This is a genomic window from Bacteroides sp. D2 (genome assembly GCF_025147085.1).
In the GTDB taxonomy this organism is placed as follows: domain Bacteria; phylum Bacteroidota; class Bacteroidia; order Bacteroidales; family Bacteroidaceae; genus Bacteroides.
On sequence record NZ_CP102261.1, the window covers coordinates 4,210,022 to 4,440,707 of the forward strand.

The following is a 230,686-nucleotide window of genomic DNA, read 5'->3' on the forward strand; positions in this document are numbered from 1 at the left end:
GGGGAAATGCTCCAGTTGCATCCATGTTTTGAAATATTCTTTATTGAAATGATGTAACGTGCCGAATAACAGGAACGGTTGCGCCACTGGCCATTCTTTCCAAAACATAATGTCGGGTTGTCTCTTCCAGCTACTTTTGTCTTTTACGTATGGATAAAGCCAGGCGATACCCTTATCGATGTTTTTGCCGTCCGGTGTGGTGTAATTCCATATATCTTCTTCTCCGGTAGTGAGCAGTTGGCAGATAGTGGCCATTGCGTCGAGGTTGAAAAGAGAATAACTGTAGGGCTTGGTGCGTTCCAGTTCTAAAGGGAAACTGCCGTCTGCAGCCATTTGATTGGGTAAAAGTACTGTTTTATAACGTTCCGTGCAAAAACGAACCATTTCCCGATTGTCCGTGAACAAGGCAAAGGCAGCGGCTTGCATGACCCAGCAGGTGCCATGATTGTTTTTCGCTTCCATTTCTTTGATTCCGTAACGGTGTGTGGACATCCAGGTCAGATAATCGGAGAACCATTGTTTGATAGTCCGCACTTCTTCCTTGTCAATCATCCCTTTCGCTTCCATAAGGCGGAGCGACTGCACTACTTCGATCAGGTGAATCGTATCGATGATTCCTATCCCTCGTCCTGTTGCTACTCCCTTGATGGCCTGTGCATACAGCAGATTGGGATTCATCTGTGTGTCCGGGTTGACAAACCATGCCCGGATATGTTGCATGGCTGCATCGGAATATACTTGTTTACCCGTAAGTATCCAGGCGGAAGTAAGGTCGCCTACCAGTTGGTTCATGCGAATCATGGCCTGCCGATGTGCTGTGAAATTCTCTGGATTGGTTTCTCCGTCCCGGCGGATATAAGGACCGTCGGGAGCTTCCGGATTCGGCCACCAGTAATCACCCTCCGAATAGAAGTCATGAATACCTCCGGCACTTCTTGTCGCACGGGTAGCGGTCACTGTGACCGGTTCCTCATGAAGTGCGGCATCTGCCCGTTGTATCGTTTCTTTTTCTAAAAGGTGACGAATCTGTTCGGCTGTGTCTTCTCCGGCAACTGCCGTAGCAGTGCCAAAGAATATAATGAAACCTATTGAAATTATTGTCTTTCTCATGGTGCTTTTCTCCTTTCTTATTCAGCTTTCACTTCTATTCGGCTTTCACTTCGATGAAAGCAGTTTGAATGCCCGGTGATTTTACAGCTACCTGGCATGTGCCGTTCAAGTCAATGCGAATTGCAGCTCTGCCATTATAAGCCTGTACTTTCCGGGAGCCGGTGGATGTTCCTAAGTTCTGAATCAGTTTTCCGTCTCCCGCAGCTTCAAATGAGATTACATTTGCCGCGTCCAGGCAGGGGATCCCTTTGTTGTCTGTCAGTTGGGCTTCCACCCATACGATAGAACCTTTATCGGGGTATGTCTTCAACTTCAGCTGTTTCGGATTGCTCCATTCTTCTGTCTGGTAGTTGAAACTTATTTCATCCGTAATGGCTGCTTTCATGTTACCTTTACCGGGTCCTTTCACAGCGACCGCTTTTATGTTATTTTCTCCTGCTTTCAGTATGCAGTTCCAGTGAAGTCCCGCTGCCGGAAAGTCCTGGCTGTTGCGTTGCTTGACTCCCTGACTGACGCCGTTCACGAACAGCTCTACTGCTGCACAGTTGGAATATACCAGAATTTCTTTTTCTTCGTTCGCTTTGCCCCATCGGGTCCGCCAGTTATGACCGTAAATATGAATCATTGGCTGTTTAGTCCAGTAAGACTGGAAGACGTAGTAGGCTTCTTTTTTAGTAAGATCCCGTTCTACCACTCCTTTTTGATTGACGTATGGCACCGGATTATCGGGGCGGAGAGGGGTGGAGAAATCTTTGAATACCCAAAAGGCGGTTCCTGTCAGCCAAGGCATTGTTTCTTGCTCTTTCAGGTGCCAGTCGAATAGTTTTACGATGTACGTTTCCGACCAGTCTCCATCTCTGGAAGCACGGGGATCTCCGCCTTGGAGGGCGAAGTCGCCTGCCCGTTCGTCGGCACTGTTTCCACCCGTAATTGCTTGTAGCGGGTTGAAAGGATATTCGGAATGACGTCCGGCATGTGAGTCACCTCCCCATTCTACGTGCAGGAAATGTTTCACCCGTTTCATCTCTTTCTCCGAAATACTCTTGTAGTCTGTAAATTGTCCGCGATACCAGCCTGCCCAAATGGAGGGAGAATAGACATCTACAATATCATTGCAGAAATCACATCTGCGGATGGAAGTCATACGTGACGGATCGAGTTGGTGTGACAAGTCATTCAATTCTTTCATGAAAGCGCGGATGGCCGATTGTTCGAATGTTGAGAAATCATTGGGCCAGTCATTTTCATTTCCCAATCCCCAAAGGATGACGGAGGGATGATTGTGATGCTGGGTAATCATGTTGGTCAGCATCCGGCGAGCTTGTGCCTGATATTTCTCTCCTCCCAGTCCACCTCTGCACCAGGGGATTTCTTCCCATACCAAAATGCCTAACTGATCGCATAAACGGAGGATGATGTCCGATTGTTGGTAATGTCCCAAACGGATAAAGTTGACTCCCATCTCTTTAATCAGTTTCATTTCCGCTTCCATTTGTTCTTCTGTCATAGCGGCGCCTACTCCGGCATGGTCTTCATGCCGATGGGTTCCTCTTAACAGTAGACGTTCTCCGTTCAACCGGAAAGGTCCGTTTTCAATGAATTCAAAGTGGCGGAATCCGATGGATTCTGTAATAGTCTGTTTGCTTTGAGGAGTAGTCAATGTCAGTTCGCAGGTATAGAGTTGAGGCTGGTCGGGACTCCACAGAATCGGATTCTTAATCGTTGTCTCGAACAGGGGATTTGTCCCCAATGGAAGAACTGTCGTTGTCTGTTCCCATACCTTTTCTCCATTAGGTGCCTTTAATAAAAGGTGAATGCTTGCCTGGCGAATATCATTCGGATTATGAAATGTTCCTTGTATCTTTAGAGAAGCGCTTTTCATATCTTTCTCTACAGGGTTTTCTATCTGTATATTGCTGAAAGACACTTCGGGCTGGTAAATCAGATTCACGTAGCGATAAAGGCCGCCGTATAAGTTGAAATCTGACAGGTCGGACGGAATCATCTCCGTATCTCTGGTATTATCGCAACGAACGGACAATGGAATTCTGCCATTGAAGCGTTTAGCGCAATCCGGGTTGGCAAGGGCTTGTTGAACGGCTTCGGTGATATCGACACTCCAACCGTCGTAGCCTCCTGTGTGACTGGCTACTTTATACGTATAGACATACACTTCCGTTTTTGGTCCTGCTCCCTCAAACTCCAGTATGATGCGTCCATTGAGATATGGATTCTTGATAGAAAGCTGCGTGCGATACCATCCTGCGCCCTGATAATAATTGATATCCGGGTCTACCGCATCTTCTGCATTGAAACAGTGGGGTAGGGTAACCTGTTGCCAGATAGGCACTGCTTCGGAAGAACCGGGAGCGGCGGGACGTACTGCTTCCCAAATGCTTCCAAGGTCACCTTTCAGGTATTCCCATGAGTCTGTCAGCCGGATTCTTTGTTGAGTCGGAATCATGGCATTCAACGGGAGTATCAGCAGAATGAACAGGATGAATATGGAAGATAATCTTTTCATAATTAGTAATGTACTAATAAGGATAAATAGTAAAGTGATGTTATCGTGAGAGTTGCCGGAAGATTTAGAAAAGACTTTCTTCCTTTTCCAATTTAGCTTTGCGGAGCAAGGCTTCCAGGAAATAATAGTCGGCGTATGAAAGCGGGACATCTATTTCGCTGTCGTGTGGTTTGGAACCTGTGCTGTGCAGCAGCAAGAATCCTTTATCTCCGTTTAGTTGCGCACGATAGCTATGCGTCAGGTTTTGGAGAATCTTATCAGCTTCCTGCTTGTATTGTTCTTTCTTTTCGGGAACGTATGTGCTTAGCTCATAAAGAGCGGATGCCATACAGGATGCGGCGGATGCGTCACGGGGTTCGTTCGGTATTCCGGGTGCGTTGAAGTCCCAATAAGGAATCAGGTCTGCCGGCAGGGTCGGATTGTTGAAGATGTATTTCTCTACTTTCTCCGCCTGTTGCAGGAATTCGGGTCTGCCGGTTTCACGATAGCACATGGTGTATCCGTATAAGGCCCATGCTTGTCCGCGTGCCCATGCTGATTCGTCGGAATATCCCTGATGCGTCATTTTGCTGCGTACCGTTCCGTTGATGGTATCGTATTCTACTACATGATAGCAACTGTTGTCTTCACGAAAGTGGTTCTTCATGGTAGTGAGTGCATGGTTGACTGCTATATTATAATAGGTGGAGTCGTTCGTTTCGCGGAATGCCCAGAACAGAAGTTCGAGATTTAGCATATTATCGATGATAACGGGGAATTGCCATTTGTCTGCATGGTGGTCCCAGGAACGGATACAGCCGATTACCGGTTTGTAACGGGTAATCAGGGTGCGTGCGGATTGCAACAGAATATCTTTATAAGTGGAATCTCCGGTCAGACGATAACCGTTTCCATAGCTGCAATACATCTTGAAGCCCATGTCGTGTGTCTTGCCGTTATTCTTCTCGCGTTCCAGAATTTCTGTATGTTTCTGCGCCTGCTCTTTCCAATATGGATTGTGCGTGTACTCATATAGATACCAAAGCTCACCGGGGAAGAATCCACTGGTCCAGTCTTTAGAAACAACCAGCTCCAGTGAACCGTCCGGTTTGATACTGCGGGGATTGGTTAATTCCCCCCAGCCTTTGCTTTCTCTCTTTTCTCTACTCTCTTGTGATTCATTGGCACGTGCCTCGTCTATTTGAGTCAGTGCGTATTTTAATTGCTGTTCGGCAAATGCGAAGTTAGAAGCAACGATATCTTGCTCTTTAGAGTGATTACAACTGGTAAGTGTGATAATTCCAAGTCCGAAGACTAACAAGTAGTTTTTAATCTTTGTTTCCATATGATTATATTAAGTAGAACAACATTGCAAATGTATGGAAACAGAGTAGAATCGGTTTGTCTAATGATGCCAGATGTTTGCATTTTCATCCCAAACAAATAAAAAAATCCGCGCTGTAAGCCTTGTTGGGACATTTTTTATTGTTTGGGACGATTTTGTAAATCGGCTATTCCCGGATGGTATCAATATCTGTATGGCCTGAATATGACTTTTGATATTCCGACGGAGAAACACCGTAAGCTGATTTGAAACATTTCGTGAAATAGGCGAGAGTACTGAATCCCGTAGCCGTTGCAATTTCGGTGATGTTCATTTCTGTTTGCTTCAGCATTTGTGTAGCTATCTCCAAACGTTTATGACGGATAAGGTCATTCAACGGCAGGTCGGTGATAGCTTTTAGTTTCCGGTAAAGATTGCTCCGGCTGAATCCCATCTCTTCACAGATTTTGTCTACTTTCAAATCGGGGTCGGTGAGATACTTTTCAATGATTTTAAATAGTTTCTGCATGAATTTCTCATCGGCAGAGGTCGTTTCCACTTCAATTCCCATGGATTGCAGGGAGAAGTTTTTGCTATATACGGATTTTAGCTTTTCCCGCTGCGCCAGAAGATTGTAGATACGTACCAGCAGAACATCAATATTAAATGGTTTGACTACATAATCGTCTGCTCCCGACAAGAATCCTTCTTTGACGTGCATCACCATCGTGCGGGCAGTGAGCAGAATAACGGGAATGTGTCCCGTCTGCAAATTGTTCTTGATAAGTGAGCAAAGTTCCAGTCCGTCGATACCGGGCATCATAATGTCCGTCACTACCAGGTCGGGAAATTCTTTCAGGACAATTTCAAAAGCATCCGAACCGTTGTCGGCTTCCAATACGTTGTAATATTGTTCCAGGTGTCCTTTTACATAACTTCGTATCTCTTCATTGTCTTCTACCAATAGAACCGTTTTGCCGGGTAGGGATGGGGTGGTTCCGGAAATGGTATTTTCGGAATCAATGGCTCCGGACATACCTTTTTCTACTTGTTCATTGTTTTTTTCCGAGAGAACGGCAGTATTCGCCACCTCTTCTTCTGTCATGGTGTGGTTCGGTAATAGGATAGTGAATACGCTTCCTTTGGGGGTATTGGCTGTGACTCCAATTTCTCCGTGATGCAGATGAACAACAGATTGAGTCAGGCTTAATCCGATACCTGTGCCATTCATATTCTCGCTACCTGTCGTGTGACCGACCTGGTAGAAGGGAGTGAAGATTTGGGTACGTTCATCTTCTGGAATTCCTTTTCCCGTATCTGCTACCTGAATTACTAAATAACTTCCCTGATGGGAGGTGATAAGCGGAGAATGTTCCGATAGCCAGTCGCTATGCTCCTGGCGGAGAGTGTCTATATCTGTAATCAGCAATAAACGCAGCGTGATTGTATCTCCCGGTACTGTGAATTTAAAAGCATTCGACAATAAATTGAAAACGGCTTTTTCGAGTAAGCCCTGATCGAAGCAGGCTGTCACCTCGCCTTGAGGAGCCTGATATTCAAAATGAATCTGTTTGCTTTCGGCAATCTGCCTGAATGTGTAGAATATTTCGAGCAGGAAAGCATTCAGGTCGCTTTGAGACAGTTGGAGAGTGAGATTACCACTCTGGTTCTTCTGTAAATCCATCAATTGATTGACGAGAAGTAATAATCGGCGGGCATTTTTCAGAATCATGTCCAGTTGTGTTCTGATAAACTGGGGAACTTCTGCCCGTTTCATCAACTCTTCCAGCGGGCTGATGATAAGTGTCAGCGGAGTACGTAGCTCATGCGAGAAGTTGGTGAACAGGTGCAGCTTTGTCTGATGGAATTCTTCCATGCGTTGTTTCTCCATTTGCTTCATGCGCAGGTCCAGTTCCAGTTTATGTTTGCTGTACATATAATAGCCGATAGTAAACATGATTCCCAATGCGGATAGGACATAAAGGATATAGGCCAGCGGTGTTCCCCACCACGGAGAGCGAATGATGATTTCCATTTTCTTTCCGGTTTCATTCCATACGCCGTCATTGTTGGATGCTATGACCTGAAATGTATATTTTCCCGGAGCGATGTTGGTATAGAATGCTTCTTTACGACTACCTACGTAATTCCAGTCTTCGTCGTGACCGGAGAGTTTATAGGCATATTGGTTCTGTTCGTGCAGAATATAGTTCAAAGCACTGTATGCAATGGAAAAATTATTCTGATTGTAGGCAAGAACCAATGTTTGCGTATCGTCCGGGGCACTATCCAGCAGATGAGTATCATCATTCGGTGTGATTACCTTATTGTTTACCGTCAGTTGGGTAAGTACTACCGGTGGCATGGTGTTATTCTTTAGAAGAGAGCCGGGAGTAAAAGAAAGGAAACCATTGCTTCCACTAAAGTAGACCTCACCGTGGGGCAGACTAATGACTCCCTGCGGTGTAAACTCCAACGTTTCGGAACCGACAAAACAGTCATAACTGCGTATCTGCCCGGTCTTGGTATTCAGCTCGGCTATCTCCTTATCGACACTAATCCATAAGTTATTGTTGTGCTCCACCATGGCATATACCTCATTATTGGGTAGTCCCTCTTTCTTGCCAATATGTTTGATAACGCCTGTTCCTTGTTTATACAGGTATATTCCTCCTCCGAAAGTGCTGAACCAGATTTCACCATTCGCTTTGCGCACCATGGAAGTGATGTAGTTGTTTTCGAGTTTCTGATTGGGATTTGTTTCTGACATATTGCAACGGAGCACCGTTCCCTTTTGCATATCATATTCGTAGAGCCCGAACGACCGGGTTCCTATCAGAAAAGTATGAGCGTTCAGTGCCAGGAAGCTCCGGAGGCTGGTGAAGTTGACAAACTCCTTTTTCTCTTTGCCATACGGGAACTGATTGGTGATTTTTCCGTCCGGAGACAGTTTCACCAGTCCTTTGTCGGCTGTCGTCCCTATCCATAGATTATTCTCTACATCTTTATAAAAAGTATAGATGGCAAAGTTTTTTTCCCGGCCGAATGAATATACTAATGTGAACTTTTTGGAGGGAATATGGAATTTATAGACTCCTCCGGTACTTGTGCCACACCAGATATAGTCTCCATCCAATAACAGGGATTTGATGATGTTCTTGTTGAACAATCCTTTGGATGTCTGTTCAATCAGGAAGTTGGTATATTCCTTGGTGATGGGATCGAACTGCATCAGTCCTCCTCCCTCTGTTGCAATCCACAATGAAGTGGAATCATACACCATCGTACCAAAGATATTATATAACTTCTGGTTGTTATTCTCTACCGGATGGTAAAAGATGAACCGGTTATTGAGCGGGTTATAGTAGTTCACACCACCGGAATAAGTACCCACCCAGAGCGTTTTCTCCCGGTCGATGTAGATACTGCGGACGGAAAAATGACTTAGACTGTTCTGGTTGGCATCGAACCGGTTGTATTTGGATATATCATCGTTTCTTAAATCCAGAATACTAAGTCCGTCGAACGTCCCGATAATCAATTTCTGGTCCTGCTCGGTGATGCAACGGATATAGTCATTTGTCAGTCCGCTGTTTTTTTGATTGTAGATGGATAAGTCTTTGGTCTTCGGGTTCCATTTATTCAGTCCCCTGGTTTCTGTTCCTATCCATACCTGATGCCGGGAGTCTTCGAAAATACAGCTGATTGCATCGTCCGACAGGGCAGGCTGGGTGCTTTTATTGAGTTGCTGAATCAACTCCATTTCAGGTGTACAGATAAATAATCCGTGACGGTGGGTACCAATGTAAAGTCGTTTTTCTGCATCAATATAAAGCTGCATGATTGCTTCATTCTCCGGGACATGGTCGGAATATTTCTTCTTGAATTCCCCGGAACGAGGTTGCCATATACATAACCCCGTTCGGGTACCAACCCACAGATTACCGGACTGGTCAAATTGAAGAACGGCAATGTTGTTTCCTGCCATGTTTGGATAATCGTCCGTCTGATATTTGGTAATCTGATTGGTTTTGAGATTGATATAGTTAAGCCCGTTATTAGTACCTACCCACAATCCCTCGTTTGCATCGTCCGACAACAGGCAAGTGATATGATTGTCCGACAGTGAATGAGGATCATCGTTATCATGCTTGTATACAGTAAATTTCTCCCCGTCGTATTTGTTTAATCCATTGCGGGTTGCAAACCATATATACCCTTTGGAGTCTTGTGCAATGGCAAGGACTGATAGTTGCGACAAGCCATTCTTGAGATTGATATTCGAGAAATTGAATATTCCGCTTTCTGCGGCATAAGCTCGTGGAAAGCAGATAGTCAGGAAAATCAAGAAAGCAATAAAAGAAAATGAACGTGTATGGAATAGAAGTTTTTGTGTAATAGAAATAAGGTTATTCTTTATCATAGTATTTCTTATAAATCTTTTGGTATTCCTCTTCCTTTTGGAATTTATCCAGCCATGTATTCAAACTATCGAGTAAGGCGGGGGATTGTTTGCTGACTGCCCATGAGTAGAACTGCGTGAAGCTGATAGCTGTATTAATATCTATTTGCGGCAACGAATCAGCTGCTGCCAGTGCGATGCTTTCGTCGCAAACGGCATAGTCGATGTCTCCGTGCGCTACCATTGATATCAATTGTTCGGAACCGTATTTATCAATCTCCTTGATGTAGATAGTATCTCCGATCTCATTACCTAGATTCTGAATACGCAAAATAGAGGGGGAGCCTTTTACGACATGAAGTGTTCGCTGGGCTAAATCCAGTTGGGTACGGATATAGAGTGAATCATTCTCTCCAATCTCTTTGCGTTGCACCAGCACTTGCTTGTTGAGGAAAATGGGAGAGGTGAGAAGCAGAGAGTCTTTTAACTTGCTGGTGGCTAATATGCCATAAGCAATCACATCATAACGTCCCTCGCTTAATCCTTCCAACCGCTCTTCGAAACTCATAATAGGTGTTATTTCGGCTTTGAGTCCTTTGTCCCGGGCGAATGCCTGTATCAGTTCGTAATGAAAGCCGGAAACGGTGTCACTGTCTACATAAAAACTGATGGAATTATATTCGGTAGCTACACGTATGATACCCTCTTTGGCAATGGCAGCATAATCACGCGGATGTCCCGCAGGTTTTTCCTGCTTACCGCATTGACGGAAAGAGAAGATAAATGCCAATACAATAATCACTGGCACTAAATATCTGAACAGTCTCAATTTGGGGCGTGATACCATAAGTCGTATAGTTTTTGTTAATCATAGAAATTCCATGAAAGACCGAATTTCAGCACACGTGGGTTGATGGGGTAGTGAGGAGACAGAAAGTAATTCGGACTGCTCATGCCCTGGTTCACGTGATACATCATTACATAGAAACGTGTACGCTTTAAATGTAAGTTTGCATATACATTCACAATCGGATAACCTCCTATCTGTACCTGATCGTCTGTCGGTTGCAGGTGGAAATTCTGAATGGCCGGCATATAGGCAGGTGCATTGTATTTGCTGAAATAACGCACGTCGGCTCCCAATTGCACACTAAGTACTTTCTTCGCCAGTTTGAACTGCATATAGAAGTTATGATATAGCGATAGATCAGGCAAAGGAAGTACAGTCTGGTCACTCGATTTCTGCCAAGTCACCTCATTGTCCAGATGGAAGATGCCCAACTTGAAGTCCTGATTAAGACTTGCAGATAATACCTGTATACTTCCACCATTCTGTTCCGGCGTTGCTTCCTGGTTGAAGTAAGTATAGTTCTTGATATTTTCAACTCCTGCTTTCAGGCGTGTCCTCCAACGTGCAATGCTCAATTCCCCCTCAATACGGGTACGGAATTCCTTGTCCATATCGTCGTCCCACATGAAATGCTTGGAATGATAATGGCGCATATAGAAAGGAGCAAGCTTATTGCTGACTTCACCACGAGCTATAAGACTGACGGTGTCTTTCCATAACGGGAAGTTCAGGTCAATATCTCCTTTTACATTGAATTGCCCAATGGCTTTTCCTGCCAATCCCACTTCTCCGATAGCGTGGTAATGAAGCACATTCCCTTCACGTTTGGATAATTCGCCTCCAACAAATATTTCATTTTCGTTGTATTTGTCGGGCAATGGATTTCCTTCCATATTCATCAGTGTATACTTGCTGATTTTATAGGAAGCAAATGCAGTCAATCCGGCTTTGGCATATTTATTAAAGCCCTCTAATAGAGCAATACCTATGGTGTTCTTGATTCCCACATAGGTCGTACTATCTCTGACCATCGCATTATCCGGGTCCAGATATGTATTCTTGTAATAGTCTTTGACGTTGTCATTAGAATTGAAGCTATGCCGTGCCCGTTCCACCTGGATGGTGTGTATAAAACTGGTTACGGGGACAAACTCCTGTTTAGCGGGAGTGGTGTCATTTTCAGCTTGTGATATGTCACGACTGAATCCCAGATTATATCGTTGGGTCAGGAAGACATAAAAGTCATGGTTACGGTTGGTCGTTGCGCTTAGTACGGTAGGAATATTGGTTGATTCATATTCTCTTTGACCTTGCGCCATTTCTTCCGGTGCAGTGATATAGCGGTCGTCCTCAATACCTCCGTTTTCGTTTGTTTTCAGGTAATTGTTGCTGTATATAGCCTGCATCTGATATTTGTCGCCGATATAGCTACCGAAAACAGCTGCGTTAAAATACGCCGTATTCTGATTATTGTAATATCCTCGTCCGTACAGGTAGTCTACATTAAATCCGAAAGCCAGTTTCTTGTTTACATTGACGGAGAAGTAAGATTTGAAACGCTCTTCCCCGTTCACTTTATTACCGGCTTTGTGATACGTCAGATTCGTATAAGGTACGTTACTGTTGGTAAAATTAAATTCCGTAGGACGAATGAAGAAACTGGAGAAAGGCTCCATGAAAATAGTCGGTTCCGGGTCACGGCGGTCAAAGAAGATGCGTGACATACGGGGAGAACCCATATTGGCCAGATAATTATAATGTCCGGTAAGTCCTTCGGTCAGGTTTGAATTTTGGAAATGATGAAAGGCAGTATCTGCCGGTACTATGGTCCGGTCGCCCAACTGATTCTTGATACGCCACATATACAACTTTGGAGGCAATCCCTGTACTTCGACATTTGCACTATCCAATCTGTCCGGAATCATGGCAGGGTCTACCTGATTTCCGTATTGGTCGTATCCGTTTTCGTCTACTCTCTGGCGACCATTATCGAACTGTGCGTGAACAGTCGTCAAACCTATAACGGAAAGTAATATATATAATAGTAAGATTCGTCTCATAATTGGAGGCAAAGATACTTACTTTAATTGAGAATTGAGAATTGAGAATTGAAAAATATGTTGCATCCTTTACTTGGCGAGCAATTATTTCTTAATTCTCAATTCTCAATTTTTAATTTATTAAACCTCACGGATTAACTCCATCCCTTTCTTGATAGCTTCCTCGTTCATAGGAATCAAGTGGTGGTGGCGTTCCGGCAGGGTTTTCTTCAATCCTTTGATTACATTTTCCAAAGTTACAACCGGACGAAGTTTCAATAAACCGCCAAGTACGATCATGTTGAATGCTTTGGCATTATTCATCTCGTTGGCTGCATCCATTGCGTCAATACGATATACTTTGATATCCTTGCGAGTAGGAGGGTGGATAATTCCGTAACCGTCATAAATCAGGATACCGCCGGGTTTCACTTTGCTTTCGAACTTCTCGAGTGAAGGCTGGTTCAGAATGATGGCAGCATCATATTTACTTAGAATCGGTGAAGATATCTTGTCGTCGCTTACAATAACTGTAACGTTGGCCGTTCCACCTCGTTGTTCAGGACCATAAGCCGGCATCCAGCTCACTTCTTTGCCTTCCATCAGACCGGAATATGCCAGAATCTTACCCATAGACAATACGCCTTGTCCACCGAAGCCTGCTATAATAATTTCTTCTTTCATTGTTCTGTTGACTTTTAGCGTTATTCTTTATCTTTTAAATCACCCAGCGGATAGAATGGGAACATGTGTTCTTCCATCCATTTGTTAGACTTCTCCGGAGTCATCTTCCAGCCTGAACTACAAGTGGAAACGATTTCCACCAGGTTGGAACCTTTACCACTCATGGAATTCTCGAAAGCCTTGCGGATAGCTTTCTTTGCCTTACGGATGGCCGGTACCGATTGTACGGACTGGCGGCTTACGTAAGCCGTTCCCTCCAGTTGGGCTGCGATTTCTGTGATTTTCAATGGATAGCCGTGAAGTTCAACGTCACGTCCGTAAGGACAAGTCGAACTCTTCATTCCTACCAGTGTAGTCGGGGCCATCTGACCGCCTGTCATACCATAAATGGCATTGTTGATAAAGATAATCGTGATGTTTTCGCCACGGTTCAAAGCGTGTATAGTTTCGGCTGTACCGATACAAGCCAAGTCACCATCGCCTTGGTAAGTGAATACGAGGCGATCCGGCCACAGGCGCTTTACAGCAGTTGCCACAGCAGGAGCACGTCCGTGTGCAGCTTCCTGCCAGTCAATATCCAAATAGTTATAGGCGAAAACTGCACATCCTACCGGAGAGATTCCCACCGTTTTATCTTCCATACCCATCTCCTCTATTACTTCGGCAATGAGCTTGTGTACCACACCGTGACTGCAGCCCGGACAGTAGTGCATGGCGTTATCGTTCATCAGAGTCGGTTTTTTGTAAACCAGATTCTCGGGTTTGATTATTTCTTCTTTAGTCATAACTTCTTCTCCTTATCTGTTGGTGAACCGTATAAAAAACTCCATCAGCTTGACAAAGATTGCCGCGCCGCATACGTAGATAAACATTTTGAAATCTTCTTTGGCTACAAAATAGATGATGATGGCTGCAACGGCCAATATCATAAAGAGGATATTCAGTACGTTTCTTATTTTATCGGGATTCATCGTTTCGTTATTTGATTATTTTTTCTTCCAGGGCAGTTACAATTTCATCCGGATCGGGCACAATACCACCGAGGCGTCCGAAATGTTCTACCTTTATTTTACCGTTAACAGCCAGGCGGACATCTTCAATCATCTGTCCGGCATTCAGTTCCGTAACAAGCATACCTTTTACTTTATCAGCATAAGAAGCAATTGCCTTTGTCGGGAACGGCCACAAGGTGATCGGACGCAGGATACCTACTTTGATACCCTTTTCACGGGCCAGTTCCATTGCTTTCTGACCGATACGGGCCATTGAACCAAAAGCGATGATTAGATATTCCGCATCTTCGCAGTTGATTTCTTCGAAGCGTACTTCGTTTTCTTCAATTACACGATATTTTTCCTGGAAACGGAGATTGTTGATCTCCATGGCTTCCGGTTTCAGTTCGAGAGAAGTGATAATATTCGGTTTACGACCTTTAGACTTTCCGGTAGTAGCCCATGGACATTGTTCGATAACTTCCGCTTCCGTACGGCGTGGTTTCTGTGCAGGGAGAACTACTTTTTCCATCATCTGTCCGATCACACCATCTGCAAGGATGATAGCCGGGTTACGGTATTTGAAAGCCAGTTCGAAGCCCAGCTTTACGAAATCCGCCATTTCCTGTACGGATGCCGGTGCGAGTGCTATCAGTCTGTAGTCACCATGACCACCCCCTTTTACAGTCTGGAAGTAGTCGGCCTGACTAGGTTGGATGGTTCCCAGTCCGGGACCTCCACGCATCACGTTCACAATCAGACAAGGAAGTTCGGCACCTGCAATGTAAGAGATACCTTCCTGTTTCAGGCTCACACCCGGACTTGAAGAGGAGGTCAGTACCATCTTTCCGCTACCTGCACCTCCATATACCATATTGATAGCTGCCACTTCACTTTCTGCCTGGAGTACTACCATGCCCGTTGTTTCCCACGGTTTCAGTTCGGCAAGCGTTTCCAACACTTCCGATTGGGGAGTAATAGGATAACCGAAGTATCCATCCGCACCGCAACGGATAGCTGCATGGGCGATGGCTTCGTTTCCTTTCATTAATACAACTTCTTCTGCCATATTCTTTTCTTTTATTCTACTTTTACTTTATACACTGAAATACATCCGTCCGGACAAACTGTTGCACACGAGCTGCATCCGTTACAGGTATCTTCTTTTACTTGCCAGGCATAGTTATAGCCTTTCATATTTACCTCTTTATTGAGGGCGATTACATCGAGCGGACATGCCACTACACACAGGTTGCATCCTTTGCAACGCTCCGTGTCGACTACGATTGCTCCTTTGATTTTTGCCATAATCTTTTTTTATTACGTTATCTTTGAGTTCGATTATTGATTAAACATATCTTTGTGGTAGAAATTGAGGATATCAATTGCCATTTTCCTGGCCTGAACGGCAGGGCTGTCCGGATTGAGCTCGATGGCATACTGGTAGTTGTCCAGTGCCCGCTTCCAATCTCCTTTTTTTCGGTAGGCATTTCCCCGTAAATAGTAAAGAGTATCTTTCTCTTTTTCGACAGAAGTGTCCTGGAGAAGCTGGTCCAATTGCTTAATCGCTGTGTCCACATCCCCCTGATTGATAAGCTCTTTTAGGTTGTCTATTTGCTCCATTTCTTTCGTCTTTCGGGATTCTGAAACGCAAAGATAGTTTTTATTTGTGTAAATGGGGCAAATGAGAACGGAAATTTGCAAGGTTTGGGCTTTATTGCATATTCTATGAATATATAGTCAGGATGAAAGAAAAAACGGTTCTCATCTTTTTTGTTTATAACGAGAATATATCTATTTTTGTCGCCACCAACATGATTGGTTCTGTTTTCTCTGATGATGATTATTAATACACTTTGGCCTTGTAGAATACTGAAATGAAAGATGAACATGTGAATGATATAAATAATTATCAGAAACTGTATATGCAATATGCGCCCATGTTGTTGCGTTTTGCCGGTAAGTTTATTTCTCCTTTTTTTGCAGAAGATATTGTGCAAGATGTATTTCTTAGAATATGGGATAAACAAGTGTTTCTGTTATCTGAATCAGAGGTTAAAAATATATTGTTTGTTGCTGTCCGGAATGCCTGTATCGATCATTTGCGTCGTATTAGTCTCGAACAGGAGTTTGCCGATAAGCGTGCTATTCAGCTCAAATTAGATGAGTTGAGCTTTTACGACGGTGCTGATGAGTTATTTATGAGGAAAGACTTGATGGCGCATGTGATGGCAAAAATAAATGAATTGCCCGAAAAGAGACGCGAAATCTTTCTGTTGTCTTATATGGAAGGACTTAAGGCAGCAGAGATTGCTGAAAGATTGAATTTATCCACACGAACAGTAGAGAATCAATTATATAGAACATTGCTTTTCTTGCGAAAGGAACTTCAGACGGCTTTTGTCTATTTATTTATGTTCGTATAGCCTGCATGAATCCCCGTTTTTCATCACGTAGAAAAATATAATAAAAAAATAAAGAAGTCGGTGAGTAGTTTTTGCCGATGACTCGTTACATATATAAAAACAGGTAAATATTATCTATTTATATATGGAAAACATGATTTCAGATTTGATAATAGGGTTTCTAAAAGGCTCGTTGAATGAGAAAGAGATCAATCAGTTTTATGATTGGGTGAATAAAGCACCTGAAAATAAAAAGATCTTTTTCGAAGTAAAGATGATCTATGATGCTTGCTTGTCTAAGGGAAGCGATATTGATATGGATAAGAGCTGGCAACGTTTATTGGAAAAGAAACAGAAACAGGCTCCAAAGAAAATATACACTCTTTTCCGGAGAATTCAGACTTATGCGGCAGTCGCTGTTATCGCCATCGCCCTTACTTCTACTATCTTCTTGATGTTAAATACTACTTCTCCTGCTCCGATAGCCGAATATGTGAGTGGTGATGGAATTGTTGCTGATAAGATAATACTGTCAGACGGTACACAGGTGAGCATGGGTAGTCAGACGAAATTCCGTTATGATCCTCATTATGGAAAAGATAAACGTGTAGTTTATTTGGAAGGAGAAGCATTCTTTGATGTAGCCAAGCAAAAAAGTAAACCTTTCATCGTGGTTGTGAATGGGCAAGAGATAGAAGCTTTAGGCACCAAATTCAATGTGGAAGCTTATCCGTCAGATTCTGTTGCTGTCACTACTTTATTGGAGGGCTCCATCCGTTTGACTAGTGAAAATATAAATACTCCGGTTGTTTTAAGACCCAATCAACAATATGTCTACAATAAAGATAAAGGAACTTATAAAGTAGATAAAGTAGAAGCTTCTCTTTATACATCATGGATTTCCGGTTATTATTATTTTCATGAAGAAAGTTTAGACGGAATACTGAACAGGCTGGGACATATTTACGGAGTCGATTTCCGGGTTCAGTCGGATAACTTGAAAGGACGTAAATTTACCGGAACTTTCTATCGGGGACAAAGTATTAAGGATATTCTGGATGTGATAAATGTCTCAATTCCAATTCAATATCAGATAAATAAGCAACATGTGATTATAAATTGAATAACTAATCTAATAAGAACGACAGAATGAATAGCAGTTAACCTTATATAATAAGAAAGAGAGAAGAAAATTTTGGCCGATTTTCTTCTCTCCGAGATGTTTGCATCTCAAAAAATTAAACTTCCTCTTGAATGGAATAGTGTTTAATCTTAAAACTTACAAATGTATGAATAAACAGTCTATGACTTACGGGTATCCCCCAAAAAGAAGCATAAAAAACATAAAAATAACTTTTACCGTTTTGTTATTATTTATTTTGCAGCTCACAACAAGCAATATTTATGCGCAGGATAAAAAAGTATCCATATCGGTAAAGAATGAAAATCTGGAGAATGTAATAAGAATGGTTGAGAAGCAGACGGATTATCTGTTCTTTTACAATTCTGATGAAATCAATAGGAAACAAAAAATAACAATCGATAAAAGAAACAGCACATTAAAAGATGTACTTGAAGTAATTACCGCTAAAGCTAATTTATCATATACCATTAAAGGTCGTCATATCATACTGACGCAAAAGGTTGAAAAGACTGCTGTGGGTGGAAGTTCTTCAACTAAGCCGTCGGAGAGAACAGTGACGGGTATAGTAAAAGATGAAACGGATTTCCCGGTTGTGGGGGCAAATATTGTGATACCCAAGACGAAGAAAGGAGTTATTACAGATATAAATGGTGCTTTTTCCTTGAATGTAACTCCCGGAGATGTAATTGAAATTTCCTATTTGGGGTATATGACACAGGAAATTAAGGTAACAGATCAGAAATCACTGAATATTGTGTTGCGGGAGAATGCAAAAGCCTTGAGTGAAGTGGTGGTTGTGGGATATGGAGCTGTGAAGAAATCTGATTTGACAGGTTCTGTAGCTTCCGTGTCCAATGCAAATCTGGTAAGGGGAGGCAATACAAACTCTGCCGGTGCTTTGCAGGGTGAACTTTCCGGAGTGACGATCGTACGCTCCAATAACAAACCGGGTGGAGGGTATGACATCAAAATCCGTGGTATTAATTCTATAACAGCTTCTTCCTCTCCGTTGATTGTCATTGACGGAGTGCCGGGTGGAAATCTGGACTTTGTGAATCCGGATGATATTGAAAAGATAGATGTGTTGAAAGATGCGTCTGCAACAGCTATTTATGGATCCAGTGGTGCCAATGGAGTTATCATTGTTACAACTAAGAGAGGCCAGGCCGGTAAACCCAAGATTTCGTATAATGGCTATGTGGGGTTTAGAACGTATACTAACCTGCCGGATATGATGTCCGGAGATGAATATGTACAGCTTGCCAGAGAAGCAACTCGTGGCGGGGCTCCCAATTATGTTTATAAAAGAGACGAGCAGATATTTACAGATCCCTCCGAACTTCAGGCGGTAAAAGATGGTAACTATTATGATTGGTTGGATGCTATTTCCGATCCTGCTTTTATAACCAACCATAGCCTGTCGGCAGTAGGAGGTACGGAAGCTGTAAAATATGGTTTCTCCGGTGGATACTATTATGAAGATGGTATGATTCAGCCGCAAGAATATACGCGTTATAATTTGCGTTCAGTGGTAGATATAACTATCAACAAACATGTGTCTTTTGGTGGAAGTATGTACGCTACTCACAGTATTCGTGAAAAAGGTAACTGGGACTTATTGCGGGATGTATTCCGTATGCGTCCTACACAACATCCGAACAGTTTGGTGACAGGTGAAGAAATCTGGAAGTATTCGAGTAATAATCTTTTCAATCCTCTGATTACTTCAAAGAATCAGCGTTCGCAAGTGAAAAGTTTAAATCTTCAAAGTAATATCTATCTGAAAATAACTCCTATTGAAAATTTAGAGTTGACTTCTTCCTTTTCTCCGTATTTTACGCAGACATCTATGGGCGATTATATCGGAGTATGGACTAAAGCGCAGCAAGGTACGGCCAAAGGAGCAATTGCTAATGCTACAAAGGATAATTCGTTGAGTTGGATCTGGGATAACATTATAAATTATACTTGGAAGAAGGCGATACATTCCATTACTGCTACCGGAGTTTTTTCTGCACAGAAATATCAGTATGACAGATTATATGGGGCGACAAAAGACCTGTCATATAATTCGTTGTGGTATAATTTGAATGGAGGAGAAATTACAGGATTAAGTTCTAATTTCAATCAGTGGACTATGATGTCTTACGTCGGTAGAGTCAACTACGGGCTTTTAGACAGATATTTGTTGACGGCTAGTTTGCGTTATGATGGTTCATCTAGGTTGGCTGACGGTCATAAATGGGCGCTCTTCCCTTCAGTAGCTGTTGCATGGAGAATTACAGAAGAAAACTTTGCCAAAGATTTGCAGTGGTTGTCTAATCTAAAGTTGCGTTTGAGTTATGGACAGGCTGGTAATGCCAATTCTGTTTCCCCTTACGCTTCTGAAGGGAACATTTCGGGTTCTGTTTATTATCCTTTCGGTACTTCTACTTCTGTAGGTAATCTTCCCGCTAATATAGCTAATCCCTTATTGACATGGGAGCGTACTTCCGAATATAATGTTGGATTTGACTTCGGCTTTTTAGGTCAGCGTATTTCCGGTAATATTGAATATTATAACCGGACAACGAATGATTTATTGATGGGGCGTAATATTCCGGTTCATTTAGGTTACTCATCGGTAGTTTCCAATGTGGGTTCAGTGAGAAACTGCGGATTTGAATTACAGCTAAATACGGTAAATGTTGCATCGAAGAACTTTACATGGAATACGACCATTAATTTAGCTTATAATAAAAATGAGATTGTAAGTCTTGCCGATGAAGAAGATTTGAGTAACTATTCTGTGAATCTGAAAGGAATGAGAGGCCGTTATTCGGATAAAAGATTTATCGGTAAGCCTGTAGATACTAACTGGAATCAGAATACGATTGGTGTGTGGCAGTTGGGAGAAGAAGAGGAAGCAGCGAAATATGGGTGTGTACCGGGTAATTTCAAGATTAAAGACTATAATAATGACGGAAAACTTACTGATGACGATTATATCATAGATGGTAAACGGACTCCGGATTGGACGGGAGGTATGACGAATATGTTTAAATACCGTGATTTTGATTTATCTTTCCACATGTATTTCCAGTTAGGCGCTACTCAATACGACCGTTTCTTTGAAAACTTTGCATTGGAATGGAACAGCCAGAACTTTAATAATTTGCGGACAAACTACTGGACACCGGAGAACCCTTCCAATACAATGGGACGACCTTCACAAATGGGTTCCAGAGGCAATATTGCTTATGAAAAGACCGATTTCCTGAAAGTATCCTATGTCACATTGGGATATTCGCTGAATAAGAAACTACTGTCAAAATGGGGGTTAAGCAATGCCCGTATCTATGTGACAGTACAGAATCCTCTCATCCTGACGAAATTCAGGGGACTTGATCCGGAACAGCCGGATATAACAAATATCGGAGATACGGATGGTATGACTAAGAATACGCTATTAGGTGTTAATGTTTCATTTTAAAAAACAGATTTATGAAAAACAAAAAATATTTGAAATATGTCCTTTTATCATTAACTATAAGTATAGGGATGAGTTCTTGTTCTGATTTTTTGGATGAAGTGAATTATTCCAGTCAATCAGCGGATAAATATTATCAGACTAAAAGTGGATATGAAAGTTTGATTGTAGGGTGTTATTCAAACTTGAAGAATATTTATAATAATACGAACTTTCAGATTTTCACTCAACAGGGGACAGATGTGTTTACACAGAATTATCCGACGGAAATTACTCCGATGAATCAGTACACCACTACTTATCAGTCGAGTAATGGTACGGTTTATTCCATGTGGAGCTCTTATTATAATGCTTTGAAGAATGTGAATGCTGCTATCGACCGTTCGGAGAATGTGATTCTACGGACAGATGATCCGGATGGCATGGAACCGAATACTCTCGCGCAACGAGTAGCGGAGGCTAAGGCATTGCGAGCATGGTACTTATTAGAGATTATTAGAAACTGGGGAAAGGCCCCGTTGGAAATACATGAAGCGAAAGAACCTTCTTATACCGTTGAGTATGCGGATGGTGCCGCTTTTTATAAGCAAATATTTGAAGATCTGGAGGCAGCAATCGCAGTGCTTCCTTACCGGCAGACGGGTTCCAACTATGGCCGTATGTCTAAAGCTGCAGCCAAACATATCCGGGCACTAGCTTATCTGACACGTGGATATGAAGATTATGCGGATTCAAAAGATTTTGAGAATGCTTTTAAAGATGCGGAGGACGTATATCTTAATTCAGGACACAAATTATTGGACGATTATGCTATGGTACATCGTCAGTCGAATGAAATGAATGACGAGATTGTTTTTGCGATTGGTTTTGCTGATGCGGCGAACTATAATACGAATATCTGGAATCAGTGGTTCATGATGCCATATTCTATTGGCGGCTGGTTAGGATTAGGGAAAGATAGCTATTATGGCAATGCCAGTGCGCATGTAAAAGCAATTCCTGCTAAATATGCTTATCTCATGTATGACTGGCAGAAAGACAGACGTCCATCAGTCACTTATATGAGTCCGCTGAATGGAGACAAGAATACTTCTGTGGATGGAAAAGACGCTGGCAAAAACTGGTTCCAGTGTACTACTCCTGTGGATGGAGTTTTTGCAAAAGGTGATAAGATCATCTACTTCCCGGTTCCTACCGATCCGGAATATAAGGTATGGTCTGCTTCAGATAAAGATAAGGTAAGATACAAGGTCTTTAATTTCCCGGCTGGCGACGCGAGCGATATGTCCGATGACGATTATTATAAGTATGCTTATCAGACGACAAATTCAACGTCTCGTACTTTCCTTCCTATTTGGAAATTCAAAGATGGAAATACAGAGTTTAAAGAGGATGAATCTGGTTCCGGCACACGTGATATTTATCTGTTCCGTCTGGCAGAAACCTGTCTGATAGCAGCAGAAGCGGCAGTTATGAATAATGATAATGACAATGCGATCAAATATATTAATTATGTTGCTTCACGTGCGGCCAAGAATGCTCCGGTTGCAGGTCTTACAGGCTATAGCGGGACTGTAACATTAGACGATATACTTGATGAGAGGGCGAAGGAATTATTAGGCGAAGGGTCACGTTGGAATGATTTGCAGCGTACTCGTAAATTGGCAGAACGTGTGTTGAAATATAACTGGGATGTATCTAATATTCATGGTGGTACAATCAAGACTACTCTGACAGAAGAGTCTTTTAAGAATAAATTTATTCTGCGCCCTATTCCTTTGCAATGGTTAAATTCTTTATCCAATGGAAGTGAATTGGGAAATAATCCCGGTTGGTAACCGAATGTTGAATTTTAAAACGAAACTTATATGAAACTAAGATATATTTTACCGATACTATTTTTATTGTTTGCTTTTGTTTCATGTCAGGAAGATAATACGCCTCCACCGGCTAATCCGAATCCGAATTATACGGAAACGGGCCCTTCTATGGACTTTGTTCATCCGGGAATCCTGCATACGACAAGTAGCTTGAACCGGATGAAAAACTTTGTGATGGGCAATGTTTCTCCGGCTATAGACTGCTATAGGAAACTTGAATCAAACCGTTTGGCTTCTTCCAGCTATGCAATACAAGGTCCTTTCACTGTCATTGCACGTGATGGAATTAATGCAAGTACTAAAACGCCTAGTGAAGAAGATCATAAGGCAGCCTATTTGAATGCGGTTATGTGGTGCCTGACAGGGAACGAAGCACATGCAAAGAAAACGATAGAGATATTGAATGCCTACGCCGGGACATTGCGTGAGATAGGTCCTGATGCCAATGACGACCCTTTATGCGCTTCTTTGCAAGGATTTCTTTTAGTAAATGCAGCCGAACTGATTCGATATACCTATGAACCTGTTTCTCAAACGGATATTGATGCTTGGGAGAAGATGTTCCGTAATGTATTTATTCCGGTTTTGAGAGAGTTTTTTGCCAAACCGGCTTATACGAATGGCAACTGGGGTACTGCTGCTATCAAAGCTTTTATGGGATTCGGTGTTTTCTTGGATGATGAAAGTTTATATAATGAAGCTGTTGATTTTTTCTATAATGGTAATGACAATGGTAGTTTGACAAACTATATCAGTGAAACCGGACAGTGTCAGGAGAGCGGACGTGACCAGAATCATACGATGTTAGGATTGGGACATTTGGCGGAAGCGTGTGAAATTGCTTATAATCAGAAAAACGAAACGCTCTATAGCGCCTCGGAAAATAGATTGTTGACGGGTTATGAATATACAGCTAAATATAATCTCGGATATAATGATGTTCCTTTTGTCACCTGGCAGGATGTTACCGGACGATATTCAAACTGGACGGTCATTTCTACGGCAGACAGAGGTAGCTTCCGTCCCGTGTTTGAGATAGCCTACAATCATTATGTGACTCGTAAAGGCTTGAAGATGCCGTATACCCAGCAGGTGATATCCAGAATTTCTCCGGAAGGGGAGGCACAATGGTGTGACCATCCGGGATATGGAACGCTACTGTTCCGTTCGGAAAGTGGAATGCCGCCAAGTGAAGGAGCTGTTGACGGTAAGGGTACAGATTGGAAGGTTGTGACTAATAATGCGACTGGCAAAGCCGAAGGCGATGACTACATTGTAACACCTTCTTTGCAAGGCAACGGAAAGTATAGAGGTGATGTGAAGCGAGGACAACTGGCATTGCATATCGGTAATTATCCAATTCTTGCAGTTGTGATAAAAGGACTGCCAGCTACCCGTGCGTTTACGTTCGACTCTTCCGAATATGGATATTATAAAAATAGTGTAGGCAACCAATGGGGACAGAATACAGCATCAAGTATTGAAAAAGACTATGGAACGGTCTACTATTGGAATTTTAGCGAAGGAAACTTCTTTAAAGATGATAAGAATGTATATCTGCCCACAGATAAATCATTCAATATAACTATTACCTTGAAGATTGCCGATCTTGTTTATCCGGATGGAGTATCACCTTATACTATCAAATGGATGAAAGCATTTAGAAATGTTGATGAACTGAACAGTTATCTGGAAGAGAATTAATTTCCTTCCGTTTTTAAGGTAGAAAGAAGACCATGTAATTATGGTCAGCCCTTTTTGACAGGGCTGATTATAATTGCATGGTCATATATACATCCATTTAAATAATAGGTAAATAGATATGAACCTGATAAAGAAAAGAATATTCTCTTTGTGGGCTAGTCTGTGTATTCTGTGTGCAGTTAATGCACAAGAGACAGAACTGACCTACTGTAATAAGCAGATACATAAAACATTAAAAGCGATAGGAACTTCCTCTAAAATTCCGAGATCCATGGATGCTCATAAGTTGCATTGGAATATGGTGGGTGTCGATGATTGGACGAGTGGCTTTTTTCCGGGAGTTTTATGGTATGATTACGAATATAGCCGGGAACCGGAGATAAAAGAAAAAGCCGTTTATTTCACCAGACTGTTAGAGCCTTTATCCCATAAAGTTACCAGTCATGATTTGGGATTTCAGATATTCTGTAGTTATGGCAATGCCTACCGTCTGACAAAGGATAAATATTATAAGGACGTTATTCTCAAAAGTGCGGAAGAACTGTCCAAACTGTATAATTCCAGGGTTGGGACTATTCTGTCATGGCCGTGGAAAGTTGCCGAAAATGGTTGGCCGCACAATACAATCATAGACAATATGATGAATCTGGAATTATTATTCTGGGCGTCAAAAAATGGAGGAGGTAAAAAGTATTATGATATGGCATTGTCACATGCTCGTGTAACTAAAGAAAATCACTTTCGTCAAGACGGCTCTTGCTATCATGTGGCCGTTTATGATACCATATCCGGCAGGCTTATAAAAGGAATCACTCACCAGGGATATAGTGACCGTTCTATGTGGGCACGTGGACAGGCATGGGCTATTTATGGCTATACGATGGTGTATCGTGAAACCCGTGATAAGGACTTCTTGCGATTTGCAGAAAAGGTGGCCGATCTTTATATCAGTCGTTTGCCGGCCGACCTGATTCCATTCTGGGATTTTGATGCACCAGATATTCCGGCAGCACCCAAAGACGCTTCGGCTGCTGCGGTAACAGCGTCCGCCTTATTGGAACTGTCAACATTGGAAGACGATCCGGAACGATCCGAACTATATTATGCATTAGCAAAAGAAATGCTTCATAGCTTATCTTCAGAGCACTATCAGAGTAGAAAGAAGAACTCTTCCTTTCTATTACATTCTACCGGGCATTATCCTGCCGGGGAAGAAATAGATGCTTCTATCATTTATGCCGATTATTACTATATAGAAGCACTTATGAGGCGGAAGAAAATAGAAGCAAAACAAGCTCTGTCGCAAGAGAATAAATTTATCCATCCGGGTATTCTACATACCCGGGAGAGCCTGGAGCGAATCAGGCATTATGTAGACCAGAAGATAAATCCGGCTTATCAGTCTTATTTATTGTTGCAGGCCGATCCTTGTGCTTCATCCGATTATCAGCTTCAGGGACCTTTTGAGGTTATAGCCCGCTTGGGAGTGAACAGCTATACAAAAAGACCGAGCGAAGATGACCATAAAGCAGCTTATTTGAATGCTCTGATGTGGACGATTACAGGAAAGGAAGCCCACGCCCGCAAATCAATCGAAATATTGAATGCGTATAGCGCTGTATTAAGACTGATTGGCCCCAATGATAATGATGATCCCCTGTGTGCTTCTTTACAAGGAAGTATGTTAGCCAATGCCGCCGAACTTATCAAACATACGTATGACAAGGTTGAAAAGAAAGATATTGCAAGCTGGGAGCACATGTTGCGTACGGTATTTATTCCGGTTCTGGATACCTTTTTCAAAGCCAAGCCTTATACAAACGGAAACTGGGGAGCCGCTGCAACGAAAGCATATATGGCTTTCGGCATTTTCCTGGATGATGAATCTTTGTATAATCAGGCTGTTGACTTCTACTATAATGGTCACGATAATGGTACAATTAAAAATTATATTAGCGAAAGCGGGCAGTGCCAGGAGAGTGGACGCGATCAGGACCACGTGATGTTCGGATTGGGTAATCTGTCTGAAGTTTGCGAAACAGGCTATAATCAAGGTGATGAAAAGATGTATGCCGCACTTGACAACCGTTTGCTGACCGGCTACGAATATACGGTAAAGTATAATCTGGGAGAATCGGTTCCTTTCAAAGTCTGGACAGATATATCAGGACGTTATTGCGATTGGCAAGTGATTTCGGAGAAAGAACGAGGAGCCTTTCGCCCGATATTTGAGATTGTATACAATCACTATGTCACCCGCAAGGGGTTGGATATGCCCTATACCCGGCGTGTAATGTCTAAAATCCCGATTGAGGGGGGCTCTAAATGGTGTGATGGTCCCGGATATGGAACATTACTTTTCAGAACACAAATGAATGAGAAATGAATAATAAACAAATGAAGATGACAATAAAGATACCCATCCTATTATTAAATATAGTTGGAGGACTACTGGTGTTGAGTTGTACTACACAACCCAAAGTAAATGCCGATTATTCGGTATATGTGAATCCGTTTATAGGCAATGCGGATAACGGACATACTTTTCCGGGAGCATGTGTTCCTTTCGGTATGATTCAGGCGAGCCCGGAAACAGGAAATGATGTCTGGAAGTATTGCAGCGGATATAATTTTGCGGATGATTCTATCATCGGCTTTGCCCAGACTCATTTAAGCGGAACGGGATGTCCTGATTTGGGTGATATCCTCTTACTACCTTTCAGTGGGAAGATCGAAAACAATGTCTATAAAGGTAAGTTTGATAAGAGGTCAGAAAATGCTTCTCCCGGATATTATGCTGTTCACCTGACAGATTTTGATGTGGATGTCGAACTGACTTCTACCCAACGGACAGCTTTTCATCGTTACGTTTATCATTCGGATGCACCATCCGGGTTACTGGTAGACTTGCAGAGCGGAGTCGTATGGGATCGGGAATGGCTTAAAAAACATGTGATGTATGCTGATATGGATCTGCCGGATAACCATACCATCACCGGACATCAGATGGTAGAGAACTGGGTGAAACGTTCCTATTATTATGTGATTTCTTTTGATAAACCCTATACGGTAAAGGATACCTTATCTTCTGTTGATCCGGAGAAAGGGAAACGTCTTCTGTTGGATTTCAATCTGGCGAAAGGGGATACCTTGCAAGTGAAAATAGCACTTTCAACGGTAGGAGTAGAGGGTGCCATTGCAGCTTTGGAAAAAGAAAATCCGGCATGGAATTTTGAGGGAATCCGTACGAAGGCACATAACCAATGGAATCAACTATTCTCTAGGGTGAAAGTTACGGGAAGTGATGCACAGAAAACCAACTTTTATACATCGCTCTACCATCTGTTTATCCAACCTAACAACATTGCTGATATAGACGGTCGTTATCGTGGAGCCAATGATAGTATATATACTTCGAAGACGGGTAGTTATTATTCTACTTTATCTTTGTGGGACACTTACAGGGCAGCTCACCCCTTATATACGATTCTATGTCCGGAAAAGGTGGATGGTATGATCCAGAGTATGCTTGACCATTATAAAATACAAGGATATCTGCCGATATGGGCTTTGTGGGGAAAGGAGAGTCATTGTATGATAGGGAATCATGCCATTCCTGTCATAGTGGATGCCTATCTGAAAGGTTTCCGCGGATTTGAACCGGAAGAGGCGTATGCTGCTATTCGTGGCACTTCAACCGTTAGTCATCAGCATTCCGACTGGGAGATTTATGACCAATACGGATATTATCCTTTCGATCTTATCCCAAAAGAATCTGTTTCCCGGACACTGGAATCGGGATATGATGATTATTGTGTGGCTCAAATGGCTAAAGCGCTGGGGAATGATGAAGATTATGCTTATTTCTCCAAACGCTCTTCCTATTATAAGAATCTGCTGGACCCTTCAACAACCATGATGAGAGGGAAAGATTCGAAGGGGGACTGGCGTACTCCTTTTAACACCTTGTTATTGTCACATGCTGCCACTTCCGGCGGAGATTATACGGAGGGGAATGCCTGGCAATATACTTGGCACGTGCAACATGACGTGGAAGGGTTAATCGAACTACTCGGAGGTAAAGAGAAGTTTGCCAATAAACTGGACTCTTTATTTTTCCTGGAATCATCTAAAGAGAATACAGGATTCACCCAAGATGTAACGGGGCTTATCGGACAGTATGCACACGGCAATGAGCCAAGCCATCATGTGGCTTATTTATATAACTATGTGGGACAACCGCATAAAACACAGCAACTCATTCGTGAGATTTTTGACCGTTTCGATCTGCCCAAACCGGATGGATTGTGCGGAAATGACGATTGCGGACAAATGTCTGCATGGTATATCTTCTCTGCAATGGGATTCTATCCGGTAAATCCGATTGGAGGGGAGTATATATTAGGAGCACCGCAGATAGAAGAAGTCACCATTTCATTACCGAATCATAAAACATTCACGGTACAGGCAAAGGGCTTATCGGATGAAAATAAGTATGTGCAGTCGGTAACGTTGAATGGCAAACCTGTTGAGAATTTCAGAATATATCATTCGGATATTATGAAAGGAGGAGAATTGGTATTTGTGATGACTGATCGATATTGAGTGTTTAGTGAAATGCTCCTTCACTCTTACAACATTTTCTGTATCTCTTTATTCATCAGCAATAGCGGGTGAAGCCCTATGCTTCACCCGCCCCTTCACCAGAACTTCCTTAATGTGACTGAACAATTTCTTTCTCTGGTATCTTCTGCGATTTCTTTCGTTGGTCGGCTAATATGACAATAATGACAGATAGTAATATAAGTAATAAACCGGCCAAAGATTGAAATGAAAAATGTTCCGCAAAGACTAATACTCCTACAACAACTGCAACCAGCGGTTCCATCGAGCCAAGGATGGCTGTTGTGGTGGAGCCTGCATACTTCACTGCTAAAATCAACGTCAAATCCGAGATGACTGTTGATAGAAATGCCAGTGCAAGGATATATAATCCGGCTTTTGTACCCGGAATGGCAGATATTCCCGTTGTACACAGACTATAGATAAAGAAGATGATGCAGCCGCCCAGGAGTACATAGAATGTAAGTACTTCAGCAGGCAGTTTACCTAAACCCGATTGATTCAGGGCAACAATATATATACCGTAGGTCAATATGGTAAGAGCTGCCAGTCCGACTCCCATTAATCGAATACTGCTTCCTCCCGACCAGCACATGAATGCAACGCCTATCAATGATAGTGAAGCTGCCAGGAACAAAGCCTTTGATTTTTGCTCCTTAAAAAATACTACCATCAGGAAGCTGACGCATATAGGGTAGAGGAAGTGAATCGTTGTAGCCACTCCACTGCTTATATAATGGTAGGAATAAATAAGGAACAACGCTGTTAGAGCATACAAAGCACCTAACCCAGTGATGGAAATCAGATGTTTCATATTGACTCTTAAAGGACTTTTATGTATGAGGCATACTGCTCCCATCATAAGAGTTGAAAACAGAAAACGATAAAAAAGAATGTTGGATTCATTCATCCCCATATCTCCCATTAGTGGGATAGTGAATAATGGAATGAGACCAAATGTGCCTGATGAAATCATGGCATAAATAATACCTTTTAAACTTTTCATATCATACGTATTTAAAATTTGAGCGCAAAGGTAGGCCAACCGGAAGAACGAAAAGTTACCAAAGGGTAATTAATAAATATCGGCTCTGATTCTGCTCAAAGACTGTGGAGTTATATCCAGCCATGCGGAAAGATCTCTCATAGACAATCTTTGTACAAGTTGAGGCATTTTCTCAAGTAAGTACTGATATTGCTCTTTCTTACTCATCCAGTGGATGGATGAAAAATAGGAAGAAGATACTGCAAGCCATTCCTGGAGAAGCATTCTTCCCCAATTGGATAGATTAATAGATGTTCCAAATAGGTCAGCCAAGTCTTTACGGGAGATTCTCCACAAAATGCAATCGTCTATCGTCTCTAAAGTGTATAAGGATTGTCCGCTATGAATCAAATCGGGCGAACTAAAAGGAACCTCATTCTCTAGTGCAAAGAATACGATAAATTCTCTGCCTTCTCTGAAAATTGTACTTTTTACGATCCCTTTCTCTACAAAATAGATATAATGATCTGCTTGACCCTCCTGCAGGATGGTCTCTTTCTTTTTCAGAGAAAGCCTTGTAAACTTTTCAAGTAATATATTTATGTCTTTCTCGAAAAGCCCGTACTTGTCATTTAGTATTTTTCTGATGTTTGTATTCATAATATAAAAAAAACAAAGATACATCGTACAATGTTGGCATGATCCGAGTCTTTTTCTTGTTTCATGCCTTGAAACTGTTAGTTTCCCTATTTGAAACTATTAGTTTCTCGGTGTGAAACTACTGGTTTCCCGGTGTGAAACTTTTAGTTTCTAGCGCCTGAAACTTTTAGTTCCACAGCATGAAACCAAAAGTTTCACACCGGGAAAAACTATTTAGAGCGTAGCTTTACCAATTATATTCGTCAGTGTAACTGTCAAAGGCAGGTTCTTCCATAATTCCTTTCCGGCGGAAGAGTTGACAGATGAAGGCTTGGTCATTGGGAGTGATGGGACGTTCTTCCCGGTAGAAACGGTAATAAAGGTTTTTGCCGAAATGACTTATCAGTTGGTTGCGGATACTGGTTCCATCTTTGAAGGGTACTTTATCCAATAGATGACTGATTCCCCAAGCTACGTGCATTTTTTCGGCAGTCTTGAAGTAAGGACAAGCAGTGCTGTCGGTCGGAATACTGACGGGATTTACGATGCTGATAAAAGAAGTATCGGCTGTGGTATGTAATGCTGCGACATGGCGCAGGCAATCGGGTGCTTTCGGACAGTGTTCGTTGAAACAACGGGCATAGTTGTAAGGTACCGGTTTGTTTTTTAATTTGTTATCGTTCATTTTTTTTATTATTGAATCGCTTGGTTGACAAAGGTAGGCTTTTTTATATTAGGAGGGGAGGTTTGAAATAGAAAAAATGCCCGGATGTGTAAATCAATGATACCGTCGATGATAGATTCATTGTGAAACAATGGTGAAGGGTGTGCCCTTCACCTGCAATCTCCGATGAATAAAGCGATGGCAGGAGAAAGGTGAAGGGAGGGGAAATAATTATTGATGTTAGCTTGTATTTACTGAAAGTTACTGTATTTTTGTGCAGATATTAAAATGTATAGACTATGCTGGACATTATTTTGATTGTGATTAGTGCCCTTTGTATGATAGCTGGGTTAGCAGGTTGTATCCTTCCGTTTCTTCCCGGTCCTCCCATTGCTTATTTGGGATTAGTCATTCTTCATTTCACGGATAAGGTGGAATATACTACGACACAATTGATCGTTTGGTTATTAATTGTAGCTGTATTGCAGGTGTTAGATTATTTTTCGCCAATGCTCGGGAGTAAGTATAGTGGCGGTAGTAAATGGGGAAACTGGGGATGTATCATCGGAACGCTAGTCGGACTTCTTTTCTTACCTTGGGGCATTATTCTCGGGCCTTTCCTCGGAGCTGTGATTGGTGAGCTATTGGGAAATAAGGAATTTTCTCAGGCACTTAAATCCGGATTCGGCTCATTAATCGGATTCATATTGGGAACTTTGCTGAAGTTTGTTGTTTGCGGTTATTTCTGTTATCAGTTTATTGCCGGTTTGTTTTTTAGATGATATGCAAGGATGGATCTTATTTCATTGGTTTATATGATATTTACATAAAAATAAAGCTGCCCTTCAGAAAGAAGAACAGCTTTACTCATATTTGATTTATCTTCAGGCTTTATTTTACCGGAATCTTATCAATACGGTTCTGATGGCGACCGCCGTCAAATTTTGTAGAGAAGAACTCTGTCAAAATCATATCCGCTTCTTCAGTGCTGATGAAGCGTCCCGGCATGACCAGAACATTAGCGTCGTTGTGCTGACGAGCCAGGTGTGCGATTTCTGCATTCCAGCAGAGAGCGGCACGAACCCCTTGGTGCTTGTTCAGTGTCATATTGATTCCGTTTCCACTGCCGCAGATAGCGATACCGGGATAACATTCTCCCGATTCCACTGCAAGAGCCAGCGGATGAGCATAATCCGGATAGTCTACGCTTGCGGTAGAGTTAGTTCCGAAATCCTTGTAAGCCCAGCCTTTTGCTTCCAGCCAGCCGCGAACATATTCTTTCAGTTCAAAACCGGCATGGTCGCATGCTAATCCGATTGTTTTCATTAGAGCATTGCTTTTACTTGGTTATATACGTTCTCGGCAGTAAATCCAAGTTTCTCATCCAATACAGTGTAAGGAGCAGAGAAACCGAAAGATTCCAATCCCCAAACTTTACCGTGGCAACCTACCAGACCTTGAAGAGTGACAGGCAGACCGGCAGTCATACCGAAAATCTTCGCATCTGCCGGAAGGATAGCTTCCTGATATTCTTTCGGTTGGTTACGGAACAGACCTTCAGACGGAGCAGATACAATGCGTACCTTTACACCATCTTTGCGAAGCAACTCTGTGCCGGCTACCAATGTAGCCACTTCAGAACCTGAAGCTACCAGGATTACATCCGGATTTTCGTCAGAACCTGCTACGATATAAGCACCCTTAGCTGCCTGTTCGTAATCAGTTCCTGCCGGTAAGTTGGCAATATTCTGGCGAGAGAAGATCAATCCTGTCGGAGTAGACATATTTTCCATGGCAAGTTTCCATGCAATAGTTGTTTCTTCTGCATCGGCCGGACGTAGTACCAACATAGAGTTGTGTCCCTTATGGTTCTTCAGTTTTTCCATCAGGCGGATTTGTGCTTCCTGTTCTACCGGTTCGTGAGTAGGACCGTCTTCACCTACGCGGAATGCGTCGTGTGTCCAGATGAATTTCACCGGTTGTTCCATCAAAGCAGCCATACGTACAGCAGGTTTCATGTAATCGGAGAATACGAAGAATGTACCGCAAGCAGCGATTACACCACCGTGTAAAGACATACCGATACAGATACAAGCCATTGACAATTCAGATACACCTGCCTGGAAGAATGCTCCGCTGAAATCGCCTTTCTTGAAAGAATGAGTCTTTTTCAGGAAACCGTCAGTCTTGTCAGAGTTAGAAAGGTCGGCAGAAGCAACGATCATGTTTTCTACTTGTGTGGCAAGTGCGCCCAGTACGGTTGCAGATGCAGCACGGGTAGCACTACCAGCTTTCTGTTCGATAGCAGCCCAGTCCACTTTCGGAGCTTTGCCCGAGAAGAAAAGTTCCAGTTTGGCAGCCAGTTCCGGGTTTGCTTTCGCCCACGCAGCTTTTGCTGCATATTTTTCAGCTACAATTTTCTTCAATTCTTCTGCACGTTTTGCATACAGTTCAGCTACTTCCGGGAATATAACGAACGGGTTAGTAGGATCACCACCTAGATTCTTGATTGTATTTACATAAGCGTCGCCACCGAGAGGAGCACCGTGTGTAGCGCAGTTGGCTTCATAGCTGCTACCGTCTGCCTTGCGTGCACCTTTACCCATAACCGTTTTACCGATAATCAGTGTCGGGCGTTCTTTTTCAGCCTGTGCTTCTTTGATTGCCGCACGGATTTCGTCAGGATCATTGCCGTTGATGCTAAGTACGTTCCATCCCCATGCTTCATATTTCATGGCAGTATCTTCAACGGTTACATCTTTCGTTTCAGTAGAAAGCTGAATGTCGTTGGAGTCATAGAACATAATCAGGTTGTCCAGCCCCAGTGCACCGGCAATACGTCCGGAACCTTGAGAGATTTCTTCCTGGATGCCACCGTCAGAGATGTAAGCATAGATTGTTTGATTCATCACCTCATTGAAACGGGCTTTCAGGAATTTGGCAGCGATGGCAGCACCCACAGCGAAAGTATGTCCTTGTCCTAGCGGACCGGAAGTATTTTCAATGCCACGCATGATGTCCACTTCAGGATGTCCCGGAGTAGGGCTTCCCCATTGACGGAATTCTTTCAGCTCGTCCAGAGTGAATTTTCCTGTCAATGCCAGCGTAGAATAAAGCATCGGAGACATGTGCCCCGGGTCGAGGAAGAAGCGGTCACGTCCTTCCCAACGGGGATTTTCAGGATCATATACTAGAAACTCAGAGAAGAGTACATTTACAAAATCAGCACCACCCATGGCGCCACCCGGGTGACCGGAATTGGCTTTCTCAACCATTGAAGCAGCAAGAATACGGATGTTATCCGCTGCACGATTCATAAGTTTGTTATCGTTCATATCATTAAAATTTAATTGATTTCTGTCAGATTGTTCGCAAAGATAACTCTTTATGTGGATTTAACAATCCAAAAGAGCTATCTTTTTTATCGACAATTTTACGGTCTTCTTGTTTGTGATACAATAAGTAATTGCCCTAAAATTACTGTAACTCTAAAGTAACAATGGACTTAGCAGGAAGTTTTACCTTCATTGTACCTTTATTGATTTTTACCTCTTTGAAAGGTACCGGTTTTACAATATTAGGGTTTTCAAAAGAATTGTAATCGGTCAGTTTTGCAGAGGTCAGAATCTCTCCGGCTGCTTTTTTGGCTTTCGTATCACCCAGATTGATGGTGATTTCCTGTGCTTCGTCAGCATCTACATTGGACAGAGAAATGTGGATCACTCCATCCTTGTTTTTGGAAGCTGTGGCGCTTACCATCGGAACGGTGCGGTTATCACGTACATTCATTTTTTCGCAAGTCAGGTCGATGGGAAGATAAGTGGCATCCTGATGTACTTTATACATCTTGAAGACATAATAAGTAGGAGTGAGCACCATTTCTTTGTCTTTCGTCAGAATCATGGATTGAAGTACATTGACAATCTGTGCGATGTTTGCCATCTTCAGGCGGTCTGTATATTTGTGGAATACGTCAAGGCTTAAAGAAGCAACGAAAGCATCGCGCAATGTATTCTGCTGATATAGGTGTCCTTTGATGGTTCCCGGTTCTTCATCCCACCAGGTTCCCCATTCGTCGAGTAAAAGAGCGATCTTTTTGTCCTTGTCATATTTATCCATGATGGCACAATGCTTCTTGAGCACATCTTCCACTTCCAGGCATTTACCCATTGTCCAATAATAATCATCCTTGTTGAATTGAGTGGCTGCTCCTTTGCTGCCGCTCCATCCGGTTACGGTGTAATAGTGGAGAGAAAGTCCCTGCATGCGATGTCCTACACGATTCATCAATACGTCTGTCCAGTTGTAGTCATAGTCACTTGCACCACTGGCAATTTTGAACAGACGGTTGCCGTCATAGTTACGGCAATAAGTAGAATAACGACGGTATAAGTCTGCATAATATTCCGGACGCATACTGCCACCACAGCCCCAGCTTTCATTTCCTACTCCCAGATATTTGAGTTTCCATGCTTTGTCACGACCATTCTTACGACGAAGATTGGCCATGGGAGAGTCCCCGTCGGAGGTCATGTATTCCACCCATTTGGCGAGTTCTTCTACGGTACCGCTACCTACATTTCCACTTACATAAGGTTCACAATCCAGCATTTCGCAAAGATTCAGGAACTCATGTGTACCGAAACTGTTATCTTCAATTGTTCCGCCCCAGTTGTTATTCACCATCTTCGGACGGTTTTCTTTCGGACCGATGCCGTCCATCCAATGATACTCATCGGCAAAGCAGCCACCCGGCCAGCGTAGAACGGGAACAGCCAAGTCTTTTAATGCATTGAATACATCTGTACGGTATCCCTTGATATTGGGTATATCTGACTTTTCGCCTACCCAAAGACCACCGTAGATACATGAACCCAGGTGTTCGGCAAACTGACCGTAGATTTCTTTCGGGATAATTTCTTTGCCTTGGTCGGCATGTACGGTTATGGTAGCACTCTTTTGCGCGGAAAGAGATACTGATGCTGCCAGAAAGGCCGTGCTGACTAATAGTTTTGCTTTCATAAATGGTATTTGTTTAATGATTATATAGATGTTTGATTTTGATGATGGTTATTTCTTTTTGAACGTTTATTTTAGTAAACGCACTTCGTAAATTGCAGGTGTCCATTCCGTTTCGTCAGGGATGAAACGTATTGGACAGCTACCTGTATTCAGTTTTTGAGGCAGGACATAAGAAAGGGTGATAAAGCCATCTTTATCTGCTTCACTGATCGTCGGATTAACAGCTAACTTTTCGTTATTCAGTAGAATAGCTACTTTGTTACGGTCATCTTTCCGTATGGTGACCAGTATGCGGCTTGCTTCTTCTTTTACTTTCAGTTGATAGCCGAACCAACCTTTGGCACGACGGAAGTGGCGGTCTGTGTTCGTTCCGGTTTCTGCCTGCTCATATTGGATGCCATGGTCGGATTCCGGTTGCTGTTCGCCGGGGAAGATAAGATCAATGGTTTGATTAGCTAATTCGGTTGCTTTTCGTTCAGCCGTTGCCATTTCTTCCTGAATGGCTTTGAACTGCTCTTCGCTTGTCTGCCGGAAATAAACGGCATAACGGGAATTATGCAGGCGGAAGAAGGGAACAAGCTCCAATGCTTTGCCTTGTGCAGGGTAAACATCTCCGTTGTAGCTGAAAGCGATCCGGCTGCCTTGTTCTTTGTGAAGAGATTTACGGATAGAATCGGGATTTCCTATCAACATCGGAACTTCCTGTAAAGGAATCTGTTTGCCATGGGCGATATGTCCGCCACGACTGTCATCGGCATATAAACCATCAAGGTGTTCAGTGCCTGTGGAAGCTGCAAGAACGATAGGGCCATATAAGAAAGCATAATAGTCTTTCTTATCAGGAATTTGTTCCATGCTGACTCTCATAGGCAAGTTGAAAGTAATGACATCTCCTTTTTTCCATTTGCGGGAGAGAGGAAGATACTGGTTACCTTTTGCCATAATGAATATTTTTCTTTTCCCATTGATGCTGATGCTATAACCTTTGGATTGGTTAGCCCATTCCGGGATGCGTATCATTAAAGTACGTTTTTTCTTAGGCGCTTCATCTATTCGCAAAGTTACCTTACCGTCGTCAGGGAATCGGGTTTCCTGTGTCAAAGTTACGCCTTGCTCTTTCCAGGTTAGTTGCGAGGGGATGAAGAGGTTGATATAGAGCGTATCTCTCTGATGTGCATAAATGAATTCACCGTATTTGGTATGATTCTCCAAGCCTGAACCGACACAACACCACATAGATGTTTCCGGTTGCGAGTAAACGCGGTAATGTCCCGGACGCATGGGAGTGAAGTATACAAAACCACCTTTGTCCGGCTCCTGCGATGCAAGAATGTGATTGTAAAGCGCACGTTCGTAATAGTTTACGTAGTTGGGATCAGGCTCCTGTGTATTGTTGGGATTGTGAGAATTCTGGTAAAGCATTTTAGTAAGACGGAGCATGTTGTAAGTATTACAGGTCTCCGGTCCTTGAACGTCGTTCAGCATGGACGTAAAATTGTCAGATGGGTGGAAATGTTCACGGACGCTATTTCCTCCGATGCAGACGGAACGATGATTGACTACCGTATTCCAAAAGAAACGGGCGGCATGATCCCATTCAGCAGCATGACTCCAACTTTTGTCATCTTGCGAAAGTTCGGCAATTCGTTTGTAGCCGATCACTTTGGGAATCTGTGTGTTGGCGTGCATACCTGTCAGCTTGTCTTCATCTTTGATAAGCGGGTCGAGGATAAGTTTGTGGGAGAAACGGCGGGCCAGTTTCAGATATTTCTTGTCGCCTGTGATTTCAGCCACATCAGCGAAAGTCTCATTTAATCCGCCATGTTCGCTGCGAAGCATATCCTGCATTTGTTCGTCGCTCAAACCGGAAGTGATGTCAATCATCCAGTCTGTAAGGTCAATCAGCATTTTACGTGCCAGATCGCTTCCTGCATACAAGTAAGCATCTCGCAATCCGGCATACGTTTTATGTATGTTGTATAGAGGTACCCATTTGCCGTTAAGGTCGAAACCTCCGGCACGGATTTTTCCTGCTTTTATATCTTTCCAAAGTTGGAGACTTCCCGGAGTTCCTCCGATGAATCCTGTACCTACAGCTTGCTGTGCACGATGCAACTCATTCAGCATGTAGTTTAGACGGTTGTAGACGGCAGTATCTCCGGTAGCGGCATACATCATGGAGAGGGCGGATAGATAATGTCCGCCGATATGCCCGTCCAATCCGGTATTTTCCCAGTTGGTGTAGCTGGGAGCTTTAGGCTGTAACCCTGCTTCGCGTAGAAAAGGAGCGAGCAGACGGTCGGGGTTTAAGGCTAGTATATAATGTAAATCAGTCTGTTGGGCTTGCAGGAACGGGCTATCCAATAGTTTCACATTCTGTAAAGGGAAGTAAGACACCTGTGCGGCGTTTTGTGCTTTAGCCAGTGAGGTGGACAGGACAAGTGCAAGTATGAACGAGGTGGTTTTCATGATAATAGTCTCCCCTTATCCCTCTCCAAAAGAGGAGAGGGGATGAGGATGTTTTATGTTAATACTTAAATGATTATGAGAAGAAAAAGCAGAGAAAGCACTCGTGATGAGGCTTATTTAAATTTGACCGCTGCTTCCTCAATAGGCAATCCTGCCTTATAGTTTTCGATGTATGTATTAAAACCGGCTACATCTTCGGGCGTGGGTGATACCTCGACACCAGCATCTCCGACAAATACTCTTTCATCCAGGAAGTCGGCAAGAGATTGTTTCTTTTCGTTGTTCACGAGATAAGAACCTAACAAGGCAATACCCCAGGCACCACCTTCACCAGCTGTTTCCATTACCGAAATAGGCGAGTTGATGGCTGCTGCAAGGATTCTTTGACCTACTCCCTTTGTTCTGAACAGTCCTCCGTGACCTGTAATTCTATCCACTTTGATTTTTTCTTCGTTGAACAGGATATCATTACCAATCTTGAGAACGCCTACTGAAGCGTATAAGTGAGTCCGCATAAAGTTGGCCAGGTTGAACTTGTCATTAGCAGAGCGTACAAATAAAGGTCTTCCGTCGGCAAGTCCTGTTACAGGTTCGCCTGAAATATAGTTGTATGAAAGGAGTCCTCCGCAATCTGTGTCACCGGTAAGTGCGATATTGTAGAGTTTGCTGTAAATTTCATCCATATTTACAGGTATACCCAGAAGTTCCTGATATTCTTTAAACAGGTTGACCCATGCATTGAGATCGGAAGTACAGTTATTGCAATGTACCATGGCTACGAGGCTTCCGTCAGGAGTTGTAACCATGTCGATCATTTCGTATGGCTTGGACAAGTCTTTCTCTAATACAATCATTGAGAATGAAGAAGTACCTGCCGATACATTTCCGGTGCGCTGCTTCACAGCATTGGTTGCAACCATACCGGTGCCGGCGTCTCCTTCCGGAGGACAAACGGGTATTCCTGCTTTCAAATGACCCGATGCGTCGAGCTTTTTACTACCTTCAGGTGTGAGGATACCTGCATTTTCACCTGCCGATAATACTTTAGGCAGAATATCCTGTAGCTTCCAGCTATACTCTTTCGAAGCAATCAGCTTGTCGAACTTAGCCACCATTTCAGCAGAATAGTTGTTAGTAGTTGGATCTATAGGAAGCATACCTGATGCATCGCCTATTCCCAACACCTTTTCGCCTGTGATCTGCCAATGCACGTAACCTGCCAGAGTGGTCAGGAAGTCGATTTCATTAACGTGTGCTTCGTTATCCAGAATAGCCTGATACAAGTGGGAAATGCTCCAACGCAGAGGGATATTATAGACAAATAGTTCGGACAAAGCAGCCGCTGCGCGGCCTGTATTGGTGTTTCTCCAAGTGCGGAAAGGCACGAGGATTTCTTCTTTTTTGTTGAATGGCATATAACCATGCATCATAGCGCTGACACCGATGGCAGCCAGAGTCTCGATCTCTATGCCGTATGCATTCTTTACGTTAGTACGAAGATCAGCATAACAATCTTGCAGCCCTGACCAGATGGCTTCAATGCTATACGTCCAAAGTCCGTCAACTAACTGGTTTTCCCAAGTGTGGCTACCTTGAGCAATAGGCTTGTTTTCCTGGTCGATCAAGACAGCTTTTATTCGTGTAGAACCGAGTTCTATACCAAGAATTGCTTTACCTGCCTCGATGGTTGATTTTGCATCTAATTTCATGTTGAAATCAATATTTTAAGGTATAACGATCATTATAAAAAAATCAAGTTTCGCAAAAACTTAACGAAATAATTAAGCCATGCGAAACTTGAATAATTGTTTTTAGCAAAGTGCTTTATTCAACATGTAATAAACTTCGTTCATGCGCAGTTCTTTCTTGAAGCAGCTGATCGTAGTATCCTTGTTGATATGTACCATTTCGATACCTGCGATTTCAGCATAATCTTCCCAATATTCTGCTGTCAGGTCGTAAGAGAAGCAAGAGTGGTGAGTTCCACCAGCCAGAATCCATGCACCTGCACCTACTTCAAGGTTTGGCATCGGAATCCAGAGAGCAGAAGCAACCGGCAACTTAGGCAGCGGTTTCGGCTCGATACATTCTACGTCGTTCACGATCAGGCGGAAACGGTTACCCATATCTACAATAGTAGCAGTGCAGCCTGTACCTACTTTTGAAGTGAAGACCAAACGTGCAGTCTGACTCTTGCGGATACCTATACCGAGGAAGTGTACTTCCAGGCGAGGTTTGTTGGCTGCGATAAGCGGACAGATTTCCAACATGTGTGACTGAAGGATAGAGCTGTTTGCACCATCGAAGTTCAGTGTGTAATCTTCCAGGAATGAACAGCCTTTAGGAAGACCCTGATTCATTACCCATACAGTTCGGTAAAGAGCAGCTGATTTCCAATCACCTTCAGCACCGAATCCATAACCTTCCGCCATCAGACGTTGTGAAGCAAGACCCGGGATTTGATCGAAACCATTGTATTCAATGTCGCCCAAATCGTCGAAGTTGGTAGTAAATCCTTTGGCACCTTTGGCTTTCAGGATAGCACGTATAGCCAGTTCAGCCTTGGCAGCATTCCATACTTTCTGGTAAGCTTCAGTTGATTTATCTTCCAGAGAAGCATCGTGATCGTATTCCTTGAAGTAAGTAGCTACCAATGCATCTACCTCTTCATTTTTGATATCCTTATGATATTCCATCAATTCGCTTACCGGACAGTAATCTACGTGGTAACCCATACGTTGTTCAGCTTCCACTTTATCACCATCGGTTACGGCTACGTTGTTCATCTGGTCGCCGAAACGGATAATCAGCATATCCTGTGAATCTGCCCAACCGGCACAAACACGCATCCAAACGGTAATCTTATGCAAAGTCTCTTCCTCTTTCCAGTAACCTACCACTACTTTACGACGGATACGCATACGGGTGCAGATATGTCCGAATTCGCGGTCACCGTGAGCAGACTGGTTCAGGTTCATGAAATCCATGTCCATTGTATCCCAAGGAATTTCCTTGTTGAATTGAGTATGCAGGTGCAACAAAGGCTTCTTCAACTGTTGCAAGCCGTGAATCCACATTTTAGCAGGAGAGAACGTATGCATCCAAGTGATAACACCGACACACTTTTCGTCATTATTGGCTGCTTTGAAAACAGCTTCCACTTCTTTAGAAGAATTAGCTGTTCCTTTGTATACCACCTTTACAGGAAGTTTACCGGATTCGTTCAATCCGTTAACCATTTCATTAGAGTGTGCGTCTACTGCGATTACTGCGTCACCTCCGTACAAAAGCTGTGCTCCTGTTACGAACCATACTTCATATTGATTAAATGCGTTCATAATGTTATTGCTTTAATTGTTATTGTTCTAATTTTTAATCTTTAATTTTTAATTATTTCTGTCCGTAATAAGCATTCGGACCATGCTTGCGGCTGAAATGTTTCTCTATCAGCAGCGGATTCATTGTTAAATTGGGATTTACCGCATAAGCGATACTTGCCATTTTAGCTACCTGTTCCATAACTACAGCATTGTGTACGGCATCGTACGCGTCTTTTCCCCAAGAGAAAGGACCATGATTTTTCACCAATACTCCCGGTGTATGTACAGGGTTCAAGCCTTCAAAACGTTTCACTATCACATTACCGGTTTCCAGCTCGTAAGCACCTTTCACTTCCGCTTCTGTCATATCCGCTGTGCAGGGAATGGCATCATGGAAGTAATCTGCATGAGTGGTTCCGATATTCGGAATGTCACATCCGGCTTGTGCCCAGGCTGTAGCATAGGTAGAGTGCGTATGTACCACTCCTCCGATCTCCGGAAATGCTTTGTAAAGCACTACATGAGTAGGGGTGTCTGAAGATGGCTTCAGCCGTCCTTCAACGACCTTGCCATCCAGATCCACTACTACCATATCTTCGGCTTTCATATCATCATAACTTACACCACTGGGTTTGATTACTACCAATCCGCTTTCACGGTCGATGGCAGAAACATTTCCCCAGGTAAAGATGACTAATCCATGCTTTACCAATTCGAGATTGGCATGAAATACTTTTTCTTTTAGTTCTTCCAGCATAATGATTATAATTTAAATTTCGGGTCCTTGCGGTAAGCCTTGCTATTGAACTTATACAAGGCAGCACCACGTTTCGAACCCAGTTTGTCAATTTTATCAGTCTTTTCTATATAATCCATTTCGGCCACTCTTTTACGGAAGTTCCGTTTATCCATCGGTTCGTCGTAAATAGCTTCATATAGACTTTGCAGTTGAGACAACGTAAAGAGTTTCGGAAGCAGATTGAATCCGATAGGTTCCACGGATGCTTTTTGCTTCATCAGTTCCCGTGCTTTTTCCACCATTTCAGGATGGTCGAAGATAAGTGGGGGAAGTTCGTTCATATTCACCCAGTAAGCGTTGTGCTTCTGAACAAGTTTCCGGTCGTATTCATTAATATTGATTAATGCATAGTAAGCTATGGAGATTACCCGTTCACCCGGATCACGTTCGACAGCTCCAAAAGCTCCTACCTGCTCCATATAAACGTTTTCCAGTCCGGTAAGCTCATGCAATACACGTTTGGCGGCATCGTCCACACTTTCATCTTTCTGCACGAATCCTCCCATCAGTGACCATTCACCCATTGCCGGCTCAAAGTTTCTCTTCAACAGGAGCAGGCTGATTTCCCCTTCGGAGAAACCAAAGATTATACAGTCGATGCCGACATAGAAAGTTGGATTGGTACTATAATACTTATTCATATCAGGGTATTACCAGAAGTATATATAAAATAATGCACAAAGAACTACTACACCGATAGAGGTGATAACATCCCACTTGTTCCAGCTTTGCTTGATGAGTGTCTTATAGTCATCAGTAAAGGTGATAGCTTCTATCTGCTTGGCAGTAGGTGCAGGAGTGAAGAATGAAACAACAACCATCAGTACGATCAGGAATACGAGCAGCCATATTTCGAAGATCAGCCAGTTTGTCTGCCAGAACCAGGCAGTACATTCCCAGTACCATCCAGACATCACATCTTTACCTGTATTCGTGAGGATATTGGTCAGCAAACGTACCATACCGATTATAAAACCTACTATCATAGCTGTTTCACCTGCCTTAGGCGTAATCTTCTTGGAGAATATACCGAGGGCGAATACAGCCACCATCGCAGGAGCAAGCAATGACTGGATGCCTTGCAGATAATCATAAAGACTACCCAAACTCTGCATGATAGGTATCCATACAATACCCAGAATTACTACAACAATAGTAGCGATACGACCTACCAACACATAAGTTGCTTCGCTCTTGTCCTTGAACATCGGTTTGTAGAAGTCTTCAGTAAACAAGGTAGCGCAAGAGTTGAAGAATGCTGCCAATGAAGCCACCAATGCCGAAATAAAGCCAATAGTAACAATACCTTTTACACCGGCAGGCAATACGAACTTAACCATTGAACCAAAAGCTGTATCAGGATTATCCAGTACGAAACCGCTTTCCGGACGTGCCGACAATGCAGCAGCTATCATACCCGGTATCAAGAACATGAACACAGGCAAAATCTTGAAATAACCGGCAGCGATAGTACCTCTACGTGCACGTCTCATAACCTCTTCGCTGGATTCACCTTTACGTTGTCCAAGCACACGTTGAACGATATGCTGGTCAGTACACCAGTACCAGAATCCGATAATGGATGCTCCGATAAATACCCAGAAACCTGGATAGTCATCATACATCGGGTCGCCTGTCTCAAAGTGGAACATGTGGTTTGTGCCGTGAGCAACTCCGTCTGTTCCTATATTAAGTGTTTTGGCATACTCTATCATGTGAGTCCAACCGTCGCTGATACTACCGGCTCCAAGTGCCGACAATCCTAAGAAAAGTACAAGGAACGAACCGATAATAAGTATCGGAGTCTGGATAGCAGACAATGTCATAACTCCTTTCATACCACCCAGAACCGTGAAGATTCCCGTAAGAACGATCAGGCCGATAGCACCAAACCAGAATGGCAATCCGAGAAGACTTTCCATGAAGATACCTCCGGTAAATGCTGTTACGCTGACTTTGGTTAATACGTATGCTATGAGGGTAATGATAGATAACCATGAACCTGTAGCAGGAGTATATCTATATTTCAGGAAGTCGGGCATCGTGATGATTTTTCCTAACTTCACGTTCATCAGCTGATAGAACGGTACGAAAAGCCAACCTAAAATAAGGATCATCCATCCCTGCATTTCCCAGTGTGCCATACCTACTCCAGATTTAGCTCCTGTGCCGGCAAGTCCTACAAGGTGTTCCGAACCGATATTGGCAGCGAAGATAGCTGCACCGATGATATACCAGGGTTCCCCTTTACCAAACAAATAATCTTCACTGTTAGCGCCTTGTTGCAAACGCTTGTCTTTCTGTATCGAACGCCATACCGCCCATGTGACTGCTAAAATACCGACTACGATGATTACCCAGTCGATCCATATAAACTCGTGTGAATTCCAGTTCATCTTATTCTGCTTTTGTTTTTTTGATATTAAATTATTTCTCTATACCGAATTTGAAAATACATTCACTGTTGTAAGTCTGTCCCGGTTCCAGAACTACAGACGGCCAGTCTGCCTTGTTAGGACTGTCAGGATAGTGTTGTGTCTCCAGACAAACAGAAGCACGCTGGTTATAAACGAACCCTTTTTTGCCGGTTACCGTTCCATCGAGGAAGTTACCGGTATAAACCTGTATACCCGGTTCGTTGGTATATACTTCCAGAGTAATGCCGCTTTCGGGTGAAGTGAGTTTGGCTGCCACTTGGGAAAGATCTCCCTTAGTGTTCAATACCCAGTTATGGTCATATCCGTTTCCATTCTTTAATTGAACGAAATCGTAGTTATTGATTTCCTTACCTACAGCTTTCGGAGTAGTAAAGTCCATCGGAGTGTCTTTAACCGGAGCAATTTCGCCTGTAGTCATAAAGGTGCTGTCTACCGGAGTATAGTAGTCTGCATTCACATACATGATATGGTCGGTTGAAATTTTAGACGGATCACCGGAAAGATTGAAATAAGAGTGGTTGGTCATGTTGATGATCGTCTTTTTATCAGTAGTTGCGCTATATTTGATGTCGATAGCGTTGTCATCAGTCAGTTTGTAAGTCACTTTAGCTGTTACATTGCCCGGGAAATTAGCATCTCCATCCGGTGAAATACGAGTCAGCTCCAGTGTTGTCGGATCAATAAGGTTGGCTTCATAAACCTGGTATTGCCAGCCTTTCGGACCTCCGTGCAGGCAGTGTCCGTAATTGTTTTGTGGCAACTGGATCGTATCGCCATCCAATACAAAACGTCCCTGGTTGATACGGTTTGCATAGCGTCCGATAGAAGCGCCAAAGTCGCTCGGTACATTAATATAATCAGCAATGCTGTCAAAACCTAAAACTACATCCTGCATCTGACCGTTTTTGTCGGGTACCATGATAGACACGATACGTCCTCCGAAGTTAGTGATGCATACTTCCATGCCTGCCTTATTCTTTAACGTGTAAAGAGCTGTTTGGGCATTATTCACTTCTGTTTGAAATTTTACCGGGTCAAGACCGGACAAAGTCAGCTCGGAAGCCGGCTTGTTATTGCACGCAGCCAGCATCAGCGCGGCAATTCCTGCAAGTAGAAAATGTTTTTTCATGGTTTTATTTTTAATGTAAATGAGATGCTTATCTTATTTTGGGTGTAAAAGTAACACTTTAGTTTGGTGTATCAAATACACTCTTATATGTTATGCAGCATAAAAGAGAAAAAACTGCTTCCGGATATCAAGATTCCGGAAGCAGTTTCAATAAGCATATCAATGAGCGTTTATTGAACCTTCTTTCCCCAATAAGTCTTTTTATTTCCTTGTGCGGCGTAAACGATGGTATGAGTTCTGGGAGTAGCTTCCCAATCCACTTCTCTTTGTAGATAAAGCACTACTCCGGCACTAGTCGTAATCGTCTGTGAAGCCGCATCGAATGTCCACGATGCATCCTTCCAACTGCCGGAACTAATCTTATGCGTACCGGCATCAAAAGTCAGTGTTTCAGATGTCCTTTGAGTACTAGTGGAGGAAGTCAGAGACAGATGTTCCCAATTACCGGCAATTTCTTCTTCCGTGATAGGCACTTGTGGCACGGCTCCATATCTCTCCGGCATCACCAAAGGCCAGCCGTTGGCATCCCAGCGGATACTGCGAACGTGTCCCATCATGATAGCGTTGGAGTATTCATTCCCCCCGACATTCGCAGGGAAACGTCCCTGTGAAGTATAAAACCAGTTGCCCTCTCCATCTTCGAAAATACCGCAGTGGGAGATACCTACCCATCCATAGCTATTGTTAAACAGATAAGGTGCTGTCAGTATCGGATAGAGTTCTCCGCTTCCCATAGCAGGGGTACCGTCCATATCAACATACGGACCGTCGATGTTGACAGAGCGGCAGACGCGGGTGTTATATTCTACTGCTAGTGTACCATAAGCGAGGAACAGGTAATAATAACCATTGCGGTAAATTACTTCCGGACCTTCCGAAGCTTGCCAACGGCTATTGCCGCGGGTAGCGATAATTTTACCATAACCGGAGTTGTTTTCACCCGTGATGTCCCACGGATTGCCTAGGGTGTGGAGCGGCATACCATCTTCGGGATTCAGTTGCAGGGCAGCAATGCCACTGTGCCATGAGCCGTAGATCATCCAGTGTTCTCCGTTCTCAGTAATAATATAGGTTGGGTCAATAGCATTGATCTTGAAATAACCGTTCCAGTCGCTGGTGCTTACGCGTCCATAGTCCGTTTTGCCTTTATCGCTGGCAGAGCAGACAACAAACCCCTTATCTTCCCAGATATTGCTTGCCGGGTCGGCTGTTTCCATCAGTCCGATGAAAGCACGTTCGGTCCATGAACCGTCGAAGTTTCCGTTATTATCCACTTCCGGTTTGCCCGTTTTGATATAGTTAGTAATCACGATGGAGTAGTACATACGGTATTTGCCAGTGGCAACTTTGCGGGCAACCGGTGCCCAATAACCATAAGAAGGGCTATCGATAGGCTCCAGTCCCATTTCTGCACGGTAGGCGTTCAGCTTCTCTTTAATCCAAGTAGGAGGGGTTTCGGTCATGGTTGCTCCGAGGTATTCCCAGTTGACTAGGTCGCGTGAGCGCCGTGCATGGAAATGTCCGTTACCGGAGTGCGCATTTCCGTAAGAAGCATCTGTCTGATACATATAATAGTATCCGTCATCAGCTTTCATCACTGTGGGGTCGTGTACGTTTGCCAAGTTCCATTTACTGCGTTGATTCCAAGCGGCTATGCCTATGTAGTTGTCTTCATAGGCGGGTGCCACATAGTTTTTGAGCTGTTCGTCAAGGCTTTGGCTTCCTGTGGTTGCTGTGAGCACATCCGAGTAGGTATAACGGCTGTTACCGTAGACGTAAGAGCGGATATAGTAAGAGGTATTGCCCGTCAAGCCGGAAATCGTGGCGCTGAAATTTTCATCGGCATCCACTATGTTATCTTTGATAGTTGGGTTCTGGGCATTGATACTGTAGCAAAAGCCTTTCTTGACTACCTGATTGATATTGCCGGTGACCGATGAAGTGACAGTCAGCGAAGTGCCTGTGACTGTAGTTACTTCGGGAGTAACTATGACTATATCGCTGTTTCTATTGTATTCGATATTGTCCAGTCCATCGGAGCAAGCAGCAAAAGCAAAGACCGTCAGCAGGGATATTAAGAAAAATGTTAGTTTTTTCATTTGATATGGATGATAAAGAAATTAATAGTTATTCTTATTCATTGAAGACAAGATGAGCCTTCTCGACAGATAATGTAAAACACAGGTCATTGGGATCTATGGTATTGATGCCCAAATAATACTGGGTAGAGGTTTTGCCTTTAGTACCCACCATCACTGCCTGGATGTCAGCGGTGCTATTGCCGCAATTAGTTACGTAGACCGTGACTTTGGCTCCATTCATACCGGAAAGCCAAGTGCCCCAGTCGCCTTGTGTTCCGCCATTAACGCAGGCGGCATATCCATTGCCCAATCCGAAGTTGTCGGCGCGAACAAATGCGTATTCGTCAGTAGTTATGCTTTTATGGAGAAACACAAGGAAGTTATTCCAGTTGGCAGCCAAATCACTATAGTTGGTGAAGGTGATATACTTTGTCTTGCCCACAGGTACGTTGAATATGTCTGAAGAGGCTCCGTGGAAGCTCGTTGAGTTGTCTTCGGCTCCTACCATGCTAGTTGTGTTTCTCACTTCAGAAGCTATAGACTTGGAGACGTTAACCTCTACCGTTGCGGTGATTCCTTCTTCAGCAGTAATGGTAACGATCTGCGAACCGGTCTTCACCGGAACGGCAGAGAAGATGAGTCTCGCGTTGTCAATGATTCTTGTACTTTGGTCGGTGTAAGTTGCTGTAACCACCATACCTGTCGGGTCGAAGGCCATCGTCCGGTTCGCCAAACTCTCGGTAGCTGCCGAGGTGTAATAATAGTATTGTGTGTGCGAGGGTGGGGTAGTCACCTCGATGGATGCAATCTGTTCCACTACTTCAAAGGTAGTATTAGCCATAATCGGTTTATCACAATTCTCACCCTTTAAGGTCTTGTTGTAGATGACCACAAGAGTTTTCACACCAGGTTGCTCCATATCAGGGATGGCAGAGATAGAGAGTTCGGCAGCCGGTACAGTTTTGGTCACTCCCTCTTCAAAGGTAACGATGGCCGATACATCGATCATGGCCTCTTCGAGCGGAGTACCTACGTTGACTTGATCAGGTACGTCCTGCAGTACCATCGATACCGGATTCTTGTCTAGAGCAGATGTAAGGCCACCTATAGGGACGATGTTGGTTTGCAAGAAATCGATGTAAGAACCTTCGGGAACTAAGAAGCAGCGGATATTGGTGTTGTTCGCATCTGCATTCAGATTTCCTTCCTTGTATGGTTGCTTGTAAATCTTGGTGGCTACACCGTTGGTCATCTTTATGGTAAAAGCATTTTCATTGGTACGGTCAACGGTGAGTGTCACCTTGCCGCCCAAGCTCTGTACGTTAGGGTCTGCATTGCTGGCATCAGGAGATAGGAGCAATGTGCTTGTGGTGTACTTAAAATAGAGCTTGCCCCATTGCGAGTTGTAGGCTATAGAATCGCTTGTGGCATCAAAACGGATAGCTCCGTATTCAGTGTATCCTGTACCTCCACGATCCACATCGTTGGTGACTACAAGGGCATAGTTCTTGAAATACGTGTTATCGGTCGGGTTGATATGGAGATTGAACACCGCATTCCACTTCTCGCCATCAGGTACCACATAATACTTGGAGAAAGTAGACCACCAACCGGAGGTGAAATCCGTATTTCCGATGGTGTACACATCTTCCTGCATGCCCTCAAGCACTTCATCTTCCGGTTGTTTCTTCGAATCTTCAATTTCCTGTATCTTATCGGAAATCCAGTCGGGGGCGTTTACGTCATAAAGTTTGCCATCCGTGCAGCCTGTCAGTGTCAGTAATCCAAAGGTTACGGAACAGCAAGCGTATGCTATCTTTTTTAGTAATCTCATTGTCTTAAATTTTAATAGGTCTCTAAGTTTATTTACTTGCTTAAATTTACAACCGGACGCACTTTACATCCGCTTTCCCGGAAGTAAGTGGAATTATCTGTACTATAGTTGGCGGAGTTGCCTTTCAGATTGGGGTTGTTGTTCATCAACTGCTGCACAATGGGCAGGAATTCGTGTCCCGATATGTAGGTATCGAAAGTGCTCTTCAGTTCAGGATCGTTTGTTACATCGCTGTAGTTCACAGGATTCTTTACTCCCACTGTAGAGCGGCGTACCGTACCGTGTTCCTTGAGCTGTTTCAAGCGGCTGCTGTCGTAGAAGAAGCCCCAGCGGATGAGGTCGAAACCTCGACCGAATTCGCAGCCGAACTCTTTGGGACGCTCTATGTTGGCAATCTGCTCAAAGAGTTGGTCAGTCGTGTCGAAGTCGGAAAGGTCTAAGTCGGACAAATCAGCGCGATTGCGCACTTCGTTAATCCAGTCGATAGCCTGCTGTGTAGGACCATTGACTTCATTCTCGCACTCGGCAGCGCGGAGCAGCACATCTGAATAGCGCATCAGGCGCAGGTTGATGCCATCGTGCAAGCCTGTAACGATGGTGCTGTACAGACCGGTACGGAGATTCGTGAATTTGGCAATCGGCAGACCACCGTAAGTGTTGTTGGTTACAATATTGTCGGTGGCTGTAAGTTTGTGCGTATAAGCTACATTACCATACTCAAAATCCGCCCAGTCGTTTTCGTAGGTTCCGATGGTCCAATAGAGTCTGGGGTCGAGTTTGCCATTGATAGTACGTTCACTTTTGAAGAGTTGATAGAGCCAGGGCGAAGCCGAGATGTCGGCCCAACCGCCATAGTTACCGGGACCAAAGTTGCTCTCAATAGCCGATCCTTGTGTGGCATTGGGACTTGTATTTACCGGAGTCCACTCGTCGTCGGTGCCTTGCGCTCCATAGTCAAGATACTGCACTTCGAAGAGGCTTTCCGCATTGTTCTCGTATGCCGAACCTTCGCGGAAGTTATCGCCATAGTTGGACATTAGCCGATAGGTGCCGTATTTCTTGCCAATGATGTCTTTCAGCACCGTGAGTGCATCGCTGTATTTTTGGCGCATCATGAGTGCGCGGGCATAATAGCCTGCCGCAGCGCCGCAGGTGGCACGTCCACCAGCCCATTCGCCGCCTTCATCACGGGAAGGAAGCAATTCCATCGCCTCGTGGAAATCTTTTTCCACCTGATCGAGCACGTTATCGTAAGTGCTGTTGGTGGTATACAGTCCGTCTAACGAAGAATAGGTGGCATAATCTGTGATGAGGGGCGGATTCTGATAATAACCAACCAAGTTGTAGTACGACAGGCCGCGCAAGAAAAGCACTTGTCCTTTGATACGTTTCATTTTATTAGAAAGTTGGCTGTTGTCCTCACCGCAACGAGAAATGGCGAAGTTGCACACGTTGATGGTGTAGTACCATTCCCGCCAAGGCCACCACGTGATGTCCGAGGTAACTTCTGCGTTAAGGTCATCGAAAGGCATGTACCACACTTGTGAAGAGTTCCAGGCTTCATCGCCACGGCACACGTCGATGGTGTAGCCTACACGAGCATAGGAACCCTCCATACGGATATGGTTGTAGGCGGCAATCACGCTTTCCTCCAAATCATCGGCATTAAAGCCGAAAGTACTTGAGGTTTGCTGGTTGGGATTCAACAGATCCATTTTGTCACTGCAAGAAACCAGCGTGCTAAATCCCAAAATGAGAATAAGTGAATATTTATATAGTTTCATAAAATATGTTTTTAGTATTTAGGTACTAGATAGTAACGATTAAAATGTAAAATGAACGCCACACATGAAAGTGCGTGCAGTAGGATAAGAACAGAAGTTGTATCCCGGAGTGAAAGCTCCTCCCGCATAGTCTACATTATAACCGTGATACCCGGTGAATGTGTGGAGATTCTGTGCTGACACGTAGAAACGTACATCTGATACATATTTTCCGAACCACTCGTTAGGGAAATTGTAGCCCAATTCTACATTGGCAATCTTCCAGTAGGCTGCGTTCTGAATCTTGCGTGAACTGAAGAGGTCGTTCCAACCCAAGCTGGCGCTGTTGGTGACATAAGTGCGTGGCACGTTGGAAAGATAAGTGCTACCGTCTTCGCTAAAGCGGTTGGCATCAAGCATACCCACCTCTTTGTTTCCCCAGCCGTAGCAAGAGTTAAGCGAGTTGTAGATGTCGTCGCTGACGTGATAGTTCAGCGCACCGAAGGTAGCAATGCTTAGGTCGAAGCGCTTGTACTCAAAACGGGCATTGAGACCGAAATGAATCTTAGGCATACCGCTGCCTAGCACCACTTGGTCGTTGGCGTCTACTTTACCGTCGGGTTTACCGTCCGGTCCGCTTATGTCTTTATAGAGGCAGTCGCCAATCTGGGCACCCTCTTGAGTGGCGTGGTTGTCCAGGTCTTCCTGTGTGCGGGCAATACCCTCATAAGCCCAGCCGTAGAACTGACCTATTTCTTGACCTACATTGGTAATATATGCTCCGGAGATGTAAGAGTCGGTACCAAAGCCTAACGAAGTCACACGGTTGCGCAACGTGCTTAGGTTGGCCGAAAGTTCATACTTGAAGTCACGATCGCGGTTACGGTAGGTAGCCGAGAACTCAAAACCGGAGTTGTTCATCGAGGCAGCATTCATCGTAACGGTGGTATTGGACACACCGGCTTGTTCGGGAACAGGGACAGCATACAGCAGGTCTTCGCTGGTGTTCTTGTACCATTCGGCTGTGAACTCTAAGCGATTGTTGAACAAGGCGAGGTCGATACCCACGTTGTAGGTTTTCTTTTTCTCCCATGCCAAGTTATTGTCCACGAAAGTGGAAACGGCAGAACCGGTCACTACGTTACCGTTGAAATTGTAAGTCATATTGTTGCGCGACATGACAGCCTGATACATATACTCACCGATATTCTCGTTACCGAGTTCACCATAGCTGGCACGAACCTTGAACAGGTTTACGACATTCTGGTCGAAGGGGAAGAATTTTTCCTTGTCGAAGCGCCAACCCACAGAGACGGAGGGGAAAGTTCCCCAACGGATATTTCTGGTCAGGCGCGAGCTGCCATCCCGGCGCACTGTTGCCGAGAATAAGTATCTGTCATCGTAATTGTAATTAATACGACCGATGTAAGAAAGGATGGAATGTTTGTATTCGTAGCTTTCAGAATACGTGTCGGAAGCATTCTGGAGCTGTAGGAAATACGGTTCGGTGAAGTTGATTCCCCATCCGGTCAGCAGGTCGGTGTCTTCTTCTTCGTAAGTCTGGCCTGCCAATACGTTGATGTGGTGCTTGCCTATCGTGCCATCGTAAGTAATCACGTTCTCTATCAAAGCATCCGAATAGTCGCGCGACCCCTTGGTGAGTCGTTCGTTGCTTTTGGACAAGTACACACGGTTACTCTGCACCCATGCGGGAATCCAAGTAAAGTCCTTGCAATGGGTTTTGCTGTAAGAGAGGTTAACTTTATAGTTGAGCTTATGATTTTTGTTATCAACGCCAATCATCTTGAGGATATCCATGTCGGCAGATCCGGTTCCTACGAAACGATCTACGCGGGTGTTGCGTTGCAGCAGGTTATTTACCAGCAATGGGTTGGAAGCGGAGATGTCACCATGCACGGTATCGTAGTATACACCATAGCCGTAAGCGTCATAATTAAAGTTGTTGGCGATTCCCACTAAGTTATCAAGTACCCATGTAGAAGAATCGTATGCCTTGATGGTGGGCTGCATCATCAAGGTGCCGCGCAGCACGTTGGTTACGTCGCCATACAGACCTTGAACGTATTCGGAAGCATTCGACAAGCCCATATTGTCTTGGTCGGAGTGAGAGTAAACAAGACTGGTCTGGAACTTTATGAATTTGGTCTCCATGGTGTTGTTGACACGCGCCGTGTAACGTTCATAGTTAGGGCCGGCACCTTCGAGAGTTCCTTTTTGGTTGAAATAGTCTAATGATATATTATAGGTGTTATGGGCGCCACCTCCGGAGAGGTTTACATTGTGGTTTTGACGGATACCCGCTTTGAATACTTCGTCAAACCAGTTGGTGTTGGTGTCATCTTGGAAATGGTATTTTCCGGTTTCGCTGTCAAGTTTATATCCCGTTGGCAACGGAGTGTTGGAGTTTGCGGCCGTCTGACCGAGGTATTGGCTGTACTGGTCAGCATTCATTACATCATAGACACCTTTAGGAATATTATCCACACCGAAGTAACCATTGTAATCCACTTTCAGTGGTTGGTCTTTTTGTCCGCGTTTGGTGGTGATGATAATCACACCATTGGCAGCGCGCGAACCATAGATGGCAGCAGCCGAAGCATCCTTCAGCACTTGGATGGTTTCAATATCGTTTGAAGAGAAATCGCGGATGGAAGTTCCCATGGGAACGCCGTCGATAACGTAAAGAGGAGAGGTGTCTCCGAAAGACCCGACGCCACGGATGCGAACGGTAGGATCGGCTCCGGGTTGTCCGTCAGAGGTGATCTGTACACCGGAAACCTTACCTTCGAGCATGGTGGAGATGTTGGAGTTTGATGTCTGTTTCAAGGCTTCCGCATCTACCACGGCAACAGAACCGGTTAAGTCGGATTTCTTTTGTGTACCGTAGCCTACGACAACCACTTGCTCAAGCATCTTATTATCGGCTTGCAACTGGATGTCTTCAATAATGGCGCGGTTGCGAACAGCCACTTCACGTTCCTTGAAGCCCACATAGCTAATCAAAAGGGTAGCGTTTCCAGGAACCTCCAGTTGGAAGTTTCCGTCTAAGTCGGTAACGGTTCCGCCTTGTCCACCTTTAATCTTGATGGTAGCCCCTGGCATGGGTTCACCTTGTTCGTCGATAACTTGACCACGAACCTTGATAGTCGGAGATTGTGCCACGGTAGCCATTGCAGGTGTAGGATACACCGCCATGCCGCCAAAGGTACACATACTAAGCATTACGGAAAAAAATAAATGTTTCCTCATTTTTAAAAGTATTAAGGTTGTTAATTTGATAGATTAAATTGTTGTGCAATAGGGGGAAGGTTGGATTTAGCCGAAGCTATGCACGATACGACAGCCATTTTCTTGTCATTCTTCATAATATTAATATTAGATTAAACTTTAAATGCATGGTGCTCTCCCAAAGGATTGAGCACCGATTGCATGACAAAAGTATGGCATTGATTGTAAATGAGGGTGGACAAACGTGTTTTAGAGGTGGATAAAAGGTTTTAGGTGTAAAAAATACAACTTATTATGTGAGATTATTGTTTTTAGGTAAAACTATTCTTCCTTATTAAGCAGTGAACTCGGGGTCGTATTAAAATATTTGGTGAAGCACCTGGTGAAGTATTTAGGATCGTTGAATCCTACTTCATAAGCTATTTCTGCAATATTCATATTTTTCGTTTCCCGATTCTTCAGAATCAGTTCGCGTGCTATATTCAATCGGTAATTTCGGATAAACTGTCCGGCTGATTGTCCGATGAGGCTTTGCAGTTTCTTATTCAGCAAACTTTTGCTCACTCCTACAGCTTCACTGAAATCACTGACTTCAAAATAAGAATTCTTATAATTCTCTTTGATTACTTCCATTATCTGATTCATAAACTTCTTATCACCCGATTCTTCCTCCATATTCAGCACATCCACATCCATGTCGAGCGTGAATTTGCGCTGATAGCGTTTTCGGTTTTCCAAGATGTTCTGAATGCGTGTCAATAGCAATGTTTCATCAAAAGGTTTCAATAAATATTCATCTACTCCCATACGATAACTTTCCAAACGGGCCTCTTGTGAAGTCTTGGCAGTTAGCATCAGGAAAGGAATGTGTGAAATGGCGAAAGTATCTTTCACCCGACGGGAAAGTTCGACACCGTCCATCACCGGCATCATTAAGTCGCTGATGATAAAATCCACCGGATTGCTGTTTAGAATATGCAACGCCTCTTCTCCATCCGCCGCTTCCAGTACATTATATTGTTCACGGAGGATGGAACGGATATATCCCCGCATATCCACATTGTCTTCCACCACTAGAATCGTCAAAGTCTCTTTCTCTTTAGGAGTTTGGGAAGTTGGCGTAGCATTAATCGAAGAATCGTTAGAATTAATGATTATCAGCTTGTCATCCTTTTCTTCTTCCCGTTGCAAGGGGAGGAGAAGACGGAACGAACAGCCTGAAAGGCGGTTGTTGCGTACCTTGATTTCCCCACCGTGCATCTGCACGATTCGTTTGCAGAGGTAAAGACCTATACCGGTTCCCGCCTGTCCGTACACCGGATATTTTACCTGATTCTGCGACTGGTAAAAACGATTGAATATCCGGTTCAGATCCTCTTCCGGAATGCCCGGTCCGGTATCGCAGACACATATATACAAAGATTCTTTTCCACCCTCACCAGATGATAAGGAAGATATATACAGGGAAACAGTACCTCCATTCGGCGTAAATTTAATAGCATTACTCAATAGATTAGTCACCACTTTACGCATTGCTTCCTCATCATACAGAATCTCCGGTGTTTCCATCCTGTAATACCTTTTCAGTACGATATTCCTTTCTCCCGCAAACACCTCGAAAGGAGTGATTAGCGAATCAATGAATTTCAGAAAATTTCCCCGTGTTTTGACAATCTCCAGCTTGCCGGATTCTACTTTGCGGAAGTCCATCAACTGATTGACCAATGACAACAGATACTTCGAATTGCGCTCAACGAAATGAAGTTGTTCGATCACCTGCGGATTATAACTCAACTTCAATGCCCGCTCGATAGGCCCGATAATCAACGTAATCGGCGTACGGAATTCATGTGTGATATTGGTAAAAAACGAGATCTTATCAAGCGTAAGCTCCTGTACTTTATGCGACATTCGGATCAACTGCGCTTTTTGTTTCGTAATCTTCTCATTCTGCTGGGTCAGCATCTGGTTCTGGCGTGAAAGTTCTTCCGTCTGATTTTCCAGCAGATGCTTCTGCTGTTCCAGCTCGTGTGTGCGTTCTTCCACCGTGCGATGCAGATATTCCTTCTGTCGTTTCAGCGTGCGGATTCTCCATTGGTAGAATTGCCATACGCTTACTAGCGCGAGGATGATAATCAGTAGAATGAACCAAACTTTTTTGTAAAAGTATGGAACAATTGTAATTTTCAGTTCAGTCACATTTTCTCCTTCATTTTCTCTGTCGGGAGTATATTTCACTTGCAGTGTATAGTCGCCCGGAGGCAAATTGGTATAACTGGCAAAACGGCGGTTGCCGGACACTTGCATCCATTTATCATCAAATCCGAGCAACCGGTAACTGTAAATTGCCGTATTACTTGGCTTAAAATTGAGCGCTGAAAACTCCAGTGAAAACGATTTCTCCTTCTCGTGCAGACGTAGCTCCGTAGTGATAGCAATGTCTTCCGGCAAATATTCGCTTCCCGGCAATATCTCCTCATTGCCGATCCGTAGGCGTGTGAAACGTACCTTGGCGGCAGGAAGAGAAATGGTCGGACGATTATTCTCGATAGCTACCAGTCCGCCAACACTGCCGAAATAAAGTAAACCTTGTGTCGAACGGCAAGAAGCGTTCCAGTAAAACTGGGTGTTAATCAGTCCATCCTGCAAAGTATAATTGATAAACCGATTCTCTTCCGGATGATAGCAGGAAAGACCATTGTTTGTGCCAATCCACAGATACCCGTTGCCATCTTCTAATATTCCACGCACACTACTGTTAGGCAATCCTTGAGGAGTGCTGTAAGATACAAATATTTCCTTTCCCTGCTCGTTGGTAGTCCGTTTGTAAATGCCATATCCGCTACTTCCCAGCCAGAGTGTGCCGTCCTTTGTCTCAAAAAAACAGGTGATTTTTTCAATCAGACGAGAGTTGGGATCGTTCAGCTTGTAGTTTAAATGCCTGTATTCGAATTCTCCTGCGGCCGAACGGGAATGAAGGTCGATGATATATACCCCTTCCAGACATCCAATCCAAAGCTTCCCTTCTTTATCAATAATAGAACCGATGCAGCCATGAATATTCTCCGCCACTTTGTCTGCCAAAGGAGCACTGATTGTTCCGGTTTCCGGTTCGTAAAAGTAAAGCCCTTGATTGGCACCAATCCATATACCTTTATTAATAGGGTCGTATGTCAACGAACCGACAAAGTCAATTGGAAATCCGCTACTTGTCTGAGAAGAAATGACCTTCAGTACTTCTTGGGGAGCTTTCAGGTCGAGAAGGTTGATGCCTCCACCCCAGGTTCCTATCCAGAGATGATCGTCCGGATCGGCTGTTAACGCGCTGACGGAATTATGGCTTAGTCCACCATGGTCACGGGTGAAATGTGTAAACTTTTCACTTCCATGCTCTTTCTGGTTCAGCCCGCCTTCCACAGTTCCTACCCATAAAGTGCCGTACTTGTCTTCGTAAATGGCATTCACCGGATTGTAAGACAAACTCGACGGATTTTCCTTGTTGTGTAGATAATTCCGTATCGACAACCGTCGTGGACTTAGCATATTAATACCACCGGTTTCGGTTCCGAACCAGATATGATCTTCCTCAGACAGTATACAATTGATAAAATTACTGTTTAGCAGATTGGAACTTCCATTTTGAAAGTCACCGGATGCGATACACTCAAAGTCGTCCGTCATTGGATTATAGATGTTTACACCGCGCAAGGTGGCAATAATCAATTGTTTGTCATTGGTTATAGACAGGTCGGTCAAGTAATTTTGCGAAAGCGAACGTGGGTTGTTAGGGTCGTGTTCATACCGTTTGACGATGTTCCCGCTTTTATTATATCGGAACAGTCCCCGGTCGGTGGAAATCCATACCTCGTTTTCCTTCATAAGAAAATCGGAAATATAAGTTCCAGGCTCGAATTTTAGACATTCGGCGATTGGGGTAGTTGTCAGTTTTCCCTGTGAGTCCCAATCCACTTTAAGTATTTCACCATTGATTCCTGCCCAAATTTTACCGTCTTCGTCAATATCTTGAAGAGCAATATTCGGCCCGTTCAGGACAACGAGGTCGAGAGTGGAGACCGTTTCTACATCTCCTTTTTCATTAAAAACAATACGATTGAGTTTATTGGCACAATGTAGCCAGATACAACCTTTCGAATCTTTCATGACGTGTACAGCCGGTTGATTCAATATGTTTTTCAAGACCCCTTTGGCATCCCTCGGTACGGTCGGTTTCAAGGTAGTTAGGTCAATGATATCCGTTCCTCCTTCAGACACCATCCAAAGACGTTGAGCTGAATCTTCACATACATTGATAATAAAATTACTCTTTAATTTGCAATTGGGAGTGTTTGGATTGTAATTCACAAACTCATAACCATCGTAGCGTGACACTCCGCCGCCGGCAGTGGAAATCCACAAGAATCCACGGCTGTCTTTATATAAATCGTCGATGAAATTATGAGGCAATCCCTCGTTCATTGTCACGTAAGTGATGTTGTATCGATCTGCGAATCGTTCCTGTGCATGCACGCTCTTCCATCCGGCAAAAAACAAAACGCTATATATAATAAGGAGTGTGAGTAGGTGTCTTTTCATATTTGTACGTATTAATAGTAGCAAAGTTAAAAGATAATCTCAAATCGCAAAAGCGGAAAAGAGCTTCTTTTTAGCAGGTTAGCGGATTATCCACCAATCATGTTCGTATGTCCACCTTCAATGGGGGAAACGGGGCGTATTTTTGTGGCATGATTGACAAACTAATCACTAATGTTATGACAAACTTGTTTATGCCCCTTTTTTTTGTAGCTGGTAGCTTGTTGACAAGCTGTACTTCTGCCGTGTTTAGCCCGACCCCATCCGCGAATCCTTGGGATGATAATTATTTGTCAGTAGCCAAGATGGAAGATTACCGCCAATGGGGAACATACAACGTGCACGACCCGTCCTGCCGAAAGCTGGGCGACTATTACTATATGTATTCTACCGACGCCATCTTCGGCGAAAACCGAAAGGAAGCCGAAGAAAAGGGTGTGCCCTTGGGGTACATTCAGATGCGTCGCTCCAAAGACCTTGTACACTGGGAGTTTCTGGGATGGGCATTTCCCGAAATTCCGGAAGAAGCTGTGCAGTGGGTGCAGACACATGCCGATGGAAAAGGAGCAACCAATATCTGGGCCCCTTATATCATTCCCTACAAAGACAAATACCGTCTCTACTATTGTGTCTCCGCTTTCGGACGCAAGACTTCGTATATCGGACTTGCTGAATCCAACTCCCCCGAAGGTCCTTGGACACAAATAGGAAGTATCGTCAAAACCAATGATTCTATCGTCATGAATGCCATCGACCCCAGTGTGATAGCCGATGAAATCACCGGAAAATGGTGGATGCACTACGGTTCTTTCTTTGGTGGACTCTACTGCGTGGAACTGAATCCGGAAACAGGACTAGCTCTCAATGAAGGCGACTTGGGACATCTGGTAGCCCGCCGTGCCAACTATCGGAAAGACAATCTGGAAGCACCAGAAATCATCTATAACCCCAACTTGAAAAAGTATTATCTCTTCACTTCATACGACCCGTTGATGACTACTTATAATGTACGTGTCAGCCGTTCTGATGCTGCCCAGGGACCGTTTACCGACTATTTCGGCAAAGCCGAAAAGGACACCACGAACAACTTCCCGATACTGACTGCTCCCTATCGCTTTGAGAATCATCCCGGTTGGGCGGGCACTGCTCATTGCGGAGTATTCACCGACGGACAGGGAAACTATTTCATGGCACATCAGGGACGTCTTTCTCCGCAAAATCAACTGATGGTATTACACGTCCGCCAGTTGTTCTTTACACCGGACGGATGGCCGGTTGTTTCTCCCGAAAGATATACAGGAACTCCTTCGCGTAAATTCACCGAAGTCGATTTGGTAGGAGAGTGGGAGATGATTCGGGTGCAGGAGCCTAAGTATGAACGTCAGCTGGAGGCCGGTCAAATTCTGTGGGGAGAAGGCAAATTGAAAGACGGTGAGTGGAATCTTTCCACCCGAATCAAGTTGGCTAAGGACGGAACTTGTACGGGAGAGATCACAGATGACAGATGGAAAATTGTACCAATGAATGGAAATTGGTCTTTTTTGACTGAAAAGCATCTATTAATGATAAAATCAGATTCGGAGAAAATAGAGAATCTGATTATCTTTGCAGGACACGATTGGGAGAATGAAACGGAAACCATTCTCTTTACCGGACTCGATAGCCGGGGATGTTCTGTCTGGGGAAAAAGAATTAAATAATCATATATAATTTTATATTGAAAACCATGAGAAAATACACGAATTTATTGGCCGTATTGGCCTTATCTACAGGTATGGCACTTCATGCACAAACCAACGAGCTGGTGATTCAGACGAAGAAGTTGGGAGCAGAAATCCAACCTACCATGTACGGACTCTTTTTTGAGGACATCAATTATGCTGCCGATGGCGGATTATATGCAGAACTGGTAAAGAACCGCTCATTCGAGTTCCCCCAGCACCTGATGGGATGGAATACTTATGGCAAAGTGACACTGATGGACGACGGACCTTTTGAACGTAATCCGCATTATGTACGTCTTTCCGATCCGGGACACGGACACAAACATACCGGCCTGGATAACGAAGGCTTTTTCGGTATTGGCGTCAAGAAAGGAGAGGAGTATCGCTTTTCTGTCTGGGCACGTTTGCCACAAGGAAGCGCGAAAGAAACATTACGCATCGAATTGGTAGATACCAAGTCCATGGGCGAGCATCAGGCATTTGCCTCGGAGAATCTTACGATTGACTCCAAAGAATGGAAAAAGTATCAGGTCATCCTGAAGCCCGGCATTACCCAACCAAAATCCGTACTTCGTATTTTCCTTACTTCCAAAGGAACCGTAGACCTGGAACACGTATCCCTTTTCCCGGTTGATACCTGGAAAGGACATGAAAACGGTCTCCGCAAAGACCTGGCACAAGCATTGGCGGATATTCATCCCGGAGTCTTCCGCTTTCCCGGTGGTTGCATCGTAGAAGGTACCGACTTGGAAACTCGTTACGACTGGAAAAAATCAGTTGGCCCGGTAGAAAACCGTCCCTTAAATGAAAATCGTTGGCAGTATACTTTTACTCACCGATTCTTCCCTGATTATTATCAAAGCTATGGATTGGGATTCTACGAATATTTCCTGCTGTCTGAAGAAATGGGTGCGGCACCTCTGCCGATTCTGAATTGCGGACTTTCCTGCCAATATCAGAATAATGATCCGAAAGCTCACGTAGCAGTTTGTGATTTGGATAACTATATTCAGGATGCACTCGACCTGATTGAGTTTGCTAATGGAGACGTGAATACTACGTGGGGAAAAGTACGTGCCGATATGGGACATCCTGCTCCGTTTAACCTGAAGTTTATCGGTATCGGTAACGAACAATGGGGGAAAGAATATCCCGAACGTCTCGAACCGTTTATCAAAGCCATTCGTAAAGCTCACCCGGAAATCAAAATAGTAGGTAGTTCCGGTCCGAATTCCGAAGGAAAAGATTTTGATTATCTGTGGCCTGAAATGAAACGCCTGAAAGTTGATTTGGTGGACGAACATTTCTATCGTCCTGAAAGCTGGTTTCTGGCTCAAGGCGCCCGCTATGACAACTACGACCGTAAAGGTCCGAAAGTATTTGCCGGTGAATATGCCTGCCATGGAAAAGGAAAGAAATGGAATCATTACCATGCTGCTTTGCTAGAGGCTGCTTTTATGACCGGATTGGAACGTAATGCTGACATCGTTCACATGGCTACCTATGCTCCGCTTTTCGCTCATGTGGAAGGATGGCAATGGCGTCCTGATATGATTTGGTTCGATAACCTGAACTCTGTGCGTACCACTAGCTATTATGTACAACAACTGTATGCGCAGAATAAAGGAACAAATGTTCTTCCCCTTACCATGAACAAGAAAAATGTAACGGGAGCCGAAGGACAGAACGGACTCTTTGCCAGTGCTGTTTACGATAAGGGTAAGAATGAACTGATTGTAAAGGTTGCCAATACTTCCGCCACAATACAGCCAATTTCCTTGAATTTTGAAGGATTGAAGAAACAAGATGTATTGTCTAATGGCCGTTGTATCAAACTTCGTTCGCTCGATTTGGATAAGGATAATACACTTGAGCAACCTTTTGCCATCGTTCCACAGGAAACTCCGGTATCTATTGAAGGCAACGTGTTTACTACCGAACTGGAACCCACTACGTTCGCGGTATATAAATTCACGAAGAAATAAGTAGAACTAATTAAATGTTATTAGACCAATAGGTTTTAGATTTTTGTTAATTGTAAAAAGTAAGGGCGGCTTCCATCACGGAAGCCGCCCTTCTTATTTATTTAATTTCGAATAAATTCTTATTCCAGTCTACGAGAACCGTCACCGATTACTACGTCATACACTTTCGGGCTTCTGCCGAATTTAGCTTTGAAAGCAGCTTTTGTTTTTTCAACGAAGTTGTCATACAACTCATCTTTAACAAGGTTGATTGTACAACCACCGAAGCCGCCACCCATTACGCGTGAACCGGTTACACCGTACTCTTTAGCGCAGTCATTCAGGAAGTCGAGTTCTTCGCAGCTTACTTCGTACAGCTTGCTCATGCCGTGATGAGTTTCGTACATCTTCTTACCTACAGTTTCGTAATCATCCTTTTCCAATGCCTCGCAAACATCGAGTACACGTTGGATTTCTTCGATTACATATTCTGCACGCATATAGTCTTCAGCGCTGATATCAGCTTTCGCTTCTTCTAGCATAGCCATTGTACAGTCGCGCAGGAATTCTACGTGCGGATGTTTTTTCTGGATAGCGGCAACAGCAGCTTCACAGCTTTGGCGACGCTTGTTATAAGCAGAAGAAGCCAATTCGTGTTTCACAACTGAATCCATCAGAACCAGACGATAACCTTCCGGATGGAATGGGAAATACTGATACTCCAGTGAACGGCAATCCAGACGGATCAAGCTACCAGCTTTACCGAATACGGAAGCAAACTGGTCCATAATACCGCAGTTCACACCACAGTAATTATGTTCTGTAGCCTGGCCAACTTTAGCCAATTCAAATTTATCTATTTTGTTTTCACCGAACAGTTCGTTCAGTGCGAAAGCATACGTACTTTCCAAAGCGGCAGAAGAAGACATACCTGCACCCAGAGGCACATCACCTGCGAAAGCAGTATTGAATCCCTTCACATCAACGCCACGTTTAATCATTTCACGGCATACACCGAAAATATATCTTGCCCAGCTGGCGCGTGGAGCATCTTCTTCATTCAAACCAAATTCTACATAATCCTTCAAGTCGATAGAGTAAGCCTTTACTTTGTCAGTACCGTTAGGTTTGATTTCAGCAATCATCCCTTTGTCTACCGCTCCCGGAAAAACGAATCCGCCGTTGTAGTCAGTGTGTTCGCCGATCAGGTTGATACGGCCCGGAGAAGCATATAAAAATCCAGTAGTTCCGTCAAAGTGTTTAATGAATCGACTTCTTACGTATTCTGTATCCATGATATTTATATTTTAAAGGTGAATAAATTGAATTCTATTCTATGTGATTATTCCACAGGAATATCCTTATTTACATTCTTGCAACCTACCAAGCCGTAGAACAACAGGTAAGCCAAAGCCGCGATAATCAACCAGTAGCTAGCCATATAACCTACAGAGTCAGAGATACTTTGTTGGATCAACGGCAATACACCACCACCAACAACCATCATCATAAAGATACCGGAAGCCTGTGCTGTATATTTTCCTAAGCCTTCTACTGCAAGGTTGAAGATACCACCCCACATTACAGAAGTACAAAGACCACAAAGTACAAGGAACAAGGCGCTCACAGGAACCTGTGCCATCATAAAGCCTTCACCTACAGTGTAACCCGGCATTGAAACCGTTACATCTTTCGGAGTGAAGATAGCGATCAATACGAAAATGATAGCAGTAGCAGAAACAACGATCAACTGTGCACGGCTGGAAACCTTACCACTGATAGCACTACTTGCAGTACGTCCCACAAGCATCAGCAACCAATAGATAGCAGCGATAGCACCACCGATAGCAGCACCGTTCATCATGATACCGGCACCTTTATCGCTTGAATCGGCAAGATAGAAGTTCAGTGTACCCGGGATACCGATTTCAATACCTACATAGATAAAGATACCGATTACACCCAGTAAAGTGTGACGGAAGCTCCATGGGCTGTGAGAGAATTTTTCTTTCTTCACTCCACCTTTCTGAAGGTGTGGTTCAGGAATAGCAACAAATGAGATAACGATAAATGCAGCAACGAATACACCCATAGCAACGAAGAGCAGAGGAGCAACGTCAGACATAGCAGTACTTGAAGTAACAGTACCGATCAAAGCACCCACGAAAAGCGGAGTCAATGTACCAGACAAAGAATTAAGAGCTCCACCTGTCTGAATCAGCTGGTTACCTTTGTTACCACCGCCACCGAGAAGGTTCAACATCGGGTTTACCACTGTGTTAAGCATACAAACGCAGAAACCGCAGATGAATGCACCAAGCAGATAGATTACAAAGTTTAATTTGATAACATACTCACCGAATGCGAATACTTCAGCACCTGCTCCGAATAAGCTGGAAAGATACTGTGTGAACAAACCGAGGAAACCTACTGCCATTGCAATCAAAGCAGTCTTCTTGTAACCGATCTTAACGAGCATGTTACCGGCAGGAATTCCCATAAACAGGTAAGCCAGGAAGTTCATCATATTTCCCATCATACCTAAAGTGTTCGAACCCGCATATTCATTTCTCCAGATTGTTCCGAATGGAGCAGCGAGGTTTGTTACGAAAGAGATCATCGCAAAGATGAAGAACATCGTGATAATTGCGACGAGATTACCGTTCTTTTTTTCTTGTGTCATGGTTCAAAAAAAATGTTAGTTTATAAAATTAGGTTAGTTATTTTTCAAATCTTATTCTTCTACCGTAAATTTGTAGACAGTGATCTGTTGGTATTCATCACCCGGCAGCAAAGTAGCCGATGGGAAATGAGGTTTGTTCGGAGTATCCGGGAAACACTGTGCTTCAAAGCAGATAGCGCTTCTGGCAGGGAATGTAGCTCCGTGTGCACCTTCAAATCCGTTGAGCCAGTTGCCCGTATAGAGTTGTACACCCGCTTCGGTGGTATATACTTCCATGATACGTCCGCTTTCCGGGTCCTTGCAAGTGGCAGCCAGGTCGAGCGAACCGCTTTCCATCTTGTTCAGTACATAACAGTGGTCATATCCTGCACCGAAAATCAGCTGCTGGAATTTGTCGTCGATACGTTCGCCTACAGTGTGCGGAGCACGGAAATCCATCGGAGTACCTTCTACTTTGGCAATTTCACCGGTAGGGATAGAAACTTCGTCGATAGGAGTATAGAAATCAGCGTTGATCGTAACGATGTGGTTGTTAACGGTAGGAGTAGGGTTGGAAATACCGGCGAGGTTGAAGAAACCGTGGTTAGTCAAGTTAACGACTGTAGCTTTGTCGGTGGTAGCGCGGTATTCGATAGTCAGTGCATTTACTTCGTTTTCCAGGCGGTAAGTCATTTCCACTTCCAGATTGCCGGGGAATCCCTCTTCGCCGTCAGCAGAAACATAGTTGAATTGCACTGTGCTCTCATCAATCTGGACAGCATCCCAAACACGGGCGTGGAAACCGGTAGGTCCACCATGCAGAGAGTTAGGTCCGTTGTTAATTGTGAGTTCATGTTCTTCACCGAACAAAGTGAATTTTCCTTTCGCAATACGGTTGCCGTAGCGTCCGATAGTAGTGCTTAAGAAAGGTTCCGGGCTGTTGATGACGTGGTCGATGCTGTCGTGTCCGAGGATTACATTAGCATGCTTACCGTTTTTGTCCGGTACCATGATAGAAAGAATGGCGCATCCGTAATTGGTTACAGCTACTTCCATTCCCTTTGTGTTTTTGAGGATAAATAAATCAGTTTTCTTATCATTTATATCCTTTTGGAAATCTTTCTGGCTGAGCCCTGATAGATTCCCTTCTGTTGGGAATGTGTTATTCATGTCTGGTATTATTAAAAATTTCCTGCAAATAAAGGGAAATTCTTTCTTACTCACAAATTATTCCGACTAAATATAGCAGGTGCTTTAGGAAAGTTTAGCTTTATTACTTTATGTTCCTTTTCCGGAAAGAGATTTAAGTTGTAATCGCTACAAAATTGGATAAAAAACATTAAATACCCCATTTTTACCCTGAATTATACCACAAAAGAACAGGAGGGTGGAACATTTCCATAGAGGTGTTGTTATAATTTGCCCAACTGAACGTACGTAAAATTATTGGTATGGGACAAATTTATAAACATTTATTTTTTAGAAGATATGAAAATTAAACAGTTATTATTGGCAGGAATGACGGGTCTTATCCTATTCTCTTGCAGTGACAAAGATGATATCTCTGTTTCACAGAACGAAATAAACTCTCTATCAGTATCATTGAGCGGTATTAAAAGCGCAACCAATTCGAGAGCCTCTTCACCAACGGATATTATCACATCAGACATCAAGAATGTAAACAGTGTATTAATCAATCTGACCGACGCCAATGGAAAGGTAATAACCTCCAAATCCGTCACTAAAGATGAAGTGCTCAACTCTGATTGGAATAAGTTGACGGATCCGGCTAAAGGGCTGAAATTCATCAATACTCCTCAATCTGTTTCAAAAGTATATATTTACGGTAATCCGGGAAATGCTGTAAATAATAATGTAATTAATACCAAACTGGCGGAACAGCAAGGAAGCGCGGTACTTTATTATGGAATGGACGATGATTTGAAACCAATCGTTGACGAACCGATTGAACCGACTCCGACATCCGGTAAGACCTATACGGCTAACGTAACCATTGCCCCCATCGTTGCCCGTCTGCAAATCACTAAAATTTCCTTCAAGAATGCAGGCAATTTTGATTTCACCCGTTCCATCGGAGGAGCAACCAAAAAAGCAACTGTCACATGGACGCAGTTTTCCGGAAACGTGAAAGGTCTTTATATGAGTAACTTCTACAATACCTACAACCAACCGGGAACCTTGGAGAATCTCCTGATGAATTCAACAGCCGAAGGACATATCCACGAGGGAATGTGGACATTCGACACCAACCCGATCATTGATGCGGCTCCTTTTGCCAGCTATCAGGTCTACAGTTCGGCAGATGGAACGTATGCTAACCTGCCTTTGGATTTGTCCGGCAAGTGTTATGCCTTTAATTTCTTCCCCGGCACAGCTATCCCGCAACTGCACCTGGATCTTTCCGACCTGGTGATCGACGGACTGGCTTCTACCGATACCGAGGTATTTAATCCCGCATTGGCAAATAGCGCACGTTTCGCCAACATTGTAAAATATTACAAGGAAATAAACACAGAACTAACTGCTGCCGACTTTAAACCCGGTACTCTTTATAACATGGAAATCGAGCTGATACCTATGCTGGACAACGACCTTGGAAACGTACAATACAACGTATTGGTACACGTCACAGTGGCTCCGTGGAATGAAGAAACAATCACTCCGGGATTTGACTTGGAACAATAAGTTCCGGCAGTATCATAAACCAATAATATGAAGAAGGTGATAATGCTATACGCCTTGTTGCTGGTAACAGTGACAGGGTGTATCAAAGAAAATCTGGATGATTGTGAGACAATTTTGTACTTCGACTATCTGGGTGACGGAACACGGGATATCTTTCTTCAGAAAATAGAAAAGGTGGATATGTATGTATACAATGAGGATAAAGTATGCATACAGAAAACTGCCCTGAACAAGAGCGAGCTGCATCGCCAACAGGGCACCACCTTAAATCTGCCAAGCGGTCAGTATCATGTGGTTTGCTGGGGAAACTCCTTCGGCGATACACGAATCAATGAAGGTGCTTCATTAAACAATAACCTTGTCGGAGCACCTCATTATTTCACCAAAGAACTGATAACAACGAATGACAGCTTGTATTTTGGAGAAAAAGAGATCACGATAACCAATGAAAATTATAAGGTGGACACCGTCCCTTTCAGCAGCGCACATATAAAGATGCTTGTAGAATTGGAAGGACTGGATGCCGGCAATGCACGGACGGTCACCTCACCCGTCAGCATGGAAATGGGAAACTTGAGTCCGACAGTGAATTTCACCAAGTCGTTTTCAAACGAACAAATCTCTTATTTTCCTTTGGTTAATTTTGATTCCGGCACACAAAAGTTTGGCGCGAAGTTCAACGTGTTACGATTTAATAATGAGAATGAAGTATATCTGCAATTGCACGATACGCAGACCAATGAAAAGCTCCATACGCTGCAATTGAAAGACTTCATGAAGGAAAATGACATTACCGTAGACGGTATCAATGAAGTGACGATAGGCATTCGTATTCTTTTCAATGGAACCGCTATTACAGTAAAACCCTGGAACGAAGAAGTCATCAGACCGGGGCAATAACCCCCAAATATATGAAATTAATAGTTAAATATCGGATTTGTTTGTATCTGTTTCTTCTGGCTTTCTCTCTTTATTCATGCAGTGAAAGCGAGACGCCCGTATCAGACACGGCCGACAATCAGGCCCGGCTTAATTTTCTAATCAGGACTACCCCGAAAGAAGAGAAGCTCACACTGGGAGGCGATGACAGTTTTTCCAGTCTCGCGCTTTATATATTCAATAAAGCCGATCAGCGATGCGAATATTCGGAACTCATTCCGGAATTCACTCCGCAAAGACTGAAAGAACTTTCACGTTCTGTCAACGTGTCGCCGCAGACAAAAATAATCTATGCGATTGCCAATTATAATGATCCGGACAAAACGTTTTCCACTCCGGTAACTTCCGCACTCACATTGGAACAACTGGAAAATCTGACAGTCTCCGGTAATGTTTTCAGTGGCAACAGCATTCTGATGGTCGGAAAAAAAGAAGTTCCGATTAATAGTGAATATGTCGTCGCCGAAATTCCCATGCAACGGCTGGCCGCACGGCTGGATATCTATATGTTCAAAAATCAGGAACTGGCGCAATCCACTGTAACGGTCACTTCGGTCGAGTTTCGCAATCAGGTGCTTACCACTTATGGAAATCCCGATCGTGTGACAATGCCTGCTGATGCCAAAATGCAAAATGTAACAGTTCCGATCACAGAGAACGGAACCCTGCAACCTATGCCATCGGATTTGTCGGAAATCATTCCCGCCAATGCGAAAGCTTCATTTTACACATACCGGAACATGGTTCCCGATGGTAAACCGGATGCAAACACACCCTACATTCGCATAACGGCACTGTTCGACGGCATAAGTTATACATACAGAGGGTATCTCACAGACCAGGGACAGACTACCAACAAATACAGCCTGTTGCATAATACGGTTTATCGTGTGATGGCTATGCTCGATCATCCCGACAATCAGTTGGTAATCCAAACGACCCCTTATCCATGGAGCGTCGTATCTTCCGAAATCGGACATGAAGTGACCGAAGGCGACTACCGCCTCCAATCTTTCAATGGCAGCGATACCGGAGCCACTACCGGAGTGGTGCAATTCCCATATATATGGGAGGGCGAAGCCCGCAATGAAACTTCCTATGCTGATTATAGCTTCAACCTGACCGCACCCGCAGGTGCTGTATGGACAGCTACATTAACCAATGGCCTTGACTTTGCATTCGGAACCGCCGGCTCTGTTGCCGGAACCCCGGCAGTCTCCAAAGGTATAGCCCGGGATGCCGCCTACGAAATAAAGATAGGTGCCGCAAAACCCTGGAATGGAACCGCCAAGCATACTTTGTTCTATATCACCGTAGATGGTGTGAAACTAAAAATTAACCCGTTGCAGAACGGTATTCGTCCATTTCCGGGCGATAACGATACGGATATATTAATCAGTCAAACTGAATATAAATAGCTTGAATTATGAAACAAAACAAACTATATATACTCTCGTTCATGTTCCTGTTACTCTGGGGCATCACCTCTTGCGAGAATGAATCTCCGGTGGAATCCACCGGGGTATCAGATGTGAACGGGATCACTTTGAAACTTTCCATTCCACGTCCCGTTACCTCCAGGGCCGCAGTTACGGAAGAAGCCGGTGAAGACGCATTGAATGAGAATACGATACAAACACTCGATGTCTTCATCTACCGGGAAGGAGCAGACGACTGTCTGCTTTACCGGCACTTCACCTTTTCTCCGCAACTGACCGGAACCGGAGAACATACGGAAGTACTAAAGGACGTGGCACAGGAAAAATTTGCATTGAATGTGAAACATTCCGTCTATGTCATAGCCAATCATACGGCAACCATTCCCGAAGCCGGATTGACCCTTACCCAACTGAAAGCATTGGCTGCTCCTGTACTGGATGCGGATAAAAAGCAAGATACATTCCTGATGGACGGTGAGCAAACGATGGTATTGAATGACGGAATCATCGCTAACAAAGAGATTCCCGTCACCCTCCGGCGTGCTGCCGCTAAGATAAGGATCACATTGAACTATGTGAACGGATTCACTCCGTTGGACGGTGAGACGCCTTCCAAGAAAATAGTAAACTATGCCGCTGACGGTTCATCCATTGCACAGGGAGCAGTGATACCCACGCAATTGCAAACCATGAATTCGTTTACCGCCCGGAACACAGGTGCAGGATACAAGGATCAATTCATCCTATATTCATACGCTAACGACTGGACGAAAGATACGAACCGCGAAACGTATGTGCTTGTCAATGTCCCTGTAAAAGATGCGGATAACCATCCGATAGCGCAGAACTATTACCGGGTACCGGTCAATTACCGTCTGCCGGACGGAACCGCCGGACAGGAAGAAAACCTCTATAAACTGGAACGCAATCATCTCTATGATATCCTGGTGAATATAGACAAGCAGGGAGACACCGATCCTCATTCTGCCGTGCAATTGAACGCCAGCTATACGATACAGGACTGGACTACCCATGAAATACTGGTATCCGTAGAAGGTGTCAACTTCATCTACGTGAAAGATACGAAGATTTCCATGCCCAACAGTACCCAGTTCACCACCACCTTCCAGTCCTCTACACCGGACGTGGAAATAACTAATATTACGGTGAACGGAGTTTCCGCAACCAACGGTGGCAAAGATATAAAAATCGTATCCACCCCGAATGCGAAATCGGGAACCATCAGCATCACAAGCCCACTTCCTGAAAATTTCCTGGCGAAAGAAATAACTTTCCAGGTAAAGAATGGGGCAGGGCTGACGCAACAAGTGACCGTCTCCCAATATCCGGCTTTATATCTCGGTTCCGATACGTCGGCAGACGTACCCGGTGGAAGCGACGGACAGAACAATACGAAAATGTATATCATAAATTCGTTTGTCGCCGACTTCTCCGCGCTTCCCTATCCGGATGAATTTGACGAACCGTTCGGCACCGGCTTTTCCCACTATGACCCAGACCCGGCATTGGGAAAGTCCTATACCGATTATATACGTGACAATGCCGTGTTAGGCTACCCCTTGAGAGATAGTGAAGGAGCCGGTATCGATACGGAAGAAAACAACCGGAGAATCTCTCCACACATGATGCTTGCTTCGCAATATGGAACAACAACGGCCGATTCATACGTCAAGTCACGAATCAAATGCCGTGATTATGTGGAAAGAGACGCCACTACCGGCGAAACCTACTCCGACTGGCGTATGCCTACACAAGCGGAAATCTATCTGATAGACATCCTGCAAAACGTCAAAGTCGCTGAAGTAAAAGCTATTTTGGAAGGACATTATTACTGGAGCTCCAGTGCCGCCAGTGCCGTCCGTTTTATGGACCCTCGGGTGGGAAATGGAAACAGTTTCGGCCCTCTGAACGCAGCCGTGCGCTGTGTCCGTGACATCCGGTAACACAACAAATGGAATAAAATTAGAAATGTATGAAAAGATTTATCTATTATATAACCCTCTTCGGACTTCTGCTGGCTTCGTGTACATACGAGGACAGCCCGGAGAATCCGTCAACGGAAAAGAACGGGACTACTTTCCGTTTTTCTGTCGACATACCCGATTATAAAACTGTACTTAGCCGTGCCCTGGCCAGTGAAAATACAGTGAACGACCTTTGGCTGATGGCCTTCGATGCCGACGGACTTTTCATCGGACGAGTGCATCCGTCTCTATTGATTGGTTATGATAACGGAGTCGGAACCTTTCAGGCAGAAATTCCCGATCATACAGGCATCATCCATGTCATAGCCAACTACGACCAGTGGGATAGCTTCGACGAACGTGCCGCTTTGCAAAAAGATGAAAGAGAACTGATCCCTTCCTTCACCAGCACTAAAATGGTGTTCTGGGGCAGGCAAGTCCTCGCCTCTGCCACTGATTCGCCCCGGATTATTCTTTACCGCAATCAGGCTAAAGTGACCGTGGAAAATGAAGCCGAAAACTTTGAAGTAACGGGATACGCCATCTGTAATTATGCAAGCAGCGGTACGGCAGCTCCATTCAACCCGGATGCCGCCGTCACTCCGTTTGTGATTATGGACGGCAAACCGACCCTGGCTCATGGCTCCACTCCCAAAGCCAGTCAGACCTCTGACGATTGCACCATGGAACCGAAGTATATGTTTGAAAACGAAAACTATTTCAACGACCAGACTTATATCATCATTAGCGGCCGCCTGAAAGGAAAGACTGATGTACTATATTATAAGATTCAGCTGCTCGACAGCAATAAGAAACCATATACCGTCGTCAGAAATTACCACTACCGGGTGGTGATAAAATCCTTTAGCGAAAACGCCAACGGAAGTACGACTTTTGACGATGCCAAGAGCGCAGAATCTTCCAACAATATATATGCGGAGATTTTCAAAGATTCTCCTACCATTGCCGACAACAATAATAATGTACTGACGGTGGACCGTCTTCACTTCCTGTTTGTCAGAGGGGGCACTTTAAACGTGTCGGCCCAATACACGCAAAACGGAGTGGCCGATCATTCAAAAATTAGCGTAGTCCTGGCCGAAGACCAGGGAAACATACTCCATAACCTGAATTATGACGGCAACGGTACGATTACCGCCGATGTATCCCGTATCATTGCAGGACAGCAGGAAGCTACCATCACCGTGAAAGCCGGGATACTATCCCGTACCATCACCGTGGTATCGAGCGCGCTGTATCAGTTTGACCCTGCCTCCTTGTCGCCGGAAGTATATACGGCGCGCGATCAGGACATGACGCTTCAGTTTACCATACCTGCCAATATACCGTCGTACCTTTATCCGTTGAAGTGTGCTATCACTACCGCCAATCTCTATCCGGTAGCTCCCAACAAGAACCTGCAGATAGAATACACCAACGGTGGTTACCAATATATCTACTGGGCAACCGAGCCCGGAACCAAAACACTGAACTTCCGCACCAGTCTTGAGAATAGTGACGAAACAATTCTGATAGCCAATGATATTTTCAAAACGCAGGAAATAAAAGTGAAATCACGACACTTCACCGATGTATCCGTCAATGGAAATAATCTGGTGGATTATGGCACCAATAATACAGCCCAATTTACATTTACCATACCATCGTATCCCGACTACCCAGTAAGCTATCCATTGACAGTATTTATTGCCACCGGAAACCTGCATACCACGCAAAGCGGATGGACTCCCGTTAACGGCGGTTACCAATATACTTATGCATCGCAACTTTCCGGCGTTCAAACTGTTATATTTACAACAGCGAAAGCAGTGAGTGATGAAAATATCGTTATCTCCGCCCCGGGGTTCAGCCCGACAACAATCGGCATTGGAACTGTGTTGCAACGCGGAGTGGCCGTCACCAACTCTATTCGGGTATATCAGAACAATAATCTGCTTAGAATCCCTAATTACAGGGTCACTTCTTCGGATACGGGTATTGTTCCCACTTTCACGGCAAACAGCCGGAGCAACTATTCATTTACGATAGCTGCCGGATCTAAAGCCAGTGATGTAGTCAGATTCACTTTGCAGGGGTATACTGCTGCTTACCGGGTAGAAGAGCTGCTTCAAAGTCCGGAAATAGTATTAAAATAATAAAAACAGAATGATATGAAACGAATCAAATATCTCCTGATAGCTATCCTGGTGTTCACATTCACCGGTAGTATGTATGGGCAGGAAAAAAACTACTATATGCCGAAATTTGCCATCAAGACAAACGGACTGTATTGGGCCACCACGACTGCCAATCTCGGATTTGAAGTCGGACTCGGCAAGAAACTGACTCTTGACGTATCCGGCAACTATAATCCGTGGAAATTCTCGGATAATAAACAAATCAAGCATTGGCTCGTACAGCCGGAACTTCGTTATTGGCTGTGCGAACGGTTTTACGGACATTTTTTCGGTCTGCATGCCCATTATGCGGATTTTAATGTGAGCAATCTGGATATTCTGGGTTTAGGGCATCATCGCTATCAGGGGAACCTTTACGGAGCCGGCATCTCTTATGGATACCAATGGATTCTGAACAAACGCTGGAGCATGGAAGCTACCATCGGGGTAGGCTACGCCCGCATCAACTACGATAAGTATAATTGCGGTCATTGCGGAAGCAAGCTCGACAGCGGACACAAAAATTACTTTGGCCCTACCAAAGTAGGTATCAACATTATATACATTATAAAATAAGATAGTTATGAAAAAGAAACTGATATACGCTGTGTTGTGTCTTGTTGTTGCTCTTCCGGCCGCCGCACAGAAATACTATAACGATGCCATCAGCATCACCGGTGTCTCCTTATGGCAACAGGGAGAATCTCTCTACATAGATATGCAGATAGATATGCGAAACCTGAAAGTCGACAACGACCGTACACTGACGCTTACCCCCATGCTGGTAAGTGCCGACCATAATCTTACGCTGCCCGAAATTATCATCAATGGCCGCAGAAGGCAGAAAGCCTATGTCCGTTCCATGGCATTGAACAGCGAAACCAGTCTGGGAGTGCCATCCAATAAAAAGGAAGTGATAAGCTATACACAAATCATTCCTTATCAGCCTTGGATGGAAAATGCTTCCCTGAATCTCGAAGAAAACCTGTGCGGCTGCGGAGGTCATCAGGAAGTAGTGGCACAAGAACTGATTCCGAATGAAATCTCTACCGAAATCAAACGCCTTTCTGCCATCCATCCTATACTGTCGCATATTCAGCTATCGGCCGACAGACTGGAAGTACGTAGCAAACAATACGAAGCCCACCTGGAATTCCCGGTGAACAAATCCGTGATCCTGCCGGATTATATGAATAACGCATCCGAATTGCAGAACATCCGGAAAATGCTTTCCGAAACACTGAATGATAAGGGGCTGAATGTCAAAGGCATTTATATCGAAGGCTTTGCCTCGCCCGAAGGTGCATTGAAACTCAACGAACAACTGTCCGTCAAACGTGCCGAAACACTGAAAAACTATCTGACCGCGCAAGGGCAGATCCCCGCCGGACTTTGCCATGTCTCTTTCGGCGGAGAAAACTGGGACGGACTGCTGAAATCATTGGAGGCTTCCACCCTGAAAGAGAAAGCCACTTTGATCGACATCATCGAACACACTGCTGACATCTCCCTTCGGAAAGAGAAACTGAAAAAAGTGGATGGTGGCGTTCCCTATCGTGTCATGTTAAGAGAACTCTATCCGGTGCTCCGTAAGGTGAATTGCCGGGTCGATTATACCACCGATATTACTGTAGCCGCACAAGCCGATGCCGAAGATACTAATCTGAACGCAGCAGCTACTGCCTTGTCCGAAAGAAACCTGACAGCTGCCCGGCAATATTTGGATAAATCGAATCCCCAAACAGCTGAATATGCCAATAATAACGGAGCTTATTATCTGCTGAACGGTCAGCCGGAACAAGCCATTCTTGAATTTAATAAAGCTATTCAGAAGGGGAGTGAGGCAGCCCGGAGCAATCTTGAAGAGATGGGAAAAGTGATGAAAATGCAGAAGAAATAACCACATGCAAACTAAAGATGATTTCTTAAATGAATTTTCATCCTCCTTTTCTTAAAAACTGAACTATTTTTTGTATGTTTGTTCCCGGATTGTAACAATCCGAGCGAATTTAATCTAAGTTTATAACAAGAAAAACAAAAATGTATCCATTAAAATTCGAACCTATTCTGAAGCAGACGCTTTGGGGGGGCGACAAAATTATTCCATTCAAGCATTTGAATTCAGACTTGAAAGGAGTAGGAGAAAGCTGGGAGATTTCTGGCGTTGAGAACAATGAATCCGTAGTGGCTAATGGCCCGGATAAAGGTTTGACCTTGGCCGATATGGTAAGAAAGTATCGCGAGGAGCTGGTTGGTGAAGTGAATTATGCCCGTTTCGGCAACAAATTCCCACTGCTCATTAAGTTCATCGACGCTAAACAGGATTTGTCAATCCAGGTACACCCAACAGATGAGTTGGCGAAGAAACGCCACAATTCGATGGGGAAAACCGAGATGTGGTATGTGGTAGATGCCGACAAAGGAGCTAAATTGCGTTCAGGATTCTCTGAACAGATTACCCCGAAAGAATATAAAGAACGCGTGTTGAACAATACGATTACCGACGTATTGCAGGAATATGAAATTCATCCGGGTGATGTATTCTTCCTTCCTGCCGGACGCGTGCACAGCATCGGGGCAGGCTCTTTCATCGCCGAGATTCAGCAAACTTCTGATATAACTTATCGTATCTACGATTTCAACCGTAAAGATGCGAATGGTAAAACCCGCGAACTTCACACCGATTTAGCTCGTGAAGCCATCAACTACGAAGTGTTGGATGACTATCGCACTAAATACGAACCGTTGAAGGACGAACCGGTAGAACTGGTTGCTTGCACTTACTTCACGACTTCTCTGTATGACATGACTGAAGAAATCAGTTGCGACTATTCCGAACTCGATTCATTCGTGATCTTTATCTGTATGGAAGGATCATGTACAATGAGAGACAATGAAGGTAATGAACTGACTGTTAGTGCAGGAGAATCTATCCTGTTGCCTGCTACCACGCAAGATGTCACTATCACTCCCGAAGGAGGAAGTGTGAAATTGCTGGAAACATACGTATAAGATAATAGCGTACAAAATGAAGGTCATCCGACTTTGTTTCATCCTCATGATGGGCAAAGCCGGATGACTTTTTTTATTACTAATAGAATAAAAACGGCAAAAAACTCTTTAACTATATTTATTAAAAAGTTTATCTGGAACACACAAAAAGATTCGTTCTTTTGCCGCTAGCCAAATGGCATAATATATAAAATAACTAGTGATGTAATGAGGAACAAAAATGGATTTAGCCGATGTGCAGAGTTCTACATCGGCCGTTTGCGAAAGGAGGGACGCTATTCTACGGCGCATGTCTACAAGAATGCTCTCTTCTCTTTCAGCAAGTTTTGCGGCACGCTCAATGTGTCGTTCAGACAAGTCACCCGGGAAAGTTTACGACGCTACGGGCAGTATCTTTACGAGTGTGGCTTGAAGCCCAACACGATCTCTACGTATATGCGTATGCTTCGTAGTATTTATAACCGGGGAGTAGAAGCGGGCATTGCGCCTTATGTGCCGCGACTATTTCATGATGTTTATACCGGTGTTGATGTTCGCCAGAAGAAGGCCCTGCCTGCTGTCGAATTGCATAAGCTTCTGTATGAGGACCCCAAGTCGGAGCGTTTGCGTCGTACACAGGCTATTGCTGCCCTGATGTTCCAGTTTTGTGGAATGTCGTTCGCTGATCTGGCTCACCTGGAGAAATCGGCTTTGGAACAGAATGTGTTGCGATACAACCGTATCAAAACTAAAACCCCGATGAGTGTGGAAGTACTTGATACAGCCAGTGAAATGATTAACCAGCTTCGCAATAGGGAAGATGCACAACCCGATTGTCCGGATTATCTGTTTGACATCCTTAGCGGCGATCAAAAACGTCTGGATGAAAGAGGGTATCGGGAATATCAGTCCGCTCTTCGCCAATTCAATAATTGTTTGAAGGACTTGGCAAGAGCTTTGCATTTGCAATCTCCCGTCACTTCCTATACACTTCGCCATTCTTGGGCAACGACAGCGAAGTATCGGGGAGTACCTATTGAAATGATTAGTGAATCATTAGGCCATAAATCTATAAAAACCACACAAATCTATTTGAAAGGCTTTGGACTTAAAGAACGTACAGAGGTAAATAAAGGGAATTTATCTTACATTAAAAACTGTTGTGTAGGCAGGGTGAAAAGTGTAAAGTATTAGTATTCAGAACTAAAGTATGTGTGTTACTTCTTAGGTAACGGAACTTAAATTTGACGCAAAGATAGACAAAAACATAAATAGTAAGCAAATATTCTTCCACTTTTTTTCGTTTTATCTGAAATATAGGAAAAAAACTATCCGAACATGAAATAACTTTATTTTCATGCTCTAAACTTTTTATTGCCTAATCTCTGGATTTTTCCTGTTGAGTATTAGGCAGTTCCTTTCTTGTGCCCTATTCCTATATGTGATTTCCATTTTTATAGAGACGCGCGCCTTGTGTGTGTATTGTCCGTTACCTAAGAAGTAACGGAATAACATGGGGTAAAAAAACATGATTTTAACAAAACCAAAATCAATTAGTGCTGGGCCTAGCGATGGGACAGGGGAAGGCGTAGCACACTCTAAACGCTGGTATGTTGCTCTGGTTCGTATGCACCACGAGAAGAAGGTAGCCGAACGTTTAGACAAAATGGGGATCGAGAATTTCGTCCCTGTCCAACAAGAAATTCATCAGTGGAGTGACCGTCGCAAAATAGTTGAGTCTGTTCTTCTTCCAATGATGGTATTTGTGCACGTAAATCCGAAAGAACGCAAAGAAGTTCTGGGTTTTTCTACAGTTAGCCGTTATATGGTGATGCGTGGTGAGAGCTCTCCGGCGGTAATTCCTGATGAGCAGATGGCTCGTTTCCGTTTTATGCTCGACTATTCCGAGGAAGCTATTTGTATGAACAGCTCTCCTTTGGCACGTGGTGAGAAAGTCCGTGTTGTGAAAGGACCTCTTACCGGGCTGGTTGGTGAACTGGTCAATGTCGATGGCAAAAGCAAGATTGCCGTCCGGCTGAATATGCTGGGATGCGCTTGTGTCAATATGCCTATTGGTTATGTCGAGGCTATCTGCGAGAAAAACTAATCCCGTCATCATTTATCCACCATTTACATGAATACGAAATTATCCGGTGCTTTTGCACTGATATTCTTTTTCTTCTTTCTCTCGGCTTGCCAGTCCTATAAGAAAGTACCTTACTTGCAGGATGCGGAGATTCTGAAACAGGCGAATACGCAAGTAGCCCCTGTTCAGGATGCGAGGCTGATACCGGGTGATGAAGTTTCCATTCTTGTTTCCACTTCCGATCCGGTTGTTTCGCAGCCTTTCAATGCGCAAGGCAGTACGTTTCTATTGGACGATCAGGGAAATATCAATTATCCGGTTTTAGGAAAACTTCCTTTGAACGGTTTAACAAGTCGTGAAGCTGAAAACCTGATAACGGAGCGACTGAAATCTTACGTGAAAGAAAGACCTACGGTAGTAGTCCGTATGTCCGGTTTTAAAGTTTCCGTTTTGGGTGAAGTGGCCTCTCCCGGTGTTTATCCGGTGGTGAATGAGCAGATCAATGTGCTCGAGGCCCTTGCTATGGCAGGAGATTTGACTATTTATGGTGTTCGTGATAATGTAAAACTAATCCGCGAAGACAGGAATGGGCATAAACAGTTTGTTACACTCAATCTGAACGACGCGGATTTGTTATTATCTCCTTACTATCAGTTGCAACAGAATGACATCCTGTATGTCACTCCTAATAAAACCAAAGCGCAGAGCGCAGACATCGGAACAAGTACGACGATGTGGGTTTCGGGATTTTCCATTCTGGTATCTATTGCCAGTTTGCTGGTCAATATACTTAGATAATACCATCTAATTCCCGGTACTCCTCCGTACAATTAAAACACGGACACTCCTTCATCGGATTCAAATCATGATGGCCTACAATCAACGTCTTAGGAAATATTTTCCTCAATTCGCGGAGCAGACCGAGCAAAGAAGCCCGTTGTGCCAATGTACGCGTGTCTTTGGGACGTCCCGCCATATCCAGTCCTCCTTCGTAACAAATACCTATCGAATGGGTGTTATGGTCACGGCAGTGTGCCCCGACCTTTTCCAGAGGACGGCCCTGGCAGATTTCTCCGTCCCGGGTGATGTAGAAATGATAGCCGATGTCACGGAATCTCCGGTGAAAGATATGATCTTGACGGCAAGCCTCCGCCGAAAGGGACTTTCCTTCCGGCGTGGCACTGCAATGAATGATAATCAGAGTGATGGTATGCATAGGGCTACATACAGCTCTGTACTCCGATCAGACCTCCGATAGCGGTGGCAACGGTGATAATCACTTTGATGATGAAGCTCCATACGGAGCGGGGAGAAGATGAATTACTCATGATGTTACTTTTTTAAAGATTAAAAATAAAGGATTTAGGATTAAGCAGCCGGATCAGGCGCTTCACCGCCACCATCCGGTTTCGGATCAGGGGTATCACCCGAATCAGAACCTCCTCCGGCAGTTGTTGGTTTCTGATATTCGGCCTGCTGTTTCAACTGGCTGTCGAGTTTCAGGTTGGTGGTTGACAAATTACCGGTAGCACGAGCTTTCAGACGCATACCAGTGATGTTTTTCTCCAATGAGAAATCTTCCAGCGTATCAGCTGCCTTACTGCGGATGCCCACACCAAAGATGGCAAGGTCGTCGATTTTCACACATTTGCCGTCGAGTAGCAGTTCCTTGATGCAGTCTACCATGTCGGAAAGTACACCTTTGATGACACCACCGGAATACGGTGAATTGTGTTTCGACATATGTTCGGCAAGCTTGGCCAAATCAAACGTCTCGTCGCTTACCGCACGGGCGAACCACTTGCCTGCATTCAGGCCTTTTTGCTGTTGGTTTTGATAAATTTTGTAACGAATCATAAAACAATAAATTAAAGGGTTAAACATTGTGTCCGGGGGATTCTTTTCCCTTTCGACGATACAAAGATACAACCCTGAAACCCGCAGAAATCAATAGTCTACAGTTGCACGCGATTGTTGTCAATTATGCGCAGTAACGGTCGGTTATTCAATGGAAAAACGTAGGATATGTGAATATGTTTTGTTATTTTTGTAACTGTAAATCAGAAACTTATTCATCATGAACGAATTCAAAATACGCGCCTACGGCCGCATGGAACTGGCTCAACTTTATTCTCCGGAACTAACTGACATTGCTGCATATCGAAAGATGAAGAAATGGATCTCTTTATGTCCCGGACTTCTGCAACGCCTGTACGACTTAGGTTACGAATCAAAGCGCCGCTCATTCACCCCGTTGGAGGTGAGAGTGATTGTAGACGCCTTGGGAGAACCTTAGAAGAGCGGAAAAGTAAAGCACCGCTTTAGCAATCGTAAAGCTATGCTTTACCACCTCTAAAGCGCCGCTTTAGGATTCATGAAACGTCCTGTTGTTATATAAATGCAAAAAATGCACTTTTTCCGAGGGTTCCCTAACACACGCACACATGCGTGCGCGTATAAACGCCTTTATCGTCTGTATTGATAAGCAATCCTTTTTTTATCAGACGGTTCAGCCAGCTAAGAGCAGTGTTAGGTTTGATTTTCATCTTTTCAGCCTGCTCCAACAACTGTGCGCGGGTGAACTGGTTGCCCATTATTTCAAAAAGTGCATCCCGGTCGGCATTGGCTCTATGTTTGACCTCTGTGGAAGGAAGAAAAGATAAGATATGTGTGGCATGACGATAGAGCGGAGTTACAAGCTCCAGCACCGCATGGAAATCTTCAGCGGTGATTGTCACATCCCAACGGGTGATAATGCCGTCTTTGATATTATCGGCGGCAATCTCCTTGTCAGGAGTCAGCAGAGGGGCGGAAGAATCCTTGAACTGATAAGGCTGGTCGCATTCCAATGCACGAATCATAGCTATTTCTGCCATGATACGGCATGTATTGACAGCCAGTCGGGCTATGGAACTGCTCATTTCGTTATCGTTGGCAAGTCCCGAGCGGAAAAACAGATCGGCAAAGAGGGCATTGAACTCTTGCTTTTGCTCATCAGTGAGCCGGAGCGTATGAAGCCCGTGTGCTTTCATCAGGTCCAGTTGCTTTTTCCATTCCAGGCCTATGCCTGTGAAGATGGCTTCCAGATCGGTTTCGCCACTTTCAAACTGGTTGATCCATGTCCATATACCGTGCATATAATAAAACAGCTGGCGCGAGAAGAGACCGTTCTCTGTCGAGGGAATGAGTGGTTTTACTTGTGCGGGCGTGCCGGAAAGCAGGAGGGAGAGATAGCTTTTTTTTACTTCCCGGTATTCCTGATCGGTGCGTCGATTGTACGACAGACGGTCGTGGTCGAATGCTTTGCGGAGTGTATCGCTCCAATGTCCGTATTCAGAGCCGATAGCAGCGGAAATGGTATCCGCTTCGGTTTCGCAGATAAGTCCTGTGCCGTTGGCATCCATGATATTTTGCAGAATACCTGTTCCGGTGTTATTGCCCGAGATGAGAAACATTTTATTTTTGGGCATTTGAGGAGCTTCCACTTTGCAGCGCTCCTTTCCCATGGTATCATAGGCGGCTTTCTCTTTTTTGTAGGCCTTGACCTCTTCCGCTACTTTTTGGCGGATCTCGTCATGAATAGGCTCTACAAGCAGCCGGATGAACGAAAGAATTCCCTTACCCGAGGCGGAAGGGGCTACAATAAAACTTTGCAGGCAAGGAGACTGGAGTTTGCCGGCGTATGGACATCTCACATATCGCTCCATGCTGGCACCTATGGCGGTCAATGCTCCGAGCAGCATGACATCGCGTTGTGTGGGGCTGGTGGCATAACTCATGATGAGCAACAGGATTTTCGGCCAGTCCGCTTCGGTGAAAGAGGGCAATGGCTGGTTCGGGTCACTCCCGTCCTGCAGCTCTTCGGATTCGTCCGGTTCTTCATTGTCCACCTTATTATATACGTGCGTGTGTGTGAGATTTTTGGCCGGTGCATTTCCTGCATTTTTTGCATTTTTCCGGTGGTTCATCATTTCCTCTTTGCAGAGAGTTACACCCGCCCTTTCAGCAAGATGGAATGCAGTGCCCAGATGGACATCTCCATGCCGGGTAGTAAGTGCGTTAGAGAATATCCGTTCGGCATGTTCCCGTTCGTACTTGGCAGACACCCGGCACAACCGATGGAAAAACTCGCGTCCCGCTTCTCCGCAATCCGTTGCGATGGCGAACGCCAGTTGTACATATTCAGCATACGTAGGGGCAATATCCGCTCCTGCAATTTCAACCGCCTCACAGAGGCGGCATAATGATTCAATTTCGTCCATAATTTTAATTTATAGTTTTTAATATCTAATTATTTGCTGTTTCTAAACAATGCTCCCGGATCATGACTAAGAAAGCAAGACCTTACAATGTCCTTGCCGGAAAAGTCTACCCCTTTGCGTTTTTCTCCGAATGGGGGAGGTGTTTCCGTATCATAGAGCAGCACGGTGAACATCATTGCCAGCTTCATATTTTCGATGATACTGTTTGTGTCGTTAGCCATGGGTAAATGATCGTAGGGTACGAATGCTTTCACACCCCGTCCGCTGGGACTGATAAACGTGAGTACAGGACGCAGAAGGTGGTCATTAAACAATGTGTTGCGCATTTCTACTGCCTCCTGATAGGAGTCGAGATGGTCGATATCTACCACCACCAGATGTGAAGAAGCTACGAAACATTTGCTGTTTCGACGCGAGAACGTACCACAGGGAGTCACATAAGGCAATAGTGATGCCTTTGCTGTCCGTATATCTCCGGAATTGCGTACTTGCTCGGTCAGAATTTTGAGATTCTCGTTGCAGGTTATCATTTGAAAAACTTGTTCTACGGAGACTTCGCAGGAGGGAATAAGTGTTGCAGGAGTAACAATCCGCCCCAGTTCATTTTTGATGGGAGCAATGGGAGGCATGAAATAAGACATTCTGAAATCGTTTGTCATAATGTTTATTATTTGAAGTTATCGCCTTGAATTTTCAAAACGCGGTGCGAAAGTAGGAAAAACTGGAAATAGAGGTTTCAGACATATCTGAAACCCAGCGAATGAAAATAATATATAATTCAATATTTTAACAATTAATAAGAATCGGAAAATGAAAAGAAAATGGCATCATTGTATACTCGGTTTTGTAATGGGGAGGTTGCTTAAGAATACAGGTGTAACTGTGAGAGATATGCTTAAGGAGATACATATGAGTTCGGACACCTATGAACAATTAAAAAAGGCGACGATAAGGTCGTGAGTCATTATATCCGTCTTTTAAACTTTTTCTATGACGTTTCTACTGAAGAAGAGTTTCGGAAAAAAGCAAATGAATGTGTGGAGTTCTATATCAAGTATAGGAAGAAACACGGATAATAGGAGGAAATTTGATTAAGAAAAAAATAAAATTGTGCAGGAAGTCCAACGTTTTAATAAAGTCCTAAAATCTTTTGTCCTTTCAGGGGACATCATCTTACTGAACTTACTGTTGTGGGTGTTCGGTTCTCTTTGGGGAAACCGTTCTCCTTTTGAGTATTCCGTATCTCTTTTCCAGAACATGGCTTTGATGACTTTATGTTATCTGGTTTGCAACATTCGTTCCGGAGTGATCCTTCACCGTCCGGTGGTTCGTCCGGAGCAAATCATGCTTCGGGTGGCACGGAACATGATTCCTTTTGTATTGATAGTCTTTGGGCTTTCATACATTTTCCATTTTGAGTGTGTCAATCTGCGTCAGTTGGGGATATTTTACGTAGTTCTCATTATCGTTATCATTTCTTATCGTCTGACGTTCCGATCTATTCTGGAGCTTTATCGCAAAAGTGGAAAAAATGTTCGAAAGGTAGTGTTGGTGGGTAGCCATGAAAATATGCAGGAACTTTATCATTCCATGACAGATGATCCGACATCCGGATATCGTGTATTGGGATATTTTGAAGATTTTCCGTCAGACCGCTATCCTATGAATATAGCATATTTGGGACAGCCGTGTGAAGCTGTTGATTATTTGACCCGTAATGCGGGAAAGGTGGACCAGCTCTATTGTAGTCTTCCTTCCGCCCGTAGTGCTGAAATTGTGCCGATTATCAACTATTGTGAGAATCATCTGATTCGTTTTTTCAGCGTTCCCAATGTCCGGAACTATCTGAAACGGAGAATGTATTTTGAAATGTTAGGTAATGTTCCGGTACTTTCTATCCGTCGTGAGCCGCTTGAGTTATTGGAAAATCGTATTGTGAAACGTGGCTTTGATATTATTTGCTCGTTACTGTTCCTTTGTACCCTTTTCCCGATTATATATATCATTGTGGGACTGGCTATAAAGATAAGTTCTCCTGGACCTGTCTTTTTCAAACAGAAACGAAGCGGTGAGGATGGTCGTGAATTTTGGTGCTATAAGTTTCGTTCGATGCGGGTGAATGCTCAAAGTGATACGCTTCAGGCTACGGAATGTGATCCTCGTAAAACCCGTATCGGTAATCTGATTCGCAAGACGAATGTGGATGAACTTCCTCAATTTATTAATGTACTGAAAGGGGATATGTCTTTAGTGGGTCCCCGTCCGCACATGTTGAAGCACACAGAAGAATATTCCCATTTGATAAATAAATATATGGTTCGTCATTTTGTGAAACCGGGTATTACAGGCTGGGCACAGGTGACAGGTTTTCGTGGAGAAACGAAGGAGCTTTGGCAGATGGAAGGACGTGTGCAACGTGACATCTGGTATATCGAGCATTGGACGTTCATTCTGGACTTATATATCATGTATAAGACTGTGTATAATGTCATCCGCGGGGATAAAGAGGCTTATTAGGTGAGGAATTGGAAATTGAGTAAAAATTAAATCAATAGTTGTAAAATTACATGAGTAGGTGGTTATGAGAAAATTGAAACGATTGACTTTGGGTGCGTTACTTGCTTTTTTGCTGGTATCCTGCCAATCATATAAGAAAGTACCTTATTTGCAGGATACGGCTTTTGTGAATGATACAGAACAGAGTGTTCTTCAGACAGGTGTGAAGGTAATGCCAAAGGATTTGTTGACGATTGCCGTGTCTTGTTCCACTCCGGAACTGGCTGCACCTTTCAATCTGGTAAATTCGAGTACTGATGCTCCACAGCAATATTTGGTAGATAATCAGGGGAATATCAACTTTCCAGTATTGGGTGAGATTCATGTAGGTGGATTGACTAAGCTGGAAATAGAAAATTTAATCATAGATAAGTTGAAGGTTTATTTGAAAGAGGCACCGCTTGTAACTGTGCGTATTGTTAATTATCGGATTTCGGTATTGGGAGAGGTTAATAAACCAGGCAGCTTTGTAGTCTCTAACGAGAAGATTAATCTCTTGGAAGCTCTAGCAATGGCAGGTGATTTGACCATTTATGGTGTGCGTGATAATGTGAAATTAATCAGGACAGGGCAAGATAACAAGCAGGAAATTATTACTATGGATTTGAATAAGGCTGAAACGGTACTGTCTCCTTACTATCAGCTACAGCAGAATGATATAATTTATGTGACACCTAATAAGACTAAGGCGAAGAATTCGGATGTTGGAACTAGTACCGGCCTGTGGTTCTCTGGCATTTCAATTTTGATGTCAATAGCCAATTTATTAATAGGTATATTACGATAAAATTAATAAAATAATTGATCAACAATGAAAGAAAACCCGTACGAAAATAATATGAATGAACAGGATGAGGAGAAAATCAATTATCAGGAACTTCTTTTCAGATATATAATCCATTGGCCTTGGTTTTTGGCTTCTATATTGATTTGTTTGATAGGTGCTTGGGGATATTTATATTTTCAGACCCCTGTGTATCAGGTTTCTGCTTCTATCATGATAAAGGATGATAAGAAGGGAGGAAATTCGGGATCGGCAGATTTAGAAAACTTGGGATTAGGAGGAGTCATTACTTCAGCACAGAGTATTGATAATGAAATAGAAGTACTCCGTTCAAAGTCCATACTCAAGGAGGTCGTCAATAGTCTGGAACTATATATTACTTATTATGATGAGGATGAATTTCCCAAGCGTGAGATGTATAAGACTTCTCCTGTTGTGGTGAATTTGACTGCCCAGGAAGCGGACAAACTTCCGAGTACGGCTTTGATTGACATGCAACTGTCTTCCGATGGTGGGCTGGATGTGAATTTGAAAGTGGGTTTGAATGAATATAATAAGCGATTTGACAAGTTGCCGGCCGTATTTCCTACTAATGTAGGAACCTTTGGATTTACATTAAGAGATTCGTTGTTAAACGGCCAGATCGAAGGTCGGAAGGATGTTCGGCACATCAGTGCGGTAGTTAGCCAGCCGTTTGGAATGGCAAAGGGATATCAGTGGGCATTAACGATTGCACCAACCTCAAAAGCAACTTCTGTTGCCACAGTCTCATTGGTCAATACAAATATTCAGCGTGGACAAGATTTTATCAATAAACTGATGGAAATGTATAACCGGAATACAAACAATGATAAAAATGAAGTGGCTGAAAAGACGAGAGAATTTATCAATGAGCGTATTAAAATTATAGACGAGGAATTGGGCAATACGGAAGAAAAGCTGGAGACATTTAAGCGGAATGCCGGTTTGACGGATATAAGCAGTGATGCTCAATTGGCTGTATCAGGAAATGCTGAATATGAAAAGAAAAGGGTTGAGAATGGTACACAGATTAATTTGGTTCGTGACCTTGCGAAATATATCAATAATCCATTGAATGAATATGAGGTGCTTCCCAGTAACATTGGTTTAACAGACAATGGACTGACTACTCAATTAGAACGTTATAATGAATTGGTTATCGAACGTAAACGCTTGTTGCGTACTTCAACTGAAAACAATCCGATGATTATAAATCTGGATATGAGTATTCGTGCAATGAAGGCGAATGTTAAAGCTGCTATTAACGGAACGTTACAGGGTTTGCTTATAGTCAAGGCTGATTTGGATCGTGAAGCTAGTCGTTTTTCCCGTCGTATCAGTGATGCTCCGGGACAGGAAAGACAATATGTAAGTATTGCACGTCAACAGGAAATTAAGGCAGGGCTTTATTTGATGCTTTTGCAGAAACGTGAAGAGAATGCTATTACGTTAGCTGCTACGGCAAATAATGCAAAGATTATAGATGAGCCAGTAGCTGAAGGCGGCCCGGTATCTCCGAAACCTAAAATGATTTATATGATTGCTTTAGTGTTGGGAGTAGGTTTGCCTGTCGGTATCATTTTCCTGATCAGTCTTACTAAATTCAAGATTGAAGGTCGTGGTGATGTGGAGAAATTAACAAGGTTACCTATTGTCGGTGATGTACCGTTAACCAACGAGAAAGCAGGTTCTATTGCTGTGTTTGAGAATCAAAATACTTTAATGAGTGAGACTTTCCGTCATATCCGTACTAACCTTCAGTTTATGCTTGAGAATGATCAGAAAGTAATTTTAGTGACTTCGACAGTTAGTGGTGAGGGCAAGTCTTTTATTTCTTCAAATCTTGCGATTAGTCTGTCTTTGTTAGGAAAGAGGGTAGTAATTGTAGGGCTTGATATTCGTAAACCCGGTTTGAATAAAATTTTTAATATCCCCCGAAAGGAGCAAGGAATTACTCAATATCTGTCAAATCCGGAGAAGAATCTAATGGATTTCGTTCAGCCTTCGGATGTTAGTAAGAATTTATATATTCTTCCTGGTGGAATAGTACCACCTAATCCTACGGAATTACTGGCTCGTGATGGTTTAGATAAAGCGATTGAAACATTGAAAAAGAACTTTGACTATGTAATTTTGGATACTGCCCCTGCTGGTATGGTTACTGATACTTTGCTTGTAGGTCGTGTTGCTGACTTGTCTGTTTATGTATGTCGTGCTGATTATAGCCGAAAAGCAGAGTTTACCTTGATTAATGAGTTGGCTGCTGATAATAAACTTCCCAATATCTGTACCATTATTAATGGTCTTGATCTCAAAAAGAAGAAATATGGTTATTATTATGGTTACGGTAAATATGGTAAATACTATGGTTATGGTAAACGTTATGGCTATGGATACGGCTATGGAGAACATACAGTAAAGGAAGAATAAATACCTAAAATAGTAAGTACTCAATAATGATAATATATGAATATAGCAATTGTAGGCACAGGCTATGTTGGCTTGGTGTCCGGTACTTGTTTTGCAGAAATGGGTGCCACTGTGACTTGTGTTGACGTAGATACTAATAAGATTAGCAAGTTGAAAGCCGGTGAAATGCCTATTTATGAACCAGGATTGGAAGAATTGGTAAAACGCAACGTTGGCTATGGGCGCCTTCACTTTACAACAGATTTGATCGAAGTTTTGGATGATGTGGAAGTCGTCTTTTCCGCAGTAGGAACTCCTCCTGACGAAGATGGTAGCGCCGATCTGAAGTATGTGCTTGCCGTAGCCCGCCAGTTTGGACAAAATATCAATAAATATACCATTCTGGTCACCAAATCTACTGTACCTGTGGGTACTGCTCAAAAAGTGAAGGCTGTCATTCAAGAGGAGTTGGACAAGCGTGGGGCAGATGTACCCTTCGATGTAGCCAGTAACCCCGAATTCTTGAAAGAGGGTGCCGCTATCAAAGACTTTATGAGTCCTGACCGGGTGGTAGTTGGCGTTGAGAGCAAGAAAGCTGAAGAGGTGATGACCAAGCTCTATCAACCTTTCTTGCTCCAGAATTTCCGTGTAATTTTTATGGATATACCTAGTGCTGAAATGACCAAGTATGCTGCTAACGCCATGCTGGCCACCCGTATCAGCTTTATGAACGATATAGCTAATTTGTGCGAGCGAGTAGGGGCTAACGTAGACCATGTACGCAAAGGTATTGGAGCTGATGTGCGTATCGGGCAAAAATTCCTTTATGCCGGTTGCGGATATGGCGGTAGCTGCTTTCCGAAAGATGTGAAAGCTTTGATGCATACAGGTATCGACAACGGTTATCACATGGAGGTGATTGAAGCGGTGGAACGTGTCAACGACCGTCAGAAGAGTATTGTTTATGATAAACTTATCCGTTTGATGGGTGATGTAAAAGGTAAAACTATCGCTATGTTAGGTTTAGCTTTTAAACCTGATACTGATGATATGCGTGAAGCTCCAGCTCTAGTAGTCATTGATAAGTTGCTGAAGGATGGTGCTACCGTGAAAGTGTTTGATCCCATCGCTATGCCTGAATGTAAACGTCGTATCGGCAATGTTGTGACTTATACTGAAAATCTCTATGACTGTGCCGATGGTGCTGATGCGTTGCTGCTGATGACCGAATGGCGACAATTCCGCCTGCCTACTTGGAACGTGATTCAGAAGGTGATGACTGATAAGTATATCGTAGATGGACGTAACATTTGGAATCGTGTGGAGCTGGAAGAAATGGGATTTAGTTATACACGGATTGGAGAGAAATAGAGTAAAATAATAGTGGATTAACAGTATTTCTGGCATTATACGTTTTCAAGGAATACTAATGATAGTGGGTGTTACGGTATGGAGAAGAATAGTAGAAAAGACAGTTTTGATGTTGTGAAATGTTTTGCGGCATTTTTTGTGGTGCAATTGCATACTATTCCTGCGACTGTGTGTCCGTTATTGAATGTAATTGCACGACTGGCTGTTCCTTTGTTTTTCTTAATCACGGGTTATTATTACACATCTATTGTAGAAAAAGGAAAATATGGAGTGCAACTGAAAAAGATCTTTTTGTTGGCTATTGCATCTTCTCTGTTTTATTGGATATACTATGGCTGTATGGCTCTAAAAAATAATATGTTCTATCAATGGTTTATGGACACTTTTAATTCTATATCGATACTGAATTGGGTGCTTATAAATGACACTCCAGGCATTGGGCATTTATGGTATCTATATGCTATGATTTATTCATTTATAGCTATTTATGTTATAGATAAATTGAAAATCAAAGTTAAATGGGTGATTCCTATTCTTTTTCTTATTGGATTATATGTAGGATGCAAAGGGTGGCCTTATTCATGGTATCGTAATTGGGCATTTATGGGCGTTCCTTATATCCTTTTGGGGCGTATAATATTTGAGTATAAAGAAATGTTAATATATAAACTGGGGGGGGTAAAAATAGTTTACTTTATTTCTGCTGCTATTATCGGCCTGTTGGGTGAATATAAATTGTATGAAATAGTAGGTATGGATCCTATTCGTGATCATTATGTTTTTATAATATTGATGAGTGGAATTCTTTTTATTTTGGCATTACAATATCCTTATTTTGGCAAAGGAAGTGTTGTCGCAATAATAGGAAGGGAGTATTCTGCATTTATTTATATTCTACATATTTTCATTCTTAGAATATTGTCTTTCTATATAGATTTTTCTTCTTCATTAATGATAAGATTCCTATGTCCTATTATTGTATTTGTGTGTACAATTGTAGTTGCTACTTATATTATTCATATGTATAAATTGTTGTCGAAAAAGTGTGTAACTATTTAATATTGCTGAATTTTTATCTGCGTTCATGAATCAATCTACTGTATCAAATAATAAACTGCTAGTTAAAAATTCTTTGATGCTCTATCTTAGGATGTTCGTAAATATGGGAGTTAGCCTATTTACGTCAAGACTAATTCTGAATGCTTTAGGAGAAACCGATTTTGGTATCTATAATGTAGTTGGTGGTATTGTAGTGATGTTTACATTCATTAATGGCTCTATGAATAGTTCTACTTCTCGTTTCTTGACTGTGAGTTTGGCAAAAGGAAATTCCCAAGAATTGAAGGCAACTTTTAGCTTTGCTGTTACTATTCATGCCATATTAGCTTTTATTATTTTACTCTTGGCAGAAACTTTTGGCTTATGGTTTTTTTACCATAAGATGATTATACCAGCAGAGAGGATGGATACAGCATTTATCTTATATCAGCTTTCTATAATAACTACGATGTTGTCTATAATGAGTGTGCCTTACAATTCTTCTATTATTTCACATGAGAAGATGAATGCTTTTGCTTATATTAGTATTTCGGATGTAGTCTTTAAATTGCTGATTGTGTATATTGTCATTTATTTGCCTTGGGATAAATTATTGCTTTATGCATTATTGCTGTTTATTACGCAGATAGTCAATCAACTCATTTATATCCTATATTGTCAGGTACATTTTGAAGAGGCAAAATATAGTTTAACATGGAATAAAAAGCTATTTGTGGAAATGTGTGGCTTTGCAGGTTGGAACATGACTGGTAATTTCGCTTTTGTCTGTTATACGCAAGGTTTAAACTTGCTGATAAATATGTTTTTTGGTCCATCGGTGAATGCTGCCAGAGGAATTGCGATCCGAGTGCAAGGTATTATTTCTAATTTTGCATCCAATTTTCAAACAGCCATTCACCCACAAATAACAAAAAATTACGCAGTTGGGAATTATGAGTATATGCAAAAACTGATTTTTGCTGAATCAAAATTTTCATTATATTTACTTTTATTGTTGTCTTTGCCTGTACTTGTTGAAGCACAACTGATATTGAACTGGTGGCTTGTAAATGTACCGGAGAATACTGTTGTATTTTTGAGGATCATGTTGTTTACGACTTATATAGAGACCACAACTAATCCCCTTCTAGTGTCTGCTTTAGCAACTGGTAATGTTAAAAAATTGCAGCTGGTAATCTGTCCTCTATTATTATGTATTCTTCCTTTGTCTTATCTTTTTTTGAAGTTTGGAGCACCTGCTTATTCTGTCTTTATAGTAAATTTGCTTATTTTATTTCTCTCATTAATAATTCGAGTCTTTATGCTTAAACCTTTTATTGGTTTATCTCCCAAGCATTATTTTGTAGATGTTATCATTCGATGTATGGGCGTTGGAATTTTATCTTCTGTATTGCCAATATATTTATTCTATATTATAGAACCACCATTTTTCCGTTTTTTTATAGTATGTGTGTCTTCTGTGCTATCTGTTGTTTCTGTAGTATACTTCATTGGGATAAATCATGAAGAACGATTGTTTGTTAGAGCGAAAATCAGGAATGTGATAAATTATAAAAGATAAATAGAATGAATAAAAGAATCAATCTTGTATATTGGAATAAACCGAATTTTGGGGATCAATTAAGTCCTTATATCATTAATAAATTGAGTGGATTGCCTATACAATATAAACGAGGTTCGGTGAGCGTTAGAAGGTCAATAAAAGAAATCTTAAAATATCTCATCTGTAATAACCGAAAAGCGCTGAAAGATATGTTGTTCTCTTGGGAACATAATATTATAGGTATAGGTTCTGTGATTAATTTGGGAAATCATAAGTCACATATTTGGGGGAGTGGTTTTATGAATACTGACCAAACATTTCATGGTGGAATAGCTTGTGCTGTAAGAGGGGAATATACCAATAATAAGATTATATCGATGGGTTATTCAGGATGTTGTGTTTTTGGTGATCCCGCTTTACTATTGCCACTGGTTTATGAACCTACCCCCCCCCAAAAAAAATGTTAAAAATATTCAAATAGGTATTGTCCCGCATTTCAGCGAAGTTGATTACTTTATAAAACAATATGGTCTTAAGTATACGGTGATAGATTTGCGAACCTTTGAGGTGGAAAAAGTTATAGACGAAATCAATAGTTGCCAATATGTTTTATCCTCATCTATTCATGGAATTATCGTAGCGCACGCCTATCATATTCCGTGTATTTGGATTCAAAAAGGTTACATTCATACAGATGGTATAAAGTTCTATGATTATTTTAGCTCGGTAAATATACCTATTTATGAAGGCTTTACTGATATAGAGAATATCCTTTCAGATTTGTCTAGCTGTTTGAACTTTTTTGAAAGATATTCGTCCATTGCATTACCTCATAAATCTCTTGTTGAAATTCAACAAGATTTGCTAGACGTTGCTCCATTTCCTGTAAAACAAGAATATAGAAATCTTTTAAAAAAGAGCTAATATTTATGATTTCCATCATTATTGCGGCATACAATGCGGCTTCATTTATAACCACTTGTATAGATAGTTGTCTGAATCTGTTAGGTTCGGAGACGGAGATTATTATTATAAATGATGGTAGTACAGATGATACTTTAGCCATTTGTAACCAGATGGCTAATTGCTATTCTAATATATTTATTTTCTCACAGGATAATCAAGGTGTTAGTGCAGCACGCAATGAAGGGCTTTTGAGGGCCCATAATGAATGGGTTTTATTTATGGATGCTGATGATTGGTTAAATAAACGTGATATGGAATTTCTTATTACGAATTTGAAGCAGCTTGATGAAGCTATTGATATTTGTACATTTGGTTATAATACAATTCTGCAGGATAAGATTATAGAGCATCGTGAACAGGATAGGGTGTGTGCACCAATAGAGATTTTAAATTCTGCATCATTTAAATTGGCAAGTTGGAATTATGTGTTTCGACGTACTCTATTGATAAATAATGATATAAATTTCCCTGAAGGTGTGATTTGTACAGAAGATCAAAACTTCAATATAAAAGCATTGTGTCAAGCCCGCGTAGTGCAATCTTTCAATTTGATAGTTTATAATTATAATTGTACAAATATATATTCTGCTTCACATAAGAAACACTCGGAAGCATGGATTAAGAGTCGGTTGCTTTCTGCTAACAATATATTATCTTATTGTATATTGCACGATGTGCCTTTACTTAATGTTTATGCTCAAGTAAAAAGGTTGTATGAATCTTATATGAATGATTTTACAACAGATATATCGGTGAAGGAAAGAGCAAGTTTCTTTATCTCTGAATATAATAAGACAGTTTCTTATTTGCCTGAAATAAAGAATATAAGAAAGTTTAGATTGTGCTATTATAACATGTGGTTGGGGCTTTTGCTTTTTAAAATTCATAAAATTATAGTTTACATAAAAAACAGATGAGTATGTGGTTATCAAAACTGAAAAGAGTATTCTCTAATATGCTGTATATTGATGAAATAATAGATGATATTGTTTCATATAAACTTAGATTCTTAAAACTTGATGTGTTTGCAAATATTAACAAATTGGGGGGGGTAAATTTGCATCCTTTTGTAGATAGCCAAGGCTATACGCATACTGTGACGGTATCTTTAACTTCTTATGGTGATAGAGTATATTCTGTATGCTATGTAATATATAGCATTTTGATGCAATCCGTACAACCTAACAGAATAATACTATGGCTTTCTGAACAAGAATATAATGATGAAAATTTGCCACAGTCATTGAAAGATTTGAGAAGTAGGGGGGTGGAAATAGCTTATTGTCCGGATTACCGTTCGTATAAGAAGATTATTCCTACTCTCCGGAAATATCCGGAAGATGTAATTATAACAATAGATGATGATGTGCTGTATGGACATGAAACTTTAGAATATTTGATTAATGCTTATTTACAGGAACCTGAATATATTTGGTTTATGAGTGGTAGTAAGATGGCTTTTGATAAAAATGGAAACATAAAACCTTATGTAACTTGGTATGATGAGCATTTGACGGCATTAGAATGTAATATTAAGAATTTTCCTACAGGAATTGGAGGTATCTTATATCCTCCTCATTCTTTGGCTGAAGAAGTGACTGACGAGACTTTATTTATGAAATTAGCTCCTACTGCCGATGATATTTGGTTGAAAGCAATGTCTTTAAAGCAAGGTACAAATTGCAGGCAAATAAAATTAAATAAGCCTGTAATGCGCTTCCATACTGGTATAAGGGAAGTGCAAACTAGTGCATTGTGTAAGGATAATATAGAAAAAAATCTGAATGATAAGGCTGTGTACGCTGTTTTTGATTATTTTGATTTGTGGAAACTGTTTAATTAGATAACTATTTTATGCATCTTTGTAATTTTACTTTCATTATTCCTCATAAAAATATTCCCTCTTTATTACAGCGGTGTATTGACTCTATCCCTCAAAGGGAAGATGTGCATATCGTAGTAGTTGATGACAATAGTGATTCTTGTCAAGTGGATTTTAGCCATTTCCCGGGTCTTGATAATCCTTTAGTGGAGGTTATATTTACGAAAGAAGGATATGGAGCAGGTTATGCTCGTAATGTAGGTTTAAAACAAGTACAGAGTAAATGGGTTTTATTTGCAGATGCTGATGATTTTTTTACACCAGAATTGAATGTCTTTTTGGATAAATATAAAGATTCTACTGCAGATGTAGTTTTTATTACTAATAATACGATTGATTGTGATACATTCATTCCACAAAATCAAGATTTAAAAGTGGCGGAATTAGCTAAAGAGTGTAATCATGAAAATGAATTTGATCCTTTAAGATACAAGTCTCAACCTCCATGGACAAAAATGGTGAAGATGTCGTTAATAAATCAGTATCATATCATGTTTGATGAGACACCTGCTTCAAATGATGTATGGTATAGTGTACAAGTTGGATTTTATGCGCGAAAAATAGAAATTTCTAAAGAAATAGTATATACAAGAACAATTAGACAGGGATCTTTGCAATATTCTCTTGATAAAGAGAGGCTGTTAGCTCGTTTGAAGGTAGGATATAAAGTTAATACTTTCTTAAGGAATCATGGAAAAATCAAATATTATAATGAAATATGGGGGTATTTATTAGATCTTCGCAAAATTAGCTATCCATTGTTTTTTATACAGTTTTTTAAATATATATATAAAACCCCTTTTTTCATTGTAAAAAAACATTTGAAATACAAATTCTTAAAACTTTTCAGATGAATAGTATATTTTATCGTTTAAAGAGGAAAATACGAAAAATGTTTTGTTCGAAACTAGCGTATATGTTTTGGGAGGATAATGAGTCTCTTCGTAGTCATGTAGGTAATTATTACACTAGAACATGCAAAGTAGTTGGTGAGTTTTCTGCTCCTTGTCTGATTATGATGGTAGATGGTCGTTTCCCACATGGTGGTTTGGCGGATAGATTGCGTGGATGTATTAATCTGTATAAGTTTGCAAAAGAAAGAGGAATGGATTTTAGAATTTATTGGAAATCTCCTTTTGATATTCATGAATACTTAACTTGCAATGAATATGATTGGAAAATAGATCAAGATGAAATATCTTATTTTATGGGTAATTCTTTCCCTGTTACTTTGGGCAGTTATTATAAGCAATATTCTTTATCTGAAGCAAAAGAAGCAGAGTTTCAATATCAAAAGATGAATGAGATTATAGATTCCCATCCACATATAAAACAGTTTCATTTTTATACTAATGCTCACTTTGTAGATGATAAGGAATATGCCGAATTATTTAAAGAACTTTTTGTTCCTTCCGAAGGACTCCAAGAAAAGATTTCTTTTTATAGCAAGGTACATAATTATTCTCCATATCTTTCAATGGCTTTTAGATTTAGGCAATTATTAGGTGATTTTGAGGATGCGTCTGGTGGAGAAGTATTATCAGTGGCAGAACGAAAACAATACATTGAGGATAGTTTGCATCTTATAGATAAGGTTTATGAAGAAAATAATGGTGAGCAAATGATATTTGTGACTTCTGATAGTAAAGACTTTATCAAAGCCGCTAGTGAAAAATCGTATGTATTTACTGTTTCCGGTGAAATAGTGCATATTGATAAACAGTGTACATTAGTAAAAACAGATTATAGTAAAGAGTTTCTTGATATGTTGATGTTAGCACGGAGTAGTTTTATTTATGTATGCAAAAAAGAGCGTATGTTTACGCCCGGTTTTTCGTTAAATGCTGCTAAATTGGGGGGGGGTAATGTTTAAAATAATTAAATACTAAACTGTAGCAATAGTATAACTAGATAAGTATGAACACTGAAGCTAAAACAAGGCTAGCAATGAATGACTTTAAACATTTTATCTTAACTCGTTTCAATATACCTTTCATTCGTAAAGATAGTGTAGACTTTCTATTTTCTGATTCCTATTTGAATGAACGTTATTCTATATTTGAGAATACATGTTTCTCTTCAATGTGTAATCAAAAAAATAAAGATTTTATATGGTTGGTATTTTTTGATAAAAGAACGCCTAAATCTTTTGTACATCGGAATGAACAATTACAGAAGTTGTGCAAAAATTTTAAGCCAATTTATGTTGATATGAATTATATAGCCAATTTAGCAATTGAATCGTCTTATGTGATATACGCTAATGAGATTGCTCCTGTTAATGAGAATGATTATGGTGTAATGATGGGGCGAGTATGGTTGGCTGAATACTACAATTTGCTGATTCGTTCGTATTGTGAAGATTCTGTAGAATATGTGATAACAACCCGTATTGATAACGATGATTGTTTTGAGTGTGATATGGTAGAGGCTGTAAAGAAGTATGCAACAATTGATACGGTTGATCATATTTTAAGTTTTGATATGGGGATACAGTATTTTAATAATACGTGTATAGCTCAACGCTTTTATTATCCTAACAATCATTTTACATCGATGCTCGAAAAGCTGGATAAACCCTTGCGGACTGTATTTTATTGGGATCATTTCTTTGTAGAGAAATTTATGCCTGTAATTCATATTTCAGAAAAGCCGCTGTGGCTCGAAATACTACATAACTCGAATGCGATAAATACTATAAAATTGAATCGTAAAAATAGTTTGTATTTGTCAGGGCTTGATTTGCATCCTTTTGGCATTGATCTCAAATATTCATCGATAAAGATTCTTGTTTCGTTGTTAATAAATCCTAGGCTCTATTTATATCCGTGGATTAAGTATCTTTTACATCTCGCTGCACTAAAAAAGTATCTGAAAAAGTGATGAGTATTCCTTTTATTTCAATTATAGTACCAGTATATAATGTTGCTCAATTTTTATCGATAACATTGGATAGTATTCTGAATCAGCGGTATACTAATTATGAAATTATTCTGATCAATGATGGATCAACTGATGAAAGTGCGGAGATAGCACAGCGATATGCTTCTAATGACCAGCGTATAGTTTTTATAGATAAGTGCAATGAAGGTGTTGCTACAACACGTAATAAGGGGTTGGAAGTCAGTAGAGGGATTTATATCATGTTCTTGGATGCGGATGACATAATATATCCTAACACACTAGATAAAATAGCTACAATGCTCCGAACAACAAATGCCGATTTATTGAGATTTGAGCATCAAACTATAGATGAAGAAGGAAATGAACTGTATCCCAATTACAATATAAGAAGGCGTAAGAAATATGTTGGTTGTGAATTGGACGCGGCTACTTTCATGAACAAAATTTTATTAAATGAGTACTATATGTGTCTCAATATTTTTAAATCCTCGCTTATTAAATCTCATCATATTTCATTTTTACCTGATTGTACTTATAATGAGGATACACTATTTATATTGAAAAGTTTATTATATAGCAAGAAAAACTTTTATATTCCAATCAAGGTGTATGGGTATAGGAAATATAGTGAAGCGGTGACTGCTAAGTTTTCAATTAAAAATTATGAGGATGTGAAACTAGTGTTTACTGAAATTATTCAAATGTCTGAAAACATAACTAATAATTTGAGGACTTCCTTTAAGGCTGTTGCAGAAAGCCTTGCCATTCATCTTTATTTGGAGAAGTCTAATATGAATGTTCTTGATGGTGATCTAGATACTATTATATGTCAATGTACAAATAGGCCGGTTATGATGGAGTGGAAATGTATCTCTTTGTTGGGGGATAAAGGTTTTAAGTTATGGAGGAGTCTTTTTCTTCTTAAAAGGATATTAAATCGATTAATGTAATAGAGGTAGATATAATGATCCATCAATTCCCAAATAAAGACTCCAAAACAAACTGGGGTTATATCATTGGATATTTCATATTATTCTTGATTGCACCTCCTTTTATTGCTATTCCCACCATAATAGTTTATATGGTCACTAAATCCCATGCGACTAAATCTGATTATTATCTGTGTTTCTTTGCTATTGCAGGTTATTTTGCAGCTATTAATGCCACGAAACGTATGGGGGGAGATCAATGGCAATATTATGTTGCTTATATGAATGTTCCAGATGTGGGGTTCTGGAAATCATTGGTTTACATCTATGGAATAGACTATTTTAAAGATTCGTCTAGAATGCAAGTTTCAGGAGAGTTTATGAATGGTATATATAACTATTTGGGATATTATCTTACCTTTGGTTATTATCCTCTGTATGCAGCGTTGTTGACTTTTATGGACTACTTGCTTGTTTTTTGGGGATTACGCAGATTTTGTTTATCAATGAAGAAACCGCATATACCTATAATAGCCGGGATTTTTACATTATCGTTTTTTTATCTTTTTTTTCAATATACCTTGCAAATTCAAAAGCAATTTCTTGCCCAGTGTATTATGATGTACGTTTTAGGAAATTATGCCTATTATGGTAAAATGCGAAAGAAGGATTGGATTATGGCTGTTTGTGCAGTGTTTACTCATGCTGCAACGTTGCTCTTTGTACCTTTCTTTATTTTCAAACCTCTACATCGCAGACTAACGAAAAAGGGCTTGTTTTTTATTGGAGCAGCTTTTGCTATACTAATTATTATAGCTCCTAGATTGGCATCAGGTATAGCAACAGATACTAGTTCTGCTTTGACATATGGTGTATCTCGCTTGGCGACCAGTGAAACTCTTAATGATACGGAGTTTGGCCTTGTATGGGCTCAAGTTTTTATAATAGCTCTTCCTATGGCATTAATTGCATTCCGCAAACTATGGCTAGAACGTAAAACATTATCTGATAGTAGTGCCTTTATTCTGAATATTACTCTTTTATTATTGCTTACTATAGTAGCAATGTATAGACAGCCATTAGCGCAATATCGTTATTTTATGATGTTATTTGCCTTCATGCCTTTTATTTATCCTTTTGCTTTTGATAATATCAGAAATAGGGATATGTTGCTTAAAGTGATTGCAGTAGTGATGATTTTGTGGTTTTACTATCAGTTCGAACTAATTGTTTGGGATTATGCTCCTCTAGTGGATATTATTATTAAGAGTCCGATTTTTCTGTTATTTGGTAATTATTATACGGTATAGTAGATATGCATATTTGTTTTGTCTGTCGTGAATATCCACCTTCATTAAGAGGTGGCGGAATAGCTTCGTACATAAAAGAAGTTGTACATGGTTTACATGCAGTTGGACATCAAATTACAGTGATTTGCGCATCGGATAATACATGTCAAGAATCAATGTATGATGATGAAGGTATATGCGTAATACGTCTTAGAGGGGGGGATTTTCTTATTCCTGAAGTCGAGAAGCCTTCTTTATGGAAGAAATTTCGTCCTCTATATCGTTTTTATAGTTATCGTAAGCGCATTGTGCTAGCTATAAGTACGTTAGGTGATGTGGATATAATAGAAGTGCCTGAATATGGAGCAGAAGGGTATTTCTTACATCAACTGAATATTCCCGTGGTGGTACGATTGCATACACCAATGTTACTCGATCATTATAGATTTTCTCTTCAATCTTTCTCAAAAAATAATTGGCATTACTACTGGCAAGGAAAAAAGGAGTTCCAAGAGATGAAAAAAGCTGCCTATTTGTCATCATGTAGTACTTCGCTCAAAATATGGGCAGAGCAGTATGCCGGAGTAATGAAAGACAGAGCGCGGGTGATTTATAATCCTATTGATATGAATGCGTGGAAGGGCTTTCAGAGAAAAGAAGAATACCGTGAAGTGAAAGAGATTCTTTTTGCTGGTACTATTTGTGATTGGAAAGGATGTGGCGATTTAGCGGAAGCTTGCCGAATACTTCATCAAGAGAATGCTTCTTGCCAGTTTCGTTTAAGTCTAGTGGGAAAAACTGGAATTTTTGCGGAACAATTACAAGCTAAGTATGGAGATGAACCTTGGTTTAATTTAGTAGGTAGGGTACAACGTGAGGAGTTGATGGAAAGATATACTACCGCTGATGTAATTTGTTTTCCTTCATGGTGGGAAAATATGCCTATGGTATGTATTGAAGCGATGCTTTGCGGAGGAATAGTATTAGGTAGTAGTTCGGGCGGTATGAGTGAAATTATTGAGGATGGTAAAAGTGGATTTCTGATAGAACCTCGTAATCCTCGATGTTTAGCCGATAAAATAAGGCAGATATTTAATTTATCGGAAGGAGAGAAGGCCAATGTCTCATTGAGCGCTAAGCAGCGTATCAAAAATGCTTTCAGCTTGGATATGATTATAAAGCAGCAGATTGCTTATTATAAGGAAGTGGTAGAGGATTATAAGAATAAGTAAATATGATTAACAGAGATTATAGCGTGACTATTCGTACGTTGGGAACAGCCGAAGATAAATATCAACGCACATTGGATAGTATTGCCACACAAAGCATTCAGCCTAAAGAAGTAATTATTGTTTTGGCTAATGGTTATGAATGCCCTAAAGAGCAATTGGGGTATGAACGTTTTGTGTTTGTAGATAAGGGTATGGTCAATCAGCGTGTTGCGTGTTTTGATGAGTCTTCTTCAGAATATACTTTAGCCTTAGACGATGATGTAGAGTTTTCCTCCAATTTTGTGGCTTCTTTATTTGATACTATGGAAAAGTGTAAAGCGGATTTTGTTTCTCCGCTGGTAAAAGAAATAAACATTTCGGGGGGGGGGGGTAGATATACACTAATTAATAAAATAAAAGATTGGCTATTGGGAGTTTCTATTAGAAAACGTTTGAAAGATTCATTCATGGTGAAAGTATGGCGTACTGGTGGATTTATAGTGAATAGTGCGGTAGAAGATAATAAACAGTATTATAGTCAAAGTGGTCATGGTACGTGTGTGTTCGGACGTACAAAAGCCTTGAAAGAGTTGCATTTTGAAGAAGAGTTATGGTTGCAAGATGCCAAGTATGCATTACCAGAAGATATGGTGATGTTCTATAAACTTTATTTGAAGGGTAATGTGATTGCTATGAATCGTGAAGTGGAGTTTGTCCATCTTGATGCTGGTTCTTCGCTAATGGATGACAATAAAAAATTGAATAATATATATGCTTCGGCTCGTAATGGTTTAATCTTTTGGCATCGGTTCATTTATAAATGTAGGGATAAGAAATGGCTATCTATACTGTGTATTGTCCGACGCATATTCTTTACTTCTCTTTTCGCTCTGCTCAAAGGAGTAATCAGATGGGATATACGCTATTTTAAAACTTACATGGAAGGGTATAGAGATGGATGGAAATATATTCATACGAGTACGTATAATGAATTGTCGAATATTGTAAAGTGCTCTGGAGGTAAAATCAAGAAAGTGTATAGCTTTGGTTTATTTCATGGGTTGGCTTATACTCTATTTGTTTTATCACTTAGATTATTCCCTTCTACAAGAGTTGCTTTATTCTTTAGAAAGATGCATGATGTGGCAGTAAAGCATTATGCAAAACATACTTGCAAACGGGTGGTTCATGAATATGCAGAATTGACAAGTCTAGAACTTTCTCCTCTTACTGATAATCTGCCTATATGGATTTTTTGGTGGCAAGGAGAGAATGAAATGCCTCCTGTAGTAAAGAGTTGTTTGAATTCTGTAAGAAAGTATGCAGGTGCACATCCGGTAAGAGTAGTTTCCCAACATAATATTGATGAATATTTAATCATCCCTCAACATATCAAAGATAGATTAAAACAAAATGTTGGTGATATGATGCAAGGAATGTCTTTTATTCACTTTTCTGATTATGTGCGTATGGCTTTGGTGTATGAACATGGAGGAATTTGGCTAGATGCTACTTGCATGCTCACAGCTCCGCTTTATGTTCCACAAAACGCATCTTTTGTGAGTGTAAGGACGAATAAATTGGACTCTGTACCAAATAGAGGGAAATGGAATATATACTATTTAGGAGCAGCTAAACATAATGTGATGTTTGGATATATGAAAGAGATGCTTTCCGAATATTGGAAAAATAATAAATTTATTATAGATTATTTTTTTACTGATTATTGTTTGAGTTTGGCTTATGATTTATATCCTAATGTTAGAAAGATGATTGATGCTTTACCAGCTTTGAACTCGGATAAAGATGCACATTCCATCTACTTTTTGTTGAATCAGGCCTATGATGAAAATATTTATAATGAGATTGTTTCTAAAGTGAATTTACACAAACTTACTTGGAAGGGGAGACTAAATGAATATACGAATGATGGAATGTATACTTTTTATGGTTGGGTTCTTGAAAACTCATAATATAACAAAATGAAAATATTGTGGATTTCACCGTGGTTCGGTAATTACCGGGTACCGGTATATGAAAACTTAAATAGGCTTTGTAGTGGTAATTTCTACTTGATTTGTTCAGAAGAGAATACTTCAGAACTAGTAAGAGGGAAGTTGAAAGCGGTATTGGGTAATCATGCTATTGTGATGAGTGGTGAACAACGTATGACAATGGGGAGTGATGAGTCGGACTTTGCCAATAGTGCGTTAGTAATAAAGAAGCAACCAGGTTTGTATAAGGCTGTGAAATCTGTGGAGGCAGATGTGATTATTACTGAAGGCTTTGGGGGATGGGCTCCCGCTGGTATTCGCTATGCGGTGACACATCGAAAAAAACTTTGTATGTTCTATGAACGCACAGCTTACGTGGAACGTAACTCCCCTACATGGCGGTCGATGTATCGCCGATTGGTAGGTATACCTGTGGATTATTTTCTAATTAATGGTACGCTTACAGAAGAATATTTGAATGAGGGCTTGCACTTTAAGAGAACTCCGAAAGTAAAAGGTTGTATGTGTGCGGATAGTTTTGGCTTATCACAGGCAGTGGAAAAAGTAACTAGTGCAGACAAAGACGCTTTACGTAAAGAGTTAAACTTAAAGAATGGGTTAACTTTTCTTTTCGTTGGTCAAATGGTGGAACGCAAAGGCATAAAAGAACTGCTTGTGGTATGGGGGCAGCATATTGCAGAATATCCCAACGATAACTTATTGGTAATAGGTAAAGGGATTTTAGAAAAGCCTCTAAAAGATCTGTATGCGGGAGATAATTCTATTCATATCATGGGTGGCATCAATTACGATGAACTCTATAAATACTATGCACTTTGTGATGTATTTATCATGCCTACGCTTGAGGATAATTGGTGTTTGGTGATACCGGAGGCAATGGCATGTGGCAAACCTGTGGCTTGTTCTATTTATAATGGTGGTCATTATGAACTGGTGCAAGATGGGGTGAATGGGTATAAGTTCGATCCTTTGAAGCCTGAATCCATTATAGATATATTAGCAAAATTTCATCAAGCTGATTTGTCGGCTATGGGACAAAAGGCGATTGAAATAGAAAGTAATTATACGCCTGATAAGGCGGCGGCCCGCATCTTTGAGGCTTGTGAAAAAGTATATAAGCGATGAAGATTGATTGTAGTAATATGCCTAATGGGGCAAGCAAACTAAACTTTATATTGCGCTATATTTTCAATCAGCTACGTACGTGGTATATGTTTCATATACGTTATCCATGGGTGAAATATGAGGGTTTTGTACGAGTAATGAAAGGCACGGGCTTTGCACAGAATATGGATGTACGGATAGGACATAATGTGCAATTCGGTGATTACTGCAATGTAGCTTCCAATGTGTATTTTGGGAATAATATTTTGATGGCAGGTCGTGTATGTTTTGTGGGGCGCCAAGACCATACATTTTCTATTCCGGGCAAAACAATATGGAGTGGTGAGCGTGGAGATAATGGTATTACTATTATTGAGGATGATGTGTGGATTGGTACTGCCGCTATCATTATGAGTGGGGTTACAATAGGCAGAGGGAGTATTGTAGCTGCCGGATCGGTGGTAACGAAAGATATACCGTCTTGTGAGATATGGGGTGGAGTACCAGCAAGGAAGATTCGTGATAGGTTTGAAACGGAAGAAGAGAAGAAATATCATATTTGTCATGCAAATTTTAAATAATCAAAGATATGTACAATAAATCGAGGATTGCAATATTAATGGCTACTTATAACGGAGAGTGTTATTTAAATTATCAGATAGAATCTATTATGGGGCAGTCTTTTGAGGACTGGACACTATACATAAGGGATGATGGCTCTTCTGATTCTACTGTAGAAATAGTGCGTGAATATTGTAAAAAAGATAGTCGTATTATGTTGGTTGATGATGAAATTAAGCATAGGGGAGCAAAGAAAAGTTTTATTTGGCTATTGGAAAATATTCATTCTGAATATTATATGTTTTCTGATCAGGATGATATATGGTTACCTCATAAAATAGAATCTACTTACTTAAAGATGCTTGAAATGGAAAGTGTTAATCCTACTACACCCATTTTAGTTCATACGGATTTGGCTATTGCAGATGAAGATGGTTTCGTTGTGAAGGGATCGCGGTATAAATATGACAAACTTTATCCTGATTGGTTAGATAAATTGAATTGGTTTATTGTATCTTATCGAATATGTGGCAATACGATTATGCTAAACGATAAGGCAAAAGCGGTAGCACTTCCTTTTGATGATAGAATCTATATGCATGACTGGTGGGTAGTGTTAATGACTCTTAAAATGGGGGGGGGGTAGTTTGTAATTTAAAGAAAAGTACAATTCTTTATAGACAACACAGACAACAAGTTGTTGGTTTGAAAAGCTTTAATTCTATTGAAAAAAAAGAAGATGGTAAAATATCTAATTTTTTAATAAGGTTGAAAGGTAATTTCTATCAGTACAGTTTACTGAATGAATGGGTTGGTATTTCATTTTCTAATTATATATTTCATAAACTCGTATTTTGGATATATAGGTTATTGGAAAAACGTGGATGAGACTTCATCTTTTAGAATAAAGAGGAATACATATGAATACAAATAAATACGCTGTTAGCATAATTTTGCCATGTTATAATGTGTCACAATATATAGAAAGAGCTATTGATAGCATACTGATACAAGATTTTAAAGATTATGAGATTATAATCATAAATGATGGTAGTACAGATAATTTATTGCAAAAATGTGATGATTTAGGATATACAGAGAAAGGTTATATCAAAATATTGTCTTTTAAGAATCAAGGATTATCTCAAGCTCGGAATGAAGGTTTAAAGATAGCTCAAGGAGAGTATGTGTATTTCTTTGATCCTGATGATTATATAAATCAAGGAATGTTATCCAAAGTTTATTTAAAAGCAAAAGAGGGTAATTATGATGCAGTACATTTTGGTTTCCAAACTATTTATGAAGATCAAGGAGGTATACATTATGACAAAGCTGAATCACCATACGTATATCAGACAAATGACGAAATAATACATAACTATCTTCCTCGCTTTTTAGGTATAACTCAAGATAATATAAATAGTTTTGTAGACTTGAATCATCTGTGGAGTAGTAAAGAATTCTCTGGAGTATGGCGATTTTTATATAAGAGATCTGTTCTAATAGATAATAAAATATTGTTTCCAAAGGGAATTAAATTAATAGAAGATAAATTGTTTAATGCTAGATTCTTTTGTTATGCTAAAACGATAGCGCTGATGGATGATGTGTTGTATAATTATGTGATTAAAGAAAAGGGCTTATTGACTTCGTCTTTAAATAATGTTAAGGGGCTAGTGGAAGATAAAATAATAGGTATTGAGCAGAGGGCTATCTTACGAAATCTTTATTTAAAAGAGAAAAATATAGATATTTTTTCATATTATATTGGTACTATTGTGTTTAGTGCTTTAGAATTGATAATGCGTTTATCTGATATATCTTTCTTCTCTTCTAGGAAAGAATTGAAACGATATATGAATATGGAGGATGTTAGAGTTGGAATTAAAGAAATAGATGTGTCCCACTTGCCTTTAAAATTGCGTTTGCCTATTGTAATGTTGAAATATCGTTTGACTTATTTATTATTGGGTGGAATGAGAGTTCTTAAAATGATAGGATTAAAAGTTAATATTTGAATCATAGTATGAAACGTAATATATCTTTGGATATAGCAAGAGGGCTAAGTATTGTGCTGATTGTATTGAGTCACACTCCTTTTGGTTACTCATATCTCTTTGATTTCTTCTATGTACAGGTCTTTTTCTTTTTGAGTGGAGTTTTTATAAAATCTTCGTATACAGTAGAAAATAGTTTATATAAGAAAGTGAAAGCTTTGATATATCCTTACCTGTTTTTTGCAGTTATCAGTTCTATCGCTGTATTAATGTTGGGTAGAAATACTATTGACGGAATTCATCTTTATGATCCCGACTCGTTTGATAATGGGCCTCTTTGGTTTCTAATAGCATTATTTACATTAAATATTATGTTCTTATTACTTAATGAACTGCCTCAATATGTGCGTTTTTGTATGTTGTGGGTAATTTTTGGTGTTTGCTATTATTTAGGACTGAATGGAATAGATGACTATACAGATATTACCAAAGCTGGTATTTCGCTCCCTATCTTGCTTGCAGGGAATTATTATTTAAAAATAGAACCTTTTTTTAGAAAATACCGATATGTAATTTGTTTACTTTCGATATTGTTATGTGCACTCTTTATTTGGGTGATACCTGTACATATAGGAATCCGTTGGATAAAACTTCCAGATAATATATTGTTATATCTACTAGCTTCTTTTTCGGGTATTGCTTTTATTTTGTCTATTAGTTGTATTGTAGAGTCAATTCTTATATTACGTAAAAGTTTATCATTTCTTGGAGGTTATTCTCTTTTTATTTTGTGTATGCATTGGCCTATAATACGAATGTTATATGATAAGGTTCATATTTCAAATAATGATATTATTGCCTTTGTAGTTGGTGCAATTGTGTGTTTTACTACGGCAGGTATAGGTGTGATTCTGAAAAAATATTGTCGTTTTTTCTTTAAATAGAGTTGGCGAAAATGAAGCAAAGAAATATTAGTATTGATATTTTGAAATGTTTTGCTGCACTGATTATTACTAACTCGCATATGGATATACTTTATCCAAAGTTTGGTGCATTAGCTACTGGTGGTGCAATTGGTGATGCTCTTTTTTTCTTTTGTTCTGGTTTCACTCTATTCTTGGGTAGAATGGGGCGATTTGATAATTGGTATAAACGACGCATTAACCGTATTTATCCTACTATTTTTGCATGGGCAATACTTGGTTCTTTACTATTTGGTTATCAAAATAATATAAACAATGTACTTCTATTCGGAGGAGGATGGTTTGTTAGTTGCATAATGTTATATTATGTGTTGTTATATTTTATACAACGCTATATGTTTAAATACTTAAGATTAGCATTTATGGCAGTAGCAATAGCATGTGCTGTTTACTTTATGTTAATAAATACTCCAATGGATTTTAATATGTATGGAGCGGGATATTTTAAGTGGTTTCATTTCTTCATGTTTATGTTGATGGGAGCGATGATGGGTATTTCACAACGACAATATAAGTATCATTTTGTATGGGATGGATTGAAACTGATAGGATGTGTTGTAGCATTTTATGCGCTATATGCCTTTAAAGATATTGCGGTATATAATAAATTTCAGATGTTGACTTGGATTCCATTGTTGGGTACAGTATTCTATTTTTTCAAGTTATGTAACTCTGATTTTATGAAAAAGGCCTATCATCATTGTACAGTAGGCTGGATTATCAAACTGGTTGGTGGCTTGTGCTTAGAGATATATTTGGTGCAAACTGCTTTGTTTACAGATAAGATGAATGCAGTCTTTCCGCTTAACTTAATCGTAATGTTTGCAATTATAGTATTTGCAGCGTATATCTTACGTTGCAGTGCAAGGCTATTTGCACAGACATTCAAGGATATGGATTATGATTGGAGGGCAGTGTTTAAAGCCGTATAAGTATTAAGATGAATCTAACTAAGGAACATTCTATACAAATTAAAGGAGTAGCCATTCTTTGTATGGTATTATTTCATTTATTTGGTTTTCCTGAACGTATTCCAACTAGTGTGCAGTGGATGGGAATGCCTATTATCAAGGCACTTCAGATATGCGTACCTATTTATCTTTTTATGGCAGGGTATGGTTTGCAATGTATGGTAGCAAAGGGAACGATAACATGGATGAGCATTGGAAAACGGTTAAAGAAATTATACCTATCTTTTTGGTGGGTAGCAATACCATTTATTTCTGTCGGTTGTATTGTAGGATATTATGCACCTGATGTAAAAAACATCTTTTATAATTTATCGGGGCTTACAACCTCATGCAATGGGGAATGGTGTTTTTTTTCGCTCTATGCGGAGTTGCTTGTTTTATTTTACTTTGTCAGTAAGATCAAATTAGGATGGAAAGGTTATCTGCTATTGATGTTGGGTTTATTGATTCTTACAAGGGGCTTAAACTGCGCATTACATTTAGATGAGGAGGTGATTGTGGAGAGGCATCTGAAAATGATATTAATAGATTTGAATATCTTTATGCTGGGCTGTTTCTTTGCTAAGTTTAATATTTTCGGATGGCTACATGAACGATGTCATTGGCTCTATAAAAAAATATACTTGGCTCCGTTACTTCTTGTGATACCGATTTTAGTGCGAGCTTATTTGCCTCTTATTGGTGTTACGGAGTTGCTGATAGTTCCTATGTTTTGTATAGGTGTTGTTAATATATGTAAACGGGGGATCTTACTTTTTTTTGGAAAATATTCAATAAATCTTTGGCTTGTTCATTCATTCTTCATTTTTTTATTTTTTGAATGGCATTTCTTTTATTACAAATAATCCTCTTGTGATGTTTATTACTGTATTAGGATGTTCTTTGCTATGTTCTATAATCATAGAGTTCATAAAATCTAAGATTCATATTTAATTTTATATGCTTTCTATTTTAATTAACTCCTACGCATGTTCACCGAATATGGGTAGCGAACCGGGTATGGCTTGGAATTGGTGTGTAAACTTGGCTAAGTATTGCGAACTACACATCATTACTGAAGGTGAATTCCGTGATAAAATAGAGGCGGTAGTACCTACATTGCCGCAAAGTGGTAATATGCACTTCTATTATAATCCGGTATCGGAAGAGGTGAGAAGAATGTGTTGGAATCAAGGCGACTGGCGTTTTTATAAACACTATCGTATTTGGCAATATCGCACGTATGAGATGACTCTTGATATTATGAAGATGCATCATATTGATATAGTGCATCAACTCAATATGATTGGTTTTCGTGAACCGGGATATCTTTGGAAGATAAAGGAAGTACCGTTTGTGTGGGGGCCTATCGGAGGATTGAAACAATTCCCATTGGCATACCTTGAAGGGACTGGACTAAAAATGAAACTGTTTAATGGATTGAAGAACATTCTTAATGTGCTTCAGTTGAAATACGATAAACGAGTAAATGTAGCTTTAAAAAAGGCTGATGTTTTAGTTAGTTCTATACCGGATTCTTATCGAGCCATTAAGAGATATAAAAGATTGGAATCGGTGGTAATACCAGAAACGGGATGTTTCCCTTGGGCATGTGTTTCTACAGAACGATTTGATAGTGCCATTTTCCATGTTTTATGGGTAGGGAAATTTGACTTTCGGAAGCAGTTGCCTTTGGCTTTGAAAGCTATTGCTGCAACAAAGAATGAACGAATCTTATTGGATGTTTATGGTACAGGTACAGATGACCAAGTTTCTACAGCAAAGGCTCTATCGGTGTCGTTGGGTATTGCTGATCAAGTGATATGGCATGGAAATCAACCCAACCATGAGGTGCATGAGAAAATGCGCTCTTCTCATATATTTTTATTTACCAGTGTGAATGAGGATACTTCTACGGTAGTGCTGGAAGCTGTAAGCAATCAGTTACCGGTAGTGTGTTTTGATGCTTGTGGTATGGCTGCAGTTATAGATGAAACAGTTGGTCGTAAGATTACATTGTCATCTCCAACACAATCAGTCAAGGATTTTGCTAAAGTATTGAATGAATTAGAAGCAGATAGAGATTTGTTAAAACAACTTTCAGTGAATTGTCGTCAACGACAAGAAGAATTGTCTTGGGATAACAAGGCAAAACAGATGTTGGAACTGTATGAATCATGCTCTCTCACCGTATAGCGATACGTTTTGATGAGAGCTAAGAAATAATTTCCGCGAGATAAGTGAATGAAATTAATCCTCTAAATTTTTAATTTAATATGATTAAGTTAAAAGAACTCTCTATTATGGAGAGTATAAATCAACTTAAAGCATTGCCACAAGGTAAGTTGCTAATAAACACGATTAATGCACACTCGTACAACACTGCTCTGAAGGATCCACTCTTTGCCAAAGCATTAATGAAAGGGGATGCTCTTATTCCTGACGGAGCAAGCATCGTGAAGGTTTGTAAATGGTTAAAGATGCAAAGCCAACCGCGGGAACGAATAGCGGGTTGGGATCTATTTGTCTTTGAGATGAATCGCCTTAATGAGAAAGGAGGTCGCTGTATGTTTATGGGTAGTTCGGAGAAAGTGTTGGCTTTGATTGAACAGCGGGCAGCAGTGGACTATCCGAACTTGGAAGTAGTGACTTATTCACCTCCCTATAAGCCGGAGTTTTCACAGGAAGATAATGCAGCTATTGTGGCAGCTATCAACGAGGCAAATCCAGATTTGCTATGGATTGGTATGACTGCTCCCAAACAGGAAAAATGGATTTATAGTAATTGGCAAAAGTTGAATATTCATTGCCATGTGGGCACTGTGGGGGCGGTGTTTGACTTCTATGCAGGCACTGCTGAACGAGCTCCATTATGGTGGCAACAACATTCGTTGGAATGGTTTTATCGATTGATAAAAGAACCTAGGCGAATGTGGCGTAGGTACTTGATTGGTAATGTGCTGTTTTTATGGAATATTTGTAAAGAGATATAATGATATGAAAGGTATTGTTTTAGCTGGTGGTAGTGGTACACGTTTGTATCCTATTACCAAGGGTATTAGCAAACAACTAATTCCGATTTTTGATAAACCTATGATTTATTACCCCATTTCGGTTTTGATGTTAGCAGGTATCCGTGAAATATTGATTATATCTACTCCACATGACCTGCCGGGATTTAAACGTTTGTTAGGTAATGGCAGTGACTATGGTGTGAGGTTTGAGTATGCAGAACAACCGTCACCTGATGGATTGGCGCAGGCTTTTATTATTGGTGAGGATTTTATTGGCAGTGATTCGGTCTGTTTGGTACTAGGTGATAACATCTTTCATGGCAATGGTTTTAGTAGCATGTTGAAGGAGGCGGTGTACATGGCAGAAAAGGAGCGGAAAGCTACCGTGTTTGGCTATTGGGTAAGTGATCCGGAACGCTATGGGGTTGCGGAGTTTGATGATGAAGGTAATTGCTTAAGCATTGAGGAAAAACCTGTACATCCAAAATCAAACTATGCGGTAGTAGGGCTTTATTTCTATCCTAATAGGGTGGTAGATGTAGCGAAGCGCATCAAACCATCAGTTCGTGGGGAATTGGAGATAACCACTGTGAATCAGCAATTTTTGGAGGATAGTGAGTTGAAAGTACAGACACTGGGACGTGGCTTTGCTTGGTTGGATACGGGTACACACGACTCATTGAGTGAAGCATCGACCTTTATTGAGGTGATTGAAAAACGGCAGGGACTGAAAGTGGCTTGTCTGGAAGGTATAGCTTTCAGACAAGGATGGATTGATGCTGACAAGATGCGTGAGTTGGCTCAACCGATGCTGAAGAATCAATATGGGCAGTATTTGTTGCAGGTGGTAGAGGAAGTGGAACGTACAGGAAAAAGTAACTTATGAGTAAAAGAAATATTATCATTACCGGTGGTGCCGGATTTATAGGCAGCCATGTGGTGCGTTTGTTTGTGAACAAGTATCCCGATTATCATATTATCAATCTGGACAAGTTGACTTATGCGGGAAATTTGGCTAACTTAAAAGATGTAGAGAATAAACCAAACTACACTTTTGTGAAAGCGGATATTTGTGACTTTGAGATGATGCTGAAGATTTTCAAACAGTATCATGTAGATGGGGTCATTCATTTAGCTGCCGAAAGTCACGTGGATCGTAGTATCAGAGATCCGTTTACTTTTGCTCGTACTAATGTTCTTGGAACTCTCTCTTTATTACAAGCTGCTAGGTTAACTTGGGAGTATCTTCCGGAAGGCTATGAGGGTAAGCGGTTCTATCATATTTCAACAGATGAGGTGTACGGAGCCTTGGAACTAACGCATCCGGAAGGAAAGTCATCAGAAATATCAGCACACGAAGTATATGGCGATGAGTTTTTCAAAGAGACAACAAAGTATAACCCACACTCACCCTACTCGGCTTCGAAAGCAGGTAGCGACCACTTTGTACGCGCTTTTCATGATACTTATGGTATGCCGACTATTGTGACTAACTGTTCGAACAACTATGGACCTTATCAGTTTCCCGAAAAGCTAATTCCATTGTTTATTAACAATATTCGTCATCGCAAACCGTTACCGGTATATGGTAAGGGAGAGAATGTGCGTGACTGGCTCTATGTGGTAGATCATGCAAGGGCTATAGACGTGATTTTCCATAATGGTAAGATTGCGGATACATATAACATCGGTGGCTTTAACGAGTGGAAGAACATAGACATTATTCATGTGATTATTAAGACTGTGGACCGATTATTGGGTAATCCTGAAGGGCATAGCGAGGGATTGATTACTTATGTAATGGACCGTATGGGACACGACTTACGCTATGCTATTGACTCTACGAAACTGAAGAATGAATTGGGTTGGGAGCCTAGTCTGCAGTTTGAAGAGGGGATTGAGAAAACAGTGCAGTGGTATCTGGATAATCAGGAGTGGATGGATAATATCACCAGTGGTGCCTATGAGAGCTACTACGAGGATATGTATAAGAATAGATAAGTATCTGTATGGAAGTTATTAAGACAAATATTGAAGGGGTGGTGATCATTGAACCGCGTCTTTTTAAGGATGACAGGGGGTATTTCTTCGAATCGTTTTCGCAAAGGGAGTTTGATGAAAAGGTACGTCCTATTAAGTTTGTACAGGATAATGAAAGTATGTCCTCGTATGGAGTGATGAGGGGGCTGCATTTTCAAACTATGCCTTACAGCCAAAGTAAGTTGGTACGTTGCGTAAAGGGTACAGTGCTGGATGTGGCTGTTGATATCCGCAAGGGCTCGCCTACTTATGGTCAGCATGTAGCGGTAGAGCTGACAGAGGAGAATCATCGTCAATTCTTTATTCCTCGTGGCTTTGCTCATGGTTTTGCTGTATTGAGTGAAAAGGCAGTGTTTCAATATAAATGCGATAACTTTTATGCTCCACAGCATGATGGAGGTATCAGTATATTAGATGATTCACTTGGCATTTGTTGGAGAATTCCTACAGGCAAGGCTATCTTAAGTGAGAAGGACACTAAGCATCCACTATTGAAAGATTTTGAATCTCCATTTCTGTATGGAGAGGATTTATATAAATAACATATAATAATAACGAAATATGTAGGTCCCTAACTTCATGCTACACACATGAATCCCCTACATTCTGCAGGTTGGGAAAAAATACAGCGGTATATTCCTAATCTGTCCCCTCATATTGGCAAAATGCTGATATGTATTCTAAATATATCAACTGTCTGTGAAGATCGTTGATATATTACTTTTAGAGGGTATGATGTTTGATACTTTATTTCTATTTAAAATTTATAGAAATAAATCCTTTCACTTTTCCTTATACACACGATAACACCTTCTGTTCCTGAATATAGCTCATCTAAAACTTTTTTCTATCATAGAATTAAAATCACTGCTAGTTTTGTGTTATAGAATGAAAGCAGTATATTTGTATGCACCATAATTAAAAGGTTGTACATGTATGAGCAATAAAATATATCCTATTGGTATCCAGAACTTCGAGAAAATCCGTCAAGACGGTTATTTCTATGTTGATAAAACGGCCCTGATGTATCAGATGGTAAAGACCGGGAGTTATTACTTTTTGAGTCGTCCGCGCCGTTTTGGAAAGAGTCTGCTGATCTCTACCTTGGAAGCATATTTTCAAGGGAAGAAGGAACTGTTTGCTGGACTGATGGTGGAGAAGCTCGAAAAAGATTGGATAGAACATCCAATTTTGCATCTTGACCTTAATATTGAGAAGTATGATGCGTCGGATAGTTTGGATAAGATTTTGAATGACAATTTGGAATATTGGGAAAGTAAATACGGAACTCGACCGTCTGAAACTTCATTTTCTCTGCGTTTTGCCGGTATCATTCAGCGCGCTTATGAAAAGACCGGTCAACGGGTGGTTATCTTGGTGGATGAATATGACAAGCCGATGTTGCAGGCAATTGGCAATGAGGACTTACAGAAGCAATTCCGGGATACATTGAAGCCTTTCTACGGGGCTTTGAAAACGAAAGACGGCTGCATCAAGTTTGCCTTGCTGACTGGGGTGACAAAATTTGGCAAGGTGAGCGTATTCAGTGACTTGAATAACTTGAAGGATGTTTCAATGGATGAACGCTTTGTGGATATTTGCGGTATCACGGAGAAAGAAATACATGACAATCTGGAGGAGGAATTGCATCAGTTGGCAGAAAAGCAGAAGATAAGTTATGAGCAGGTGTGCGCAGAATTGAAAGAATGTTATGATGGTTACCACTTTGTGGAACATACTATAGGAATCTATAACCCTTTCAGTCTGTTGAACACGTTTGATAAGATGAAGTTCGGCAGCTACTGGTTTGAGACGGGGACACCCACTTATCTGGTGAACTTGTTGAAGAAGCATCACTATGATTTGGAACGGATGGCTCATGAGGAAACAGATGAACAGGTGTTGAACAGTATCGACTCGGAATCTAGTAATCCCATTCCGGTGATTTACCAGAGCGGATATCTCACCATTAAGGGGTATGACGAACGTTTTGGTATATATCGTTTAGGTTTTCCGAATCGTGAAGTGGAAGAGGGGTTTGTTCGTTTCCTGCTTCCTTATTATGCGAACGTGAATAAGGTGGAGTCTCCGTTTGAAATTCAGAAGTTTGTCCGTGAAGTTGAATCTGGTGATTATAACTCTTTCTTCCGTCGTTTGCAAAGTTTCTTTGCAGATACAGGCTATGACGTGATTCGCGAGCAGGAGTTGCATTACGAAAATGTGCTTTTTATCGTTTTCAAACTCGTAGGCTTTTATACTAAAGTGGAATATCATACAAGCGAAGGGCGCATCGACCTTGTTTTGCAGACGGACAAATTCATATATGTCATGGAATTTAAACTGAATGGCACGGCAGAAGAAGCCTTGAAGCAGATTAATGAAAAACATTATTCACTTCCTTTTGAAGCGGATAATCGTAAGCTTTTTAAAGTAGGTGTGAACTTTAGTTCGCAAACAAGAAATATAGAAAAATGGATAGTGGAAGAGTAGCTCTTTTTATCTCAAATTCCTAAAATACGCCCGTATCTTCCGCATAATCTTGATTCCCATCACTACGCCATCAAATACAGCCATACCAGTATTGAACGAACGCATAAGTGCATCCGCCTTGTTGGTTGCCGGAGCAAGTGGGGCAAATATTTCGCGTGTAGTAGCTGTCATGGCTTTTTTTTGAGCATGGATCTCATTTAAAAGCTTCTTTTTACGTTCGGCAATCTCTTCTAATGTAAATTTCTGCGGGGTCTGCGCATTCATAATTTATTTATTTGAATCAGTTAAAAATAAATTAGCGAGGAAGTTCACCATCGGAGAAATGATGAGCTGCTTGCGGAAAATAATAACCAGGGCGATGAGAACAACATTGATGCCTGCTATGATGGCGAAACTCGACATCAGACCGCCCACTAAAGGCTCCAATATATAAGCAAGAGCAAAAAGCAGATAAAACAGGGCAACCATGCCAAGGATAATAAGTACTAATATCATAATTAACGTGGAAAAAAGTATGGTTAACTTCTCCGTCAATTCTAATTTGGTATATTCTTTTTGAAGCTCCAGATATTTCTTGAACTCGAAAAACAACTGCTGAAAATTCTCAATACTTTTATCGTCTGCAAACATGGTCGCTCTGTTTTTAGTCTTTGGTTACTCACTTATTCTGCTATTTCTCCCTTCATCTCGGCAGCGATCTCGTCAACGAGAGTTTCCATTTCACTGCGATTAAGCTTGATTCCTTTTTTACGAAGAATCTCTGCGATTTTATGACGGGTATCTTCTCCCTTTTCAGGAGCAAATAAAATACCAAGGGCTGCACCTACGGCTGCACCACCCAGAAAAGCTGCTAAAACATTCAATCCTTTCATAATGTATAATGTTTAAAATGATTATGATACAACAAATATAACATTTTTATCGAAAGGTTGTTCGTGAAAACTGAAAAAAAGTGCTTCGTTTTATAATTCTTTTTTTCTTTTATGGTTTAATCTTATTTAACTGACTTTCGTAGCTAACCTTTGAAGGTTAAGGCGTACTTTTGTTTTCGAATATTGTAAATCAAAACATAATGGAAGCTAAGATTGTTTTTATAACCGGTGCCAGTAGCGGAATTGGTGAGGGTTGTGCCCGTAAATTTGCGAGGGAGGGATGGAATCTGATTCTGAATGCCCGTACCGTATCGAAACTAGAAGAACTGAAAGCTGAACTGGAAGGGGCGTATGGTGTCCGGGTTTATATATTGCCTTTTGATGTGCGCGACCGGAAATTGGCTGCCGCCTCTTTGGAATCATTGCCCGAAGAATGGAAGACGATTGATGTGTTGGTGAACAACGCCGGACTGGTGATCGGTGTGGATAAGGAATTTGAGGGTAGCCTAGATGAATGGGATATCATGATCGATACGAATATAAGGGGACTGCTGGCTATGACGCGTTTGGTGGTGCCCGGTATGGTGGAACGCGGACGCGGACATATTATTAATATAGGATCTATTGCGGGGGATGCCGCTTATCCGGGCGGAAGTGTGTATTGCGCAACGAAAGCTGCCGTGAAGGCTCTTTCGGACGGACTCCGGATTGATCTGGTGGATACTCCGTTGAGAGTGACGAATGTCAAACCGGGAATGGTGGAGACAAACTTTACAGTGGTGCGTTATCGGGGAGATAAGGAAGCTGCCGATAATTTTTATAAAGGGATTCGTCCGTTGACGGGAGATGACATTGCAGAAACGGTTTATTTTGCCGCGTCGGCTCCTGCACATATTCAGATTGCGGAGGTACTTTTGATGCCTACTTATCAGGCAACAGGCACTATTTCGTATAAGAAGAAGTCGGAATAGACGTTTTTTTGACGGATTTCTTTGCCGGATGATAAAATTTCTATTATTTTGTTGCCCGAAACTAAATATAATAGACGAGAATATTGAATTATTAATTAAAACAGAGTATAGGATTATGAAAAAATTAGTCGTATTAGGAATGGGAGTATGCTTGGTGCTAGCATTTGCATCTTGTAAATCCAGCGAAAGTGCCTATAAGAAAGCTTACGAAAAAGCAAAACAGCAAGAATTGGCAGAACCGCAGGTGGAAGCTCCGGTAGAGGTTACTCCGGTGGTTGCAGCTCCTGTGACAACTACTAAAGTGGCAGATACATCCGGCGTTCGTCAGGAAAAGGTTACAGTGGTTTCCGGTAACGAAGGATTGAAAGATTATAGCGTTGTAGCAGGTAGCTTTGGCGTGAAAGCGAATGCTGAAGGCCTGAAAGATTGGTTGGACGGACAGGGATATCACTCTACGATTGCATTTAATGCTGATAAGGCAATGTATCGTGTGATAGTGAACTCTTTTGCTGACAAGACTGCTGCTGCTGAAGCTCGCGATGCATTCAAGGCTAAATACCCGAACCGTTCGGATTTCCAGGGTGCTTGGTTGCTGTATCGTGTATATTGATTTCTTTTTGGTAATATATATTGGAAAGAACGAACGTTTTTTTCCGAATAAGAAGGCGGTAACTGGGAAGTTACTGCTTTTTTATTGAAAATGAGTGGCTTTTTCGTTTAGATATTTTTATCTTTCTACTAAAAGAAGTTATAAATGATAGTGGGGAAACTTTTATAGCAAAGAAAGTTTTTACTTTTGTCAACTCTTAATTTGGAGGATGTTTTGCCTGAATGTGAATAGGGCATTAATTTAGAGATTGAATGGAACAAAAATATGTAATGGCTGCTATCGACGCGGCTCTAAAAGCAGGTGAAAAGATTCTTTCTATTTATAATGATCCGGCATCGGACTTTGAAATAGAGAGGAAAGCTGACAACTCTCCGCTAACTATAGCAGACAGAAAAGCGCATGAAGCGATTGTGGCTATTCTGAACGATACTCCTTTTCCTGTTCTTAGTGAAGAAGGGAAGCATTTAGGGTATGAGATCCGTCGAGGATGGGATACTTTATGGATTGTAGATCCGCTGGATGGAACGAAGGAGTTTATTAAGCGCAATGGAGAATTTACGGTAAATATCGCTTTGGTGCAGAACTCTGTACCTGTGTTCGGTGTTATTTATGTGCCTGTTAAAGAAGAACTTTATTTCGGGATCGAAGGTGCAGGGGCTTATAAATGTTCCGGTATTGTCAGTTTGGAAGATGACGGCGTGGCATTGGAACAACTGATTGGGAAGTCGGAACAGATACCTTTGAAGGAGGTGCACGATCATCTGATCGTGGTTGCTTCCCGTTCGCACCTGTCGCCTGAAACGGAATCATATATTGCAGATTTGAAGAAGAAACACGGCAGTGTGGAGTTGATTTCGAGCGGAAGTTCAATTAAAATCTGTCTGGTTGCTGAAGGTAAGGCTGATGTATATCCGCGTTTCGCTCCGACGATGGAGTGGGATACGGCTGCCGGGCATGCGATAGCCCGTGCTGCAGGGATGGAAGTATATCAGGCTGGAAAGGAAGAACCTCTACGATATAATAAGGAGGATTTATTGAATCCGTGGTTTATCGTTGAGCCAAAAAGAGAACACTAAATAATGTTTATATGACATTTGAAATTGTATTTGTACTATTATCCCTATTAGGAATGGTAGCGGCTTTGATAGCAGATAAGATGCGTCCGGGCATGATACTTTTTTCGGTAGTGGTTTTGTTTCTGTGTGCCGGCATTCTGACTCCTAAGGAGATGCTGGAAGGGTTTAGTAATAAAGGGATGATTACCGTTGCTCTGCTGTTTCTGGTGAGTGAGGGTATTCGTCAGTCGGGCACATTGGGACAAGTGATTAAGAAGTTGCTTCCGCAAGGAAAGACGACAGTATTTAAGGCACAGTTGCGTATCTTACCTTCGGTGGCATTTATTTCTGCCTTTCTGAATAATACGCCTGTTGTGGTTATTTTTGCCCCGATTATCAAGCATTGGGCTAAGTCGGTGAATCTTCCGGCTACGAAGTTTCTGATTCCTCTTTCTTATGTGACTATTTTGGGAGGTATCTGTACCTTGATCGGTACTTCTACCAATCTGGTGGTGCACGGTATGATATTGGAGGCCGGATTTGAAGGCTTTTCTATGTTTGAGCTCGGAAAGGTGGGGGTATTTATCGCTATTGCCGGAATTATTTATCTTTTTCTTTTCTCCAAACGTCTTTTGCCGGATGCACGTCCGGATACGGCTGTGCCGGATGAAGAAGTAGAGGAAGGGGAGAAGTTGCATCGGGTAGAGGCTGTTTTGGGTGCCCGTTTTCCCGGTATCAATAAAAAACTGAAGGATTTTAATTTCCAACGCCATTATGGTGCGGAGGTAAAAGAGATTAAAACACGTAACGGACAACGTTTTGTGTCGAATCTGGAGGAAGTGGTGCTTCACGAAGGGGATACATTGGTGGTGATGGCGGATGATACGTTTATTCCGACATGGGGGGAATCTTCTGTGTTTGTCTTGTTGACGAATGGGAATGAGCCGGATACTACCGGGAAGAAGAAGCGTTGGTTTGCTTTGCTGTTGCTGGTTCTGATGATTGTCGGCGCAACGGTGGGTGAGCTTCCGATAACGAAGGAGATGTTTCCGGATATCAAGCTGGATATGTTTTTCTTTGTGTCTATTACTACTATTATTATGGCATGGACGAATCTGTTCCCTGCCCGTAAATATACTAAATATATTTCGTGGGATATTCTGATTACTATTGCTTGTGCTTTTGCTATCAGTAAGGCGATGGTGAACTCCGGTGTGGCGGATAGCGTTGCGAAGTTTATTATCGGGTTGAGTGATGATTACGGTCCGCATGTGTTGCTTGCAATGGTGTTTATTATCACGAACTTGTTTACGGAATTGATTACTAATAATGCAGCAGCGGCTTTGGCGTTTCCTTTGGCATTGTCAATCTCTGCCCAATTAGGAGTGAGCCCTACGCCTTTCTTTGTGGTGATCTGTATGGCTGCATCTGCCAGCTTCTCGACACCGATTGGTTATCAGACAAATTTGATTGTGCAAGGTATTGGTAACTATAAGTTTACGGATTTTGTACGTATCGGGTTGCCGCTTAATATTATCACTTTCTTAATCTCTATTATTCTGATCCCGTTGATCTGGAACTTTTAAATAAAATTGTAAATGGAAGAAAAGAACCATATATATCCGATATTTGACCGCATGATGACGCGGCAGGACAAAGAAGAGCTTTTGGGGCAACACAGTGTGATGATCTGGTTTACCGGATTGAGTGGTTCCGGAAAGAGCACGATTGCCATCGCATTGGAACGTGAGCTTCATAAGCGTGGATTGCTTTGCCGTATCCTGGATGGGGATAATATCCGTAGTGGAATTAATAATAACCTGGGATTCTCCGAAACGGACCGGGTGGAAAATATCCGTCGCATAGCGGAAGTGTCGAAGTTGTTTCTGGATAGTGGTATCATTACGATTGCTGCATTTATCAGCCCTAATAATGATATTCGCGAAATGGCTGCAAACATTATTGGTAAGGATGATTTTCTGGAGGTTTTCGTTAGTACTCCGCTGGAGGAATGTGAGAAACGTGATGTGAAAGGATTGTATGCGAAGGCACGGAAAGGGGAAATTCAGAATTTTACAGGAATTTCCGCACCTTTCGAGGTTCCCGAGCATCCGGCTTTGTCACTAGATACTTCCAAATTGACTTTGGAGGAGTCGGTGAACCGTTTGTTGGAGCTTGTTTTGCCAAAAGTGAAGTGTATAAAATGAAATAAATATGGAAGAATATAAATTAAGCCACTTGAAGGAGCTCGAAGCCGAGTCTATTCATATCATCCGCGAGGTGGCGGCGGAATTTGAGAATCCGGTGATGCTTTACAGTATCGGAAAGGATTCCTCGGTGATGGTACGCTTGGCTGAAAAAGCGTTTTATCCGGGTAAAGTGCCATTCCCGTTGATGCATATCGATTCGAAATGGAAGTTCAAGGAGATGATTCAGTTTCGTGATGAATATGCGAAGAAGTACGGATGGAATCTGATTGTTGAAAGTAATATGGAGGCTTTTCATGCAGGGGTAGGACCTTTTACGCATGGAAGTAAGGTGCATACGGACTTGATGAAGACGCAGGCTTTGCTTCATGCGTTGGATAAGTATAAGTTTGATGCTGCATTTGGTGGTGCCCGTCGTGACGAGGAGAAGTCACGTGCGAAGGAACGTATTTTCTCTTTCCGGGATAAGTTTCACCAATGGGACCCGAAGAATCAGCGTCCTGAATTGTGGGATATTTATAATGCCCGCGTGCATAAGGGGGAAAGTATTCGTGTATTCCCGATTAGCAACTGGACTGAATTGGATATTTGGCAGTATATTCGCTTAGAGAATATTCCGATTGTTCCGTTGTATTATGCTAAGGAGCGTCCGGTAATTAATTTGGATGGCAATATTATTATGGCGGATGATGACCGTTTGCCTGAAAAGTACCGTGACCAGATTGAAATGAAGATGGTTCGTTTTCGTACGTTGGGCTGCTGGCCTCTGACAGGGGCGGTGGAAAGTGGAGCTGCTACGATTGAAGAGATTGTGGAGGAAATGATGACTACGACGAAGAGTGAACGTACTACCCGTGTGATTGACTTTGACCAGGAGGGTAGTATGGAACAAAAGAAGCGTGAGGGATACTTTTAATTGTAACTAGTTATGGCAGATAATAAATTAGATATAAAAGCTTTTCTGGACAAGGATGAACAGAAAGACTTGTTGAGACTGTTGACTGCGGGTTCGGTAGATGATGGAAAATCAACGTTGATCGGACGCTTGTTGTTTGACAGTAAGAAACTGTATGAGGATCAGTTGGATGCACTGGAGCGTGATAGTAAACGTGTGGGGAATGCGGGCGAGCATATTGACTATGCGTTATTGCTCGATGGATTGAAGGCTGAACGTGAACAGGGTATTACGATTGACGTGGCTTATCGCTATTTCTCAACGAATGGTCGTAAGTTTATCATCGCGGATACTCCGGGACATGAACAGTATACCCGTAATATGATTACCGGGGGATCTACGGCTAACTTGGCTATTATCTTGGTGGATGCTCGTACCGGAGTGATTACCCAGACTCGTCGCCATACTTTCCTGGTGTCTTTGCTGGGAATCAAGCATGTGGTGTTGGCTGTCAACAAGATGGACCTGGTGGGTTTCTCGGAAGAGCGTTTTAACGAGATTGTAGCTGACTATAAGAAGTTTGTTGCTCCATTGGGTATTCCTGACGTTAACTGTATTCCACTTTCTGCATTGGATGGGGATAATGTGGTGGATAAGTCTGAACGTACTCCGTGGTACAAGGGGATTTCTTTGCTCGATTTCCTTGAAACGGTTCATATTGATAATGACCATAATTTTACGGATTTCCGTTTCCCGGTTCAGTATGTGCTTCGTCCGAATCTGGATTTCAGAGGATTCTGTGGTAAAGTTGCATCCGGTATCGTTCGCAAAGGGGATACGGTGATGGCGCTTCCTTCCGGAAAAACATCTAAGGTGAAGAGTATCGTGACTTATGACGGGGAATTGGATTATGCTTTCCCACCGCAGTCTGTGACCTTGACATTGGAGGATGAGATCGATGTGTCGCGCGGCGAAATGTTGGTGCATCCTGACAATCTGCCAACGGTGGATCGTAACTTTGATGCTATGATGGTCTGGATGGATGAAGAACCGATGGATGTAAATAAGTCGTTCTTTATTAAGCAGACTACCAATTTGAGTCGTACGCGTATTGATACGATAAAGTATAAGGTGGACGTGAATACGATGGAGCATCTGTCTCTGGAGAATGGTCAGCTGACTAAAGAGACGTTGCCTTTGCAGTTGAATCAGATTGCCCGTGTGGTGCTGACTACGGCTAAGGAATTGTTCTTTGATCCTTATAAGAAGAATAAATCTTGTGGCTCATTTATCCTGATTGACCCGATCACTAATAATACTTCGGCAGTAGGTATGATTATCGACCGCGTGGAAATGAAAGATATGAGTGACACGGAGGATATTCCGGTATTGGATATGGCAAAACTGGGAATTGCTCCGGAACATTATGAAGCGGTAGAGAAAGCTGTGAAGGAACTGGAACGTCAGGGCCTTGCAGTGCGACTAATAAAATAGATTGTTCAACAATAAATTGAAAACTGAAAATGACAGCATTCTGTCGTCTTTAATTTTTAATTCTTAATTTCTAATTAATAAAGTGGGATTACTCGAATTTAATAAACTTCCGATTAATACATTGGTAGGTGCCGACTGGAAGACATTCAAGGCTATCACCGCCGGGCGTGAAATTGACGCAGCCTACAAAGGTAAATACCGATTGACGAAGGCTGTGTGCCGATTGCTTTCTCCACTGGCGTCATTACAAGACAGGCGTTACGAGAAGTTGCTGGCTAATCAGCCGTTGGAGCATGATCCGGTGTTCATTTTGGGACACTGGCGGAGTGGAACTACATTTGTACATAATGTGTTCTCTTGTGACAAGCATTTTGGGTATAACACTACTTATCAGACTGTATTTCCTCATCTGATGATGTGGGGACAGCCTTTCTTCAAAAAGAATATGAGTTGGCTGATGCCGGATAAACGTCCGACGGATAATATGGAATTGGCAGTGGATCTTCCCCAGGAAGAGGAGTTTGCTTTGTCGAACATGATGCCTTATACATATTATAATTTCTGGTTCCTGCCGAAATATCAGCAGGAGTATGCCGATAAGTATCTTTTGTTTGATGATATAACGGATGCCGAGTTGAAGGTGTTTGAAGAGGTGTTCACGAAGTTGATTAAGATCTCTTTGTGGAATACCCGTGGTACTCAATTCCTTAGCAAGAATCCTCCGCATACCGGCAGGGTGAAGGAGCTGGTGAAAATGTTCCCGAATGCTAAGTTTATCTACCTGATGCGTAATCCGTATACTGTATTCGAATCTACACGCAGTTTCTTTACCAATACGATTCAGCCGCTGAAATTGCAGGATGTCAGCAATGAACAATTAGAGGAAAATATCCTTTCTATCTATGCAAAACTTTATCATAAGTATGAATCGGATAAGAAATTTATTCCGGAAGGTAACTTGATGGAAGTGAAGTTTGAAGATTTTGAAGCGGATGCGATGGGAATGACGGAGAATATTTATCAGTCTCTTTCTATCCCCGGATTTGCCGAAGCACGTACTGATATAGAAAAATATGTGGGCGGAAAGAAGGGATATAAGAAGAATAAATATAAATATGACGACCGTACGATTCGTTTGGTAGAAGAGAATTGGGATTTTGCTTTGAAACAATGGGATTATAATTTATAAGAAGAAAAAGAAAGGAAAAGTATTGATGATTCAGAAAAGCGTTCATCGCCTGTTGATGACAGGTTTCGTTGCATTTATTTCTTCCTTGTCTTTGATGGCGCAACATAAAGTTGAAATGCTTCCTTTTGGGGACATGGATCAATGGGTGGACCGTCAGATAAAGGAATCGAGCATTATCGGTGGGAATACAAAGAATGTATATGCGATAGGGCCGACGACGGTAATTAAGGGAGATCAGGTTTATAAGAATATGGGCGGATCGCCTTGGGCTACTTCAAATGTGATGGCGAAAGTTGCCGGTATTACGAAAACTAATACTTCGGTATTCCCGGAGAAGCGGGGAGATGGATATTGCGCCCGTTTGGATACGCGCATGGAGAGTGTGAAAGTGTTGGGACTGGTTAATATTACGGTGTTGGCGGCTGGCTCTGTCTTTACCGGTTCGGTGCATGAGCCGATTAAGGGTACTAAAAACCCACAGAAAATGTTGCAGACCGGTATTCCGTTTACCAAAAAGCCGGTGGCTCTTCAGTTTGACTATAAAGTGAAGATGTCCGACCGGGAGAACCGTATTCGCGCTACCGGTTTCAGCAAGATTACGGATGTTCCCGGAAAAGATTATCCGGCAGCTATCCTGCTTCTGCAAAAACGTTGGGAAGATGCCAATGGAAATGTGTATGCAAAACGGATAGGGACTATGGTGACTTATTACTATCATTCTACAGACTGGAAAAATAATGCGACTTATGAAATTATGTACGGTGACATCACGAATCGTCCGGAATATAAGTCGCACATGATGCGTTTGCAGGCGACTGAAAGTTATACGGTGAACAGTAAGGGTGAAAGCGTGCCTATTCATGAAGTGGCCTGGGGAGATGAAAATGATGTTCCGACTCATATGTGTCTTCAGTTCACGTCCAGTCATGGAGGAGCCTATATCGGTTCTCCGGGAAATACACTGTGGATTGACAATGTAAAACTGGTATATTAACTAAAGTATATAGACAAAGAATAGAAATAGTCAGTGATCTAATTTCATCACTGACTATTTTTTTTTGTTTTAATTCTTCCACAACAAACCCCTTCAGATGCCTTCTGAAGTTATATTACACTTTTATCGCTCTATAAAATTCTATGAATGAATGAAAATTTACGTGTTTTTTTGTTTGTGTTATATTAAATATCTATATTTGCACTAATTTTAGAAGAAAGGATGACGTTTATTGTCTCTTAGTCAGGTGTAGAACATTTGGGTTGTGTATCTAGCCTGTAAGACAATTGAAATATATTATTTACTAAAATAAATTGAGATGAAAAAGGGTTTATTGTTTATTTTATTGGCAGCAGTCTCAGTATGTCTGCCTGCACAAGAAAAAGAAAATGCAGCAAAGAGTTATAGAGTGGAAACAAATCGCTTTGGTGCTAACTGGTTTATTAGTGGTGGCGTTGGCGCACAAATGTATTTTGGTGACAATGATGGTAAAGCTGACTTCGGAAAACGTCTTGCTCCGGCACTTGACATTGCTGTAGGTAAGTGGTTTACTCCGGGTATCGGATTACGTGTAGCTTACAACGGGCTTCAGGCTAAAGGTGCTACTCCTAATGCTAATGGTCCGCTTGTAGACGGAGGACAGTATTCTAATGGCTACTACAAAGAAAAGTGGAATGTGATGAACTTCCATGGAGATGTAATGCTGAATCTTTCCAATATGATTTGTGGTTATAGAGAAGATCGTCTGTATTCATTCATTCCTTATGCAGGAGCTGGATTTGTACATTCAGGAAAAGGTGCAGGTTATGACGAACTGGGTATCAATGCCGGTTTGATCAACCGTTTCCGTTTGTCTTCTGCTTTGGATCTTAACGTTGAATTGCGTGGACTTTTGATGAAAGGCGCATTTGGCAATTCAGGTCCTGAAGGATTGGCTGGTCTGACTGTAGGTGTTACTTACAAGTTTAAGAAACGTGGTTGGGATGCTGTTCCTACTGTACCAATGGTTCCGGAAAGCCAGTTGAACGACATGAGAGACAGAGTGAACGCTTTGAAGGGTGAAAACGAATCTTTGAAACGTGACTTGGTTGAAGCTCGTAACAAGAAACCTGAAGTGATCGTTAAGAAAGAAGCTGGATTCGTTCCACGTCTGGTTGTTGTATTCAATATCGGAAAGAGCAACATCAGCAAGAGAGAATACATGAATATTGAAGCTATGGCTAAGGGTATCAAAGCAACTGATAAAGTGTTTACTATAACAGGATATGCTGATAAGGGTACTGGTTCTGCTGAATACAACATGAAGTTGAGTAAGAAGAGAGCTGAAGCTGTTCGTGACCTGATGGTTAATGAATTTGGTGTTCCTGCTTCTCAATTGAAGGTTGATTACAAGGGTGGTGTAGGCAACATGTTCTATGATGATGCTAAGTTAAGCCGTGTAGCTATTGTTGAAGAATAATATACATTTGAAATAATAGAATAAAAGAGACGTTTCCTTTCACGGGAAGCGTCTTTTTTGTATTTTTGTACCCCATGAGCAGAATAGTAGCAATAGATTATGGAAGAAAACGTACCGGAATAGCTGTGAGCGATACAATGCAGCTGATCGCAAACGGATTGACGACGGTGCCCACGCATGAACTTCTGAACTTTATCGGTGAATATATAGCTAAAGAACCGGTGGAGCGGATTATTATTGGATTGCCCAAGCAAATGAATAATGAGGTTTCGGAGAATATGAAGAATATAGAGCCTTTTGTTCGTTCGCTGAAAAAGCGTTATCCGGACCTTCCGGTCGAATATGTGGACGAACGTTTCACTTCTGTTCTTGCACACCGTACCATGTTGGAGGCCGGCTTGAAGAAAAAGGACCGGCAAAATAAGGCATTGGTGGACGAGATAAGTGCTACTATTATTTTGCAAACATATTTGGAGAGTAAACGTTTTTAGTATAGGACATAAGAATAACTTAATTTTTTAGTAGAGTATAAAAATATGATTTTACCTATTTATGTATATGGCCAACCTGTATTGAGAAAGGTTGCAGAGGACATAACACCGGATTATCCGAATCTGAAAGAGTTGATTGAGAACATGTTCGAAACAATGGTACATGCAGACGGTGTAGGATTGGCTGCTCCACAGATTGGTTTGCCTATTCGCGTGGTTACGATTACATTGGATCCGCTTTCGGAGGAATATCCTGAATTTAAAGACTTTAATAAGGCGTATATCAATCCCCACATTCTGGAAGTAGGGGGTGAAGAAGTGAGTATGGAAGAGGGATGCTTAAGCCTTCCCGGTATTCACGAAACAGTGAAAAGGGGTGATAAAATTCGCGTGAAATATATGGACGAGAATTTTGTGGAGCATGAAGAAGAGGTGGAAGGTTATCTGGCTCGGGTGATGCAACATGAGTTCGATCATTTGGATGGTAAGATGTTCATTGACCATATCTCACCGCTTCGTAAGCAGATGATTAAAGGAAAGCTGAATACGATGTTGAAGGGAAAAGCGCGCAGTTCATATAAGATGAAACAGGTGAAATAAAGATAAAAAACGTTTATATCCCTGTTAAGTAAGCGAAAAGCATTATTTTTGCTTCGTTTACAAGCATAAAATATCAATGGTAAAAAGAATCTTAACAGTTTTATTACTGTTCCCAACGCTGGTGTGTGCTCAAATAAATACGGATCGGGTGATGACTATTGCCCGAAACGCTCTTTATTTTGAGGACTATGTACTTTCTATTCAGTATTTTAACCAGGTTATTAACGCTAAGCCTTATCTGTATGAACCTTATTTCTTCAGGGCATTGGCTAAACTGAATCTGGAGGATTTTCAGGGTGCTGAAGCAGACTGTGATGCAGCTATCCAACGCAATCCATTTGTGGTGGGTGCTTATCAGATTCGTGGTTTGGCAAGGATTCGTCAGAGTAAATTTGATGGAGCGATTGAGGATTATAAGAAAGCATTGCATTATGATCCGGAGAATATTACTTTATGGCATAACCTGACATTATCTCATATCCAGAAGAAGGATTATAATGCTGCGAAAGAGGATTTGGAAAGCTTGTTGAAGGTGTCTCCACGCTATACCCGTGCTTATTTGATGAGGGGGGAAGTGTCTTTACAACAGAAAGATACGATTGCTGCCTTGAATGACTTCAATAAGGCGCTTGAACTGGATAAATATGATCCGGATGCTTGGGCTGCAAGAGCGATTGTTAAATTACAACAGGCTAAGTATGCGGAAGCGGAAGCGGATTTCAACCGTGCTATTCCGTTGAGTGCTAAGAATGCTGGAAATTATATAAACCGTGCATTGGCTCGTTTTCATCAGAATAATTTAAGAGGTGCCATGAGCGATTATGATCTGGCATTGGATATTGATCCGAATAACTTTATCGGTCATTATAACCGCGGTTTGTTACGTGCACAGGTAGGAGATGATAACCGGGCTATCGAAGACTTCGACTTTGTTATCAAGATGGAGCCGGATAATATGATGGCTGTCTTTAACCGTGGTTTGCTGCGTGCGCAAACGGGTGATTATCGCGGGGCTATACAAGATTACACAACTGTTATCAATCAGTATCCGAACTTCCTGGCCGGATACTATCAGCGTTCGGAAGCTCGCAGAAAGATTGGAGATAAGAAGGGTGCGGAGCAGGATGAAATTAAAGTCATGAAGGCGCAGATCGACAAGCAGAACGGTGTGACGAACAAAGATGTAGCACAGAACAAGGATAAGGAAAATGATGAGGAAGGCGGAGAGAAGACCCGTAAGAAATCCGATAAGAATATGAATAACTATCGTAAGATAGTGATTGCGGATGATTCTGAAGCCGAACAACGCTATACAAGTGATTATCGTGGTCGTGTGCAGGATAAGAATGTAAATATAACGCTGGAACCGATGTTCGCTTTGACTTATTATGAGAAGATGAGTGACGTGAAACGTTCGGTGAACTTCCACAAATATATTGAAGACTTGAACCGTACGGGTATACTTCCGAAACGTCTTCGTATCACAAATATGGAAGCTCCATTGACGGAAGAACAGGTGAAGGTGCATTTTGCCTTGATTGATACACACACATCGGCGATTGTGGAAGATGACAAGAATGCTTCGAAACGTTTTGCCCGTGCGATTGATTTTTATCTGGTGCAGGACTTCTCGAGTGCGGTTTCTGATTTGACCCAGACGATCTTGCTGGATGGTGATTTCTTCCCGGCATATTTTATGCGTGCATTGATTCGTTGTAAACAGTTGGAATATCAGAAGGCTGAACAAGCTGTCGAAACAGATGTTGTTCCTGGCGATAATAAGCGTAAAGAGATTACCGCGGTAGATTATGAGGTGGTGAGAAAAGATTTGGATAAGGTGATTAATCTGGCTCCGGACTTTGTGTACGCATATTATAATCGTGCTAATGTTTCTGCCATGTTGAAAGATTACCGTGCCGCAATTATTGACTACGATAAGGCGATCGAGCTAAATCCTGATTTTGCGGATGCTTATTTCAATCGTGGACTGACTCACATTTTCTTAGGAAATAATAAGCTGGGCATTTCAGATTTGAGTAAAGCCGGTGAGTTGGGGATTGTTTCTGCTTATAATGTTATCAAACGTTTTACAGATCAATCGGAATAACATTTTTTTGATAAAAAATAGAAAACTCAAAAGATTTAGTTACTTTTGCGTTCAAATTATGAAAATATAACATCATCATATTATGATAAAGATAACATTTCCCGATGGCTCCGTTCGTGAGTATAACGAAGGAGTGAACGGTTTACAGATTGCTGAAAGTATCAGCTCGCGTCTGGCACAGGAAGTGCTGGCATGTGGCGTGAACGGCGAGACTTATGATTTAGGACGTCCTATTAATGAAGATGCTAATTTCGTTCTTTATAAATGGGATGATGAAGAAGGTAAGCACGCATTCTGGCATACAAGTGCACACTTGTTGGCGGAAGCTTTGCAGGAACTTTATCCGGGTATCCAGTTTGGTATCGGACCGGCTATTGAAAACGGATTCTACTATGATGTGGATCCGGGTGAAGCGGTAATTAAAGAAAGCGACCTTCCTGCCATTGAAGCTAAAATGTTGGAACTGGCTGCAAAGAAAGAAGACGTAGTCAGAAAAAGCATCGCAAAAACGGATGCTCTGAAAATGTTTGGTGATCGTGGCGAAACATATAAATGTGAATTGATTTCTGAACTGGAAGACGGACACATTACGACTTATACACAGGGTGCATTTACTGACCTTTGTCGTGGTCCTCACTTGATGACGACTGCTCCGATCAAGGCTATTAAACTGACAACTGTGGCTGGTGCTTACTGGCGTGGTCATGAGGATCGTAAGATGTTGACCCGTATTTATGGTATCACGTTCCCGAAGAAGAAAATGCTGGATGAGTATCTGGTGTTGTTGGAAGAAGCGAAGAAGCGTGACCATCGTAAGATTGGTAAGGAGATGCAGCTGTTTATGTTCTCTGAAACTGTCGGTAAGGGACTTCCTATGTGGTTGCCGAAAGGTACTGCATTGCGTCTGCGTCTGCAGGAGTTCTTGCGTCGTATCCAGACACGTTACGATTATCAGGAGGTGATTACTCCGCCAATCGGTAATAAGTTGCTGTATGTGACTTCGGGTCACTATGCAAAATATGGCAAGGATGCTTTCCAACCTATCCATACTCCGGAAGAGGGGGAAGAGTATTTCTTGAAACCAATGAACTGTCCTCACCACTGTGAGATTTACAAGAACTTCCCACGTTCTTATAAAGACCTTCCGTTGCGTATAGCTGAATTTGGTACGGTTTGTCGTTATGAACAAAGTGGAGAGTTACATGGTTTAACTCGTGTTCGTAGCTTTACGCAGGATGATGCGCATATCTTCTGTCGTCCGGAGCAGGTGAAAGATGAGTTCCTTCGTGTGATGGATATTATATCTATTGTGTTCCGTTCCATGGATTTCCAGAATTTTGAAGCACAGATATCTTTGCGTGATAAAGTGAACCGTGAAAAGTATATTGGTAGCGATGATAACTGGGAAAAAGCGGAACAGGCTATTATCGAGGCTTGTGCGGAGAAGGGCTTGCCTGCTAAGATTGAGTATGGAGAAGCTGCTTTCTATGGTCCTAAGCTCGACTTTATGGTGAAAGACGCTATCGGTCGTCGTTGGCAGCTGGGTACTATCCAGGTTGACTACAACTTGCCGGAACGCTTTGAACTTGAATATATGGGCTCTGATAATCAGAAGCATCGTCCGGTGATGATTCACCGTGCTCCGTTCGGATCAATGGAACGTTTTGTTGCTGTATTGATTGAGCACACTGCCGGTAAGTTCCCATTGTGGCTGACACCGGAACAGGTAGTTATTCTGCCGATCAGTGAGAAGTTCAATGAATATGCAGAACAGGTGAAGATGTATCTGAAAATACACGAAATCCGTGCGATTGTAGATGATCGTAACGAGAAGATCGGTCGCAAGATTCGTGATAATGAAATGAAGCGCATTCCTTATATGCTGATTGTCGGTGAAAAAGAGGCTGAAAATGGTGAAGTTTCTGTTCGTAGACAAGGCGAAGGTGACAAAGGAACCATGAAATTTGAAGAATTTGCTAAAATTTTGAACGAAGAAGTTCAGAATATGATAAATAAATGGTAACTTTGCAGCCGTTTCAGAATAAAATATTTAGTATAACAATAAAAAGATCAAACTAGGAAGTAAACGTTTTTAATGAAGAATGACACTCTAAAAGGGCAATACAGAATCAATGAACAGATTCGTGCCAAGGAAGTTCGCATAGTAAGCGATGATATTGAACCGAAAGTATATCCAATCTTTCAGGCTCTGAAAATGGCTGAAGAAAAAGAATTGGATTTAGTGGAAATTTCTCCTAATGCTCAACCCCCTGTTTGTCGTATTATTGATTATTCTAAATTTCTTTATCAATTAAAGAAACGTCAGAAGGAACAGAAAGCGAAGCAGGTGAAGGTTAATGTGAAGGAGATTCGTTTTGGTCCCCAGACAGATGACCATGATTACAACTTTAAGTTGAAACATGCTAAAGGATTCTTGGAAGACGGTGATAAGGTGAAGGCTTATGTATTCTTTAAAGGTCGTTCTATCCTTTTTAAGGAACAAGGTGAAGTATTGTTGCTTCGTTTTGCGAATGATTTGGAAGACTATGCTAAAGTGGATCAGATGCCGATACTGGAAGGTAAGCGTATGACTATCCAGCTTTCTCCGAAGAAGAAAGAAGCTCCTAAAAAGCCTGCAACGGCCGGAGCACCGAAACCTGCTGCTCCTGCACAAAAAGCAGAGAAGCCGGAAACGAGCGAAGAATAAGAAAAGGATGCGTAACGCGCAGGTATAGTGCGTTGCCATTATATATTTAATAATTTAAAAACAAGTAAGATGCCAAAGATGAAGACTAACTCCGGTTCTAAAAAAAGGTTTACCCTTACCGGAACAGGTAAAATCAAAAGAAAGCACGCTTTTCACAGTCACATTTTGACTAAGAAATCCAAGAAGAGAAAAAGAAATCTGTGCTACTCTACAACTGTTGATACAACAAATGTAAGCCAGGTTAAGGAACTCTTAGCAATGAAGTAATCAAAAGCGTAAAAGTATTATTAAAGTATTAACCGAATGCATTAGCCTGAAGTTCGCTGCGTGAAGTAGCGGCGCTAACATTCAAAAAAAGTAAAACTATGCCAAGATCAGTAAATCATGTTGCTTCAAAAGCAAGAAGAAAGAAAATTTTGAAATTGACCAGAGGTTACTTTGGTGCAAGAAAGAATGTATGGACCGTAGCTAAAAACACTTGGGAAAAGGGTTTGACTTACGCGTTCCGTGACCGTAGAAATAAGAAAAGAAACTTCCGCGCTCTTTGGATACAACGTATCAACGCTGCTGCACGTCTTGAAGGAATGTCTTATTCTAAATTGATGGGCGGTCTGCACAAAGCCGGTATTGAAATAAACCGTAAGGTTTTGGCTGATTTAGCTATGAATCACCCGGAAGCTTTCAAAGCTGTAGTTGCTAAAGCTAAAGCTGCTTAAGCATCAATAGTTTACGAGTTACAAAGTGTCAGTTACTAAGCTAGTAACTGACACTTTTCTTTTGTTAGGCGGATAAAAGGGAGTGAAAAAAATGTTAGTAGGTAAACAAATTCCTTTTTTTTCTTGTTAGTCTCATAGATTCTTATTACATTTGTGATACAAAAATATTAGCCGTATCGACTGGATCGGGAAACTCTTCAAATTAATCTGATGCACCGAGAAAGCTTCGTTCTTCAATGGCGGGCCACATCCTTCGGGACAGCTTTAAGCCGGTGGATTACAAAGAGGGCGAGCGCTCAAATCTTGTTCTATCAGAGTTTCATCACATCGTCGATGCGGCTTTTTTATATACTTTTCTATGATATTTTATTTCTCCGGTACAGGTAATTCTAAGTGGATTGCAAATCAGCTTTCCAAAGAGCAAAAAGAAGAGTTGGTTTTTATTCCTGATGCGCTAAAGAATGGAGCATTGGAGTTTAGTTTGCAGGCAGATGAAAAGATCGGCTTTGTATTTCCTATCTATTCGTGGGGACCTCCTGAAATAGTATTGAACTTTGTTCGACAGCTCTCTTTAAGGGGGTATAAAAGACAATATTTGTTTTTTGTTTGTTCCTGTGGTGATGATACCGGGCTTACCCAGCAAGTACTGGCGAAGGCATTAAAGAATAAAGGTTGGGAATGTCACGCTGGTTTCTCGGTGACTATGCCTAATAATTATGTCTTGCTTCCCGGTTTCGACGTGGATAATAAAGAGTTGGAAGAGAAAAAACTAGCGGATGCTGTTTCGACTGTCAGTAAAATAAATGCTTCGATAAGTAAGAGGGAAGAGCTGTTTCTCTGTCATGAAGGGAGTATGCCTTTTATCAAGACGAGGATTATAAATCCGTTGTTTAATCGTTTTCAGATGTCTCCTAAGCATTTTTATGCTACCGATGCTTGTATTGGGTGTAAGCGTTGTGAGAAGAGTTGCCCGGTGGAGAATGTTACAGTTGTGGACGGAAGGCCTGTTTGGGGAATGGATTGCACCTCATGCCTGGCATGTTATCATGTTTGTCCGCAGCATGCGGTGCAATATGGAAAAAGGACGAAAGATAAAGGGCAGTATTTCAACCCCAATCAATCTACTCGTCTTTGATTTTAATACAGCAGTTGGATAAGTCTTCAATGATGGCCAGACTTTCTACTCTGACACCTTGTTCCTCAAGCATTTTGCGGCCATTCTGGAAGGCTTTTTCAATAATGAAGCCCATTCCTACCAAATTTGCTCCGGATTGCTTGATGAGGTCGATAATGCCCAATGCGGCATTTCCGTATGCGAGAAAGTCATCCACGAAAAGAACATTGTCGTTCGGGGTGAGGAAATCTGCACTGATAACGACTTCATAATCACGGTCTTTGGTGAATGAGTGCACGGTGGTGCTTAGTGCATTCTGGATGGTTTTAGGAGACTTTTTCTTTGCAAATACAACTGGTAAATCCATCAGGTAGCCTGTCATGATAGCAGGGGCGATGCCGCTGGCTTCGATCGTCATAATCTTATTTACGTTTGTGGCTGCAAAACGGCGGACAAACTCAACTCCGATTGATTTCATCAGGACAGGGTCCATTTGATGATTAATAAAACCGTCTACTTTCAGGATACCTCCTTCGTAGCACTTTCCGTCTTGCAGAATTCTTTTTTTAAGTAATTGCATGCTGTATGATATTAATTAAATAATGTGCTAATATTCCATTCCGCGTGGTGAACAGCGGTTGGTATATTAGCACATGGAAATTTGAATCGTTACTTGTTGTCTCTTAAGTCTTTTACTCGGACGGCTTTTCCTTCGCTTTGCGGGAGAGAGCCTTTTTTAACCAGTTTAACTTTGGGAGTCACCAATATTTCATCCTTTAATTGGCGGGTTATATCCTTGCGGATCTTCTCCAGTTCAATATAATTGTCAGTGGAAAGGTCGCTTAATTCTACTTCGACGATCATCTCGTCTTGGTTGTTGACTGTTTCCAGTGTAATCAGGTAATTGCTGCCTAATTCGGGGAATTGTACGAGTATCTTTTCTACTTGCATCGGGAAGATATTTACTCCCTTGATAATGAACATATCATCACTGCGTCCCTTGATACGATCAATACGGATGTGTGTGCGGCCGCAGGGGCATTTTCCCGGAAGAATACGGGTTAAGTCACGGGTGCGATAGCGGATTAACGGCATCATCTCCCGGTCGAGAGTCGTAAGTACTAATTCTCCGATTTCTCCTTCCTGAACGGGTTCTCCTGTTTCCGGATCGATAATTTCTACCAGATAACAGTCTTCCCAGAAGTGCATTCCGTTTTGTTCCTGACATTCGAAAGCAACACCGGGACCGTTCATTTCTGTCATACCGAAGCTGTTGTATGCTTTTACGCCCAGCATCTTTTCTATTTTCCGGCGTTGTTCGTCGGTGTGAGGTTCAGCACCGATAACCAGCGTTTTCAGTGTGGTTCCTTTGGGATCAAGGCCTTCTTCCTGAAAGACTTCGGCAAGGCGGATGGCATAGCTGGGGATAGCATGTAAAGCGGTAGTCTTAAAGTCGTTGATGAATTTAATCTGTCGTTTACTGTTTCCGGCTGCGGCAGGGACTGTCAGACAGCCCAGGCGTTCTGCACCGTATTGGAAGCCTAACCCTCCTGTAAACATACCGTATCCGGAGCTGTTTTGGAAGACGTCGGTCTTGCGTATTCCTACTGCGTACAGGCAACGGGCTACCAGGTTGGCCCAGGAGTCGAGATCGTGCTGTGAATGAACAATAACTGTCGGGTTTCCGGTAGTACCACTGGAAGAGTGAATACGTACACCATCATTGCTCATATCACCTGCTACCAGCCCGAAAGGATAGTGGGCACGCATATCGGCCTTGGTAGTAAAGGGCAATTTGCGGATATCGTCTAATGATTGTATGCTATCTGCAGTGATGCCATGTTTGCTGAAAACTTCTTTGTAATATGGGGAGTTTGCAGCTATATTGATTGTTTTCTTAAGCCGTCGAAGTTGTAATTCCTGCAACTTCTCCCGGCTCATGGTTTCTAGTTCTTCTTCCCAATATTGTGTATTCATGATAATGTCTGTTATTACATTAGCTTTTCTGCAATTTCCTTGCCGGCGGTCAATGCTTTAAGATTCATTTCTACAATTGCTTCTCCCTTGCGCAGGAAGATTTCACGGATGCTGTCTTGTACTTTTTCGTAGTCGATGTCAAGGAATGGAATGGTTGCTCCCAGTAAGACTATGTTGGCAACGCGGGCGGAGCCTACTTCTTTGGCTACTTTGTCTACGTTCAACACAATTTTGTGAGGCAGCTTATTGATTTCTGCCATTACTTTGTCTGCTTCCGGATAATTGGGGATATTGACAAACGGAGTTTCGTTAGTCACTAACCAACCGTTAGGGCTAAGATAGGGGAGGTAGCGCAATCCTTCCATGGGTTCCAATGAAATGATAAGGTCGCATTTACCTGATGGGATCAAGTCTGAAGCAATCGGCTGGTCGCTGATACGGAGGTTGGATTGAACATCTCCTCCGCGTTGGCTCATTCCGTGCACTTCTGCTTGTTTCATATATAATCCTTCTTTCAAGGCAGCTTTGCCGATCACTGTAGCAATAGACAGAATTCCCTGTCCACCGACTCCTGATAATATAATGTCTTTCTTCATGGCTTACTTACTTCTTTTTTTGCGTGCTAATGTCTGGATACACTCTCTGCGTGGAATAATGACAGATACACCACGATATTCGATCTCTTCGCGAATGATTTGCTTCATCTCCTCATAGTTTTTCTTTAACGGAGTAACGACGCGGATATGAGCCGGATCTACTCCGATACCTGCACAGATCGCTTCGATACGTCCGGTTCCGGCAGAGTCCTGTCCGCCTGTCATGGCGGTAGTTTCATTGTCGGAGATGACGATGGTTACACTGGCATTCTCGTTCACACAATCTAATAGTCCGGTCATTCCGGAATGGGTGAATGTGGAGTCTCCGATGACAGCTACAGCCGGGAAAAGACCTCCGTCAGCCGCACCTTTCGCCATCGTGATGGAGGCGCCCATGTCTACGCATGAGTTGATTGCATTGAAAGGAGCATTCGCGCCTAATGTGTAACAGCCGATGTCGCTGAATACTTTATGAGATGGGTATTCTTCTTTCAGAACTTCGGTTAGTGTGATATACATATCGCGATGTCCGCAACCTTCGCAAAGTGCAGGCGGACGCATTTCTACGACAGAAGGAATGCCGAATTCCGATTTATTCTCTTTGCCTACGGCGCGGGCTACAGAGTCCGGATTTAATTCTCCATCCTGTGACAGAGTGCCGTCCAAGCGTCCTTTTACTTTAACGCCGATGCCCAGATAACCTTTCAATTGTTTTTCTACAAATGGTTGTCCGTCTTCCAGAACGAGGATTTCGTCACAGGAGTCAATCAATTGATGTAATTGCTTTTTAGGCAATGGATACTGGCCGATTTTAAGTACCGGATATTCGCAACCTTCAGGATAGTTTTCCATCAGATAGTTGTAGCCGATGCCACAAGCGATAATTCCTAACTTTTTGTTAGGACCATCTGTATATTTATTATAAGGTGATTCTTCCGAAGCTTTGATAAACTCGTCTTGGTGGGCAAGTAATACTTTGTAGCGTTTACGGGCATTTCCAGGTAACAAGATGAACTGACGAGGATCTTCGCTGAAAGAGATGCCATTCTGTGGCTTTTGCGCTTTGCGTTCTACTCCAGAGCGGGAGTGTGCAAGGCGGGTTACCATACGCATCAAGATAGGTTCGCCCAATTTTTCAGAGAATTCAAAACCACTGTATACCATATCATACGCTTCCTGCTGATTGCTGGGTTCGTACATGGGAATCAGTGAGAAATCTCCGTAGAAACGGCTGTCTTGTTCGTTCTGCGAAGAGTGCATACTGGGGTCGTCTGCTGCTATCACGATCAATCCGCCTTTCACGCCTGTGATGGCAGAGTTGACAAAACAGTCGGCAGCTACATTCATACCTACGTGCTTCATACAAACTAATGCCCGTTTACCAACGAATGACATACCCAACGCAGCTTCCATCGCTGTTTTTTCATTGGCGCACCAACGGTTGTGTATATTCTGTTCGGTCGTTATTGGGGCCATTTGAATATATTCCGTAATTTCAGTTGAAGGAGTACCAGGATAGGCATAAACACCTGAAAGTCCGGCATCCAGTGCAGCTTGTGCAATGGCTTCATCGCCAAGTAAGAGTTGCTTGCTCATATATATTTCTTTTATTTAGTGTTGATCACAGTTTGTTAATCTATCGGGCAAAGATAGGCTTTTCCGTTCGTTTTATCACAAATTTACTTGAAAATCTTTCTTTCATTCAGGGCTTTCCAGTATTTTCTTGCATTTGCCATGTGGTCGGCATAATTGGATGCAAAGTTGTGAGTTCCGGAAAAATCTTCTTTAGCACACATGTAGATATAGTTATGTTTGGTATAGTTCAATACGCTGTCTATTCCCTTTTTAGAAGGGATACGGATGGGGCCTGGAGGCAGACCGGTATTTATATAGGTGTTATAGGGGGAATTGACTTTTAAATTTTCGTTGGTGATTCGGCGCAGACCGAAATCCTGTAGTGCAAATTTGATGGTAGGATCTGCCTGCAAAGGCATATCTTGATGTAAACGGTTGATATACAATCCGGCTACCATTGGCTTTTCTTCATTGTTGTTGGTTTCTTCTTCAACGATGGAAGCAAGAGTGCTGACTTCTTCCGGTGTCATGCCGATGGCGGTGGCTTGTGCCAGACGTTCTTTGTTCCAGAAGCGTTCGTGCTCATTCTTCATTCGTTTAAAGAAGTCGTCTACGCTCATGTCCCAATATACCTGATAGGTTTCAGGTATGAAAAGGCTGGGGAGTGTTATGGTTGTGTATCCCATTTGAGCCTGGAAAGTAGAGTCGAATAACTGGCTGGCGATTTCGGCAGAGTCTATCATGAGTTGTTTTCCAATGCTTCGTGCTAACCGGTCTAATGTCCGGACACTTCCTATAGTAAGGTTGATTGCTTCCTGATAACCTCTGGAAAAGCGACTATATACGTGATAGACATTGTCATTGGGGCGAATGGCATAACGTCCGGTATGGATATTCTGATCGAAATCTTTATATTTTGCCATCCACTGGAATCCGGTGAACTTATTGACATGCCCGAATTTTTGTATTTTATGATAGATAGAGTCGGCTGTGTCATCTCGGTCTACATAAATATATACGGTTTTAGATGGATGAAATTGGGGAGCAAACAGATAGTAATAAAAGGTGCCTCCGGCAATTGCACAAAGGAGGAATGCTCCGATTAGAATTGATAGTAGAATATTTCTCTTTTTTCTCTTCATCTTTTGAGGTATATTTAAAAAGTTCGTCAAAGATAAAAAGAATTTGGATAGGTGTAATCCTTTCTATAATGAATCGTTGAAAAGAGAATGAATTACTCCGGACTTTTCTAATATTTAAAGATTGAATGTGCTGATTGTATTAGGTTGTATTGCGATTATTAATTCGTTCTACAATTGTGAAACGAATCAGAATTTGTATGTAGATAAGTTAGTCTTAGTGAAGCGAGTTATTAATTAGTTCGGCCAGAGGGAATAATTTGCATTTGCTTCTATTTTGTTTTCTATCTCATCGGGTAAAGGTGCGAAGAAATCCATGTTAGTCAGGCTCTCGATGCTATCCACTGTGACTACATATGAAGATAGAGGTTCTACTGCCTGCTCGTTGTTGAATAAGAAGCCGATAGCCCGTATCGGTTTGGCAAAAGGAGATAGGACTACTTTGAAAAAACGTTGAGGTACTACGACTTTATTTTTCCCAATCGTTTTAGGCTGTTTTTCAATAATAGGTCCACATATAATAATAATGGCACTATCTGCTATAGCCCAATTCCGGATTTTTTCTTCCAGATTTTTCCATCCTCTTCTATTTAACTGGGGGTGTTGGGGGCACATATTGCTGAAATAGAATGATTCTTTCATGGCTTCAGGACTCCATTTCATATCTGCAGCAGGAGCCATGTGCCCTTTATCATATCCTGAACGGGTGTAGTCGGCGTTAGTTGCAATCGGGCCTGTCACTAATGGGTCGGCGATAAAACGATTGCCTCTTTTTTCTTTTCCTTTGGTTTCTTCCCGGGTCAGTTCGTAAGAGACCCAGTTGGGTATTTTTAAATCTTTGTTATATGATACGGTATATCCGCTATGCCGGATGATTTGTTCTTGCCGGGGAACTAATGATATGGGTGTCTCCAGATCTTTGCCAAGTGGAATTTGAAGGGATGCATCGGTTTGCAGTTCATTATTTTTCTGGATATTAATCTGTTGGCAATATAAGTAGACGCCAAAAAGGATAGGAATGAGCACAATGATGGCGATGATACATCCTAATCTGTTATTGGAATGTGATTTCTTTTTAAATAGCTTTCTGTTCTTATCTTTTTTATTTCGATTCATTGGTTAGCTGGTAATGGCGGGTTTGTTTTATTCTTCTTTTCTCATGCTGAATTCACAACCGCAATATTGTTGGTTGTAGAAGTTATACTCTTTAATGATGGCGATGCGCCGTTCGCTAAGTCCGCCTTTCCGCCAATTCTGTTCCCAGTATGTGACATCCGGATATGAAGCGGTGGCATATTGCCCAGCTTCATTAATCTGCTCCAGACTTTTCCAGCGGCTGGAAGCAAGCGTTGTGGTTATTACGGAAAGGCCATGTTCATGTGCATAACGGGCGGTCTCCAATAAGCGTAGTTTAAAGCAACGTAGGCAGCGTCCTCCTCTTTCGGGTTCCTGTTCCATTCCTGCTATATGGCATCGCCAGTTTTCATGATCGTAATCAGCATCTATTATCTCCAATCCCAATGATTGGGCATAGCGTGTACATTCGTCTTTTCTTATCATATACTCTTCCAGCGGATAGATATTAGGATTGCAATAATAGATAACAGGGGTGATGTGATGTTGCATCATACATTCAATAATGGCTGATGAACAAGGAGCACAACAGGTATGAAGTAAGACTTTATCGGCTCCTCCCGGAACTTCGAGTTGGAATTTCTTTTTCATGCTGTAAAGTTAGCACATATTTACGATACGAGTCAATGGTTTATGCTTTATTCAGAATAGTTTTTTATAAAAATAGGAGGGAGGATATCTCCTTTATACTGTTTTTTATAAAATCTTGTTTATTGAACTAATTCACTAAATGAGTATGAATTAACTAATTAATCTCATCTTTTTTACTATTTTTGTCCATTCAAGTTTATAACAATTCAATAATGGATGAATTAAATTGCGGGCAAGGAGAGCAAAATGCAGGCCCGGAGAAGAAAAAAAGTACCTCGAAAATAGTGAAGAGAACTTTAGTTGTGACTGCATTGGCTTTGGCGGTATATGTTGTATATTCCGTAGTTTATTTATTTGTCTCGCCTGATCGTAATATTCAGCAGATCTATTTGGTTCCGGAAGATGCGGCATTTATTATTCAGTCATCGGCTCCGATTGAAGATTGGGAGAAGTTTAGTGGAAGCGAGACGTGGCAATGTCTGAAGAAAGCGAAATCTTTTGAGGAGGTGACGCAAAGTGTGGAGAAGCTGGATTCCGTTGTCAAAAGCAATAAGGTATTATTGTCGCTTGTTGGTGAACGGGATATGCTTATTTCGCTCCATAAGACTCGTCCCACTAATTGGGATTTTCTACTTATCCTGGATATGCAGAAGACATCAAAGATGGACTTATTGAAAGACCAGGTTGAAACCGTATTGGTTATGAGTGGTTTTACTGTGACTAATCGGATGCATAATAGTATTAATATCCTTGAAATGCGCGATCCCGAGACGAGGGATATTTTCTATATTGCTTTTGTTGATAATCATTTGGTAGGTTCTTATACATCCGGACTTGTCGAGTCGGCTATTGATTCTCGTAATAAACCTAAAATCGGGCTTGATCAGTCTTTTATTGAAACGGAGAAGTTGGTTTCCGGTAAGGGACTTGTCAGGGTTTTCGTCAATTATGCGCGTGTACCTCAATTTATGTCTATTTATTTAGGTACAAGAAATGAGTACATTGATCTGTTTAGCAATTCCATGAATTTTGCCGGACTTTATTTAAATACGAATAAGGAGCGGATGGAGGTGAAAGGATATACGTTGAAAAAAGATTCTGCTGATCCTTATGTCACTGCTTTGTTGAATTCGGGAAAACATAAAATGAAAGCACATGAGATTCTGTCCGGGCGGACAGCTCTTTATACGAATATAGGTTTCAATAGTCCGGTGACCTTTGTAAAGGAACTGGAGAATGCGCTGTCGGTTCATAATAAACAGCTGTATGATTCTTATCAAAGTTCCCGGAAAAAGATAGAAGGGTTATTCGGTATATCTTTAGAAGAAAACTTTTTGAGTTGGATGTCAGGAGAGTTTGCTATTACCCAATCCGAACCAGGTTTGTTAGGGCATGATCCCGAACTGATTCTGGCTATCAGGGCTAAAAGTATTAAAGATGCCCGTAAGAACATGGAATTCATTGAAAAGAAGATTAAGCGACGTACTCCGGTTAAGATTAAGACTGCTAATTATAAGGATTTCGAGATTAATTATGTCGAGATGAAAGGCTTTTTCCGCTTGTTCTTTGGAAAGCTATTTGATAAATTTGAGAAGCCATACTATACTTATGTTGACGATTATGTCGTTTTTAGTAATAAAGCAGCTTCTTTACTTTCTTTTGTAGAAGATTACGAGCAGAAGAATTTATTGAAAAATAATCCGGGTTTTGAAAATGCACTGTCATATTTAAAATCAAGTTCTACTATTTTCTTATATACAGATGTGCGCAAGTTTTATTCCCAGTTGAAACCGATGATGAATCCTGCCACATGGAATGAAATACAATCAAACAAAGACGTTTTGTATTCATTCCCTTACTGGACTATGCAGATTATAGGAGAGGATCAGTCGGCTTCTTTGCAGTATGTGATGGATTATAGCCCATATCAACCGGAAGAGGTTACCGTTGCTATTGCTACTGATGAAGATGATAAGGAAATGAATGAAGATGCTGAAACCGAAAAAGAGCAGATGAGCGAATTGAAACGCTTCTATGTCGAAAAGTTTGAAGGGAATGTTTTGCGGGAGTTTTACCCGGAAGGAGCGTTGAAGAGTGAAGCGGAAGTAAAAGAAGGGAAACGTCATGGTCGTTACCGTGAATATTATGAAGATGGTACATTGAAACTTCGTGGAAAGTATGCAAATAATAAACCGAAAGGTACATGGAAATATTATACCGAGGACGGGAAATTTGAGCACAAAGAAAAGTTTTAGATTACGTCAACAAAAGTTGATTTAAAAATTAAGCTCAAAAAATAATCGGATTCTTTTTGTTTTCTCAAATAAAGCTGTAATTTTGCACGCCGTAAACGAGAGACAAACGCCGCTATAGCTCAGTTGGTAGAGCAACGCATTCGTAACGCGTAGGTCGCCAGTTCAAGTCTGGCTAGCGGCTCTCAAATTAGAACGCTGATTATTAATTAATAATCAGCGTTCTAATTTTTACAAAATATCCAGTTTCCTATGAAAGGAAAATCCGGTGTATGTAATAGATGTGAAATATAAAAATGTAATCTATGTTGAGTCGTATTATTGTTTTAGTTGTTGCCGGAGTAGCAGTAGTCTATATCGTTCGCTTTATAGATAACTTTTTCTCCCAGCGTAGAAGATAATCAGCTTTCAAACATTCTGCTGCGTGCTAGCATGCAAGCACCAACAATGCCAGCTTTATCTTTCAATTTGGATGTTATAATGGCTGAATCCTTATTCACCAGATTGAGTGAGTATTTGCGTACAGCTGTTTTTATGGGCTGGGTGATATAATCGCCAGTCAGAGATAAAGTTCCACCTATAATTACCAGTTCCGGGTTGAAGATGTTGATTAGTCCGGCAATCTGTTTTCCCAGTTTCTGCCCGATTTCTTCTACAATTTCAATGCAAAGCAGGTCTTCTTTATTCACGGCAGCAATTATCTCGTCAAGAGTAATCGGATTTTCTTCTGTGGCGACTCGAGTCGATAGTATGGAGCTTTCTCCGCTCTGAATACGTTCCAATAAAATGCGATGCAGTGCTGAACCGGAGGCTTCTGTCTCTAGGCATCCTTTTTTGCCGCAATGGCAGATTATTTCATTATCATAAGCGCTCATGTGTCCAAACTCACCGGAGAAACCGGATTTTCCAGTATAGATCTTCCCATCAATAATAATTCCAATCCCTACTCCCCAGCTCACATTTACAAAAATGATATCTTTTTCTCCTTTTACACAGCCTTGCATATATTCTCCATAGGTCATGGCACGCGTATCATTGTCAACAGTCACTTTATATCCTAATTTTTCGGATAATACATCTGCTAACGGTCTCTCTTCAAAATTAAACTGGCTGAAGCTATATCCAGATTCAGGATTTACACGTCCCGATACATTAACATTAATATTTAAGATCTTCTCTTTGTTAATAGTAAGTTTCTTTATAAAATTGAGAATATGTTTGCATAACTCATTCATCCCTTCAATTGAGTTCTCAAATTTATAAGGTATATTCATTTTCAGTTCCACCATATCGCCTTTAAAATTTATCAGGCCGATATTGACGGCGAATCTTTTAATGTCTACACCTAAAAAGTAACCGGATTCGGGATTAAGTCCATAAAGGTTTGGATGGCGTCCGCCGCTAGTCTCCAATTTTCCATAATCATTAATATACCCGTCATCACACATTTCGCCAATAAATTTGGTGACGGTTGGTACACTCAAATCCAGCTCTTTTGAAAGATCGGGAATTGTAGAACTGCCATTATATATATAATGTGTAATAATTCTCTTTTTGACGAGAGCGCTTTTAGATCCCTTTTCTATTTCTTTCAAGAATTGTTGGTTCATAACTATGCTTATTTGGTAATTCATACAAAGATAATTAATTTTTTTATTAATTTACGGTTTTAGAACCTTGAAAATTAGAATATCTTGGATGCCATACTTTATATATGCTATCTAATGAGTTTATATACAGGATAATATAAGGGTGATCGATTATGGGTATAATAAATGGAATATGATGATTTGTGAACTAATTTCCCCTTCTATTAATTAATTATGCTGTCAATAACGATTTTATTAATAAAATATTTTATTATCTATTGTTTATTTAATAAATATAGCTATATTTGTGCCGTGATATTATTAATAAAAGTCTGTATCCTTAAATGAGTTTAGTATGAGAAACTATTTTTTAGGTTTGTGTCTATTGTTTGCTTTATGTTTCACGGCATGCTCTCGTTCTGATGATTCTGTTGATGTGTTAATTATTGGTGGGGGTGCCAGTGGAGTAACTGCTGGTATTCAGTCTGCGCGAATGGGAGCTGAGACATTAATAGTGGAAGAAACAGAATGGTTGGGGGGAATGCTAACTTCCGCAGGTGTAAGTGCTGTTGATGGAAATTATGATTTGCCGGCTGGTTTGTTTGGTGAGTTTCGCGGACATTTAGCTGATTATTATGGAGGACTTGATTCTTTAAAAACCGGTTGGGTGAGTGGAGTATTATTTGAACCTTCAGTTGGAAATAAAATTTTCCATGAGATGGTTGGCGTAGAGAAAAACTTAAAAGTATGGCATAATGCTACTCTGGTAAAATTGGAAAGAAAAGATGATTCTTGGATTGCTCAAATTCAGATGAAGGATCATACGATTAAAAAAGTATGCGCTAAAATTTTGATTGATGGTACGGAATTGGGTGATATAGCAAAAATGTGCGGTGTGAAATATGATATCGGCATGGAAAGTCGCCACGATACTAAAGAAGATATTGCTCCGGAAGAGAAAAATAACATAATTCAGGATATTACATACGTTGCAATCTTGAAAGATTATGGTAAGGATATGACGATTCCTTGCCCTGAAGGATATAATAAAGATGAATTTGCTTGTGCTTGTTCCAATCCTGTTTGTATCACGCCTAAAGAACAGAATCGTGTGTGGTCTAAGGAAATGATGATAACTTATGGAAAGCTTCCCAATAATAAGTATATGATTAACTGGCCGATAGAAGGCAATGATTATTACATTAACCTACTCGAAATGACCCGTGAGGAACGTGAAGAGGCTTTGAAATTTGCAAAACATTATACAATGTGCTTTGTCTATTTCCTGCAACATGAGTTAGGCTTTAATACATTGGGATTGGCTGATGATGAATATCCTACAGCCGACAAACTGCCATTTATTCCTTATCATAGGGAGTCAAGAAGAATTCATGGATTGGTTCGTTTTAATTTAAATCATGTTTGTGAACCGTTCAACCAGTCCCAACCACTTTATCGCACCTGTATTGCTGTTGGAAATTATCCAGTGGATCATCATCATACCCGTTATCATGGATATGAAGAATTGCCTAACCTCTATTTTCATCCGATACCTTCGTATGGTTTACCTTTAGGAACTCTGATTCCGAAAGATGTTGAAGGCTTGATTGTTGCTGAAAAATCAATATCTGTTTCTAATATAATTAATGGTACCACTCGTCTACAACCTATGGTAATGCAGATCGGACAGGCAGCGGGAGCATTGGCAGCCCTTGCAGTGAAAGAAAATAAGAGTATTAGCGAGGTGTCTGTTCGTGAAGTGCAAAATGCAATATTGGACGCGAAAGGATATTTATTGCCTTATTTAGATGTTGCAATAGGTCATCCGATGTTTAAATCGTTGCAACGTGTAGGCTCTACAGGAATTTTGAAGGGTATAGGTAAAAGTGTCGATTGGGCTAATCAAATGTGGTTCAGAGCAGATACTTTGTTATTGGCGAATGAACTGGAAGGATTAGGTGATGTCTATCCCTTTGTCAATAAGCAAATTATTGAAGGTAATAACACCATATCAATTCAGAAAGCTACAGAGATGATAGGAGAGATTGCCGAAAAAGAAGGTATCGAAATAAAGGAGGGTAGAGTAGAAGAGATATGGAATGAATTTGATTTGAAGAATTTTGATATGGATCGAGATATTCTACGAAGTGAAATGGCAATTTTGATTGATCAGATATTAGATCCTTTCAATAATAAAAAAGTAGATATTACAGGACAGTATATTCAATAGGTAATGATAATATAAGTGTTAACTGCTGTTTTAATTAAACTAATATGAAAACATTAGATCGAAGAGATTTTTTAAAAAAAGCGACATTAGCTGGTGCATCAGCTTTGGCTGTACCAACTTTGTTTGAATCTTGTACTTCAAAGGCTAGTGCCAGTACAGTAGTGGTAGCTGATGGTTTGGAAAGTAAACTCATTGTTCCTAAAAACAATGGATTAAAAATCACCGGAACTTTTTTGGATGAGATTTCACATGATATTCCACATCAAAACTGGGGTGAGAAAGAATGGGACATGGATTTTCAGCATATGAAAAATATAGGAATTGATACGGTAATAATGATCCGTTCGGGTTATCGTAAATTTGTAACTTTTCCTTCTCCTTATCTGCTGAAGAAGGGGTGTTATATGCCTTCTGTTGATTTGGTAGATATGTTTTTGCGTTTGGCTGAAAAGTACGGAATGAAATTCTATTTTGGACTATACGATTCGGGCAAATACTGGGACACAGGAGATATGACTTGGGAGGTGGAAGATAATAAATATGTGATTGATGAGATTTGGAAAAACTATGGTTCCAAGTATAAAAGTTTTGGAGGATGGTACATCAGTGGTGAGATTAGCCGGGCAACAAAAGGAGCAATTGGTGCTTTCCATACATTGGGTAAACAATGTAAAGATGTATCCAATGGGCTACCTACTTTTATATCTCCTTGGATTGATGGAAAAAAAGCAATAATGGGAACCACAAAAATGACAAGGGAAGATGCCGTTTCTGTACAACAACACGAAAAAGAATGGGATGAAATTTTTGATGGAATTCATGATGTGGTAGATGCATGTGCTTTTCAAGATGGTCATATTGATTATGATGAACTGGATGCCTTCTTCTCTGTCAATAAAAAATTAGCAGATAAGTATGGTATGCAATGTTGGACAAATGCTGAATCTTTTGATCGTGATATGCCTATTCGTTTTCTACCCATTAAGTTTGATAAACTTCGAATGAAGTTGGAAGCCGCCAAACGTGCCGGATATGATAAGGCTATTACTTTTGAATTTTCTCATTTTATGAGTCCGCAATCAGCCTACCTGCAAGCAGGGCATTTATATGACAGATATAAAGAATATTTTGAAATAAAATAAATATGATGAAGTCTACAATCAATTTCGGTTATCTTATATTTCTTTCCGTTGTGGCAGCATTGGGAGGTTTTTTGTTCGGATATGATACCGCAGTTATATCGGGGACAATTGCCCAGGTGACTCAACTATTTCAATTAGATACGTTGCAACAGGGATGGTATGTAGGATGTGCTTTAGTAGGCTCTATTGTGGGTGTTCTTTTTGCAGGAATCTTAAGTGATAAGTTAGGAAGAAAACTTACGATGGTTATTTCAGCCGTATTGTTTTCTACATCAGCCTTAGGATGTGCTCTATGCGCCGATTTTACTCAATTAGTGATCTATCGGATTATAGGTGGAGTAGGGATAGGGGTTGTTTCCATCGTTTCTCCTCTTTATATATCAGAACTAGCTGTAGCGCAGTATAGAGGACGCTTGGTGTCATTGTATCAGTTGGCTGTAACGGTAGGTTTCTTAGGTGCCTATTTGGTTAATTATCAATTATTAGCATGGGCAGAGAGTGGAACTCAATTAAGTGTGGACTGGTTGAATAAAGTATTTATTACTGAAGTATGGAGAGGTATGTTGGGTATGGAAACATTGCCGGCAATCTTATTCTTCATTATCATATTCTTTATTCCGGAAAGCCCTCGCTGGCTAATTGTAAGAGGTAAGGAATTGAAAGCTATAAATATATTAGAGAAGATATATAATTCAATTACTGAAGCGAAAAGTCAATTAAAGGAAACGAAATCTGTACTGACCTCTGAAACGAAATCGGAATGGTCTTTATTGATGAAGCCTGGAATCTTCAAAGCTGTTATTATCGGTGTGTGTATTGCGATTTTAGGACAGTTTATGGGTGTGAACGCAGTACTTTATTATGGCCCTTCTATCTTTGAAAACGCAGGACTTTCAGGAGGAGATTCTCTTTTTTACCAAGTTCTGGTAGGACTAGTCAATACTTTGACCACCGTTCTGGCTCTTGTCATCATTGATAAGGTAGGCCGCAAGAAACTTGTTTATTACGGAGTTTCGGGAATGGTTGTTTCTCTGATTCTCATCGGCCTGTACTTCCTCTTCGGAGATTCCTTGGGAGTATCCAGCCTCTTCCTGCTCGTTTTCTTCCTGTTCTATGTATTCTGCTGTGCCGTGTCTATCTGTGCCGTGGTGTTCGTGCTCCTCTCGGAGATGTATCCCACCAAGGTTCGCGGACTGGCCATGTCGATAGCAGGATTCGCTCTGTGGATCGGAACGTACCTGATCGGACAGTTGACCCCATGGATGCTCCAGAACCTTACCCCCGCCGGAACATTCTTCCTGTTCGCCCTCATGTGCGTGCCGTATATGCTGATTGTCTGGAAACTCGTGCCGGAGACTACCGGGAAGTCGCTGGAGGAGATTGAAAGATACTGGACCCGTTCGGAATAGTAAAATAAAAGACCTTAATAACAATAAACTAACATTTTATAAATATGAACATTAAGAATAACCTTGGTCATTCAGCAGACATCTCTTTAACCGCTGAATTATCCATACCAATCAATGGAAATAATATTATAGATTTCAAAAAATTAGCGAGACTGTATAAGGATGAACTACTGGACAATGTTCTTCCTTTTTGGCTTGAACATTCGCAAGACAATGAATATGGTGGCTATTTCACCTGTCTGGATCGTGATGGAAGAGTGTTCGATACAGATAAATTCATCTGGCTACAAGGCCGTGAAGTATGGATGTTTTCCATGCTTTACAACAAAGTAGAGAAGCGTCAGGAATGGTTGGATTGCGCCATTCTGGGTGGTGAATTCCTGAAAAAATATGGACATAACGGTAACTATAACTGGTATTTTTCTCTTGACCGTTCGGGTAGACCATTGGTAGAACCGTATAACATATTCTCGTATACATTTGCTACCATGGCTTTCGGTCAGTTAAGCTTGGCTACAGGTAGTCAGGAATATGCAGATATTGCCAAGAAAACTTTCGATATTATCTTGTCTAAAGTGGATAATCCAAAAGGCAAATGGAACAAGCTTCATCCGGGAACACGTAATCTGAAGAATTTTGCTCTGCCAATGATCCTCTGTAATCTGGCTCTCGAAATAGAACATTTATTAGAACCTGGTTATTTAGAACAAACAATGGAAACTTGTATTCACGAAGTTATGGAGGTTTTCTATCGCCCTGAGCTCGGAGGGATCATTGTTGAAAATGTAGATATGGATGGCAATTTGGTTAATTGTTTCGAAGGTCGTCAGGTAACTCCCGGTCATGCGATTGAGGCCATGTGGTTCATTATGGATTTAGGCAAACGTCTGAATCGTCCGGAATTGATAGAGAAAGCCAAAGAAACGACCCTTACAATGCTTAATTATGGTTGGGATAAAGAGTACGGTGGCATTTATTATTTTATGGATCGTAACGGTTGTCCTCCCCAACAATTAGAATGGGATCAGAAACTCTGGTGGGTACATATCGAAACGCTTATTTCCCTACTGAAAGGTTATCAATTGACCGAAGATAAACGGTGTCTGGAATGGTTTAAAAAAGTACATGACTACACATGGAAACATTTCAAGGATAAAGATCATCCCGAATGGTATGGATACCTGAACCGTAGAGGTGAAGTGTTGCTTCCACTCAAAGGAGGAAAATGGAAAGGATGTTTCCATGTGCCAAGAGGACTGTATCAATGTTGGACAGTATTGGAAAATTTATAAACCCTTATTTAAATATGACAAAATGGACGGACGACGTAATTTTCTAAAAACAGCATTTGCCACATGTTCATTGCTAGCAAGCAGCAAACTTCTGACAGCATGTACTCCCATAAAAAAGATGACATCTGATGAAGAAGAAACATTAAAGACATTTGCTACTCCTAATGCCTTAAAAGGGATGCCGATTAAAGCTACTTTTCTAGATGAGATAAGTTGGGATATTCCACATCAAAACTGGGGTACAAAAGAGTGGGATAAAGATTTTAAGGCGATGAAAAAAATGGGAATTAATACTGTAGTATTGATTCGCGCCGGCCTTGGCAGATGGATTGCTTCTCCTTTTCAATGTTTATTGGGGAAAGAAGATGTGTATTACCCGCCTGTGGACTTAGTTGAAATGTTCCTCACTCTAGCTGATAAGTACAACATGGCTTTTTATTTTGGAATGTATGACTCCGGAAAGTATTGGCAGGAAGGATTATTTCAAAAAGAAATTGATTTGAACATGGCTCTGATTGACGAAGTTTGGAAAAAATATGGTCATCATAAATCTTTCCAAGGTTGGTATTTATCACAAGAAATCAGCCGTCGTACAAAAAACATGTCTAAAATCTATGCAGAAATGGGAAAACATGCCAAGAGCGTGTCTGATAATCTGAAAACTTTAGTTTCTCCATACATACATGGAGTAAAGACAGACCAAGTGATGGCAGGAGATAAGGCTTTGTCAGTGAAAGAACATGAAGAAGAATGGGATGAAATCCTGGATAATATAAAGGGAGCAGTCGACATTATGGCTTTTCAAGATGGACAAGTAGACTATCATGAATTATATGATTATCTGGTTATAAACAAGAAACTAGCAGATAAATATAACATGAAATGTTGGACAAACATTGAATCTTTTGATCGGGATATGCCTATTCGTTTCCTACCAATTAAATGGGAAAAACTACTACTAAAACTAGATGCTGCACGAAGAGCTGGAATGGAAAATGCAATCACATTTGAATTTTCTCATTTCATGAGTCCTAATTCGGCTTATTTACAAGCCGGACACTTATACGAACGATATTGTGAACACTTTATTTTATAAACCTATCTAATATTGTAATGCAATGAAAAAAAGAATCAAATGGAATCCGAGGTTTATAACCTCATTATTTATTGCGTTCATGTGCACGTTTAATTGTTTTGCACAAAACGTAATAAAAGGATCGGTAAATGATGGTAGTGGCGAACCATTACCAGGAGTATCTGTAGCTGTAAAAGGTACAACCAGTGGTACTATAACAGACATGGATGGAAAATTTAGTATCAATGCTCGAAATAATGACGTATTGATATTCTCTTACATTGGCATGACTACTCAAGACATCAAAGTAAATAACCAACGTTTCATTTCAGTAACAATGAAAGATGATGTTGCTTCATTGGATGAAGTAGTAGTTGTAGGATATGGTACTCAAAAACGTGGAAGTATTACCGGAGCTATTTCCACTGTATCAGACAAAGAGTTACTTAAAGCTCCGACAATGAGTATTAGTAACATCGTTGGTGCACGTATTGCCGGTGTTGCAGCCGTACAATCCAGTGGACAACCGGGATCAGACAATGCAACATTAACTATGCGCGGACAAACAGGCATCGTATATGTAATTGATGGTATCCGTCGAACGGCAGCCGACTTTAACGGGTTAGACCCTAATGAAATAGAATCGGTATCTATTTTGAAAGATGCTTCTGCTGTAGCAGTCTACGGTTTGGATGCTAACGGCGTTTTTATTGTTACAACGAAACAGGGAAAAGCTGAAAAGATGTCTATTACCTATACCGGTTCTGTTGGTTTCAGCCAGAATGCAGAACAACAGGAATGGCTGGATGGTCCGGGATATGCGTATTGGTATAATAAAGCACGTGAACTCCAGGGAGACTCTCAAGTATTTACGGCAGAAATGGTACAGAAGATGAAAGATGGAGTTGATGGTTGGGGAAATACAAACTGGTATGACAAAATATATGGTACCGGTACCCGTACACACCATAACATTTCGGCAACTGGAGGTAGTGATAGAGTGCGTTTCTTTGCTTCTATCGGTTATCTGGATGAAAAGGGAAACATTGATAATTATGGTTACAATCGTTTAAACCTTCGTTCCAATATTGATGCTAAACTAACCAAAAGTCTTACATTTACTTTAGGAGTATCCGGTCGTATTGAAAAAAGAGATTCACCACGTTATTCCGCTAACCCTGATGATTGGCATAACGTACCACAGCAGGTTATCCGTGCCTTGCCTTATGTACCTGCTACTTATGAATATGAAGGAAAAGTTTATAATGTATCCACCCCAACAGCTTCTTCTCCTGTAGCTCCGTTGGCATCTATCAATGAATCCGGATATAGTAAATCTAATTATTCTTATATTCAGTCTAATTTTAGTTTAAAGTATGATGCGCCGTGGCTGAAAGGATTAAGTTTCAAATTTCAGGGGGCTTACGACTTAACGTACAATTTCAGTAAGATTCTGACTAATCCTTATGAAGTTATGATAATGAACCTTCCAACTATTGAAAGCACTTCCCTGACTTACTATAAAGGAACGGATGCATCAGGCAATTCAATTAGTTTGAGTGAGTCTGCTTCCCGAGGATATACATTTACGACACAATCAAGTGTGACATATGATAATAAATTTGGCAAGCACACCATCGGAGCAATGTTCCTGGCTGAAACCCGTGAAAATAAAAGTAATGCATTGAGTGCAACCGGTTATGGTTTGGACTTTATCCAATTGGATGAACTTAATCAAATAACTAATAAAACAGGTAATGGAACTGAAAAATTCCCCACTATTGGTGGATATAGCGGACACACTAGAGTAGCGGGATTCGTAGGCCGTGTGAACTATAACTATGATGATAAATATTACTTGGAAGCTTCTCTTCGTTATGATGGTAGCTATCTGTTTGGTGGAATGAACAAACGTTGGGTAACATTACCCGGAGTTTCTGCCGGTTGGAGAATCAATAATGAAAGTTGGTTCAATGCTCCTTGGATCAACAATCTAAAATTAAGAGCCGGTATTGGTAAAACCGCAACGAGTGGGGTTAGTGCTTTCCAATGGAGAAATACAATGGGGATCACCAAAAATGCAGTTATCATTGGAGGTAGTAGCCAAACCATGATGTATGCTTCTGTATTAGGCAACCCCAACTTGTCATGGGCACAATGCCTCAACTATAATGTGGGTGTTGATGCAACAATGTGGAATGGATTATTAGGAGTTGAATTTGATGTATTCTATAAATATGAATATGATAAACTAGCTACTGTAACCGGAGCATATGCACCTTCAAGAGGCGGGTATTATTTCAGTTCTGCCAACGTAAACAAGACTGATTATAAAGGTTTCGATATTACTTTAACTCATTACAATCATATTAACAAATTCAACTATGGAGCCAAATTGATTTGGTCCTATGCGTATGGACGCTGGTTGAAATACGTAGGTGATTCTGATAATGCTCCTGAATACCAACGTTTAACAGGCAAGCAAATTGGATCAAAATATGGTTTTATCGCAAATGGCTTATTCCAAAGTGAAGAAGAAATTGCCAACTCTGCAACGGTAAAAGGCTATAAAGCATTACCAGGATATATTAAATATGTAGATAGAAACGGAGATGGCATTATTACAGCAGCACAAGATCAGGGATATGTAGGAAAGAGTGCTACTCCAAAACATACTGGTTCTTTGAATTTATTCGGTAATTGGAAAGGATTTGATTTCGACTTATTATTCTCATGGGGATTAGGAAATGTTGTTGCCTTGACAGGCCAATACACTGCTAGTGGTTCTGTAGGTACCCAAGACAATACTTCATTTACGAAACCTTTCTATCATGGAGGAAACTCTCCTACATTCCTGGTAGAAAACTCATGGACACCTGACAACACTAACGCGGAATTTCCACGCCTGGAAATCTCCGGTCCAAGTAACAACAACGGTTTCTCTTCAACTTTCTGGTACAGGAATGGTAACTATATGCGCTTGAAAACAGCACAAATAGGTTACAACTTCCCGAAGAAATGGTTAACTCCCGCAGGTATAGAAGGATTAAGACTTTATGTTGAAGGATATAACCTGTTAACCTTCAGCGGACTTACCAAATACAATATTGACCCGGAATCACCGGCAGTGAATAATGGTTACTATCCGCAACAGAGAACATATACTCTAGGTGTAAAACTAACATTCTAAAAAACGGAAGCATATGAAAAAAATATTATTAAATATATCATTAGCACTGGCACTAGGTTTTAGTATCACTTCGTGCAATGATTGGCTGGACGGTGTAAAGCAAACCTCGACCGTTAGTGATGAAATTGTTTGGCAAGATGAAGCATATGTGGATAAATATGTCAATGCATTCTACACATATCTGAACAAATATGGACAATTTGGTGAATCACAGTTTTCGGGAAGTTTAACAGAAAGTTTGACCGAAACATTTAAATATGGTTCAGTAGCTTTGGGAAACAGAGCAGGACACCCCAATAATTATGTTACTAATCCGGATGTTATCAGCCCGGATGGATGTCTGTACAATATTTGGGACAAAGACCTCGCTTATGGTAATATTCGCCAGATGAATCAATTTCTGGTAATGCAAAAGAAATATTCTACATTTCCGGATGACAAGAATCTGAAGTGGGAAGCCCAGGTACGCTTCTTCCGTGCTTATATTTATTTCCAGTTAGCCAAACGGCATGGTGGAGTCATTCTATATGATGATCTCCCTACTTCCAATGATAAAGCACGTAGCACAGCAGCGGAAACTTGGCAATTCATCGCAGATGACTTGGATTTTGCATCAACCAACCTTCCTAAAGAATGGGACGCAGCCAACAAAGGCCGGGTTACAAAAGGGGCAGCTTATGCATTGAAATCGCGTGCTATGCTATATGCAGAGCGTTGGCAGGATGCCTATGATGCAGCTGATGAAGTAGAAAAGCTACAATTATATGATTTGGTAGACAACTATGCAGATGCTTGGAAAGGTAATAATAAAGAAGCTATTCTGGAGTTTGATTACAATAAAGATAGCGGACCGAACCATACCTTTGACCAATATTATGTACCGCAATGCGATGGTTACGACTTCGGTGCGTTAGGTACTCCGACACAGGAAATGGTAGAATCTTATGAAGATAAAAATGGAAATAAAGTAGACTGGACAAAATGGCATGGTACCACAACAGAAGAACCTCCTTATGATCAATTGGAGCCTCGTTTTGCAGCTACCGTTATCTATCGTGGATGTACGTGGAAAGGTAGAGTGATGGATTGTAGTGTAGGTGGAATAAACGGTGCGTTCATGGCTTACCGTGAACAGTCATACTCTTATGGTAAAACAACGACCGGATACTTCCTACGCAAACTGTTGGACGAGAAACTGATTGACGTCAAAGGAACCAAAAGTTCTCAAGCATGGGTAGAAATCCGATTTGCCGAAGTTTTGTTGAACAAAGCTGAAGCAGCATACAGACTGAACAAAATCGGTGAGGCACAATCTTTGATGAATCGTGTCCGTGGACGCCAGGGAGTAAATCTGCCAGGTAAGTCCTCTAGTGGTGAAGCATGGTTCAATGATTATCGCAACGAACGTAAAGTAGAACTTGCATACGAAGGACATTTATTCTGGGATATGCGCCGTTGGAAACTAGCGCACATTGAATATAACAACTATCGCTGCCACGGTCTCAAGATTACGAATGGTACGTACGAATACATTGATTGCGACGGACAAGATCGTAAATTCCCACAGAAGTTATACGTTTTACCAGTACCGACTTCTGAAATAAAGAACAATGCGTTAATTGAGCAATATGATGAATGGAAATAACTAAAAGTTTAATACAATGAAAAATAAAATATTATCAATTGTTTCAGTCATTGTGTTTCTGATGGGTATGAGCGCATGCCATAGCCCGGAAGATTTCAATCCGACTGTTGAAAGGAACATAATCAATAATTTGACAGCATCCTTCCCGGATGACGACAGTGATGACAATAGTTTCACCAGTGAGATAGATTATACCAATCATGTGATTACCGTTGTATTTCCATATAACTATCCCAAACTCTCGGATAATGTTCTACAATTATCTGACCTGAAAAAGATGCGTGTAATTGCTGATCTGGATAATAATGTATATGTGTATCCTACATTATTATTTATGGATATGACGAAAGATAACTTTATAACAGTGAAAGAACAGACGGGTACAAGCACCGAATATAAAGTTGTAGCAGAGATTCGCAAGAGCAATGAATGCGCAATTACAAAATTCAATATTACGAGTCTGGGGCTGTCGGGAATCATCAATGAAAGTACCAAAACAATTTCTCTGATTAGCTTGGAAAGTATAGGGGAAGTTTTAGCAGATGTATCGATCTCTCACGGAGCAACGATCTCGCCTGATCCGACTACGGTTGCATTGGATTACGACCAAGACCAAAAAGTTACTGTGACTGCACAAAATGGTACAACAAATTCTACATATACTATCAAGAAGGAAATCCCTGAAAAGATTGCTGCCGGCTTACGAGCAAACAGTGCTAAACTTATTTGGGCTAAGAAACTCACAGACATAGGAATTTCAAGTTCCGATATGACGACTGGTATTGCTGTAACAAATGATTATGTAGTCATTAATGAACGCAATAAGAACCCTGTATACCTGCATGCCAAGAATGGCGAAAAAGCAGGGACTATGAACATTAGCTTTGTAGGAAGCACCACTAATTTCTATGTAACGTCAGACAAGGATGGTAATATCCTGTTCACGAATCTGACTCCAAATGCCGGACCGGCCTTTACCGTATGGAAAGCTTCGGGAGTCGACCAAGTGCCGGAAAAATATATAGAATTTACGACTTCATTGGCTATGGGTAGAAAACTGTCAGTATGTGGCAGCCTGAACAGTAACGCTATTATCACCGCTCCAATCTACGCTACTTCGGGTCAGTTTGCCCGTTGGCAGGTAGAGAATGGCGTGCTTAAATCACAGACTCCGGACATCATTACAGCCCAAGGAATAGGTGGATGGGGAACGAATGCTGATGTCATTTATTCTGATCCGACAGACCCGACTAGTGATTATTATACTACATTCTACGCCGAGCCACGCAACTTATGCTGGATGGATGGAAAAACAAATACAATTAAGAACAAGGGAGTGGCACTTGATGGAAACTACGTACCGAATGCAGTTGATTATACTGTATTTAACAAGGTGGGATATGTAGCTTCGAATCTGGTAAATCCATGGAGTTGGGGAACTGCCGACAACATATACCTGTTCGATCTTTCATCAGGTTCATTAGGAACTCAGGCTATTGACTTCGGAAGTACCGGTCTGGGAATCAATGGGAACTATGGGTCTAAGATTCTTGGAAATACGAATGGTAATTATTGTGGTGATGTAGTGTTGAAAGTTTCTGATGACGGTTATTATATGTACGTATACTTCATGTTCTGCAATGGATATGTAGGTTGTGTACAGTGTGACTGTATCGACATGTAAAATACCATCTTTATACAAAAAGCCTGTACCTCTTTCAGGTACAGGCTTTTTACTTCAACTATTAAGCCGTATAAAATGAATATCAAGAAGAATATAATAAAAGCATTTATGGGAGGAATAGCTGCCTGCTTGTGCATGGCATGTGGCGGCAACGATTCAAAAGATTATTGGGGAGACACCAGCGGAGGAGGAGACAAAGAGCCGACAGAGAATCCCAATGCCTCCAAGCCCCGTTATATCTGGATTGACGCAGCTGCCAACTTTCCTGATTTCGCCAATAGCAAAGAAAATATAGCCCGTGATCTGGCTTTAGCCAAAGATGCCGGTTTCACTGATATTGTAGTAGATGTACGTCCAACTACCGGAGATGTTCTATTTAAAACGAATCTTGTAGATCAGGTCAAATTTATGTATGCCTGGATCGGAAGCAACTATACTAAAGTAGAAAGAACGGCAACATGGGACTATCTGCAAGCCTTCGTTGACGAAGCACGCAAACAAGGACTTCGTATCCATGCTGCCATTAATACTTTTGTCGGTGGGAATCAAATTGACGGAGGAACAGGACTATTGTATAGAGACCAGTCTAAGGCAGAGTGGGCAACACAAATGAACATGCAGGGAGGGATTACAAGTGTAATGAATACCAGTGAGAGCACCAAGTTCTTCAATCCCGCCCATCCGGAGGTACAAACTTTTCTTTGTGACTTACTGAAGGATCTTGCAGGTTACGACCTGGACGGTATATTTTTAGACCGTGGACGCTTCCTTAATTTGCAAACCGATTTTTCAGACGAGTCCCGTAAGCAATTCGAGGCTTACATGGGAGGTATAAAAATCCAAAACTACCCGGAGGACATCTTGACACCGAGTGCTTCCAGTCTTCCTACCACCTATCCTAAATATATGACTAAGTGGTTGGAATTCCGTGCAAAAGTGATTTATGACTTTATGCAGAAAGCACGTACTGCCGTTAAAGGAGTCAATTCTAAAATTAAGTTTGGAGTGTATGTAGGCGGTTGGTATTCTACCTATTATGATGTAGGTGTCAATTGGGCAGCTTCCACTTATGATACCTCACGTTACTATAACTGGGCGACAAGCAAATATAAAAATTATGGCTATGCAGCCTGTATGGATCAAATTCTGATCGGTGCCTATGCTTCACCGCTAAAGGTACACGGAACAACGGAGTGGACCATGGAAGGTTTCTGCTTATTGGCTAAAGACAAAATAAAAGGAGAATGCCCCATGGTAGCCGGAGGTCCAGATGTAGGAAACTGGGATACCAATAATCAAGCTACGCAGGAACAAGAAAATCAAGCAATCGTACAATCCGTAAAAGCCTGTATGAATGTTTGTGACGGATATTTTCTGTTCGACATGATTCATCTGAAAAAAGCCGATCAATGGCAATATGCCAAAGAAGGCATCAAACTCGCAATTGAATAAAAAAGAATAACCGACTCTTTATAATATGATCGTATGAGAAAAATAACAATAATACTTTTTTCAAGTCTGCTAATCATTGCATTGGGAGCATGCAAAAGCGCAACTCCCAAAGTGGAGAACAACAAGCCTGCTTTGATGTGGTTCGACGCGGAAGCAAACTTTGAACGCTTCAGCAATCCTGACTCCATTGATTATTATCTGGCAAAAATAAAATCATTAGGTTTCACCCATGCTATCGTCGATGTGCGTCCCATCACTGGTGAAGTGCTGTTCGATACGGAGTTTGCTCCCAAAATGCGTGAATGGCAAGGATATGAACGCAAAGACTTCGATTATCTGGGACATTTCATCAAGAAAGCCCATGAATTAGGAATACAGGTACATGCTTCGCTCAATGTCTTTGTTGCAGGACACAATTATTTTGACCGTGGATTAGTATATTCTACTCATCTGGAATGGGCATCGATAGTGTATACTCCGGAAGGAATCACGTCCATCACCAACGAAAAGAAGAAATATTCGGCAATGGTCAATCCTGTCAATGAGGAGTTTCAAACACATATATTGAATGTTCTCAAGGATTTAGTGAAACGTTATCCCGATCTGGACGGATTGATGTTGGACCGTGTACGTTATGATGGTATAACGGCAGACTTCTCTGCCCTCTCCCGTCAGAAGTTCGAAGCGTATATCGGGCAGAAAGTAGAAAAATTTCCGGAAGACATCTTCGAATGGAAAAAGGACGAGAATGATAAATATTATCCCGAACGCGGAAAACATTTCCTGAAATGGATTGAATGGCGCACCAAGAATATCTATGACTTCATGGCTCGTACCCGAAATGAAGTAAAGATAGTGAATCCGGATATTTCTTTCGGTACGTATACCGGAGCATGGTATCCTTCTTATTATGAAGTGGGTGTAAACTTTGCGAGCAAAAAGTACGACCCGAGCCAAGATTTTGACTGGGCTACTCCCGAATACAAGAATTACGGTTATGCCGAACTGATGGACCTATATACTACCGGCAATTATTACACCGATATCACCATAGAGGAATCTCTGAAAAACAAGAAGAGCGTATGGAATGAAACTGATTCGCAGGCACAAAGCGGTACGTGGTATTCCGTTGAAGGTTCTTGTCAGAAGTTACGCAATATCATGAAAGATAATAAATTTATGGGCGGTATTCTGGTGGATCAATTCTATGACAACCCTGCCAAACTATCCGCAACCATAGAAATGAACCTGAAAGCTTCCGACGGACTGATGGTATTCGACATTGTACATATCATCAACAAAGGATTATGGAAAGAAGTTGAAAACGGAATGAGAGCCGGAGGAGCTCTGAAATAAAATCGAAAAGAAGACACAATGAATATGAAAAAACTCTCAATTATCTCCCTTTTGTTATGGATAGGCATTGTGGCATTTGCCTCGGGAAAGCCTAAAGTAATGTGGTTAGACTGTTCGGCTAATTTCCAACGTTTCAGTTACCCCGATTCAATCCGCTATTATGTAGACAAATGCCATGAAGCAGGTATCACACATCTGGTATTGGACATTAAAGACAATACGGGTGAAGTATTGTATCCCAGCAAATATGCCATACAGAAGAAGAACTGGAAAAACTTCGACCGTCCGGATTTTGACTTTATCAATACATTTATCGAAGCTGCCCATACTCACAATATGATCATCTTTGCCGGAATGAATATCTTTGCTGACGGACAGAATATAGTAAAACGCGGTGCCGTCTTCGATAAACACAAGAAGTGGCAGGCTATTAATTATGTACCACGCAAAGGATTACTCCCTGTAACGGAAATAGATGGAAAACCTACCATGTTCCTGAATCCGGCACTGAAAGAGGTTCAGAAGTATGAGATTGATATTATCAAAGAGGTTGTGCGGAATTATGCATTTGACGGTATCATGCTTGACCGTGCACGATATGATTGTATTGATTCAGACTTTTCTCCCGAATCAAAGAAGATGTTTGAGAAATTCATCGGAAAGAAAGTTGAAAGATTTCCAGAGGATATTTTTGAGTGGCGCCCTAATGCAGAAGGAGGCATAGACCGTGTAGGCGGCCCATACTATCACCAATGGATAACATGGAGAACATCTGTTATATATAACTTTATAAAAGACGTACGCACTTCCATCAAAAAGATAAAGCCGGAATGTATGTTAGCGGCCTATACCGGTGCATGGTATCCTACTTACTTTGAGGTAGGGGTCAATTGGGCGAGCCGCCAGTATGATGTTAGCAAAGATTTCAGTTGGGCTACTCCTGACTATAAAGATTATGGCTTTGCAGAGTTACTGGATTTCTATACGAATGGTAATTATTACTGGAATGTAACCTTGGACGATTATTATAAATCTTCCGGTAAATTAAAAAATGAAACAGACAGCGAGTTCTCTACCGGAGAATATTTATGCGTAGAAGGTGGTTGTAAATATTCCAAATACTTACTGAAGGATGCAGTGCCTGTATGTGGAGGTCTGTATGTAGAAGACTACAAACGGGACGTAAACCAATTCCAGAAAGCAGTCCGCATGAACCTGAAAGAATCGGACGGTGTGATGATTTTCGACATTGTACACATTATCCGCAACGGATGGTGGGGCGAACTAAAAGAAGCACTGGACGAAACCAAGATGGATGAAGCACGAATGATTAAAGGAACCGTCACTTGCGATGGTAAAGGCATAGCCAATGTTGTAGTGACAGACGGACTACGCTGTGTCACTACAGACAAAAACGGTATTTACCATCTGCCCAGTCTCGGAAATACGCGTTTTGTATATATTACGACTCCTGCCGGATACTTGACTGATTGTGAACAGACAATTCCCAAATTCTATCAGGAAATTGATATGAACAAGACAAATGAATATAATTTCCGTCTAAAGAAGAATCCTAAAGATGACAAGAAGCACTTGTTTGTATTGGAAGCAGATGTACAAGCCGGTTTAAAAGAGCACTGGGATCTGTATGCCCCCATCATTGATGATTATAAGCAGTTAATCAATCAACATTCAGATCGTGATGTATTCGGACTGAATTGCGGAGACATCTTCTGGGATACACCGGCTACTTTCTTTCCACCCTATATCGACAAGGCGAAGAAACTGGATATTCCCATATATCGTGCAATCGGTAATCACGATATAGATTGTAATGGAGCTACCCACGAAACGTCGTACCGGACTTTCGAAGGATATTTTGGTCCTGCCCATTACTCATTCAACAAAGGAAATGCCCACTATATTGTTATCAACAATAATTTCTATGTAGGACGTGAATACTTCTATATCGGCTATGTAGATGAAACAACTTTCAAATGGCTGAAAGAGGATCTATCTTATGTACCTAAAGGCACATTAGTCTTTTTCATGACACATATTCCTACCCGAATAACAGAACAAAAAAGACCTTTTAATTATGACTATGCCATGCTGGCAGGAGAAACAATTAATGCAGAAGCAGTTCATCAATTATTGGACGGCTATGAAACACACTTCCTGACGGGACATCTTCATTCCAATTCAAACATTATATTCAACAATCACCAGATGGAACATAATACGGCAGCTGTATGTGGTATCTGGTGGCATGCAGATGTCTGTATCGATGGTACGCCACAAGGATACGGAGTCTACGAGGTAGACGGTAATCAAGTGAAATGGTACTACAAAAGTGCCGGCCATCCAAAGGAGTACCAGTTCCGGAGCTATGCAGCAGGCATATCCAAGGAATTCCCAAAAGATATTATAGCCAATGTATGGAACTGGGACAAGAACTGGAAAGTAGAATGGTTGGAAAACGGAAAAGTGATGGGGCTGATGACTCAATATACCGGAGTTGACCCATATGCGCACCAAGTATGTACGGATAAGAAAAGAACTATGCAAAGCTGGATATCAGCGGCAAGTACAGGACATATGTTCCGTGCCACTCCCCGTAATCCGAAAGCTAAAATAGAGATCAGAGTGACAGACCGCTTCGGTAAGGTATATCAGCAAAACGTTTCTAAATAAATATTCATGAAGTATATCATATACCACCTATGGGTTATCAGCCTGCTATTCCCTTTGGGAATGCAGGCTAAAGTCAGGTTAACTTCCATCTGGGGGGACAACATGGTGTTGCAACAGCAATCGGAAGTGACCTTTCACGGCAAAGCATCAGCCAATAGTAAAATTACGATTGAAGCATCATGGGATCACCGGAAGCTGACGACCCGAAGCGACCAGCATGGAAATTGGGACATTCAACTTCCTACTCCGGCAGCAGGTGGTCCCTATACAATTACGTTTTCTGACGGCGAGACACTTACATTAAAGAACATCTTACTAGGGGAAGTATGGTTTTGTTCCGGTCAATCGAATATGGAGATGCCTGTCAGAGGATTCCGGGGACAGCCGGTTTATGGCTCACAGCCCTATATCGTATCTGCCGATTCCAAACGGGAATTACGCTTGTTTACTGTCAAAAGGGATTGGAGCACGACTCCGAAAGAAGAAGGTATGACGGGATATTGGTCGGAACTTTCTCCGAAAGAAGTTGGAGACTTTAGTGCGACCGCTTATTTCTTCGGAGACTTGCTGCAACGTTCATTGGATATTCCTGTCGGACTGATTCATTGCTCTTGGAGTGCCTCCAAGATAGAGACCTGGATGAATAAAGAGACACTTTCCCAATTTCCGGAAGTCCAACTGCCGGATATTAAACAGGACAAGTTTGACTGGCCTGCGGGCACACCTACTTTATTATGGAATGCAATGGTAAATCCGTGGAAAGGATTTCCGATCAAAGGAGTCATCTGGTATCAAGGTGAATCCAATTCTGCAAATCCTGCTCTTTATAAGAAACTTTTTCCTGCGATGGTCATTCAGTGGAGAGAATTCTTTAATAATCCTGCAATGCCTTTATATTATGTCCAAATCACTCCATGGCAGGCTGAAGGTAAAGATAAGCTAGATCGTGCATGGTTCCGTCAATGCCAGTTGGAATTAATGCAGGAAGTCCCTAATGTTGGTATGGTTACAACGACGGATGCAGGAAGTGAAAAATTCATTCATCCTCCATACAAAATCAAGGTCGGTCAGCGTCTTGCTTACTGGGCTCTGGCTAAAACTTATGGCATAGAAGGTTTTCTGTACGCAGGTCCTTTATACAAGAGTCATCAATTGAAAAAGAATGTAGTAGAAATCACTTTTGAGCATGGCAGCGACGGACTGATTCCTGAAAATCAAAAGTTAAAAGGATTTGAACTTGTAGATGAGAAGGGGAATATCGTACCGGCAGAAGCGGAAATAATCAATGGTTCCGCCCGTGTGAAAGTGTGGAATGATTCGGTGCCTCATCCTGTAGAAGTACGTTATTGTTTCCGTAATTATATGGAAGGTGATCTTTTCAATAACGCGGAGATACCTGCTTCTCCATTTCGAATCGTAATACATTAATATAAGGAAAATGATGAACAATAACAATACAAGAGCTTCTTCTTTGGATGCCCTGCGCGGATATGCCATTCTGACGATGGTTCTTTCCGGAAGCATTGCTTGGGGAGTACTTCCCGGATGGATGTATCATGCCCAAGTAGGTCCCCGCTCCAACTTTGTGTTTGATGGTTCTATATACGGAATCACCTGGGTTGACCTGGTGTTTCCCTTTTTTCTGTTTGCTATGGGAGCTGCCTTCCCTTTTTCAATAGGTAACAAATACAGAAAAGGCAGCTCCCGCCGGAAGATTATATACGACAGCTTTTTAAGAGGCTTCCGGCTGACTTTCTTTGCTATTTTTATTCAGCATATATATCCGTGGGTTGTATCTTCTCCGCAGGATGTCCGTTCATGGCTCATCGCATTGGGAGGCTTTGCCTTGATGTTTCCCATGTTCATGAGGATTCCATTCAAAATGCCGGAATACGTAAGGATGCTGATTCAGATACTGGCTTATGCAACGGGAGTGTTCATGCTGCTGAATATCCATTATGCCGATGGACGGACATTCAGCTTGGGCTACAGTAATATTATTATTCTGGTATTAGCCAATATGGCAATCTTCGGTTCGCTGATTTATACGTTAACCATTAATAAGCCATGGATTCGTATAGCAATATTACCTTTTATCATGGCAGTATTCTTGGGAAATGAAAACGCAGAATCATGGAATCATAGTCTGATGACATTCTCTCCATTACCGTGGATGTATCAGTTTTCCTATCTGAAGTATCTGTTTATCGTGATTCCCGGTAGCATTGCCGGAGAATATCTTCAGGAGTGGTTGTACAGCAAAAACACCGTGACGATAAACGACAATAAAGACGAACACAAAAGAATACCATGGATACTTTTATTGACTATCGGACTGATTGTACTCAATTTGTACGGACTTTATATGCGTTATCTTTTACTCAATTTAGCAGGCACTACCGCTATACTATGTATTCTTTATATTCTATTACAAGTGGAAGGGAAAAACACCGGTTACTGGTATAAACTCTTCAAGGCAGGAACCTATCTGATATTATTAGGACTGGCTTTTGAAGCTTATGAAGGAGGCATCCGGAAAGATCCTTCGACATACAGTTACTACTTCCTCGCATCAGGACTTGCCTTTATGGCGATGATTGCCTTTTCTATTATGTGCGACATTTATTCGTGGACCCGTTTGACCCGTCCATTGGAATATGCGGGACAGAATCCGATGATTGCCTATGTATCCACACAGTTGGTAGTATTACCCCTATTAAATCTGGCAGGACTGGGCACGTACCTGTCCTATCTGGATCAAAATGCCTGGCTGGGCTTTTTACGAGGAGTAATCGTTACTTCTCTGGCTTTATTAATAACCATATTATTTACTAAATTAAAATGTTTTTGGAGGACTTGAATCATGTTAATCAAACGTTTGTATTTTATAGCAACAGCACTACTTACTTTTTCTATATGTTCATGTGGGGAAAGCTATCCCGACCATCCATGGGAATGGGATCAGGAAACTGAAGAGGAAGAATCGAATCCTGATATTGTATCACAGGGATGGACGGCAGTCAATAATTTCGGTAATCTTCCGGATTATATCCATATTTATAAATCACCGAAAAATCTGGCTGCAAAGAAAGCAATTGCCTACATAGCTGTCGCAGATATGAGTAAAGCTAAATTTGAAGTCCTGGGTGATGTTGCTTTTTCACAGGAAGCTAATGGGTATGGAGGCAAATCGTTATATACTCCTTCGGAGTTTTATGAAGCTTCCAAAGCACCAGTAATCATCAATGGAGGATTATTCTTTTATAGTGCCGGATTCTATTATTCGCAGAATCTAGTGATTCGTGAAGGACAGCTATTAGCACCTAATCAGAACTACTATTCGAAAGACTGGGTAACTATGTGGTATCCGACTTTAGGAGCTTTCTGCCAGATGAAAGACGGAACATTTCAAACAACATGGACTTATCAGGCATCTGATGGAATCAATTATTGTTATCCCGCCCCTGCCGAGAATGATATAAATAAGGATCCGTTACAAGCTCCCTCTTCTGCCTTTCCCAGCGGTGCAAAAGCATTGGAAGCTACCACCGGTATCGGAGGTGTTACAGTTTTACTGCGTGCAGGAGAAATAAAAAACACGTATGTAGAAGAAATGCTGGATATTTCTGCCGCTTCCAATCAACCTCGCACCGCAATCGGTGTAACAACTGACAAAAAAATGATTATCTTTGTGTGCGAAGGCAGAAATATGACAGAAGGAGTAGCAGGGCTGACCACTGCTAACGTAGCCAAAGTAATGAAAGATCTGGGATGTACGGAAGCGCTGAATCTGGATGGTGGTGGTTCATCATGCATGCTGGTCAACGGCAAAGAAACCATTAAAGGCAGTGACGGTAAACAAAGGAAAGTGTTGACCGCTGTCGGAATTAAATAGATGATGAAACAATTCTTTTTTTTAACTATGTTGTGCCTGTTGGGTATTCAGTTGCAGGCACAACAACCGATGTACTATGATGCGTCTCGCTTTCCCCTTTTGGGAAAAGCAACACAAGACACAGGGACAAGATATGAGAGACTACCGGATTCTCTCAAAAACATTTCTCGTCCTCCTCTTTGGAACTTGAGTCGTAATTCGGCAGGAATGGCGATACGATTTCGCAGTAACTCTACTCAAATAGCTGTGAAGTGGGAGAGTCTCTTTAATAACCATATGAATCACATGACTGATGTAGGAATAAAAGGCTTGGATTTATACTGTTGGGAAGGCAACAAACAATGGAGATTTGTCAACAGTGCCCGTCCGTCGGGAAAAACGAATCAAGCAACGATCATTGCTAATATGCTACCGACAGAAAGAGAGTATATGCTTTACCTTCCTCTTTATGACGGTCTTGTTTCCTTGTCTATAGGAGTGGATTCGTTAGCCACCATCGATCAGCCTTTAATTGATTATCCCATTCGCAAAAAGCCGGTTGTGTTTTATGGCACCAGTATTCTTCAAGGAGGTTGTGCTTCACGTCCCGGAATGGCGCATACTAATATCATATCGAGAAGACTGAACCGTGAATGCATCAATCTGGGATTTAGTGGTAATGCATTTTTAGATTTAGAAGTGGCAAAAGTAATATCCGAAGTGGATGCCAGTGTTTTTATTTTAGACTTTGTACCTAATGCTTCTGTAGAGCAGATGAAAGAACGAATGGAAACATTCTATCGCATCATTCGTAGTAAACATCCGGATACTCCAATTATTTTTATAGAAGATCCTATTTTCACTCATACACGTTATGATGAAAGAATTGCTAAGGAGGTACAAAGAAAAAATGATACCTTAAAGGAAATATTCAACCGGTTAAAGAAAGAAGATGAAAAGAATATCATTTTTATCTCATCAAAGAACATGTTGGGAGAAGATGGAGAAGCCACAGTTGACGGTGTTCATTTTACGGATTTAGGCATGACGAGGTATGCTGATTTAGTTTGTCCAATCATAAAGAAAGCAATCAAATAAAATAGTGACGCTATCGACTCGGTATAGCGTCGCTATATGAAGCTTATAGCAACGCTATCCTGTTGACATAGCGTCACTATTTCAAATACTCTTGATAGGTGGCTTTTTATATGTTATTTCACTAGAAACTAATCTTCAAATATCAAAATGATAAAATATCATTTTGATATTTGAATGATGCTATAATTGAATTTATTCAGCCTTGTTACCGGATATAGAAAAAAATCGCATGGATTAGTCATTAGCATTATTCAGAAATTAAAGAGACCCTTCCTTTATAGAACACAATCAATTCTTATTTAATATTATGCATTACATAATGAATGCATTTTCCAATTTATCCATCCTTTTTGTTTAATAAAACAAGTTCGTAAAAGCGTTTCTAATAAATCAAGAATTCTCTTTTTTACAAGTAAAATCTGCTTCCTTTTAAAGGTACGTGGTGTTTCTTATAAACGAACCTTGTGTTTCTTATAAACGAACCTTGTGTTTCTTTAAAACGAACCGTACGTTTCATTAAGATCAACCGTCTATTTTTTACAAATAATACGGTAATTTATATGCAAATGAGCGTTATTTTATTCATTATTATGCATATAAATACCGTATCTTAACCATATATCATTCTAAATCTACTAAACATCTAAAAATAAAGAATTAAGAACTACTGCAAAAAGCAGATATTTGTTCATTTATCAATATTTTTGCTTTCATTTTGTTTTCTCATTTGCTTGCTTTTCTCTTTCATTTGCTTGCGTTGTTTGGGGCAGGTTCAACTGTTCCCAAACAACGTCAACATTCATTGAATATTTAATTATATCCGGGATTTTGTTTGATCGAACCACCGGAACGGTCTATTTCAACCTGTGGAATAGGGAATAATTCATTTATCCCTTTTTTGAATGCAGCTCCACGTCCTTTAGCATAAGAATAGGTAGAAAAAGTATTCATTGTTTCTACATAACAATTCCAACGTTTAAGATCATACAAACGATTGTACTCCATTGCTAATTCAACACGGCGTTCATGCTTGACTGCTGCCAACAGATCATCATTGATAGTCACAGGTTTCAGCTTAATATTTGGAATTATCAATACACGTGAAGTGGCTTCGATATCTCCCGAACGCGAATCATTCGCACGGTCCCGAACCATATTTATGTATTTCACAATTTCATCCTTATCTCCATTAGTCTGCACTAAAGCTTCAGCATATAACAATAATACATCTGCATAACGTATGATATGGAATGTCCAAGCATCATCTCCCCAGCCATTACCTCTTCTTGAAACAACGAGAAAAGCTTTACGACTATGATAGCCCGTATTAGGGTATGTTGAGAAATCCAATGTTTCCGACCCTTTCTCTTTAGGGAATTTATCACCAGGCTCTATAATTGTGTACAATAAACGAGGATCTCCTTCTTCAAATTCGTCAACAAGATTTTGTGTAGGTTGGTCAAATCCGTATGCTCCACAAGACCTTGGATTAGAATATACAGGGATAAAAGAACCATAAATGTGATCGTTTGGAACATCACCACGTATATTGGGGAAGATAGATTCACTTAACATGTAGTTGTCACTTAAGTAAAGTGATTGAAAATTGGGAGCTAATTCGCAGCTCTTCGAATCAATAACTTTCTTTGCTGCATCACGTGCATCTGCATAATAGGATGGATTATCTTTTGCAAAATACATATATACACGTGCCTGCATGGCCCATACAGCCTCTTTGGTGACACGTCCCAATTCTGTAGTCGGCAAAGTAGCCTTGTCAGGTATATTACTTTCTAAAGCAGCCTCTGACAGATCTTTCATTATAAAATCAGCCGTCTCTGCTTCTGTAGCTCTGACTAACTTCTTACTATCATCAACTGTCAGCGTACGATCAACTAAAGGTACTCCGCCAAAGATCTTGCAGAGTTCAAAGTAAAAGAAAGCACGGAGAAACTTCACTTCACCTATATATCTGGCTTTTACGTCATTCGACAGAGGATAGCCATCCGCATCCACCAAAGGCTTGTTGGGAATATTCTCCAGACAAATATTACATCGTGCTATCCCATTGTACATATTCGACCAAAGGTTAACCAAATCAGTATTGGAAGCCAAAGCTCGACCAAAACTAAGGTCACCTGCAAAAGTGCGATCTCCTGCATCAGACCCTCCTTTTTCTGAGTCATCAGTGGATATATTATATAAGTCCATACGTGGTGCTTCATATCCAGCTACATCATTAAGAGTTTTATAGCACTTAACAACAGCACTATAACCAGCATCAGGCGAAAGAAAAAATCTATCTTGATCCATCACGCCTTTAGGGTCTCTGTCTAAAAAATCAGAACACGAAAAGAGTGATATTAATGATAGAGACACGAATAAGTATTTTATATTTTTCATGTTACTTTAAAATTTAACGTTTAAACCAATCGTCCAAGTTCTCGCTTGAGGATAAAAGCCCTGATCTATACCATTGAGAGTAGCGTTAGAGGAACCTATCTCCGGATCAAGTCCTGAATATTTCGTGAGAGTCAGCAGATTTTGCACACTAACATATAAGCGCAGGTAACTGATTCCCTTGAACTTCAATAAACGATCACAGAAATTATAACCGATCTGCAAATTCTTGATTCTAAAGTATGAACCGTCTTCGATGAAATAATCGGAAATAAGCTGATTCTGACCTTGATCGGCAGATATTCTATGATACTTGTCTGTTGAACCTTCACCATTCCATGCACGTTTGAGGAAATCTGAATGAGCATTCATGTAACCCGTTCCTGATTCAAAATCGTAAAGAGTCATATTCATCACATCATTTCCTTGTGATCCCTGAAGAAACATATTGAAATCAAAACCTTTCCATGATGCTCCGAGAGTCAGACCGTAAACAAAGTCAGGCCAAGGATCTCCAATCTTGGTACGGTCATTATCATCAAGTACATCGTCATTATTCAAATCTTTATAACGAATATCACCAGGCTTTGCCGTTTCTCTTTGCGCACTGCCCTCTACTTGCTCCGCGTTCTGGAAAATACCATTGGTCACATAGCCATAGAAATATCCTACCGGTTGACCCACTTCTGTCTTAGTAATGGTATTATTATTGTATGCTGTACCATAAATTGCATCGCCATTACCCAAAGAAGTTACTTCATTTTTATAAGTGGAAATATTGGCGGAAGCTGTAAAGTTGAGATCTCCCCATGTTTTGCGATAAGTAACACCTAATTCCCATCCTACATTGCGCATAGATCCTACATTTGCATAAGGAAAATTCGGGAATCCTAATGTAGTAGGTTGAGGCTCTTGCATCAACATATCATCTATATTTTTACGGAAATAATCCGCTACAATCTCAATACTATTATTGAAGAGACTTAGATCAAGACCTATGTCAAATTGTTTAGAGGTTTCCCACTTCAGAACAGGATTTCCAACGGTGATAATACCAGCACCAATGGATGCCGTATTCGGGGAACCGAAAGAGTAGCGGTCATAGATTGTGCTCCCATACGTAGAGGCATATCCGCCTCCACTAATATTCTGATTACCAATCAAACCATAACTGACACGTAGTTTTGCGTCGCTCAACCAGTTGCGAGTAGATTCCATAAACGACTCACTGGAAAAACGCCATGCAGCTGATACGGACGGGAACGTTCCCCATTTATGTCCGTCAGCAAATTTAGAGGAACCATCACGACGTAGGTTGGCAGCAATGAGATACTTGCTGTCATAATCCAGACTAACACGTCCGAAAAATGATAACATCGAATTGTCATAAGGATAGCCGGATACTGCCGGATTGGTTGTTCCTGCATTAAGAATAGCCATATCCTTATCGTTGTTTATCACGCCTTGTATAGAGGCATTGACGCTCGAAACGCTTGTCTCTTCTGCTGAAGTACCAACTAATGCTCCTATTTTAAACTTTCCGAATGTCTGATCATATGAAAGAGTCTGCTCCCATACAAAATAGTTACTTCTGGAATTATCTTGTATTACTGTATTCTCATTAGCATAGTCATTAGCATTGAGAGTGTATTTAGGTTGAAACCCATCAGTCAGGCTTCTGCTAATATCCATACCGAAACGCGAATTGAATTTCAAAAAATCAAGTAACTTAATCTCCAAATTAGCCCCAGCTTTTACATAAAGATATTCATAAGTACTCTGTCGCATTCTTTGAATCTGTCCCACTGGATTACGTTTATTGGAGAACAAAATCCCCGAGTATTGTGAATAAAGATTATTCGGTTCATACCCATTGTAAATCTGACTTAGAAAAATGGGTACATCAACCAGATTATTACGGAATACAGGTGTGATAGGATCTGCTCCCATTGCGCTGAATACAGTACCGGTAGCAGGATTATTCTCGTCAATCAATTGTCGCTTTTCATCAATGATACCTACATTAGCAGTTAAAGATACGCGCTTTGAGATCTTCATATTGAAGTTGTTTCTCCAGGAAATACGCTTATAATTCGAACCTTTAACTATACCATCCTGATCTGTATAAGCTAAACTGGAAAGTATTCCTATATTTTTGGTTCCTCCATTGACACTAATATTATGATTATGCATAAATGCACCTTCATTGATAATCTCTTTCCACCAGTCAGTACCATTCGGCCCAGAGTTTTTATTGACAAAGTTGAGAACTGCATCAATATTTTCTTGGGTAGCAAAAGCGGCAACACGCTCCTGACCTGCATTATCAGCTGCCAGATTTTTATAAGTGATGTAATCAGCGGCGTTAAGCATATGCGGACGTTTCCAAGGCGTTTGCCAACCTACGTATCCATCATAACTAACCTGGGCTTTGTTTTCAAGGCTACCGGACTTAGTCGTAATAATGATAATTCCGTTGGCTCCACGAGAACCATAAATAGCAGCTACCGAAGCATCTTTATGGACAGCTATTGACTCAATATCATTTGGATTCAGATAATCAATACCGGTTTGCGGAAGACCATCGACCACATATAGAGGAGTTGTAGAACCTGTTATGGAACCAATACCACGAATATGAGTAACGCTTCCCGCACCGGGAGTACCACTGCTGGAGGTAACGGTTAGACCGGGAACTTTACCCTGAAGAACGTTGTTAATGCTACTTACAGGCATATCTTTCAGCTCTTTTCCATTGACAACTCCGACAGCTCCTGTAATATCTTTCTTGGCAATAGAGCCATATCCAATTACAACTAAACCATCCAGTTCATAAGTTTTCTCTATCAGAGTAATAGAAACTCGCTGGCCAGCCACCGCTTTGACAGTGACTGAATTATATCCTATCATGCTGACAGTAATCGTGTTTTCTTTAGTGGGACTGGCTATTACAAACTCCCCGTCCATATTGGTTATTACACCTGTAGGAGTGTCTTTCAATACAACAGTAGCACCTATAACCGGTTGTCCTTGGTCGTCAATGACTTTACCTGTTATATTCTGTTTCTGAGCGAATAAAACAGATGGCGAAAGCAAAAATATTACCATGCATAATGTTAATATCAAGCTCCGGCTCTTATTTTCATTATTATAGTTTTTCATATGTAATCTATTTTATAGTATTAATTAATAGGTGTATACTCACTGTCAACAACCGGATTCTTTATCCTATCAATAGCCAAGACAATACAGCCTGCTTCCATACTATACCAATTCGTTTTTTGCTGTCCTTTAATGTTTAAAGAATTAATGTGTTTCAAGTAGGTATTCACTCGTACAGCATCATTGATAGTGGCTGCCGCATATGCAATAATTGTCCAGGGAAAAGATGAGTAAGTTACTCCGCTAGCCCAACTAGTATATGTCTTATTAAATTGAGTATACAATTTATTAGCAGTCTGACTATTCGGTTCAATCACATTAAACATACCCGGATAAAGTTGAGCTGTTGCGTCAGGATAGAACTGTTTCCAGTCAGTAGTTACAGAGTTACTTTTCCACCAATCATAAGTAGTTCCATTCCATAATGTACCTATACCTTCCGTATTTTTTGCCAATAGGCCCGCAAAATCATAATCATTATCGATCAGGTTGTTATCTTTAAGCCATTTGGCAGCTTTAAGTCCTATGTTTACTTCGCAATTATCCATCAGATATTTTACGTCGTAAACATACGAAGCAACGCTAAGACCGTCATTTTCATCTTCTGTGATAGTGCCTGGCAACTGGTTAAAGTCGGTATCGATCGTTTTCACCATTGCGCTTGCTACCAAAGAGATTTTGCTCTTATACTGTTCAAGCCAGCTTTTATTTTCTCTGGATGTTTGAGCAAATTCCATGATGATTTCCAAAAAAGTAGCCGCATAAGAATCCACAGAGTCATACGTTCCTTGAGTAGTTTCCGAATCACCAAAATAGTCATAGACAGAACCTTCTATTTCTGCGCCTCCTTTATAAGGATTCGTAATGCCATTCAGTTTGCCAAGATACCATTTAATATATTTCTTCACTGCCTCTATATTCTGATTTGTAGGATCTTTCAGTAAAGCCAAAACTGCAAAATGGGCAAAATAAGGAGTAATTTTACTGTTCGAAGTATCTTTATCCTTTATAGCTCCACTGGAAAGCTGCAAAGAACGGATATAAGAGAGCTGATAAGTCATCACATTATCATATACTACATCCATAGTCTGTTCTGTCAAGTTCTCCTCATTGGTAGGAGGCGGAGCAGTGCTTGTATCACAGGATGAAAGTGTAAGTATAGGAAGCACTATTAATATTGACAGAATTGATATTATTTTTTCCATATTATTAAATTATAAATATTACCACTGTTTGTATACCTCAAATTCCTTGATTGTCATTCGCCAAGGTGTAGCTCCATTCTTGAGTAAAGCCTTGACATAACGAGCATCCACATTGTCGAAATTCATATCCTGAGCACCTTCTGTAGCAGCAGAATCCCATCCCGTGATAGAATAAACCGAAGTATATTCTACATCGTCCTGTGAAATGAGGATTTCACAATCAGCAGCATAAGCGCCCGCATCCCATTGTATGACAACATTATTAATAGTATAAATCTTTCCAAGATCTACCTTGAACCACTCGTCATCATTGCCTTCTGCTTGCCACATAAATGAAGTATTTCCATAGACTGCATTGAAAGCCGCCGTATTATTAGAAGAAGCGGATGCAATCTTCTGCAATGCCAAATTCTCTGCCGGTGGAGTATTATATATTTCAACCTCAAACAATGTCATATTATATGGAGTAGCAGAGTTCTTCATATTTGCTAATTTGACATAGCGGGCATTGGCATTGTCAAAGCTGACTTTGTTAATTCCATCATTAGAGACTGCATCCCAATTTTTGATAGAATAGATAGTTGTGTAATTAACATCGTCTTCCGAAATCATAAGGTCACAATCAGTACCTGCTGCATTCATATCCCATGTCATCACTACAGTATTAATGCTATATATTTTCCCGAGGTCTATTTTCACCCATTCATTGTCGTTACCTGCAGCTTGCCACCAGGATTTATCATTATCGTCATTGATGTTCGAGATACTTCCGCTAATAGCAGCCGAACCTGTTGCGTAGCCATTCAATGCCAGATTCGGATTCTCTGTCGGGTCAATTTCTTTGATAAATAGAAAACCTTCCAATGAACGTGTACCTTTATGATTTGTAACTGCTACCGCACCTGTACCTCCATACGAACTAACAACGGCCTCAATAGTAGCATCATCAATAATTTCAAAACTAGACGCACCTTTCCCACCGAAAGCGACATTAGTGGCAGTTGTAAAATTTACTCCTGTAATAGTAATTACATCACCCTCCTTTCCTTCTGTAGGAGTGAAAGAAAGTACTTTAGGTAGCTGTGATACCGTAATTGGGGTATTCGGATCATACGGATTGGCTCCGAAATCACCATCAGCACATGAAGTGAATATCATATCTGATAAACACAAAATAATAAAAATAAATTGTGTGATAGTTTTCATAATAATGAATTTAATTTATTAAGTGAAAAGGTTATTTGATTTTGTTGTAACGATCTGCTTTTATTTTCTTCATGTAAGTCTTATAGGCATTATACAGATCAATTGTACGTTCTTCTCCTATACGTATCGACATCTTTGGATTATTAAAGACTCCTGGATATTGATAGCATAGTACTTTCTCAAAATTGTCAAGCAAGTTCAAATCACGGATGATCTCATCTATCGGACGAGGATAAAGAGAATTATCTGGATTGAATAAGAAAGCTTCAAGATCAAACCATAAATGCGCACCGGCATCATCACAGAATTTTTGCAAAATATCGGCTGCTTCTTTTCCTGTAAGGTCTCCTTCTGGCATACGTGCAAAACCAAATGGACATAATATATCGAGATTTTGTAATAAAGCGGGATAAGTGTCTGCACCTTTTAGTATTTCCATACTATTGGTAGCAAGCATTACGGGCTTTTCCGGAGCAAATTGGGAGGTGTATTTCTTAAACTCACGAAAGAAATCCACAATCTCTTTCTTACGTATCATCTGTCCCTCATTGGTCGATTCTGAATTATACAGATTACCGGCACATTCTTCGGATACGTAAAAGCCATAGAAAGAAGGATGATCTCCATACATATCCCATAATTCTTTGGCTACTTGCTTATGCCATTCAAGAGACTCTACAGTAAAATCAAACCAAGCGAACATTCCTACTCCCATCATAACTGACATTCCTAGTTTGTCCGCTTCAGAAAGAATAGCTCCTATTGGGTCTTTCGCAGAAATAGGCATCCTTCCTGAATAAAGAGTGGAAGGATAAAATGCTTTTCCTTGGTAGTTGTTTATATTCAAATCATGTTTTCCTACATAGTCCTGATTGCGAAAAACTTCTTGAAGAACTATAACATCCATCCCTATACTATGCATAGAACGCACCAACTCACGCCATTGATCATCAGTCATCTTTTTTATATCAGGATTCCAATACTTTCCTTCTATCTCGCTCCAATGATAAAGGCCTGCCCATGCTCCGTCTATCAGACGCGTAGATCGAATTTCTGAATTAATTACTTCAAAGTCTTTAGAAATTGTAAATTCTTCATTTTTCTCTTTGACTTTAAGGATGATGCGATTCCTACCAATCTTGTTAGTTGTTTTTAAAGAGAACTTTATTTCCCGAGAACTCCCCGGTGCCAATGTTATACGAGAAAAATGAATTAATGAATCTTGATTTACGTCATTCAAATAAATAGAGACATAAAAGTCCTGTTGAGTATTCCCTTTATTGACTATACCTGCACGTATGTCCAAATCTACTTTATTCGTAATTGTGCCTGGGGGAATCAGGGTTAGCCCCACTCTGCATTCTCCAGCAAAAGCTGTAGAAGCAATGGTCAAAATAATACATGCTATTATAAATATCCTTTTCATATGTGCACATTTTTCATTAATTATTTTATTTCACTCAAATTTTGTAATACCTTCCAGCATTGATACATCCCCCTTGGCACATGAAAGCATCCTTTCCATTTTCCTCCTTTGAGTGGAAGTAACACTTCACCTCTTCGGTTTAAGTAGCCATACCATTCAGGGTATTCAGGATCCTTAAAGTGGCTCCAGGTATAATCATGTACTTTTTCAAACCATTTGAGACATTGTTGGTCTCCAGTCAGTTGATAGCCTTTCAGTAGAGAAATAAGCGTTTCAATATGCACCCACCAAAGTTTCTGATCCCACTCCAGTTGTTGGGGAGGACAACCATTACGATCCATAAAATAATAAATGCCACCATACTCTTTATCCCATCCGTAATTGAGCATTGTGAGAGTAATGTTCTTTGCTTTTTCTATTAGCTCTAGACGGTTCAAGCGTTTGCCTAAGTCCATGATAAACCACATTGCCTCAATCGCATGACCGGGAGTCACTTGACGACCTTCGAAACAATTAACCAAATTACCGTCCACATCTATATTTTCGACAATGATACCCCCCAATTCCGGACGATAAAAAACATCCATTACTTCATGAATACAAGTTTCTATTGCTTGTTCCAGATAATCTTTACCTAAAATGTTTTCTATCTCCATAGCTAGGTTACACAGAATCATTGGAAGGGCAAAATTCTTCAGATTACGTGTACCAGGGTGAAGCTTATTCCACTTACCTTTCGGATTATCCACTTTAGAAAGTATTATTTCAAACGTTTTCTTGGCAATGTTTGCATATTCCTGATTTCCGGTAGCAAGGCTTATTTGTCCGAAGGCCATAGTGGCGAATGTATACGAAAATATATTGTACGGTTCTACCAATGGTCTACCCGAACGATCGAGAGAAAAATACCAGTTATAGTTACCGTCATGTCCGCATTTTTTCAAGAATTCTCCACCTTGAATGGCACAATCTAACCATTCCTGACGTTTTTCTACTTTATTGTAGAGCATAGAGAACATCCATACTTCTCTACCTTGCAACCAAATGAATTTATCCGTATCGAAAACTTTTCCTTCACGATCAAGACAAGTGAAATAACCACCATATTCATGATCCTGCGAGTTTTTGAGCCAAAAAGGAAGGACATTGTCCAAAAGTTCATCCTTGTATTGATTTGCTAATTTCTTAAAATCCATAATATAATCTATTATAAGACAGCATGGATAGGTATATAGATGATAACGTTTATTGAATGGCCATACAAAAAAACATCTCTAACTATTTCTACTGTCCGGTTGTTAGTTTATTAATTATAAGGTCTGTTTTATATTTATTCCGAACGGGTCCAGTATCTTTCAATCTCCTCCAGCGACTTCCCGGTAGTCTCCGGTACGAGTTTCCAGACAATCAGCATATACGGTACGCACATAACGGCGAACAGGAAGAATGTTCCGGCGGGGGTAAGGTTCTGGAGCATCCAGGGGGTTAACTGTCCGATCAGGTACGTTCCGATCCACAGAGCGAATCCTGCTATCGACATGGCCAGTCCGCGAACCTTGGTGGGATACATCTCCGAGAGGAGCACGAACACCACGGCACAGATGGATACGGCACAGCAGAATACATAGAACAGGAAGAAAACAAGCAGGAAGAGGCTGGATACTCCCAAGGAATCTCCGAAGAGGAAATACAGGCCGATGAGAATCAGAGAAACAACCATTCCCGAAACTCCGTAATAAACAAGTTTCTTGCGGCCTACCTTATCAATGATGACAAGAGCCAGAACGGTGGTCAAAGTATTGACTAGTCCTACCAGAACTTGGTAAAATGAAAGTTAACTGTTTGCATAGCTGTATTATGGTAGAAAAGTTTTATCTTTATCGCGTTAAACTAACTAATACCCCCCATTATGAGAAGAATTTTTTATTTACTTTTCCTTGTCTTATTAGGCTATTCTTTTGACGTAAAAGCTTCAGACACAGTATTTATCCATGAAACACAAATCCCGGTTTTGATAGAGCGGCAGGACAATGTTCTGTTCTATATCCGATTGGATGCAAAGGAAAGTAAGATGCTCGATGAAGTAGTTTTAGATTTCAATAAAAGTACCAATTTAGCGGATGTTCAGGCAATCAAACTCTATTATGGGGGAACAGAGGCCTTACAAGATCAAAACAAAAATCGCTTTGCCCCTGTAGAGTACATATCCAGCCATCGACCGGGTGCGACATTGGCGGCTAATCCTTCCTATTCCATAAAATGTGCAGAGGTCGGACCATCGGAAAAAGTTGTATTAAGAGGTAATTACAATTTATTTCCAGGTGTCAACTTTTTTTGGATCAGTTTGCAGATAAAAACAGATGCCTCTTTGCATACTAAAATAGTCTCTGATTTACGTGCTGTAAAAGTGGATGGGAAAGAACTTTATTGTAAATTTATTTCTCCGAAAGCTATTACTCACCGGATGGCAGTCGGAGTTCGTCATGCTGGTAATGACGGTTCTGCTTCCTTCCGTATTCCCGGATTAGTGACAACCAATAAAGGAACATTATTGGGAGTGTACGATGTCCGATATAATAGTAGTGTCGATTTACAGGAATATGTAGATGTGGGTTTGAGTCGTAGCACTGACGGAGGGAAGAGCTGGGAGAAAATGCGTCTTCCGCTTTCATTTGGTGAGTATGGCGGTTTGCCTAAAGCACAGAATGGGGTAGGAGATCCCTCTATTTTGGTAGATACTCAAACGAATACCGTCTGGGTGGTTGCCGCATGGACACATGGTATGGGTAATCAACGTGCCTGGTGGAGCTCCCATCCGGGAATGGATATAAACCATACCGCACAGCTGGTATTGGCAAAGAGCACAGACGATGGTAAAACATGGTCGAAACCGATCAATATAACAGAGCAGGTAAAAGATCCGTCCTGGTATTTTCTCCTTCAAGGACCCGGACGTGGAATAACGATGAGCGACGGCACATTAGTATTTCCAACTCAGTTTATAGACTCTACCCGTGTTCCGAATGCAGGAATCATGTATAGTAAAGACCGGGGGAAAACGTGGAAAATGCACAATATGGCACGAACAAATACAACGGAAGCACAAGTTGCTGAAATAGAACCGGGAGTATTGATGCTGAATATGCGTGATAATAGAGGAGGAAGCCGTGCTGTCGCCCTAACCAAAGATTTGGGAAAAACCTGGACAGAACATCCGTCTTCACGTAAGGCACTTCAGGAACCGGTATGTATGGCCAGTCTGATTCATGTCGATGCCAAGGACAACATTTTGAATAAAGACCTCCTGTTGTTTTCAAATCCGGATACAACTAAAGGGCGCAATCATATAACAATAAAAGCAAGTCTGGATAAAGGACTTACCTGGTTGCCCGAACATCAAATCATGCTCGACGAAGCAGAAGGATGGGGATATAGTTGCCTGACGATGATTGATAAAGAGACAATCGGTATTCTATATGAGAGCAGTGTGGCACACATGACTTTTCAGGCGGTGAAATTAACAGATTTGTTAGGAATGAAATGATAGATATAATAGCGGTTAAACTATCCGATATGATAAAAGAATAAAACCGTATATTTATCGTGGCGTGCAAAAACAACATATTTTGTTAAATTATCAGTGAAATTTGCTGAAAAAATAATATCTTTGAATCCGTTAATATCTAATGCCCCCACTATGATGATTAATTTGATCGGAAAAAAGGCTCAAATAGCATGTGAACTACTATGCTGTTGCAGTATGGCATATGCACAGAGCAATGACAATTCCGAAGTTGTCGTTCTAAATACAGGCTGGGAGTTTTCCCAGGCAGGGACAGAACTGTGGCGACCGGCACAGGTTCCTGGCACCGTCCATCAGGACCTTATCTACCATAAACAAATACCCGATCCTTTTTATGGCATCAATGAACAAAAGATTCAGTGGGTGGAAAATGAAGACTGGGAATACCGGACTGCTTTTACAGTTACCCCCGAACAACTGAAACGGGATGACGCCCAATTGGTTTTTGAAGGCCTTGACACATACGCCGATGTATACCTCAATGGAGCACTGTTGCTGAAAGCCGATAACATGTTTGTCGGTTATACCATACCCGTCAAGTCCCAACTCCGTATCGGAGAAAACCTTCTTCACATCTATTTTCATTCCCCCATCCGGCAGACACTGCCTCAATATAACTCGAACGGATTCAACTATCCGGCAGACAACGACCATCACGACAAACATTTAAGCATATTCTCTCGTAAAGCCCCTTACAGCTATGGCTGGGACTGGGGAATCCGCATGGTGACCAGCGGCATCTGGCGTCCGGTGACCATCCGTTTTTATGACGCAGCTTCTATCAGTGACTACCACGTAAAACAACTCGCACTGACCGACCAGCTCGCAAACCTGTCTAATGAATTAGAAATAAACAACATACTCCCCCGGCCACTTCAGGCAGAGGTGAGAATCAATACCTCATTCGAAGGAAGTGCAGAAAAAAGCATCAGCCAGGCAATCACCTTACAGCCCGGAATCAATCATGTTTCCATACCTTCCGAAGTGGCATCCCCCGTACGTTGGATGCCGAATGGATGGGGAAAGCCCGCCCTGTATGATTTCTCCGCTCAAATCATAGTAGAAGATAAAGTCGTAGCCGAGCAATCGCACCGGATAGGACTGCGTACTGTTCGCCTCGTTAATGAAAAAGATAAAGACGGAGAATCCTTCTATTTTGAAGTAAATGGTGTACCTATGTTTGCCAAAGGAGCCAATTACATCCCCCAGGATGCACTCTTGACTAACGTCACTACCGAACGCTACCAAATCTTATTCCGCGACATCCGCGAAGCGAACATGAATGTCATTCGTGTATGGGGAGGTGGAACGTACGAAGATGACCGTTTCTATGACCTGGCAGATGAAAACGGAATACTGGTGTGGCAAGACTTCATGTTTGCCTGCACTCCCTATCCGTCCGACCCCACCTTTCTGAAAAGGGTAGAGGCGGAAGCCTGCTATAACATCCGTCGCCTTCGCAATCATGCTTCCCTGGCGATGTGGTGCGGCAATAACGAAATACTGGAAGCCTTAAAATATTGGGGATTCGACAAGAACTTCCCGCCCGAAATCTATCAGGAAATGTTTCGAGGCTACGACAAACTGTTCCATCAGCTCCTTCCAGCCAAGGTTAAGGAACTGGATGCCGGCCGTTTCTACATACACAGCTCCCCGTATTTTGCCAACTGGGGGCGTCCTGAATCCTGGGGGATAGGAGACAGCCATAACTGGGGAGTCTGGTATGGTCAGAAAACATTCGAGTCACTCGATACAGACCTGCCCCGTTTCATGAGCGAATTCGGTTTTCAGTCCTTTCCGGAAATGAAGACCATCTCCACTTTCGCCGCTCCGGAAGATTATCAGATAGAATCGGAAGTGATGAATGCTCATCAGAAAAGTAGCATCGGTAACGCCCTGATTCGTACCTACATGGAGCGCGACTATATCATTCCCGAAAAATTTGAAGACTTTGTCTATGTCGGACTAGTGCTGCAAGGACAAGGAATGCGTCACGGACTGGAAGCACACCGCCGGAACCGTCCTTACTGTATGGGTACCCTGTATTGGCAACTGAATGATAGCTGGCCGGTAGTATCCTGGTCGAGCATCGACTATTACGGTAACTGGAAAGCCCTGCATTACCAAGCCAAACGAGCCTTTGCTCCAATCCTCATCAATCCTATCCGGCAGAACGACAGCCTCAATATCTACCTGATTTCCGACTGTCCGGACACCAAAGACCACCTGATGTTGGAAATGAAAGTAACAGACTTTGACGGAAAGAAACAAGGCAAGCCGATACGACTCAACACATTGACAGTTCCGGCTAACACTTCCCAATGCGTGTACCGTATAAAAACCGACACCTGGCTATCACCGGAAGAACAGCAACGCTGTTTCATGCAACTGACCCTGAAAGACAAGGCAGGAAATACCCTTGCCGAAACCGTATACTTCTTTAGAAAAACAAAAGACCTGCTTCTGCCTGAAACAACCGTTTCCTGCAAGATGAAACAGAAAGACGGCATGTGTGAACTGACATTGTTTTCTCCCGCTCTTGCAAAAGATGTCTTTATTGAAATTCCTTTGCAGGGAGCCCGTTTCAGCGACAACTTTTTCGACCTTCTTCCCGGAGAACGTAAAACGGTCGTCATCACTTCTCCCCAGATAAAGAAAGGAGAGGAGCTGCCTTTGACAATCAAACATATTCGTGAAACTTATAATTAATCTATTAATAACTTAACACTTAATTTTTTAGTTTATGAAGCAACTCTTTAAATTAACCGGATGTCTGGCACTAGCAGGACTTTTTGCCTCTTGCCAATCGGCGCAACAAGAAGCCAACTACCAGATCATCCCCATGCCACAAGAAATTGTAACCGCTCAAGGAAGTCCCTTCATCCTCAAGAGCAGTGTGAAAATTCTCTATCCGGAAGGAAACGAGAAGATGCAACGCAACGCAAAATTCCTGGCAGACTATCTGAAAACGGCTACCGGAAAAGATTTCTCCATTGAAGCCGGAACAGAAGGTAAAAACGCAATCGTACTGGCATTAGGCACGGAGAACGAAAATCCGGAATCCTACCAGATGAAAGTTACCGGTGACGGAATCACGATTACCGGTCCTACGGAAGCCGGCGTATTCTATGGCATCCAGTCCCTGCGCAAATCATTGCCTGTGGCTGTCGGTGCGGATATTGCCATGCCAGCCGTAGAAATCAATGACGCTCCCCGCTTTGGCTATCGTGGCGCGCATTTCGATACCAGCCGTCATTTCTTTACCGTGGATGAAATAAAGACCTACATCGACATGCAGGCTTTACATAACATGAACCGCCTCCACTGGCATATCACCGACGATCAAGGCTGGCGTCTGGAAATCAAAAAATACCCGAAACTGACTGAAATCGGTGCTAACAGAACAGAAACAGTCATCGGACGTAACTCCGGCGAATACGACGGCAAACCTTACGGTGGATTCTACACCCAGGAACAAGCCAAAGAAATCGTAGATTATGCAGCCGAACGCTACATCACCGTTGTTCCCGAAATCGACCTTCCGGGACACATGCAAGCTGCCCTTGCCGCTTACCCTGAACTGGGTTGTACCGGTGGTCCGTACGAAGTATGGAGACAATGGGGTGTATCCGAAGATGTGCTTTGCGCCGGAAACGACCAAGTATTGAAATTCCTGGAAGATGTCTATGGTGAATTGATTGAAATCTTCCCATCACCATATATTCATGTCGGTGGCGACGAATGTCCGAAAGTAAGATGGGAAAAATGTCCGAAGTGCCAGGCACGTATCAAAGCATTGGGATTGAAGTCAGATCAGAGCCACAGCAAAGAAGAACGTTTGCAGAGCTTTGTCATCAACCATATTGAGAAATTCCTGAACGACCACGGACGTCAAATCATCGGTTGGGATGAAATCCTCGAAGGCGGACTTGCTCCGAATGCTACCGTGATGTCATGGCGTGGTGAGAAAGGTGGTATCGAAGCTGCGAAGCAGAAACACGATGTCATCATGACACCGAACACCTACCTGTATTTCGACTACTACCAAGCTAAAGACGTAGAAAACGAACCGTTCGGTATCGGTGGTTATCTGCCGATGGAAAGAGTGTATAGCTACGAGCCGATGCCGGCTTCTCTTACTCCGGAAGAACAGAAATACATCAAGGGAGTGCAAGCCAACCTCTGGACAGAATACATCGCTACCTTCCCGCATGCACAATACATGGTATTGCCTCGTTGGGCTGCTTTGTGTGAAATTCAGTGGTCCAGCCCCGAAAAGAAAAACTATGCCAACTTCCTGTCCCGTCTTCCACAACTGATTAAGTGGTACGATGCAGAAGGATACAATTACGCTAAACACGTATTTGACGTACAAGCCGAGTTTGACCCGAATCCGGCAGAAGGAACAATGGACGTTACCTTGTCTACCATCGACGGTGCCCCTGTTTACTATACATTAGACGGCACAGAACCTACTGCCGCTTCCCCCGTTTACGAAGGAGTATTGAAAATCAAGGAAAATGTAACCCTGTCCGCCAAAGCCATTCGTCCCAACGGCGAAAGCAAGACAGTGACAGAGAAGATTGATTTCAGCAAATCCAGCATGAAGCCGATTGTAGCCAATCAGCCTATCAATGAACAATACCTGTTCAAAGGAGCTTCCACTTTGATAGATGGTCTGAAAGGAAATAGCAGCTACAAGTCAGGTCGTTGGATCGCTTTCAACGGAAACGACATGGATATGACTATCGACCTCCAGCAACCTACTGAAATCTCAAGCGTGGCAATCTCTACCAATGTAGCAAAAGGAGACTGGGTATTTGATGCCAGAAACCTGTCCGTAGAAACTTCAGATGATGGCAAGACCTTCAAAAAGATTGCTTCCGAAGAATATCCGGAGATGAAAGAGACAGACAAAGACGGAATCGTTGAGCATAAACTAACCTTTGCTCCTGTGACCACCCAATACGTGAGAGTCATTGCTTCACCGGAGAAATCACTTCCGGCATGGCATGGAGGAAAAGGTAAAAACGCATTTTTATTTGTAGACGAAATCAAAATTGATTAATGAATATAAGAAAAGAATACCCTAAAGTTTGTCTTTTCTTATGGATATTGGGGATGTGCTTCCATGCACATCCCATTCTGGCACAGTCCGTCATACCTGTCCCATTAAAAATGGAGCAGGGGACGGGCTCTTTTTTACTGTCAGAAAAGACTAAACTTTATACAAACCTGCAAGGTGGAGAAGCGGAACTCTGGGAGAATTACCTGAAAGCATTGCCTGTTCAATTGAAAGAAGCGAGAATGAAAGACAGGAAACAGATGCTTTTCTTATTGATAACCCCCAAGACTCCCCAATTGCCATCACCGGAAAGCTATACACTCTCCGTCACCCCTCAACGAATCGAGATCCGGGCAACTTCGGGAGCCGGATTATTCTATGGAATGCAAACCCTGTTACAGCTGATGCAACCGGCGGGCACAGGCAGCTATTCCGTAGCCTCTGTCGAGATAGAAGACACCCCGCGTTTTGCTTACCGCGGACTGATGCTGGACGTATCCCGCCATTTCTCTACCAAAGAGTTTATAAAGAAGCAGATAGATGCATTGGCATATTACAAAATCAACCGTTTGCACCTGCATCTGACCGATGCGGCAGGCTGGCGGCTTGAAATCAAGAAATACCCTTTACTGACCGATTTTGCAGCCTGGCGTACAGACCCCACTTGGAAGAAATGGTGGAACGGTGGACGTAAATACCTCCGTTACGATGAACCCGGAGCTTCCGGCGGCTATTACACCCAGAACGATATTCGTGAAATACTGGAATATGCCCGTCAGCACTATATCACCGTGATTCCGGAGATTGAAATGCCTTCCCATTCGGAAGAAGTGCTGGCTGCCTACCCGCAGCTATCCTGTTCGGGAGAACCTTACAAGAACTCCGATTTCTGTGTCGGCAATGAAGAAACTTTCACCTTTCTGGAGAATGTACTGACGGAAGTCATAGAACTTTTCCCTTCCGAATACATTCATGTAGGAGGTGATGAGGCCGGTAAATCGGCTTGGAAGACCTGTCCGAAATGTCAGAAGAGAATGAAAGACGAGCATCTGGCCAATGTAGACGAGCTGCAAAGCTATCTGATACACCGTATCGAAAAGTTCCTCAACAATCACGGACGCCGTCTCTTGGGATGGGACGAGATTCTGCAAGGAGGCATTGCGCCCAATGCAACCGTTATGTCGTGGCGTGGAGAAGAGGGTGGTATCGCTGCTGTCACTTCCGGCCATCATGCCATCATGACACCGGGTGCATACTGTTATCTGGACAGCTATCAGGACGCCCCGTACTCCCAGCCGGAAGCTATCGGCGGCTACCTGCCATTGAAGAAAGTATATACCTACGATCCTGTTCCCGCTTCTTTAACTGCGGAGCAGGCAAAGTTAGTCTACGGCGTGCAGGGCAACCTATGGGTGGAATATATCCCCACTCCCGAACACGTGGAATATATGATTTATCCCCGTATGCTGGCATTGGCGGAAGTAGCCTGGTCGGCTCCGGAACGTAAGTCGTGGCCCGATTTCCATACCCGCGCACTGTCAGCAGTGGCCGATTTACAGAAAAAAGGATACCATCCTTTCGATTTGAGCAAAGAAATCGGCAGCCGTCCCGAATCTCTTCAACCAGTCAGCCATTTGGCGCTCGGTAAAAAAGTGATCTATAACTCCTCCTATAGCCCCCATTATCCTGCACAAGGCAACACAGCCCTGACAGACGGCATACGTGGTGACTGGACTTACGGTGATGGTTCATGGCAAGGATTTATCTCGGACAACCGTCTCGATGTGACGATTGATATGGAAAAAGAAACCCCTATCCATTCCGTCACCGCCGCTTTTATGCAAGTGGTCGGCGCGGAAGTATTCCTGCCGGAGACAGTGATTATTTCCATTTCCGATGATGGAATTAACTTCACGGAGTTGCAAAAACAACACTTTGAAGTGAGCAAAGAAACACCCATCCGGTTTACGGATATTTCATGGCAGGGAGAAGCCAAAGGAAGATACGTACGTTACCAGGCACAGGCCGGAAGCGAATTCGGAGGTTGGATATTTACGGATGAGATAATCGTGAAATAGACATTGTCAATATCATTTATGAATAAAAGAGGGAATCTACTCAACCAGATTCCCTCTTTTTTTGTTATATTTGTATTATTACCTTAAAAACTAAGAATATGGTACAACACGCTAGACTCATTTTCTACAGCCTTCTTCTTCTGGTAATTCCGTGCGAGAGCACCTTGGCGCAGAAGATTCCCGTCACGCCCATAGACTCATTGATAACTGTTGGATATGCCACCGGAAGTTTGAAAACCCTCTCCGGTTCCGTAGAGAAGATTACGGAGACGCAGATGAATAAAGACCAGATAACGAACCCTTTGGAAGCAATCCGCGGACGTGTGCCGGGCTTGACCATCCAACGCGGATCAAACGGTCCGGCAGCCTTGGATGCGGTACGCCTGCGGGGAACCACCTCACTGACCAGTGGCAATGACCCTTTGATAATCGTCGACGGAGTATTTGGCGACTTGAGTATGCTCACCTCCATTTACCCTACGGATATTGAGAGCTTCACCATTCTGAAAGACGCTTCCGAAACCGCACAATACGGTTCACGAGGAGCCTCCGGTGTGATTGAAGTCACCACTAAAAAAGGAATGAGCGGCAGAACACAGGTAGCCTACAACGGTAGCTTCGGAATTTCCACCGTCTACAAGAATCTGAAAATGCTGTCCGGCGATGAGTACCGCCGTGTTGCCTCGGAACGCGGGATTTCCATTCTGGATAAAGGAAATAACACCGATTTTCAGAAAGAGATTGAACAGACAGGACTGCAACAAAACCATCACATCGCCTTTTATGGCGGTTCCAGTGAGTCCAGCTATCGCGTTTCTCTTGGTTTCATGGATCGTCAGGGAGTGATTCTGAATGAAGACATGAAAAACTTCACTTCGAATATGAACATGAATCAGAAAATGTTCGACGGCTTCCTGAACTGCGAGCTGGGAATGTTCGGTTCCATTCAGAAGAATCATAATCTGGTGGATTATCAGAAAACGTTCTATTCGGCAGCCACATTCAACCCCACCTATCCCAACCATAAAGACCCCGTCACCAATTCCTGGGACGGAATAACGACTGCCAGCCAAATCACCAATCCATTGGCATGGATGGAAGTGCAGGACGATGATGCCACTTCGCACATCAGCACGCACGCCCGTCTGACTTTCAATCTGCTGGAAGGACTGAAACTAAACCTCTTCGGTGCCTATACCTATAATATCGTGGAAAATTCGCAATACCTCCCCACCTCCGTCTGGGCGAACGGCCAGGCTTACAAAGGAACCAAAAAGCGAGAATCCTTGCTGGGCAACATGATGCTGACCTATAAGAAAAACTGGAAAAAACATTTCTTTGACGTGTTGGCACTTGCCGAACTTCAAAAAGAAACCTACACGGGATATTATACAACAGTAAGCAATTTCAGCACCGACAAATTCGGGTATAATAATCTTCAGGCAGGCGCACTCCGCTTGTGGGAAGGCACTAATTCTTACTACGACCAACCCCGTCTGGCATCTTTCATGGGACGTTTCAACTATACATACGCCGACCGCTACGTACTGACGCTGAACGCCCGTACAGATGCTTCCTCCAAATTCGGAGCGAACCATAAATGGGGATTCTTCCCCTCCGCATCTGCCGCATGGGTGATTAGTGAAGAAGAATTTATGAAGCAGTTGCCGATGGTGGATAATCTGAAATTCCGTATTGGCTACGGTCTGGCAGGTAATCAGAGCGGGATTGACTCATACACTACATTGAACCTTGTAAAGCCGAACGGTGTAGTCCCCGTCGGAAACTCCGCCGTCGTATCTTTAGGAGACTTACGGAACACAAATCCCGACCTGAAATGGGAAGTGAAACATACCTTTAATACCGGTATCGACGTAGCTCTTTTCGGCAACCGCCTGCTGCTTTCCGCCAACTATTACAACTCCCGAACCACAGACATGCTTTACCTTTACAACGTAAGCGTACCGCCTTTCACCTATAACACCTTACTTGCCAACATCGGTTCCATGCGCAACTGGGGTACGGAAATCGCCATCGGCATCACCCCCTTGAAGACCAAGGATATGGAACTGAATATCAATGCCAATATCACTTTCCAGCGCAACAAACTGCTCTCATTAAGCGGTATGTACAACGGCGAAATGCTTTCTGCTCCCGAATATAAAAGTCTTGCCAGCCTCGACGGAGCCGGCTTTCACGGAGGATACAACCACATCGTATATCAGATGGTGGGTCAACCGTTGGGCGTGTTCTATCTTCCCCACAGTACGGGACTGGAATCCGACGGAAACGGCGGATACACCTATGGCATCGCCGATCTGAATGGCGGAGGTGTCAGCCTTGAAGATGGTGAAGACCGCTACGTGGCAGGACAAGCCGTACCTAAAACGATTCTTGGCTCCAACATCAGTTTCCGCTACAAGCGTTTCGACCTGTCTTTGCAGGTTAACGGAGCTTTCGGACATAAAATTTACAACGGAACCTCCCTGACCTATATGAACATGAATATATTTCCCGACTATAACGTAATGAAGAAAGCCCCGAAACAGAACATCAAGGATCAAACCGCCACCGACTATTGGTTGGAAAAGGGAGATTATGTCAACTTCGACTATGTGACGCTGGGTTGGAACGTGCCGATTGAGAAAGTACAGAAACTGAAGAAATATGTCCGTTCCCTGCGTCTGGCATTTACAGTCAACAACCTGGCAACCATTTCCGGTTATTCGGGACTTTCACCTATGATTAACAGTTCAACGGTGAACTCCACTTTAGGCGTGGATGATAAACGGGGATATCCGTTGGCGCGGACGTATACACTGGGATTGAGTATTAACTTTTAATGGAGGAGGAGATGATGAAACAATATATGAAAAATAAAAGTCGGTTAGGATTCTTTCTGGCAATGTGCCTGGGTTTATTCTCATGTAGTAAGTTTTTGGAGGAAAATCCGAAAGATAAGTTACCCGAAGATGACGTTTACAATACAATCTCGGAAGTATATCTCAATGCAGTAGCTTCGCTTTATACATACGTAGGCGGTTATAGTGATAGTCAGGGATTGCAGGGAACGGGTAGGGGAGTCTACGACCTGAACACCTTTACCTCCGACGAAGCCATTATCCCCACCCGTGGAGGTGACTGGTATGACGGTGGTTTTTGGCAAGGACTTTACCTGCACGATTGGGGAATAGAGAATGATGCCATTCAGGCTACATGGGAATATCTCTATAAAGTCGTCATGTTAAGTAACAAATCACTGGAACGGATAGACAAATTCGCCGAAACTCATTCCGCTACGGAACTGCCGGCATACCGTGCCGAAGTACGTGCCATGCGGGCTATGTATTATTATTACCTGATGGATTTGTTCGGACGCATCCCGCTAGTTCAATCCTCTTCCGTAGCAATGAAAGATGTAGTGCAAAGTGAACGGAAAACGGTCTTTGACTTTGTTGTCAAGGAATTGCAAGAGGCGGCTCCTTTGTTGAGCGATGCACATAGCAACCAGTCCGGCCCTTACTATGGCCGTATCACTCGCCCCGTGGTAACTTTCCTACTGGCCAAACTGGCTTTGAACTCCGAAGTTTATACAGACAATGATTGGACGGACGGACAACGCCCGGATGGAAAAAATATAAAGTTCACAGTGAACGGCAGCGAACTCAATGCCTGGGAAACAGTCATCTACTATTGTGACCAACTCAAGACTATGGGCTACAAACTGGAACCGGAATACGAAACGAATTTCTCTATATTCAACGAACCGTCCGTAGAGAATGTCTTCACTATCCCGATGAACAAAACTCTGTACACCAACCAGATGCAATATCTCTTCCGTTCCCGCCACTATAATCACGCCAAGGCTTACGGACTAAGCGGTGAGAACGGTCCCAGCGCCACCATTGAAGCCCTCGAAGCTTTCGGTTATGAAACCGCGGAACAAGATCCCCGTTTTGATATTTGCTATTTTGCAGGAATTGTCCACGACCTGAAAGGAAACATAATCAAACTGGATAATGGAACGGTACTGGAATATCTGCCCTGGAAAGTATCTCTGGATATAACAGACACCCCATACGAACAAACCGCAGGAGCCCGCATGAAAAAGTATGAAGTCGACCCGACTGCCACAAAAGACGGTAAGTTGATGGAGAATGACATTGTATTGTTCCGCTATGCAGACGCTTTGTTGATGAAGAGTGAAGCGAAAGTCCGGAACGGAGCAAACGGAGATGAAGAACTCAATGAAGTTCGTAGCCGTGTCAACGCTTCTCCCCGCACTGCCACTTTAGAGAATATCCTTGCCGAACGTCAGCTGGAACTGGCTTGGGAAGGATGGAGACGTCAGGACCTAGTCCGCTTCGGGAAGTTTACAAGAGCTTACAGCAGCCGTCCGCAACTGCCGGATGAGGCAAGTGGATATACAACTGTATTCCCTATACCGGAGAAAATACGGGTGATGAATGAGAGATTGAAACAGAATCCGGGGTATTAGGAAGAAATCATAGTGAAAATATGAATACTTTTTTGGTAGTGTTCATATAATTACTATATTTGTGCAGTAATTAAGTCCAAAGCGTTATGAGTTACAAATCAGTTAAAGACGTTGTAACTATGTTGCTGGAAAACGGTTTTGTTCTAAAAGGTCAGAAAGGTAGCCACATGAAGTTTGAGAAGAACGGTAGGGTAGTTATTGTACCGAATCATAATAGCAAAGGCGTTGAGAAAGGCACTTATTACAGCATTTTGAAACAAGCGGGGCTAAAGTAGCCCCCTTGTTTTCTGTAATTTAATATAGGAGGAGATATGAAAACAGTAGAAGTAATTGTGGAACACGCAGGAAAGAACTTGAGTGCTTATATTGAAGATGCTCCGGTTATCACTGTTGGCAATGACATGAGAGAGATTGAGGACAACATGCGAGAGGCGATTGAATTGTATTTGGAAGATAATTCCAATCCCTGTGAAGTATTGTCCGGAGAGTTTGAATTAAAATTCAAGATTGATGCTGCTACATTTATAAACTATTATAGCAACATCTTCACTAAAGCTGCATTGAGTCGGATTACGGGTATTAATGAACGGCAATTATGGCATTATGCTGCCGGAGTGCATAAGCCTCGCAGGCAACAACTTGAAAAAATACAAAAAGGTATTCAGGCTTTATCAAAGGAATTATCGGCAATCAATTTATTGTAATACATAGAGTGCTATATATTCAACTTCCAGCTAGTGTGAGATAAAGACGAACCCAAATAAAAAATCCTCGATTTTCATCCGGAGAATCGAGGATTTATATTATTTGTTGCAGCAATCGAATTACTCAATCAAATCGAAATCATATTTTTCAAATTCACTCCCATTGATTATTATAGCAATTTGATGAAGCCCGAGATGGAATTTTCTCGTCGTAACCACGCGGAAAGAGTGCTTTCGCGTTATTCGTGTGGTAGAATTCCCGGTATATTCTTTTTCGCTGATTTTATGAACTTTCTTCGTCAGCGTTCCATTTGCTTTTTGGTAATAAATACCATATTCAAGCCGTATTTTGATTGTCTTATTGCTATGATTCAACAAGTTAAAACCAAACTCCAACGAATCCCCGACTTTAACCTTAGGACTTGAAATCTGAAAATCCTCCACACTAATATTATTTCTGATAGAATCAAAACCAAACAACTCCATCACCTCCGGAATCCCTTGCTTTAAGAGCGTCCGGCAACCGTGTTTAATAATCCAGTCTACCTCTTTCGATTCACCCTTCCATTTCTTTGCTAAATCAATGACAATTTCCGGATTATCTTTCGCAATATCATTCAAATTATTGGCAACGCTCAACCGTACAAATCTTGCCGGATCATTTTTAAGATTCTCCAAAATAGGAATAATAGGTGTCGGATCTTTCTTCAGATTCGGCAAAGCCATCGCCCAAGGCAAACGCGGACGGCAACCTTCTGACGCAAGCCGCCTTACTCCCCAATGCTCATGTTTCGACCAAACCAACATCTGCTTCATCATTTCATCCGGATATTTTATAATAAAAGGATGAGTCACAAACTCGCAACTTGTGAACTGCGTGATTTTCTCTATCGCCTTGACAGACGTTTCATAATCATCCAACCCATATTGCTCGACATAATTATCCAGAATCGCCCCATACTCCAGCATCAATCCAAACTTCGTATCATCTATCACCGAAAAATCAGGCCGCGTACTTTTTACATGATCCAACAACTCAAGAATCTTAGCGATTGCCTCTTTGTAATCTGCCGGCAAAAACTTTTTCAGAATGGTAGTGATATGTATGCAGCGCTGTTTAAGTTCCCTGCCTTCCCATTCATCATCCATAACTTGAGAAACAAACCCGTGAGCATCAAAATCATCGATAACAAGTTTCAAATCTTTCGTAAATAGATCGAAAAATTGCTCGTTGTACATATTCTTAAAAGGTTCTGCCATACTTGATTTATATATTTTAGTTAGAGCCCCGACTTATTGGATATATTGTTCAATAATACTATATCTTTCCTTTAAAGAATCAATATGCTTCACCTCCCCCTCGGTCATTCCTTTCATATTAACTCCACATTTCTCGCAAAAGGACGAATCAACAGGATTTTTATGTCCATTTTCGCATATATACTTCTCGCCATTATCTCTTGTAAACACACCGCCTTTTACAACTTCTATTTTTCCCGTATCCGGCAGGCTGTTTAAACACTCTAATATTGTTTTCATCCATTTTAAATCCTTGGCATCATAAGAATTCTTTGTTGCTGACAACAATCTCACCCCTTCGTGGATTTTTCCTTTCACTATTGTTTCATATATAGACTCACCATCAAAAAGACAGCACTCCTTTATTAGAATTCTTATCTTTTTGTGTTCAATATGCTGATAGATAACGGGAATGACGAAATCAGGAGGAGTGGCAGATAAAACCTGTTTGATGTTAGCCGCCTCTTCCGCATAATAATCGAGATCTATGGAGATATATCTTTTTATAAGACTTTCTATTATCTCTGTTTGCGGATATTCCAGTAAAAACTCTACCCATTCGGAAGTCAAAGGTACCGCATCTTTTATTTGCGAAATAATATACCGCCTGTCTATTTCCTTTTGCAAATCAGATTGACTGATGGATGTACGAATGATCTCCTCTTCAGATAATTCTTTATTATTAATTTCAATGATACAGGCCGTTCCGGAAACAGAAACCATAAACATTGATTTATCCTTACCGGAAATTTCATCAAAATCGACTCTGAAACCAACAATCGCATTTGCACCCAAGTTTAATGCTTTTTGTTTCAATGCCTTTGATGCTTCGCCGTATATAATTTCCAATTTTCTTCTATACGAGTCAGAACGTCCACCAAAAAAGTCAGTGAATGATGCAGCAAAATCGGAGAATATATTGGTACCTATCACGATATTGGAACAGATGGTATCTATATATTTTTTTATAGGACAACCCTCTATTGTGTTAGTCGTGGACATGATAAATTCGTTTCTCATAATATGAATTTTAAAGTGTTAGTATTTATTTTATGTCGCTTTACGTCCATTTGTTTGCTACACAAATATATGTCTTTTTTTTAAAAGGACAAGCCCTAAAAACAGAAGTGAGCCACAAAAAAGATTGCAGCTCACTTATACCTTATATATTATAGCAAAAAATTAATCGAAGAAACTCTTGAACTTCTTGAAAATCTTCTCCTTCACCGACGTGTTAGGTTTGAAGTTGTCCGAAGCCTCCATCTTTTCGAGCGTGCTCTTTTCCTCTTTATTGAGCGCTTCCGGCACATAGATACTGATGTTGACGAGTAAATCCCCTGTTCCGTACCCGTTCACATTCGGCAATCCCTTGCCGCGCAAACGGAGCACCTTACCCGGTTGAGTACCCGAATCAATCTTCACTTTCACTTTGCCGTCGATAGTCGGAATTTCCACGGCTCCGCCCAGAGCAGCAGTCGGGAAACTAAGCAACAGATTATAAATCAAATCATTCTCGTCGCGAATCAAGTCCTGATGCGGTTCTTCCTCTACGAGAATCAGCAAGTCGCCTGCCACACCGTTGTGTTTGCCGGCATTTCCTTTGCCACCCATAGAAAGCTGCATACCCTCTGCCACTCCGGCAGGGATTTTCACCGACACCACTTCTTCACCGTAAATGATTCCGTCGCCACCACACTTCTTACATTTGTTCTTGATAATCTTACCCTCACCGCCACAAGTAGAACAAGTGACGCGAGTCTGCATAGTGCCCAGAATAGTCTGCTGGTTACGGATCACGGAGCCGCTACCCTTACAAGTAGGACAAGTCTCCGAACCGCCGTCACCTTCGGCACCCGTGCCATGACACTGGTCACACGGCACATATTTTTTGAGTTTAAATTTCTTTTCTACTCCGGTAGAGATCTCCTTCAACGTCAGCTTCACTTTCACACGAAGGTCACTGCCGCGATACCGGCGTTGCTGTGAACCGCCACCGCCAAATCCGCTAAACCCTCCGAAGCCTCCCCCGAAACCGCCGCCGCGGCCACCGAAGATGTCGCCAAACATAGAGAAAATGTCATCCATCGACATCCCCTCGCCACCGAAACCACCGAACGGACCGCCATTGCCTGCCGCACCGCTCACTCCCGCATGACCGAACTGATCGTAACGCGAACGCTTTTCCGGGTTACTCAACACGTCATAAGCCTCGGCCGCCTCCTTAAATTTCTCTTCCGCCTCCTTATCCCCCGGATTCTTGTCAGGGTGATACTGGATTGCTTTCTTACGGTACGCTTTCTTAATCTCCTCTACTGTGGCTGTCTTCGTCACCTCCAATATTTCGTAATAGTCTCTTTTTTCTGCCATGCTTCTTTAAAAATTATGAGTTTTATGGGTTGCGAATCCTTATTCCCCTACTACCACTTTGGCGTGGCGCAACACTTTGTCGTTCAGTGTATACCCCGTCTGCACACAATCCAGAATCTTACCTTTCTGTGCTTCCGACGGTGCGGGGATTACCGCGATGGCTTCATGGAAATCAGTATCCAGCGGTTGGTCTTTCGTCTCGATGACTTTCACACCATTTTGAGCCAGAACAGCCATAAATTTATTGTAAATCAGTTCCACCCCTTCTTTTACGGCATTGACATCCGTTGCCGTTTCCATCGTCTTGATGGCACGTTCGAAGTCGTCCACTACCGGAAGAATACTGCCAAGACTCTTTTCGCCACCATTCAGGATCAGTTCGGCCTTCTCCTTTAAAGTGCGTTTACGATAATTGTCGAACTCGGCAGACAAGCGCAGATATTTATCCTTTTGCTCTTCAAGCGCTTCTTGAGCCTTTTCCAGTTCCTTTTCCAACTCCTCTTCATGAGTCAGCGGAGCGGTTCCCTCTGCTTGTTCGTTTTGCGGTTGGTCTTCCGCAGGATTGTGAGTTTCCTCCACATTCAGTTCCTCTTCCTTCACTTTTTTTTCTTTCGGATCCATCTTGGTATTTACTATTTTATTATTTACTATTTAGAAACACACGTTATCTATGCAAGATACCGCTTATAAACATACCGGACTGACCGGATGTCACAGATTTCGTCTGCAAAAACTTTGCCAAGTTGGCCGTTTTGCCAAAAAACGCAGCAAAGGTAACACTTTTATGTCAGATTGGCACATATCAGATAGCTCATAATTCATTTTAAATGTCTACCTTTGCACGCTCAAATAGTAAATAGTAACTAGTAAAATAGTAAATAATAAGATGATTACAGTTTCGAACGTATCGGTTCAGTTTGGTAAAAGAGTGTTATTTAATGACGTAAACCTGAAGTTTACGAGTGGTAATTGTTATGGTATTATCGGTGCGAACGGTGCGGGAAAATCAACGTTTCTTCGTACGATTTACGGAGATCTGGACCCGACAACAGGTACGATTGCGCTCGGACCGGGCGAACGTCTCTCGGTGTTGAGTCAGGACCACTTCAAGTGGGACTCATATACCGTCATGGATACCGTCATGATGGGACATACCGTGTTGTGGGACATCATGAAGCAACGCGAAGAATTGTATGCAAAAGAAGATTTCACAGACGAAGACGGACTGAAAGTATCCGAATTGGAAGAAAAATTTGCCGAGTTGGACGGATGGAATGCGGAAAGCGACGCAGCCATGCTATTGAGCGGACTGGGCGTGAAAGAAGATAAGCATTACGTATTGATGGGTGAATTGAGTGGTAAGGAAAAAGTACGTGTCATGCTGGCGCAGGCATTGTACGGAAATCCGGACAACCTCTTGCTCGATGAGCCTACCAATGACTTGGATATGGAAACAGTGACCTGGTTGGAAGAATATCTTGCCAATTTCGAGCATACCGTATTGGTGGTAAGCCACGACCGTCACTTCCTCGACTCTGTATGTACACACACCGTAGACATCGACTACGGAAAAATCAATATGTTTGCCGGTAACTATAGTTTCTGGTACGAATCCAGCCAATTGGCTCTCCGTCAGCAACAGAACCAGAAGGCGAAGGCTGAAGAGAAGAAGAAAGAACTCGAAGAGTTTATCCGCCGTTTCAGCGCGAACGTAGCGAAGAGCAAGCAGACAACGAGCCGTAAGAAGATGTTGGAGAAACTGAACGTAGAAGAAATCAAACCTTCTTCACGTAAGTATCCGGGCATCATCTTCACTCCCGAACGCGAGCCGGGCAACCAGATTCTGGAAGTTTCCGGATTAAGCAAGAAGACGGAAGAAGGCGTAGTGCTCTTCAACGACGTGAACTTCAACGTAGAGAAAGGTGACAAGGTGGTATTCCTGTCACGCAATCCGCGCGCGATGACTGCTTTCTTCGAAATTATCAACGGAAACATGAAACCCGATGCAGGTACTTTCAACTGGGGGGTAACCATCACCACTGCTTACCTGCCGCTGGATAACACTGATTTCTTCAATTCCGACCTGAACCTGGTAGACTGGTTGAGCCAGTTTGGAGAAGGCAACGAGGTATATATGAAAGGCTTCCTCGGCCGTATGCTTTTCTCCGGCGAAGAGGTATTGAAGAAAGTAAGCGTACTCTCCGGAGGTGAGAAGATGCGTTGTATGATTGCCCGTATGCAGCTGCGCAATGCCAACTGCCTCATTCTGGACACTCCGACCAACCATCTGGACTTGGAATCTATCCAGGCATTCAACAACAACCTGAAGACGTACAAAGGAAATATCCTCTTCTCTTCTCATGACCACGAATTTATTCAGACCGTTGCCAACCGCATCATCGAACTGACACCGAACGGTATCATCGACAAGATGATGGAATATGACGAATATATCACTTCCGACCATATTAAGGAATTGCGGGCGAAGATGTACGGAGACAAATAAGTGACCGGACGAATAAAAGCCCCTGACTCCCATACATGAAGTCTGATGAATAACCAATTTAACAGCAACCTATTCTCAACAATGGGTTGCTGTTCTTTTTAGCACTATGGAAATAAAATATTTTGAAAACAGAGAAGATTGGCGAAAATGGCTGGCGGACAACTTTGAAAATGCCAGTGACGTTTGGTTTGTATTCCCCTCCAAATCTTCGGGCGAAAAAAGTGTTACATACAACGACGCTGTCGAAGAAGCCCTTTGCTTCGGATGGATCGACAGCACCATAAAGGCGCTCGACAAAGAACATAAAATCCAGCATTTCACACCCAGAAACCCTAAAAGTTCCTACTCGCAAGCCAACAAAGAGAGACTGAAATGGTTGCTGGAACATAATATGATTCATCCTGATTGGGAAGATAATATACGAAAAGTATTGTCAGCCCCTTTTGTCTTCCCGAATGATATCATCGGAAAACTGAAAGAGGATAAAACAGTATGGGAGAATTACCAACAATTTTCCGATGCGTATAGACGTATCCGAATTGCATACATTGAAGCTGCCAGAAAACGGCCCGAAGAATTTGAAAAGCGATTGAACAACTTCATCAATAAAACGAAGGAAAATAAAATGATAAAAGGATTTGGGGGAATTGAAAAATACTACTAATCCCTATGTCTGTAATTGTAACTTTGATTGTAATAACAGGACAGAAGCATTATGCACATAATTAATATTCAATTCTCTTTCTCGAGCGTAGTTATTTTTCTGCTCTTCACCTTTCTTCTGAACTCCTGATAAATAAGCTCTTTATGGGTGAAGGGACGCTCTTACACCGTCTTTTTCACCGTAAGCGTCTCGTAAGCGTCTCCGCGATTCTATCTTGTCGTCCTTTTTTCATTCTTATATTTTTGCTATGTATAAAAATGAAGCATTATGGATTTAGCAGAAAATCGATTTGGAAAAACTTGGAAACATTTCCTTGAAGTATTGAAAGTAGACTACAATTGTTCTTTAGCCGATGTTTGCCGCGATCAGCATACCACTTTTGGTGGTATGAGTTCCTGGATGTCCAGACGGGGCTATAGCGTTAAACAAGCCAAGGCAGATGTGGTCCGTGATTATTATGGCGGCGTTGAACCCTCCCAACCGACAACTTCCTCTCCTTCATTCACTCAAATAGCACCCGCCATGTTGTCGGAAGAAGAGTTTAGTCTTGCCGGGATCACAATCACCTTTAACAGTGGAACCACCATTTCGGTCAAACGGGCCACACCCGGTGGTGTTATTAAAATGTTGCGCGATTACGAAAGAAAGGAGGGAGATCCATGTATTCTCTAACATCAGCCAATCGATACTATCTGTACCAGGGCTTTGTTCGTATGAACCTTGGCATTGACGGTTTATTCAAAATTATACGATCGGAAATGAAGGACTTGTCTCCCGTTTCCGGAGATATCTTTTTATTCTTTGGTAAAAACCGACAAAGTGTAAAAATACTGCGTTGGGATGGCGATGGCTTTCTTCTGTACTACAAGCGCCTCGAAGGTGGAAGTTTTGAGTTACCGACATTTAACCCCAATACAGGTAATTACGAGATTTCTTATCAGGTTTTGTCTTTTATCTTAAATGGAGTGTCATTAAAGTCTGTACGGTTGAGAAAGCGTTTTAGGATCTAATTCAACATTCTGATTATTAGTTATTTGCGCTAAAGATATCATCCGGTTTATTTGGCCAATTCGTTGATTTTTTATATCTTTATGCCATGAAAAAGGATGAGATCATAGAGTTATTGAAGGAACAAATCAAGGGATTACGAGATGACAACAACAGACTCTTGGACCAAATAGATGCTTTGATAAAGGAGGTTTCTTCCCTTAAAGAGGCACTCCTTCAAAAAGGCGAATCTCTTAGCAAGCAACAGCGCCTTACTAAGGGACTCGCCAAACTTGTATCCAACACATCCGAACAGCAACAGGCTCCCCAATCTGCCATATCCGAAGAAGAGCGGCAGAAGATAGAAGCGGAAAAAGCAGATAAGCGTAAAGCAAGAAAGAACAATGGGGCCAAACGTGACATGCATTATGAGATGGAGGAAGAAGAACATGTCGTTTATCCCGATGATCCCGATTTTGACATCAATAAGGCCCGGTTGTTTACCACTGTTCCCAGAATATGCGTCCGCTATGAATGTGTACCCATGCGCTTCATCAAGCATGTCTACAAGATACACACCTATACGCAAGAAGGTCGCCTGTTTGAGGGAAAAACACCGGCTTCGGCCTTCTTGAATTCCAGCTATGACGGTTCATTTATTGCCGGATTGATGGAATTACGTTATATACAATCGCTACCTGTTGAAAGAATCATCAACTACTTCGAGAGTCATGGCTTTACGCTGAAGAAACCTACGGCTCATAAGTTGATAGAGAAAGCCTCAAACCTCTTCGAAAATCTTTATAAGTGCATCCGGCAGACAGCTTTGAGTGATCCTTATAAGGCAGCCGATGAAACCTATTACAAAATACTCGTCCCGGAAAAGAACAGCAAGGGAAAAGGAGTCAGGAAGGGATACCTTTGGGTGGTTGTCGGCATAAACACCAGGATGATATACTTGCTCTATGATGACGGCTCCCGGTCTGAAAGAGTTATTCTTAACGAATTAGGCAGTTGCAAAGGTATCATACAAAGCGATGGTTACTCACCTTACCGGAAGCTCGAAAGCGATGCTTATCCCAATATCACACGCATCCCGTGCTTGCAACATATAAAACGGAAATTTATAGATTGCGGTGAGAAGGACCCGGATGCAAAAAGAATCGTGGAGCTGATAAACGCACTTTATCAAAACGAGCATAAGCATAAAGTTGGGGTTGAGGGATGGACGGTAGAACAGAATCTTATGCATCGAAAAAAGTATGCGCCGGACATACTCGGAGAAATAAAAGATGTGCTTGATGAAATAGAAGAACGGGGGGATTTATTACCTAAGAGCGAACTGCAGGAAGCCATTACCTATCTTCGCAATGAGTGGAATGCAGTGGTGGACATCTTTAATTATGGTGACACTTATCTGGACAACAATATGGTTGAACGGATGAACCGGTACATATCCTTATCAAGAAAAAACTCATTGTTCTTCGGCAGCCATAAGGGGGCCGAACGAGGCGCCATACTCTATACGATAGCACTCACTTGTAGGATGCATAAAGTGAATTTATTTGAGTATCTCACGGATGTGATAAACAGAACAGCCGAATGGCAACCGAACACACCAATTGAAAAATACAGGGAACTGCTTCCTGACAGATGGGAAAAGGCTAATGACTAAAAAGGGATCATTAGCCTTTTTATTTTAATACACTATATAGAATCGCGGAGACGCTTACACGATGAATGTAATGATGAAAAGCTCTACCTTCACCCGTAAAGAGCTTATTTATCAGGAGTTCAGAAGAAAGGTGAAGGAGAATAGAGAAATGAGTTTTTTGTAGGAGAAGTGTGAAACTTCTTTTAGTATAAGTAAAAAGCATAGCTTTAGAGAACGGAAAGCTTAGCTTTAGGTGTGCAAAAGCTATGCTTTAGGAAGAGGAAACAACTTATATGTGAAATAATCATGAATATATTCATTCTGCTTAAAATTGACCAAAAGCATGTTTCTTTTAAATAAGAAAAGGGCTGTTTTTAGTAAGTTGAAGTTTTAGACAGCCCTCAATTCTTTTATTTCTTATAAACCAACTTACTCGGAACTCCCTCCCCGAACAAGTTATCTCCCAGCGTTGTAATCTTATCTCCCGTAGCCAACACATAGCGGAGATTATCGCATCCCATAAAAGCACCGAACTCGATAGCCGTTACACTGGCCGGTAATTCCAGCGTGCCGCACAGACGACCGCAATTGCTAAATACACGCTGTCCGATTGACTTCAGGTTATGAGGTAATTTCATATTCAGCAGATACTTCTTCTGCGAGAAAGTGAAGTCGGGGATAGCTGTTGCATTCGTCTTGGAAATATCAACCGATACGAGATTCGGCATATAATCGCGGATAAGTTTGAAGTCAGCGTTATCCAGTTTCCCTTCAACGGTCAGGAAGTTGATGTCTCTGGGTTGCAGTCCCGCTTTCAGGATCTCTTCTTCCAGTTTACCCATTGCACCCACTTGCAGGGTAGTCTCTACCGGTTCACCTTCAATGAAAGCAAAATTCTGCCATCTGTCTTTGTAGCGGTAAGCGTCGCTGCTGCCCAGAGGGACGAAGATGGCGGTAACGCTGTCTGCCAATGCTTCCGGCAGCAGGTTGGGAGCTGTCTTTTTCCGGATCTGACAGATTTTCAGATTCTCACAGCCTTTGAAAGCAGCATCTTCGATATTCTTTGTTTTCTCCGAAAGAATCACTTTCTCCAGAGTGGCTTTACCTTTGGTCACTCCGTCTACCACATTCGAGAAAGCATAGGCAGGGATGAAGTTCGGCATATAAATGTAGAATTTTCCATTGGGATAAGTACCGGCTTTTCCGCTGTACATCTTGATTTCTGCGTTCGAAATATCCAATACTTTCAGATTGGCAAATTCGTCACGGAGATGCCGGAAGTCCTCTGCATTCAGCTTTCCGGTCAGTGTGAGATGGGTGACACTGTTGGCTTCCTCTTCAGTCATCATGGAAATCAGCGTACCGGGCTTACTCACATAATACGTCTTACTCACTTGGGCGGCGGCTCCTAATGCATTAGCGGCCAGTAAGAAACTTATCAATAGTAGTTTAATTTTCATAATTTTGTAGATTTGTTCTGACAAATATAGGAAAAATAGAGAATACATGATGTTTTTTTATGTTTTATATCTAATTTTGTAGCCGGATTAACAAATTGTAAAAATGGAGGCAGACAACATAGATGGGAAGAAAGAACCCAGAAGACTTCCTGTGTGGGCATGTATCCCGCTGTTTATTGTGGTACTTTTCATATTTATTGGATTGTATGGGACACTGGTCAGCGGAGGCTTGTCGTTGGTTCTTGGAGTGGAGGCTCGTCATCCGGGAGTAGTAGGGTATATTTTCGTGGAGGCCAGTATGCTTTTGGCTGTTCTTACTGCTGCCGTAATCTTGCTTCGTCTCGAACGTCGTCCGTTTTCTGATTTGGGACTTTCTTTAAAAGGACATGCCAGTGGACTGTGGTATGGTCTTCTGATGGCAATCTTGCTCTATTTGCTGGGTTTCGGAATCTCTGTTGTTTTGGGAGAAATAGAAGTCACCGGTTTTCAGTTTAAGCCGTTGGATTTATTGGGGTCGTGGGTGTTTTTCCTGTTAGTGGCGTTGTTTGAAGAAATTCTGATGCGCGGCTATATCCTCGGACGTCTGCTTCATACCAATATGAATAAATTCCTGGCGCTCTTCATCTCATCGGCATTATTCGCGTTTATGCATATCTTTAATCCGGAAATAGCTTTCCTACCGATGCTTAATCTCTTACTTGCCGGTATGTTACTGGGTGCTTCCTATCTTTATACCCGGAATCTGTGTTTCCCTATCTCTCTTCATCTTTTCTGGAATTGGATTCAAGGTCCGATTCTAGGTTATCAGGTGAGCGGAAATAATTTCACGACGAGCATGCTGACTTTGCGTATGCCCGAAGAAAACGTACTGAATGGCGGAGCCTTCGGTTTTGAAGGCTCGCTCATTTGCACAGTACTTATGATTGTTTTTACGATTCTGATCGTGTGGTGGGGAGAAAAAAGGGAAGCAATCAGTCTTGCTGTACCCCGATCATACTAAGCTGAATCCGTTTCCGGTCATAATCTACATTCATCACTCTGACCATGACGTGTTGATGGATGGATACCACTTCCGTTGGATCGGAAATGAACCGTTCCGCTAATTGTGAGAGGTGCACCAGTCCGTTCTCCTTAATACCTATATCGACAAACGCCCCGAAATTGGTGATGTTGCCTACGATGCCCGGAAGAATCATTCCTTCGCGCAAATCGGCTATGGTGCGCACGTTCTTGTCGAATTCGAAGACTTTGATAGCCTTACGCGGGTCACGTCCCGGCTTGTCGAGTTCCTGCAGAATGTCCTGTAAGGTGGGCAGACCGACGGTAGGGGTGATGTAGGCGGAGATGTTAATCTTCCGGCGGAGTTCCTTGTCGGCTATCAGTTCGTCGATGGTACATTTCAGGTCTTTGGCCATTTGCTCTACGATGTGGTAGCTTTCCGGATGCACGGCGGTGTTGTCCAGCGGATTCTTGGCTCCGGGGATGCGGAGGAATCCGGCACACTGTTCGAAAGCCTTGGCACCCATGCGAGGAACTTTCATCAACTCTTTCCGCGAACTGAAAGCTCCATTTTCCGCCCGGTAGTTGACAATGTTTTGAGCCAGTTGCGGTCCCAGTCCGGAGATATAAGTCAATAGATGGCTGCTTGCCGTATTCAGGTTTACACCGACCAGGTTCACGCAATTCTCTACTGTCTGATCGAGCGCTTTTTTCAGTTTTGTCTGGTCTACATCGTGCTGGTATTGACCTACACCGATGGATTTAGGATCTATCTTCACCAATTCTGCCAACGGGTCCATCAGGCGGCGGCCGATGGAGACTGCTCCACGCACCGTTACGTCATAATCGGGAAACTCGTCGCGGGCAATCTTCGAAGCCGAATAAATGGAAGCTCCCTGTTCACTGACTACAAACACGGGTATCTGACGGTCGAAGCTCTGACTGTTGATGAAATCTTCTGTCTCACGGCTTGCCGTTCCGTTGCCGATGGAGATGGCTTCTATCTGATAGGCCTCAATCATCTTACGGAGTTTGGAAGCAGCTTCTCCTGTTTTGTTCACGGGAGGATGCGGATAGATATTCTCATTATGCAACAGATTGCCTTGTGCATCGAGGCAGACAACTTTACATCCCGTACGGAATCCGGGGTCGATGGCGAGCACCCGTTTTTGTCCCAATGGAGGGGCGAGAAGAAGTTGGCGGAGGTTCTCGGTGAATACCCGGATGGCTTCCTCGTCGGCTTTTTCTTTGGATTGAGCGGCAAATTCTGTTTCGATGGAAGGCTTGAGCAGACGCTTGTAGGCATCGACTGTGGCTTCGTCCACCTGCTGGCTACACTCGTTGTTGCCACGTACGAACTGACGTTCCAGGCGTTCGATACATGCCTCGTCGTCGGGATTGATGGATACTTTTAGCAGGCCTTCCGACTCTGCCCGGCGGATGGCCAACAGGCGGTGGGACGTGCAACGTTTCAGTGCTTCGGAGAAATCGAAATAATCCCGGTATTTTGCCGCTTCTTCCTCTTTTCCTTTCACTACTTTGGCACTAATCTCTGCCTGGCGGCTGAACTGATTACGTACCGCGTTGCGGGCACGTTCGTCCTCGTTCACTTGCTCTGCAATGATGTCACGGGCGCCTTTTAGGGCATCTTCCACATCTTTCACGTCTCCTTTCACGAAGGAGGCAGCCTTGGCACTAAGGTTGTTTTCCCTTTGCAACATCAGGATGGTGGCAAGCGGTTCCAACCCTTTCTGGCGGGCTACTTCAGCACGTGTCTTCCGCTTGGGTTTATAAGGAAGATAAATGTCTTCCAGTTCCGTCGGATTCCAGGTGTCGTTGATACGTTTCTCCAGTTCGGCAGTCAGTTTTCCCTGCTCGTTGATGGTGCCGAGAATCGTTTCTTTCCGTTTGGCTATGTCGCACAACTTATCGTGTTGCTCTTTGATTTGCTCTATCTGCACTTCATCCAGTCCGCCGGTGGCTTCTTTACGGTAACGACTGATGAAGGGAATCGTAGCACCTTCACCCAAAAGATGGAGTGTACTACTTATTTGTCTTTCCGGTATACCCAAAAAACCGGAAATCATCTTGTGAAATAATTCCATAATTTGTATTTTTTGAGAGTAAATGAGCGACAAAAATACATATAAATCTGCTAAACCCGACAAGTTTTACTATATTTGCAACTCAATTAATGAATTAACACATCAAAACTGCATAATTATGCTGGGACGTCTTGGATATCTTTTTATCTGTTTCCTTTGGCTTCTGCAGTCAACGGAAGTATTGGCTGTCTCTAAAGATAAGAAACCTATTCTGATTATTTGCTCTTATAATCCGGCAGCGCACCAAACCTCGGTCACTATTTCCGATTATATGGATGAATATAGTAAGTTGGGAGGACAGCGCGACATTATCATCGAAAACATGAATTGTAAAAGCTTCTCGGAGGCTCCGTTATGGAGCGCGATGATGACGCAGATTCTGGCTAAATATCAGGGAGAAAAGCATCCGGCACAAATTATCTTATTAGGACAGGAGGCATGGGCTGCCTATTTGTCGCAGAGGGATGAAATGCAGGTGAAAGTGCCGGTGATGTGCAGTCTGGTCAGTAGCAATGTGGTGATATTGCCGAAAGATACGGTGGAAAACCTTGATTGCTGGATGCCCGAATCTGTCGATATCTTTGAAGATCATTTGGATATTCCCGAACTGGAATCGGGATTTATCAATCAATATAATATAGAAGGTAATATCTCCATGATTCAAGCTTTCTATCCGAAAACGAAACATATTGCCTTTATCTCGGACAATACTTATGGTGGAGTGACCATGCAATCGTTGGTACGAAAAGAAATGAAGAAGTTCCCCGATCTGGATTTGATTTTGATGGACGGCCGGAGGCATTCTATTTATACCATCGTTGAGGAATTAAGACAGTTGCCCGAAAATACGGTTATTTTGGTGGGAACGTGGCGTGTGGATATGAACGAGGGGTATTTCATGCGAAATGCGACGTATGCCATGATGGAGGCTACTCCTACCATCCCAGCTTTTACTCCTTCATCGGTGAGCCTTGGCTATTGGGCGATAGGGGGAGTGCTGCCCGATTATCGGAAAGTGGGAGGAGAAATGGCTATGGAGTCCGTACGGATGGATCAGCACCCGGAGGATACGGGGAAGCATCTTTCGATCATTGGCTCTAAAGCGGTATTGGATAGCCGGAAGGTGAAAGAGTGGGGGCTGCACCCGAGTGTGTTGCCTTTTAAAGTGCAGCTTGTCAACCAACCGGTTTCGTTCTATCAGCAATATACTTATCAGATATGGTCTGCTTGTGCTTTGTTCGTGATTCTGGTACTTGGCTTATGTATCTCTCTTTTCTATTATTTCCGTACGAAACGTTTGAAAGACGAGCTTCTGAAATCGGAGAAGGATTTGCGTGTAGCGAAAGACAGGGCGGAAGAGTCTAATCGTCTGAAGAGTGCTTTCCTTGCCAATATGAGTCATGAGATACGGACGCCGTTGAACTCGATTGTCGGCTTTTCGGATGTACTGGCAATGGGCGGTAGCACGGAGGATGAACAGCAGTCTTATTATAAGATTATCAAAACCAATTCGGATTTGTTGCTTCGTCTGATTAATGATATTCTCGATCTTTCACGTCTGGAGGCGAACCGGGTGACTTTGACATGGGAGGAATGTGATGTGGTGCAGTTGTGTAGTCAGGTGGTTGCCTCTGTTAGTTTTTCACGGCAGTCATCGGACAACCAGTTCTTGTTTTCCACTTCTTTTGAAACTTTCCGGATGGTGACGGATGTGCAGCGTATGCAACAGGTAATCATTAATCTGCTGTCCAACGCGGACAAATTTACGAAACGCGGGAAGATTACTTTGGACTTTTCTGTGAATGAGGAAAAGCAAATGGCTATTTTCTCGGTAACGGATACCGGATGCGGTATCCCGAAAGAAAAACAGGGACTTGTGTTCGAGCGTTTTGAAAAGCTGAATGAGTACGCCCAGGGAACCGGATTGGGATTGTCTATCTGTAAATTGATTGTGCATAAATGGAGAGGAAGTATATGGATCGATCCTGACTATACCGGTGGGGCACGGTTCGTATTCTCGCATCCGCTAAATATAGAAAAAGAATGAAACGAATAGGATTTATTTATGGCTTGCTTTTCTGTCTCGTACTGTCTGTTGCGGCGCAGGAAAAGGTGGTGAAGCTGAAGATTGTGGAAACGAGTGACGTACATGGTAATTATTATCCTTACAATTTTATAACCCGCCACGAGTGGAAGGGTAGTCTGGCACGTATTTATTCTTTCGTGCAGAAAGAGCGTGAACAGTATAAAGAGAATCTGATATTGCTGGATAATGGTGATATTTTGCAGGGACAGCCTACTGCCTATTACTATAATTATATAGATACGGTGTCTCCTCATCTTTGTTCGGAAATGATGAATTTCATGAAATATGATGCCGGTAATATGGGGAACCATGATGTGGAAACGGGGCGTGCTGTGTTCGACCGTTGGATAGCCACTTGTGACTTCCCTGTGTTGGGTGCCAACATCATTGATACGTCTACGGGAAAGCCCCATCTGGCTCCTTATAAGGTGTTGGAACGTGATGGCGTGAAGATTGTGGTATTGGGTATGATTACTCCTGCCATCCCTGCATGGCTTTCTGAAAATCTGTGGAAAGGCTTGCGTTTCGACGATATGGAAGAGACGGCACGCAAATGGATGAAGATTATCCGTGAAAAAGAGAATCCGGATTTGGTGATCGGATTGTTTCATGCCGGACAGGAGGCTTTCAAAATGTCGGGTAAATACAATGAGAATGCTTCTCTCAATGTAGCGAAGAATGTGCCGGGATTCGATATTGTATTGATGGGACACGATCATGCCAGCGAATGTAAGAAGGTGATGAATGTAGCCGGAGATTCGGTGTTGATTATCGATCCGGCCAGCAATGGAATTGTATTGTCTAATGTCGATGTGACCTTGAAGCTGAAAGATGGAAAGGTGCAGAGCAAGGACATCAAAGGGGAGTTGACAGAAACGGAAGCTTACGGAATCAGCGAGGATTTCATGAAGCGTTTTGCTCCGCAATATGAGACGGTGCAGAAGTTTGTATCCAAGAAGATCGGTACTTTTACCGAGAGTATCTCTACTCATCCTGCTTTCTTCGGTCCTTCTGCTTTTATTGATTTGATACATACTTTACAGCTCGATATTACCGGAGCTGACATCTCTTTTGCCGCTCCGCTTTCGTTTGATGCGGAGATAAAGAAGGGGGATGTGTTTGTCAGTGATATGTTCAACTTGTATAAGTATGAGAATATGCTGTATGTGATGACGTTGTCCGGAAAGGAGATTAAGGATTTTCTGGAGATGTCTTATTATATGTGGACGAACCGGATGAAGTCACCGGAAGATCATCTGCTCTGGTTCAAGGAGAAACCGCGGGAAGGTGCGGAAGACAGGGCTTCTTTCCAGAACTTCAGTTTTAATTTCGATTCGGCTTCCGGCATTATTTATACGGTGGACGTGACTAAACCGCAGGGGGAAAAGATTACGATTACGAGCATGGCGGACGGTTCTCCTTTCCGTATGGATAAGATATATAAAGTGGCCTTAAATTCTTATCGTGGTAATGGTGGTGGAGAACTGTTGACGAAAGGATCGGGTATTCCGCAGGAGGAATTGAAGGACCGCATTATTTTCTCTACGGATAAAGATCTTCGTTTCTATTTGATGAATTATATCGAAAAGAAAGGTACGATGGACCCCAAAGCCCTGAATCAGTGGAAGTTTGTTCCGGAGAAATGGACAGTGCCGGCTGCCAAACGTGATTCTGAATATTTATTCCGGTCTGTTCAATAAGTAACTAAAAGTGTTCATTATGTCTGATAATACTCTTGAACGGCTTGTATATCTGATTAAATGCTGGTATATTTGTCGCAAAAAAGAGAGAGTATGTATATTCAAAATGTTCCAAAAGTAGGTATTTCTTCGGTAGTTCATTCTAAACATATAGATTCTGACAACATTGATGTTGTTGATAATGATATAGCGCTCTTCGACACGGAGAGCGTTATATCGTTGTATAATGGACCGACTAAACTGGAGGTGTTGACGGTAGGTCTTTGTCTGGAGGGTGCTGGTACTTTTAATATTAGTTTGCGTGAGTTTCAACTGTTTCCCGGATTAATGGTGATCGCACTGCCTAGCCAGATTGTTGAACAGCGGCGTTTCAGTTCTGATTTTAAAGGGATATTCTTTGCTGTGTCGAAAAACTTGTTGGAGGCGTTGCCTAAGATTGGTAATGTGCTTTCCTTATTCTTTTATCTGAAAGATTACCCGTGTTTCGATCTTACGCCGCAGGAGCAGGAGACTGTGAAGGAGTATCATGCATTTATCAGAAAGCAGTTGAGGAATAAGGAGGCTTTATATCGTAAAGAAGTGGTAATGGGCTTGATGCAAGGGTTCTTTTATGAGCTTTGTAATATCTTCACTAATCACGCGCCTGCCAATGCTACTACCATGAAGAATAAAAGCCGGAAAGAATATATCTTCGAACGTTTTTATGAGTCTTTGGTAGAGTCTTACCAGTCTGAACGGAGCGTAAAATTCTATGCTGACCAGTTGTGTCTGACGCCTAAACATCTTTCGGGGGTGGTGAAAGAGGTCAGCGGAAAAACGGTGGGAGAGTGGATCGACGAACTGGTGATTCTGGAGGCGAAAGCGCTTCTGAATTCTTCAAGCATGAATATTCAGGAAATTGCCGACCGGTTGAATTTTGCCAACCAGTCGTTCTTTGGAAAGTATTTCAAGCATTACACCGGCATGTCTCCTAAAGAATATCGGAAAAGTCGCTAAAATCATAAAACACCGGAGCGTACACGACTTAATGTCTCCGGTGTCATTAAAAGGTAAGAGGCGATGTGTGCCAGAGGTGCACGTTTGATGATTTCCGGATGTGTTTCGAGCAGGAGATTATAGCGTTCGCGGGCGGATTCAAAGCGCCAGGAGTCTGCTTTAATCTGTGACACAATCAAGGAGTATTCCAGTATCTTTTGGTAGAACATATTGATTTCCCAGTTCTCTTTTGCCAATTTTTGTATCATGTCGCGAGGGAACAGGTAGATGATGGAAGGCTCGAGGGTTTCCACGATCAGTCGGGTAGGTTCTTGTTTTAGAAAACTTTCAATGCACATCACGATACATCCTTCGTATGAGAAATGTTCGGTCACGTCTTTCCCGTTCTTGTAATAGTACTGCCTAAGCATCCCTTTGCCGACAAATACGATTTCATGAGCTACTTCTCCTTCATTCAGCGCTATTGCTCCTTTGGGAAATTCTTCACGAATCAGTATACTTTCTATCTGTCGTCTTCCTTCTATACTCATTTCCGGAAAGCGGGAATTTACAACAGCATTTACAGTCTCTCTTAATAATGTATCCATGTCTTTTCTGTCTTGATGTGTGCAAAAATACTAAAAACGGTTGACATAAATCAAGTGTGGTATAAAAAAGATGTATCTTTGTCCGCAAAATCAAGAGGTAAGATGATTATGAATAAGATAATAGGCTTGGCAGTGTTGCTGTTCTGTTTGAGTGGTTGTGTAAGGGATAATGATGCTATTTATTATCCGGTTGGCAACGTGGATGTGGAAAGAGGCGGTCCGGCTTTGGAGGCTGGAAAGGGTGATTTAATAGCCCGTAGTTACAATACCGAAGATTATGTACTGGACACGCTTGCACAATATCCGGGTGATCCGACGCTCGGTAAACTGACATTCATGGTCAGTCTGAAAAACCGGTTGGCAGATCAGGAGGTGAGTGGCTTTAATGGTGTCGGTCTATCCAAACTAACGATGAGTCTTGGATATAAAGACGGCAACTATCCGGCAGAAAGCCAGGTTCCTGTTTATACTTCGTCCGACGTGACTGCCAGTTATGCCATTAAACTCCGTTTAAAGGGAGAATTGACTTTAACAGGAGACGAATGGATGATTGACTATATTTATGCTCAATTAGCGGGTTTATTCCAGCCTTATCCCCCTACGTCTTTCCCGGAAGTGTTTATGTGTAAAGGGGGTGAGCAATCGTATGCTACGTTCGATTCTTTTCGTAGAACCTGGACGTTTGATATTACTTATGATCGTTCCAACCTTTCTTTCAGCCAACTGTATTTCAATCTGTTTGTGAATCTGGCAGGACAGAAAAGGGAGGATAGAGTCCGGTTGAGGATTGATAAGGAATCTTATTTCGAGATCTATAAAGAAAAAAGAGGAAATGTAGTTAAACTGCATTTCCTCTTTTTCTTTGGTAGTGGGTACGAGAATCGAACTCGTATTACATGCGTGAGAGGCGTTTTTGTACACCATCTAAAACGCTTATAACTAATATCTTATAATATTTATAAAATCCATTTGCACCGAATTTGCATTAAAAAACGGTACTCATGCCCTTTCTTATAAATATCACCTCTTATATTTCATCTTTATCAAAGAACGTTTTCAATACAAAGTTAATCAATCAATCAGAAATAGCAAATATTATTTGTTTGAATTTAAGCTATCTGTTTCTAGTTTATCCGGCTAATAGTAAAAGTACTATTATGACAGATGAAGAACTAAGAGCATTTTGCTTAAAGCAAGCTATTCAAATCATTACTCACAAAGAACAGCCTCGAACCATGGGCTTTCAAAATACAGATAGTATATACTTATTTGAACTTACTGAAATCCTTTTAGAGTATATCAAAACAGGAAAACAAAATTATGTACCCGTTTACTTGAACTACTTCAAATAATCTTTTATTTCACGCTCTTCTGGGATATACCCCAGTTCTTTATTTTTCTTCAAAAGAATATTGGCAAGTTTAAAATAATCAGTAGGTGTTTCCGACCACTCCGAAAGAACATCTATTAGATTTTCCATATCTGTTGTTGTAGCCATACGAGAATCCGCTTCACGAGTGCCGTACGTGATGCCTGATAATTCTTTATGTGCAAGTAAAATGCAAATTAACTCTCTAATAGTTTTACTTATATCATTATCTTTTGGTAAAAAATCACCAAGAAATTTTTGAATATTTTGATAATAAAGGGTATATGATCTTTTAGGATCCTGTAGTGGTATATCTAATATTTCGCTTATTGCATTGGGGTTCTTTACTTGTCCGAACAAATCTTCTTGTGTTTGATTATTTGCTTCAATAATTTTATCTGCAGCACTGATTAGATCTTCTAATTTTTTCTTTGGTAATTCCATAATGTTAATTTATTTAGATTGCTCTTTTAAATAATTCAGTTTTCATTTTCTCAATAGCATTTTCTAATGATCTTTTTTCCACTGCATCGAATAGTATATTTCGTGTAGCAATATCAGAAGATATTAAATTATCACCATTGTTATATTTAGCAAATTCTTGAGCTTTTAATCTTCCATTTGGCAAAGACTCTAAATAGACTCCGTATATTATTGATGGAGATATATTTAATTCTTTTGCTAAAAGATGTACTTTAAATGGGAATGATATAATTTTCCGGAGTTTACTTTGTACAGAAGGATTAACCAAAACATCTAAAGCAAACTGATCCGCTCTATTCTCATTTAATAATAATTCAGGTGTTTCAGAGTTAGAAAGATGATAATCCATGCTTTCAAGCATCTCAAAATCATTTATTACATGATATAATTCATGTAATAAGTTAATCCAAAGTTTATGATACTGCTTATTCATATCTGTAATTATGATACATGGCTTCCCATTTAATATCATCGTTACACCGAAAGATTTAGTTCCAGATACATAAGATTGTGTTAACACGGTGATACCTAATTGAAATAGTACCAAAACAAATCTTTTGTAACCGTTAACTTCGTCTTGCGTAAACTCTGATGCTCGCTTTAGAAGTTGGAATAATAAGTCTTTATCATAGTCATTTGGATTATCTATTTTAGAAAATGAACTAATAGCACATTTGAGCCAAAATGTAGTCATTTTAGCCTCCTTTTCTTGTAAGATTTTCTTTTTTGACTTACTAAATAAAGTTGGCATTAATGATGTGTCGTCGTACTCATATATAGAAGAAAAACCGAAAAAGTCACAAATACATTGTTCGTATTCATCAATTTTCGCTCTGCTTTTGATTATTCCTATTTTTTTTAATGTTGGAACATCAAAGTTTTGCATTATATATGATAGCTTCTCAAATTTGTCCAATGAAGATGCTTCATCTATATTTATATCTTTGCAATATGCAGAAACTAATTGGCTTTCGGTTAAGTCTAATAGCTTCATTAAACGAATTGCTTGCATAAATTTTAATTCAGCTTTCCCTTCTAGGAATTTAGATAGCGTTTCTTTATGGATCCCTATTTCATCGGCAATAGATGATTCAATAATTTCATTCTCTTGAATAAATTTAGCAAGCATCTCCCTAAGCGAGACATCAATGGGGGCTTGGGAAGTGTTTATTTTACTTATATACATAATTCATCGACATTTTTATGCAAATATAGCTATTTTGAATAGAATAACTAATATTTCACTGACATTTTTGTCGATGAAATAAAATGAGATACTTTTTTCTATTTTATTTTTAATATAAAATGGTATGTTTAAGATAATGGTTTGAAGATGTTTATATTGGGACTCTACGAATTAAAATGCTTAATCTCCGACGCCGTAAAGTCGCCCTCATGTGAAGCGCCTCCACCTGTATAGCAACTATACTTTCCGTCCTGTGTAATCTCTTTGATCCGCATTTGCTTATTCGTCTTTATCTCTACGACCAATTCGCCTATACTAAATTCGGTCGGTTGAGCAGGCGATACGTTTTTCTTTGGATCGGTCGAGGAAAGATACTTTTCTTTGATTTCTCTAATGTCGTTCGTCATTCCCCAGATTTTGAAGAATAGAATGATTTGAAGTACGGCGAATAATACCGCGATAAGTCCGAAAAATGTTCCCATGATATTTTGTTTTAAGTTGTAAATAATATACTACCTCTATTTTAAGCTACCTATTAGATTCTTATTGGTATAAGATAAAACACTGTTATGACACGACAAATAAAGATAGTATCAAATATAAAATTAGTGCAAGAAAGAAAAGACCAAAGCAAATATATGAACCTTTTTCGCAGATTAGGAACAATCTTTTCCCATCGGGCATTGTGGGTCTCATCTTCCGATGATACTTTACAGATTCTCCTAGCTCTTTTGCGTAGTTCTCGAAATGAGTACGCTTTTCAAATACTACGCCGTACAAACTTACTCCACCTAATAGGAGTACAAGTACAAGCAATAGAACTGCCAACAGAAAGCAAATACGAATACAAATTGGGTCTGTTTGCTTCACGGGGTTCAAAGCCGCTAGGACTCCTAATAGCGTGGCGGCTATCATTAGAAGATGAGAAAGCCAGTCTTTTAATGATGTATTAACCGCATCAAGTTTATTTAAAACAGATTCGTAAACTTTTCCATAATAACAGAGTTCTTCATCTTCACTATTGAATTGCTCGTGTGGTTCTATTTTTGCTTCCATGATGTTTGTTTTTAGTGGTTGATGATGTTTGTTTATTGGGCGGGGATTATTAGTTATTTTTTATATAAACCGTTCCGTAGCACTTCTTTTCGCTTCCGCTTATTTTAAATACCACTTCCCGACTACCGCCGTTTTCTGTAATTTCCTTATGAATCTTTTCGTTACTGACTCCTCTAAAATCTTTGGGAATATACCCGACTAACTTATTATCGCCGTCTCTGTATATACCGACTGCAAATTCATCTTTAGGGTTGTTTGTTTCGGCTATCGCTTTGCCTTTGAATATACCGAAATCTTTAGGTGTAACTCCATGATAGTACATTCCTACCATTTCATAGTAAAAGTATCCGGATGGCGGGAATTCTATTTCTCCCGACGGTATTTCGGTCTTGGGTTGATTTTGGTTATTAGATGATTCTTTGGGATTTGTCATTGCAATTTTTATTGCTAACATTATAACGGCTGCTACTACTATGATTAATACTACTTCCATGATGTTTTGTTTTTAGTGGTTTATAATCCTTTCGCTGTGTACAAAGTTGGTTCGAATGTTGGTAATAGCGTCCGTGTTTCTATTGAGTCTAGTGCTATATCAAATTCATGTCCGTTAATTTCGAAATTTAACTCTTTAATATGAGTCCTTATTTCTGGTGAATTAAAGTTAGAGAATTTTGTTTTATATACATACCTTTTGTCTATCATTTCTCCGGTTGGTTTAAGTTTGCAAATCGATCTATTACTAAACTCCCAATCACCCATAAAAGAGCCTCTACCAAACTTAATAGGGTATGTAATTGAAACCCCGCAATATAGATCATACAGCGAGTCGCTATACATCTTTATCTCGTTTTTATTGATTACGTATTCAATATACTTGTATTTATAATCCTTATTTGACTCTGCTTTTAATACAAATCCGCTATCTGTTTTTGCAAAATAACACATAGGCTGTTTTAGCTTCGTGTAATTAAGGCTTTTAAAATTCTTATTATTTTTTTGATTGCAGCTTGCTAAAATAATTAGTATACCAAACAATATAAATAGTCGCTTCATGTTGTTTTGTTTTTAATGACTTATAATATATTCTTGATTGACAAAATATTCTCCACAATAAAAAGATGAATAATTTCCCGTTTTGGCAAATCTATATCGTCATAATCCGGATTCTCGCTACGAAGCAGGATTAAATTATCCGCATCTTTAGGATGCCTACGAACTCTTTTTATAAGCCTGTATTCATTCGTTATGATTAAATACACCTGTCCGTAGTTGAAATAATCCCAACTCTCAATCTTTCTAATTACTACCCTGTCGCCCGAAGCGATTAGCGGTAACATACTATCGCCCGTGGCGAATATAATCTTTGAATCCGAGTTTATCTCCGGTGCGTCTATACTTCCTATCACTTTTTCGTCTGTAAATTCTATATCTCTACCACTTAGCCCGCATGTTGCGTCTATGTCGTAGATTAGTGCTCCTTTTCGTTTTGTTTCGCTTATTGCAGATTCGGAAATCTCGATTGTTTTTTGTTCTCGCTCTGCATTTTTAATCATTTCGCCATTGCCAGTAACAAGCCATTCGATATTTAACTCTGGATATTTTGTATGTATCCTTAGTATTCTATCAGAGCCTAGTGTTTTTACATTGCTAAAATACCCTCTAGCCACACCTATATTCACCTCAAAAGCGGTTTGCCCTATTCCTAAATACTCCCTGAATAGTTTTATTCTGTCTACAATCTCCATGATTAATGAGTATAATAATTAATAAATGTTATTTCAATGAGAATAATAATTAGAAAATTTGCTTAATTAGTATACTCATTATATCTTTGTCGCATCAAAGTTAATCAATCAATCAAGAACTAACAAATAAAAGTATAGAATTATGAAAGCAGGAATGATCGGAGACGTAGAATTTAAAAAAACAGGAAGCGAAACAGTATGTTGTGTTAGCTTGATTAATACAACAGCCGGACAAAGATTCTTAGCGTGTACACTTTCTAGTAGCAAGACTTTCAAAACGTTCAAAGGCGCGGAGAAGTTTATGAACTCATTCGGTTATCAGAAGATTTAATATTAATCCGTAGCCCTTTGGGGCTACATAATAAATACGATTATGAAAGCAACTAGCACTTTAACCAGAAAGACAGCCTTAGAGATATTAATCGAAAGCCGTGATAAGAGCATCATTAATGCGTTAATTGCGAAAAAAGAAATAGCATTAGAAGAGGCTGTTAATAATGCAGAATGGTATGCAAGTCTCGGGCTTGACGGAATGGCAGATAATGAAGTAGCAAGGCAAGAAAAATTAATAAGAGATATAGAGCGATTGAAAGTAGCTATTTAATATTAATCCGTAGCCCTTTGGGGCTACATAACACGATACACGACAATGAGACGAAAAAGAAACGAATTAACTGCCCTTTTAAGGGGGATGCAGCCCGGGGAAACAATGACCTTCCCTCGTTCTAAAAGAAATTCGGTTAGACCGACCTGTACAAATCTAAAATATGACGAAGGTCTACTGTTTACGACGGAAACCGATAAAGATAATCTAATTGTTACACGATTGAATAATGAACAATGGGACGAACTAGAGTAACCGGAAAAGTTGAGCCAATAGTAAAGAGGTGGCTTAGTAAAGATGAAGCAAAATCCTATATAGGATGCTCGGATGATTTTTTGAGAACGTTACGGGAAAAAGCTCTCATTTCTTTTTCTCAATTTGGAAAAATGATCTGGTATGATTTATCGAGTATAGATAGATTCATACAGAGTAATAAGGTAATATAAAGCTAAACACCATGCTAACACTAAAACAAAGCCCCGCCGCTATTATCTTAATGCTTTCAGCGTGCAGCCTCGCAGAAGGCGAGCCGGAGCCGGGCAAATTAATCATCGCACTATTGATCGTATTTATCACGGTTGTCTATGTGCTAGTCTGTAACTATCTAAACGTGAAACGACATGGCGGCGAATCCTCAATGTATCGGTAATTGCCGAATTTGTACGGTTCTTGGCGCGTGTCCTTCTGATACTCTAGTTTGCGAAGATTGCGGCGAAGAGATCGAACCGGGCGAAGAGATAGAATTAGAGGTCGAAACGTACGAACGCGGCAGATATGGCACAAAGATAATAACGGTTTGCGCTCGCTGTTATGAGTCGCTTTATCAGGGTGAATCGGATAATTTTAATAATGACTTTTTAAAATCAAAACAAAATGAATGAACTTTATTGGATTGAAAGGCTAGATGCTGTAAATGTAACTTTTGTAATTATACTTATAGTTGCACTTGTATGGTTGGTTTATGTATTTATCGAATCGAATGTCGAATCTTATAGTGAAAAAGAATGTATCGACAAAGGGATATATAAAGCGAAAAAAGTATCCTATGTTATTATTGCAATTTCTCTTTTAATATTGATTTTTACCCCTACAACAAAAGAGATGTATCGCATTATAGGTATTGGAGAAACGATAAACTATTTGCGTCAAAACGAAGCATCAAAGGAATTGCCGGATAAATGTATCAAAGCGCTTGATCTTTTTTTGGATAAGATTACAGGAGATAATAAAGAAACGAATAGTAATAACACAACACGATAATGACACATTGGAAAACTCAATTTAATTATGACTACCTAGGCGCTTACAGCCTACCGGATGGGAAAGATATAATTCTCACCATACGGGAAACGAAAAAAGAACAGGTAGTCGGTACATCTGGAAAGAAAGAAGAATGTTTCGTCGCTTATTTTTTCGAGAATGTAAAACCGATGATTCTCAACCGGACGAACTGCAAGACTATGACGAAGCTATTTAAAAATCCGAATTTTGAAGAATGGGTAAACAAGCAAATTCAAATCGGTTCGGTAATGGTTGACGCTTTCGGCGAAAAGGTTGATTCGCTCCGTATTCGTCCATTCATTCCGAAAGTAGAAAACTCATTGCCTACGGTTGAAACCGGATCGGCAATCTGGAAAAATATCCTCGACGGTCTGGCGGGCGGTTTTACGGTCGCGCAAGTCCAGACGAAATATAAACTAACTAAAGAACAAATCAAAGAATTAGTAGCACATGAAATCAAGTGAACAAAAAGAAATCGAATGGAAGGAAAAGAGACGGGGCAAAATAACCGCCTCTACGCTTCCCGATCTGATGAAAGCGGGCAAAGGTTGTCCCTTTGGCAAAGCCGCGTTAGACGCGATGTATTTAGTACGGTACGAGCGTAGAACCGGGACGATGCGAGAAAACGGAAGTAACAAGGCGTTTGATTGGGGACATGAAAACGAACCGCTAGCGGTCGAATGGGTACGAAGCCAGTTAATGAACGAGATCAAGTCGTGTACAACCGATTTTAAGGACATTGTTTTCAATGAACCGTTTGAAGGATTCAGAGATTCACCGGATTTCTATGTGTACGGATTTGACGGGAAAGTTATCGCTCTGGGTGAGATCAAGTGCCCGATGTCGCAAGGAAAGATCGAATCGCTGCAGTTCGGAAATACCATCGACGAAAAAGACGAATATTATTGGCAATTCCTCGGACACTTTTTAGGTCGCCCGGACGTAGACAAATTGTATTACGTCATTTATGACGGCTATACAAATGAAGGTCGAATACTTGAAATGAATCGAGCCGATCACGCGGATAATATAAAGAAACTCTATGATCGAATCCGGTTGGCTAGCGAGATGATAGACGAATCTATCCGTTCCGGTCTGGACTTGCTTGATTGTGTCGATAAGGCAAAAGAGGTTTTAAAATTAAAGATGCAGATCGAGGCGTTAAAGCCGGAAGCAAAAAACAGTGTTCCGGTTAAGAATCAGATTTATAAGATACGGAAGGAATTAAAGAAACTGACGAAGAAAGTACCGTCACAACACTAACACAACACGATTAATCACATTTTTATAAACACTTTAATAAACACGAAATTATGAGTAGTAAGAACAAAGAAGAAATTTTAGATTGCATTCCTCTTTTGCATCCTTATTCTATGGATGAAATTTATACTATGCTAAAAAGACATGGGTGTAAAATTTCACATGAAGAAACTTATAATCTTGTTGAAAAAAATCTATATAAAATCAGAGATAAATATGTTAGAATGACAGAATATCGCTCATTTGGTAATTCTACATCTATAGAAAATATTAAAATGTCCAATGGATGCCTAACGTGTACGCTGACAGAGGTTAGCACATTAGAACAAAAGATTGTAGACAAAATAAAATTCGCAGAGAAATATAATATTCCTTATGAGGGTTTGATCGAATTAATTAAAGAAATGAATTTATTATGAACACTTGGTTTTTATGTAAAATCCGTTACGAGAAGGTAATGGAGAACGGGATGCAAAAGAAGGTAACTGAACCGTATTTAGTCGATGCACTAAGTTTTACCGAAGCAGAAGCGCGAATAATCGAAGAAGTAACGCCGTTTATCTCCGGTGAGTTCACAGTGTCCGACATTTCCCGCGCACATTATAGCGAGATATTTACGAGCGAAGAGGATTCCGCCGATAAATGGTTTGCCGGGCGACTCGCTTTCACTACGCTTGATGAGAAAAGCGGCAAGGAGAAACGGACTTATACAAATGTACTTATACAAGCCGCAGACATTCACGACGCAATGAAGAAACTCGACGAAGGTATGAAAGGAACGATGGCGGATTATTCTTCGATCTTGCTTAAAGAAACGGCGATTGTAGATGTTTATCCGTATGAAGTTAAACAGGAAAACTACGAATTTAAACACGACAAGTAACAGCGCGCCGGGTGAAAGTCCCGGCAATCGGATAAGTGGCGGAATTGGAAACGCCTAATTATGTAAGGTTGATCGCCAGACATTCTGTTTAACGGTGCGGCTCTTGAAGTATCATTCCCGGTTCGAATCCGGGCTTATCCACTATTCACAAACCAATTAAAATGACATGACAAAGTATAACAATGTAAAGATAGACGGATACGACTCTAAAAAGGAGTATCGACGCGCTAAGGAGTTGAAACTACTCGAAAAGAAGGGAATTATAACCGGACTTCAAGAACAAGTTAAATTCGAGCTTATTTCGCCTCAATGTCATTTCTACGAAGTGCAAGGAGCGTGGAAGATGCTACGCAAAAAGGAACTGATCGAACGAGGCGTTTACTATATTGCCGATTTCGTCTATTATCGAAATGGTGAGTATATCGTCGAAGATACTAAAGGAGTTCGGACAAAGGAGTATATAATCAAACGTAAGCTCATGCTTTACATTCATGGAATTAAAATAAAGGAGGTATAAGAATGGCAAAGAAAACATCACAAAAGCAAGTAAAACACGATTGTCGAACGTGTCGCAATGGAGGAAGAGAGAATAATTTTATTTGCTATTGTTCCGTTCTGAAAGTGGGACGGGCGATCGGGATAAGGATTTGTAGTTATTATGTCGCTCGATAGACTTTATAAGTGTGATGAATATAGACGGATATACGCTAACCGAAAAGATGCGAAAAGCGCGACGACGTTTCAGATTTACCGCCACCGAACAAGCCCTATTTTACGAATTAGTGGCTATTTGTAACGGCGAAGATTGGAGGGACGTTTTCGATTGCTCGAACATTGAACTTTGTTTTGCGCTTAACGTGAATGAGAAAACACTAATAAAAGCCCGTGAGTCTTTAATAAATGCAGGATTGATTTATTATAAATCTGGCAAGAACAAACGTATTATAAGCTCTTATTCTTTCGTGAAGGAATTTAAAACTACTGTAACTACTACTGTAAATTTTACAGCCAATCAGACAGCCAATAAGGGAGTCAATCAGACAGCCAATGATACAGTAGATAAGGGAGCCAATGATACAGGGGATAGTACAGACTATAATAAACTAAAACAGAAACCAAACAGAAATATACTCTCTAAAGTCTCTCATGGAGATTTTGATTTTATATCTGACGAGTTTTTAGAAGCGTTTTCGCTCTGGCTTGAATATAAGAAAGACAGGCGGCAAAATTACAAATCGGAAAAGTCACTAAAAGCGTGTTATAACAAACTGGTTAAATTGAGCAAGAATGATCCGGTGATTGCGGAGCAAATCGTAAATGAATCGATTGCTAATAATTGGTCGGGGTTATTCGAACTAAAAAACGATAAATGCGAATATGGAAACAAGAAGCAAACAGACCCTGCCGATAGCGGCGATACTATCATACGGACTACCGTACTATGACGAGCCGATAGAATCAGGGAAACGCCCGGAATGGTTTAAAGCGTGTTGCAAATATGTTTGTCCTAACTTCAAGATAGACGATTCGAATAGAAACATAATGAACCAACTGTTTTTGTATACTGAAGGACGATCCGAGAAGCTAGATTCAAATAAAGGGCTATTGTTACGAGGTGACATCGGTACAGGAAAAAGTACTATCATGCAGATTCTAAACCGATATAGTTATTTCACACGCGGCAAAGCAAAGGGCGGCTATCCGATCGGTGGCTTTAGGATTGATTCGGCTTCCTGTATTGCAAACGGCTTTTCAATGCGCGGAAAGGATGCACTAGAATTGTATACTTACAACAACGGTACTCCGCGAATGATCTGTTTTGATGAACTAGGACGCGAGCCAATCCCGGCAAAGTATTTCGGTACTGAACTAAACGTGATGCAGTATATTTTCCAATGTCGGTACGAGTTGAGACATGAGGCAATAACTCATGTTACAACGAACTTAACGATTAAGGAAATACAGCGTATTTACGGCGCGTATATCGCGGATCGAATAAATGAAATGTTTAACGTCTTGGACTTGAACGGAGCTAGTAGAAGATAATTAATACAACGAAACCATGCGAAGCAGAAAAAAGAAACTTGTGTACTTTAAAAAGATTCCGGTTCGCGTCGATCTGGAACAATGGCAAAGGCTCGATAAGATTCGCGCTGACTACCATTTCAAAAGCACATACGAGATTATGCAGTACATTTTAGGCTGCTTTCTCCGGGTTGCTGATCCGATGCCAGGCGATGATGATGAAGAAGTACTACCGGACGAAATCAAAGAAATGTTCTACGATCTATCACAGGCGGAACGACATTTCGAGTATGTAAAACCAAAACGAAAACTACCACAACACAAGGTAGACGAAATGAACGGACAAAAACGATTAGAAGGATTTTAATATGGTTAAAAAACTATCAAACACAAATTATTTGCACGATGTATCAGCAGACCCCGTCGCGGCAAATGAACGGAATCGGAAGTATATCGAC

185 protein-coding genes, 1 tRNA gene and 3 pseudogenes (2 of these 189 cut by a window edge) are annotated in these 230,686 nt (G+C 41.5%); 119 read left to right on the forward strand and 70 right to left on the reverse strand.

The annotated features are described in order from the left end of the window. The 12 genes from NQ505_RS14920 to NQ505_RS14975 all read right to left on the reverse strand — a co-directional run. Positions 1-1,110: the 5' portion of an alginate lyase family protein gene (locus tag NQ505_RS14920; RefSeq protein ID WP_008999140.1), read on the reverse strand. It extends 60 nt beyond the left edge of the window; 1,110 of the gene's 1,170 nt are visible here — the first part of the coding sequence; the start codon lies at positions 1,108-1,110; the stop codon falls past the left edge of the window. Positions 1,111-1,144: 34 nt separating this feature from the next. After that, positions 1,145-3,634, reverse strand: a complete 2,490-nt coding sequence (locus NQ505_RS14925) for a glycoside hydrolase family 2 TIM barrel-domain containing protein (protein ID WP_008999141.1) — start codon at positions 3,632-3,634, stop codon at positions 1,145-1,147. Positions 3,635-3,698: 64 nt separating this feature from the next. Then, positions 3,699-4,958, reverse strand: a complete 1,260-nt coding sequence (locus NQ505_RS14930; protein WP_004297411.1) for a glycoside hydrolase family 88 protein — start codon at positions 4,956-4,958, stop codon at positions 3,699-3,701. Positions 4,959-5,124: 166 nt separating this feature from the next. Next, on the reverse strand, positions 5,125-9,360 hold the full coding sequence (locus NQ505_RS14935; protein ID WP_259825418.1) for a two-component regulator propeller domain-containing protein: 4,236 nt from the start codon (positions 9,358-9,360) through the stop codon (positions 5,125-5,127). Further along, a complete protein-coding gene (locus NQ505_RS14940) occupies positions 9,347-10,186 on the reverse strand; it encodes a transporter substrate-binding domain-containing protein (protein ID WP_008999143.1) in 840 nt (279 codons plus the stop codon). The genes NQ505_RS14935 and NQ505_RS14940 overlap by 14 nt, the downstream gene beginning before the upstream one ends. Positions 10,187-10,203: 17 nt before the next feature. Next, on the reverse strand, positions 10,204-12,249 hold the full coding sequence (locus tag NQ505_RS14945; RefSeq protein WP_008999144.1) for a putative porin: 2,046 nt from the start codon (positions 12,247-12,249) through the stop codon (positions 10,204-10,206). Between the two features lie 120 nt (positions 12,250-12,369). Continuing rightward, positions 12,370-12,912, reverse strand: a complete 543-nt coding sequence (locus NQ505_RS14950) for a 2-oxoacid:acceptor oxidoreductase family protein (protein WP_008999145.1) — start codon at positions 12,910-12,912, stop codon at positions 12,370-12,372. 20 nt (positions 12,913-12,932) lie between these two features. Then, positions 12,933-13,697 (reverse strand): thiamine pyrophosphate-dependent enzyme, encoded by a 765-nt coding sequence (locus NQ505_RS14955; protein WP_008999146.1) that lies wholly within the window; start codon positions 13,695-13,697, stop codon positions 12,933-12,935. A 12-nt stretch (positions 13,698-13,709) separates the two neighbouring features. Further along, entirely contained in the window at positions 13,710-13,883 is a 174-nt protein-coding gene (locus NQ505_RS14960) for a hypothetical protein (protein ID WP_008999147.1), read from the reverse strand. A gap of 7 nt (positions 13,884-13,890) precedes the next feature. Then, positions 13,891-14,973, reverse strand: a complete 1,083-nt coding sequence (locus NQ505_RS14965; RefSeq protein WP_008999148.1) for a 3-methyl-2-oxobutanoate dehydrogenase subunit VorB — start codon at positions 14,971-14,973, stop codon at positions 13,891-13,893. Between the two features lie 11 nt (positions 14,974-14,984). After that, positions 14,985-15,212, reverse strand: coding sequence for a ferredoxin family protein (locus tag NQ505_RS14970; RefSeq protein ID WP_004297419.1), 228 nt, complete (start codon positions 15,210-15,212; stop codon positions 14,985-14,987). A 33-nt stretch (positions 15,213-15,245) separates the two neighbouring features. Beyond that, positions 15,246-15,527, reverse strand: a complete 282-nt coding sequence (locus NQ505_RS14975) for a tetratricopeptide repeat protein (RefSeq protein ID WP_008999149.1) — start codon at positions 15,525-15,527, stop codon at positions 15,246-15,248. Between the two features lie 254 nt (positions 15,528-15,781). Between NQ505_RS14975 and NQ505_RS14980 the strand changes: the two genes are divergently transcribed. The 7 genes and pseudogenes from NQ505_RS14980 (at position 15,782) to NQ505_RS15010 (ending at position 29,111) form a co-directional block, all read left to right on the forward strand. Beyond that, the gene (locus NQ505_RS14980) at positions 15,782-16,330 is read left to right on the forward strand and encodes an RNA polymerase sigma-70 factor (RefSeq protein ID WP_008999150.1); all 549 of its coding nucleotides are present in this window, start codon (positions 15,782-15,784) and stop codon (positions 16,328-16,330) included. 124 nt (positions 16,331-16,454) lie between these two features. Beyond that, positions 16,455-17,432, forward strand: a complete 978-nt coding sequence (locus tag NQ505_RS14985; RefSeq protein WP_008999151.1) for a FecR family protein — start codon at positions 16,455-16,457, stop codon at positions 17,430-17,432. Between the two features lie 166 nt (positions 17,433-17,598). Beyond that, a complete protein-coding gene (locus NQ505_RS14990; protein WP_008999152.1) occupies positions 17,599-20,925 on the forward strand; it encodes a TonB-dependent receptor in 3,327 nt (1,108 codons plus the stop codon). An 11-nt stretch (positions 20,926-20,936) separates the two neighbouring features. After that, a complete protein-coding gene (locus tag NQ505_RS14995; protein WP_008999153.1) occupies positions 20,937-22,760 on the forward strand; it encodes a RagB/SusD family nutrient uptake outer membrane protein in 1,824 nt (607 codons plus the stop codon). Positions 22,761-22,790: 30 nt separating this feature from the next. Next, on the forward strand, positions 22,791-24,506 hold the full coding sequence (locus NQ505_RS15000) for a DUF4979 domain-containing protein (RefSeq protein WP_008999154.1): 1,716 nt from the start codon (positions 22,791-22,793) through the stop codon (positions 24,504-24,506). Between the two features lie 124 nt (positions 24,507-24,630). After that, positions 24,631-26,888 (forward strand): annotated as a pseudogene (locus NQ505_RS15005) (alginate lyase family protein); the annotation flags it as partial. 21 nt (positions 26,889-26,909) lie between these two features. After that, positions 26,910-29,111 (forward strand): GH92 family glycosyl hydrolase, encoded by a 2,202-nt coding sequence (locus NQ505_RS15010; RefSeq protein ID WP_085938547.1) that lies wholly within the window; start codon positions 26,910-26,912, stop codon positions 29,109-29,111. Between the two features lie 109 nt (positions 29,112-29,220). Here NQ505_RS15010 and NQ505_RS15015 read toward each other — a convergent pair whose 3' ends face one another. The 3 genes from NQ505_RS15015 to NQ505_RS15025 all read right to left on the reverse strand — a co-directional run bounded on the left by NQ505_RS15015 (position 29,221) and on the right by NQ505_RS15025 (position 31,438). Next, positions 29,221-30,135 carry a DMT family transporter gene (locus NQ505_RS15015; protein WP_008999155.1) on the reverse strand — a complete coding sequence of 305 codons (915 nt, stop codon included), beginning with the start codon at positions 30,133-30,135 and terminating at the stop codon, positions 29,221-29,223. 69 nt (positions 30,136-30,204) lie between these two features. Then, positions 30,205-30,774, reverse strand: coding sequence for a Crp/Fnr family transcriptional regulator (locus NQ505_RS15020; protein ID WP_008999156.1), 570 nt, complete (start codon positions 30,772-30,774; stop codon positions 30,205-30,207). Positions 30,775-31,000: 226 nt separating this feature from the next. Continuing rightward, positions 31,001-31,438, reverse strand: coding sequence for a DUF6078 family protein (locus tag NQ505_RS15025; protein ID WP_008999157.1), 438 nt, complete (start codon positions 31,436-31,438; stop codon positions 31,001-31,003). 278 nt (positions 31,439-31,716) lie between these two features. Here NQ505_RS15025 and NQ505_RS15030 point away from each other — a divergent pair, with 278 nt between their 5' ends. After that, positions 31,717-32,199: a DUF456 domain-containing protein gene (locus tag NQ505_RS15030; RefSeq protein ID WP_008999158.1), complete on the forward strand. Its 483-nt coding sequence runs from the start codon at positions 31,717-31,719 to the stop codon at positions 32,197-32,199. 109 nt (positions 32,200-32,308) lie between these two features. Here NQ505_RS15030 and rpiB read toward each other — a convergent pair whose 3' ends face one another. The 15 genes from rpiB to NQ505_RS15105 all read right to left on the reverse strand — a co-directional run bounded on the left by rpiB (position 32,309) and on the right by NQ505_RS15105 (position 60,114). Beyond that, entirely contained in the window at positions 32,309-32,743 is a 435-nt protein-coding gene (gene rpiB / locus NQ505_RS15035) for a ribose 5-phosphate isomerase B (RefSeq protein WP_004297448.1), read from the reverse strand. Then, entirely contained in the window at positions 32,743-34,752 is a 2,010-nt protein-coding gene (locus NQ505_RS15040) for a transketolase family protein (RefSeq protein ID WP_008999159.1), read from the reverse strand. The genes rpiB and NQ505_RS15040 overlap by 1 nt, the downstream gene beginning before the upstream one ends. Positions 34,753-34,894: 142 nt before the next feature. After that, positions 34,895-36,439: an alpha-N-arabinofuranosidase gene (locus tag NQ505_RS15045; protein ID WP_008999160.1), complete on the reverse strand. Its 1,545-nt coding sequence runs from the start codon at positions 36,437-36,439 to the stop codon at positions 34,895-34,897. A gap of 66 nt (positions 36,440-36,505) precedes the next feature. Next, positions 36,506-38,908 (reverse strand): glycoside hydrolase family 127 protein, encoded by a 2,403-nt coding sequence (locus tag NQ505_RS15050; RefSeq protein ID WP_008999161.1) that lies wholly within the window; start codon positions 38,906-38,908, stop codon positions 36,506-36,508. A 113-nt stretch (positions 38,909-39,021) separates the two neighbouring features. After that, on the reverse strand, positions 39,022-40,617 hold the full coding sequence (locus NQ505_RS15055; protein ID WP_008999162.1) for a xylulokinase: 1,596 nt from the start codon (positions 40,615-40,617) through the stop codon (positions 39,022-39,024). Between the two features lie 102 nt (positions 40,618-40,719). Beyond that, a complete protein-coding gene (gene araA / locus NQ505_RS15060; protein ID WP_008999163.1) occupies positions 40,720-42,246 on the reverse strand; it encodes an L-arabinose isomerase in 1,527 nt (508 codons plus the stop codon). A 52-nt stretch (positions 42,247-42,298) separates the two neighbouring features. Continuing rightward, complete coding sequence (locus NQ505_RS15065) at positions 42,299-42,985, reverse strand: L-ribulose-5-phosphate 4-epimerase (protein ID WP_008648247.1); 687 nt, start codon at positions 42,983-42,985, stop codon at positions 42,299-42,301. Between the two features lie 5 nt (positions 42,986-42,990). Then, the gene (locus NQ505_RS15070; RefSeq protein ID WP_008999164.1) at positions 42,991-43,668 is read right to left on the reverse strand and encodes an NUDIX hydrolase; all 678 of its coding nucleotides are present in this window, start codon (positions 43,666-43,668) and stop codon (positions 42,991-42,993) included. A 9-nt stretch (positions 43,669-43,677) separates the two neighbouring features. Continuing rightward, on the reverse strand, positions 43,678-45,423 hold the full coding sequence (locus NQ505_RS15075) for a sodium:solute symporter (protein WP_008999165.1): 1,746 nt from the start codon (positions 45,421-45,423) through the stop codon (positions 43,678-43,680). A 31-nt stretch (positions 45,424-45,454) separates the two neighbouring features. Continuing rightward, on the reverse strand, positions 45,455-46,594 hold the full coding sequence (locus NQ505_RS15080) for an aldose epimerase family protein (protein ID WP_008999166.1): 1,140 nt from the start codon (positions 46,592-46,594) through the stop codon (positions 45,455-45,457). Between the two features lie 170 nt (positions 46,595-46,764). Next, the gene (locus NQ505_RS15085; RefSeq protein ID WP_008999167.1) at positions 46,765-48,693 is read right to left on the reverse strand and encodes an arabinan endo-1,5-alpha-L-arabinosidase; all 1,929 of its coding nucleotides are present in this window, start codon (positions 48,691-48,693) and stop codon (positions 46,765-46,767) included. Positions 48,694-48,727: 34 nt separating this feature from the next. Further along, complete coding sequence (locus NQ505_RS15090; RefSeq protein ID WP_008999168.1) at positions 48,728-50,509, reverse strand: hypothetical protein; 1,782 nt, start codon at positions 50,507-50,509, stop codon at positions 48,728-48,730. A gap of 32 nt (positions 50,510-50,541) precedes the next feature. Then, positions 50,542-52,293: a RagB/SusD family nutrient uptake outer membrane protein gene (locus NQ505_RS15095; RefSeq protein ID WP_008999169.1), complete on the reverse strand. Its 1,752-nt coding sequence runs from the start codon at positions 52,291-52,293 to the stop codon at positions 50,542-50,544. Between the two features lie 39 nt (positions 52,294-52,332). After that, the gene (locus tag NQ505_RS15100) at positions 52,333-55,542 is read right to left on the reverse strand and encodes a SusC/RagA family TonB-linked outer membrane protein (protein WP_008999170.1); all 3,210 of its coding nucleotides are present in this window, start codon (positions 55,540-55,542) and stop codon (positions 52,333-52,335) included. 300 nt (positions 55,543-55,842) lie between these two features. Next, positions 55,843-60,114 (reverse strand): two-component regulator propeller domain-containing protein, encoded by a 4,272-nt coding sequence (locus tag NQ505_RS15105; RefSeq protein ID WP_008999171.1) that lies wholly within the window; start codon positions 60,112-60,114, stop codon positions 55,843-55,845. A gap of 149 nt (positions 60,115-60,263) precedes the next feature. Here NQ505_RS15105 and NQ505_RS15110 point away from each other — a divergent pair, with 149 nt between their 5' ends. Then, entirely contained in the window at positions 60,264-61,811 is a 1,548-nt protein-coding gene (locus tag NQ505_RS15110) for an arabinan endo-1,5-alpha-L-arabinosidase (protein ID WP_032853552.1), read from the forward strand. Positions 61,812-61,837: 26 nt separating this feature from the next. Beyond that, entirely contained in the window at positions 61,838-63,820 is a 1,983-nt protein-coding gene (locus tag NQ505_RS15115) for an alpha-L-arabinofuranosidase C-terminal domain-containing protein (protein ID WP_008999173.1), read from the forward strand. 119 nt (positions 63,821-63,939) lie between these two features. Here NQ505_RS15115 and galK read toward each other — a convergent pair whose 3' ends face one another. From galK to NQ505_RS15130, 3 genes are read right to left on the reverse strand one after another with little or no spacing between them, the layout of a single operon-like run. Beyond that, complete coding sequence (gene galK / locus NQ505_RS15120) at positions 63,940-65,094, reverse strand: galactokinase (protein ID WP_004297463.1); 1,155 nt, start codon at positions 65,092-65,094, stop codon at positions 63,940-63,942. A 47-nt stretch (positions 65,095-65,141) separates the two neighbouring features. Then, complete coding sequence (locus NQ505_RS15125) at positions 65,142-66,482, reverse strand: MFS transporter (RefSeq protein WP_004297464.1); 1,341 nt, start codon at positions 66,480-66,482, stop codon at positions 65,142-65,144. A gap of 51 nt (positions 66,483-66,533) precedes the next feature. Then, positions 66,534-67,631, reverse strand: a complete 1,098-nt coding sequence (locus NQ505_RS15130) for an aldose epimerase family protein (protein ID WP_008999174.1) — start codon at positions 67,629-67,631, stop codon at positions 66,534-66,536. A gap of 318 nt (positions 67,632-67,949) precedes the next feature. Between NQ505_RS15130 and NQ505_RS15135 the strand changes: the two genes are divergently transcribed. The 11 genes from NQ505_RS15135 (at position 67,950) to NQ505_RS15185 (ending at position 81,582) form a co-directional block, all read left to right on the forward strand. Beyond that, positions 67,950-69,167: a hypothetical protein gene (locus NQ505_RS15135; protein ID WP_008999175.1), complete on the forward strand. Its 1,218-nt coding sequence runs from the start codon at positions 67,950-67,952 to the stop codon at positions 69,165-69,167. Between the two features lie 27 nt (positions 69,168-69,194). Continuing rightward, complete coding sequence (locus NQ505_RS15140) at positions 69,195-70,067, forward strand: FimB/Mfa2 family fimbrial subunit (RefSeq protein ID WP_008999176.1); 873 nt, start codon at positions 69,195-69,197, stop codon at positions 70,065-70,067. A gap of 11 nt (positions 70,068-70,078) precedes the next feature. Further along, positions 70,079-71,524, forward strand: coding sequence for a DUF4906 domain-containing protein (locus NQ505_RS15145; RefSeq protein ID WP_008999177.1), 1,446 nt, complete (start codon positions 70,079-70,081; stop codon positions 71,522-71,524). 8 nt (positions 71,525-71,532) lie between these two features. Next, a complete protein-coding gene (locus NQ505_RS15150; RefSeq protein ID WP_008999178.1) occupies positions 71,533-73,509 on the forward strand; it encodes a fimbrial protein in 1,977 nt (658 codons plus the stop codon). A 29-nt stretch (positions 73,510-73,538) separates the two neighbouring features. Continuing rightward, complete coding sequence (locus NQ505_RS15155; RefSeq protein ID WP_008999179.1) at positions 73,539-75,686, forward strand: hypothetical protein; 2,148 nt, start codon at positions 73,539-73,541, stop codon at positions 75,684-75,686. 15 nt (positions 75,687-75,701) lie between these two features. Continuing rightward, positions 75,702-76,283: a DUF3575 domain-containing protein gene (locus NQ505_RS15160; protein WP_008999180.1), complete on the forward strand. Its 582-nt coding sequence runs from the start codon at positions 75,702-75,704 to the stop codon at positions 76,281-76,283. A gap of 7 nt (positions 76,284-76,290) precedes the next feature. Beyond that, on the forward strand, positions 76,291-77,607 hold the full coding sequence (locus NQ505_RS15165) for a DUF3868 domain-containing protein (RefSeq protein WP_008999181.1): 1,317 nt from the start codon (positions 76,291-76,293) through the stop codon (positions 77,605-77,607). Positions 77,608-77,747: 140 nt separating this feature from the next. Further along, positions 77,748-78,719 (forward strand): type I phosphomannose isomerase catalytic subunit, encoded by a 972-nt coding sequence (locus NQ505_RS15170; RefSeq protein WP_008999182.1) that lies wholly within the window; start codon positions 77,748-77,750, stop codon positions 78,717-78,719. 207 nt (positions 78,720-78,926) lie between these two features. Beyond that, positions 78,927-79,892, forward strand: coding sequence for a tyrosine-type DNA invertase cluster 3b (locus tag NQ505_RS15175; protein WP_008999183.1), 966 nt, complete (start codon positions 78,927-78,929; stop codon positions 79,890-79,892). Positions 79,893-80,226: 334 nt separating this feature from the next. After that, a complete protein-coding gene (locus NQ505_RS15180) occupies positions 80,227-80,805 on the forward strand; it encodes a UpxY family transcription antiterminator (RefSeq protein ID WP_008999184.1) in 579 nt (192 codons plus the stop codon). A 27-nt stretch (positions 80,806-80,832) separates the two neighbouring features. Further along, the gene (locus NQ505_RS15185; RefSeq protein WP_004297470.1) at positions 80,833-81,582 is read left to right on the forward strand and encodes a polysaccharide biosynthesis/export family protein; all 750 of its coding nucleotides are present in this window, start codon (positions 80,833-80,835) and stop codon (positions 81,580-81,582) included. On the opposite strand, the gene NQ505_RS15190 is transcribed toward NQ505_RS15185, so the two are convergent. The 3 genes from NQ505_RS15190 to NQ505_RS15200 are packed head-to-tail and all read right to left on the reverse strand — an operon-like array spanning position 81,575 to position 82,641. Then, a complete protein-coding gene (locus tag NQ505_RS15190) occupies positions 81,575-82,000 on the reverse strand; it encodes an N-acetylmuramoyl-L-alanine amidase (protein WP_008999185.1) in 426 nt (141 codons plus the stop codon). The genes NQ505_RS15185 and NQ505_RS15190 overlap by 8 nt on opposite strands. Before the next feature lie 4 nt (positions 82,001-82,004). Then, positions 82,005-82,112 (reverse strand): smalltalk protein, encoded by a 108-nt coding sequence (locus NQ505_RS15195; protein WP_004297473.1) that lies wholly within the window; start codon positions 82,110-82,112, stop codon positions 82,005-82,007. 40 nt (positions 82,113-82,152) lie between these two features. After that, positions 82,153-82,641 (reverse strand): DNA-binding protein, encoded by a 489-nt coding sequence (locus NQ505_RS15200; RefSeq protein ID WP_004307288.1) that lies wholly within the window; start codon positions 82,639-82,641, stop codon positions 82,153-82,155. Positions 82,642-82,861: 220 nt separating this feature from the next. Here NQ505_RS15200 and NQ505_RS15205 point away from each other — a divergent pair, with 220 nt between their 5' ends. Then, positions 82,862-83,080: a DUF4248 domain-containing protein gene (locus NQ505_RS15205; RefSeq protein WP_004297475.1), complete on the forward strand. Its 219-nt coding sequence runs from the start codon at positions 82,862-82,864 to the stop codon at positions 83,078-83,080. 133 nt (positions 83,081-83,213) lie between these two features. Here the strand turns inward: NQ505_RS15205 and NQ505_RS15210 are convergent, their stop codons facing one another. Both NQ505_RS15210 and NQ505_RS15215 read right to left on the reverse strand, forming a co-directional pair. Continuing rightward, positions 83,214-85,046, reverse strand: coding sequence for a DUF3987 domain-containing protein (locus NQ505_RS15210; protein ID WP_008999186.1), 1,833 nt, complete (start codon positions 85,044-85,046; stop codon positions 83,214-83,216). A 29-nt stretch (positions 85,047-85,075) separates the two neighbouring features. Beyond that, positions 85,076-85,705, reverse strand: a complete 630-nt coding sequence (locus tag NQ505_RS15215; RefSeq protein WP_008999187.1) for a BT4734/BF3469 family protein — start codon at positions 85,703-85,705, stop codon at positions 85,076-85,078. Between the two features lie 451 nt (positions 85,706-86,156). On the opposite strand from NQ505_RS15215, the gene NQ505_RS15220 reads away from it, so the two are divergent. From NQ505_RS15220 to NQ505_RS15365, 30 genes are all read left to right on the forward strand, one after another. Continuing rightward, the gene (locus NQ505_RS15220) at positions 86,157-87,563 is read left to right on the forward strand and encodes an undecaprenyl-phosphate glucose phosphotransferase (protein ID WP_008999188.1); all 1,407 of its coding nucleotides are present in this window, start codon (positions 86,157-86,159) and stop codon (positions 87,561-87,563) included. A gap of 64 nt (positions 87,564-87,627) precedes the next feature. Further along, a complete protein-coding gene (locus NQ505_RS15225) occupies positions 87,628-88,389 on the forward strand; it encodes a polysaccharide biosynthesis/export family protein (protein WP_032853553.1) in 762 nt (253 codons plus the stop codon). A 24-nt stretch (positions 88,390-88,413) separates the two neighbouring features. Further along, positions 88,414-90,837 (forward strand): GumC family protein, encoded by a 2,424-nt coding sequence (locus NQ505_RS15230; protein WP_008999190.1) that lies wholly within the window; start codon positions 88,414-88,416, stop codon positions 90,835-90,837. A 36-nt stretch (positions 90,838-90,873) separates the two neighbouring features. Then, complete coding sequence (locus tag NQ505_RS15235; RefSeq protein ID WP_008999191.1) at positions 90,874-92,187, forward strand: UDP-glucose dehydrogenase family protein; 1,314 nt, start codon at positions 90,874-90,876, stop codon at positions 92,185-92,187. Between the two features lie 78 nt (positions 92,188-92,265). Then, on the forward strand, positions 92,266-93,246 hold the full coding sequence (locus NQ505_RS15240) for an acyltransferase family protein (protein ID WP_008999192.1): 981 nt from the start codon (positions 92,266-92,268) through the stop codon (positions 93,244-93,246). Positions 93,247-93,271: 25 nt separating this feature from the next. Continuing rightward, positions 93,272-94,807 carry an oligosaccharide flippase family protein gene (locus tag NQ505_RS15245; protein WP_032853554.1) on the forward strand — a complete coding sequence of 512 codons (1,536 nt, stop codon included), beginning with the start codon at positions 93,272-93,274 and terminating at the stop codon, positions 94,805-94,807. Between the two features lie 5 nt (positions 94,808-94,812). Further along, positions 94,813-95,256 carry a hypothetical protein gene (locus NQ505_RS15250; RefSeq protein ID WP_032853555.1) on the forward strand — a complete coding sequence of 148 codons (444 nt, stop codon included), beginning with the start codon at positions 94,813-94,815 and terminating at the stop codon, positions 95,254-95,256. Continuing rightward, positions 95,225-95,713 (forward strand): polysaccharide pyruvyl transferase family protein, encoded by a 489-nt coding sequence (locus tag NQ505_RS15255; protein WP_032853556.1) that lies wholly within the window; start codon positions 95,225-95,227, stop codon positions 95,711-95,713. The genes NQ505_RS15250 and NQ505_RS15255 overlap by 32 nt, the downstream gene beginning before the upstream one ends. 5 nt (positions 95,714-95,718) lie before the next feature. After that, a complete protein-coding gene (locus tag NQ505_RS15260) occupies positions 95,719-96,672 on the forward strand; it encodes a glycosyltransferase family 2 protein (protein WP_008999194.1) in 954 nt (317 codons plus the stop codon). A gap of 2 nt (positions 96,673-96,674) precedes the next feature. Next, entirely contained in the window at positions 96,675-97,598 is a 924-nt protein-coding gene (locus NQ505_RS15265) for a hypothetical protein (RefSeq protein ID WP_008999195.1), read from the forward strand. An 11-nt stretch (positions 97,599-97,609) separates the two neighbouring features. Then, positions 97,610-98,491: a glycosyltransferase family 2 protein gene (locus tag NQ505_RS15270; RefSeq protein ID WP_008999196.1), complete on the forward strand. Its 882-nt coding sequence runs from the start codon at positions 97,610-97,612 to the stop codon at positions 98,489-98,491. Further along, positions 98,488-99,510, forward strand: coding sequence for a hypothetical protein (locus tag NQ505_RS15275; RefSeq protein WP_008999197.1), 1,023 nt, complete (start codon positions 98,488-98,490; stop codon positions 99,508-99,510). The genes NQ505_RS15270 and NQ505_RS15275 overlap by 4 nt, the downstream gene beginning before the upstream one ends. A 44-nt stretch (positions 99,511-99,554) precedes the next feature. Continuing rightward, positions 99,555-100,520: a glycosyltransferase gene (locus NQ505_RS15280; protein WP_032853558.1), complete on the forward strand. Its 966-nt coding sequence runs from the start codon at positions 99,555-99,557 to the stop codon at positions 100,518-100,520. Further along, complete coding sequence (locus NQ505_RS15285) at positions 100,520-101,491, forward strand: glycosyltransferase (protein ID WP_008999199.1); 972 nt, start codon at positions 100,520-100,522, stop codon at positions 101,489-101,491. Before NQ505_RS15280 ends, NQ505_RS15285 begins: the two co-directional genes overlap by 1 nt. Positions 101,492-101,505: 14 nt before the next feature. Next, complete coding sequence (locus tag NQ505_RS15290; RefSeq protein WP_008999200.1) at positions 101,506-102,780, forward strand: EpsG family protein; 1,275 nt, start codon at positions 101,506-101,508, stop codon at positions 102,778-102,780. Between the two features lie 5 nt (positions 102,781-102,785). After that, complete coding sequence (locus tag NQ505_RS15295) at positions 102,786-103,991, forward strand: glycosyltransferase family 4 protein (RefSeq protein ID WP_008999201.1); 1,206 nt, start codon at positions 102,786-102,788, stop codon at positions 103,989-103,991. Positions 103,992-103,993: 2 nt separating this feature from the next. After that, complete coding sequence (locus tag NQ505_RS15300) at positions 103,994-105,943, forward strand: capsular polysaccharide synthesis protein (RefSeq protein WP_259825509.1); 1,950 nt, start codon at positions 103,994-103,996, stop codon at positions 105,941-105,943. A 9-nt stretch (positions 105,944-105,952) separates the two neighbouring features. After that, positions 105,953-107,110: a glycosyltransferase family 4 protein gene (locus NQ505_RS15305; protein ID WP_008999204.1), complete on the forward strand. Its 1,158-nt coding sequence runs from the start codon at positions 105,953-105,955 to the stop codon at positions 107,108-107,110. Then, positions 107,107-107,670 (forward strand): DapH/DapD/GlmU-related protein, encoded by a 564-nt coding sequence (locus tag NQ505_RS15310; protein WP_008999205.1) that lies wholly within the window; start codon positions 107,107-107,109, stop codon positions 107,668-107,670. The genes NQ505_RS15305 and NQ505_RS15310 overlap by 4 nt, the downstream gene beginning before the upstream one ends. Before the next feature lie 8 nt (positions 107,671-107,678). After that, positions 107,679-108,296 (forward strand): glycosyltransferase, encoded by a 618-nt coding sequence (locus NQ505_RS15315; RefSeq protein ID WP_050547461.1) that lies wholly within the window; start codon positions 107,679-107,681, stop codon positions 108,294-108,296. Positions 108,297-108,570: 274 nt separating this feature from the next. After that, entirely contained in the window at positions 108,571-109,668 is a 1,098-nt protein-coding gene (locus tag NQ505_RS15320) for a glycosyltransferase family 2 protein (protein WP_008999206.1), read from the forward strand. An 8-nt stretch (positions 109,669-109,676) separates the two neighbouring features. Next, positions 109,677-110,591, forward strand: coding sequence for an acyltransferase family protein (locus tag NQ505_RS15325; protein WP_008999207.1), 915 nt, complete (start codon positions 109,677-109,679; stop codon positions 110,589-110,591). Positions 110,592-110,602: 11 nt separating this feature from the next. Beyond that, on the forward strand, positions 110,603-111,562 hold the full coding sequence (locus NQ505_RS15330) for an acyltransferase family protein (protein WP_008999208.1): 960 nt from the start codon (positions 110,603-110,605) through the stop codon (positions 111,560-111,562). A gap of 8 nt (positions 111,563-111,570) precedes the next feature. After that, entirely contained in the window at positions 111,571-112,446 is an 876-nt protein-coding gene (locus NQ505_RS15335; protein ID WP_008999209.1) for an acyltransferase family protein, read from the forward strand. A gap of 94 nt (positions 112,447-112,540) precedes the next feature. Further along, positions 112,541-113,776, forward strand: a complete 1,236-nt coding sequence (locus NQ505_RS15340) for a glycosyltransferase family 4 protein (protein WP_008999210.1) — start codon at positions 112,541-112,543, stop codon at positions 113,774-113,776. Positions 113,777-113,856: 80 nt separating this feature from the next. Then, the gene (locus tag NQ505_RS15345) at positions 113,857-114,573 is read left to right on the forward strand and encodes a WecB/TagA/CpsF family glycosyltransferase (protein ID WP_008999211.1); all 717 of its coding nucleotides are present in this window, start codon (positions 113,857-113,859) and stop codon (positions 114,571-114,573) included. A gap of 4 nt (positions 114,574-114,577) precedes the next feature. Next, a complete protein-coding gene (gene rfbA / locus NQ505_RS15350; RefSeq protein ID WP_008999212.1) occupies positions 114,578-115,480 on the forward strand; it encodes a glucose-1-phosphate thymidylyltransferase RfbA in 903 nt (300 codons plus the stop codon). Further along, on the forward strand, positions 115,477-116,595 hold the full coding sequence (gene rfbB / locus NQ505_RS15355) for a dTDP-glucose 4,6-dehydratase (protein ID WP_008999213.1): 1,119 nt from the start codon (positions 115,477-115,479) through the stop codon (positions 116,593-116,595). The genes rfbA and rfbB overlap by 4 nt, the downstream gene beginning before the upstream one ends. Before the next feature lie 8 nt (positions 116,596-116,603). Continuing rightward, positions 116,604-117,176 carry a dTDP-4-dehydrorhamnose 3,5-epimerase gene (gene rfbC, locus NQ505_RS15360; protein WP_008999214.1) on the forward strand — a complete coding sequence of 191 codons (573 nt, stop codon included), beginning with the start codon at positions 116,604-116,606 and terminating at the stop codon, positions 117,174-117,176. A gap of 394 nt (positions 117,177-117,570) precedes the next feature. Next, positions 117,571-119,124 carry an ATP-binding protein gene (locus NQ505_RS15365; RefSeq protein ID WP_008999215.1) on the forward strand — a complete coding sequence of 518 codons (1,554 nt, stop codon included), beginning with the start codon at positions 117,571-117,573 and terminating at the stop codon, positions 119,122-119,124. 6 nt (positions 119,125-119,130) lie between these two features. Here NQ505_RS15365 and NQ505_RS15370 read toward each other — a convergent pair whose 3' ends face one another. The 3 genes from NQ505_RS15370 to NQ505_RS15380 are packed head-to-tail and all read right to left on the reverse strand — an operon-like array spanning position 119,131 to position 119,996. Continuing rightward, positions 119,131-119,388, reverse strand: coding sequence for a hypothetical protein (locus NQ505_RS15370; protein WP_004297510.1), 258 nt, complete (start codon positions 119,386-119,388; stop codon positions 119,131-119,133). 3 nt (positions 119,389-119,391) lie between these two features. After that, the gene (locus NQ505_RS15375) at positions 119,392-119,754 is read right to left on the reverse strand and encodes a phage holin family protein (RefSeq protein ID WP_004297511.1); all 363 of its coding nucleotides are present in this window, start codon (positions 119,752-119,754) and stop codon (positions 119,392-119,394) included. Between the two features lie 32 nt (positions 119,755-119,786). Further along, positions 119,787-119,996 (reverse strand): YtxH domain-containing protein, encoded by a 210-nt coding sequence (locus NQ505_RS15380; RefSeq protein WP_004297513.1) that lies wholly within the window; start codon positions 119,994-119,996, stop codon positions 119,787-119,789. 200 nt (positions 119,997-120,196) lie between these two features. Here NQ505_RS15380 and NQ505_RS15385 point away from each other — a divergent pair, with 200 nt between their 5' ends. From NQ505_RS15385 to NQ505_RS15470, 18 genes are all read left to right on the forward strand, one after another. Then, on the forward strand, positions 120,197-120,967 hold the full coding sequence (locus NQ505_RS15385) for an SDR family oxidoreductase (RefSeq protein WP_008999216.1): 771 nt from the start codon (positions 120,197-120,199) through the stop codon (positions 120,965-120,967). Positions 120,968-121,082: 115 nt separating this feature from the next. After that, positions 121,083-121,577 carry an SPOR domain-containing protein gene (locus tag NQ505_RS15390; protein ID WP_004311445.1) on the forward strand — a complete coding sequence of 165 codons (495 nt, stop codon included), beginning with the start codon at positions 121,083-121,085 and terminating at the stop codon, positions 121,575-121,577. A gap of 251 nt (positions 121,578-121,828) precedes the next feature. Continuing rightward, positions 121,829-122,653: a 3'(2'),5'-bisphosphate nucleotidase CysQ gene (cysQ, locus tag NQ505_RS15395; protein ID WP_008999217.1), complete on the forward strand. Its 825-nt coding sequence runs from the start codon at positions 121,829-121,831 to the stop codon at positions 122,651-122,653. Positions 122,654-122,664: 11 nt separating this feature from the next. Beyond that, positions 122,665-124,218, forward strand: a complete 1,554-nt coding sequence (locus NQ505_RS15400; RefSeq protein ID WP_008999218.1) for an SLC13 family permease — start codon at positions 122,665-122,667, stop codon at positions 124,216-124,218. Between the two features lie 12 nt (positions 124,219-124,230). Next, positions 124,231-124,839: an adenylyl-sulfate kinase gene (gene cysC / locus NQ505_RS15405; protein WP_004297522.1), complete on the forward strand. Its 609-nt coding sequence runs from the start codon at positions 124,231-124,233 to the stop codon at positions 124,837-124,839. 7 nt (positions 124,840-124,846) lie between these two features. Beyond that, positions 124,847-125,755 carry a sulfate adenylyltransferase subunit CysD gene (gene cysD, locus NQ505_RS15410; protein ID WP_004297523.1) on the forward strand — a complete coding sequence of 303 codons (909 nt, stop codon included), beginning with the start codon at positions 124,847-124,849 and terminating at the stop codon, positions 125,753-125,755. Positions 125,756-125,767: 12 nt separating this feature from the next. Further along, complete coding sequence (gene cysN / locus NQ505_RS15415) at positions 125,768-127,228, forward strand: sulfate adenylyltransferase subunit CysN (protein WP_004307251.1); 1,461 nt, start codon at positions 125,768-125,770, stop codon at positions 127,226-127,228. 82 nt (positions 127,229-127,310) lie between these two features. Next, positions 127,311-128,417: a sulfotransferase family protein gene (locus NQ505_RS15420; protein WP_008999219.1), complete on the forward strand. Its 1,107-nt coding sequence runs from the start codon at positions 127,311-127,313 to the stop codon at positions 128,415-128,417. Between the two features lie 25 nt (positions 128,418-128,442). After that, a complete protein-coding gene (locus NQ505_RS15425) occupies positions 128,443-129,411 on the forward strand; it encodes a PCMD domain-containing protein (RefSeq protein WP_004307249.1) in 969 nt (322 codons plus the stop codon). Positions 129,412-129,730: 319 nt separating this feature from the next. After that, positions 129,731-130,870: an OmpA family protein gene (locus tag NQ505_RS15430; protein ID WP_004311450.1), complete on the forward strand. Its 1,140-nt coding sequence runs from the start codon at positions 129,731-129,733 to the stop codon at positions 130,868-130,870. A gap of 74 nt (positions 130,871-130,944) precedes the next feature. Further along, a complete protein-coding gene (ruvX, locus tag NQ505_RS15435) occupies positions 130,945-131,361 on the forward strand; it encodes a Holliday junction resolvase RuvX (RefSeq protein WP_004307247.1) in 417 nt (138 codons plus the stop codon). Between the two features lie 45 nt (positions 131,362-131,406). After that, positions 131,407-131,961: a peptide deformylase gene (def, locus tag NQ505_RS15440; RefSeq protein ID WP_004297529.1), complete on the forward strand. Its 555-nt coding sequence runs from the start codon at positions 131,407-131,409 to the stop codon at positions 131,959-131,961. 76 nt (positions 131,962-132,037) lie between these two features. Beyond that, complete coding sequence (locus NQ505_RS15445) at positions 132,038-134,068, forward strand: tetratricopeptide repeat protein (RefSeq protein WP_008999220.1); 2,031 nt, start codon at positions 132,038-132,040, stop codon at positions 134,066-134,068. Positions 134,069-134,150: 82 nt separating this feature from the next. Continuing rightward, positions 134,151-136,091: a threonine--tRNA ligase gene (thrS, locus tag NQ505_RS15450; RefSeq protein ID WP_008999221.1), complete on the forward strand. Its 1,941-nt coding sequence runs from the start codon at positions 134,151-134,153 to the stop codon at positions 136,089-136,091. Between the two features lie 72 nt (positions 136,092-136,163). Beyond that, on the forward strand, positions 136,164-136,775 hold the full coding sequence (gene infC / locus NQ505_RS15455; protein WP_004307244.1) for a translation initiation factor IF-3: 612 nt from the start codon (positions 136,164-136,166) through the stop codon (positions 136,773-136,775). A gap of 69 nt (positions 136,776-136,844) precedes the next feature. Then, positions 136,845-137,042 (forward strand): 50S ribosomal protein L35, encoded by a 198-nt coding sequence (gene rpmI, locus NQ505_RS15460; protein ID WP_004297539.1) that lies wholly within the window; start codon positions 136,845-136,847, stop codon positions 137,040-137,042. Between the two features lie 98 nt (positions 137,043-137,140). Beyond that, positions 137,141-137,491: a 50S ribosomal protein L20 gene (gene rplT, locus NQ505_RS15465; protein WP_004297540.1), complete on the forward strand. Its 351-nt coding sequence runs from the start codon at positions 137,141-137,143 to the stop codon at positions 137,489-137,491. A gap of 358 nt (positions 137,492-137,849) precedes the next feature. After that, the gene (locus NQ505_RS15470) at positions 137,850-138,626 is read left to right on the forward strand and encodes an EFR1 family ferrodoxin (protein ID WP_008999222.1); all 777 of its coding nucleotides are present in this window, start codon (positions 137,850-137,852) and stop codon (positions 138,624-138,626) included. Here the strand turns inward: NQ505_RS15470 and xpt are convergent. The 7 genes from xpt to NQ505_RS15505 form a co-directional block, all read right to left on the reverse strand. After that, positions 138,613-139,185, reverse strand: a complete 573-nt coding sequence (gene xpt / locus NQ505_RS15475; protein ID WP_008999223.1) for a xanthine phosphoribosyltransferase — start codon at positions 139,183-139,185, stop codon at positions 138,613-138,615. The genes NQ505_RS15470 and xpt overlap by 14 nt on opposite strands. An 89-nt stretch (positions 139,186-139,274) precedes the next feature. After that, positions 139,275-140,582, reverse strand: coding sequence for a phenylacetate--CoA ligase (locus NQ505_RS15480; RefSeq protein ID WP_004297543.1), 1,308 nt, complete (start codon positions 140,580-140,582; stop codon positions 139,275-139,277). Positions 140,583-140,596: 14 nt separating this feature from the next. Continuing rightward, the gene (locus NQ505_RS15485; RefSeq protein ID WP_008999224.1) at positions 140,597-141,178 is read right to left on the reverse strand and encodes an indolepyruvate oxidoreductase subunit beta; all 582 of its coding nucleotides are present in this window, start codon (positions 141,176-141,178) and stop codon (positions 140,597-140,599) included. Positions 141,179-141,181: 3 nt separating this feature from the next. Next, positions 141,182-142,774, reverse strand: a complete 1,593-nt coding sequence (locus NQ505_RS15490; RefSeq protein WP_008999225.1) for a thiamine pyrophosphate-dependent enzyme — start codon at positions 142,772-142,774, stop codon at positions 141,182-141,184. A gap of 83 nt (positions 142,775-142,857) precedes the next feature. Next, positions 142,858-143,895, reverse strand: coding sequence for an endolytic transglycosylase MltG (mltG, locus tag NQ505_RS15495; protein ID WP_008999226.1), 1,038 nt, complete (start codon positions 143,893-143,895; stop codon positions 142,858-142,860). A 234-nt stretch (positions 143,896-144,129) separates the two neighbouring features. Beyond that, positions 144,130-145,008, reverse strand: coding sequence for a DNA/RNA non-specific endonuclease (locus tag NQ505_RS15500; RefSeq protein ID WP_008999227.1), 879 nt, complete (start codon positions 145,006-145,008; stop codon positions 144,130-144,132). 27 nt (positions 145,009-145,035) lie between these two features. After that, complete coding sequence (locus tag NQ505_RS15505; protein WP_004297549.1) at positions 145,036-145,617, reverse strand: epoxyqueuosine reductase QueH; 582 nt, start codon at positions 145,615-145,617, stop codon at positions 145,036-145,038. Between the two features lie 212 nt (positions 145,618-145,829). Between NQ505_RS15505 and NQ505_RS15510 the strand changes: the two genes are divergently transcribed. Both NQ505_RS15510 and NQ505_RS15515 read left to right on the forward strand, forming a co-directional pair. Beyond that, a complete protein-coding gene (locus tag NQ505_RS15510) occupies positions 145,830-147,872 on the forward strand; it encodes a toxin-antitoxin system YwqK family antitoxin (protein ID WP_008999228.1) in 2,043 nt (680 codons plus the stop codon). Positions 147,873-147,980: 108 nt separating this feature from the next. Then, a tRNA-Thr gene (locus NQ505_RS15515) sits at positions 147,981-148,053 on the forward strand. Between the two features lie 217 nt (positions 148,054-148,270). Here the strand turns inward: NQ505_RS15515 and NQ505_RS15520 are convergent. Further along, positions 148,271-149,479 carry an ROK family transcriptional regulator gene (locus tag NQ505_RS15520; RefSeq protein WP_008999229.1) on the reverse strand — a complete coding sequence of 403 codons (1,209 nt, stop codon included), beginning with the start codon at positions 149,477-149,479 and terminating at the stop codon, positions 148,271-148,273. Positions 149,480-149,813: 334 nt separating this feature from the next. On the opposite strand from NQ505_RS15520, the gene NQ505_RS15525 reads away from it, so the two are divergent. From NQ505_RS15525 to NQ505_RS15595, 15 genes are all read left to right on the forward strand, one after another. Further along, entirely contained in the window at positions 149,814-151,688 is a 1,875-nt protein-coding gene (locus NQ505_RS15525; protein WP_008999230.1) for an FAD-dependent oxidoreductase, read from the forward strand. Positions 151,689-151,732: 44 nt separating this feature from the next. After that, complete coding sequence (locus NQ505_RS15530) at positions 151,733-152,830, forward strand: DUF4434 domain-containing protein (protein WP_008999231.1); 1,098 nt, start codon at positions 151,733-151,735, stop codon at positions 152,828-152,830. A 5-nt stretch (positions 152,831-152,835) separates the two neighbouring features. Beyond that, positions 152,836-154,239: a sugar porter family MFS transporter gene (locus NQ505_RS15535; protein ID WP_032853606.1), complete on the forward strand. Its 1,404-nt coding sequence runs from the start codon at positions 152,836-152,838 to the stop codon at positions 154,237-154,239. Positions 154,240-154,367: 128 nt separating this feature from the next. Then, positions 154,368-155,531: an AGE family epimerase/isomerase gene (locus NQ505_RS15540; RefSeq protein WP_032853607.1), complete on the forward strand. Its 1,164-nt coding sequence runs from the start codon at positions 154,368-154,370 to the stop codon at positions 155,529-155,531. A 22-nt stretch (positions 155,532-155,553) separates the two neighbouring features. Continuing rightward, positions 155,554-156,627: a DUF4434 domain-containing protein gene (locus NQ505_RS15545; RefSeq protein ID WP_008999234.1), complete on the forward strand. Its 1,074-nt coding sequence runs from the start codon at positions 155,554-155,556 to the stop codon at positions 156,625-156,627. A gap of 22 nt (positions 156,628-156,649) precedes the next feature. After that, positions 156,650-159,796 carry a SusC/RagA family TonB-linked outer membrane protein gene (locus NQ505_RS15550; protein ID WP_008999235.1) on the forward strand — a complete coding sequence of 1,049 codons (3,147 nt, stop codon included), beginning with the start codon at positions 156,650-156,652 and terminating at the stop codon, positions 159,794-159,796. 13 nt (positions 159,797-159,809) lie between these two features. Beyond that, a complete protein-coding gene (locus NQ505_RS15555; protein ID WP_008999236.1) occupies positions 159,810-161,441 on the forward strand; it encodes a RagB/SusD family nutrient uptake outer membrane protein in 1,632 nt (543 codons plus the stop codon). Between the two features lie 16 nt (positions 161,442-161,457). After that, the gene (locus NQ505_RS15560; protein ID WP_008999237.1) at positions 161,458-163,125 is read left to right on the forward strand and encodes a DUF5018 domain-containing protein; all 1,668 of its coding nucleotides are present in this window, start codon (positions 161,458-161,460) and stop codon (positions 163,123-163,125) included. Positions 163,126-163,200: 75 nt separating this feature from the next. Next, positions 163,201-164,577, forward strand: a complete 1,377-nt coding sequence (locus NQ505_RS15565) for an alpha amylase family protein (RefSeq protein ID WP_232293007.1) — start codon at positions 163,201-163,203, stop codon at positions 164,575-164,577. Positions 164,578-164,610: 33 nt separating this feature from the next. Beyond that, positions 164,611-165,933, forward strand: coding sequence for an alpha amylase family protein (locus NQ505_RS15570; RefSeq protein ID WP_008999239.1), 1,323 nt, complete (start codon positions 164,611-164,613; stop codon positions 165,931-165,933). Positions 165,934-165,951: 18 nt separating this feature from the next. Beyond that, the gene (locus tag NQ505_RS15575) at positions 165,952-168,627 is read left to right on the forward strand and encodes a calcineurin-like phosphoesterase C-terminal domain-containing protein (protein ID WP_008999240.1); all 2,676 of its coding nucleotides are present in this window, start codon (positions 165,952-165,954) and stop codon (positions 168,625-168,627) included. Positions 168,628-168,633: 6 nt separating this feature from the next. Next, positions 168,634-170,055, forward strand: coding sequence for a sialate O-acetylesterase (locus NQ505_RS15580; RefSeq protein WP_008999241.1), 1,422 nt, complete (start codon positions 168,634-168,636; stop codon positions 170,053-170,055). 13 nt (positions 170,056-170,068) lie between these two features. Continuing rightward, complete coding sequence (locus tag NQ505_RS15585) at positions 170,069-171,487, forward strand: DUF5009 domain-containing protein (RefSeq protein WP_008999242.1); 1,419 nt, start codon at positions 170,069-170,071, stop codon at positions 171,485-171,487. 3 nt (positions 171,488-171,490) lie between these two features. Continuing rightward, the gene (locus tag NQ505_RS15590) at positions 171,491-172,522 is read left to right on the forward strand and encodes a phosphodiester glycosidase family protein (RefSeq protein ID WP_008999243.1); all 1,032 of its coding nucleotides are present in this window, start codon (positions 171,491-171,493) and stop codon (positions 172,520-172,522) included. 27 nt (positions 172,523-172,549) lie between these two features. Further along, entirely contained in the window at positions 172,550-173,599 is a 1,050-nt protein-coding gene (locus NQ505_RS15595; RefSeq protein WP_008999244.1) for an SGNH/GDSL hydrolase family protein, read from the forward strand. Between the two features lie 810 nt (positions 173,600-174,409). On the opposite strand, the gene NQ505_RS15600 is transcribed toward NQ505_RS15595, so the two are convergent. The 7 genes and pseudogenes from NQ505_RS15600 to NQ505_RS15630 all read right to left on the reverse strand — a co-directional run. Next, complete coding sequence (locus tag NQ505_RS15600) at positions 174,410-175,912, reverse strand: RagB/SusD family nutrient uptake outer membrane protein (RefSeq protein WP_232293008.1); 1,503 nt, start codon at positions 175,910-175,912, stop codon at positions 174,410-174,412. A 96-nt stretch (positions 175,913-176,008) separates the two neighbouring features. Further along, positions 176,009-179,161 (reverse strand): SusC/RagA family TonB-linked outer membrane protein, encoded by a 3,153-nt coding sequence (locus NQ505_RS15605; RefSeq protein WP_008999246.1) that lies wholly within the window; start codon positions 179,159-179,161, stop codon positions 176,009-176,011. A gap of 20 nt (positions 179,162-179,181) precedes the next feature. Then, positions 179,182-180,366 carry a hypothetical protein gene (locus tag NQ505_RS15610; RefSeq protein ID WP_259825582.1) on the reverse strand — a complete coding sequence of 395 codons (1,185 nt, stop codon included), beginning with the start codon at positions 180,364-180,366 and terminating at the stop codon, positions 179,182-179,184. A gap of 18 nt (positions 180,367-180,384) precedes the next feature. Further along, a complete protein-coding gene (locus NQ505_RS15615; protein ID WP_115484859.1) occupies positions 180,385-181,572 on the reverse strand; it encodes a discoidin domain-containing protein in 1,188 nt (395 codons plus the stop codon). Between the two features lie 31 nt (positions 181,573-181,603). Continuing rightward, entirely contained in the window at positions 181,604-182,998 is a 1,395-nt protein-coding gene (locus tag NQ505_RS15620; RefSeq protein WP_008999249.1) for a DUF4434 domain-containing protein, read from the reverse strand. Positions 182,999-183,018: 20 nt separating this feature from the next. Further along, positions 183,019-184,194: an AGE family epimerase/isomerase gene (locus NQ505_RS15625; protein WP_008999250.1), complete on the reverse strand. Its 1,176-nt coding sequence runs from the start codon at positions 184,192-184,194 to the stop codon at positions 183,019-183,021. A gap of 134 nt (positions 184,195-184,328) precedes the next feature. Continuing rightward, positions 184,329-184,826 (reverse strand): annotated as a pseudogene (locus NQ505_RS15630) (MFS transporter); the annotation flags it as partial. A gap of 81 nt (positions 184,827-184,907) precedes the next feature. Between NQ505_RS15630 and NQ505_RS15635 the strand changes: the two are divergent. The 8 genes from NQ505_RS15635 to NQ505_RS15670 all read left to right on the forward strand — a co-directional run bounded on the left by NQ505_RS15635 (position 184,908) and on the right by NQ505_RS15670 (position 198,926). Further along, positions 184,908-186,542 (forward strand): sialidase family protein, encoded by a 1,635-nt coding sequence (locus tag NQ505_RS15635; RefSeq protein WP_008999251.1) that lies wholly within the window; start codon positions 184,908-184,910, stop codon positions 186,540-186,542. Positions 186,543-186,695: 153 nt separating this feature from the next. Next, a complete protein-coding gene (locus NQ505_RS15640; RefSeq protein WP_032853610.1) occupies positions 186,696-189,290 on the forward strand; it encodes a beta-mannosidase in 2,595 nt (864 codons plus the stop codon). Positions 189,291-189,324: 34 nt separating this feature from the next. Continuing rightward, complete coding sequence (locus NQ505_RS15645) at positions 189,325-191,649, forward strand: family 20 glycosylhydrolase (protein WP_008999253.1); 2,325 nt, start codon at positions 189,325-189,327, stop codon at positions 191,647-191,649. Continuing rightward, positions 191,649-193,724, forward strand: coding sequence for a family 20 glycosylhydrolase (locus NQ505_RS15650; protein WP_008999254.1), 2,076 nt, complete (start codon positions 191,649-191,651; stop codon positions 193,722-193,724). Before NQ505_RS15645 ends, NQ505_RS15650 begins: the two co-directional genes overlap by 1 nt. A 98-nt stretch (positions 193,725-193,822) precedes the next feature. Next, a complete protein-coding gene (locus NQ505_RS15655; RefSeq protein WP_008999255.1) occupies positions 193,823-196,567 on the forward strand; it encodes a SusC/RagA family TonB-linked outer membrane protein in 2,745 nt (914 codons plus the stop codon). An 11-nt stretch (positions 196,568-196,578) separates the two neighbouring features. After that, positions 196,579-198,222 (forward strand): RagB/SusD family nutrient uptake outer membrane protein, encoded by a 1,644-nt coding sequence (locus tag NQ505_RS15660; RefSeq protein ID WP_008999256.1) that lies wholly within the window; start codon positions 196,579-196,581, stop codon positions 198,220-198,222. Between the two features lie 86 nt (positions 198,223-198,308). Next, entirely contained in the window at positions 198,309-198,497 is a 189-nt protein-coding gene (locus NQ505_RS15665; RefSeq protein WP_007753884.1) for a type II toxin-antitoxin system HicA family toxin, read from the forward strand. Between the two features lie 36 nt (positions 198,498-198,533). Next, on the forward strand, positions 198,534-198,926 hold the full coding sequence (locus NQ505_RS15670; protein ID WP_004297896.1) for a type II toxin-antitoxin system HicB family antitoxin: 393 nt from the start codon (positions 198,534-198,536) through the stop codon (positions 198,924-198,926). Positions 198,927-199,046: 120 nt separating this feature from the next. On the opposite strand, the gene NQ505_RS15675 is transcribed toward NQ505_RS15670, so the two are convergent. The 4 genes from NQ505_RS15675 to NQ505_RS15690 all read right to left on the reverse strand — a co-directional run bounded on the left by NQ505_RS15675 (position 199,047) and on the right by NQ505_RS15690 (position 203,213). Further along, positions 199,047-200,186: a DNA alkylation repair protein gene (locus tag NQ505_RS15675; protein ID WP_008999257.1), complete on the reverse strand. Its 1,140-nt coding sequence runs from the start codon at positions 200,184-200,186 to the stop codon at positions 199,047-199,049. A 33-nt stretch (positions 200,187-200,219) separates the two neighbouring features. Next, entirely contained in the window at positions 200,220-201,245 is a 1,026-nt protein-coding gene (locus NQ505_RS15680; protein ID WP_008999258.1) for a YbjQ family protein, read from the reverse strand. A 162-nt stretch (positions 201,246-201,407) separates the two neighbouring features. Further along, positions 201,408-202,592 carry a molecular chaperone DnaJ gene (gene dnaJ / locus NQ505_RS15685; protein WP_004307195.1) on the reverse strand — a complete coding sequence of 395 codons (1,185 nt, stop codon included), beginning with the start codon at positions 202,590-202,592 and terminating at the stop codon, positions 201,408-201,410. Positions 202,593-202,631: 39 nt separating this feature from the next. Beyond that, positions 202,632-203,213 carry a nucleotide exchange factor GrpE gene (locus NQ505_RS15690; protein ID WP_004297892.1) on the reverse strand — a complete coding sequence of 194 codons (582 nt, stop codon included), beginning with the start codon at positions 203,211-203,213 and terminating at the stop codon, positions 202,632-202,634. Positions 203,214-203,478: 265 nt separating this feature from the next. On the opposite strand from NQ505_RS15690, the gene NQ505_RS15695 reads away from it, so the two are divergent. The 5 genes from NQ505_RS15695 (at position 203,479) to tnpC (ending at position 208,424) form a co-directional block, all read left to right on the forward strand. Further along, positions 203,479-205,098, forward strand: coding sequence for an ABC-F family ATP-binding cassette domain-containing protein (locus NQ505_RS15695; protein ID WP_004297887.1), 1,620 nt, complete (start codon positions 203,479-203,481; stop codon positions 205,096-205,098). Between the two features lie 106 nt (positions 205,099-205,204). After that, positions 205,205-205,762 carry a YdeI/OmpD-associated family protein gene (locus tag NQ505_RS15700; protein ID WP_008999259.1) on the forward strand — a complete coding sequence of 186 codons (558 nt, stop codon included), beginning with the start codon at positions 205,205-205,207 and terminating at the stop codon, positions 205,760-205,762. A 267-nt stretch (positions 205,763-206,029) separates the two neighbouring features. Further along, positions 206,030-206,434, forward strand: coding sequence for a hypothetical protein (locus NQ505_RS15705; RefSeq protein WP_004307670.1), 405 nt, complete (start codon positions 206,030-206,032; stop codon positions 206,432-206,434). Continuing rightward, a complete protein-coding gene (tnpB, locus tag NQ505_RS15710; RefSeq protein ID WP_004296723.1) occupies positions 206,422-206,772 on the forward strand; it encodes an IS66 family insertion sequence element accessory protein TnpB in 351 nt (116 codons plus the stop codon). The genes NQ505_RS15705 and tnpB overlap by 13 nt, the downstream gene beginning before the upstream one ends. Positions 206,773-206,858: 86 nt before the next feature. After that, a complete protein-coding gene (gene tnpC, locus NQ505_RS15715; protein ID WP_004304902.1) occupies positions 206,859-208,424 on the forward strand; it encodes an IS66 family transposase in 1,566 nt (521 codons plus the stop codon). A gap of 389 nt (positions 208,425-208,813) precedes the next feature. On the opposite strand, the gene NQ505_RS15720 is transcribed toward tnpC, so the two are convergent. Then, positions 208,814-209,863, reverse strand: coding sequence for a leucine-rich repeat domain-containing protein (locus tag NQ505_RS15720; protein WP_032853612.1), 1,050 nt, complete (start codon positions 209,861-209,863; stop codon positions 208,814-208,816). A gap of 103 nt (positions 209,864-209,966) precedes the next feature. On the opposite strand from NQ505_RS15720, the gene NQ505_RS15725 reads away from it, so the two are divergent. After that, the gene (locus NQ505_RS15725; RefSeq protein ID WP_008999262.1) at positions 209,967-210,863 is read left to right on the forward strand and encodes a CPBP family intramembrane glutamic endopeptidase; all 897 of its coding nucleotides are present in this window, start codon (positions 209,967-209,969) and stop codon (positions 210,861-210,863) included. Here NQ505_RS15725 and NQ505_RS15730 read toward each other — a convergent pair. Beyond that, complete coding sequence (locus NQ505_RS15730; protein ID WP_008999263.1) at positions 210,835-212,967, reverse strand: Tex family protein; 2,133 nt, start codon at positions 212,965-212,967, stop codon at positions 210,835-210,837. The genes NQ505_RS15725 and NQ505_RS15730 overlap by 29 nt on opposite strands. A 118-nt stretch (positions 212,968-213,085) precedes the next feature. Here NQ505_RS15730 and NQ505_RS15735 point away from each other — a divergent pair, with 118 nt between their 5' ends. From NQ505_RS15735 to NQ505_RS15745, 3 genes are all read left to right on the forward strand, one after another. Beyond that, a complete protein-coding gene (locus NQ505_RS15735; protein ID WP_008999264.1) occupies positions 213,086-215,014 on the forward strand; it encodes a sensor histidine kinase in 1,929 nt (642 codons plus the stop codon). Continuing rightward, the gene (locus NQ505_RS15740; RefSeq protein WP_008999265.1) at positions 215,011-216,753 is read left to right on the forward strand and encodes a bifunctional metallophosphatase/5'-nucleotidase; all 1,743 of its coding nucleotides are present in this window, start codon (positions 215,011-215,013) and stop codon (positions 216,751-216,753) included. Before NQ505_RS15735 ends, NQ505_RS15740 begins: the two co-directional genes overlap by 4 nt. 93 nt (positions 216,754-216,846) lie before the next feature. Beyond that, complete coding sequence (locus NQ505_RS15745) at positions 216,847-217,749, forward strand: helix-turn-helix domain-containing protein (protein WP_032853561.1); 903 nt, start codon at positions 216,847-216,849, stop codon at positions 217,747-217,749. A gap of 2 nt (positions 217,750-217,751) precedes the next feature. Here the strand turns inward: NQ505_RS15745 and NQ505_RS15750 are convergent, their stop codons facing one another. Then, the gene (locus NQ505_RS15750; protein ID WP_008999267.1) at positions 217,752-218,336 is read right to left on the reverse strand and encodes a Crp/Fnr family transcriptional regulator; all 585 of its coding nucleotides are present in this window, start codon (positions 218,334-218,336) and stop codon (positions 217,752-217,754) included. Positions 218,337-218,351: 15 nt separating this feature from the next. Between NQ505_RS15750 and NQ505_RS15755 the strand changes: the two genes are divergently transcribed. Together NQ505_RS15755 and NQ505_RS15760 are read left to right on the forward strand one after the other, a co-directional pair. Beyond that, positions 218,352-219,275, forward strand: coding sequence for a DUF3845 domain-containing protein (locus NQ505_RS15755; RefSeq protein WP_369748248.1), 924 nt, complete (start codon positions 218,352-218,354; stop codon positions 219,273-219,275). Between the two features lie 218 nt (positions 219,276-219,493). Then, positions 219,494-219,688 carry a hypothetical protein gene (locus tag NQ505_RS15760; RefSeq protein WP_149958443.1) on the forward strand — a complete coding sequence of 65 codons (195 nt, stop codon included), beginning with the start codon at positions 219,494-219,496 and terminating at the stop codon, positions 219,686-219,688. Here the strand turns inward: NQ505_RS15760 and NQ505_RS15765 are convergent. From NQ505_RS15765 to NQ505_RS15795, 7 genes are all read right to left on the reverse strand, one after another. Next, positions 219,676-220,149, reverse strand: coding sequence for a hypothetical protein (locus tag NQ505_RS15765; RefSeq protein ID WP_008999270.1), 474 nt, complete (start codon positions 220,147-220,149; stop codon positions 219,676-219,678). The two genes, NQ505_RS15760 and NQ505_RS15765, sit on opposite strands and share 13 nt — an antisense overlap. Positions 220,150-220,162: 13 nt before the next feature. Continuing rightward, positions 220,163-221,374, reverse strand: a complete 1,212-nt coding sequence (locus tag NQ505_RS15770) for an ImmA/IrrE family metallo-endopeptidase (protein WP_008999271.1) — start codon at positions 221,372-221,374, stop codon at positions 220,163-220,165. 164 nt (positions 221,375-221,538) lie between these two features. After that, positions 221,539-221,856, reverse strand: a complete 318-nt coding sequence (locus NQ505_RS15775; RefSeq protein ID WP_175353636.1) for a hypothetical protein — start codon at positions 221,854-221,856, stop codon at positions 221,539-221,541. Between the two features lie 85 nt (positions 221,857-221,941). After that, positions 221,942-222,430, reverse strand: a complete 489-nt coding sequence (locus tag NQ505_RS15780) for a hypothetical protein (protein WP_008999273.1) — start codon at positions 222,428-222,430, stop codon at positions 221,942-221,944. Positions 222,431-222,479: 49 nt separating this feature from the next. After that, the gene (locus NQ505_RS15785) at positions 222,480-222,923 is read right to left on the reverse strand and encodes a hypothetical protein (protein ID WP_008999274.1); all 444 of its coding nucleotides are present in this window, start codon (positions 222,921-222,923) and stop codon (positions 222,480-222,482) included. Positions 222,924-222,943: 20 nt separating this feature from the next. Beyond that, entirely contained in the window at positions 222,944-223,483 is a 540-nt protein-coding gene (locus tag NQ505_RS15790; protein ID WP_008999275.1) for a lipoprotein, read from the reverse strand. A gap of 20 nt (positions 223,484-223,503) precedes the next feature. After that, a complete protein-coding gene (locus NQ505_RS15795; protein ID WP_008999276.1) occupies positions 223,504-224,175 on the reverse strand; it encodes a helix-turn-helix transcriptional regulator in 672 nt (223 codons plus the stop codon). A gap of 142 nt (positions 224,176-224,317) precedes the next feature. Between NQ505_RS15795 and NQ505_RS15800 the strand changes: the two genes are divergently transcribed. From NQ505_RS15800 to NQ505_RS15860, 13 genes and pseudogenes are all read left to right on the forward strand, one after another. Further along, a complete protein-coding gene (locus tag NQ505_RS15800) occupies positions 224,318-224,506 on the forward strand; it encodes a hypothetical protein (RefSeq protein WP_008999277.1) in 189 nt (62 codons plus the stop codon). A gap of 42 nt (positions 224,507-224,548) precedes the next feature. Further along, positions 224,549-224,779: a hypothetical protein gene (locus tag NQ505_RS15805; protein ID WP_008999278.1), complete on the forward strand. Its 231-nt coding sequence runs from the start codon at positions 224,549-224,551 to the stop codon at positions 224,777-224,779. An 873-nt stretch (positions 224,780-225,652) separates the two neighbouring features. Beyond that, positions 225,653-226,039, forward strand: coding sequence for a hypothetical protein (locus NQ505_RS15810; protein ID WP_004326869.1), 387 nt, complete (start codon positions 225,653-225,655; stop codon positions 226,037-226,039). Continuing rightward, complete coding sequence (locus tag NQ505_RS15815) at positions 226,039-226,524, forward strand: hypothetical protein (RefSeq protein WP_008999283.1); 486 nt, start codon at positions 226,039-226,041, stop codon at positions 226,522-226,524. The genes NQ505_RS15810 and NQ505_RS15815 overlap by 1 nt, the downstream gene beginning before the upstream one ends. Continuing rightward, positions 226,511-227,323, forward strand: a complete 813-nt coding sequence (locus NQ505_RS15820; protein ID WP_008999284.1) for a YqaJ viral recombinase family protein — start codon at positions 226,511-226,513, stop codon at positions 227,321-227,323. Before NQ505_RS15815 ends, NQ505_RS15820 begins: the two co-directional genes overlap by 14 nt. 50 nt (positions 227,324-227,373) lie before the next feature. Beyond that, entirely contained in the window at positions 227,374-227,739 is a 366-nt protein-coding gene (locus NQ505_RS15825; RefSeq protein ID WP_008999285.1) for a hypothetical protein, read from the forward strand. Beyond that, positions 227,733-228,203, forward strand: coding sequence for a DUF4494 domain-containing protein (locus NQ505_RS15830; protein WP_032853562.1), 471 nt, complete (start codon positions 227,733-227,735; stop codon positions 228,201-228,203). The genes NQ505_RS15825 and NQ505_RS15830 overlap by 7 nt, the downstream gene beginning before the upstream one ends. Before the next feature lie 29 nt (positions 228,204-228,232). Then, positions 228,233-228,344, forward strand: a pseudogene (locus NQ505_RS15835). A 25-nt stretch (positions 228,345-228,369) separates the two neighbouring features. Further along, positions 228,370-228,720 (forward strand): DUF1064 domain-containing protein, encoded by a 351-nt coding sequence (locus NQ505_RS15840; RefSeq protein ID WP_008999287.1) that lies wholly within the window; start codon positions 228,370-228,372, stop codon positions 228,718-228,720. Between the two features lie 169 nt (positions 228,721-228,889). Beyond that, on the forward strand, positions 228,890-229,648 hold the full coding sequence (locus NQ505_RS15845; protein WP_008999288.1) for a helix-turn-helix domain-containing protein: 759 nt from the start codon (positions 228,890-228,892) through the stop codon (positions 229,646-229,648). Beyond that, positions 229,581-230,249: a hypothetical protein gene (locus tag NQ505_RS15850; RefSeq protein WP_229086253.1), complete on the forward strand. Its 669-nt coding sequence runs from the start codon at positions 229,581-229,583 to the stop codon at positions 230,247-230,249. The genes NQ505_RS15845 and NQ505_RS15850 overlap by 68 nt, the downstream gene beginning before the upstream one ends. 16 nt (positions 230,250-230,265) lie before the next feature. After that, on the forward strand, positions 230,266-230,595 hold the full coding sequence (locus NQ505_RS15855; protein ID WP_004310948.1) for a hypothetical protein: 330 nt from the start codon (positions 230,266-230,268) through the stop codon (positions 230,593-230,595). A gap of 1 nt (position 230,596) precedes the next feature. Continuing rightward, positions 230,597-230,686: the start of a hypothetical protein gene (locus NQ505_RS15860; RefSeq protein ID WP_008999290.1), read on the forward strand. It continues 258 nt past the right edge of the window; the window shows 90 of its 348 coding nt (coding positions 1-90); its start codon is at positions 230,597-230,599; its stop codon lies off the right edge, out of view.

What these genes read in the sequence shown, in the direction of transcription:
- NQ505_RS14960 (WP_008999147.1), bottom strand. Translation starts at nt 13,883, where the DNA reads ATGAATCCCGATAAAATAAGAAACGTACTGAATATCCTCTTTATGATA.
- NQ505_RS15125 (WP_004297464.1), bottom strand. Translation starts at nt 66,482, where the DNA reads ATGACACAAGAAAAAAAGAACGGTAATCTCGTCGCAATTATCACGATG.
- NQ505_RS15845 (WP_008999288.1), top strand. Translation starts at nt 228,890, where the DNA reads ATGAATATAGACGGATATACGCTAACCGAAAAGATGCGAAAAGCGCGA.
- NQ505_RS15270 (WP_008999196.1), top strand. Translation starts at nt 97,610, where the DNA reads ATGCATCTTTGTAATTTTACTTTCATTATTCCTCATAAAAATATTCCC.
- NQ505_RS14980 (WP_008999150.1), top strand. Translation starts at nt 15,782, where the DNA reads ATGAAAGATGAACATGTGAATGATATAAATAATTATCAGAAACTGTAT.
- cysQ (WP_008999217.1), top strand. Translation starts at nt 121,829, where the DNA reads ATGGAACAAAAATATGTAATGGCTGCTATCGACGCGGCTCTAAAAGCA.
- NQ505_RS15290 (WP_008999200.1), top strand. Translation starts at nt 101,506, where the DNA reads ATGATCCATCAATTCCCAAATAAAGACTCCAAAACAAACTGGGGTTAT.
- NQ505_RS15775 (WP_175353636.1), bottom strand. Translation starts at nt 221,856, where the DNA reads ATGGGAACATTTTTCGGACTTATCGCGGTATTATTCGCCGTACTTCAA.
- NQ505_RS15525 (WP_008999230.1), top strand. Translation starts at nt 149,814, where the DNA reads ATGAGAAACTATTTTTTAGGTTTGTGTCTATTGTTTGCTTTATGTTTC.
- NQ505_RS15760 (WP_149958443.1), top strand. Translation starts at nt 219,494, where the DNA reads ATGACAGATGAAGAACTAAGAGCATTTTGCTTAAAGCAAGCTATTCAA.
- NQ505_RS15330 (WP_008999208.1), top strand. Translation starts at nt 110,603, where the DNA reads ATGAAGCAAAGAAATATTAGTATTGATATTTTGAAATGTTTTGCTGCA.
- NQ505_RS15480 (WP_004297543.1), bottom strand. Translation starts at nt 140,582, where the DNA reads ATGAATACACAATATTGGGAAGAAGAACTAGAAACCATGAGCCGGGAG.
- NQ505_RS15690 (WP_004297892.1), bottom strand. Translation starts at nt 203,213, where the DNA reads ATGGATCCGAAAGAAAAAAAAGTGAAGGAAGAGGAACTGAATGTGGAG.
- rplT (WP_004297540.1), top strand. Translation starts at nt 137,141, where the DNA reads ATGCCAAGATCAGTAAATCATGTTGCTTCAAAAGCAAGAAGAAAGAAA.
- NQ505_RS15030 (WP_008999158.1), top strand. Translation starts at nt 31,717, where the DNA reads ATGCTGGACATTATTTTGATTGTGATTAGTGCCCTTTGTATGATAGCT.
- NQ505_RS15695 (WP_004297887.1), top strand. Translation starts at nt 203,479, where the DNA reads ATGATTACAGTTTCGAACGTATCGGTTCAGTTTGGTAAAAGAGTGTTA.
- NQ505_RS15770 (WP_008999271.1), bottom strand. Translation starts at nt 221,374, where the DNA reads ATGTATATAAGTAAAATAAACACTTCCCAAGCCCCCATTGATGTCTCG.
- NQ505_RS15805 (WP_008999278.1), top strand. Translation starts at nt 224,549, where the DNA reads ATGAAAGCAACTAGCACTTTAACCAGAAAGACAGCCTTAGAGATATTA.
- NQ505_RS15025 (WP_008999157.1), bottom strand. Translation starts at nt 31,438, where the DNA reads ATGAACGATAACAAATTAAAAAACAAACCGGTACCTTACAACTATGCC.
- ruvX (WP_004307247.1), top strand. Translation starts at nt 130,945, where the DNA reads ATGAGCAGAATAGTAGCAATAGATTATGGAAGAAAACGTACCGGAATA.
- NQ505_RS15820 (WP_008999284.1), top strand. Translation starts at nt 226,511, where the DNA reads ATGAAATCAAGTGAACAAAAAGAAATCGAATGGAAGGAAAAGAGACGG.
- NQ505_RS15825 (WP_008999285.1), top strand. Translation starts at nt 227,374, where the DNA reads ATGAGTAGTAAGAACAAAGAAGAAATTTTAGATTGCATTCCTCTTTTG.
- NQ505_RS15040 (WP_008999159.1), bottom strand. Translation starts at nt 34,752, where the DNA reads ATGAACGATAACAAACTTATGAATCGTGCAGCGGATAACATCCGTATT.
- NQ505_RS14970 (WP_004297419.1), bottom strand. Translation starts at nt 15,212, where the DNA reads ATGGCAAAAATCAAAGGAGCAATCGTAGTCGACACGGAGCGTTGCAAA.
- NQ505_RS15555 (WP_008999236.1), top strand. Translation starts at nt 159,810, where the DNA reads ATGAAAAAAATATTATTAAATATATCATTAGCACTGGCACTAGGTTTT.
- NQ505_RS15575 (WP_008999240.1), top strand. Translation starts at nt 165,952, where the DNA reads ATGAATATGAAAAAACTCTCAATTATCTCCCTTTTGTTATGGATAGGC.
- NQ505_RS14940 (WP_008999143.1), bottom strand. Translation starts at nt 10,186, where the DNA reads ATGGTATCACGCCCCAAATTGAGACTGTTCAGATATTTAGTGCCAGTG.
- NQ505_RS14965 (WP_008999148.1), bottom strand. Translation starts at nt 14,973, where the DNA reads ATGGCAGAAGAAGTTGTATTAATGAAAGGAAACGAAGCCATCGCCCAT.
- NQ505_RS15385 (WP_008999216.1), top strand. Translation starts at nt 120,197, where the DNA reads ATGGAAGCTAAGATTGTTTTTATAACCGGTGCCAGTAGCGGAATTGGT.
- xpt (WP_008999223.1), bottom strand. Translation starts at nt 139,185, where the DNA reads ATGCAATTACTTAAAAAAAGAATTCTGCAAGACGGAAAGTGCTACGAA.
- NQ505_RS15700 (WP_008999259.1), top strand. Translation starts at nt 205,205, where the DNA reads ATGGAAATAAAATATTTTGAAAACAGAGAAGATTGGCGAAAATGGCTG.
- NQ505_RS15180 (WP_008999184.1), top strand. Translation starts at nt 80,227, where the DNA reads ATGATTTTAACAAAACCAAAATCAATTAGTGCTGGGCCTAGCGATGGG.
- NQ505_RS15365 (WP_008999215.1), top strand. Translation starts at nt 117,571, where the DNA reads ATGAGCAATAAAATATATCCTATTGGTATCCAGAACTTCGAGAAAATC.
- NQ505_RS15045 (WP_008999160.1), bottom strand. Translation starts at nt 36,439, where the DNA reads ATGAAAGCAAAACTATTAGTCAGCACGGCCTTTCTGGCAGCATCAGTA.
- NQ505_RS15750 (WP_008999267.1), bottom strand. Translation starts at nt 218,336, where the DNA reads ATGGATACATTATTAAGAGAGACTGTAAATGCTGTTGTAAATTCCCGC.
- NQ505_RS15680 (WP_008999258.1), bottom strand. Translation starts at nt 201,245, where the DNA reads ATGAGAAACGAATTTATCATGTCCACGACTAACACAATAGAGGGTTGT.
- NQ505_RS15325 (WP_008999207.1), top strand. Translation starts at nt 109,677, where the DNA reads ATGAAACGTAATATATCTTTGGATATAGCAAGAGGGCTAAGTATTGTG.
- NQ505_RS15840 (WP_008999287.1), top strand. Translation starts at nt 228,370, where the DNA reads ATGACAAAGTATAACAATGTAAAGATAGACGGATACGACTCTAAAAAG.
- NQ505_RS15635 (WP_008999251.1), top strand. Translation starts at nt 184,908, where the DNA reads ATGAGAAGAATTTTTTATTTACTTTTCCTTGTCTTATTAGGCTATTCT.
- NQ505_RS15730 (WP_008999263.1), bottom strand. Translation starts at nt 212,967, where the DNA reads ATGGAATTATTTCACAAGATGATTTCCGGTTTTTTGGGTATACCGGAA.
- NQ505_RS15085 (WP_008999167.1), bottom strand. Translation starts at nt 48,693, where the DNA reads ATGAAAAAACTAACATTTTTCTTAATATCCCTGCTGACGGTCTTTGCT.
- NQ505_RS15225 (WP_032853553.1), top strand. Translation starts at nt 87,628, where the DNA reads ATGAGAAAATTGAAACGATTGACTTTGGGTGCGTTACTTGCTTTTTTG.
- NQ505_RS15705 (WP_004307670.1), top strand. Translation starts at nt 206,030, where the DNA reads ATGGATTTAGCAGAAAATCGATTTGGAAAAACTTGGAAACATTTCCTT.
- NQ505_RS15445 (WP_008999220.1), top strand. Translation starts at nt 132,038, where the DNA reads ATGGTAAAAAGAATCTTAACAGTTTTATTACTGTTCCCAACGCTGGTG.
- NQ505_RS15740 (WP_008999265.1), top strand. Translation starts at nt 215,011, where the DNA reads ATGAAACGAATAGGATTTATTTATGGCTTGCTTTTCTGTCTCGTACTG.
- NQ505_RS15240 (WP_008999192.1), top strand. Translation starts at nt 92,266, where the DNA reads ATGGAGAAGAATAGTAGAAAAGACAGTTTTGATGTTGTGAAATGTTTT.
- NQ505_RS15055 (WP_008999162.1), bottom strand. Translation starts at nt 40,617, where the DNA reads ATGAAATTAGATGCAAAATCAACCATCGAGGCAGGTAAAGCAATTCTT.
- NQ505_RS15580 (WP_008999241.1), top strand. Translation starts at nt 168,634, where the DNA reads ATGAAGTATATCATATACCACCTATGGGTTATCAGCCTGCTATTCCCT.
- NQ505_RS15185 (WP_004297470.1), top strand. Translation starts at nt 80,833, where the DNA reads ATGAATACGAAATTATCCGGTGCTTTTGCACTGATATTCTTTTTCTTC.
- NQ505_RS15735 (WP_008999264.1), top strand. Translation starts at nt 213,086, where the DNA reads ATGCTGGGACGTCTTGGATATCTTTTTATCTGTTTCCTTTGGCTTCTG.
- NQ505_RS15470 (WP_008999222.1), top strand. Translation starts at nt 137,850, where the DNA reads ATGATATTTTATTTCTCCGGTACAGGTAATTCTAAGTGGATTGCAAAT.
- NQ505_RS14950 (WP_008999145.1), bottom strand. Translation starts at nt 12,912, where the DNA reads ATGAAAGAAGAAATTATTATAGCAGGCTTCGGTGGACAAGGCGTATTG.
- NQ505_RS15095 (WP_008999169.1), bottom strand. Translation starts at nt 52,293, where the DNA reads ATGAAACTATATAAATATTCACTTATTCTCATTTTGGGATTTAGCACG.
- NQ505_RS15590 (WP_008999243.1), top strand. Translation starts at nt 171,491, where the DNA reads ATGTTAATCAAACGTTTGTATTTTATAGCAACAGCACTACTTACTTTT.
- NQ505_RS15020 (WP_008999156.1), bottom strand. Translation starts at nt 30,774, where the DNA reads ATGAATACAAACATCAGAAAAATACTAAATGACAAGTACGGGCTTTTC.
- NQ505_RS15500 (WP_008999227.1), bottom strand. Translation starts at nt 145,008, where the DNA reads ATGAATCGAAATAAAAAAGATAAGAACAGAAAGCTATTTAAAAAGAAA.
- rfbB (WP_008999213.1), top strand. Translation starts at nt 115,477, where the DNA reads ATGAGTAAAAGAAATATTATCATTACCGGTGGTGCCGGATTTATAGGC.
- NQ505_RS15335 (WP_008999209.1), top strand. Translation starts at nt 111,571, where the DNA reads ATGAATCTAACTAAGGAACATTCTATACAAATTAAAGGAGTAGCCATT.
- NQ505_RS15615 (WP_115484859.1), bottom strand. Translation starts at nt 181,572, where the DNA reads ATGAAAACTATCACACAATTTATTTTTATTATTTTGTGTTTATCAGAT.
- NQ505_RS15795 (WP_008999276.1), bottom strand. Translation starts at nt 224,175, where the DNA reads ATGGAGATTGTAGACAGAATAAAACTATTCAGGGAGTATTTAGGAATA.
- NQ505_RS15570 (WP_008999239.1), top strand. Translation starts at nt 164,611, where the DNA reads ATGAGAAAAATAACAATAATACTTTTTTCAAGTCTGCTAATCATTGCA.
- NQ505_RS15430 (WP_004311450.1), top strand. Translation starts at nt 129,731, where the DNA reads ATGAAAAAGGGTTTATTGTTTATTTTATTGGCAGCAGTCTCAGTATGT.
- NQ505_RS15140 (WP_008999176.1), top strand. Translation starts at nt 69,195, where the DNA reads ATGAAGAAGGTGATAATGCTATACGCCTTGTTGCTGGTAACAGTGACA.
- NQ505_RS14990 (WP_008999152.1), top strand. Translation starts at nt 17,599, where the DNA reads ATGAATAAACAGTCTATGACTTACGGGTATCCCCCAAAAAGAAGCATA.
- NQ505_RS15745 (WP_032853561.1), top strand. Translation starts at nt 216,847, where the DNA reads ATGTATATTCAAAATGTTCCAAAAGTAGGTATTTCTTCGGTAGTTCAT.
- NQ505_RS15010 (WP_085938547.1), top strand. Translation starts at nt 26,910, where the DNA reads ATGACAATAAAGATACCCATCCTATTATTAAATATAGTTGGAGGACTA.
- infC (WP_004307244.1), top strand. Translation starts at nt 136,164, where the DNA reads ATGAAGAATGACACTCTAAAAGGGCAATACAGAATCAATGAACAGATT.
- NQ505_RS14985 (WP_008999151.1), top strand. Translation starts at nt 16,455, where the DNA reads ATGGAAAACATGATTTCAGATTTGATAATAGGGTTTCTAAAAGGCTCG.
- NQ505_RS15780 (WP_008999273.1), bottom strand. Translation starts at nt 222,430, where the DNA reads ATGGAAGCAAAAATAGAACCACACGAGCAATTCAATAGTGAAGATGAA.
- NQ505_RS15585 (WP_008999242.1), top strand. Translation starts at nt 170,069, where the DNA reads ATGAACAATAACAATACAAGAGCTTCTTCTTTGGATGCCCTGCGCGGA.
- def (WP_004297529.1), top strand. Translation starts at nt 131,407, where the DNA reads ATGATTTTACCTATTTATGTATATGGCCAACCTGTATTGAGAAAGGTT.
- NQ505_RS15250 (WP_032853555.1), top strand. Translation starts at nt 94,813, where the DNA reads ATGAATAAAAGAATCAATCTTGTATATTGGAATAAACCGAATTTTGGG.
- NQ505_RS15755 (WP_369748248.1), top strand. Translation starts at nt 218,352, where the DNA reads ATGTGTGCAAAAATACTAAAAACGGTTGACATAAATCAAGTGTGGTAT.
- NQ505_RS15280 (WP_032853558.1), top strand. Translation starts at nt 99,555, where the DNA reads ATGAACACTGAAGCTAAAACAAGGCTAGCAATGAATGACTTTAAACAT.
- NQ505_RS15150 (WP_008999178.1), top strand. Translation starts at nt 71,533, where the DNA reads ATGAAACAAAACAAACTATATATACTCTCGTTCATGTTCCTGTTACTC.
- rpmI (WP_004297539.1), top strand. Translation starts at nt 136,845, where the DNA reads ATGCCAAAGATGAAGACTAACTCCGGTTCTAAAAAAAGGTTTACCCTT.
- NQ505_RS14955 (WP_008999146.1), bottom strand. Translation starts at nt 13,697, where the DNA reads ATGACTAAAGAAGAAATAATCAAACCCGAGAATCTGGTTTACAAAAAA.
- NQ505_RS14925 (WP_008999141.1), bottom strand. Translation starts at nt 3,634, where the DNA reads ATGAAAAGATTATCTTCCATATTCATCCTGTTCATTCTGCTGATACTC.
- NQ505_RS15855 (WP_004310948.1), top strand. Translation starts at nt 230,266, where the DNA reads ATGCGAAGCAGAAAAAAGAAACTTGTGTACTTTAAAAAGATTCCGGTT.
- cysC (WP_004297522.1), top strand. Translation starts at nt 124,231, where the DNA reads ATGGAAGAAAAGAACCATATATATCCGATATTTGACCGCATGATGACG.
- dnaJ (WP_004307195.1), bottom strand. Translation starts at nt 202,592, where the DNA reads ATGGCAGAAAAAAGAGACTATTACGAAATATTGGAGGTGACGAAGACA.
- NQ505_RS14945 (WP_008999144.1), bottom strand. Translation starts at nt 12,249, where the DNA reads ATGAGACGAATCTTACTATTATATATATTACTTTCCGTTATAGGTTTG.
- NQ505_RS15145 (WP_008999177.1), top strand. Translation starts at nt 70,079, where the DNA reads ATGAAATTAATAGTTAAATATCGGATTTGTTTGTATCTGTTTCTTCTG.
- tnpC (WP_004304902.1), top strand. Translation starts at nt 206,859, where the DNA reads ATGAAAAAGGATGAGATCATAGAGTTATTGAAGGAACAAATCAAGGGA.
- NQ505_RS15135 (WP_008999175.1), top strand. Translation starts at nt 67,950, where the DNA reads ATGAAAATTAAACAGTTATTATTGGCAGGAATGACGGGTCTTATCCTA.
- NQ505_RS15305 (WP_008999204.1), top strand. Translation starts at nt 105,953, where the DNA reads ATGAAAATATTGTGGATTTCACCGTGGTTCGGTAATTACCGGGTACCG.
- NQ505_RS15315 (WP_050547461.1), top strand. Translation starts at nt 107,679, where the DNA reads ATGTACAATAAATCGAGGATTGCAATATTAATGGCTACTTATAACGGA.
- cysN (WP_004307251.1), top strand. Translation starts at nt 125,768, where the DNA reads ATGGCAGATAATAAATTAGATATAAAAGCTTTTCTGGACAAGGATGAA.
- NQ505_RS15675 (WP_008999257.1), bottom strand. Translation starts at nt 200,186, where the DNA reads ATGGCAGAACCTTTTAAGAATATGTACAACGAGCAATTTTTCGATCTA.
- NQ505_RS15345 (WP_008999211.1), top strand. Translation starts at nt 113,857, where the DNA reads ATGATTAAGTTAAAAGAACTCTCTATTATGGAGAGTATAAATCAACTT.
- NQ505_RS15665 (WP_007753884.1), top strand. Translation starts at nt 198,309, where the DNA reads ATGAGTTACAAATCAGTTAAAGACGTTGTAACTATGTTGCTGGAAAAC.
- NQ505_RS15510 (WP_008999228.1), top strand. Translation starts at nt 145,830, where the DNA reads ATGGATGAATTAAATTGCGGGCAAGGAGAGCAAAATGCAGGCCCGGAG.
- araA (WP_008999163.1), bottom strand. Translation starts at nt 42,246, where the DNA reads ATGAACGCATTTAATCAATATGAAGTATGGTTCGTAACAGGAGCACAG.
- NQ505_RS15190 (WP_008999185.1), bottom strand. Translation starts at nt 82,000, where the DNA reads ATGCATACCATCACTCTGATTATCATTCATTGCAGTGCCACGCCGGAA.
- NQ505_RS15165 (WP_008999181.1), top strand. Translation starts at nt 76,291, where the DNA reads ATGAAAAAGAAACTGATATACGCTGTGTTGTGTCTTGTTGTTGCTCTT.
- NQ505_RS14975 (WP_008999149.1), bottom strand. Translation starts at nt 15,527, where the DNA reads ATGGAGCAAATAGACAACCTAAAAGAGCTTATCAATCAGGGGGATGTG.
- NQ505_RS15230 (WP_008999190.1), top strand. Translation starts at nt 88,414, where the DNA reads ATGAAAGAAAACCCGTACGAAAATAATATGAATGAACAGGATGAGGAG.
- NQ505_RS15195 (WP_004297473.1), bottom strand. Translation starts at nt 82,112, where the DNA reads ATGAGTAATTCATCTTCTCCCCGCTCCGTATGGAGCTTCATCATCAAA.
- NQ505_RS15265 (WP_008999195.1), top strand. Translation starts at nt 96,675, where the DNA reads ATGTGGTTATCAAAACTGAAAAGAGTATTCTCTAATATGCTGTATATT.
- rpiB (WP_004297448.1), bottom strand. Translation starts at nt 32,743, where the DNA reads ATGAAAACAATCGGATTAGCATGCGACCATGCCGGTTTTGAACTGAAA.
- NQ505_RS15485 (WP_008999224.1), bottom strand. Translation starts at nt 141,178, where the DNA reads ATGAAGAAAGACATTATATTATCAGGAGTCGGTGGACAGGGAATTCTG.
- NQ505_RS15155 (WP_008999179.1), top strand. Translation starts at nt 73,539, where the DNA reads ATGAAAAGATTTATCTATTATATAACCCTCTTCGGACTTCTGCTGGCT.
- cysD (WP_004297523.1), top strand. Translation starts at nt 124,847, where the DNA reads ATGGAAGAATATAAATTAAGCCACTTGAAGGAGCTCGAAGCCGAGTCT.
- NQ505_RS15550 (WP_008999235.1), top strand. Translation starts at nt 156,650, where the DNA reads ATGAAAAAAAGAATCAAATGGAATCCGAGGTTTATAACCTCATTATTT.
- NQ505_RS15215 (WP_008999187.1), bottom strand. Translation starts at nt 85,705, where the DNA reads ATGACAAACGATTTCAGAATGTCTTATTTCATGCCTCCCATTGCTCCC.
- NQ505_RS15050 (WP_008999161.1), bottom strand. Translation starts at nt 38,908, where the DNA reads ATGAAAACCACCTCGTTCATACTTGCACTTGTCCTGTCCACCTCACTG.
- NQ505_RS15340 (WP_008999210.1), top strand. Translation starts at nt 112,541, where the DNA reads ATGCTTTCTATTTTAATTAACTCCTACGCATGTTCACCGAATATGGGT.
- NQ505_RS15645 (WP_008999253.1), top strand. Translation starts at nt 189,325, where the DNA reads ATGAAGCAACTCTTTAAATTAACCGGATGTCTGGCACTAGCAGGACTT.
- thrS (WP_008999221.1), top strand. Translation starts at nt 134,151, where the DNA reads ATGATAAAGATAACATTTCCCGATGGCTCCGTTCGTGAGTATAACGAA.
- NQ505_RS15115 (WP_008999173.1), top strand. Translation starts at nt 61,838, where the DNA reads ATGAGAAAATACACGAATTTATTGGCCGTATTGGCCTTATCTACAGGT.
- NQ505_RS14935 (WP_259825418.1), bottom strand. Translation starts at nt 9,360, where the DNA reads ATGATAAAGAATAACCTTATTTCTATTACACAAAAACTTCTATTCCAT.
- NQ505_RS15235 (WP_008999191.1), top strand. Translation starts at nt 90,874, where the DNA reads ATGAATATAGCAATTGTAGGCACAGGCTATGTTGGCTTGGTGTCCGGT.
- NQ505_RS15390 (WP_004311445.1), top strand. Translation starts at nt 121,083, where the DNA reads ATGAAAAAATTAGTCGTATTAGGAATGGGAGTATGCTTGGTGCTAGCA.
- NQ505_RS15065 (WP_008648247.1), bottom strand. Translation starts at nt 42,985, where the DNA reads ATGCTGGAAGAACTAAAAGAAAAAGTATTTCATGCCAATCTCGAATTG.
- rfbA (WP_008999212.1), top strand. Translation starts at nt 114,578, where the DNA reads ATGAAAGGTATTGTTTTAGCTGGTGGTAGTGGTACACGTTTGTATCCT.
- NQ505_RS15660 (WP_008999256.1), top strand. Translation starts at nt 196,579, where the DNA reads ATGATGAAACAATATATGAAAAATAAAAGTCGGTTAGGATTCTTTCTG.
- NQ505_RS15815 (WP_008999283.1), top strand. Translation starts at nt 226,039, where the DNA reads ATGACACATTGGAAAACTCAATTTAATTATGACTACCTAGGCGCTTAC.
- NQ505_RS15425 (WP_004307249.1), top strand. Translation starts at nt 128,443, where the DNA reads ATGATTCAGAAAAGCGTTCATCGCCTGTTGATGACAGGTTTCGTTGCA.
- NQ505_RS15105 (WP_008999171.1), bottom strand. Translation starts at nt 60,114, where the DNA reads ATGAAAAGACACCTACTCACACTCCTTATTATATATAGCGTTTTGTTT.
- NQ505_RS15560 (WP_008999237.1), top strand. Translation starts at nt 161,458, where the DNA reads ATGAAAAATAAAATATTATCAATTGTTTCAGTCATTGTGTTTCTGATG.
- NQ505_RS15110 (WP_032853552.1), top strand. Translation starts at nt 60,264, where the DNA reads ATGATTGACAAACTAATCACTAATGTTATGACAAACTTGTTTATGCCC.
- NQ505_RS15605 (WP_008999246.1), bottom strand. Translation starts at nt 179,161, where the DNA reads ATGAAAAACTATAATAATGAAAATAAGAGCCGGAGCTTGATATTAACA.
- NQ505_RS15320 (WP_008999206.1), top strand. Translation starts at nt 108,571, where the DNA reads ATGAATACAAATAAATACGCTGTTAGCATAATTTTGCCATGTTATAAT.
- NQ505_RS15175 (WP_008999183.1), top strand. Translation starts at nt 78,927, where the DNA reads ATGAGGAACAAAAATGGATTTAGCCGATGTGCAGAGTTCTACATCGGC.
- NQ505_RS15670 (WP_004297896.1), top strand. Translation starts at nt 198,534, where the DNA reads ATGAAAACAGTAGAAGTAATTGTGGAACACGCAGGAAAGAACTTGAGT.
- NQ505_RS15015 (WP_008999155.1), bottom strand. Translation starts at nt 30,135, where the DNA reads ATGAAAAGTTTAAAAGGTATTATTTATGCCATGATTTCATCAGGCACA.
- NQ505_RS15650 (WP_008999254.1), top strand. Translation starts at nt 191,649, where the DNA reads ATGAATATAAGAAAAGAATACCCTAAAGTTTGTCTTTTCTTATGGATA.
- NQ505_RS15205 (WP_004297475.1), top strand. Translation starts at nt 82,862, where the DNA reads ATGAACGAATTCAAAATACGCGCCTACGGCCGCATGGAACTGGCTCAA.
- NQ505_RS15075 (WP_008999165.1), bottom strand. Translation starts at nt 45,423, where the DNA reads ATGAACTGGAATTCACACGAGTTTATATGGATCGACTGGGTAATCATC.
- NQ505_RS15640 (WP_032853610.1), top strand. Translation starts at nt 186,696, where the DNA reads ATGATGATTAATTTGATCGGAAAAAAGGCTCAAATAGCATGTGAACTA.
- NQ505_RS15545 (WP_008999234.1), top strand. Translation starts at nt 155,554, where the DNA reads ATGGACGGACGACGTAATTTTCTAAAAACAGCATTTGCCACATGTTCA.
- NQ505_RS15170 (WP_008999182.1), top strand. Translation starts at nt 77,748, where the DNA reads ATGTATCCATTAAAATTCGAACCTATTCTGAAGCAGACGCTTTGGGGG.
- NQ505_RS15285 (WP_008999199.1), top strand. Translation starts at nt 100,520, where the DNA reads ATGAGTATTCCTTTTATTTCAATTATAGTACCAGTATATAATGTTGCT.
- NQ505_RS15370 (WP_004297510.1), bottom strand. Translation starts at nt 119,388, where the DNA reads ATGAATGCGCAGACCCCGCAGAAATTTACATTAGAAGAGATTGCCGAA.
- NQ505_RS15380 (WP_004297513.1), bottom strand. Translation starts at nt 119,996, where the DNA reads ATGAAAGGATTGAATGTTTTAGCAGCTTTTCTGGGTGGTGCAGCCGTA.
- NQ505_RS15655 (WP_008999255.1), top strand. Translation starts at nt 193,823, where the DNA reads ATGGTACAACACGCTAGACTCATTTTCTACAGCCTTCTTCTTCTGGTA.
- NQ505_RS15535 (WP_032853606.1), top strand. Translation starts at nt 152,836, where the DNA reads ATGAAGTCTACAATCAATTTCGGTTATCTTATATTTCTTTCCGTTGTG.
- galK (WP_004297463.1), bottom strand. Translation starts at nt 65,094, where the DNA reads ATGGATACAGAATACGTAAGAAGTCGATTCATTAAACACTTTGACGGA.
- NQ505_RS15725 (WP_008999262.1), top strand. Translation starts at nt 209,967, where the DNA reads ATGGAGGCAGACAACATAGATGGGAAGAAAGAACCCAGAAGACTTCCT.
- NQ505_RS15790 (WP_008999275.1), bottom strand. Translation starts at nt 223,483, where the DNA reads ATGAAGCGACTATTTATATTGTTTGGTATACTAATTATTTTAGCAAGC.
- NQ505_RS15520 (WP_008999229.1), bottom strand. Translation starts at nt 149,479, where the DNA reads ATGAACCAACAATTCTTGAAAGAAATAGAAAAGGGATCTAAAAGCGCT.
- NQ505_RS15530 (WP_008999231.1), top strand. Translation starts at nt 151,733, where the DNA reads ATGAAAACATTAGATCGAAGAGATTTTTTAAAAAAAGCGACATTAGCT.
- NQ505_RS15300 (WP_259825509.1), top strand. Translation starts at nt 103,994, where the DNA reads ATGATTAACAGAGATTATAGCGTGACTATTCGTACGTTGGGAACAGCC.
- mltG (WP_008999226.1), bottom strand. Translation starts at nt 143,895, where the DNA reads ATGAAGAGAAAAAAGAGAAATATTCTACTATCAATTCTAATCGGAGCA.
- NQ505_RS15810 (WP_004326869.1), top strand. Translation starts at nt 225,653, where the DNA reads ATGAATGAACTTTATTGGATTGAAAGGCTAGATGCTGTAAATGTAACT.
- NQ505_RS15565 (WP_232293007.1), top strand. Translation starts at nt 163,201, where the DNA reads ATGAATATCAAGAAGAATATAATAAAAGCATTTATGGGAGGAATAGCT.
- NQ505_RS15070 (WP_008999164.1), bottom strand. Translation starts at nt 43,668, where the DNA reads ATGAATAAGTATTATAGTACCAATCCAACTTTCTATGTCGGCATCGAC.
- NQ505_RS15490 (WP_008999225.1), bottom strand. Translation starts at nt 142,774, where the DNA reads ATGAGCAAGCAACTCTTACTTGGCGATGAAGCCATTGCACAAGCTGCA.
- NQ505_RS15620 (WP_008999249.1), bottom strand. Translation starts at nt 182,998, where the DNA reads ATGAAAAGGATATTTATAATAGCATGTATTATTTTGACCATTGCTTCT.
- NQ505_RS15310 (WP_008999205.1), top strand. Translation starts at nt 107,107, where the DNA reads ATGAAGATTGATTGTAGTAATATGCCTAATGGGGCAAGCAAACTAAAC.
- NQ505_RS15610 (WP_259825582.1), bottom strand. Translation starts at nt 180,366, where the DNA reads ATGGAAAAAATAATATCAATTCTGTCAATATTAATAGTGCTTCCTATA.
- rfbC (WP_008999214.1), top strand. Translation starts at nt 116,604, where the DNA reads ATGGAAGTTATTAAGACAAATATTGAAGGGGTGGTGATCATTGAACCG.
- NQ505_RS15160 (WP_008999180.1), top strand. Translation starts at nt 75,702, where the DNA reads ATGAAACGAATCAAATATCTCCTGATAGCTATCCTGGTGTTCACATTC.
- NQ505_RS15600 (WP_232293008.1), bottom strand. Translation starts at nt 175,912, where the DNA reads ATGGATCAAGATAGATTTTTTCTTTCGCCTGATGCTGGTTATAGTGCT.
- NQ505_RS15720 (WP_032853612.1), bottom strand. Translation starts at nt 209,863, where the DNA reads ATGAAAATTAAACTACTATTGATAAGTTTCTTACTGGCCGCTAATGCA.
- NQ505_RS15765 (WP_008999270.1), bottom strand. Translation starts at nt 220,149, where the DNA reads ATGGAATTACCAAAGAAAAAATTAGAAGATCTAATCAGTGCTGCAGAT.
- NQ505_RS15100 (WP_008999170.1), bottom strand. Translation starts at nt 55,542, where the DNA reads ATGAGGAAACATTTATTTTTTTCCGTAATGCTTAGTATGTGTACCTTT.
- NQ505_RS15260 (WP_008999194.1), top strand. Translation starts at nt 95,719, where the DNA reads ATGATTTCCATCATTATTGCGGCATACAATGCGGCTTCATTTATAACC.
- NQ505_RS15505 (WP_004297549.1), bottom strand. Translation starts at nt 145,617, where the DNA reads ATGAAAAAGAAATTCCAACTCGAAGTTCCGGGAGGAGCCGATAAAGTC.
- NQ505_RS15130 (WP_008999174.1), bottom strand. Translation starts at nt 67,631, where the DNA reads ATGAATAACACATTCCCAACAGAAGGGAATCTATCAGGGCTCAGCCAG.
- NQ505_RS15275 (WP_008999197.1), top strand. Translation starts at nt 98,488, where the DNA reads ATGAATAGTATATTTTATCGTTTAAAGAGGAAAATACGAAAAATGTTT.
- NQ505_RS15800 (WP_008999277.1), top strand. Translation starts at nt 224,318, where the DNA reads ATGAAAGCAGGAATGATCGGAGACGTAGAATTTAAAAAAACAGGAAGC.
- NQ505_RS14995 (WP_008999153.1), top strand. Translation starts at nt 20,937, where the DNA reads ATGAAAAACAAAAAATATTTGAAATATGTCCTTTTATCATTAACTATA.
- NQ505_RS15850 (WP_229086253.1), top strand. Translation starts at nt 229,581, where the DNA reads ATGGAAACAAGAAGCAAACAGACCCTGCCGATAGCGGCGATACTATCA.
- NQ505_RS15785 (WP_008999274.1), bottom strand. Translation starts at nt 222,923, where the DNA reads ATGGAAGTAGTATTAATCATAGTAGTAGCAGCCGTTATAATGTTAGCA.
- tnpB (WP_004296723.1), top strand. Translation starts at nt 206,422, where the DNA reads ATGTATTCTCTAACATCAGCCAATCGATACTATCTGTACCAGGGCTTT.
- NQ505_RS15400 (WP_008999218.1), top strand. Translation starts at nt 122,665, where the DNA reads ATGACATTTGAAATTGTATTTGTACTATTATCCCTATTAGGAATGGTA.
- NQ505_RS15080 (WP_008999166.1), bottom strand. Translation starts at nt 46,594, where the DNA reads ATGAAAAAACATTTTCTACTTGCAGGAATTGCCGCGCTGATGCTGGCT.
- NQ505_RS15295 (WP_008999201.1), top strand. Translation starts at nt 102,786, where the DNA reads ATGCATATTTGTTTTGTCTGTCGTGAATATCCACCTTCATTAAGAGGT.
- NQ505_RS15595 (WP_008999244.1), top strand. Translation starts at nt 172,550, where the DNA reads ATGTTGTGCCTGTTGGGTATTCAGTTGCAGGCACAACAACCGATGTAC.
- NQ505_RS15245 (WP_032853554.1), top strand. Translation starts at nt 93,272, where the DNA reads ATGAATCAATCTACTGTATCAAATAATAAACTGCTAGTTAAAAATTCT.
- NQ505_RS15090 (WP_008999168.1), bottom strand. Translation starts at nt 50,509, where the DNA reads ATGAGATTACTAAAAAAGATAGCATACGCTTGCTGTTCCGTAACCTTT.
- NQ505_RS15625 (WP_008999250.1), bottom strand. Translation starts at nt 184,194, where the DNA reads ATGGATTTTAAGAAATTAGCAAATCAATACAAGGATGAACTTTTGGAC.
- NQ505_RS15210 (WP_008999186.1), bottom strand. Translation starts at nt 85,046, where the DNA reads ATGGACGAAATTGAATCATTATGCCGCCTCTGTGAGGCGGTTGAAATT.
- NQ505_RS14930 (WP_004297411.1), bottom strand. Translation starts at nt 4,958, where the DNA reads ATGGAAACAAAGATTAAAAACTACTTGTTAGTCTTCGGACTTGGAATT.
- NQ505_RS15200 (WP_004307288.1), bottom strand. Translation starts at nt 82,641, where the DNA reads ATGATTCGTTACAAAATTTATCAAAACCAACAGCAAAAAGGCCTGAAT.
- NQ505_RS15255 (WP_032853556.1), top strand. Translation starts at nt 95,225, where the DNA reads ATGAACCTACCCCCCCCCAAAAAAAATGTTAAAAATATTCAAATAGGT.
- NQ505_RS15375 (WP_004297511.1), bottom strand. Translation starts at nt 119,754, where the DNA reads ATGTTTGCAGACGATAAAAGTATTGAGAATTTTCAGCAGTTGTTTTTC.
- NQ505_RS15000 (WP_008999154.1), top strand. Translation starts at nt 22,791, where the DNA reads ATGAAACTAAGATATATTTTACCGATACTATTTTTATTGTTTGCTTTT.